General features: G+C 47.5%; 230 protein-coding genes, 6 tRNA genes, 1 pseudogene, 1 riboswitch and 1 other annotated feature (2 of these 239 only partly in view). Of the genes and pseudogenes, 196 read left to right on the forward strand and 41 right to left on the reverse strand.

Annotation, left to right across the window (positions count from 1 at the left end; all coding sequences use genetic code 11):
• Window positions 1-260: the 5' end (the start) of a DUF1989 domain-containing protein gene (locus AC0YN3_RS00765; RefSeq protein ID WP_475773267.1), read on the reverse strand. It extends 331 nt beyond the left edge of the window; the window shows 260 of its 591 coding nt (coding positions 1-260); its start codon is at window positions 258-260; its stop codon lies beyond the left edge, outside the window.
• A gap of 61 nt (window positions 261-321) precedes the next feature.
• Entirely contained in the window at window positions 322-1,338 is a 1,017-nt protein-coding gene (locus tag AC0YN3_RS00770; RefSeq protein WP_475773268.1) for an alpha/beta hydrolase, read from the reverse strand.
• Between the two features lie 304 nt (window positions 1,339-1,642).
• Between AC0YN3_RS00770 and AC0YN3_RS00775 the strand changes: the two genes are divergently transcribed.
• The 4 genes from AC0YN3_RS00775 to AC0YN3_RS00790 all read left to right on the forward strand — a co-directional run bounded on the left by AC0YN3_RS00775 (window position 1,643) and on the right by AC0YN3_RS00790 (window position 5,915).
• The gene (locus tag AC0YN3_RS00775) at window positions 1,643-3,268 is read left to right on the forward strand and encodes a PhoX family protein (protein ID WP_475774251.1); all 1,626 of its coding nucleotides are present in this window, start codon (window positions 1,643-1,645) and stop codon (window positions 3,266-3,268) included.
• 13 nt (window positions 3,269-3,281) lie between these two features.
• Complete coding sequence (locus tag AC0YN3_RS00780; protein WP_475773269.1) at window positions 3,282-3,557, forward strand: twin-arginine translocase TatA/TatE family subunit; 276 nt, start codon at window positions 3,282-3,284, stop codon at window positions 3,555-3,557.
• 1 nt (window position 3,558) lies between these two features.
• Window positions 3,559-4,296 (forward strand): twin-arginine translocase subunit TatC, encoded by a 738-nt coding sequence (gene tatC, locus AC0YN3_RS00785; RefSeq protein WP_475773270.1) that lies wholly within the window; start codon window positions 3,559-3,561, stop codon window positions 4,294-4,296.
• A 167-nt stretch (window positions 4,297-4,463) separates the two neighbouring features.
• On the forward strand, window positions 4,464-5,915 hold the full coding sequence (locus AC0YN3_RS00790; protein WP_475773271.1) for an amidase family protein: 1,452 nt from the start codon (window positions 4,464-4,466) through the stop codon (window positions 5,913-5,915).
• Window positions 5,916-6,016: 101 nt separating this feature from the next.
• On the opposite strand, the gene AC0YN3_RS00795 is transcribed toward AC0YN3_RS00790, so the two are convergent.
• Window positions 6,017-6,226, reverse strand: coding sequence for a YrzA family protein (locus AC0YN3_RS00795; RefSeq protein WP_183563793.1), 210 nt, complete (start codon window positions 6,224-6,226; stop codon window positions 6,017-6,019).
• Window positions 6,227-6,392: 166 nt separating this feature from the next.
• On the opposite strand from AC0YN3_RS00795, the gene AC0YN3_RS00800 reads away from it, so the two are divergent.
• The 3 genes from AC0YN3_RS00800 (at window position 6,393) to AC0YN3_RS00810 (ending at window position 12,861) form a co-directional block, all read left to right on the forward strand.
• A complete protein-coding gene (locus AC0YN3_RS00800; protein ID WP_475773272.1) occupies window positions 6,393-8,120 on the forward strand; it encodes an ABC transporter permease subunit in 1,728 nt (575 codons plus the stop codon).
• Between the two features lie 251 nt (window positions 8,121-8,371).
• On the forward strand, window positions 8,372-11,134 hold the full coding sequence (locus AC0YN3_RS00805; protein WP_475773273.1) for a glycoside hydrolase family 2 protein: 2,763 nt from the start codon (window positions 8,372-8,374) through the stop codon (window positions 11,132-11,134).
• 338 nt (window positions 11,135-11,472) lie between these two features.
• On the forward strand, window positions 11,473-12,861 hold the full coding sequence (locus AC0YN3_RS00810; RefSeq protein WP_475773274.1) for a M48 family metallopeptidase: 1,389 nt from the start codon (window positions 11,473-11,475) through the stop codon (window positions 12,859-12,861).
• 65 nt (window positions 12,862-12,926) lie between these two features.
• Here AC0YN3_RS00810 and AC0YN3_RS00815 read toward each other — a convergent pair.
• Together AC0YN3_RS00815 and AC0YN3_RS00820 are read right to left on the reverse strand one after the other, a co-directional pair.
• Window positions 12,927-13,003: transfer RNA gene (locus tag AC0YN3_RS00815), tRNA-Pro, on the reverse strand.
• 8 nt (window positions 13,004-13,011) lie between these two features.
• Window positions 13,012-13,087 (reverse strand) — tRNA-Thr (locus AC0YN3_RS00820).
• A 94-nt stretch (window positions 13,088-13,181) separates the two neighbouring features.
• Between AC0YN3_RS00820 and AC0YN3_RS00825 the strand changes: the two genes are divergently transcribed.
• Window positions 13,182-14,315: a glycerate kinase gene (locus AC0YN3_RS00825; protein WP_475773275.1), complete on the forward strand. Its 1,134-nt coding sequence runs from the start codon at window positions 13,182-13,184 to the stop codon at window positions 14,313-14,315.
• A 172-nt stretch (window positions 14,316-14,487) separates the two neighbouring features.
• On the opposite strand, the gene AC0YN3_RS00830 is transcribed toward AC0YN3_RS00825, so the two are convergent.
• Window positions 14,488-15,807, reverse strand: a complete 1,320-nt coding sequence (locus AC0YN3_RS00830) for a hemolysin family protein (protein ID WP_475773276.1) — start codon at window positions 15,805-15,807, stop codon at window positions 14,488-14,490.
• Between the two features lie 257 nt (window positions 15,808-16,064).
• Between AC0YN3_RS00830 and AC0YN3_RS00835 the strand changes: the two genes are divergently transcribed.
• The 21 genes from AC0YN3_RS00835 to AC0YN3_RS00935 all read left to right on the forward strand — a co-directional run bounded on the left by AC0YN3_RS00835 (window position 16,065) and on the right by AC0YN3_RS00935 (window position 41,272).
• Window positions 16,065-16,835 carry a DUF1836 domain-containing protein gene (locus AC0YN3_RS00835; RefSeq protein ID WP_475773277.1) on the forward strand — a complete coding sequence of 257 codons (771 nt, stop codon included), beginning with the start codon at window positions 16,065-16,067 and terminating at the stop codon, window positions 16,833-16,835.
• A gap of 74 nt (window positions 16,836-16,909) precedes the next feature.
• Window positions 16,910-16,994: riboswitch (cyclic di-GMP riboswitch) on the forward strand.
• 85 nt (window positions 16,995-17,079) lie between these two features.
• On the forward strand, window positions 17,080-18,837 hold the full coding sequence (locus AC0YN3_RS00840; RefSeq protein ID WP_475773278.1) for a methyl-accepting chemotaxis protein: 1,758 nt from the start codon (window positions 17,080-17,082) through the stop codon (window positions 18,835-18,837).
• Between the two features lie 193 nt (window positions 18,838-19,030).
• Window positions 19,031-20,374: a GH1 family beta-glucosidase gene (locus AC0YN3_RS00845; RefSeq protein ID WP_475773279.1), complete on the forward strand. Its 1,344-nt coding sequence runs from the start codon at window positions 19,031-19,033 to the stop codon at window positions 20,372-20,374.
• Between the two features lie 307 nt (window positions 20,375-20,681).
• Window positions 20,682-21,557, forward strand: coding sequence for a UbiA family prenyltransferase (locus AC0YN3_RS00850; protein WP_475773280.1), 876 nt, complete (start codon window positions 20,682-20,684; stop codon window positions 21,555-21,557).
• 16 nt (window positions 21,558-21,573) lie between these two features.
• The gene (locus tag AC0YN3_RS00855; protein WP_475773281.1) at window positions 21,574-22,308 is read left to right on the forward strand and encodes a DUF6081 family protein; all 735 of its coding nucleotides are present in this window, start codon (window positions 21,574-21,576) and stop codon (window positions 22,306-22,308) included.
• Window positions 22,309-22,323: 15 nt separating this feature from the next.
• Complete coding sequence (locus AC0YN3_RS00860) at window positions 22,324-23,727, forward strand: ATP-binding protein (protein WP_475773282.1); 1,404 nt, start codon at window positions 22,324-22,326, stop codon at window positions 23,725-23,727.
• A complete protein-coding gene (locus tag AC0YN3_RS00865; protein ID WP_475773283.1) occupies window positions 23,720-24,418 on the forward strand; it encodes a response regulator transcription factor in 699 nt (232 codons plus the stop codon). The genes AC0YN3_RS00860 and AC0YN3_RS00865 overlap by 8 nt, the downstream gene beginning before the upstream one ends.
• Window positions 24,419-24,500: 82 nt before the next feature.
• Window positions 24,501-25,250, forward strand: a complete 750-nt coding sequence (locus tag AC0YN3_RS00870) for a YwaF family protein (RefSeq protein WP_475773284.1) — start codon at window positions 24,501-24,503, stop codon at window positions 25,248-25,250.
• On the forward strand, window positions 25,231-26,835 hold the full coding sequence (locus tag AC0YN3_RS00875) for a DUF2339 domain-containing protein (RefSeq protein WP_475773285.1): 1,605 nt from the start codon (window positions 25,231-25,233) through the stop codon (window positions 26,833-26,835). The genes AC0YN3_RS00870 and AC0YN3_RS00875 overlap by 20 nt, the downstream gene beginning before the upstream one ends.
• A 134-nt stretch (window positions 26,836-26,969) precedes the next feature.
• Entirely contained in the window at window positions 26,970-27,572 is a 603-nt protein-coding gene (locus AC0YN3_RS00880; RefSeq protein WP_475773286.1) for a nitroreductase family protein, read from the forward strand.
• A 195-nt stretch (window positions 27,573-27,767) separates the two neighbouring features.
• Window positions 27,768-28,481, forward strand: a complete 714-nt coding sequence (locus tag AC0YN3_RS00885) for an HAD family hydrolase (RefSeq protein WP_475773287.1) — start codon at window positions 27,768-27,770, stop codon at window positions 28,479-28,481.
• A 102-nt stretch (window positions 28,482-28,583) separates the two neighbouring features.
• The gene (locus AC0YN3_RS00890; protein ID WP_475773288.1) at window positions 28,584-29,258 is read left to right on the forward strand and encodes a lytic transglycosylase domain-containing protein; all 675 of its coding nucleotides are present in this window, start codon (window positions 28,584-28,586) and stop codon (window positions 29,256-29,258) included.
• 92 nt (window positions 29,259-29,350) lie between these two features.
• Window positions 29,351-30,499, forward strand: coding sequence for a cysteine desulfurase family protein (locus AC0YN3_RS00895; RefSeq protein WP_475773289.1), 1,149 nt, complete (start codon window positions 29,351-29,353; stop codon window positions 30,497-30,499).
• 2 nt (window positions 30,500-30,501) lie between these two features.
• The gene (thiI, locus tag AC0YN3_RS00900) at window positions 30,502-31,722 is read left to right on the forward strand and encodes a tRNA uracil 4-sulfurtransferase ThiI (RefSeq protein ID WP_475773290.1); all 1,221 of its coding nucleotides are present in this window, start codon (window positions 30,502-30,504) and stop codon (window positions 31,720-31,722) included.
• Window positions 31,723-31,898: 176 nt separating this feature from the next.
• Window positions 31,899-33,719 (forward strand): sensor histidine kinase, encoded by a 1,821-nt coding sequence (locus AC0YN3_RS00905; protein WP_475773291.1) that lies wholly within the window; start codon window positions 31,899-31,901, stop codon window positions 33,717-33,719.
• On the forward strand, window positions 33,694-35,298 hold the full coding sequence (locus AC0YN3_RS00910; RefSeq protein WP_475773292.1) for a response regulator: 1,605 nt from the start codon (window positions 33,694-33,696) through the stop codon (window positions 35,296-35,298). The genes AC0YN3_RS00905 and AC0YN3_RS00910 overlap by 26 nt, the downstream gene beginning before the upstream one ends.
• Window positions 35,299-35,361: 63 nt before the next feature.
• Window positions 35,362-36,276: a carbohydrate ABC transporter permease gene (locus AC0YN3_RS00915; protein ID WP_475773293.1), complete on the forward strand. Its 915-nt coding sequence runs from the start codon at window positions 35,362-35,364 to the stop codon at window positions 36,274-36,276.
• Between the two features lie 5 nt (window positions 36,277-36,281).
• The gene (locus AC0YN3_RS00920; protein ID WP_475773294.1) at window positions 36,282-37,121 is read left to right on the forward strand and encodes a carbohydrate ABC transporter permease; all 840 of its coding nucleotides are present in this window, start codon (window positions 36,282-36,284) and stop codon (window positions 37,119-37,121) included.
• A 135-nt stretch (window positions 37,122-37,256) separates the two neighbouring features.
• Window positions 37,257-38,588, forward strand: coding sequence for an ABC transporter substrate-binding protein (locus tag AC0YN3_RS00925; RefSeq protein ID WP_475773295.1), 1,332 nt, complete (start codon window positions 37,257-37,259; stop codon window positions 38,586-38,588).
• Between the two features lie 122 nt (window positions 38,589-38,710).
• Window positions 38,711-40,360, forward strand: coding sequence for an MGH1-like glycoside hydrolase domain-containing protein (locus AC0YN3_RS00930; RefSeq protein ID WP_475773296.1), 1,650 nt, complete (start codon window positions 38,711-38,713; stop codon window positions 40,358-40,360).
• A 21-nt stretch (window positions 40,361-40,381) separates the two neighbouring features.
• Window positions 40,382-41,272: a glycoside hydrolase family 43 protein gene (locus AC0YN3_RS00935; protein WP_475773297.1), complete on the forward strand. Its 891-nt coding sequence runs from the start codon at window positions 40,382-40,384 to the stop codon at window positions 41,270-41,272.
• Between the two features lie 24 nt (window positions 41,273-41,296).
• Here the strand turns inward: AC0YN3_RS00935 and AC0YN3_RS00940 are convergent, their stop codons facing one another.
• Window positions 41,297-41,992 carry a TerC family protein gene (locus tag AC0YN3_RS00940; protein WP_475773298.1) on the reverse strand — a complete coding sequence of 232 codons (696 nt, stop codon included), beginning with the start codon at window positions 41,990-41,992 and terminating at the stop codon, window positions 41,297-41,299.
• A gap of 140 nt (window positions 41,993-42,132) precedes the next feature.
• Between AC0YN3_RS00940 and AC0YN3_RS00945 the strand changes: the two genes are divergently transcribed.
• The 7 genes from AC0YN3_RS00945 to AC0YN3_RS00975 all read left to right on the forward strand — a co-directional run bounded on the left by AC0YN3_RS00945 (window position 42,133) and on the right by AC0YN3_RS00975 (window position 47,483).
• Entirely contained in the window at window positions 42,133-42,795 is a 663-nt protein-coding gene (locus AC0YN3_RS00945) for a TerC family protein (RefSeq protein WP_475773299.1), read from the forward strand.
• A gap of 168 nt (window positions 42,796-42,963) precedes the next feature.
• Window positions 42,964-43,446 carry a hypothetical protein gene (locus AC0YN3_RS00950; RefSeq protein ID WP_475773300.1) on the forward strand — a complete coding sequence of 161 codons (483 nt, stop codon included), beginning with the start codon at window positions 42,964-42,966 and terminating at the stop codon, window positions 43,444-43,446.
• Between the two features lie 40 nt (window positions 43,447-43,486).
• Complete coding sequence (gene typA / locus AC0YN3_RS00955) at window positions 43,487-45,328, forward strand: translational GTPase TypA (protein WP_183563708.1); 1,842 nt, start codon at window positions 43,487-43,489, stop codon at window positions 45,326-45,328.
• A gap of 184 nt (window positions 45,329-45,512) precedes the next feature.
• The gene (locus tag AC0YN3_RS00960; protein ID WP_183563705.1) at window positions 45,513-45,824 is read left to right on the forward strand and encodes a YlaH-like family protein; all 312 of its coding nucleotides are present in this window, start codon (window positions 45,513-45,515) and stop codon (window positions 45,822-45,824) included.
• The gene (locus AC0YN3_RS00965; RefSeq protein ID WP_475773301.1) at window positions 45,821-46,093 is read left to right on the forward strand and encodes a hypothetical protein; all 273 of its coding nucleotides are present in this window, start codon (window positions 45,821-45,823) and stop codon (window positions 46,091-46,093) included. Before AC0YN3_RS00960 ends, AC0YN3_RS00965 begins: the two co-directional genes overlap by 4 nt.
• Before the next feature lie 17 nt (window positions 46,094-46,110).
• Entirely contained in the window at window positions 46,111-47,160 is a 1,050-nt protein-coding gene (locus AC0YN3_RS00970) for an LCP family protein (RefSeq protein WP_475773302.1), read from the forward strand.
• An 80-nt stretch (window positions 47,161-47,240) separates the two neighbouring features.
• Complete coding sequence (locus AC0YN3_RS00975; RefSeq protein ID WP_475773303.1) at window positions 47,241-47,483, forward strand: hypothetical protein; 243 nt, start codon at window positions 47,241-47,243, stop codon at window positions 47,481-47,483.
• Window positions 47,484-47,523: 40 nt separating this feature from the next.
• Here the strand turns inward: AC0YN3_RS00975 and AC0YN3_RS00980 are convergent, their stop codons facing one another.
• Window positions 47,524-48,063, reverse strand: a complete 540-nt coding sequence (locus AC0YN3_RS00980) for a YhcN/YlaJ family sporulation lipoprotein (protein ID WP_475773304.1) — start codon at window positions 48,061-48,063, stop codon at window positions 47,524-47,526.
• Between the two features lie 115 nt (window positions 48,064-48,178).
• On the opposite strand from AC0YN3_RS00980, the gene AC0YN3_RS00985 reads away from it, so the two are divergent.
• Entirely contained in the window at window positions 48,179-49,510 is a 1,332-nt protein-coding gene (locus AC0YN3_RS00985) for a PhoH family protein (RefSeq protein WP_475773305.1), read from the forward strand.
• A gap of 131 nt (window positions 49,511-49,641) precedes the next feature.
• Window positions 49,642-50,934 (forward strand): extracellular solute-binding protein, encoded by a 1,293-nt coding sequence (locus tag AC0YN3_RS00990; protein WP_475773306.1) that lies wholly within the window; start codon window positions 49,642-49,644, stop codon window positions 50,932-50,934.
• Window positions 50,935-50,998: 64 nt separating this feature from the next.
• On the opposite strand, the gene AC0YN3_RS00995 is transcribed toward AC0YN3_RS00990, so the two are convergent.
• Window positions 50,999-52,105 (reverse strand): coiled-coil domain-containing protein, encoded by a 1,107-nt coding sequence (locus AC0YN3_RS00995; protein ID WP_475773307.1) that lies wholly within the window; start codon window positions 52,103-52,105, stop codon window positions 50,999-51,001.
• A 76-nt stretch (window positions 52,106-52,181) separates the two neighbouring features.
• Here AC0YN3_RS00995 and AC0YN3_RS01000 point away from each other — a divergent pair, with 76 nt between their 5' ends.
• On the forward strand, window positions 52,182-53,330 hold the full coding sequence (locus AC0YN3_RS01000; protein WP_475773308.1) for a class I SAM-dependent methyltransferase: 1,149 nt from the start codon (window positions 52,182-52,184) through the stop codon (window positions 53,328-53,330).
• Between the two features lie 192 nt (window positions 53,331-53,522).
• Here AC0YN3_RS01000 and AC0YN3_RS01005 read toward each other — a convergent pair whose 3' ends face one another.
• Entirely contained in the window at window positions 53,523-53,759 is a 237-nt protein-coding gene (locus tag AC0YN3_RS01005; protein ID WP_053375484.1) for a DUF2626 domain-containing protein, read from the reverse strand.
• Window positions 53,760-54,035: 276 nt separating this feature from the next.
• Between AC0YN3_RS01005 and AC0YN3_RS01010 the strand changes: the two genes are divergently transcribed.
• From AC0YN3_RS01010 to ftsZ, 21 genes are all read left to right on the forward strand, one after another.
• The gene (locus tag AC0YN3_RS01010) at window positions 54,036-54,686 is read left to right on the forward strand and encodes an RsfA family transcriptional regulator (protein ID WP_475773309.1); all 651 of its coding nucleotides are present in this window, start codon (window positions 54,036-54,038) and stop codon (window positions 54,684-54,686) included.
• A gap of 137 nt (window positions 54,687-54,823) precedes the next feature.
• The gene (locus AC0YN3_RS01015; protein WP_475773310.1) at window positions 54,824-55,822 is read left to right on the forward strand and encodes a ketopantoate reductase family protein; all 999 of its coding nucleotides are present in this window, start codon (window positions 54,824-54,826) and stop codon (window positions 55,820-55,822) included.
• A gap of 6 nt (window positions 55,823-55,828) precedes the next feature.
• Window positions 55,829-56,224, forward strand: coding sequence for a DUF3397 domain-containing protein (locus AC0YN3_RS01020; protein WP_475773311.1), 396 nt, complete (start codon window positions 55,829-55,831; stop codon window positions 56,222-56,224).
• A 146-nt stretch (window positions 56,225-56,370) separates the two neighbouring features.
• Entirely contained in the window at window positions 56,371-58,011 is a 1,641-nt protein-coding gene (gene bshC, locus AC0YN3_RS01025; protein ID WP_475773312.1) for a bacillithiol biosynthesis cysteine-adding enzyme BshC, read from the forward strand.
• A gap of 21 nt (window positions 58,012-58,032) precedes the next feature.
• On the forward strand, window positions 58,033-59,298 hold the full coding sequence (locus AC0YN3_RS01030) for an adenosylhomocysteinase (RefSeq protein WP_475774252.1): 1,266 nt from the start codon (window positions 58,033-58,035) through the stop codon (window positions 59,296-59,298).
• 114 nt (window positions 59,299-59,412) lie between these two features.
• Window positions 59,413-60,393 carry a DUF4349 domain-containing protein gene (locus AC0YN3_RS01035; RefSeq protein ID WP_475773313.1) on the forward strand — a complete coding sequence of 327 codons (981 nt, stop codon included), beginning with the start codon at window positions 59,413-59,415 and terminating at the stop codon, window positions 60,391-60,393.
• A 176-nt stretch (window positions 60,394-60,569) separates the two neighbouring features.
• On the forward strand, window positions 60,570-61,007 hold the full coding sequence (gene mraZ, locus AC0YN3_RS01040; RefSeq protein ID WP_183563659.1) for a division/cell wall cluster transcriptional repressor MraZ: 438 nt from the start codon (window positions 60,570-60,572) through the stop codon (window positions 61,005-61,007).
• A gap of 30 nt (window positions 61,008-61,037) precedes the next feature.
• On the forward strand, window positions 61,038-61,988 hold the full coding sequence (gene rsmH, locus AC0YN3_RS01045) for a 16S rRNA (cytosine(1402)-N(4))-methyltransferase RsmH (protein WP_475773314.1): 951 nt from the start codon (window positions 61,038-61,040) through the stop codon (window positions 61,986-61,988).
• Between the two features lie 23 nt (window positions 61,989-62,011).
• Complete coding sequence (ftsL, locus tag AC0YN3_RS01050) at window positions 62,012-62,404, forward strand: cell division protein FtsL (RefSeq protein ID WP_475774253.1); 393 nt, start codon at window positions 62,012-62,014, stop codon at window positions 62,402-62,404.
• A gap of 11 nt (window positions 62,405-62,415) precedes the next feature.
• The gene (locus AC0YN3_RS01055; RefSeq protein WP_475773315.1) at window positions 62,416-64,707 is read left to right on the forward strand and encodes a penicillin-binding transpeptidase domain-containing protein; all 2,292 of its coding nucleotides are present in this window, start codon (window positions 62,416-62,418) and stop codon (window positions 64,705-64,707) included.
• A 152-nt stretch (window positions 64,708-64,859) separates the two neighbouring features.
• On the forward strand, window positions 64,860-66,800 hold the full coding sequence (locus tag AC0YN3_RS01060; protein WP_475773316.1) for a stage V sporulation protein D: 1,941 nt from the start codon (window positions 64,860-64,862) through the stop codon (window positions 66,798-66,800).
• 75 nt (window positions 66,801-66,875) lie between these two features.
• Window positions 66,876-68,363, forward strand: coding sequence for a UDP-N-acetylmuramoyl-L-alanyl-D-glutamate--2,6-diaminopimelate ligase (locus tag AC0YN3_RS01065; RefSeq protein WP_475773317.1), 1,488 nt, complete (start codon window positions 66,876-66,878; stop codon window positions 68,361-68,363).
• Entirely contained in the window at window positions 68,360-69,775 is a 1,416-nt protein-coding gene (locus tag AC0YN3_RS01070) for a UDP-N-acetylmuramoyl-tripeptide--D-alanyl-D-alanine ligase (RefSeq protein WP_475773318.1), read from the forward strand. Before AC0YN3_RS01065 ends, AC0YN3_RS01070 begins: the two co-directional genes overlap by 4 nt.
• Before the next feature lie 4 nt (window positions 69,776-69,779).
• Window positions 69,780-70,736, forward strand: a complete 957-nt coding sequence (mraY, locus tag AC0YN3_RS01075; protein WP_475774254.1) for a phospho-N-acetylmuramoyl-pentapeptide-transferase — start codon at window positions 69,780-69,782, stop codon at window positions 70,734-70,736.
• A 78-nt stretch (window positions 70,737-70,814) separates the two neighbouring features.
• A complete protein-coding gene (gene murD / locus AC0YN3_RS01080) occupies window positions 70,815-72,254 on the forward strand; it encodes a UDP-N-acetylmuramoyl-L-alanine--D-glutamate ligase (protein ID WP_475773319.1) in 1,440 nt (479 codons plus the stop codon).
• A 46-nt stretch (window positions 72,255-72,300) separates the two neighbouring features.
• Window positions 72,301-73,398 carry a stage V sporulation protein E gene (gene spoVE, locus AC0YN3_RS01085; RefSeq protein ID WP_475773320.1) on the forward strand — a complete coding sequence of 366 codons (1,098 nt, stop codon included), beginning with the start codon at window positions 72,301-72,303 and terminating at the stop codon, window positions 73,396-73,398.
• 809 nt (window positions 73,399-74,207) lie between these two features.
• Window positions 74,208-75,113 (forward strand): UDP-N-acetylmuramate dehydrogenase, encoded by a 906-nt coding sequence (murB, locus tag AC0YN3_RS01090; RefSeq protein ID WP_475773321.1) that lies wholly within the window; start codon window positions 74,208-74,210, stop codon window positions 75,111-75,113.
• Between the two features lie 15 nt (window positions 75,114-75,128).
• Window positions 75,129-76,397: a UDP-N-acetylglucosamine 1-carboxyvinyltransferase gene (murA, locus tag AC0YN3_RS01095; protein WP_475773322.1), complete on the forward strand. Its 1,269-nt coding sequence runs from the start codon at window positions 75,129-75,131 to the stop codon at window positions 76,395-76,397.
• 112 nt (window positions 76,398-76,509) lie between these two features.
• Entirely contained in the window at window positions 76,510-77,280 is a 771-nt protein-coding gene (locus AC0YN3_RS01100) for a cell division protein FtsQ/DivIB (RefSeq protein ID WP_475773323.1), read from the forward strand.
• A 219-nt stretch (window positions 77,281-77,499) separates the two neighbouring features.
• A complete protein-coding gene (ftsA, locus tag AC0YN3_RS01105) occupies window positions 77,500-78,741 on the forward strand; it encodes a cell division protein FtsA (protein ID WP_183563621.1) in 1,242 nt (413 codons plus the stop codon).
• Window positions 78,742-78,959: 218 nt separating this feature from the next.
• The gene (ftsZ, locus tag AC0YN3_RS01110) at window positions 78,960-80,075 is read left to right on the forward strand and encodes a cell division protein FtsZ (RefSeq protein ID WP_441946634.1); all 1,116 of its coding nucleotides are present in this window, start codon (window positions 78,960-78,962) and stop codon (window positions 80,073-80,075) included.
• Window positions 80,076-81,916: 1,841 nt separating this feature from the next.
• On the opposite strand, the gene AC0YN3_RS01115 is transcribed toward ftsZ, so the two are convergent.
• Window positions 81,917-82,597, reverse strand: coding sequence for a DNA-binding response regulator (locus AC0YN3_RS01115; RefSeq protein WP_475773324.1), 681 nt, complete (start codon window positions 82,595-82,597; stop codon window positions 81,917-81,919).
• Window positions 82,598-82,958: 361 nt separating this feature from the next.
• On the opposite strand from AC0YN3_RS01115, the gene spoIIGA reads away from it, so the two are divergent.
• From spoIIGA to sigG, 3 genes are all read left to right on the forward strand, one after another.
• Window positions 82,959-83,876 carry a sigma-E processing peptidase SpoIIGA gene (spoIIGA, locus tag AC0YN3_RS01120; RefSeq protein ID WP_475773325.1) on the forward strand — a complete coding sequence of 306 codons (918 nt, stop codon included), beginning with the start codon at window positions 82,959-82,961 and terminating at the stop codon, window positions 83,874-83,876.
• A 38-nt stretch (window positions 83,877-83,914) separates the two neighbouring features.
• On the forward strand, window positions 83,915-84,637 hold the full coding sequence (gene sigE / locus AC0YN3_RS01125) for an RNA polymerase sporulation sigma factor SigE (protein ID WP_054027973.1): 723 nt from the start codon (window positions 83,915-83,917) through the stop codon (window positions 84,635-84,637).
• Window positions 84,638-84,740: 103 nt separating this feature from the next.
• Complete coding sequence (gene sigG, locus AC0YN3_RS01130; RefSeq protein WP_183563614.1) at window positions 84,741-85,523, forward strand: RNA polymerase sporulation sigma factor SigG; 783 nt, start codon at window positions 84,741-84,743, stop codon at window positions 85,521-85,523.
• A gap of 45 nt (window positions 85,524-85,568) precedes the next feature.
• Here the strand turns inward: sigG and AC0YN3_RS01135 are convergent, their stop codons facing one another.
• Together AC0YN3_RS01135 and AC0YN3_RS01140 are read right to left on the reverse strand one after the other, a co-directional pair.
• Window positions 85,569-85,997, reverse strand: a complete 429-nt coding sequence (locus tag AC0YN3_RS01135) for a DUF3995 domain-containing protein (RefSeq protein ID WP_475773326.1) — start codon at window positions 85,995-85,997, stop codon at window positions 85,569-85,571.
• Window positions 85,998-86,013: 16 nt separating this feature from the next.
• Window positions 86,014-86,580 carry a TetR/AcrR family transcriptional regulator gene (locus tag AC0YN3_RS01140; protein ID WP_475773327.1) on the reverse strand — a complete coding sequence of 189 codons (567 nt, stop codon included), beginning with the start codon at window positions 86,578-86,580 and terminating at the stop codon, window positions 86,014-86,016.
• Between the two features lie 210 nt (window positions 86,581-86,790).
• Here AC0YN3_RS01140 and AC0YN3_RS01145 point away from each other — a divergent pair, with 210 nt between their 5' ends.
• From AC0YN3_RS01145 to AC0YN3_RS01185, 9 genes are all read left to right on the forward strand, one after another.
• The gene (locus tag AC0YN3_RS01145) at window positions 86,791-87,072 is read left to right on the forward strand and encodes a YlmC/YmxH family sporulation protein (RefSeq protein WP_475773328.1); all 282 of its coding nucleotides are present in this window, start codon (window positions 86,791-86,793) and stop codon (window positions 87,070-87,072) included.
• 59 nt (window positions 87,073-87,131) lie between these two features.
• Complete coding sequence (pgeF, locus tag AC0YN3_RS01150) at window positions 87,132-87,983, forward strand: peptidoglycan editing factor PgeF (protein ID WP_475773329.1); 852 nt, start codon at window positions 87,132-87,134, stop codon at window positions 87,981-87,983.
• 3 nt (window positions 87,984-87,986) lie between these two features.
• On the forward strand, window positions 87,987-88,706 hold the full coding sequence (locus tag AC0YN3_RS01155) for a YggS family pyridoxal phosphate-dependent enzyme (protein WP_475773330.1): 720 nt from the start codon (window positions 87,987-87,989) through the stop codon (window positions 88,704-88,706).
• Window positions 88,707-88,709: 3 nt separating this feature from the next.
• Complete coding sequence (locus AC0YN3_RS01160; protein ID WP_183563596.1) at window positions 88,710-89,159, forward strand: cell division protein SepF; 450 nt, start codon at window positions 88,710-88,712, stop codon at window positions 89,157-89,159.
• A 7-nt stretch (window positions 89,160-89,166) separates the two neighbouring features.
• The gene (locus AC0YN3_RS01165) at window positions 89,167-89,439 is read left to right on the forward strand and encodes a YggT family protein (RefSeq protein ID WP_475773331.1); all 273 of its coding nucleotides are present in this window, start codon (window positions 89,167-89,169) and stop codon (window positions 89,437-89,439) included.
• Between the two features lie 128 nt (window positions 89,440-89,567).
• Window positions 89,568-90,350, forward strand: a complete 783-nt coding sequence (locus AC0YN3_RS01170; RefSeq protein WP_475773332.1) for a YlmH family RNA-binding protein — start codon at window positions 89,568-89,570, stop codon at window positions 90,348-90,350.
• A gap of 97 nt (window positions 90,351-90,447) precedes the next feature.
• Window positions 90,448-90,945, forward strand: a complete 498-nt coding sequence (locus AC0YN3_RS01175; RefSeq protein WP_183563590.1) for a DivIVA domain-containing protein — start codon at window positions 90,448-90,450, stop codon at window positions 90,943-90,945.
• An 80-nt stretch (window positions 90,946-91,025) separates the two neighbouring features.
• Window positions 91,026-91,328 (forward strand) — a binding site (T-box leader).
• Window positions 91,329-91,374: 46 nt separating this feature from the next.
• Window positions 91,375-94,473 (forward strand): isoleucine--tRNA ligase, encoded by a 3,099-nt coding sequence (gene ileS / locus AC0YN3_RS01180; protein ID WP_475773333.1) that lies wholly within the window; start codon window positions 91,375-91,377, stop codon window positions 94,471-94,473.
• A 143-nt stretch (window positions 94,474-94,616) separates the two neighbouring features.
• Window positions 94,617-94,955, forward strand: coding sequence for a DUF5665 domain-containing protein (locus tag AC0YN3_RS01185; protein ID WP_475773334.1), 339 nt, complete (start codon window positions 94,617-94,619; stop codon window positions 94,953-94,955).
• A gap of 3 nt (window positions 94,956-94,958) precedes the next feature.
• On the opposite strand, the gene AC0YN3_RS01190 is transcribed toward AC0YN3_RS01185, so the two are convergent.
• Window positions 94,959-95,687 carry a TraR/DksA C4-type zinc finger protein gene (locus tag AC0YN3_RS01190; protein WP_475773335.1) on the reverse strand — a complete coding sequence of 243 codons (729 nt, stop codon included), beginning with the start codon at window positions 95,685-95,687 and terminating at the stop codon, window positions 94,959-94,961.
• Between the two features lie 227 nt (window positions 95,688-95,914).
• On the opposite strand from AC0YN3_RS01190, the gene lspA reads away from it, so the two are divergent.
• The 16 genes from lspA to AC0YN3_RS01270 all read left to right on the forward strand — a co-directional run bounded on the left by lspA (window position 95,915) and on the right by AC0YN3_RS01270 (window position 116,984).
• Window positions 95,915-96,436 (forward strand): signal peptidase II, encoded by a 522-nt coding sequence (gene lspA / locus AC0YN3_RS01195; protein WP_475774255.1) that lies wholly within the window; start codon window positions 95,915-95,917, stop codon window positions 96,434-96,436.
• Window positions 96,417-97,355 (forward strand): RluA family pseudouridine synthase, encoded by a 939-nt coding sequence (locus AC0YN3_RS01200; RefSeq protein ID WP_475773336.1) that lies wholly within the window; start codon window positions 96,417-96,419, stop codon window positions 97,353-97,355. Before lspA ends, AC0YN3_RS01200 begins: the two co-directional genes overlap by 20 nt.
• Window positions 97,356-97,474: 119 nt before the next feature.
• A complete protein-coding gene (locus tag AC0YN3_RS01205; protein ID WP_441946621.1) occupies window positions 97,475-98,710 on the forward strand; it encodes an LL-diaminopimelate aminotransferase in 1,236 nt (411 codons plus the stop codon).
• A gap of 335 nt (window positions 98,711-99,045) precedes the next feature.
• Window positions 99,046-99,621: a bifunctional pyr operon transcriptional regulator/uracil phosphoribosyltransferase PyrR gene (gene pyrR, locus AC0YN3_RS01210; protein WP_475774256.1), complete on the forward strand. Its 576-nt coding sequence runs from the start codon at window positions 99,046-99,048 to the stop codon at window positions 99,619-99,621.
• The gene (locus AC0YN3_RS01215; RefSeq protein ID WP_475773337.1) at window positions 99,618-100,517 is read left to right on the forward strand and encodes an aspartate carbamoyltransferase catalytic subunit; all 900 of its coding nucleotides are present in this window, start codon (window positions 99,618-99,620) and stop codon (window positions 100,515-100,517) included. The genes pyrR and AC0YN3_RS01215 overlap by 4 nt, the downstream gene beginning before the upstream one ends.
• Window positions 100,518-100,560: 43 nt before the next feature.
• Complete coding sequence (locus AC0YN3_RS01220) at window positions 100,561-101,847, forward strand: dihydroorotase (RefSeq protein WP_475773338.1); 1,287 nt, start codon at window positions 100,561-100,563, stop codon at window positions 101,845-101,847.
• Window positions 101,848-101,910: 63 nt separating this feature from the next.
• Window positions 101,911-103,056 carry a carbamoyl phosphate synthase small subunit gene (locus tag AC0YN3_RS01225; protein ID WP_475773339.1) on the forward strand — a complete coding sequence of 382 codons (1,146 nt, stop codon included), beginning with the start codon at window positions 101,911-101,913 and terminating at the stop codon, window positions 103,054-103,056.
• Complete coding sequence (carB, locus tag AC0YN3_RS01230) at window positions 103,043-106,267, forward strand: carbamoyl-phosphate synthase large subunit (RefSeq protein WP_475773340.1); 3,225 nt, start codon at window positions 103,043-103,045, stop codon at window positions 106,265-106,267. Before AC0YN3_RS01225 ends, carB begins: the two co-directional genes overlap by 14 nt.
• A 141-nt stretch (window positions 106,268-106,408) precedes the next feature.
• A complete protein-coding gene (gene pyrF, locus AC0YN3_RS01235) occupies window positions 106,409-107,146 on the forward strand; it encodes an orotidine-5'-phosphate decarboxylase (protein WP_475773341.1) in 738 nt (245 codons plus the stop codon).
• Window positions 107,139-107,786, forward strand: a complete 648-nt coding sequence (gene pyrE / locus AC0YN3_RS01240; RefSeq protein ID WP_475773342.1) for an orotate phosphoribosyltransferase — start codon at window positions 107,139-107,141, stop codon at window positions 107,784-107,786. The genes pyrF and pyrE overlap by 8 nt, the downstream gene beginning before the upstream one ends.
• A gap of 169 nt (window positions 107,787-107,955) precedes the next feature.
• Window positions 107,956-109,683, forward strand: a complete 1,728-nt coding sequence (locus AC0YN3_RS01245) for a methyl-accepting chemotaxis protein (protein ID WP_475773343.1) — start codon at window positions 107,956-107,958, stop codon at window positions 109,681-109,683.
• Window positions 109,684-109,860: 177 nt separating this feature from the next.
• Window positions 109,861-110,592 carry an ABC transporter ATP-binding protein gene (locus AC0YN3_RS01250; protein WP_475773344.1) on the forward strand — a complete coding sequence of 244 codons (732 nt, stop codon included), beginning with the start codon at window positions 109,861-109,863 and terminating at the stop codon, window positions 110,590-110,592.
• Complete coding sequence (locus AC0YN3_RS01255) at window positions 110,558-111,631, forward strand: efflux RND transporter periplasmic adaptor subunit (RefSeq protein ID WP_475773345.1); 1,074 nt, start codon at window positions 110,558-110,560, stop codon at window positions 111,629-111,631. Before AC0YN3_RS01250 ends, AC0YN3_RS01255 begins: the two co-directional genes overlap by 35 nt.
• Before the next feature lie 3 nt (window positions 111,632-111,634).
• On the forward strand, window positions 111,635-114,556 hold the full coding sequence (locus tag AC0YN3_RS01260; RefSeq protein WP_475773346.1) for an ABC transporter permease: 2,922 nt from the start codon (window positions 111,635-111,637) through the stop codon (window positions 114,554-114,556).
• A gap of 8 nt (window positions 114,557-114,564) precedes the next feature.
• Window positions 114,565-115,455 (forward strand): ABC transporter ATP-binding protein, encoded by an 891-nt coding sequence (locus tag AC0YN3_RS01265; RefSeq protein WP_475774257.1) that lies wholly within the window; start codon window positions 114,565-114,567, stop codon window positions 115,453-115,455.
• Between the two features lie 5 nt (window positions 115,456-115,460).
• Window positions 115,461-116,984, forward strand: a complete 1,524-nt coding sequence (locus AC0YN3_RS01270; protein ID WP_475773347.1) for an ABC transporter substrate-binding protein — start codon at window positions 115,461-115,463, stop codon at window positions 116,982-116,984.
• A gap of 81 nt (window positions 116,985-117,065) precedes the next feature.
• Here the strand turns inward: AC0YN3_RS01270 and AC0YN3_RS01275 are convergent, their stop codons facing one another.
• Entirely contained in the window at window positions 117,066-117,578 is a 513-nt protein-coding gene (locus tag AC0YN3_RS01275; RefSeq protein ID WP_475773348.1) for a 2'-5' RNA ligase family protein, read from the reverse strand.
• 237 nt (window positions 117,579-117,815) lie between these two features.
• Here AC0YN3_RS01275 and AC0YN3_RS01280 point away from each other — a divergent pair, with 237 nt between their 5' ends.
• From AC0YN3_RS01280 to AC0YN3_RS01320, 9 genes are all read left to right on the forward strand, one after another.
• On the forward strand, window positions 117,816-117,980 hold the full coding sequence (locus tag AC0YN3_RS01280) for a hypothetical protein (RefSeq protein ID WP_475773349.1): 165 nt from the start codon (window positions 117,816-117,818) through the stop codon (window positions 117,978-117,980).
• A gap of 108 nt (window positions 117,981-118,088) precedes the next feature.
• A tRNA-Met gene (locus tag AC0YN3_RS01285) sits at window positions 118,089-118,165 on the forward strand.
• A gap of 37 nt (window positions 118,166-118,202) precedes the next feature.
• A tRNA-Ile gene (locus AC0YN3_RS01290) sits at window positions 118,203-118,279 on the forward strand.
• A gap of 19 nt (window positions 118,280-118,298) precedes the next feature.
• A tRNA-Leu gene (locus AC0YN3_RS01295) sits at window positions 118,299-118,384 on the forward strand.
• Window positions 118,385-119,017: 633 nt separating this feature from the next.
• A complete protein-coding gene (locus AC0YN3_RS01300; RefSeq protein WP_475773350.1) occupies window positions 119,018-119,344 on the forward strand; it encodes a hypothetical protein in 327 nt (108 codons plus the stop codon).
• Between the two features lie 42 nt (window positions 119,345-119,386).
• Window positions 119,387-119,908 (forward strand): hypothetical protein, encoded by a 522-nt coding sequence (locus AC0YN3_RS01305; RefSeq protein WP_475773351.1) that lies wholly within the window; start codon window positions 119,387-119,389, stop codon window positions 119,906-119,908.
• Window positions 119,909-119,937: 29 nt separating this feature from the next.
• Complete coding sequence (locus tag AC0YN3_RS01310; protein WP_475773352.1) at window positions 119,938-120,513, forward strand: hypothetical protein; 576 nt, start codon at window positions 119,938-119,940, stop codon at window positions 120,511-120,513.
• A 77-nt stretch (window positions 120,514-120,590) separates the two neighbouring features.
• Complete coding sequence (locus tag AC0YN3_RS01315) at window positions 120,591-121,016, forward strand: macro domain-containing protein (RefSeq protein WP_475773353.1); 426 nt, start codon at window positions 120,591-120,593, stop codon at window positions 121,014-121,016.
• Between the two features lie 150 nt (window positions 121,017-121,166).
• Window positions 121,167-121,442: a hypothetical protein gene (locus AC0YN3_RS01320; protein WP_475773354.1), complete on the forward strand. Its 276-nt coding sequence runs from the start codon at window positions 121,167-121,169 to the stop codon at window positions 121,440-121,442.
• A 16-nt stretch (window positions 121,443-121,458) separates the two neighbouring features.
• On the opposite strand, the gene AC0YN3_RS01325 is transcribed toward AC0YN3_RS01320, so the two are convergent.
• Entirely contained in the window at window positions 121,459-122,025 is a 567-nt protein-coding gene (locus AC0YN3_RS01325) for a hypothetical protein (protein ID WP_475773355.1), read from the reverse strand.
• A gap of 231 nt (window positions 122,026-122,256) precedes the next feature.
• Between AC0YN3_RS01325 and AC0YN3_RS01330 the strand changes: the two genes are divergently transcribed.
• From AC0YN3_RS01330 to AC0YN3_RS01375, 10 genes are all read left to right on the forward strand, one after another.
• Entirely contained in the window at window positions 122,257-122,652 is a 396-nt protein-coding gene (locus AC0YN3_RS01330; RefSeq protein ID WP_475773356.1) for an RDD family protein, read from the forward strand.
• Window positions 122,653-122,793: 141 nt separating this feature from the next.
• Window positions 122,794-123,285: a hypothetical protein gene (locus tag AC0YN3_RS01335; protein WP_475773357.1), complete on the forward strand. Its 492-nt coding sequence runs from the start codon at window positions 122,794-122,796 to the stop codon at window positions 123,283-123,285.
• A 225-nt stretch (window positions 123,286-123,510) separates the two neighbouring features.
• The gene (locus AC0YN3_RS01340; RefSeq protein ID WP_475773358.1) at window positions 123,511-125,766 is read left to right on the forward strand and encodes a helix-turn-helix domain-containing protein; all 2,256 of its coding nucleotides are present in this window, start codon (window positions 123,511-123,513) and stop codon (window positions 125,764-125,766) included.
• A gap of 215 nt (window positions 125,767-125,981) precedes the next feature.
• Complete coding sequence (locus AC0YN3_RS01345; protein ID WP_475773359.1) at window positions 125,982-127,607, forward strand: extracellular solute-binding protein; 1,626 nt, start codon at window positions 125,982-125,984, stop codon at window positions 127,605-127,607.
• An 83-nt stretch (window positions 127,608-127,690) separates the two neighbouring features.
• A complete protein-coding gene (locus tag AC0YN3_RS01350; RefSeq protein WP_475773360.1) occupies window positions 127,691-128,593 on the forward strand; it encodes an ABC transporter permease in 903 nt (300 codons plus the stop codon).
• Between the two features lie 67 nt (window positions 128,594-128,660).
• Window positions 128,661-129,533, forward strand: a complete 873-nt coding sequence (locus AC0YN3_RS01355; protein ID WP_475773361.1) for a carbohydrate ABC transporter permease — start codon at window positions 128,661-128,663, stop codon at window positions 129,531-129,533.
• A gap of 43 nt (window positions 129,534-129,576) precedes the next feature.
• Complete coding sequence (locus AC0YN3_RS01360) at window positions 129,577-131,349, forward strand: hypothetical protein (RefSeq protein ID WP_475773362.1); 1,773 nt, start codon at window positions 129,577-129,579, stop codon at window positions 131,347-131,349.
• On the forward strand, window positions 131,346-133,610 hold the full coding sequence (locus AC0YN3_RS01365; RefSeq protein WP_475773363.1) for a glycoside hydrolase family 88/105 protein: 2,265 nt from the start codon (window positions 131,346-131,348) through the stop codon (window positions 133,608-133,610). Before AC0YN3_RS01360 ends, AC0YN3_RS01365 begins: the two co-directional genes overlap by 4 nt.
• Window positions 133,611-133,690: 80 nt before the next feature.
• A complete protein-coding gene (locus AC0YN3_RS01370; RefSeq protein WP_475773364.1) occupies window positions 133,691-134,707 on the forward strand; it encodes a LacI family DNA-binding transcriptional regulator in 1,017 nt (338 codons plus the stop codon).
• A 140-nt stretch (window positions 134,708-134,847) separates the two neighbouring features.
• Window positions 134,848-135,543: a uracil-DNA glycosylase gene (locus AC0YN3_RS01375; RefSeq protein WP_475773365.1), complete on the forward strand. Its 696-nt coding sequence runs from the start codon at window positions 134,848-134,850 to the stop codon at window positions 135,541-135,543.
• Window positions 135,544-135,606: 63 nt separating this feature from the next.
• Here AC0YN3_RS01375 and AC0YN3_RS01380 read toward each other — a convergent pair whose 3' ends face one another.
• The 3 genes from AC0YN3_RS01380 to AC0YN3_RS01390 form a co-directional block, all read right to left on the reverse strand.
• A complete protein-coding gene (locus tag AC0YN3_RS01380; protein ID WP_475773366.1) occupies window positions 135,607-136,578 on the reverse strand; it encodes an S-layer homology domain-containing protein in 972 nt (323 codons plus the stop codon).
• An 827-nt stretch (window positions 136,579-137,405) separates the two neighbouring features.
• Entirely contained in the window at window positions 137,406-138,593 is a 1,188-nt protein-coding gene (locus AC0YN3_RS01385) for a site-specific integrase (protein ID WP_475773367.1), read from the reverse strand.
• 2 nt (window positions 138,594-138,595) lie between these two features.
• Window positions 138,596-138,805: a helix-turn-helix domain-containing protein gene (locus tag AC0YN3_RS01390; protein ID WP_475773368.1), complete on the reverse strand. Its 210-nt coding sequence runs from the start codon at window positions 138,803-138,805 to the stop codon at window positions 138,596-138,598.
• A 746-nt stretch (window positions 138,806-139,551) separates the two neighbouring features.
• On the opposite strand from AC0YN3_RS01390, the gene AC0YN3_RS01395 reads away from it, so the two are divergent.
• The 5 genes from AC0YN3_RS01395 to AC0YN3_RS01415 all read left to right on the forward strand — a co-directional run bounded on the left by AC0YN3_RS01395 (window position 139,552) and on the right by AC0YN3_RS01415 (window position 143,178).
• Complete coding sequence (locus AC0YN3_RS01395; RefSeq protein WP_475773369.1) at window positions 139,552-139,890, forward strand: nucleotide pyrophosphohydrolase; 339 nt, start codon at window positions 139,552-139,554, stop codon at window positions 139,888-139,890.
• 3 nt (window positions 139,891-139,893) lie between these two features.
• Window positions 139,894-141,657: a DNA/RNA helicase domain-containing protein gene (locus tag AC0YN3_RS01400; RefSeq protein ID WP_475773370.1), complete on the forward strand. Its 1,764-nt coding sequence runs from the start codon at window positions 139,894-139,896 to the stop codon at window positions 141,655-141,657.
• A gap of 766 nt (window positions 141,658-142,423) precedes the next feature.
• Entirely contained in the window at window positions 142,424-142,762 is a 339-nt protein-coding gene (locus AC0YN3_RS01405; RefSeq protein ID WP_475773371.1) for a YolD-like family protein, read from the forward strand.
• Window positions 142,752-142,940 carry a hypothetical protein gene (locus AC0YN3_RS01410; RefSeq protein ID WP_475773372.1) on the forward strand — a complete coding sequence of 63 codons (189 nt, stop codon included), beginning with the start codon at window positions 142,752-142,754 and terminating at the stop codon, window positions 142,938-142,940. Before AC0YN3_RS01405 ends, AC0YN3_RS01410 begins: the two co-directional genes overlap by 11 nt.
• Window positions 142,941-142,983: 43 nt before the next feature.
• On the forward strand, window positions 142,984-143,178 hold the full coding sequence (locus AC0YN3_RS01415) for a hypothetical protein (protein ID WP_475773373.1): 195 nt from the start codon (window positions 142,984-142,986) through the stop codon (window positions 143,176-143,178).
• 79 nt (window positions 143,179-143,257) lie between these two features.
• Here the strand turns inward: AC0YN3_RS01415 and AC0YN3_RS01420 are convergent, their stop codons facing one another.
• A complete protein-coding gene (locus AC0YN3_RS01420) occupies window positions 143,258-143,422 on the reverse strand; it encodes a hypothetical protein (protein WP_475773374.1) in 165 nt (54 codons plus the stop codon).
• Between the two features lie 94 nt (window positions 143,423-143,516).
• Here AC0YN3_RS01420 and AC0YN3_RS01425 point away from each other — a divergent pair, with 94 nt between their 5' ends.
• From AC0YN3_RS01425 to AC0YN3_RS01590, 34 genes are all read left to right on the forward strand, one after another.
• On the forward strand, window positions 143,517-143,891 hold the full coding sequence (locus tag AC0YN3_RS01425; protein ID WP_475773375.1) for a DUF6173 family protein: 375 nt from the start codon (window positions 143,517-143,519) through the stop codon (window positions 143,889-143,891).
• Between the two features lie 507 nt (window positions 143,892-144,398).
• A complete protein-coding gene (locus AC0YN3_RS01430; protein ID WP_475773376.1) occupies window positions 144,399-144,596 on the forward strand; it encodes a hypothetical protein in 198 nt (65 codons plus the stop codon).
• Between the two features lie 497 nt (window positions 144,597-145,093).
• Window positions 145,094-145,624: a hypothetical protein gene (locus AC0YN3_RS01435; RefSeq protein WP_475773377.1), complete on the forward strand. Its 531-nt coding sequence runs from the start codon at window positions 145,094-145,096 to the stop codon at window positions 145,622-145,624.
• Window positions 145,602-147,449 (forward strand): phage terminase large subunit family protein, encoded by a 1,848-nt coding sequence (locus tag AC0YN3_RS01440; protein ID WP_475773378.1) that lies wholly within the window; start codon window positions 145,602-145,604, stop codon window positions 147,447-147,449. The genes AC0YN3_RS01435 and AC0YN3_RS01440 overlap by 23 nt, the downstream gene beginning before the upstream one ends.
• Before the next feature lie 27 nt (window positions 147,450-147,476).
• Window positions 147,477-147,704 carry a DUF6148 family protein gene (locus AC0YN3_RS01445; protein WP_475773379.1) on the forward strand — a complete coding sequence of 76 codons (228 nt, stop codon included), beginning with the start codon at window positions 147,477-147,479 and terminating at the stop codon, window positions 147,702-147,704.
• Between the two features lie 5 nt (window positions 147,705-147,709).
• Window positions 147,710-149,356 carry a phage portal protein gene (locus AC0YN3_RS01450; RefSeq protein ID WP_475773380.1) on the forward strand — a complete coding sequence of 549 codons (1,647 nt, stop codon included), beginning with the start codon at window positions 147,710-147,712 and terminating at the stop codon, window positions 149,354-149,356.
• Entirely contained in the window at window positions 149,334-150,452 is a 1,119-nt protein-coding gene (locus AC0YN3_RS01455; RefSeq protein ID WP_475773381.1) for a head maturation protease, ClpP-related, read from the forward strand. Before AC0YN3_RS01450 ends, AC0YN3_RS01455 begins: the two co-directional genes overlap by 23 nt.
• Window positions 150,452-150,844, forward strand: a complete 393-nt coding sequence (locus tag AC0YN3_RS01460) for a head decoration protein (RefSeq protein WP_475773382.1) — start codon at window positions 150,452-150,454, stop codon at window positions 150,842-150,844. Before AC0YN3_RS01455 ends, AC0YN3_RS01460 begins: the two co-directional genes overlap by 1 nt.
• A 13-nt stretch (window positions 150,845-150,857) precedes the next feature.
• Complete coding sequence (locus AC0YN3_RS01465; protein ID WP_475773383.1) at window positions 150,858-151,895, forward strand: major capsid protein; 1,038 nt, start codon at window positions 150,858-150,860, stop codon at window positions 151,893-151,895.
• Window positions 151,896-151,910: 15 nt separating this feature from the next.
• Window positions 151,911-152,201 (forward strand): DUF7210 family protein, encoded by a 291-nt coding sequence (locus AC0YN3_RS01470; protein WP_475773384.1) that lies wholly within the window; start codon window positions 151,911-151,913, stop codon window positions 152,199-152,201.
• A gap of 2 nt (window positions 152,202-152,203) precedes the next feature.
• Window positions 152,204-152,530, forward strand: a complete 327-nt coding sequence (locus tag AC0YN3_RS01475; RefSeq protein WP_475773385.1) for a hypothetical protein — start codon at window positions 152,204-152,206, stop codon at window positions 152,528-152,530.
• Window positions 152,527-153,111, forward strand: a complete 585-nt coding sequence (locus AC0YN3_RS01480) for a phage tail protein (RefSeq protein ID WP_475773386.1) — start codon at window positions 152,527-152,529, stop codon at window positions 153,109-153,111. Before AC0YN3_RS01475 ends, AC0YN3_RS01480 begins: the two co-directional genes overlap by 4 nt.
• Window position 153,112: 1 nt before the next feature.
• The gene (locus AC0YN3_RS01485) at window positions 153,113-153,571 is read left to right on the forward strand and encodes a hypothetical protein (RefSeq protein ID WP_475773387.1); all 459 of its coding nucleotides are present in this window, start codon (window positions 153,113-153,115) and stop codon (window positions 153,569-153,571) included.
• On the forward strand, window positions 153,568-153,867 hold the full coding sequence (locus AC0YN3_RS01490; RefSeq protein ID WP_475773388.1) for a hypothetical protein: 300 nt from the start codon (window positions 153,568-153,570) through the stop codon (window positions 153,865-153,867). Before AC0YN3_RS01485 ends, AC0YN3_RS01490 begins: the two co-directional genes overlap by 4 nt.
• Window positions 153,868-153,876: 9 nt before the next feature.
• Entirely contained in the window at window positions 153,877-155,331 is a 1,455-nt protein-coding gene (locus AC0YN3_RS01495; RefSeq protein WP_475773389.1) for a phage tail sheath family protein, read from the forward strand.
• A gap of 10 nt (window positions 155,332-155,341) precedes the next feature.
• On the forward strand, window positions 155,342-155,857 hold the full coding sequence (locus AC0YN3_RS01500) for a phage major tail tube protein (RefSeq protein ID WP_475773390.1): 516 nt from the start codon (window positions 155,342-155,344) through the stop codon (window positions 155,855-155,857).
• A 14-nt stretch (window positions 155,858-155,871) separates the two neighbouring features.
• Window positions 155,872-156,168, forward strand: coding sequence for a phage tail assembly protein (locus tag AC0YN3_RS01505; protein ID WP_475773391.1), 297 nt, complete (start codon window positions 155,872-155,874; stop codon window positions 156,166-156,168).
• A 155-nt stretch (window positions 156,169-156,323) separates the two neighbouring features.
• Window positions 156,324-159,032, forward strand: a complete 2,709-nt coding sequence (locus AC0YN3_RS01510; RefSeq protein ID WP_475773392.1) for a phage tail tape measure protein — start codon at window positions 156,324-156,326, stop codon at window positions 159,030-159,032.
• 5 nt (window positions 159,033-159,037) lie between these two features.
• Window positions 159,038-159,226 (forward strand): tail protein X, encoded by a 189-nt coding sequence (locus tag AC0YN3_RS01515; protein ID WP_475773393.1) that lies wholly within the window; start codon window positions 159,038-159,040, stop codon window positions 159,224-159,226.
• A 4-nt stretch (window positions 159,227-159,230) separates the two neighbouring features.
• Window positions 159,231-160,253: a phage late control D family protein gene (locus AC0YN3_RS01520; protein ID WP_475773394.1), complete on the forward strand. Its 1,023-nt coding sequence runs from the start codon at window positions 159,231-159,233 to the stop codon at window positions 160,251-160,253.
• 1 nt (window position 160,254) lies between these two features.
• Window positions 160,255-160,485, forward strand: coding sequence for a hypothetical protein (locus AC0YN3_RS01525; RefSeq protein ID WP_475773395.1), 231 nt, complete (start codon window positions 160,255-160,257; stop codon window positions 160,483-160,485).
• Entirely contained in the window at window positions 160,482-160,886 is a 405-nt protein-coding gene (locus AC0YN3_RS01530; protein WP_475773396.1) for a phage tail protein, read from the forward strand. Before AC0YN3_RS01525 ends, AC0YN3_RS01530 begins: the two co-directional genes overlap by 4 nt.
• The gene (locus AC0YN3_RS01535) at window positions 160,883-161,206 is read left to right on the forward strand and encodes a GPW/gp25 family protein (protein WP_475773397.1); all 324 of its coding nucleotides are present in this window, start codon (window positions 160,883-160,885) and stop codon (window positions 161,204-161,206) included. The genes AC0YN3_RS01530 and AC0YN3_RS01535 overlap by 4 nt, the downstream gene beginning before the upstream one ends.
• The gene (locus AC0YN3_RS01540; protein ID WP_475773398.1) at window positions 161,203-162,327 is read left to right on the forward strand and encodes a baseplate assembly protein; all 1,125 of its coding nucleotides are present in this window, start codon (window positions 161,203-161,205) and stop codon (window positions 162,325-162,327) included. The genes AC0YN3_RS01535 and AC0YN3_RS01540 overlap by 4 nt, the downstream gene beginning before the upstream one ends.
• Entirely contained in the window at window positions 162,320-162,883 is a 564-nt protein-coding gene (locus tag AC0YN3_RS01545) for a phage tail protein I (protein ID WP_475773399.1), read from the forward strand. The genes AC0YN3_RS01540 and AC0YN3_RS01545 overlap by 8 nt, the downstream gene beginning before the upstream one ends.
• Window positions 162,884-162,906: 23 nt before the next feature.
• Window positions 162,907-164,904: a hypothetical protein gene (locus AC0YN3_RS01550; protein ID WP_475773400.1), complete on the forward strand. Its 1,998-nt coding sequence runs from the start codon at window positions 162,907-162,909 to the stop codon at window positions 164,902-164,904.
• Between the two features lie 10 nt (window positions 164,905-164,914).
• Window positions 164,915-165,292: a hypothetical protein gene (locus AC0YN3_RS01555; protein ID WP_475773401.1), complete on the forward strand. Its 378-nt coding sequence runs from the start codon at window positions 164,915-164,917 to the stop codon at window positions 165,290-165,292.
• Between the two features lie 14 nt (window positions 165,293-165,306).
• A complete protein-coding gene (locus AC0YN3_RS01560) occupies window positions 165,307-165,432 on the forward strand; it encodes a CD1375 family protein (protein WP_475774258.1) in 126 nt (41 codons plus the stop codon).
• A 56-nt stretch (window positions 165,433-165,488) separates the two neighbouring features.
• Window positions 165,489-165,632: a CD1375 family protein gene (locus AC0YN3_RS01565; protein WP_475773402.1), complete on the forward strand. Its 144-nt coding sequence runs from the start codon at window positions 165,489-165,491 to the stop codon at window positions 165,630-165,632.
• Window positions 165,633-165,688: 56 nt separating this feature from the next.
• A complete protein-coding gene (locus AC0YN3_RS01570; protein ID WP_475773403.1) occupies window positions 165,689-165,991 on the forward strand; it encodes a hypothetical protein in 303 nt (100 codons plus the stop codon).
• Between the two features lie 20 nt (window positions 165,992-166,011).
• Window positions 166,012-166,284, forward strand: a complete 273-nt coding sequence (locus tag AC0YN3_RS01575) for a phage holin family protein (RefSeq protein ID WP_475773404.1) — start codon at window positions 166,012-166,014, stop codon at window positions 166,282-166,284.
• Window positions 166,277-166,924, forward strand: coding sequence for a glycoside hydrolase family 73 protein (locus tag AC0YN3_RS01580; RefSeq protein WP_475773405.1), 648 nt, complete (start codon window positions 166,277-166,279; stop codon window positions 166,922-166,924). Before AC0YN3_RS01575 ends, AC0YN3_RS01580 begins: the two co-directional genes overlap by 8 nt.
• 136 nt (window positions 166,925-167,060) lie before the next feature.
• Window positions 167,061-168,323: a hypothetical protein gene (locus AC0YN3_RS01585; RefSeq protein ID WP_475773406.1), complete on the forward strand. Its 1,263-nt coding sequence runs from the start codon at window positions 167,061-167,063 to the stop codon at window positions 168,321-168,323.
• Between the two features lie 5 nt (window positions 168,324-168,328).
• Window positions 168,329-168,523 (forward strand): hypothetical protein, encoded by a 195-nt coding sequence (locus AC0YN3_RS01590; RefSeq protein WP_475773407.1) that lies wholly within the window; start codon window positions 168,329-168,331, stop codon window positions 168,521-168,523.
• A gap of 388 nt (window positions 168,524-168,911) precedes the next feature.
• Here AC0YN3_RS01590 and AC0YN3_RS01595 read toward each other — a convergent pair whose 3' ends face one another.
• The 5 genes and pseudogenes from AC0YN3_RS01595 to AC0YN3_RS01615 all read right to left on the reverse strand — a co-directional run.
• Window positions 168,912-169,520, reverse strand: a complete 609-nt coding sequence (locus AC0YN3_RS01595) for an ATP-dependent DNA ligase (protein ID WP_475773408.1) — start codon at window positions 169,518-169,520, stop codon at window positions 168,912-168,914.
• A 143-nt stretch (window positions 169,521-169,663) separates the two neighbouring features.
• Complete coding sequence (locus tag AC0YN3_RS01600) at window positions 169,664-170,215, reverse strand: DUF4352 domain-containing protein (RefSeq protein WP_475773409.1); 552 nt, start codon at window positions 170,213-170,215, stop codon at window positions 169,664-169,666.
• A 76-nt stretch (window positions 170,216-170,291) separates the two neighbouring features.
• Window positions 170,292-171,437: a hypothetical protein gene (locus tag AC0YN3_RS01605; RefSeq protein WP_475773410.1), complete on the reverse strand. Its 1,146-nt coding sequence runs from the start codon at window positions 171,435-171,437 to the stop codon at window positions 170,292-170,294.
• Window positions 171,373-171,672, reverse strand: coding sequence for an excalibur calcium-binding domain-containing protein (locus tag AC0YN3_RS01610; protein WP_475774259.1), 300 nt, complete (start codon window positions 171,670-171,672; stop codon window positions 171,373-171,375). Before AC0YN3_RS01610 ends, AC0YN3_RS01605 begins: the two co-directional genes overlap by 65 nt.
• Window positions 171,658-172,029, reverse strand: a pseudogene (locus tag AC0YN3_RS01615) (NucA/NucB deoxyribonuclease domain-containing protein); the annotation flags it as partial. The gene AC0YN3_RS01610 and the pseudogene AC0YN3_RS01615, both read right to left, overlap by 15 nt.
• Window positions 172,030-172,493: 464 nt before the next feature.
• Between AC0YN3_RS01615 and AC0YN3_RS01620 the strand changes: the two are divergent.
• Window positions 172,494-174,305: a P-loop NTPase fold protein gene (locus AC0YN3_RS01620; protein ID WP_475773411.1), complete on the forward strand. Its 1,812-nt coding sequence runs from the start codon at window positions 172,494-172,496 to the stop codon at window positions 174,303-174,305.
• Between the two features lie 534 nt (window positions 174,306-174,839).
• The gene (locus AC0YN3_RS01625; protein WP_475773412.1) at window positions 174,840-175,109 is read left to right on the forward strand and encodes a LexA family protein; all 270 of its coding nucleotides are present in this window, start codon (window positions 174,840-174,842) and stop codon (window positions 175,107-175,109) included.
• 50 nt (window positions 175,110-175,159) lie between these two features.
• Here the strand turns inward: AC0YN3_RS01625 and AC0YN3_RS01630 are convergent, their stop codons facing one another.
• Window positions 175,160-175,810, reverse strand: coding sequence for a LexA family protein (locus AC0YN3_RS01630; RefSeq protein WP_475773413.1), 651 nt, complete (start codon window positions 175,808-175,810; stop codon window positions 175,160-175,162).
• A 166-nt stretch (window positions 175,811-175,976) separates the two neighbouring features.
• Here AC0YN3_RS01630 and AC0YN3_RS01635 point away from each other — a divergent pair, with 166 nt between their 5' ends.
• The 3 genes from AC0YN3_RS01635 to AC0YN3_RS01645 are packed head-to-tail and all read left to right on the forward strand — an operon-like array spanning window position 175,977 to window position 177,284.
• Window positions 175,977-176,249, forward strand: coding sequence for a helix-turn-helix transcriptional regulator (locus AC0YN3_RS01635; RefSeq protein ID WP_475773414.1), 273 nt, complete (start codon window positions 175,977-175,979; stop codon window positions 176,247-176,249).
• Complete coding sequence (locus AC0YN3_RS01640; protein ID WP_475773415.1) at window positions 176,242-177,021, forward strand: Rha family transcriptional regulator; 780 nt, start codon at window positions 176,242-176,244, stop codon at window positions 177,019-177,021. Before AC0YN3_RS01635 ends, AC0YN3_RS01640 begins: the two co-directional genes overlap by 8 nt.
• Window positions 177,018-177,284, forward strand: coding sequence for a hypothetical protein (locus AC0YN3_RS01645; RefSeq protein WP_475773416.1), 267 nt, complete (start codon window positions 177,018-177,020; stop codon window positions 177,282-177,284). The genes AC0YN3_RS01640 and AC0YN3_RS01645 overlap by 4 nt, the downstream gene beginning before the upstream one ends.
• On the opposite strand, the gene AC0YN3_RS01650 is transcribed toward AC0YN3_RS01645, so the two are convergent.
• Window positions 177,253-177,513 carry a hypothetical protein gene (locus AC0YN3_RS01650; RefSeq protein ID WP_475773417.1) on the reverse strand — a complete coding sequence of 87 codons (261 nt, stop codon included), beginning with the start codon at window positions 177,511-177,513 and terminating at the stop codon, window positions 177,253-177,255. The genes AC0YN3_RS01645 and AC0YN3_RS01650 overlap by 32 nt on opposite strands.
• A gap of 298 nt (window positions 177,514-177,811) precedes the next feature.
• On the opposite strand from AC0YN3_RS01650, the gene AC0YN3_RS01655 reads away from it, so the two are divergent.
• The 22 genes from AC0YN3_RS01655 to AC0YN3_RS01760 all read left to right on the forward strand — a co-directional run bounded on the left by AC0YN3_RS01655 (window position 177,812) and on the right by AC0YN3_RS01760 (window position 193,777).
• Entirely contained in the window at window positions 177,812-177,967 is a 156-nt protein-coding gene (locus tag AC0YN3_RS01655) for a hypothetical protein (protein WP_475773418.1), read from the forward strand.
• A gap of 222 nt (window positions 177,968-178,189) precedes the next feature.
• A complete protein-coding gene (locus tag AC0YN3_RS01660) occupies window positions 178,190-180,058 on the forward strand; it encodes a Helicase associated domain protein (RefSeq protein ID WP_475773419.1) in 1,869 nt (622 codons plus the stop codon).
• Window positions 180,059-180,063: 5 nt separating this feature from the next.
• Window positions 180,064-180,297: a hypothetical protein gene (locus AC0YN3_RS01665; protein WP_475773420.1), complete on the forward strand. Its 234-nt coding sequence runs from the start codon at window positions 180,064-180,066 to the stop codon at window positions 180,295-180,297.
• A 94-nt stretch (window positions 180,298-180,391) separates the two neighbouring features.
• On the forward strand, window positions 180,392-180,664 hold the full coding sequence (locus AC0YN3_RS01670; RefSeq protein WP_475773421.1) for a hypothetical protein: 273 nt from the start codon (window positions 180,392-180,394) through the stop codon (window positions 180,662-180,664).
• 11 nt (window positions 180,665-180,675) lie between these two features.
• Window positions 180,676-182,259: an ATPase gene (locus AC0YN3_RS01675; protein ID WP_475773422.1), complete on the forward strand. Its 1,584-nt coding sequence runs from the start codon at window positions 180,676-180,678 to the stop codon at window positions 182,257-182,259.
• A complete protein-coding gene (locus AC0YN3_RS01680; RefSeq protein WP_475773423.1) occupies window positions 182,259-183,167 on the forward strand; it encodes a RecT family recombinase in 909 nt (302 codons plus the stop codon). Before AC0YN3_RS01675 ends, AC0YN3_RS01680 begins: the two co-directional genes overlap by 1 nt.
• Window positions 183,167-183,928: an MBL fold metallo-hydrolase gene (locus tag AC0YN3_RS01685; RefSeq protein ID WP_475773424.1), complete on the forward strand. Its 762-nt coding sequence runs from the start codon at window positions 183,167-183,169 to the stop codon at window positions 183,926-183,928. Before AC0YN3_RS01680 ends, AC0YN3_RS01685 begins: the two co-directional genes overlap by 1 nt.
• Window positions 183,929-184,546, forward strand: a complete 618-nt coding sequence (locus AC0YN3_RS01690; RefSeq protein WP_475773425.1) for a 3'-5' exonuclease — start codon at window positions 183,929-183,931, stop codon at window positions 184,544-184,546.
• Between the two features lie 18 nt (window positions 184,547-184,564).
• On the forward strand, window positions 184,565-185,440 hold the full coding sequence (locus AC0YN3_RS01695) for a DUF4373 domain-containing protein (protein WP_475773426.1): 876 nt from the start codon (window positions 184,565-184,567) through the stop codon (window positions 185,438-185,440).
• Complete coding sequence (locus AC0YN3_RS01700) at window positions 185,400-185,744, forward strand: hypothetical protein (RefSeq protein WP_475773427.1); 345 nt, start codon at window positions 185,400-185,402, stop codon at window positions 185,742-185,744. The genes AC0YN3_RS01695 and AC0YN3_RS01700 overlap by 41 nt, the downstream gene beginning before the upstream one ends.
• Window positions 185,741-187,150, forward strand: a complete 1,410-nt coding sequence (dnaB, locus tag AC0YN3_RS01705; protein ID WP_475773428.1) for a replicative DNA helicase — start codon at window positions 185,741-185,743, stop codon at window positions 187,148-187,150. Before AC0YN3_RS01700 ends, dnaB begins: the two co-directional genes overlap by 4 nt.
• Window positions 187,151-187,310: 160 nt before the next feature.
• Entirely contained in the window at window positions 187,311-187,763 is a 453-nt protein-coding gene (locus AC0YN3_RS01710) for a LexA family protein (protein WP_475773429.1), read from the forward strand.
• Window positions 187,732-188,301 carry a hypothetical protein gene (locus tag AC0YN3_RS01715; protein WP_475773430.1) on the forward strand — a complete coding sequence of 190 codons (570 nt, stop codon included), beginning with the start codon at window positions 187,732-187,734 and terminating at the stop codon, window positions 188,299-188,301. The genes AC0YN3_RS01710 and AC0YN3_RS01715 overlap by 32 nt, the downstream gene beginning before the upstream one ends.
• A gap of 239 nt (window positions 188,302-188,540) precedes the next feature.
• A complete protein-coding gene (locus tag AC0YN3_RS01720) occupies window positions 188,541-188,711 on the forward strand; it encodes a hypothetical protein (RefSeq protein WP_475773431.1) in 171 nt (56 codons plus the stop codon).
• Entirely contained in the window at window positions 188,708-188,887 is a 180-nt protein-coding gene (locus AC0YN3_RS01725; RefSeq protein WP_475773432.1) for a hypothetical protein, read from the forward strand. The genes AC0YN3_RS01720 and AC0YN3_RS01725 overlap by 4 nt, the downstream gene beginning before the upstream one ends.
• Window positions 188,888-188,922: 35 nt before the next feature.
• Window positions 188,923-190,674 carry a DNA cytosine methyltransferase gene (locus AC0YN3_RS01730; RefSeq protein WP_475774260.1) on the forward strand — a complete coding sequence of 584 codons (1,752 nt, stop codon included), beginning with the start codon at window positions 188,923-188,925 and terminating at the stop codon, window positions 190,672-190,674.
• Between the two features lie 32 nt (window positions 190,675-190,706).
• A complete protein-coding gene (locus AC0YN3_RS01735) occupies window positions 190,707-190,922 on the forward strand; it encodes a zinc-finger domain-containing protein (RefSeq protein WP_475774261.1) in 216 nt (71 codons plus the stop codon).
• A 267-nt stretch (window positions 190,923-191,189) separates the two neighbouring features.
• Complete coding sequence (locus tag AC0YN3_RS01740) at window positions 191,190-191,525, forward strand: ASCH domain-containing protein (protein ID WP_475773433.1); 336 nt, start codon at window positions 191,190-191,192, stop codon at window positions 191,523-191,525.
• Between the two features lie 89 nt (window positions 191,526-191,614).
• Window positions 191,615-192,025 carry a hypothetical protein gene (locus AC0YN3_RS01745; protein ID WP_475773434.1) on the forward strand — a complete coding sequence of 137 codons (411 nt, stop codon included), beginning with the start codon at window positions 191,615-191,617 and terminating at the stop codon, window positions 192,023-192,025.
• Between the two features lie 33 nt (window positions 192,026-192,058).
• The gene (locus AC0YN3_RS01750; protein WP_475773435.1) at window positions 192,059-192,757 is read left to right on the forward strand and encodes a putative metallopeptidase; all 699 of its coding nucleotides are present in this window, start codon (window positions 192,059-192,061) and stop codon (window positions 192,755-192,757) included.
• Window positions 192,758-192,904: 147 nt separating this feature from the next.
• A complete protein-coding gene (locus AC0YN3_RS01755; RefSeq protein WP_475773436.1) occupies window positions 192,905-193,525 on the forward strand; it encodes a sigma factor-like helix-turn-helix DNA-binding protein in 621 nt (206 codons plus the stop codon).
• 39 nt (window positions 193,526-193,564) lie between these two features.
• A complete protein-coding gene (locus AC0YN3_RS01760) occupies window positions 193,565-193,777 on the forward strand; it encodes a helix-turn-helix domain-containing protein (protein WP_475773437.1) in 213 nt (70 codons plus the stop codon).
• 158 nt (window positions 193,778-193,935) lie between these two features.
• On the opposite strand, the gene AC0YN3_RS01765 is transcribed toward AC0YN3_RS01760, so the two are convergent.
• From AC0YN3_RS01765 to AC0YN3_RS01775, 3 genes are all read right to left on the reverse strand, one after another.
• Window positions 193,936-194,008 (reverse strand) — tRNA-Val (locus AC0YN3_RS01765).
• A 43-nt stretch (window positions 194,009-194,051) separates the two neighbouring features.
• Window positions 194,052-194,219: an aspartyl-phosphate phosphatase Spo0E family protein gene (locus tag AC0YN3_RS01770; protein ID WP_475773438.1), complete on the reverse strand. Its 168-nt coding sequence runs from the start codon at window positions 194,217-194,219 to the stop codon at window positions 194,052-194,054.
• Between the two features lie 235 nt (window positions 194,220-194,454).
• A complete protein-coding gene (locus AC0YN3_RS01775) occupies window positions 194,455-194,628 on the reverse strand; it encodes a YjfB family protein (protein WP_475773439.1) in 174 nt (57 codons plus the stop codon).
• Window positions 194,629-194,785: 157 nt separating this feature from the next.
• Here AC0YN3_RS01775 and AC0YN3_RS01780 point away from each other — a divergent pair, with 157 nt between their 5' ends.
• The gene (locus AC0YN3_RS01780; protein WP_475773440.1) at window positions 194,786-194,953 is read left to right on the forward strand and encodes a hypothetical protein; all 168 of its coding nucleotides are present in this window, start codon (window positions 194,786-194,788) and stop codon (window positions 194,951-194,953) included.
• Window positions 194,954-195,085: 132 nt separating this feature from the next.
• Entirely contained in the window at window positions 195,086-195,337 is a 252-nt protein-coding gene (locus tag AC0YN3_RS01785) for a DUF3892 domain-containing protein (RefSeq protein ID WP_441941614.1), read from the forward strand.
• A gap of 78 nt (window positions 195,338-195,415) precedes the next feature.
• On the opposite strand, the gene AC0YN3_RS01790 is transcribed toward AC0YN3_RS01785, so the two are convergent.
• Complete coding sequence (locus AC0YN3_RS01790; RefSeq protein WP_475773441.1) at window positions 195,416-196,144, reverse strand: MBL fold metallo-hydrolase; 729 nt, start codon at window positions 196,142-196,144, stop codon at window positions 195,416-195,418.
• Window positions 196,145-196,274: 130 nt separating this feature from the next.
• Between AC0YN3_RS01790 and AC0YN3_RS01795 the strand changes: the two genes are divergently transcribed.
• The 3 genes from AC0YN3_RS01795 (at window position 196,275) to AC0YN3_RS01805 (ending at window position 197,634) form a co-directional block, all read left to right on the forward strand.
• On the forward strand, window positions 196,275-196,478 hold the full coding sequence (locus AC0YN3_RS01795; RefSeq protein ID WP_475773442.1) for a hypothetical protein: 204 nt from the start codon (window positions 196,275-196,277) through the stop codon (window positions 196,476-196,478).
• Between the two features lie 169 nt (window positions 196,479-196,647).
• Entirely contained in the window at window positions 196,648-197,211 is a 564-nt protein-coding gene (locus AC0YN3_RS01800; protein WP_475773443.1) for a stalk domain-containing protein, read from the forward strand.
• Window positions 197,212-197,325: 114 nt separating this feature from the next.
• Window positions 197,326-197,634 carry a DUF1292 domain-containing protein gene (locus AC0YN3_RS01805; protein WP_183562037.1) on the forward strand — a complete coding sequence of 103 codons (309 nt, stop codon included), beginning with the start codon at window positions 197,326-197,328 and terminating at the stop codon, window positions 197,632-197,634.
• Window positions 197,635-197,725: 91 nt separating this feature from the next.
• Here AC0YN3_RS01805 and AC0YN3_RS01810 read toward each other — a convergent pair whose 3' ends face one another.
• A complete protein-coding gene (locus AC0YN3_RS01810; RefSeq protein WP_475773444.1) occupies window positions 197,726-198,142 on the reverse strand; it encodes a DUF1885 family protein in 417 nt (138 codons plus the stop codon).
• A 135-nt stretch (window positions 198,143-198,277) separates the two neighbouring features.
• Window positions 198,278-199,747 (reverse strand): aminotransferase class I/II-fold pyridoxal phosphate-dependent enzyme, encoded by a 1,470-nt coding sequence (locus AC0YN3_RS01815; RefSeq protein ID WP_183562033.1) that lies wholly within the window; start codon window positions 199,745-199,747, stop codon window positions 198,278-198,280.
• A 176-nt stretch (window positions 199,748-199,923) separates the two neighbouring features.
• Between AC0YN3_RS01815 and AC0YN3_RS01820 the strand changes: the two genes are divergently transcribed.
• The gene (locus AC0YN3_RS01820; protein ID WP_475773445.1) at window positions 199,924-201,117 is read left to right on the forward strand and encodes an MFS transporter; all 1,194 of its coding nucleotides are present in this window, start codon (window positions 199,924-199,926) and stop codon (window positions 201,115-201,117) included.
• Between the two features lie 154 nt (window positions 201,118-201,271).
• On the opposite strand, the gene AC0YN3_RS01825 is transcribed toward AC0YN3_RS01820, so the two are convergent.
• Genes AC0YN3_RS01825 through AC0YN3_RS01835 form a run of 3 tightly spaced genes read right to left on the reverse strand, consistent with a single transcriptional unit; the run spans window position 201,272 to window position 203,772 of the window.
• Entirely contained in the window at window positions 201,272-201,934 is a 663-nt protein-coding gene (locus AC0YN3_RS01825) for a TetR/AcrR family transcriptional regulator (RefSeq protein ID WP_475773446.1), read from the reverse strand.
• A 57-nt stretch (window positions 201,935-201,991) separates the two neighbouring features.
• On the reverse strand, window positions 201,992-203,017 hold the full coding sequence (locus tag AC0YN3_RS01830) for an ABC transporter permease (protein ID WP_475773447.1): 1,026 nt from the start codon (window positions 203,015-203,017) through the stop codon (window positions 201,992-201,994).
• A complete protein-coding gene (locus AC0YN3_RS01835; protein WP_475773448.1) occupies window positions 203,014-203,772 on the reverse strand; it encodes an ABC transporter ATP-binding protein in 759 nt (252 codons plus the stop codon). The genes AC0YN3_RS01830 and AC0YN3_RS01835 overlap by 4 nt, the downstream gene beginning before the upstream one ends.
• A 248-nt stretch (window positions 203,773-204,020) precedes the next feature.
• Between AC0YN3_RS01835 and AC0YN3_RS01840 the strand changes: the two genes are divergently transcribed.
• A complete protein-coding gene (locus tag AC0YN3_RS01840) occupies window positions 204,021-207,047 on the forward strand; it encodes an efflux RND transporter permease subunit (RefSeq protein ID WP_475773449.1) in 3,027 nt (1,008 codons plus the stop codon).
• A 151-nt stretch (window positions 207,048-207,198) separates the two neighbouring features.
• On the opposite strand, the gene AC0YN3_RS01845 is transcribed toward AC0YN3_RS01840, so the two are convergent.
• The 3 genes from AC0YN3_RS01845 to AC0YN3_RS01855 are packed head-to-tail and all read right to left on the reverse strand — an operon-like array spanning window position 207,199 to window position 209,682.
• Window positions 207,199-207,846: a DUF1054 domain-containing protein gene (locus tag AC0YN3_RS01845; protein ID WP_475773450.1), complete on the reverse strand. Its 648-nt coding sequence runs from the start codon at window positions 207,844-207,846 to the stop codon at window positions 207,199-207,201.
• 28 nt (window positions 207,847-207,874) lie between these two features.
• Entirely contained in the window at window positions 207,875-208,516 is a 642-nt protein-coding gene (locus AC0YN3_RS01850) for a response regulator (protein ID WP_475773451.1), read from the reverse strand.
• A gap of 35 nt (window positions 208,517-208,551) precedes the next feature.
• Complete coding sequence (locus tag AC0YN3_RS01855; protein ID WP_475773452.1) at window positions 208,552-209,682, reverse strand: sensor histidine kinase; 1,131 nt, start codon at window positions 209,680-209,682, stop codon at window positions 208,552-208,554.
• Between the two features lie 220 nt (window positions 209,683-209,902).
• Here AC0YN3_RS01855 and AC0YN3_RS01860 point away from each other — a divergent pair, with 220 nt between their 5' ends.
• The 6 genes from AC0YN3_RS01860 to gndA all read left to right on the forward strand — a co-directional run bounded on the left by AC0YN3_RS01860 (window position 209,903) and on the right by gndA (window position 217,801).
• A complete protein-coding gene (locus tag AC0YN3_RS01860) occupies window positions 209,903-210,847 on the forward strand; it encodes an ABC transporter ATP-binding protein (RefSeq protein WP_475774262.1) in 945 nt (314 codons plus the stop codon).
• 13 nt (window positions 210,848-210,860) lie between these two features.
• A complete protein-coding gene (locus tag AC0YN3_RS01865) occupies window positions 210,861-212,018 on the forward strand; it encodes an ABC transporter permease (protein ID WP_475773453.1) in 1,158 nt (385 codons plus the stop codon).
• Window positions 212,011-213,162, forward strand: a complete 1,152-nt coding sequence (locus tag AC0YN3_RS01870; RefSeq protein WP_475773454.1) for an ABC transporter permease — start codon at window positions 212,011-212,013, stop codon at window positions 213,160-213,162. Before AC0YN3_RS01865 ends, AC0YN3_RS01870 begins: the two co-directional genes overlap by 8 nt.
• Before the next feature lie 367 nt (window positions 213,163-213,529).
• The gene (locus AC0YN3_RS01875; RefSeq protein ID WP_475773455.1) at window positions 213,530-215,251 is read left to right on the forward strand and encodes a proline--tRNA ligase; all 1,722 of its coding nucleotides are present in this window, start codon (window positions 213,530-213,532) and stop codon (window positions 215,249-215,251) included.
• Between the two features lie 254 nt (window positions 215,252-215,505).
• On the forward strand, window positions 215,506-216,102 hold the full coding sequence (locus tag AC0YN3_RS01880; protein ID WP_308994679.1) for a hypothetical protein: 597 nt from the start codon (window positions 215,506-215,508) through the stop codon (window positions 216,100-216,102).
• A 286-nt stretch (window positions 216,103-216,388) separates the two neighbouring features.
• A complete protein-coding gene (gndA, locus tag AC0YN3_RS01885; protein WP_183562008.1) occupies window positions 216,389-217,801 on the forward strand; it encodes an NADP-dependent phosphogluconate dehydrogenase in 1,413 nt (470 codons plus the stop codon).
• Window positions 217,802-217,814: 13 nt separating this feature from the next.
• On the opposite strand, the gene AC0YN3_RS01890 is transcribed toward gndA, so the two are convergent.
• Complete coding sequence (locus AC0YN3_RS01890) at window positions 217,815-218,138, reverse strand: hypothetical protein (RefSeq protein ID WP_475773456.1); 324 nt, start codon at window positions 218,136-218,138, stop codon at window positions 217,815-217,817.
• Between the two features lie 145 nt (window positions 218,139-218,283).
• On the opposite strand from AC0YN3_RS01890, the gene AC0YN3_RS01895 reads away from it, so the two are divergent.
• The 6 genes from AC0YN3_RS01895 to ptsP all read left to right on the forward strand — a co-directional run bounded on the left by AC0YN3_RS01895 (window position 218,284) and on the right by ptsP (window position 225,392).
• On the forward strand, window positions 218,284-218,811 hold the full coding sequence (locus AC0YN3_RS01895; RefSeq protein WP_475773457.1) for a shikimate kinase: 528 nt from the start codon (window positions 218,284-218,286) through the stop codon (window positions 218,809-218,811).
• A 74-nt stretch (window positions 218,812-218,885) separates the two neighbouring features.
• Window positions 218,886-220,181: a 3-phosphoshikimate 1-carboxyvinyltransferase gene (gene aroA, locus AC0YN3_RS01900; protein WP_475773458.1), complete on the forward strand. Its 1,296-nt coding sequence runs from the start codon at window positions 218,886-218,888 to the stop codon at window positions 220,179-220,181.
• A 55-nt stretch (window positions 220,182-220,236) separates the two neighbouring features.
• The gene (locus tag AC0YN3_RS01905) at window positions 220,237-220,671 is read left to right on the forward strand and encodes a CoA-binding protein (RefSeq protein ID WP_475773459.1); all 435 of its coding nucleotides are present in this window, start codon (window positions 220,237-220,239) and stop codon (window positions 220,669-220,671) included.
• A 102-nt stretch (window positions 220,672-220,773) separates the two neighbouring features.
• Window positions 220,774-221,403: a hypothetical protein gene (locus AC0YN3_RS01910; protein WP_475773460.1), complete on the forward strand. Its 630-nt coding sequence runs from the start codon at window positions 220,774-220,776 to the stop codon at window positions 221,401-221,403.
• A gap of 363 nt (window positions 221,404-221,766) precedes the next feature.
• Complete coding sequence (locus AC0YN3_RS01915) at window positions 221,767-223,653, forward strand: glucose PTS transporter subunit IIA (protein WP_475773461.1); 1,887 nt, start codon at window positions 221,767-221,769, stop codon at window positions 223,651-223,653.
• Window positions 223,650-225,392, forward strand: a complete 1,743-nt coding sequence (ptsP, locus tag AC0YN3_RS01920; RefSeq protein ID WP_475773462.1) for a phosphoenolpyruvate--protein phosphotransferase — start codon at window positions 223,650-223,652, stop codon at window positions 225,390-225,392. The genes AC0YN3_RS01915 and ptsP overlap by 4 nt, the downstream gene beginning before the upstream one ends.
• Here ptsP and AC0YN3_RS01925 read toward each other — a convergent pair.
• Entirely contained in the window at window positions 225,389-225,919 is a 531-nt protein-coding gene (locus AC0YN3_RS01925) for a type 1 glutamine amidotransferase domain-containing protein (RefSeq protein ID WP_183561992.1), read from the reverse strand. The genes ptsP and AC0YN3_RS01925 overlap by 4 nt on opposite strands.
• Before the next feature lie 53 nt (window positions 225,920-225,972).
• On the opposite strand from AC0YN3_RS01925, the gene AC0YN3_RS01930 reads away from it, so the two are divergent.
• The 4 genes from AC0YN3_RS01930 to AC0YN3_RS01945 all read left to right on the forward strand — a co-directional run.
• Window positions 225,973-226,410, forward strand: a complete 438-nt coding sequence (locus AC0YN3_RS01930) for a VanZ family protein (protein WP_475773463.1) — start codon at window positions 225,973-225,975, stop codon at window positions 226,408-226,410.
• A gap of 187 nt (window positions 226,411-226,597) precedes the next feature.
• Complete coding sequence (locus AC0YN3_RS01935) at window positions 226,598-226,981, forward strand: hypothetical protein (protein ID WP_475773464.1); 384 nt, start codon at window positions 226,598-226,600, stop codon at window positions 226,979-226,981.
• A gap of 417 nt (window positions 226,982-227,398) precedes the next feature.
• Window positions 227,399-228,403, forward strand: coding sequence for a catabolite control protein A (gene ccpA / locus AC0YN3_RS01940; protein WP_183561986.1), 1,005 nt, complete (start codon window positions 227,399-227,401; stop codon window positions 228,401-228,403).
• A 5-nt stretch (window positions 228,404-228,408) separates the two neighbouring features.
• Window positions 228,409-228,566 carry the start of a 5'-methylthioadenosine/adenosylhomocysteine nucleosidase gene (locus AC0YN3_RS01945; protein WP_475773465.1) on the forward strand. 541 nt of this gene lie beyond the right edge of the window, so 158 of the gene's 699 nt are visible here — the first part of the coding sequence; it begins with the start codon at window positions 228,409-228,411; its stop codon lies beyond the right edge, outside the window.

Below are 228,566 nucleotides of genomic sequence, written 5' to 3' on the forward strand. Positions count from 1 at the left end.
TGTCCTACTTTATCGGAGATTACCGTTAATATCGGTCTGTACTTATTAGAGTAAAGCCTATCGCCGGCCTTTACTTTCATCGCATGCAGGGCGTCCATCGTTACCCCGGGATCAAGCCGTTCATTCGCATCGTCTGAGCTGTAAGCGACTAGGTCGGCAACTTGTTCCCCTTCCACGTCTGTTACTCGCAACGTCTGACCTTTTCCTATACGTAAGGCGACGCCTTCATTAGCCGGTATCCGCCATTTTTGCTCGTTCATTGTCATCCTCCTGCTTCATGTAGCCTGAATATCTACACAGTATGGCTCACGAAGCAGCGTGTCATGCAGGGGATTGGCCAACTCTCATGTGGCGACCTACAAAATCGACAACCGCTTGTTCATATGCTGGCGTGTTCGTAACATAAGCAAGTCCATGCCCAGCGCCTTTAGCTATGTAGCAGGATTTTTCTGCCTTACAGGCCTCATACAGCCGCCACACCATCTCCACAGGAACAAAGGTATCTTCTGAACCGTGGATAAAAAGCGTGGGAAGCTTGTTTTTCTCCAGCTGCTTAAGCGCGGACGCCTCTTTGAAGCGATAGCCTGCAAGCAATCGAGTCAACAAGCTGGTCGCTGAAAGAATGGGAAAAGCCGGCAGCTTATAGATACGTTTCAGCTGGTAGCGAAGCTGGTCATGGACCGATGTATATCCACAATCCTCCACGATGGCCTTTACCTGCTTCGGAAGCTTTTCGCCGCTTACCATCATCACGGTAGCCCCTCCCATCGAAATGCCGTGCAAAGCAATCTGCGCGCGTTCACCAACCACCTCGAGCATCCTACCAATCCATTGCAAATAATCTTTGCGGTCCGGCCACCCAAAGCCGATATAGTTTCCTTCGCTGCTTCCATGGCCGCGATCATCAGGCATCAGCACGTTGAAGCCTAACTTCTCATAATAAAACTTGGCTATGATGCCCATATCCTTGCCTTGCGCGGAATAGCCATGCGCGAGGATGACGGTATGGTTTGTCGGTTTTTTAGCGGCTAGATAATAACCGACTAAGCGTAGTCCGTCATGTGAAGTAATGCGCAAGGTTTCATAGCGCTGCTTCTCGACCCATTCGGCGCCTGTTTCCTCCATCGGCGTAGATTCAGCGGCGTCCGCTAGCGAAGAGGGGCCTTCTGCTTCGTTGCCGACGTTATGAATTTGAACCAAATCCGGATTGCCGCTAAGAAAATCCTTCGCATTTCGTTTAATGGCTATGTTATAGAAGTAGTAGCTGATCGCAGCTAATAGAACGATTAGCAGAAGTGCCAAACCTGCGATTCCTATTCCAACCGTGTACCAAGGCATCTTTATTCAATCCTCCGTCTATTGTTCGGAAATAGATAACTGATTTAAAAATAACAGGGATGCTGCATGATTGCAATTTGGAGGGCTTTAGCGGGTAAGGAGCTTTGACGCTTGCCAAGCTATTGAACGTGGATGGGCATGTTCGGATTGAAACGTTAATGAGCGTGGCATCAAAAGCAGGAATGATAATCATTCCCTTGTTTACAATAATTCCAGTTTAAGGTGACAGTGGCTTAACATTTCCTTATTATGCTTGTCTGTGAGTGGATCACATTAATGAGGAGTGGAAAAGTTGAATAAAACGATGGACCGCAAAACCTTTCTTTCGTATTTGGGCACGGGTGCAGCTGCGCTCGCAACCGCTTCAGCAGGCTTAGGCGTGTTAAACGGAAAAGCGTCAGCGATGTCTTCTACGGCTGATCATCTGTTTGGATTTAACACGAATCGCGTGAGCGGCTATTTCGAGCCGATTGCCCCCTCCAAGGAAGACCAGCTGCTGCTGCCTAAAAACTTCAAATACGACGTGGTAGCCGCATTCGACGACGTGATTAATGAAGCGGGCGAAAAGTTTGGCTCCGGCTGCGACTATAACGCGTTTTTTCCGCTGAAAGGCTCAAATGTTAGAGGTCTGCTCGTTAATAATCATGAATACAGCACGATATTTTCAATAGGTCCCGTGAAGGACGGCAAGATGACGGCTGATCAACTTCATAAAAATCTCTATTACCAAGGGATGTCTGTCATCGAGGTTTACCGCGATGAGAAGGGCACTTGGAAAATGGACAAAACCTCATCGTATGCACGCCGGATCAATGGCTACACCAAGTTCGAGCTTACGGGTCCAGCAAAAGGCAGCACGGCTGTTGGCGGCGCAACAACCGCGGTAGGCACATTTGCGAATTGCTCTGGCGGCGTGACGCTATGGAATACCGTGCTCTCGTGCGAGGAAAACTTCGCAGAGACTGCTGCTGCTTCCAAACTCCCGGAAACGCATTATGGCTGGGTTGTTGAGGTGGATCCCTTTGATAAGTCTTACCTGAAGAAGCACACGGCGCTTGGCCGCTTCAATCATGAGAATACGGCAATGGGACTGGCTCCGGACGGACGGGTAGTCGTGTATATGGGGGATGACAAGAAGGATGCTTGCATCTACAAATTCATAAGCAAGGGTAAATACGATAAGCTGAAGGGTCGGGCTAATTCCGCGCTGCTTGAGGACGGAACTCTCTATGTCGCCAACTTGAAGAGCGGGAAGTGGATGCCGGTTACGCTTGCGGAGGTAACGAAAGCAGCCAAGGACAAGCCGGAGGCGCTAAGCAAGTTCAAGACCCAAGGCGATGTCGTCACTTTCTGCCAAGAGGCTGCGCTGCTAGTTGGCGGAACGCCAACCGATCGGCCGGAGGATATCGAAATCTCTCCTTTTGACAATACGGTCTTTATCTGTCATACAAACAACGATAATCACGGCAATATTCATGGCCATATTACGCGCATTTTCGAATCAAACAGCGATTTGGCCGCCCTAGAATTCGACTTTGAGATTTTTGCCGCAGGCGGCAGGCAATCCGGATTCAGCTCGCCCGATAATTTGGCGTTTGACTCTAACGGGCATCTGTGGGTCGTCACGGATATTTCAAGCAGCAGTCAAAATAAAGGCGTTCATAAATCATTCATGAACAACGGCCTATTCGTGATCCCGACAAGCGGTCCGGATCAGGCAATGGCGCTGCAATTTGCGTCCGCTCCCGTTGAGAGCGAGCTTACGGGACCGTTTTTCACGCCAGATGAACAGACCTTGTTTTTATCGGTTCAGCACCCAGGAGAGAATACGACGGATTTAAGCAAGCCGTCGAGCTTGTGGCCGCACCGTGCAGGGGATAAAAAAGCGAGATGCGCGGTCGTCGCGATTAGCGGATTTAAGTTAGGCTAACGGATAGGTTGTTTTGCGGGAAGCCGCAGGCGCTTTGCCTGCGGCTCCATTAACTCGGAATGGGGCTGAGAATATGCCGTTTGGCAATATTGGAATCGGAGGATTAGTATTAATCCTGATTATAGCGCTTATTATATTTGGACCATCGAAGCTGCCAGAGCTGGGACGTGCTTTCGGGAGAACGCTTAGCGAGTTCAAAGGGGCAACACGCGGCCTCGTGAATGGTGAAGATGAGGATAAGAGACAGGAAGAGAAGACGCCTGACACGGCAGCGTCGAACGCCAAATAGGATGGTCAATCCGAACGATCAAAGCTTAATCGGCCACTTGGATGAAATGCGGTCACGGCTCATACGCACGCTTGCGGCTTTCCTAGTGGCGATGGCTGCGGCATTCATTTACGTCAAGGATATTTATCAATGGTTGGTAAGGGATATGGATCAGAAGCTTGTTCTGCTAGGGCCTTCTGATGTCATTTGGGTATATATGATGATCGCTGGCGTTGTCGCCATAGCGGTTACGCTTCCGATTGCCGCCTATCAGGCTTGGAAGTTCGTTACGCCTGCCGTTCCGAAGGAGGCGCAGCGCGCCGCACTTTTGTTTATACCGGGTATTAGCGTATTATTTATTATCGGTATTTGCTTTGGATATTTTATTTTATTCCCAATGGTGCTGCATTTCATGAATCAAATGGCTGCTCAATCGTTTGTAACGATGTATACGGCCCACAATTATTTTACATTCATGATTCATATGACCGTTCCCTTTGGGCTTCTCTTCGAAATGCCGGCCATTGTCATGTTCTTTACGAAGCTTGGCCTGCTGAATCCGAATAGGCTCGCCAAAGCGCGGAAGCTTGCTTATTTCATATTGGCGCTCGTCGCGATCACGATTACCCCTCCAGATATCCTATCGGATATCATCGTAATCGTACCTTTATTTTTGCTCTATGAGATCAGCATCTCAATCTCTAAGATCGTTTATCGGAAGCAGTTGAAGCTTGCAGGCGAAGGCGGAATGGCGGCATAGCGCAGGAAGAGCAAGTAACAGAAAGCCCGCTGTGGGCTTTCTTTTTTTTATTATAAAACCGATTGCTCCATGAGGGACTATAGAAGTAGAAGATGTTCGCTGCCAAAAAATAGTATATACTAGGCTCATAGCGCACACATTCGGAATATATAAGGGGCAAAAGGGATATGGAAATCGTTGAGGCAACTATCTCATCCGTTCAAGCTGCTTTGCAATCAGGCGAGCTTACTTCGCGCGACCTCGTTTTGCGTTATTTTGACCGAATCGCCTTCCATGACAAAGACGGCCTAACGATTAATTCCGTGCTTGAGCTCAACCCCGATGCCTTGTTTATTGCTACGGCACTCGACAACGAGCGTGCAGCGAAGGGACCGAGAGGGCCTTTGCATGGCATACCCATCATGCTGAAGGACAATATCAATACCGGCGACCATATGCATACGAGTGCAGGCTCACTCGCGCTGGCGGGCTCTTTTGCAGGAGAAGACGCGTTTATCGTGAAAAAGCTTAGGGAAGCCGGTGCCGTTCTGCTTGGCAAGGTGAACATGACGGAGTTCGCCAACTTCATGACGGACGGGATGCCATCAGGCTATAGCTCGCGTGGCGGACAAGTGCTTAACCCATACAATATATCGGCGCCAACGGGCGGCTCGAGTGCCGGCTCAGGCGTAGCGGTGGCGTGCAATTTCTGCATGGCTTCCATTGGAACGGAAACCTCGGGATCGATATTGAACCCTGGCAACTTAAGCTCGACCGTCGGCATCAAACCGACTGTTGGCTTAATAAGCCGTTCGGGCATCTTGCCTTTGTCGAACTCGCAGGACACAGCGGGCCCAATGGCTCGGACGGTTACGGATGCCGTTCATGTATTGAATGCCATAATCGCATATGATGAATCAGACGCAGCGATGGGGACGAGCATCTGGCATAAGCAGAACGATTATAGCCAATTTCTTGATTCAAAGGGGCTTGAGGGTGCACGAATAGGTATTCCGAGAGATTATTTCTTCGAGGAATTGACGGAAGAACAGCTAACGATATTTAATGATGCTGTCGAGGTGATGAGAAAGCAGGGTGCGGTTATTGTGGATCCTGCCGATATTCGCACGGCTAGGGATATCAAATATTCATCGGTCGTATTGAATGAGTTCAAATCCTCGATCAATGCATATTTGTCCAAGCTGCCGCCAGGGGCCCAAATACGTACGCTTAAGGACATTATCGCGTTTAACAACGAGCATCCGGTCGAGACGCTGAAGTACGGGCAATCGACGCTTTTGTCTGCTGAAACGACGACTTCAGGCACGCAGACAGAAACGGCTTATTTGCGTGATCGGGCAGCGGATCTCCGTTTATGCAAGGATGAGGGGCTCGATGCGACCATGAAGGAACATGGATTGGACGCGCTGCTCTTCCCTGCGGATTTCGGCGCGCGAATCACATCGCGAGCAGGTTATCCTTCCATCGTCGTTCCGGCGGGCTATACGGCGAAAGGCGTGCCCTTTGGCGTCACGTTCGCTGCGAGAGCGTACGAGGAGCCGAAGCTGATCAAGCTGGCATACTCATACGAGCAGGCTAGTCTCGTCAGGCGGCCCCCTTCGCTTAAGAGCTTTATATAACGATAGCAATGCGCTCAGCATGGATTGAATGATCATTTGAATAAGCAAGCAAAGAAACCTCCCAGCAGCTTAGTGCCGGGAGGTTTTTGACGAGGCAGGCATTATTTTTTGGCTTTAAAATGAACGACGGCGCTGTAGAGCATTTTTTCGGCTTTAGGATGAAATACGGCATGATGGCTAATATGGTGGATCTCTAGCAGCAAGCCTTTATTATTTTCGATTTGCTGATCAATCTTTTGCTCCAATGTTTTTAAATCATATGCCTCGAAAAATTCAACCTTGTTTTCAATGAGATCCAATCGGAAGTCCATTCGCGTTTCTCCTAACGATCATATAAGTTGATTATCCTATTATACAGCGCGGAGCTTGCACACTACAAATAGGTTCTGAAGCAGCGAGATTAATAGGTATCTATACAGTGTTGCGGATAAACTTTATAATTTAGTAAAAAATTAGGAAAAGAATGAGGGGTCCAGCATGCAACAAACATCAACAAATCTTCAGAAAAATGAAACGAAGCCGCATAGCAACAAAGCAAGCGTTCCGCAGCTGATATGGAAATACAAGCTGCATTATGTAATCGTATTGCCTGCGATGCTGTTAATCTCAATATTCAAGATTATTCCTTTTGTTTATGGGGTCATCCTTTCCATGGTCGATTACAAAGTATTTCAAGGCATGTTTGAAAGTGATTGGGTGGGATTAGACCATTACTTTGATTTATTCGGAAATCCGGATTTCCGCAGTGTCGTTTTGAATACAATCATAATCAAAACCAGCTATATATGGCTCAGTGGTGCTGCTTCGTTCATCCTTGCACTGGCATTGAGCAGTTTGAAATCCAAGCAGCTGAGAGGAATATTCGCTACGATGTTTCTCATCCCGTATTTCATTCCATCCGTAGTGTTTGCCTATATCGTTATCTACATGCTTTCGCCGACTAGCTCGCCGTTTTTCACGCTGGAAGCATTTGTGGCTGCTGACACTGAATGGATTAGGGTGATCATCATAGTGGCAGAGAGCGTCAAAACATGCGGAATCCCGATCGTTATTGCACTCGCAGCGATTGCATCCAAGCATGCCAGCTCAAGCCATTTGCCTCTAGCCCATTCAAATAGCTATGTACAAATGAACGTACTTCCGGCGCTTCGAGCCGTATCTGCGTTTATGCTGCTGCAGCTTTCCACTATTTTCACGTTAGATCATGAGTTTATTACCAATATCGTTAGTCCGTTGACGAGGTCGACCGGGGCAACGTTGGATATTTATAATCAACAAATGGGGATCATGTCGATGGAAGCAAGTCACACGTCGGCGGCATGGTTCATCCAATTCATCATCCAGCTTGTTTTCACGCTTGCCGCGTATCGTGTGGTAAAAGGACGTTTTCTGAATGAGCTGTTTCAAACGACAGTGAATAGAACCGAAATAGCGGCAAATTCTTCGCAAAGAAACGTAGTGGGCATCGTATTAGCAGGTTTCTATAGCGTTCTTGTTGTTCTTGTGATCTATATGCTTATTATTTATCCGTTTACAGGCTCTGGAAATCCCGAACAGTCCTTGAAGGGGATTGCCGCTCTTTGGAATGTTATTGTCTATCTCGCTGTGGATATAGCAGCCGTTATTGTCTTTTTATTGATGACGGTAACGCTCGCCTTTCCGCTCACGGTGAAACGGCTGCCTGGCCGAAGCGTATATAAGCTGTTTTTGTTAATCGTGATGGTAATGTCTAGCGGAATGGTTAACGAATTGTTATACATACGAAATCTGGGAATGCTAGGTACGATATTCCCGCAGCTATTTTTAGGTTTTTTTAACCTTGCGGCAGTATTTGTGCTCAAAAGTATGTTTAATGCACGGCATAGCGAATTGAAAGAATTGGCCGAGGCAAACGGAAAAGGAGAGCTGCATGCGTTTTTCACGCTCTTTATCCCGAAGGTATGGAAGCCGCTTCTGGCGCTAGGTGTACTGCAATTTGTCGCGCTATGGAATGGCTATTATCCATCCTATCTTTATATCACAGAGCCTGAGAAGCAATCGCCAATCGCACAATTTCAACAGCTGGCTTTTTCAGGAGGAGAGATGTCGGCGATGCAGGTCATGCAGCTAGGCGCATGGTTAAGTTTGCCTTCGATTCTTTTGTTTTTCCTATTTCGACGCTGGCTGACTTCAGAAGTGTTAACGAGCCAGATGAGAAAACTATAGCATTTTACGAGAGGGCTGTTTGGTTACAGCTCTTTTTTTATTGTTGCATAAGGTCAGTTGTACTTTAAGTTAACTTAAATATTAACAACTCGATGACTATTGGCAAGAAAACAAACATTTTGTTGACAAATAAGCGATTGAAGACGTATTCTTGTTACGAAATCGTTTATTTTTATATTTATCATTAACTTTAAACTACATTTAATGGATGCTGATCCTGTACTGAAAATTGGAAAGGTTGTGTGATAGGAATGGTTACGAATATGGTTCAAGCATCGCAAGTAGGCATACCGAGAGCAGAATATCCCCGCCCAGATTGGCAGCGCGCGGACTGGTTGAATTTGAACGGTGCCTGGTCTTTTTCATTTGATCATGGCAATCAAGGCATGACGGAAGGTTGGCATCAGGCCAAGGGGCAGCCATTCGATTCAGAAATTATCGTACCTTTCTCTTGGGCAAGCCCGCTTTCGGGCATTGGCAGCAATGAGAAGGGGATCGCTTGGTATGGTAGAGAAGTGAATTGGGTACCGGATGTAAAAGATGCTAGGCTGTTTCTGCGATTCGGCGCGGTTGATTACAAATCGGATGTGTGGGTGAACGGGATTGCAGTAGGCTCCCACTCCGGCGGGTACGGCACGTTTGAATTTGACGTGACGGATGCTTGGATCTTGAAGGGAAGCAATCAGATTACCGTTCGCGCGGAGGATTACGATCATGATTACCAAGCCCGGGGCAAGCAAGGGTATGGTGAAATTCGCGGCATTTGGCAGCCTGTGTGGCTGGAGGCTCGTCCTCAAAACTATGTTAAAGATTCGAAATTCAATACAAGCATAGATGGCACGGTTGAAGTCGTTACAACCGTCATCGCTAGTAAAAGCGGCTTAGCGGAACTGGCTTTCACATTCGCTGAAGGGGCCATCACCCACGTCGTTGAAGCCGAGCTTGCCGTAGGCACGAATGTCATCGAGGCTGTGCTTAAGGTTGAAGCTCCGAAGCTATGGAGTCCGGACTCTCCCTATCTATATGAAGGGCAGGTTGTTCTGAGCAGCAACGGGCAGAGCGATAGCGTCAGCACATATTTTGGGATTCGCGAAATCTCCACAGCGCTTGTAGGCGACCGCAGCTACCGCTGGATTACGTTAAACGGAAAACCGGTATACTTGAATGGAACGCTGGATCAATCTTTCCATCCAACCGGCTTCTTCACCTACCCGTCCGACGAAGAAATGAAAAATGAAATCCACTTAATGAAGCGGCTTGGTTTAAACTTCGTGCGCATTCATATTAAACCGGAAGAGCCGCGCAAGCTCTATTGGGCCGATAAGCTGGGCATTCTTGTAATGGAGGATATGCCCTGCTTCTGGGGGGACCCGGATGAACAGGCTAAGCAGTCGTATGAAAGCGAAGCGCGCGAGATTATTGACCGTGACTACAATCACCCATCAATTTTCTCTTGGGTCATGTTCAATGAAACCTGGGGCTTAAAGACGAACAGCGAATCGACGTCGCTTACGACAGACGTTACGCATCCGAATAATTTCTTGCCGCAGACGCAGGAATGGGTTCGCTCCATGTATACATTTGCGAAGCAGGTTGACCCAACGCGCATTATCGAAGACAATTCGCCTTGCAATTACGATCATGTGGAATCGGATATCAATACCTGGCATTTCTACATTAACGGCTACAATGAGCTTCGGGCACATGTTACGGAAGTCGTAGAAAAAACATACCGTGGCTCTACCTTCAATTATATTGGAGGCAATACGCAATCCGATGCACCGCTCATGAACAGCGAATGCGGAAATGTGTGGGGGATCGATGGCGGAGCGGGAGAGAGCGACCTTGCTTGGCATTATCGCTACATGATGAATGAATTCCGTCGGCATGACAAAATGTGCGGCTTCGTTTTTACCGAATTCCGCGATGTCGTCAATGAATATAACGGGTATTACCGTCTAGACGGGTCAGATAAGCTGTTCGGCTATGAATGGTACGTGCCGGGAATGACGGTTGCCGATCTTCACGCTCCTGATTTTATCGTCATAGACGCACCTCCATGCCAGACGCTGCAAGCAGGTGCCCAGATCGATATCGAACTGCTTGGCTCAAGCTTCGCGGACCGTTATCACGGCCAAGAGCTTTACCTGTCATGGGAGCTATGGCATGACAACCTTGGAACGCGGATTGTTCAAGCATCCGGCAATGAAGCCGTTAACTGGACGGGGTATGGCGTGGAGCGTTTAACCGCTCTTTCCTTGATCATGCCGGATCAGGATGCCGTATCCGTGCTTGCGGTCCGCCTAATGACCGCTGACGGCAACGTTATTACCCGAAATTTTGTGACATTTGATGTCCGCAGCCAAGCAGCAAATGGCAAGTATGCAGCAGAAGGACGCATGATCAGCATTCCGGCTGCAGGCTATGCTGAGAGTACGTTTCCGTATAGTTGGAATGCACTCCAAGGCAACAAGGCGAATGGCGGCGGTACTGGGCACTTTACTTATCACGTGGAGCTGCCGTCCGTGTCCGAGCAAGCGGCCATCTATGATATCGAGCTCGTCTTTGAAGCCAGCTCCAAACGGCTGCTGAAGCGCAACGTGGAAGGCAGCATTGAGAAGCAGCATGATATTTCTTATATGCATGGCGCGCTTGACGAGCCGGAATTCAATCCGAATACGTATTATATGACGGATTCCGAGCGCCACGAGGCGAAGCTGAGCATCCTGATCGATGATGAGCTGGTTGAGTCCTTCATTCTTCGCGACAATCCGGCAGATAGCCGAGGCGCGTTGTCATGGCATTATCAGGCCGTTAACAATAAGCTCGAGGAGGCAGGCTCATACGGGTACTTATGCAAGGTCACACTCCCGAGCGCTGTTACCGCGAAGCTGAATACCTCAAGAAGCTTTAAGCTGGAGCTAGCAGCAGATGAAGGCGGGTTGGCGTTATATGGACGGAACGCCGGGCGATACCCGATCGATATTCTCGTACAAAGCAGTGGCTCGTTTTGATGAATGCCTCGGCATAAAACAATAATTGCGAAATTGTTAACGTTTATGGCAGTCGCGCCAGCCTTTTATCATGTAGAATAGATTCATATGATAAAAGGGGGTACATACGGATGGACGTTCCTGCTGGCGTATGGATATTTGCGGCTATAATCGTAGCGTTGCTGACTTGGCTGACTTTGTGGATTACCAAAAAGGCCTATTCTAAAAAATGGGATGAATCGGATCAATAGATGTTGAAGCATTTGGAGCCAGCGCGCAGCAGCGCTGGCTCCTTTTCTTCTATATTAACAATGGGAAATCGTGTATAATGTGGATATTATTTTTGAAGGAGCTGCCTATTGTTGAATGCAAATGCCAATGAACCGATGTTGATCCACCAGAAAGAGGAGCGTTATTATGTCCTTGCGCTCATTTTCAGTATTATTGTTTATTTAGGCTTGTTTTTTTCTATTATTTTTATGTTTTTAATTCCAATTCTTGTTGTCATACCTTTGGCAGCCCAAGCAATGATGATGGCGAATATAAGAATTAACGGCGTGCGCATCACGCCAAGGCAATTTCCCGAAGTGTTCGCGATTGCGGAAGAGCAATGCGCCAAAATGGGGTTCACGGTTGTTCCTGATTTATACGTTATGGAGTCCAGCGGCATATTAAACGCGTTCGCTTCCCGTTTTTTTGGCCGCAACATGGTTGTTCTTTACGCGGATCTGTTCGAATTGATTCAATCCGGAGGCGAGAGGGAGCTTACTTTCGTGCTGACCCATGAGCTTGCCCATATCAAACGCAACCATATTATGAAGCAAATATTCATTATTCCGGCGATGTGGCTTCCTTTTCTGGGAGAGGCTTATTCAAGGGCATGCGAATATAACTGTGACCGCATGGCGGCATATTACGGCAATAATGCGGAGGCGGCGATGAACGGGTTGACGATATTAGCGATTGGCAAAACGCTGTATCTACGTGTCGACCGGGAAGAGTATTTGCTGCAAAGCAGCTATGAAAAAGGTTTTTTCGTATGGCTTGCCGAGAAGCTCTCCACCCATCCGCCGCTGCCGAAACGAATTCACGCACTTCAGCAATTCGCCGGCTACTCATCGAGTATCGTGTTCCATACTTCACGCTTCGGAATAATCATTGCGGCGGTCGCCGTTTTTGTATTGCTGGGCTCGATTTCGACAGGCATCATTTTCTCGAAATCAATTGATACCTTTATGAGCCAGCTTGATGTTAATGCTGAGACAGATGAAGAAGAGCTGCTTAGCGCAGCATTGGAAGGGGATGCCGACCTTGTCCGGCAATTACTGTCTTCAGGCGCGAATCCCGATGCAGCGGATGATGAGGGCTGGACAGCGCTTATGTGGGCGGCACAGCTGAATGATACGGATAGCGGTTCCGCCATCATCGATGCGGGAGCGGATCTGAATCTAGTCGATCATACCTATGAAGAGACGGCATTGACGATTGCGATTTTTAATGGCAGCGTGGATGTGGTCGAGCTGCTTCTGGAGGCAAACGCGAATCCGGATTTGCAAGACAGTACGGGCTGGACGCCGCTTATGACAGCTGCGTCAGAAGGCGATATGGAATCGACGAAGCTTCTGCTGCAAGCAGGCGCTGACCCGTTAAAGGTGGACGAGACGGGTTACACGGCCGCGGATTATGCGATGGATGGCGGGTTTGAGGATATTGCATGGCTGCTTCAGGAAACGGGTAAGCGGATATAAAAAAAGAAGCTTGAGCAATCAAGCTTCTTCGTTCTATGTATGACAGCTATGTATTTCGTAAGGGATGGTCGGGACGACACGATTTGAACATGCGACCCCCTGGTCCCAAACCAGGTGCTCTACCAAGCTGAGCTACGTCCCGAGAAAAGATGGTGCCGTCGAGAGGACTTGAACCCCCAACCTACTGATTACAAGTCAGTTGCTCTACCAGTTGAGCTACAACGGCACGTGCGATTCGTTAAACACAAGATGTATTATTACATATAAACCAATATAATTGCAAGCCTTTTTTTAAAAAAAATGTGCGAAGGATGAAAGCAATGAAAATCGTATTGGCGCCGGACTCTTTTAAAGGCTCAGGAAATGCTTTTCAAATGGTGCAAGCGATGTCAGCAGGCATACGCTCGGTCTTGCCCAGCGCGGAGCTGATTGCTCTACCGATGGCAGATGGCGGGGAAGGGACCATGCAGATTCTGGTTGGCGCAACGGGAGGGCATTTCATGGGAACGGAAGTCCATGATCCTCTCCATCGGCGCGTAGCAGCCCAATATGGGATACTGGGGGATGGCGTGACGGCGGTCATTGAGCTAGCTGAAGCATCAGGGCTCTTGTTATTGCGTGAAGATGAGCGGAATCCAGCGCTTGCTTCGACTTATGGCACCGGTGAGTTGATACGTCACGCTTTGGATGCGGGCTTTCGTCAGTTTATTATTTGCTTGGGAGGCAGTGCGACTAACGATGGCGGAGCGGGGCTGCTGCAGGCACTTGGCATGAAGCTGCTTGACGGAGAGGGAGTTGAGCTTCCAAGAGGCGGGATTCACTTATCGGGGCTTCAATCCATTGACGAATCGGCTTTTGACGCACGTACACGCGAAAGCCGATTTGCGATCGCTTGCGATGTGCGCAATCGGTTATGCGGGCAGCAGGGCGCATCCCGTATTTACGGACCGCAAAAGGGGGCGAGCGACGAGCAAGTAGAGCTGCTTGACCGAGCGCTGCTGCACTATGCGGCACGGATTGAATCCCATACAGGGCTGGATGTGGCGAACATGCCTGGCAGCGGTGCTGCAGGAGGAACTTCTGCTGCGTTATTTGCCTTTCTAGATGCCGTAATGGAGCCTGGCGCACGGCTTGTCATGGCGAGGATTAACTTCGATGAACGAATTCGCGGAGCGGACTGGATCGTAACAGGCGAAGGAAGGATAGATGGTCAAACCGGGTCTGGGAAAGTTATCGAAACGGTGTGCAACTCGGCATCGAAACAAGGAATACCGGTTATTGCCGTCTGCGGCTCGGTTGCAGCCGATCGGAATACGACCATGAAGCTTGGCTTGCGAGCATGCTTCTCGATCGTGCCTGGACCATGTACGCTAGAGGAAGCGATGTCGCATTCAGAGCAATGGATGCAGGAACGAATGGCACAAATCATTAATCTTATCCATCCGCCGCAATGAAGGGGCTTGCCAGGGAGGGAAAAATAGAATCGGCCAATGGTACATCACGCGAAAAGAACCTTCAACACCGCCATTAAGGTGTTGAAGGTTCTTTTCGTTTCTTATTAGCCTTGTATTACGTATCGAACGGGAACGGTATGATCCAGAAGCGACTTAAGAGCAAGCAATGTGCTTATGCCGTTTCCCCTTCAACGCTTTGTTCTTGCTGCTCGATGAGCATCTCAACCTTGCGAATCCGGTTTTTGCTTGTTTCGCGAATAATGAATTTATAATTTTCATAGAAGTGCTCTTTGCCTGGTTTAGGGTCCGCAACTTGACTGTACAGCCAGCCGCCAACCGTGTCTACGTCTTCTTCCTCAAAGTTCATGCCCGTAAGGTCGCTCAGCTCGCTGAGTGATACCTTGCCATCAAGCAAGTAGCAGTTATCTGCTAGCTGTTCGATTTCCTTGCGCTCGTCTGCATCGAATTCGTCACGGATTTCACCGACGATTTCTTCAAGAATATCTTCGATGGTAATAAGGCCGGAAGTTCCGCCGTATTCATCGACTAGGATGGCAATATGAACGCGTTCAAGCTGCATCCGTTTCAGGAGCATTTTGACAGGCGTTACCTCAGATACGCTTAACACAGGATGAACCAGCTTCTTGAAATCAAGGTCGCGATCCGTTTCGTACTCCAAGAAAAGCTGCTTCGTGTTGATCATTCCGACGATATTGTCCTTGCTCTCAAGCGCAACGGGGAAGCGCGTATACTGCTCCTTGCGAATAATTTGCATATTCTCGGCAAGCGATTTATTTGTGTATAAACAGATCATGTCGGTGCGTGGCACCATAATTTCCTTGGCGAGCAGCTCATCGAATGCGAAGATGCGGCTCACGTAACCGTACTCTGTATTATTAATCTTTCCGCTTTGGTAGCTCTCATTTAGAATAATTTGAATTTCTTCCTCCGAATGCGCTTCTTCATGCTCAGTGGCGGGCTTGAGTCCGAAAAGGCGGACTAGCGTATTAGCCGAGCCATTAAGCAACCAAATGAAAGGATATAAAATTTTGTGGAACAAGATAATCGGTTTTGCGGTAAGAAAGCTGATAAATTCGGCCTTTTGGATCGCCCACGTTTTTGGAGCGAGCTCTCCGACTACAACATGCAGGAATGTGACGGAAATAAATGCAATGAAAAAGGATAGAATATGACTGATGTCATCATTTATGGACAGACGCTCAAACAAGGGTAAAAGCATTTTTTCAACTGTTGGTTCTCCCAGCCAGCCCAGCCCGAGTGCTGTGATGGTAATACCTAATTGGCAGGCTGACAAGTAGGCATCCAGATTACTCGTAACCCGTTGAACGGCAAGCGCGTTCTTCCGGCCCTCAAGCACTAACTGATCGATCCGACTGGAGCGAAGTCTAATGATGGCAAACTCCGTTGCGACGAAAAAAGCAGTTAATAAAATAAGAAGAGCAATCATGAATAAATTGAATCCTATACCCATTTTCGTTTCTCACTACCCTTTTATATTTATATTTTTTGTATTCTTATGATCTACTATAACGAATGATTACAGCATATGACAAACGCCATTTCAAACGGTAAAAGCCTTTTATGCGCTATTAGAGCGATTTTACGAGATGGAAAAGCGCATTCTCATTGATTTTCGAGCCTTTACAACTGTCATTCTCCGGCATATGATGAGTTCATATGAACTTGTAACAAAAGGTACATATGACGAAAGCGCGAGGAGGAAGGAAAATGGAGTCCTTTACGCTTACTCGAAAAGAGATGGCTTGCTTGCTGCTTGCGCTAGACGGGAAGCATAACCAGAAGCCGCTGCAGGTATTGCAAGCCGCATGGACCAAGACGCATCAATACGATTTGGAGAAAGGCACGGGATTGCCCGCGTTTCTGTCAACGCTGCTGCCTCCGATTATTGAGAAGCTGATCAAAGGCAATGAGCTCAAAGGTTTTTCGCTACATGAAATTGCCGCTCTCGGTCAACTGATCGAATATTCGAATCTGTCGATAACGTCCATGCAAAATTGGGTAAAGCGCGATTTTAAGCCTTATTTCGATTGCCCGAAGGCGGGTAAAAAATATTCGCTCAATCAGGCTGCGTTATTGTTCATTATTGATGATTTAAAGTCAAATCTTGATTTTGAATCCATACGCAAGCTATTTGAGATCGTTTTTAAAAAACCAGAGGATGAGAAGGCCGATTTGGTCGGTCCTATTCAATTATATGCATCCTATACCAGTATGTTTGAAGAACTGGATGCTAACAACGATCAACTGCTCGATATTTCCGGACATTTGAAGGAAAATCCGCATCAAGATATTTTGACGGAGGAAGCCATTCGCTCGTCAGCCAATCAATTCGCGAACCAATTGCCTAACTTAACGGACAATCAATGGGAAGCCGTGCGCAATATTTTGCTGATTGCTGTCATATCCATACAAACGTCCTATTTTCATTCTCTCTCAAGGCGTTATTGCAATGCGACTTTGTTTCTAAGTCCCGAATAAAATAGTTCTATAGGGATATACAGAAACTCTTAATTGTCCTATACTGGATTATGTTGTAAATACAAACATAGACAATCTGAAAATGGCAAACTTGCCGAAAGGCTAGGACGCAAAGTTATGGGCCTAAAGCATGTGTGCTAAGGTCGCCAGACCGCCGGAAGGATATAGAGCTAAGAAGCTGTCCGCCTCCTGTGGCTGGATAGCTTTTTTGCTTTTTTCAGAGGGACAGAGGAGAGAAAGTGGAATGGTGTTGAAGGACTGGTTGAGGAAAACGAGCATGCTGTCGAAGAAAATGAACATGAGGAAAATTACGACCAAGTTATTTCTAATTACGGCAATCATCACCCTCTTCAATCTAGGTGCAGGCGCGTTTATTTATGTTCAGAACGTATCGGTTGCAGGCTCAGTCGAGGATTCGGATCACCTGTCACGTGCCGAGAGGAACTACCAAGGTATTTCCAATAAACTGCTGAAGGCCATGCTCCTAATGGTGGATGCAATCGAGAACGGAAATAGCGATGCTTCATCTATTATGAAAGATTTGGAAACCCTCCCTGCCAATATCGACGAGCTTGAGAAGCAGCTTATCGAAATGGACAAAAAATACCCTCCAGCTACGGAAGGCGGCCAGCTTTATGCCAATCAAATTGGCGTTCTTCGCCTCGCACTCGATAATCTCAATCAAACCAATACCGATGTATCAGGTTTAACAGCTGAAGAGAAGTCCTTGCGCATCAGCAATCTAATCAGCGTATATACTGTAATTCTGAGCTATTCGAACGATACCATGCATGAGCGGCTCACACAGGACGCAGAAACTACCCAAAACGATCTGAACCGAGATGTTTCGAGCGCTAATATCATCGTGCTCATCAACGTCATTCTGCTTGCCATATTGCCAGCAATCATGATTTATGGCGTCACGCAATCGATTAAAACGGGGCTGACCGGCATTACAAGACGCATACGCGCATATGGCAGCAATGATTTCACGAGTCAGGAGAAGCTGGCCCGCTCCGATGAATTCGGAGAAATTGATCAGGCGCTAGCCGCAATGGGCGATAATTTGCGCGACACGATAAAAGCTACGCTTAACGTCAGCGAGTCGGTGCTTCACGTTTCACGCAATATGGATACGATGATCGGAAGCAACCGCAAAGCTTCGGAGGATGTGAAAGGTCAGGTTGACCTTGGCCGTGAAGCGCTGCTATCGCAATATGACGATGCTTCATCGATCTCGGCGGTAACGGAGCAAATATCGGCAAGCTCCGAGCAGATTGCTGCTTCAAGCGAGTACATAAACAATGACATGCGCCAAATGAAGCAGTCCTCCCAGAGCGGCTCGCAGCAAATGGCAGGCGTTGTCGTCATGGTTAACGAAACCGTTGAGCAATTCGCCAAGCTGACGGAGGCATTTGAAGCGATGAATGGCCGATACAACAATGTTTCCAAGTTTTTGAACGGCATTCAGGATTTGAACACGCAGACGAATCTGTTGTCGCTTAACGCATCCATTGAATCCGCAAGGGCTGGGGAGCATGGACGCGGCTTTGCGGTTGTGGCGGAAGAAATTAGGAAGCTGTCGAGCCAGACGGATTCCATATCTAAGCAGATTACGAAGGAATTGTCGCTCATTCAGAGCGATGTAGCCTCAAGCAGCAGAACCATCGGAAGCTTTGCGAATGTGATTCAATCGACAAGGCAAGCTTCGGAGACGGCAAGCGGCACGTTCCAAGCTTTGGAATCGCAAAGCAGCGTATTGTCTGACCAAATGAGCGAAATTTCAACGGCAATAAGCGAGATAACGGCAGGAATGACGCATATCGTTTCCGCTGTTGACAAACTGCTGAACACATCCACGGACGTTAACGGGAAAATGGAGCATATGAGCGAGCTTTCCGTTAAGCAAAACGATATTTCCGATGAGCTTCGCAATCTGGCAGAAAAGCTGACCGGCTCTTCGCATGAGCTGAAAGAGAAGGCTTCTGTCTTTAAGCTATAGAAGTAATAATAGCCAAATCAAAGGGCGCTTCTGCGATATGCAGAAGCGTTCTTTTTTTTGCGAGCTTGCCGATAGTTGGCTTAGCGGTTTGTCATGGAAAAGTCACAGGGGCGTTAGGAAAGTCATTGTACGAGCAGTATAATAAACCGTTGTACCGATATGATAGATAGAAAACAGCTGGAGGTAGCGGAGAATGACGACTGTACAATTTCCAAAAGATTTCAAATGGGGAACGGCTACTGCCGCGTACCAAATCGAAGGCGCATTTGATGAGGATGGACGGAGTGCCAGCATATGGGACACGTTCGCCAAAACACCGGGCAAGGTGTTGAACGGAGACAACGGCGACGTGGCATGCGACAGTTATCACCGCGTCGATGATGACATTCGGCTGCTGAAGGAGCTTGGCGTTTCCGTATATAGGTTCTCGATAGCTTGGCCGCGCGTGATCCCGCAAGGCAGAGGGGAAATTAATCCGCTAGGCCTTGATTACTACGAGGAGCTAATCGACAAGCTCATCGCGAATGATATTGAACCTTTTGTAACGCTATACCATTGGGATTTGCCTCAGACGCTTCAGGATGGGGGAGGATGGGAAAACCGTGCGACAATTGATGCTTTTGTCCAATATGCAGAGACGGTATTCCGTAAATTTAACGGTAAGGTTAAAAGATGGATTACGCTTAACGAGCCTTGGTGTATTTCCATATTATCCAACTACCTAGGCGCACATGCGCCAGGCAAGCAGGATATGCAGGCTGCACTTGATGTCGCTCACCACATTCTAGTGGCTCACGGCTTAACCGTTAAGCGATTCCGCGAGCTTGGCATCGAAGGCGAGATCGGTTATGCGCCGAATACGGAATGGAGAACGGCCTACAGCTCTTCTCCTGAGGATGTACGGGCTGCCCAGCTCCGCAACGGTTCATTTAATGAATGGTTCCTATCGCCTGTATTGAAAGGCGAGTATCCGGTGCTGCTGACGAATTGGTACGAGAGCAAGGGCTTCAAGGTGAAGGTTGAGCCGGGGGACATGGCTATTATTTCGCAGCCAATCGATTTCTTAGGCATCAATTATTATACGGGCAGCTTGATTCGCCATGCGGAGGGCAATGATTTGTATGACAGCGAAGAAATTAGCTCAAGCTTTGCCAAAACGGATTTTGATTGGAATATATATGCTGACGGGTTCTACCATGTGCTGACTTGGATCACCGAAACTTACGGTCAAATTCCGATCTATATTACCGAGAATGGCGCTTGTTACGAGGCAGAGCTGCAGGATGGGCAAATAAACGACGAAGCGAGAATCAGCTTCCTTCGCGATCATATTATGGCTTTGCACCGCGCGATCGAGTCTGGCGTGCCCGTTAAAGGCTACATGGTGTGGTCATTGATGGACAACTTCGAATGGGCCTTTGGCTATTCCAAGCCTTTCGGGCTCGTTCATATCAACTTCGAGACGCTGGAGAGAACGCCAAAGGCAAGCTATTATTGGTATAACCAGCTTGTCGCTGCCAACCAATTGGAGATTTAATCGTCAGTCTTATGAAGCAGGCGGAACCCGAGCAAGGGGATTCTGCCTGCTTCTTTGTGCTGTAAAAGAAGGATAAGCATGCCATACGCCGAAATGAGGGAGTGGCAGCGGGCAAATACATAGCCGGAAGCTGAACGCATTCGGCGCCATGCAAAAGCAAGCGCCAAAGCGGAGCCGCTCCTAATCCATTTGTTGACTTACAGCAAATATAAGTGGTTCAATTGAACCATCGACAACAAAGGGAGCAGTGAATACATCCATGTTTAAACAATTTCTTAAGGCATCTAGGGTCAGGGTGTTACCTGTGATGCTCATTCCGGTAGCGTTAGGCGCACTTGGCGCATATGTTTGGAACGGCGTTTTCCATCCATTCTTGTTCGTGATTACGATTATCGGCGCAGGAGCGGCACATTTGTTCTCTAATATGATCAATGATTTATGGGATTATTATAACGGTACGGATACGGCTGCCCAGACAACGGATGGCGTGATTCCAACTAATTCGGGTTATTTGACGAAGGGAACCTGGAGCATTCGCGCATTTGCCGCAGTCACGTGGGTCTTGTTCGGCATTGCGGCGATATGCGGTGTCATCTTAAGCATGTTAAGCGGCTGGCTTGCGCTAGTGTTTGGCGTTCTAGGCGCTTTAATCGCTTATTTCTATGTGGCGCCGCCTATCCAGTTCGGTTATCGAGGCAAAGGCTACAGTGAGCTTGCGATTCTGATCTCATTCGGGGTACTGCCTGTCGTCGGCGCTTATTTCGTGCAAACCTCGCAGCTCGATTACCGCGCATTGCTGCTTTCATTGCCGATTGGACTGCTCACGACTCTCATTTTGTTCAACCATCATTTTTTGCATTGGCAAGCGGACAAGCAAGCCGGCAAACGGACGCTAGTCGTTGTATGGGGGGAGCGCAGGGCGTTGCTGTTCTCGCGCGTTTTGCTGGCACTGGCTTATTTCACTCTCGTTGTATGCGTGGCACTGGACGCGCTGCCGGTATATGCTTTGCTCGCTTTGCCGACAGCCATTCCGTTGTACCGCGTTTATGGCCGGCTATCGGCGCGCAACGATTCAGCGGCATACGTGCCGTTGATGGGCGCCTCTGTGAAAGCGACGATTCGCTGCGGAACGGTACTGATAGCTGCTTTATGGATTCAAGGACTTGTGCAAGCAATCAACTAAAAAGGTGGGTAATAAAGTGGATAAACAATGGACTTTAGGTGATTTTCATACGATATTGAATGAAGGGGAGGTTTGGAAAATCGGAGGTTTCCCGCTTCAGGACGGAAGCTTCTGGCAATACCGCGAGCCGAATGCGGTCGTTATCGTACGCAACGGCATGCTCTATGTGCGCGCGCCGCTTAGCCGCTCGAATGATCAAATTCAAATTTTGGATAACGCGAAGCATATGTATTATTCCGCAGAGCCCGTGCTCGTGCCCGAATCAGGAATCATCAGCTTCGAGCTTCAAATTCGCGCGCGTTCGCAGCATACGGCGTCGAATGATTTATACGACGGCTTTGTTTCATTGAACTTGCTTGACTTCACGACAGGCGGGGCGCTCGATTTTTTTGCCGGGAACGATAAGTACGCAAGCGTGTACGCGGTTCTTCCTTTTCCGGGGGTGAAGGTGCCTGAAACCGATAAAACAAGGTATTTTTGCGTGTTCAAGGAAGATACGGACTTTGAAGCCCAATCGTTCAACGTTTACAAAATCACTTATAATCGCGCAACGGATGAAGTGGTCTTTCTCGTTAACGGAAAAGAAGTCAGAAGAGAGAGAAACGTACCGGTAAAGTTCAATCAATTCACCGTGGCGCTAGGCATCATGACAGAGAAGGATTTGACGCCTGAAGGCAGTGTCTCTGTGCATGGACAAACAGTCATTGGAGAGTGGTCTCCGATCACGATTGAAATAACCGAGCAAGGATAATGAAGGAGCTGCGTTATGTTATTCGTTCTTATCGCACTGTGGGCAATCGCGGCCATCATATGGCTCTCTGACCGGCGGTCGTCCGTTAATCATTGGTTGGGCGCTGTCGCGTTTACGGGAGGCGCGGGCGCGCTTGCCGCCGTTCTGGATTTGCAATGGCTGCCTGCTGCGGCAGAAGCAGGAATGAATGAGGTAGCGCAGCAGCTCCTTTACCGACTGCAGGCAGTCTCCTCGCTCGTGTCCTATTACGGGCTGCCTTATTCATTCGTTCTGTTCGCCAATGCGTATCGGCCGGTTCGCATGGCCAAACGCCTTCAAGTGCTCATGCCATTGTTGCTGCTTATACCGATTGCGTTTTGCGTGATCTTTACACCGTTTTACACGACGATGTATCCTATTTCCTTTCGAATCGTAGTGTGGTGGGCAGTACCTTATATCGTGTACGGAGCCGTTCAAGTGCTGCTGAGGCGCCAGCTTCAAGCCTCTTTTTCACGGACGCATTGGATTATCTGTTCCGTTGTTCTGCCCCCTGTTATGTTTAGCATGGTAATGAATTATGTGCTTCCAAGCTTCGGCATGCTGAGGATGTGGGTCTATAACACGTGGATCGTCGGATTAGGCGTGACCGTATTTGTCATTGCTTTGTTTACATACGGATTCATGGGCGTTCGCGTCAACATTGACCGCAGGCGGTATGACTCTACGTTGAGAGCGGTTACTTCAGGCACCGCTATTCTGAATCATGCCATCAAAAACGATGCAGGCAAAATGAGGCTGTTCTCCGAGAAAATGAAGGCATATGCGATTGCCACGGATCAGCGCGAGCTGCTCGCTGACATCGAGACGGTGCTTGGCGCATCGCGCCATATGCAGGAGATGCTGCATCGCGTTCATCGGCGCACGGAGGATCTGATGCTCCGCGTGGAGGCTGTAGACTTGGCAGAGCTTATTGAGCGGACCTTGAAGGGCTACAGCCCCGTTCTTGGGTCTGTAACGCTGCATACTTCGTTGATTAAAGGCTGGGTTTGCCGAATCGATCCTGCCCAGTTCAGCGAGGCGCTTGGCAATATTGCAGCGAATGCCTTGGAAGCGATGAACGGCGAAGGAGAGCTTCTTGTTCAATTAAGCGAGACGAAACGCGAGCTCATCGTCGAGATTAAAGATACGGGGCCGGGCCTTAGCAAGAGCGAAGCAGCAAAGGTTTTGGAACCCTTTTATACGACAAAAAGCGGTAGCGACATCAATTTTGGATTAGGCTTGCCATATGCTTACCACGTCATGCGCAAGCACAAAGGCATGCTGAATCTTAGAAGCAAGCCTGGTGTTGGGACGTCCGTTTTCCTAATATTTGCGAAACGAGCCGTTCAGGCGGAACGTACGGATGCCGTTTATGCGGAAGGGAGTACAACAAATGACTAATATTCGAGTATGGATTGTAGAGGATGATCTCGACTGGCTTCGAGGCTTAGTGGCTTACATAAATAACGAGCTTGACATGGAGGTCGTCTGGACGTCCAGCAAGCCGGAAGACGTCAGGCTTGCCTTGCAGGACGGGCTGCAGCAGTCAACGCCAGCGGATGTCATGCTAATGGATATTATGCTGGAGGGCCGTCCCGAAGGTGTGCTCCTTGCGGAAGAAGCCGCGCTTGCCACCGGTGTTAAGGTTATCATGCTCACCTCGATGGAGGAGAAAGAGCTCATCTTCCGATCGTTCCAAGCGGGAGCCATCGATTATCAAATCAAATCGGATTTCGAGAAGTTGCCTGAAGCGATTCGTTCCGCATACAGAAGCCAATCACCAATCAATGCGGCGGTAGCAGAGAACATGCGGGAGGAGTTCCGGCGCTTGAAGCAGCTGGAGCGAGAGTTCGAGGTTAAGAAGCTGGGAGATCTGATCACGCCTTCCGAGTTGCAGCTGCTCGATCTCATTGATCAAGGGTATACGCAGCCGCAGATAGCCGACAAGCTCGTCGTGTCGATACGAACCGTCAAAAATCATGTCAATCATATTTTAAAAAAGCTGAATCTGAGCGGTTCCCGCGAAGCAGCGAATAAAGCCAAGGAAATGGGCTTATTCCATAAGAAGAATGACAAGGATAGTACCAGATAAAGTTGGTACTATTTTTTTTATGCCTTTTTCTACAAAATGGAAACATAAACGTATCTTTTGGAAAAGTATGGGGGAGTGGCGAATGCGATTTGAGATGTTCTCTGCTGCGCATACCGCGGGGCTGGTTTTGTTTGGAGCCATCATGCTGTCGGTTGTTATTTTTCGAAACGGACTGCGGGAGCCAAGTCGGAATCGTGCGATAAGGTGGACGCTTGCTGCCTTGCTCCTAATCAGTGAGTTTTCGCTGCAGCTTTCTTACGTGATCGAGAATCGTTGGGGAGTTTATTCGCTTCCCTTCCAATTATGCAGCCTCATGCTGTTCGTAGGCACTGCCGTGCTGCTAACGAAACGCAAGGCGCTGTATGATGCGCTTTTCTTTCTCGGCAGCATGGGCGCACTGCAAGCGCTGTTAACACCGAATTTGGATGAGACCTTCCCGCATTTCCGCTATTTCCAGTTTTTTATCGCGCATATCGGCATCGTTGGCGCTGCTTTGTTCCTCGTGGCCGTTGAACGGTACCGACCGACTTTTCGCTCCGTGCTAAGTGCGATGCTGTGGCTGCATGTTTTGGCTGTTCCGGCAGCTGTTACGAATGAGTGGACAGGTACGACGAACTTCATGTTCCTGGCCCGCAAACCGGAAACGGCTTCGATCCTTGATTGGCTAGCCCCATGGCCGTGGTATTTGCTGCAGCTTGAGATCATCGCGTTTTGCTTATTTATTAGCTTATATGGCTTGGTAAAGGGATTGGAGCTTTTGGCGGGCAAGAGCAGACCGGATAGAAATAAAAAGATGAATGGAGAGCTAAGACATGAAAGAGACGATGAGTAAGCATTGGACATCGCTGCTGGGAGCGCTGTTCGTCATGACCGCATTTATTACGTTGTTCAAATATTCGCTCGATCAGGGGTGGATCACAGAAGCGATGAAGATCGGTTTCGGCTTGTTAAGCGGAGCAGGCATAGGCGTCATCGGTTTGAAGTTGGCGGTGCGCAAGCCTAGCAGCTTGATGGGTGAAATCATGATTGGACTCGGCGCCTGCATCCTTTATGCGACTTTCGCTTTTGCCGGCATCTTTTATCGGCTCTGGGATCCTATGACGGTTATGTTGGGCATGAGTGCCGTGACGGCACTCATTTCCGCCTATGCGTATAAGTATAGCTCGAGATTGCTCATTAATATCGCGATGGCAGGTGCCTTGCTTTCGCCGCTCCTGATGCGGCCTGAGACGGATCAGGTGTTTGCGTTGTTCTTGTATATGCTTGTGATTAACGTGGCTTTCTTTTTCTTAAGCATCGTGCGGGGATGGCATGAGCTTAGGATTGTCAGCTTTATTGGTACGTGGCTGATGTATATCGTATATTTTATACATTACACGCCTTCTACTGAAGGGGTTTGGAGCATGCCGATCCGTTATGCGCTGGCAGCTTTTCTCTTTTATACAGTTGGCCTGATGGTGTCTTCCTGGTTGAACAAACTAAGCTTCGACGGCATCGATCTCTATCTCAACGCCGCAAACGGCATTTTGTTTACCTTCTGGGCACTGCTTATTCTGAATCATGAGGTGTCATACGGATACATTCTTACGTTTATAGGCTTCGTATATCTTCTGGGAAGTTATGTCATTTATGTCGCCACGGAGAAGATAACGCCTGCCGCAGCCAGCTTTTTTCTGGTCGGTTTGCTGTTGGTCCTTATCTCGATGAGCAGCATAGGAGGCGGTTATGATTCCAAGCCTTTGGTCAATGTATTGCTTTGGGGGTTTATCGCCGCAGCGGCTGCGGTGTTAGGCCGAATCAAACGATGGCTGTTGCTAAGCCTAGCTTCGGTTATGACGTGGTTTATCGTTGGCTGCTACTGGTATATAGTCACATGGGACACGCCGCGCGGCGAGTGGTTCGGTATGTATGTGCCTTTTTTGAACTGGGGAGCAATCGCATGGATACTGCTTGCAGCGGTCGGATTCTATTTCTCCAGAACACTTGTTATTCCGAATATACCGGAGCAGGCAAACCGCGTTTTGGGACGGGTGTATGCGCTTCTGGCACACTTAATCGTTGGCGGCTTGCTGACGAGGCAGATCGAAAATATTTTTACCGAATATATGCCGGAGTCCCATGCTGTCTATTTGGCCTTAGCATTATCCGTATCTTGGGGCTGCTACTCGCTGCTGCTCATATTGTGGGGAGCCTATTACAGAGAAGTGCTGTTCAAATGGTTTGGTTCGATCATCCTGGTGCTCGTCGCGATAAAAGCTATTTTCATGGATTTGAGTGGACAAGAAGCGCTTTATAAGGTTGCTGTGCTCTTGACCTTAGGCGCCATATCGTTCTTAATTACGTGGATTAACGGGAAATGGCGGGTTCAGTCAGGCGAAAAACCGCTTGCAGACAATCAAGCAACGAGCGATTCATAATATTAAACCGGGCGGGAATAATGATTGTGTTCGCCTTGACAAGAGGTTTATTATATTTTATAGTAACTTACGTAAAGTTATTGATTGGTTTGCACGAGCATTTTTTATTACACAATTGAGAGGCAGGAGAAACAATGTCATCACAAGCATTTTTGGAAGCAGTACAAGCAAGACGCTCTTATTACGGAATCAGCAAGGAGTCCGCTATCTCCGACGAGAAAATAGTAGAAATCGTGGAGCATGCGGTTTTGCATACACCTTCATCCTTCAATTCACAAAGCGCGCGGGTAGTTGTATTGCTTGGCGACAATCATGACAAGCTATGGGATCTGACTACGGACACACTTCGCGCTATCGTAGCGGCAGATCAATTCGAAGCTACCGAGCAAAAAATGGGCTCTTTCAAAAGCGGCTACGGTACGGTCTTGTTCTTTGAAGACAAAAATGTGGTTGACGGCTTGATGGCCAGCTTCCCTGCGTATGCCCATAACTTCCCGGTCTGGTCCGGACACGCGTCAGGCATGCATCAATTGGTTGTATGGACGGCGCTTGAAAAAGAAGGCTTCGGTGCTTCGCTGCAGCACTACAACCCGCTTATTGATGAAGAGGTTAAGAAAACATGGTCGCTACCTGATTCATGGCAGCTAGTTGCTCAAATGCCTTTCGGCAAGCCGACGGCAGAGCCGGGCGAGAAAACGTTCCAGCCGATCGAAGAGCGCGTAAAAGTATTCAAATAAGCAGCAGGATTGCGTACCCAATGACGGGTTATGCAAACTGCTTAGAAAAACCGGCATGCGGACTGGGAACAGCCGCGCATGCCGGTTTTGTTTATGTACGTAGCCGAATGGCTTTGTTCGCGTAGCGCTAGCGGCAAACGCATGTTAAGCTCATTTTCAAATGATGAGTACGTGGAAAGAGGGGTGGTAGCCTTGGTGATCAAAGCGGTTTACTTCGATCTGGACGATACGCTGTATGATCAGTTGGCGCCTTTTCGCTTGGCGTTACAGGTAGCCGGCTTCGGAGAAGTTGCAGGGGATGCAGCTCAGCTGGAGCAGCTGTTCAAGCTAATGAGAAGACATAGCGACCGGTTATGGGTCAACCATGCACGGGGTCAACTTTCTCTTACGGAGCTTCGAATCGAGCGTACAACAGCGGCATTTGCGGGTATGGGCCTGCACGTACCCCTTGAAACGGCACAGCATCTGCAGGAGAGTTACGAGTATGAACAGACGGCAATCGCTCTTCGCCAAGGCGTGCTTCGGCTATTTGAACAGCTTAATGGAAGAAATATCCGGTTTGGCTTGATTACGAATGGCCCAGTTCAGCATCAATGGAGCAAGATCGATACGCTTGGTTTACGCGAATGGATTGACCCTCATGATATATACATATCGGATGGAATCGGATTCGCCAAGCCTGACCCGGAGGTATTCCGCCATGTACATGCGAAGACGGCGTTCCTGCCTGAGCAGATCGCGTATGTAGGAGACGCATGGCATAACGATGTGGTTCCATCTTATCTCGCCGGTTGGAAGCCGATCTGGCTTAATGGCAGAAGACGTCAGCCGGATCATAGCGAATCTGCTATTGCTTACGGGGAATGCCGGGAAATGAGTGAAGTTTTTTCTCTCATCCAATCCAAGTAATTGATGGATGCTGGCTGTTTGCTCTAAAAACATGTACAATAAAAACCGATATACGTTTAAGCAGACATTATTTTGCCTATTACAATCAGCCAGGAGGTTATCATGAGCATTGACCCTCGCATTATCAAAACATTATTGCAGCTTCAGCTGGCTCCAAGCTTGGATTTAAAAGCAGCATCGAACCCATTGCAGGCAACGACAGGCGATGGCTCAGCTTCCTTGTTCGACACTCTGCTCTCACAATATATGTCAGACACAGCTTCCGAAGACGGATCGTCGGTCCCCGTGCTTCCTGCGGACGCACTTGCACAGCTGGAAGCGCTCAATGGCTTTCCGAATATCTCTTTTTTTGAAGGAAGCGAATCCAAAGCCGAACCTTCGGCATATGACGAGCTTATCCAGCAAGCATCTGCGAGATATGGCGTGGATCCGGCATTGATTCAAGCGGTCATTAAGACGGAATCCGGTTTCCGCCCTGATGCGCAGTCGGGCTCGGGCGCCAAAGGTCTTATGCAGCTTATGGACGGCACGGCACGAGGCCTTGGCGTGACGGATTCTTTCGATCCCGCACAGAATATAAATGGTGGAACCAAATATCTGTCGATGCTGCTCCAGAAGTATAACGGCAATGAGCAGGTTGCTCTGGCCGCGTATAATGCAGGTCCAGGCAGGGTTGATCGTACCGGAATCAGGACGAACGAGCAGTTGATCGAGAAGCTTGAGGCGCTTCCTGAAGAAACGCAGCGCTATGTTGCAAAGGTGCTTCAAGCAAAGTAAATCGGAAGCGATAAGATCACGATTCCGCTTGCAGCCTTAATGGCTGAAGCAATCGTTGGTCTTTTTCTTTTTGGAGAGGAGTTTATACGACTATGTTATATTTCGACCATTGCGCTTCGACTCCGCCGTATGAGGAGGTCGTCCAGACGATGCTGGAGGTAATGAAATCGGTTTATGCGAATCCATCCTCCCTGCACCGGGCGGGTATTCAGGCAGACCAATTAATTGAACGCTCGCGTTCGGTTCTGGCAGAACGGCTGCAGACGGACAGCGGCAGTTGGATATTTACGTCGGGCGGCACGGAATCCAACAACCTGGCAATCAAGGGTATTGCCCGGCAATACGTCAGCAGGGGCAAGCATCTGATCACGACTCAAATCGAGCACGCCTCGGTCTATGAAGCGTTCAAACAGCTGGAAGACGAGGGATACCGCGTCACTTATTTGCCTGTTGGCGTAACCGGCCATGTGAGCGTGGAGCAGCTGGAAGCGGCTCTAACCGATGAGACGATATTAGTGAGCGTTATGCATGTTAATAATGAGATCGGAACGATTCAGCCTGTAGAACGGATTGGCCGGCTGCTGAAACGGTTTCCCAAGATCATGTTTCATGTCGATGCGGTTCAAAGCTTGAGCAAGCAGCCGATCAAGCTGTTGGAATCGGGCATTGATTTGCTGACGGGTTCTGCCCATAAGCTTGGCGGGCCAAGAGGCGTAGGTTTCTTATATGTACGTGAAGGCGTGATTCTTCATCCATTGCTGAACGGGGGCACCCAGGAGAACGGATATCGCGCGGGTACCCAAAACGTGCCTGCCATCGTAGCTTCCGCGAAGGCGCTGCGCATGTCGATGGAGAGAATGGAGCAGCGTGAGAGGCATATGTCAGGGCTGAAGCGGCAATTGATTCAACGCATTAACGGCATGCCGGAGCTTAAGCTTAACGGCGGAGAGCCATCCGCCCCGCATATTATCCATTTCTCCTATCCGGGGATGAAGCCGGAAGTGGTTATTCATATGCTGGAGCAGCATGGTATAATGGCATCGACGAAATCCGCGTGCTCATCGAAGGACGATAAGCCAAGCCGCGTGCTGCTAGCGTTAGGCGCAAGCCGCGAGCATGCTGCGGGCGGCGTTCGGATCAGCCTGGGCGACGAGCATACGGAGCAGGATATTAACGCGTTGGCGGCAGCGCTTGCGGATATCGTGAGGCAGTTGAAGCCGCTTGAGAGGAGATTGACCTAATTTTGCTTTATGATCAAATTGTACTCCGTTATGGAGACCTGATGGTAAAAGGAAGAAACCGCAATAAATTCGAGAAAAAGATGCTTGAGCAGGTAAAGCAGGCATTAACTTCTTATGAGCATATTACGTACTTCAAATCGTTCGGACGCTTGTTTGTGAAGCTGAACGGGCATCCTTACGAGCCCATTGCCGACCGGTTAAAGGATTTATTCGGCATTGTGTCATTAAGTCCCGTTATAAGCACGGAATTGGATTTGGAGAAAATCAGGCTGGCTGCGCTGACATTAATGCAATCCTTGCCGGAGAAGCCCATTACGTTCAAGGTAAGCGCCAAGCGTGCATGGAAGAAGTTTCCCCACAATTCGCAGGAAATGAACCATTTGGTTGGCAGTCATGTACTGCGTGCGATGCCTGATCTGGAAGTAAATGTAAACAAGCCGGACGTTGAGCTCCGTGTCGATATTCAAGAGGAAGCGACCTATGTGTTCTATGACGTTATAGCAGGCGCAGGAGGCTTTCCCTTCTCGTCCAATGGCAAAGCGATGCTCTTGCTCTCAGGAGGAATCGACAGTCCCGTAGCGGGCTGGCTGGCACTCCGCAAAGGGCTTGAAGTGGAAGCTGTGCATTTCCACAGCTATCCGTTCACGAGCGAGCAGGCAAAGGATAAAGTGATTGAGCTTGCGAAACGGCTGTCGTACTTTAGCGGCGAGCCGATTAAGCTGCATTTGGTTCCTTTTACGGAAATACAAACGACGCTTGTTCAGGCTAAGAGCGACAATCTGATCATTACGTTAATGCGCAGGGCCATGCTGCGTATCACAGAGCAGCTTGCGGAGCGCAACAACGCAAACGGCATCGTGACGGGCGAGAGCCTCGGGCAGGTTGCCAGCCAGACGCTGCCAAGCATGAACGTCATTGGCCGCGCGACGGATTTGCCGCAGCTGAAGCCGTTGATTATGATGGACAAGCACGAAATTATTCGGCTAGCAGAGCGTATCGGAACGTTTGAGACCTCGATTCTTCCGTATGAGGATTGCTGTACGCTATTTTTGCCCAAGTCGCCCAGCACAAACCCGAACCTGCGGATCGTAGAGAAGATTGAATCCCTCATTCCCAATTACAAGCAGCTTCTCTCGGATGCGGTCGAAGGCACGGAGCAGCTCCTGCTTTCCCCTCATCATCAAACCGCCGTACAAGCCGCGGGCGAAGACAGTTGGTTCTAGTCTCTTTTTCATTAAGGATTTCATGAGCTGCTCGGAGATGGCTTAACCGTCTATCGGAGCAGCTTTTTATTTCATTCGCTATGCGGAGCAAGAAACAATCGGCCTTGAAAGAAGTAGTAATGGGTTGAATGCCGGGAAGGAACCGCTGATTGGCATGCAGGAGAGGAGAAGCGCTAATGTTTTATTCGCTGAAAAGCCGGTTGATCGCCATTTTTGTGCTGCTTTTTGTTTTATCCTTCGTTACGCTTTCATTTCTGTTGTTCAATCAGTCCCGTTCGATTATCCGTTCTTATATCGAATCCTCGGCTCTCGAGAAAATGGATGAATACGGTTCCTATATCGATATGGTGCAAACACAGATATACGATCTGGCTTCCATTGTGTTCAACAGCGATATTACGAATAACTGGAACGCCATTGCCTCGGATCCGAGCGCTACGGATGGCGAACGCAACTTGGCGCATTTCCATATGAGCCAGTTTTTGACGCAGACGACGAACAGCTACTCCAGCGTCTCAAGCGTTGCCATCTATAGACAGGAAGGGCTGTGGGTCAGCAGCGGCAACTTCGTCGTAACGAATCCTTCATTCTTGCAGGAAGATTGGTACAATAATTTTAAAAACAAGGAAGAGTATTGGATCTCGGCTCATACGGACGCAGCGGAATTAAGAAACAATAATAAGCACCCGGTTGTAAGCATGCTTATGCCCATAGGCTCCTATGAGCCTTCGCTGACGAAAAGCGTCATGAAGATCAATGTAAGCGCTGACTATTTTCTAGAGCCGCTCGGGCGCATTCATCTGGGGGAGAGCGGGACTATTTATTTGCTGGATCAGAACGGAAAACCGATGTTGTCGCAGGCCGATTACGAAACGCGCTCGGACATGCTGGCACAGGTGCAGGAAATTAGGCAGGGCTGGAGGAAGCAAGGCGTTCTGTACATGGATAATGCGCAAGGCGAGAAAGAAATATTGGTATACAAGAAGCTGGCGCAAACGAATTGGATGCTCGTCGGCTTCGTATCCGAGGATGACCTGTACGCGCAGCTATTCCGCCTGAGAAGCTCAATATGGATTGTGGCGAGCATTCTTCTCTTATTGTCATTGGTTCTGGCCTCTTGGCTGTCGCATGGCATTACGAAGCCCCTCTCGAGGCTTGTGCTTGCGATGAGGCATATTCAGCGGGGAGATTTCGCCAACGCGGAGAGCAGGCTGCTGCCGCAGCGGAGCGTGCGCAACGAGGTTGGCTTTGCGACGGAGACGTTCCGCAGCATGGTGCATCAACTGCGGGAGCATATCAAAACCGAGTTCGAGTTGAAGCTGCTTAGGCAGCAAGCCGAATACAAGGCGCTGCTCATGCAGATAAACCCGCATTTTCTGTTTAATACGCTGGAGCTGATGAGCAGTCTTGCGATGCAGAAACGTACGGAGGATACGGTGCAGGTTATCGAGTCTCTCGGTAAAATGATGAGATTCTCGCTTAAGATGGATGACGATCTTATTCGACTGGAGGAGGAGCTCCTTTACGTTGATTATTACGTTTCCATTCTGAAGATTCGCTTTGGAGACCGCTTGAGCATCAACATGGAGAAGGAAGGCAATCTGGAGAGGCTTTCGGTAGTCAAGTTTATTTTTCAGCCTTTGATTGAAAATGCGGTCAAATATAGCGCCGCATACCGGCAGGAAGCAAAGGTCCATATATTGGTAAGGCATACCGAAGGCAAGGTCCATCTTGTCGTCTCGGACAATGGCCCGGGATTTACGCCTGAAAAGAAGCGGCAGGCGCTCGAGAGCTCAACTACGGCACAGCTTGACCAAATATTGACAAGCAGAAGCAGTCAAATCGGGCTTGGCAACGTGCTCTCGCGCTGCCGCCTTTATTATGAATCGCTGTTTGAGGTTCGAATCCACTCCGTGCTTGGAGAAGGAACGTCAATTGAATTGATTTTGCCCGCACAGGAGGTGAATGGGCATGTACCGAGTGTTGATCGTAGATGATGAGCCTGAAATCCGTCAAGGGCTGCAGTTAAAGGTGAGTTTCGAGAGTCTAGGTTTCTATGTTGCAGGGGAAGCGTCGAACGGAAGGGAAGCACTGGAGAAATTGGCGAATGAGCCGATAGATGTCGTGATTACCGATATGAATATGCCTATTATGGACGGCATGACTTTTATGGATGCTTGCCATGAGCTTATTCCTTCATTGCGCTTAATCGTCATAACGGGATACGAGGATTTTCAGTATGCCAAAGCAGCCATTCGCAATCACGCCCGTGATTATTTGCTTAAGCCGGTCACGAGGGACGAGCTGACGAAATCCTTGGAAGGCGTTCGAAACGAGCTGGACAGGGATCGGAATAACCAGGACCAGGCTGAACTGATCCAGTGGCGTTTATCCCAATATTACAAGGAGATGAAGGAGCACTTCATCGTTCATCTCGTAAAAGAGGAGCTTGTGCAAGCACCATTGGTTTTGGAGCGTGCAAGGTTGTTCGAGCTGGAAGCGTGGAACGTTGGACAGGTACGGTTCTTGACGCTGGGCTTGAAGGACCAGACCGAGCCGGCAGGGGAGGATAACCGGACGGAGGATGCATTCCGGCTTCCTTTCGAAATGGTGGTCAGGGAATGTGCGGCCATGCAGCATATATCGATGCAGGTATTCCGTGATATGAGCTACCCGGGTCTGATGCATGCCGTCCTCCAGGAGGATGCCGAGCTGATCCGGACATTTACGGAAACGCTGCAGGACCATGTGAGAAGCCTGATGCGGTTCGACTTGAGAATCGGTGTCGGACAAGCCGTTACTGGCTTCAAGCAATGGAAAGAAGGTTATATGAGCTCGCTGCTTGCTTGGAGCGTGCCGTATGGCGGGAGCAGGGAAGAAGAGCGAAGCAACGCCGCGCAAGGTGAGCAAACCGACCATGCCTTAAAGGTTATCGAGCGGTATTTGGTGCGCGGCGAGCTCGCAGCGTTTCAAGCCGCCGTCAGGCAAGAGCTGGTTGCCGCTCATGGCTCGCAGCCGCGCTTCGTTAAAGCCATATTCCAGCTGTATCTGATGCTTGAGCCGATCGCCAAAGCATCGCATACCGTGCTGGAAGGCGGAGAACAGCTATGGCTGAGACCGGATATAACCTTAAGCCTCGACAGTGTCGAGAAGGCGGAGCGTTTCCTGATGGGCATCGCGGACCGAATAGAGCGCAAACGCCAGATTGAGTCGAACGAGACGGATCCATTCTTATTTATCAAGGCCGCTCAGCAGTTTATCGACGAGAATTATATGTTTGATCTGAACCTGTCGATGATTGCGGAGAAATTCAATTACAATGCAACGTATTTCTCGGAAATTTTCAAAGCCAAAATAGGCAAAACCTTCATTCATTATTTGAATGAGACACGCATGTCGGAAGCGATTCACCTCCTTCAGAACACGACGCTAACCTTATGGGACATTGCAGAGCTGACGGGATTCTCGAACGCGAGCTATTTCAGCTCGAAATTCAAGCGCATGTACGGCGTGACGCCTTCCGAGTTCCGATTGCGCCCATCTGAAAAAAACGATAGTGAACACCCGAAAAATTAGCATTCATCGAAATCTGCCCCTCCCTTATGATGGAACTACATCATTAAGAGAGGGGTATTCGCGATGAAATCAAGCCGCAAGGCATTAGGCAGCCAACATAATTTGACGGCCTATACATTTTTGCTCCCATGGTTAATCGGGTTTTTCTGTCTTACGCTCGGACCCATGCTCGGTTCGCTGTATTTATCGCTAACGAAGTACAATTTGCTTACCCCGCCAGAATGGATTGGATTTGCAAACTATTTGGAAATATTCAAGGAGGACGATACCTTTAGAAATTCCTTGTGGCTGACGATTAAATACGTGTTTATTTCAGTACCGCTTCGGTTGGCGTTTGCGCTGCTTGTAGCGGTGGTACTGAACAAAGGAATACGCGGACTCGGCATCTACAGGACGGTATATTATATTCCATCGCTTCTCGGCGGCAGCGTGGCGATCGCAATCGTATGGCGGCAGATTTTTGACGGAAACGGACTGGTCAATCAGTTTCTGGGCTGGTTCGGCATTCAAGGGCCGTCATGGATCTCCCATCCCGACTATATCGTGCACACGATTATTACGCTCTCGGTATGGCAATTCGGTTCAGCGATGGTCATCTTCCTCGCAGGCCTTAAGCAGGTACCTGCCGATCTTTACGAAGCGGCGCAGGTGGACGGAGCGGGGAAGGCAAGGCAGTTTTTCCGCATAACGCTTCCTATGCTGTCGCCCGTTATCTTTTTTAATCTGGTCATGAGCATCATCAATTCATTCCAAGCGTTCACGCCGGCATTCGTGATCGGGGACGGCAGAGGAGGACCGCTTGACGCAACCATGTTCTACACCTTGTATCTGTACATGAAGGGCTTCTCCTTCTTCGATATGGGATATGCTTCCGCGCTGGCATGGATTATGCTGCTCATTATCGGAATTTTTACCGGTATTATCTTTTTGACATCCAAGTATTGGGTATTTTATGGCGACAGCAAAGAGGGGAGATAAACGTTATGGTTCAAGCATCAGGAATAAGGGGATTTACGAAGCATGCGTTGATTATTCTCTTCGGCATTGCGATGCTGTATCCCGTACTTTGGTTGATCAGCAGCTCATTCAAGCCGAACGAGCTTATTTTTACCGAGCCAGGGCTATGGTCCTCGTCGTTCACGCTCGACAATTACATCAAAGGCTGGCAGGGGTTTCAGGGAATTGCGTTTGGTCGCTTTTTTGCAAACTCGTGGTTGATTTCTATATTGAGCGTGCTCGGAAATATCATTACGTGCTCGTTCGCTGCCTTTGCCTTTGCCCGTCTGAATTTTAAGTTTCAGAAGCTATGGTTCGCGCTTATGCTCGTTACGATCATGCTGCCTTACCATGTGACGCTGGTCCCGCAGTATGTCATTTACAATGAGCTGCAATGGATTAACACGTATTTTCCGCTCATTTTGCCGAAATGGCTGGCTCATGATTCCTTTTTTATCCTGATGATGGTTCAATTTATCCGAGGCATACCGAGAGAGCTTGATGAAAGCGCAACGATCGACGGGTGCAGCCAGCGGCAAATTTATTTCCGCATTATTATGCCGCTTCTGGTTCCCGCGTTAATTTCTGCAGCGATCTTCACGTTCATCTGGTCGTGGGACGATTTCTTTAGCCAAATGATCTACTTGAGCGATATCAAGCTGTTCACAGTACAGCTAGGCATCCGTTCATTGTTCGATCCGACAGGACAATCCGATTGGGGAGCGCTGCTCGCTATGTCTGCTCTCTCACTCGTTCCGATCACGCTTATTTTTCTTGTTTTCCAGCGTTATTTCTTGGATGGAATTGCAACGACCGGATTGAAGTAGTTCGCAACAGAGGTAAAGCGATTCCAAAAAAAATGATAGTCAACAACCGAAGGAATCAAATTCCGATTGGGCACAATCAAGAGTAGCATGGGTTTTGAGAACGGATTCATACTATTTCATTAGGGGGAAGCATGAATGAAAAAAAGAATGACGGCACTGGCTTTGGGGTTGCTGATGGTCTTTACGGCAGCCTGCTCGGGAGGTACGGGCAGCGGAGGGGCTTCTGATGGCCAACCATCCAATGACGGGAATAATGCGGCCGGAGGCGAGCAAGTAGAGCTTCGCATGATGTGGTGGGGAGATCAAAAAAGAGCGGATATTACGAATGAAGCGTTAAAATTATTCGAGAGCAAGTATCCGAACATAAAGGTAGTCGGGGAGTTTGCGCCATCAACGGGTTATTTCGACAAACTTAACACGCAGCTGGCTTCAGGGACGGCTCCAGACGTTTTCTTCTTAGGAGGGAATGTCGTGGATTACGCCAACAAGGAAGTGCTGCTTGATCTGGCTCCATATGTCGGCAACGAGCTCAACTTAGGCGATATGGATAAATCGATGGTTGAGTACGGAACCATCAAGGGCAAGCTGCTTCACATCTCGGCAGGCGCCAACGCTCGCGGCGTCGTAATCAACAAAACGATGTTTGAGAAAGCGGGAATGCCCGTCCCTGAGGATGGTTGGGATTGGCAGGAATTTGCTGCAATCAGCAAAGAAATTTCAAGCAAGCTTGGCAGTGGCATTTATGGAACCTACAATATGTCGATCGACGGCATGGACATCGGCCTAAAGCAGCAAGGCAAGCAGCTCTATGATATGGAAAAAGGGACGCTCGGCTTTGAAGAAGCTGACGCGCTGAAATGGTTCCAATATTGGGAGGATACCTCCAAAGCGGGCGGTGTCGTACCATCTGAGCTTCAAGTATCGAATCCGCCTGGCGATACAAGCAAATCCTTGGTGGTTACGGGCAAAGTCGCGATGAGTTTGATTCCGTCGAACCAGCTGGCTGCGCTGCAAGGGCTGACGCAGGATGAATTGATTATGGTCCAGCTGCCGAGAGGCGAGAAGGGGACGGGCGTTGTATTTGAATCCAGCCAGGGCTTATCCGGATATGCGAAGTCGAAGCACCCGAAGGAAGTTGCCACGCTGCTTAGCTTCTTTATTAATGACCCTGATGTTGCCAAAACCTTGGGCAATGACCGCGGCGTTCCCGTAACTGCAGCCAACCGTACGCTGCTTGAGGCAGAAGCGAACGCAGTGGAGAAAATCGTATACGATTATACAAGCCGGGTATCTTCCGCAACGAAGACGGAGCCGTTTGCAGTCAGCTACAATCCGCCAGGCTTCTCCGAATATTCCAAGCTTGCCGAAACCACGATGTATGAAATCGGCTTCGGACGCAAGCAAGTTGCTGCAGCAGTCAAAGATTTCTATAACGGCACGTTGAAAATATTCAATAACAACCAATAAGCCAATAAGCATTGCACGATATATAGTTCAGAGCGAAGAGAACAGGCTGCCTTGCTGCAGCCTGTTTTCTTAATAAAGGCTATGCGGTATGCATGACTGAAATAGAGGGCGAGGCGAAATGAATGAACGATTGGATGCTGCACAAGCTTCGCGAGGTTTCGGTTGAAGAACGAGTCGGGGAGCTCAGGAAATCGTATGACATAAAAGCAATCGAGGAATGGAACCGCTCGGGAGTAAAGTTCACAGCGCGTTCCGGCAAGCTGGAGCAGGTCTATTATACTGCCGTAAAGAAGCTGCTGGATTGCATCGTGCCGACTGGAGGCGAGGAGCCGATTCTGCAAGAAGGCGGGATTTACCTGGGCTGCTGGCTTGAAAGCACAGGAACGATTAATGCAGAGCTGTTGTCTCGGTTTATCCCGTCGGTGTCGGAGCGTACTTACGAGTCTTTTGCAAAGCACCAGCGGGAGGATGGGTTGATTCCCTATAAAGTAACGGAGCATGGACCGTCATACCGGCAAATTCAGCTCGTGACGCCGCTTGCGCGCAGCGTGTGGAATCATTACCTGCTGAATCAGCCGGACAAGTCATTTCTTCAGACCATGTACGATGCAATGTCCAGCTACGATGAGTGGATTGCCGCCAACCGCAACACGAGAGGCAGCGGCTGCGTGGAAGCTTTCAGTACGTTTGACACCGGACATGATCTATCGCCGCGGTTCTGGCATGTTCCCGATACGCCGCACTTAGGCGATGCTTCCCAATTCAATCCGGATTCGCCGATCCTGCCTTTTCTTGCGCCGGATTTAACGGCTAATATTTATTGCCAGCGCTTGTACTTAGCGAGAATAGCAGAGGAGCTCGGGCTTTCCGGGGACGAGTGGCTCGCAAAAGCAGCGGACAGCCTATCCAGCTTGTTCGATAACTGCTTTGACCAAGAGGATCACTTTTTCTATGACCTCGACCGAAATGGCGAATGGGTTCGCGTACAATCGGATGTGTTATTGCGCGTGATGGCTTGCGAGGTCGGAGAGCGGGAATTCTTTGACGTTATGCTGAAACGTTATTTGTTGAATACGAGCAAATTTTTTGCCAAATTTCCGTTTACGTCCCTGGCTATGGATGATCCGAGATTCGATCCCTTTTCAAGCTACAACAGCTGGGGCGGTCCGTCGAATTTCCTTAGCTTAATCAGAACGCCACATGCCTTTGAGCATCATGGACGCCATGTGGAGCTTACGTGGATCATCTATCCGATTCTTGCGTCCTTTGCCAAGGCTACGCGATTCTCCCAGGCTATTAGCCCATGGACAGGGGATGAGGGCTTTACAGAGACTTATTCGCCTTCGATTCTTTGTTTGCTTGATTACGTGGAGCGATTATGCGGCATTCTGCCTACGCCGGCCGGCGAGCTTTGGTTTACGGGATTGCTTCCTTATGACATGGACCATGGGGAAGAGATGGCAGGCGAGACCGGCTATAGCCGAATCGTCGACGGCGTTGCCTTTGAACTGATCAATACGAGACTCCGTTGCGAGATTTATAAGAATGGGGAACTCAGCATGTCCTTTCCTAGCGGCATCCGAATCCTTACAGCACGTGACGGCAGCTTGAAGGGCATCGTTGGGATGAGCGCTAGGGATGTTTCAGGCGTAATCAGCTATGGCAATAAGCAATTGAATTTCCGGATAAAGGGGAATGAGCAGCAGTATTATGAAAATCATTCATTTGTCAAAGGGACAGATATCGGCATCATAACCCCCGCTTATCGATAAGCAAAGGAAGGAGAGCGTGCAATGCCAACCATTAATCAAATACAGATCAGAGACCCCTTCGTATTACCGGTTATTGAGGAAGGCAAGTATTACTTGTACGGGAGCACAGATAAAAACATATGGGGAAAAGGAACGGGATTCGAAGCCTATGCGAGTACGGATTTGAACATGTGGGAGGGCCCATTTACCGTGTTTCGCCCTTCCGTTGATTTTTTTGCGGATACGAACTTTTGGGCGCCTGAAGTATATGCCTACCGCGGCAGCTATTATATGTTCGCTACTTTCCGAAGATTGGATAACGACTTGCTTGGGACAGCGGTACTGATGGCCGATAGCGCATTAGGGCCCTTCGAGCCAGTAAGCGACGCTCCTGTAACGCCTGCCGACTGGAGCTCATTAGACGGGAGTTTATATATAGATGCGGAGGGGCAGCCCTGGATGGTATTCTGCCATGAATGGCAGCAGGTTGCCGATGGCGAGGTTTGTGCAGTAAGGCTTAGCGACGATCTAAAAGAAGCCGTTTCGGAGCCGGTGCTGCTGTTTACCGCGTCACAAGCGGCTTGGACGACACCTTTTGTATCGCCTAGATTTCAGGGGCGAGACAACTTTGTGACGGATGGTCCTTATCTGTTCACGTCAAAGACCGGAAAACTTATGATGCTTTGGGCAAGCTTTATCGACAATCAATATGCGCTCGGGATCTCAGAATCAGAATCGGGTCTCGTAACAGGCCCATGGGTTCATGCTGAGCAAGCGCTGTACCGGAACGATGGCGGTCATGGAATGGTCTTTCACACCTTTGGTGAGCGTTTGCTGCTCGCCATTCATACGCCTAACCGAACGCCTGATGAGCGGGCGATATTCGTTGAATTGCATGAAGTCGATGGAGAGTGGATGATCGGGCATGCTTGACCATACCAAAAAAGCAGGAATCCCTTATTGGGATTCGCTGCTTCTTTGCTGTTTTTGCTTCTTTTTTCTATTGTTAGTGAACAAGCCGGCTAAGATCGTAGCGATGACAACAAGTATGATAAAGGCCCATAAATAAAAAGGATTCTCAAAAAACGCTTTAAAAGATTTTTCGTGCGTAATCATCTTGGCAGCGGTGTATGCGAGTACCGCGGAGCCGAGATATACGATCCATTCGAAACGGTTGATTAGCTTAATAAAGATCGTGCTGCCCCAAACCACAACCGGCACGCTGATAATGAGCCCCAGCACGACGAGCAAGGTGTCCCCATGCGCGGCACCGGCAACCGCGATGACATTATCGATGCCCATAGCAGCGTCGGCAATTATGATCGTCCGAATCGATTGCCAGAGCGTATTGCCGGATTTAATCCCGTCATGGGGATCCTCTTGCACGAGCAGCTTATAAGCAATCCATACAAGCAGCAGTCCTCCAACCAGATTGAGCCAAGGCACGTTCAGCAGCTGCACGACCAGCAACGTGGCAATGACCCGTATGCCAACCGCTCCCGCAGTCCCCCATATCACGGCTTTCTTTTGCTGCTCCTTCGGCAGGTTGCGTGCCGCCAGTCCGATCACGATGGCATTGTCCCCAGCCAAGATCAGATCGATGAATACGATCGTCAACAGCGCCGAGAAAAACTCGACTGAAAATAGATCCATAAATCATGGCCCACCTTCCATTAACAATTACAACTTGGATTGTACAATGATACGACCAGCATTGGCGTTAGATTCCTTTTTTTTTTCGGACATATTCAATCGAGCTTGTACATACATCTGAATGAGAGGGGGTATGCGGTTTGGACAGCCTTATCATTTTTATTGAAATCGTGCTTATTAATGTATTGCTTAGCGGAGACAATGCCATTGTTATTGCGATGGCCAGCGGCCAGCTGCCGCCGGAGCAGCGGAAAAAAGCCGTCTGGTGGGGAGCAGCCGCAGCCGTTGGCCTTAGGTGCGTGCTTACCTTGGTGGCGATCAAGCTGCTCCAGGTGCCTTTCCTGCAAGCGATTGGCGCTTTGTTGCTGTTCTACATTGCGGTGAAGCTGCTTGCCGAGGCAGGCGGGCAACAGGATAACCATACAGTCAAAAAGGCGAAGACAATCGGCGCTGCAATCTGGACCATCGTAGTGGCGGACTTCGTTATGAGTCTCGACAACGTGTTGGCGATTGCGGCTGTCGCAGAAGGAGATCCGATCCTGATTATGCTCGGCATCGCGCTTAGCATTCCGATGATAATATGGGGGAGCCAGATGCTCGGTAAGCTGTTGCAGAAATTTCCTGCCCTGTCCTACATCGGCGCGGCGCTGCTCGCTTATGCCGCAGGTGAGATGCTCATGCATGACCCTGGTTTGAACAAGCTGTTGTTCCACGGTTCCAAAATGCTTGCCGAAGCGATACCTCTGCTTTGCGTACCACTGGTCATTGCACTTGCCATAGTCAAAAAAAAGCCGGCATTTTGACGTTTTTTGACCGTTCCGCCTACGAAAAATAGGGCGGTTCGGTTTTTTTTTGTCCAGACCCCCGCTACGTACTGGTATTTTCGGATCAATTCCTATAAACTAATATAGATAAAAACTGTCGTCTTTCGTCAACATATGCGATTGGCGTTGTAAGGAGCGGAAGCGCGAATGCCTAATAACAAATATTCCGCTGGAATTATTTTGCTGTTAGCCGGGCTCGTTATTTTGTTGGGCAAGTTAGGAGTATTCAGCTTTTTGGGCGCAATTTTTTGGCCGCTGCTCGTTTTAATCCCCGGAGTGCTTCTGCATGTGTTATACTTCGGCAGATTAGTTCCTGCAGTTGTGCTTGTGCCAGGCGGAATGCTCGTCGTATATGCCCTGCTGTTTGTCGTTTGCAACCTTTTTGGATGGGATAGCTTGAAATATTTGTGGCCGTTGTTTATTTTTGGTGTAGCAGCAGGCCTTTACGAATATTATTTGTTCGGTTCATCCAGACCGCGTGTTGTGCTTTCGGCATCCATTGCGCTTGCTGCCGCGTCGGCTGTGTTTGTCGTTCTTGTGCTCCTGTGGAGCTGGGGGATTTATGCGATTGCCGTTGCGCTGATTGCAGCAGGTGTTTGGATGATGCTAAGCAAACGCAAGCGTTGGTAAAAAGTTTTAAATAAAAAACAATTGGAGTGGATTACTAGTTATGCAAGCAAGAGAGAACCTACGGAATATCGCCATTATTGCCCACGTTGACCACGGTAAAACAACATTGGTTGACAAACTGCTACAACAATCAGGAACGTTTCGCGACCATGAAGCAGTTCAGGAACGCGCGATGGATTCAAACGATCTTGAGCGTGAACGCGGTATTACGATTTTGGCTAAAAACACAGCGATCAACTACAAAGACTATCTGATCAACATCGTGGATACGCCTGGACATGCTGACTTCGGCGGCGAGGTTGAGCGTATCATGAAAATGGTTGACGGCGTTCTTTTGGTTGTTGATGCATTCGAGGGCTGTATGCCGCAAACGAAGTTCGTATTGCGCAAAGCGCTTGAATCGAACCAAACGCCAATCGTTGTCGTAAACAAAATTGACCGTCCTAACGCTAGGCCTCAAGAGGTAGTAGACGAAGTTCTTGACCTCTTCATCGAGCTTGGCGCTAACGACGAGCAACTGGAATTCCCGGTCGTATATGCTTCTGCGCTAATGGGTACATCAAGCATGGATCCAGAGAAGCAAGACGAGAACATGGAAGCATTATACGAGACGATCGTAAGCAACATCCCTTCCCCAACGGAAGATGTTACGCAGCCGTTGCAATTCCTCGTTACCCTTCTTGATTACAACGAGTACCTCGGCCGTATTGCTGTTGGACGCGTAAACCGCGGAATCATTAAACAAGGCCAAACGGTAGCCGTAATGACTCGCGAAGGCGGCAATAAGCAAGCCCGTATCGAGAAGCTTTTCGGTTTCGTTGGATTGAAACGCGTTGAGATCGAAGAAGCTGGCGCAGGCGATATCATCGCAATCGCGGGTATCCGTGAGATCAATATCGGTGAAACAATTGCTGATCCGCAGAAGCCTGAAGCATTGCCAGTTCTCAAAATCGACGAGCCTACTCTTCAAATGACATTCCTAGTCAACAACAGCCCGTTTGCAGGCCGTGAAGGAAAATGGGTTACATCCCGTAAACTTCGCGAGCGTCTCTACAAAGAGCTTGAGACGGACGTTGCACTTCGCGTAGAAGAAACCGATAGCCCGGATGCATTCGTCGTTTCCGGCCGCGGCGAGCTTCACCTTGGTATTCTGATCGAGAACATGCGTCGCGAAGGCTTCGAGCTTCAAGTTTCCAAGCCTGAAGTTATCATCAAAGAAATTGACGGCTCGAAGAAAGAGCCTTACGAGCGTCTACTAATCGACACGCCTGAAGAAAGCATGGGCGCTGTAATGGAAAGCCTTGGAACGCGCAAAGCTGAGATGCTTAATATGATTAACCATGGCAATGGCCAAGTTCGTCTTGAGTTCAAAATCCCAGCACGCGGCTTGATCGGCTACCGTACGCAGTTCCTAACGCTGACACGCGGCTACGGTATCATGAACAATGCTTTCGACAGCTACGGACCTCTTGCAGGTTCAGGGGTTGGCGGACGTCACCAAGGCGTTCTGGTTGCGAGCGAGAACGGTACTTCCACATTCTACGGCATGATGGGTGTTGAGGATCGCGGCATTCAGTTCTTGGAGCCGGGTACTGAAATTTACGAGGGCATGATCGTTGGCGAGCATACGCGCGAGAATGACATCATCGTTAACATCTGTAAGGTAAAACAACTGAACAACATCCGTTCGGCTGGTAAGGACGATACCGTTACGCTGAAGAGCCCTCGTTTATTCTCGCTTGAGCAAGCGCTTGAGTACTTGAATGATGATGAGTATTGTGAAATTACGCCGAAGTCGATTCGTCTTCGCAAAAAAATCTTGAATAAAAGCGAGCGCGAGCGTGCGGACAAAAACCGCAAAAATGCTCAAGCAAGCGTCTAAGAGCAAACCATTAAACAAACGTAAGGTTTTGCACCTATGCAAAGCCTTACGTTTTCTTTAAGAGTATAAGTGGGATTATAAGTGATGAAGCTTATAATCCCACTTAGATTTCACCCAATTCCTTGTTGCGCTGCAACTAAATGGCGGCAAAAGCCGTTAACATTCACTGAAGGGGGTTTGCGGCATGCAGGCATGGCTAAGCGACCATAAGCTAATTTCGTATCTGATCATTCTGGGGTTTACGATATACATATTCAACAAAGTGTTTCGCGCTCAGCAGAAATTGCCGTTGTTCAAAGAAATTTTGGTGTACGCGCTCATTGCATTCGGTTCCTTCGTCCTGATGATTCTACAGGTGGATAAGCTCCCTATTATTCAATGTATGGGCGTAGCGGTCCTTATGATGCTGATGCTTAGAGGTCGGCAGCTCTATGATAAGTGGAAGGACAATAAAGCAGCACGCCGTTCGCCTCAGGAAGCGGAATCAGGCAAATGAGGCTAGAGGACGCTTTGTTCAACTGGCTGCAAATCAAACTCGTCGCAACTGCTAGGCCTGATGATCAAGCTGCGCTGGATACGCTAGCTTTTTTCGAGCAAATCTTAACAGAGGATCATGGCTTGTCGAACTATGGGGTTGTGAAGACCGATGATACGATGATTCATGTCAAATACGAGAAGGATGGACGTTCAAAGCTTCAGTTCTATCCGCTTGAGCGGGGCGAGCAACTGCTTTCGGACATTGAATCCAATCCTAAATATAACTGAACTTGAAGGTGGAGCATATGAGTAAAGGATCTACGGCATTACCTCCAAGAACGGGTTCGCGCCAACCGGCAAAACCAAAAAAACAAAAGCCGCGCAAAAAGCGCTCTGTGCTTAAAGTTTTTTTTGTATTGCTGTTCGCGATTCTCCTTATCGTGGCTGCGGGACTTGCTTATTTGGTGTTTAAAGCGGATGAAGCAGTTGACCAGATATCGTCACCTGTCGATAACGAGGTGGTAATACCTGCCGGAGAAACGGTAGACAAGAAGTCCGTCGCCATGCTGCTGATGGGCATAGACGCAAGGTCACACGGCGGAGGCCTCAACACGGATGTGATGATGGTTGCCGTATTCAACCCGAATTCGAAATCGGCGACGATTGTAACGATTCCGCGGGATTCCAACATTGACGTTGATGGTTACAGGGCACGCAAAGCAAACAGTTTTTATGCGGATTTTTATATGAATGCGCTAAATGAGAAGAAGCTGGAAAAAGAAGCGGCTTACGCGGACGCCAAGCAAGAAGTCCGTACCGTGATGAGCAAGCTGTTCGGCATCGATATCAAATATTCAGCCGTAATCAATTTCCAAGGTTTTGCCGATGTAGTCGATGCGATGGGCGGCGTTGAAGTGGACGTTGACATGCGCATGAAATACAAGGACAGCGCTGATGGCACGAATATCGACTTGGAAAAAGGCGTTCAGGTGCTAACCGGCGAGAAGGCGCTCGATTTCGTTCGGTACCGGAAGTCCAATAACGGTAAAAACATGTCAAGCGATTTTGAGCGCAACGCACGCCAAAGCCAAGTTATCGGAGCGCTTACCGATAAATTGAAATCATTCGGTGGCGTAACCAAAATTCCATCCTTGATTGAAGCAGTCGGCAATAACCTAACGATGGATATGCCTTCCAAGGAAATTAAAAATTTGATGTCAACCTATATAGGCATTAGCCGGGCTGATATTACATTCATTCCGCTTGAAGGTTCTTGGAGAAGCCCCTACGTGTATTTGGATGATGCGAAGCTTGAGGAAGCACGGGCTGCGCTTCAAGCAAAATTGGCTGAATAACCGTAGACGTCCGTTAATATGTTAGATATAATACAACTACAGAGGCCATAATAGAATCTGTCCAGAAGGAGGTCATGCGAATGACCCATACCGTATCTGAAATATCCAAGCCAACGATCGAAGTTTTGTCTGAACAAGCTCTCGTTCCTATGCCTAAGATGGATACGGATTCTGACGATTGGACCTCGAGTATGCCAAGAGCAGAGGACGCGATGATTGACGCCGCGTGCTTGTCCGCTACTCTTGCGTGCGATGAACCGAATAAGAACCTCGCTGTGGACAACTTGGTTGTACAAGTTTCTGCGGCTATGAAAAAAGCCTAGTGGTATGCTCACTAGGCTTTTTGTGTCTTTAAGGTTGTATTTACAATTTCTTATTCATTTTTGGAGCTGCTTGCTTCTCTGGCTCCTCCGGCATGATGTCACGGGGCATCTGTGGAATCAATCTTCCCATAATATCAGCCATCTCTTCAGCGAAGCCGGCAATAGGTCTTCCGCGTTTGATGTCGGCACCGATCTCATTGATTCGCTGGGAAAGATCCATATCTGCCGTAACGAGTGCGTCTATGCCGTAAGGATCTTTGCGAAAGGCTTCAGCAACCGAGTATTTAATGGTTCCGACTCTTGAACGCTCCATCTTGGCATCGACATCGATGCCGACAATCGCTGTATTCCCGAACACGACACAGTGCGCGTTCGTTACTCCGTCAATTCCTTTGGCCAACTGTTCCAGATGTGCCGCAACCTGCTCCGAGTTTTTGATTTCTTTTTTCCTCGGTTCGGTTTGCTGAACTTGGACACGGCCATTATTTCGTGGAGAGGGTGATGTCTCATTACGTGCGACAGTGCTGCAACCTGTCGCTACAATCGCAACAATGATCGCTGAAGTAAGCCATTTGAACATGTTTGCCACCTCTTTTTCTCGTTGAAAACGAAAGTTACTTGTCCGCCATAGTGTACCCGCAGCAGCGATTTGCTATGTATGGCCTCTAATGATATCCAACGCCGGGAGGGTTCTCATGAAAAAAATATTCGTGCTCGATACAAATGTGCTGCTTCATGATCCGCAAGCGATTTTTGCTTTCGATGATAATGAAGTCATAATTCCCGCGGTCGTGTTGGAGGAAATTGACTCTAAGAAGAGGTTGGCTGACGAGCTTGGCCGCAATGCGCGCCAAATTTCTCGTTTGCTGGATAAGATGAGAGAGAAAGGGCATCTGCACGAGGGAATAGAGCTTCCTAGCGGCGGGGTGCTTAAGGTAGAGCTGAACCATAGGAGCTTTATCCGTGTCCAAGAGATGTTTGGTGAAATGTCCAATGATAATCGGATTTTGGCGGTAGCGCTAAATTATCATATAGAGCAGGAAAACGAAGAGGAGAAGCAAAGCATCGTCCTCGTCAGCAAGGATGTTCTGGTTCGCATTAAAGCGGATGTCCTAGGGCTGCAAGCGCAGGATTATTTGTCGGACAGAGTGGTCGTGTCATCCGAGTTTTACGCGGGTTATATGACCTTGTACGTGCATCCCGCGGTCATCGATGAGTTTTATACGTATCGGTTCCTGACCGTAAACAACATGCATTTGAACATTCGTCTCAATCCCAATGAATTCGTCATATTGCGCGATGAAATGGGGACGTCCAAGTCGGCGCTGCTCAAGGTCAGCCAGGATGGCGCAAGGCTTGAGCCTTTATATCTCAGCAATGATCCAGTTTGGGGCATCACGGCCCGCAATGCGCAGCAGCGGATGGCGCTGGAGCTGCTTCTGAATGACGATATCCCGCTCGTAACGCTCACAGGCAAGGCGGGTACGGGTAAAACGCTGCTAGCGCTTGCTGCGGGCCTCTTGAAGACGGAGGATGAGCATAAATACAAAAAACTGCTGATTGCTCGACCGGTCGTTCCGATGGGCAAAGATATCGGGTACCTGCCCGGGGAGAAGGAAGAGAAGCTGCGGCCTTGGATGCAGCCTATCTATGATAATCTGGAGTATTTGTTCGATACGAAGAAGTCGGGCGACATCGATAAAATATTGATGGGCATGGGCAGCATTCAGGTTGAAGCGCTAACCTATATCCGAGGCCGCTCCATTCCGGGTCAATTCATTATTATTGACGAGGCGCAGAATTTAACGAAGCACGAGGTGAAAACGATCGTGTCTCGGGTCGGCGAAGGGAGCAAGATCGTCCTCATGGGTGATCCGGAGCAAATTGACCATCCTTATCTGGACTCCATTAGCAACGGACTTACGCATATCGTGGAACGGTTCAAAGCAGAAGGAACCAGCGGCCACATGACGCTGGAGAAAGGCGAGCGCTCGAAATTGGCACAGCTTGCCGCAGATCTCCTATAATTCGTGAGCCCCCTCCCTAAAAGGGGGCTTTTTGCGTATATCAAGCAGGCAGCAATGAGGTTCATTTGGACAAAGCTTCATTTTATTGTTATCCTGTTTTTAGTAGATTTAAGGAAGAAAGGAAGAAAGCTGTGACTCCCAGAAAATATGTGCCTTTTTTACTCGGCGCTCTACTGTTGGCCGCATTGCTGTTAATCCCCTTCTCGCGAAATGCTAACCCTGCGAGCGTCGGCAAGCCCGACGGCAAATCGAACGTTCAGCCCGTACCTGGTGAATTGGTGGTCGACCAGCTTTCAAACATACATGTAAACGTTTCCTTAACAAATGCCGAGTTCGAGCAGCTGGAAAGACAGAATAGCAATTTCATGATGAAGTATCCGCATATACAGGTTAAGCTGGTTAACGAGACCTCCAAGGAGAACGCCTATCGCATGTGGTCGCTTCAAAGCCAGCAAGGAGAGGCTGCAGATATTATGCTGCTCAGCAACGGCTGGGTTAGGCCGTATGCCGTCCGAGGCTTTCTCAAGCCTGCTGACAGCATCATGACCGGTGACGCGCTATCCGATCAGATGGCAGGCTTGCTCGAGCCGCTTAAATGGAATGGCTATTTATGGGCTGTTCCGAAGGATGTGAATCCTTATTTGATTGTATGGAATAAGGCACTGCTTGAAGAAGCGGGGCTTGAAGCGCCTCCTACCGATTGGCCAGCTTATCAGGCAGCGGCGCTTAAGGTAATCGAGCTCCATGCCGAAGCAAACATCGTCAATTGGAGCCCGGGCGATTTGTATCAACAGTTGGCATGGTTATCTGCTTTTCAGAACGAGCAAAGCAATAGCCTCCAACTGCTGCCTTTAAGTGAGAGTCAGAAGGCAGCGCTAAGCTGGCACCAAGAGCTTCAGTCAAAAATCAGCAGCCATGACGGCGGGGATACGTCTTCGTTGGAGGAAGCATTCGATCAGAATCAACTGCTAGCAGCGGTTCTTACTTGGAATGACTACGAGAAATTGGATGAGACCATCCGGAATAACCTAAGGGTTAGCCGCGAGCAGATCCAAGATCCGTGGTTGAACGGACGCAGCTTTGCCATCTCTTCGAGCAGCCGGCACGAAGACGAAGCTATCCTTTGGATTCAGGAAATGACGGATGTGAATAACCAGCAGCTCAGCTATGACCAGTCCGGTCAATTGCCAGCGAGAGCCTCCCTATATGCGTTCAACAGCTCCCTGCAAAGCGAGCAAGTCCACATCCCGCCGAGCTGGTGGACCTCGGTGCTTGAAGCCAAAAAATCAAATAAGCAGCTGCCCCCGCCAGATCCGTATTGGCCTGACAAATGGCAGCAGCGTGAGCAGCTGTGGATAACATTTTCTAAAGATGGATTGGACTTACTGGCCTATCTTCAAGCTATGCAGCAGCTTGCCCAATAAAAAGAGCCGTTCTCCATTGAAACAGAGAACAGGCTCTTTTTAACGCGGCATTGCGGGATGCAGCTTACAGCTTCAAGCTGAGCTTGATGGTGAGCTCTCCGTCTTTCATATCAACAGAATTGGCTTTGAGGAAGGAAACAATCAGATCCGGGTAAAACCCAAGATCAAATTCCTTCTCCAGTGCGCTCCTTGTCGTATCGGGCAAAGAAAAACCATTGAACAGCAGCTCGTCAACGTGGAACAGGATCGCATTCTTCGGTTCATTCTCGATGGTGTAATGGCCGGTAATTTTGATTGCCATGCTCTCTCGTTTGCCTTGAGCAATTACTTTTCCATCATTAAACTCAAATGAAAAGTTGTCAAAAATGGGATTCTGCTCGCGTAAAAAGGAGTTCAGTTCAGCTTCGGGCACGCGGATGGTGTACTGGAAGCCTTTAATTTCTAACAAATCCTTATTGTCCTGAACCCAGCCAGGCAGCTTCTGCATGGCTTTGGATAGCGCCCGGAAATACTGCTTGACCTCATCAATGCCTGCCGACTCCCAGTATGAGGTAAGCTCATTCATTAGCATTCGGATCTTTTCGGCATCGGAACGTCCGGAGAGTTCCTGATCCAGCTGCTTCTCGAGCGCAAGCACGCGTTCCTTTTGCTCGCGAAGCTGGTTCTCCACGGCGATTAATTCTTCTTTTCTTGTTTCGAGAGCTCGGTAGCCAACCTTAACCTTCTTGTATTGATCCACATATGTATTCAAGGTATCCTTATCATGAGTAAGAATAATTTCGGCATAATCGAGCATTTGGAACAGCTCGGATAAAGAATCGAACGAAAGAAGAGCGCTGAGCAGAAAGTCTCTTTCACCCATATAATAAGCGCGCAGTACGCTGCCTGCTTCATCTTGCTTGTCCGATATTTGCTGCTCCTGCAGCATGAGCTGCTTCTCCGTTTCCGTCATGGTCTGCATGAGCTGCTGTTTCTGTTCCCCAATTCGGGTTATCTCTTTATCGATTTCAACGACGGATAAGCTTTTTTCAAGCAGGGAATGCAAATCCGCCTCATCAACCGACAAAGGCTCTGCCCATGCGGTAAATGGAAGCAGGAGCCAAGTGACAAGCAATATCGCCGTAGCAGCTATGGAAATACGATTACGCTTGGCTGGCAAAGTCAACGGCATCGTCCCTCCTCAGCATTCATTTTATGCGGCAATCCATATTATTATATCTTACATTTGGAAAAGGATGAACCATATCATGCGCGAAAAAGAGCTTTCGGCTGTAATCGGGGCAAGCATTGCGGCATCCACCCAATTCGGAACCTATGTCGATCCGCAGGGTTTTTCGCTCCGAGTACCGTGTATTTCTTTCCTTGATTATATGCGTGCTTGCTTGTACGATCCCGAATTCGGTTATTATCGCTCAGGACAAGCAAGAGTGGGAAAGCAAGGCGACTTCTATACCAGCTCGGGCATTGGGACAATCCTGGCTGAGGTATTGGCGGGTTATGCGCATGTCTATTCAAACACATTGCGCGTACCTATTAATCTGATTGAATGGGGAGCGGGTACAGGCAGATTGTCGGTACAAATGGCTGCAGCATACCGGAAAGACAGACTGGAAACTGGAAACTTGAGGCCGATCCTCATTGAGGATCATCCCATACATAGGGATGAAGCAAGATTGGTATTCGCCGAGAATAACTTGACAGGTTTGGACCTGATTATCGCAGCCTCTGATGACGCATGGGAAGCAAGCTGGCTTAAAGAGCCGGCGTTGGTGGTCGCTAATGAGCTTCTAGATGCTTTCCCTGTTCGCCGTGTGGCAAGGATGGATGGACAGCTGATTGAATTAGGCGTGGCTGGCGATGCGAATTCCGGTTTCTTTGAGGTACGGATGCCCATACAGGACCATAGGATCAGCGAGTGGCTGGCGAGGGACGGCATCGTCCTTAAGGAAGGGCAGCGCACGGAGATCCATGCTGATGCTGCTGCGTATTTAACGAAACTAAGTAAGGTGCTTGCACAAGCCAGGCTCTTGATTATCGATTACGGCCATGAAGCTGCAGAATATGCTGCTGAGCATCGGATGGAGGGAACGTTGCTTTGCTATTGGAGGCATACGGTGGGCGAAAATCCCTTTATTAGAGTGGGAGAACAGGATATTACTTCACATGTTCCTTTTACGTTTATCCGCAAGGAAGCCGAAGCTAATGGCTGGAGAGTGAAGGACTATATGACGCAAAAGCAATTCTTGCTGGAGAATGGGGTGCTGGAGCTGCTGCAAAATCACCATAATCCGGATCCGTTCAGCTCGGAATCCCGGAAGAATCGAGCGATAAGGCAGCTTCTGCTTAGCGATCAGATGAGCGAATCCTTTAAGGTCATGATTCTGGATAAGCCATAGCCGCTGTTTGTCCAAAGAAAAAGGTGCCAGTCCGGAGGACTGGCACCTTTTCTCAATTACTCGGAATGAAACGCGCCGCGTTTCGCCTTGCTCATACAAGTATGTATAGCATTTGCTGCTACTTTACCTATACTCCGTACATCTTGAACGATTGGGAACGACCTGCCTGAAGCCAATGCGCTTGCGCTTTGGTTAGAACGGCAAGTCCATCTTGAAGACCGACCAATACGTGAAACCCACGAATGAAATGATCATATATCCCCAGAACATAACGATGTAAGTTCTTTCGGAGAAGTTCAAGTAGCCTAGAAATACGAAAGCAACGGCTTGCGCGAAAAACAATAGCGCAAATTCCGTCATATGGCCTGCGAAAGCCATTAGTCCGATTACCAGGGTCCAAAAGCCAAGTACCCGATACATGCGTGCCATGATAATATCCCCCTCTCGCTGCGACCCGATTTTCTAATGATCATTATAACGTTTGACGAAAAAAGTGTAAACCAAAATCAGTGACGAAATCGCAAACTTTTTGTTTGCACAAGGGTAACTCCCACTTAGTCACCCTTAGTTTGCTCAAATATAAGGACAAACATGTATGAGTACGATAAAAAATGGTTATACAAATTAGTATCCAATAGATTCTATGAACTCTACCAAGGGCATAGAGATAAAGTAAGCGCCTTTACGTTAGGAGGTTTTCGTTGCATGACAGCAATTAGACAAGATGCGTGGAGTCCGGACGACGATTTAATTCTCGCCGAGGTAACACTACGCCATATTCGCGAAGGAAGTACCCAGCTTGCGGCATTTGAAGAGGTTGGCGAACGAATCGGACGTACTTCGGCTGCCTGCGGGTTCCGTTGGAACAGCTGTGTCCGCAAACGGTATGAGGATGCTATTCAAATCGCCAAGCAGCAGCGCCAGAAACGCAATTATTTGAAAAAACAAACGGTTGTCGCAACGCCGCATGTTTCTTCGATAGCCGTATTCGAAACGGATGAGCGCGGCTTGAGGCAAGAAAGCGGTACGATTGAAGAGGGTTTGTCCGTAGACGCCGTTATTCGTTTTCTCCGTGGATGGAAGACGACCTATCAAGACTTAACGCGTCAGATGAAATGGTATGAGAAAGAGCTTAAGGAAAAAGAGGAAGAGCTATACCGATTGCGCGACCAGAATGAGAGATTGTCCAAAGAGGTCAATAGCGCGCAAACCGATTACCGAGCAGTCAACGATGATTACAAGACATTGATTCAAATTATGGACCGAGCCAGAAGGCTTACCGTTCTGACGAATGACGACGAAGCCAAGCCTAGATTCAAGATGGATGCAAACGGAAACCTGGAACGCATTGAATAAGTTATAATGAAACGAAGAGAGGCTGGCCTTGCAAAAGGGCTAGTCTCTTTTTGCGTCGCATAGTTGCAATATTTTCCACGGTTTTGATACGATAGGGGCTAAAAGCGCTAGACGGTCATGGTTCGGAGGGATAAAACGTGCAAATCGATGTAGTGGGCGGAGGTTCGATTGGTCTGCTCTTTGGAGCGAGGCTGGCTGGAGCAGGCGCGGATGTAGCCATCTGGACGCGGAGCAAGGAGCAGGCGGTTCTGGTGACAGAGCATGGCGTGCGGGTGCGCGAGCTAGGCGGGAGCAGTGAACAAAGCATAGCCGTACGAGGAGCGTGGGTTCAAGACCAAAGCGGCATCAATACGCTGGCAGCTAGAATTAATGAAGGCGGCAAGCGCTGGATTCTGCTGGCGGTTAAGCAAACAAGCGTAAATGATCAGCTATTGGAACTATTGGCTAGTCTCGTTTCCCATTCCAATGAATCCGACGTAGCGATTGTCTGCTTGCAAAACGGTGTCGGCCATTTGGAGCGCATAAAGGCTAAGCTGCCGAGCATTCCGCTTTTTGCCGCGGTCGTCACAGAAGGTGCCAGACGTATTGATGGTCATACGGTGGAGCATACAGGCAAAGGCGAGCTGTGGATGGGTGAATGGACAGCAAATGGACGGAAGCGGGATATTACAGAAGATAACTCGCTAAAAATGTTCGTTTCTATGCTTCAATCGGCAGGATTTGCCTCGTTTCTGTCGAATGAGTTGGAGAATCGGATTTACAATAAGCTATTGATAAATGCGGTCATAAATCCGTTAACGGCTGTATTTGATGTACAGAATGGCCAACTGCCGATGCACGCGTCACGCTTGCAGTTAATGCGGGCGTTGTATATGGAAACGGAGCGTGTCTTGGTACAAGCTGGCATGCAAGCGCCGAGGGACGGCTGGCAAACGATTATGGATGTGTGCAGGAATACGAGCCGTAATGTCTCCTCTATGCTAAGCGATATCCGTGAAGGAAGAGCGACTGAAATTGATACCATCAATGGAGGCGTACTCATGCTTGCCAGGCAATATGGGCAGCAGGCGCCGCTAAACGAAGCAGTGATCGAACTTGTAAAAGCGCTGCATCCGAAGCCGGATATGGAGGAGTGAAGCACGATGGAGATGATCTGGGATAGCGTTAAGCACCTTTATGCTTATTTGGCTGTCATTCCAATCATACCTTTCGCAATCATATTATTTGGTTATGGGGCTTACGTCCAAGATCGCAAAAAAGGGTTCCGCATGGCTATGGATATTACGACGGCCTTATTGATAGGCTGCGTTGCCGTGTTGTTTGACAGACTGTTTGGCAGCCAGTTCGGCTTATACGGCATTTTATTGTTTATGCTTCTAGGCGGCGGCTTGCTCGGCAATGCGCAATTCCGCAAACGGGGGAAAATCGACGGGAAGAAAATTTTCCGAACGATTTGGCGCTTGAGTTTTTTTACGATGAGCTTGCTGTACATAATGTTTATGTGTCTCGGAATCGGCAAATTAGTGTTTACCGCTTAAATGAAATAGGATGTCGCGAGCGCCTCTTCCACGAAGTGGCGTTTTTGTTTTGACGGACGGCTTCTCCTTTGTGTACAATTATAGCGTTGCATGATTCATATATCGTCGATTTGACAACAAGTATGCGGGAGGTTACGGGCTGCGCTATGAGAAAAGAATCGTATTCATTGCCAAGCGCTCAGCCTTTGACAGAGGCTTATATACATCGGGAAGATGAACGCGTTGCAGCCTTATACGGCTACCATGCGGGAGCGGAAGAGGATTGGGAAAGACGTTTGAAACATTTGGAGCAGAGCGGCTCAAATAGAGCGGATGCCCATGAATTGGCACGCGTGCTTCGTGCTTATAACGAAGCTGCACATGCTGCCCCTGAAGTGTTTGCATCTATTTCAGCGATTGAAAACGGGGCTCCGGTCGTTGTTGGCGGGCAGCAAGCCGGCTTGTGGACGGGGCCATTGCTCGTGATACATAAAGCCGTTTCGATTATTGGAGCAGCTAAATCTGCAAGCGAGCAGCTAGGGCAAAAGGTAGTACCCGTGTTCTGGATTGCGGGAGAGGACCACGACTGGGATGAAGCTAACCATGCTTATGTCGTTACCGCAGAGCAGGAGCTGCGCAAGCTTTCGGTTACTCGTCCTGAAGGCGGGCGTACTTCCGTCAGCCGCACGGTTATAGATCAAGAAAAGTGGTCGCAGCTTCTGGATGAGCTGGAGCAAGCGCTGCCTTCTTCGGAGTTCAAACCTGTCATGCTGGAAGAGCTGCGTCAAATGTCGCAAAGGGCAAAATCATTGTCTGATCTTTTTGCGATGATTCTGAGCCATTTGTTTGGAAAACACGGCTTGGTTCTGCTCGATGCGGATGATGCGGATGTGAGGCGGCTGGAAGCTCCGATGTTCAAGGAGATCATTGAACGAAATGATGAGCTAGAGCAGGCATATCTGTCTTCGGCGGGACAGGTGAAGGAGCTTGGCTATGCATTGCAGGCCGATGTTGCGCCTGGCAGCGCGAACCTGTTCATCTTTAACGAGGCAAATGGCCAGGAAAGAACTCTTCTTCACAAAAAAGAAGGCTCCTTTCAAGATCGGAAAGGTCAGCTATCCTTGACGCTGGCCGAACTGCTGACGATTGCAGAAGAGCAACCGGAGCAATTAAGCAATAACGTATTAACAAGGCCGCTTATGCAGGATTATTTATTTCCGGTTCTGGCAACCGTATTAGGTCCCGGCGAGATCGCCTACTGGGCGCTGACAGCAGGTGCATTCCGCACGCTTGGGATGGAAATGCCGATTATTGTTCCACGGATGTCCTATTCATTGATCGAAGGTACGGTCGCCAAGCATATGGATAAATACGAGCTTTCATTCGATGATGTCATGTCCCGCTTTGAGGAACGAAAAGGACAATGGCTTAAGGAGCAGGACGGTTTGTCAATCGAGGAGCAGTTCTCGGACGCAAGGCAGGCATTTGAGGAGCTGTATAAGCCGCTGCTTGCGCTTGCGACGGCAGTCCAGCCTTCACTTTCCAAGCTCGGTGATACGAACCTGCAGAAAATAGTTGAGCAAATCAATTATATGTCTTCCAAGACGGTCGATGCGTTCAATAAGCAGTTCGAGGCTTCAACCAGGCAGCTTGATCGGATTCATCTATCCATTAAGCCTTTAGGTAAACCGCAGGAGCGTGTCCTTAATATGACTGCCTATTGGAACCGTTACAGTCTAGGCTGGCTGGATAAGCTTCTTGATGCGCCATACAGCCGGACAGGCGGACATGAAATCGTATATTTATAGAAGTAACAAGGAGGATTCATGATGACTACAGCTAATAACAGCATCGTTGCAGACCTGTCATTGGCGCCCGAAGGGCGTTTGAAAATCGACTGGGTGGCTGCACATATGCCGGTATTGAATACGATTCGCGCACAATTCGAGAAGGAGCAGCCATTTAAAGGATTAAAGGTGACCATTGCCCTTCATTTGGAAGCAAAAACTGCTTATTTGGCTAAGGTAGTCAAAGCAGGCGGCGCAGACGTTACGATTACGGGCAGCAATCCGCTCTCCACGCAGGACGATGTGTGCGCAGCGCTTGTCGAGGACGGCATTACGGTATACGCGAAATATAATCCGAGCGCAGAGGAATTTAAAGCTTTGAATGTGAAAGCGTTGGAGTGGAAGCCTGATTTGATTATTGACGACGGCGGCGATCTTGCAACGATTCTGAATTCCGAGCATCCGGAGTACGGCGAGAACCTTCGCGGCGGAGCGGAAGAAACGACAACAGGTATTATTAGGCTTAAAGCGATGGAAAAGGACGGCTCGTTGAAATTTCCGATGGTCGCTGTCAACGATGCTTATTGCAAGCATTTGTTTGATAACCGCTACGGTACGGGGCAATCGGTATGGGATGGCATAAACCGTACAACTAACCTGATGGTAGCCGGCAAAACGGTCGTTGTTGTCGGCTATGGCTGGTGCGGAAAAGGCGTTGCGATGCGTGCCAAAGGTCTAGGCGCAAATGTCGTTGTGACGGAAATTGACGCGATTAAAGCTGTGGAAGCCTACATGGATGGCTTCGCAGTCATGCCAATGCTTGAAGCGGCTAAGGTTGGCGAGTTTTTCGTGACGGTAACCGGGAATCGCGACGTTATTCGCGGCGAGCATTACGAGGTTATGAGGGATGGCGCGATTATTTCCAATGCCGGCCATTTCGATGTTGAGGCGAATAAGCCTGAACTGGCTGCTTTATCATCAAGCGTGCGTACCGTTCGCCGCAATATCGAAGAGTATAAGCTAAAGGACGGCAGAAGCATTTACCTGTTGGCCGAAGGGCGCCTCGTGAATTTGGCAGCGGGCGACGGACATCCTGCGGAAATTATGGATATGACATTCGCGCTGCAAGCTGTTGCGCTGAAATATGTGAATGAGCAATATAAGGAAATTGGAAGCCGGGTCGTCAATGTTCCTTACGAGCTGGATGAGCAGGTAGCGAGATTGAAGCTGCAATCGCTTGGTTTCGGCATTGATAAGCTGACGGAAGAACAGCGGTCTTATTTGGACAGCTGGAAGGAAACCGAATAAATGAATGTGAGAAGCCGCGAGCGATCGCGGCTTTTTTGCGTTCATCTTAACTGGAGATGAAACCTTTTATTACCAATATCCGTTAGGAGGTTAACAAAGATAAGGGGGTTCAATATGAGTAGAAGAAATAACAGTCTTTTCACAACCGTGCTTGTGCTTATGCTCGCAATAGGTTTGCTTGGGGCGTGCGCAAGCGCAAACGGGAATACGGCTAAAAGCGATGGCAATGGCATGACGAGCAGTGAAAGCAAAGCGGCCAACGATTCGGCAAACGAAGCAGAGACCCTAACGCTCGATTTAAAGGGAGAATCAGCACCATCGGTTGGAAGTACGGATGAGGCAATAACCGCTGGCGGGGAATTGACTTCCGATACGTCAGCCGAAATGAATGGCTTAAACCAAAAGATCATTTATACAGCTACATTAAATATGCAAGTGGAGGCCTTGGACGCAGCTGCAACCTCGCTCCGCAATGCGATTCATCAAAGCGGCGGTTATATTCTGCAATTCCAAGACACGAAGCATGAAGGGGAAATAGGCTCAAGCTATACCATCAAAGTGCCAGCGTCCGGATTTATGCCGTTTATTGATCGGATCGAGCAAATCAAGCATAGCAGCTTTGAGCGGAATATCGGCGGAAAGGACGTATCGGAGGAATATGTTGACCTCGAATCCAGGCTTAAAGCAAGGCAATTAGTGGAGACTCGGCTTCTTGCCATGATGGATAAGGCGGTTAAAGCGGATGATCTGCTTAAATTCTCAGATCAGCTTTCGGTCGTTCAGCAGGAGATCGAGCGTATAAAGGGCCGGATCCGATATCTCGATACGAATGTTGCCTTCTCGACCATTGAGCTGAGAATGTACCAAACGAATCAACATTTAACCGTGAAACACGAGGAAGCTAAGGGTCTGGGCGGAAAAATGTCAGATGCGCTGGCAAGCAGCACAAAGGTCGTCTGGGATGCCATTAATCTACTGCTGGTCGTGGCGGCAGGCGCCGTTCCTGTACTGATCGTAATCGCGTTGATTGGCATTCCATTATATTGGATACACCGTAAGAGAAAACGCGATTCCGCCAATAAAACGGTTGATTAAGGTTAGGATGGTCGTAAAAGGATCCTTTAAATATTAATAATCATTAATACTATGAAAGATTTCTGAAAAATCCTGCTCATGGAGCAGGATTTTTATTTTAGGTGGCGAACTATTGTATCTTAGTGGGGAAAAGTGGGGCAAAGTGGTGAACTTGGGGGAAGGGGTGGTTCAAAGTCATGTTTATGGGTGAATATCAACATAGCATTGATGAGAAAGGCCGAATCATCATCCCTTCGAAGTTTCGGGAATCGCTTGGCGCCTCGTTTATCGCAACCCGCGGTTTGGATAATTGCTTATTCGTATATCCCATGAGTGAGTGGAGCGTATTAGAACAAAAGCTTAAAACACTGCCCCTAATGAAATCAGATGCGCGCGCGTTCACCCGGTTTTTCTTCTCGGGGGCGACCGAATGCGAGCTGGATAAACAGGGAAGGGTAAATATACCTGGGCATCTGCGTGAATATGCAAAGCTGGACAAAGATTGCATGGTTCTTGGCGTCTCCAGTCGTGTGGAGATTTGGAGCAAGCAGACTTGGGATGGCTATTACGAACAATCAGAGCAAACCTTTAACGAAATTGCCGAGAAGCTCGTCGATTTCGATTTCAACTTCTAGAATGGACAACAAGAATAGGAGGGCTGAGGCGTGTTTCAGCATATTACGGTGCTATTGGAGGAAGCGGTTGACGGTTTGGCTATTAAGCCAGATGGCATTTACGTCGATTGTACGCTTGGAGGTGCGGGACATAGCGAGCTCATCGCATCCCGATTGGGCGAAGGAGGGCGGTTAATCGCATTCGATCAGGATGATTCGGCGCTGGATAATGCTCGCGTTAGATTAGCGGCATATATGGATAAAGTGACGCTTGTCAGAAGCAACTTCCGCGATTTGGAGCAGGAGCTAAGAGGCTGCGACGTTCCGATGGCAGACGGCATACCGCAGGTTGACGGCATTTTATTCGACTTAGGCGTTTCAAGCCCGCAGCTGGATGAAGCGGATCGAGGCTTCAGCTACAATCATGACGCGCCGCTTGACATGCGAATGGACCGCGAGGGTGATCTAACTGCCCATGAAATCGTGAATACGTGGGATGAGCGAGATATTTCTCGCATTCTGGATCGGTACGGCGAAGAGAAATTCGCACGCTCCATTGCCAGAAACATTATAAAGGCTCGTGAAAAATCGCCGATCGAGAATACTGGCGAGCTTGCCGAGCTTATCAAAATATCCATTCCGGCCGCTACAAGGCGGACCGGCGGACATCCAGCCAAACGGTCTTTCCAAGCTCTGCGCATTGCAGTCAATGATGAGCTTGGAGCAGAGGAAGAAGCGCTGGAACAAACGATTCGCTGCTTGAAGCCAGGCGGACGTGCATCCGTCATCACGTTTCATTCATTGGAGGATCGCATTTGCAAGCAGATGTTTGCCAAATTTGTAGAGAAGTGCACTTGCCCGCCTGATTTCCCTCTATGCGTATGTGGAAACAAAGGCTCAGTGAAATTGGTCAATCGTAAGCCCATTCTTCCTTCGGAGAGAGAGCTTGAATTAAATCCGCGAGCAAGATCGGCAAAGCTTAGAGTAGCAGAAAAATTGTAAGAGGGGGATTTAAATTGGCGTACGTGAATGGCAATCTAGCGCTGCAACCTAAGCGAAAGCAGGATCAACAACCTGCGATTAAAGAAACAAAACGACTTGTTAAGACTCGCAAGTCTTTACCCGTTCAAGAGAAGTTACTGTACTTGTTTACCGTTCTCATGTGTGTTGTAGTTGCTGGTGTCATTATCTTTAGATACGCTCAAATCTATGACATGAACCTGGATATCAAAAAGCTGAACAGCGAATACCAGACGATGAACGTAGAAATGGAAGATTTGAAGAAGCAGGTAGAAATGCTAAGCGACCCTGAGCGTATCCGCGAGCTTGCGGAGTCTCAAGGAATGGTCAGCGCTACCGAAGGCGGCATAACGGTAAACACAGGTGACGATGAAATAAAATCGGCATTGGGCGAGTAGGGTGATCGATAATGAAAAAGAGAATTAGAGTACGTACGCTGCTGTTTGGAGGGGTCATGACCCTCCTTTTTCTTATTTTAATAAGCAGAATCTATGTGGTTCAGGTTGTTGAAGGAGCCGAATGGTATAATCTTGCCAAAAAGAGATGGTCAACCGCTGAGGTGCTGACCGCCAAACGCGGGACGATTGCCGACCGTGATGGCAATGTGCTGGCCATGGATACGATTGCTTACAACGTTTCCGTAGATCCAAAAACAATTAATGATGAAGAGCTTGCAGACGATGTCATTAATGGCTTGCACGATATTTTGGGCATATCGAAAGAAGAGCTCGAGAAAAATGTAAAAGCCAAAAAAGAGGACGGAAGCTATGTTGTTAATCGGGAGCTCCGGAACGGCGGCTGGCAAATCGATAAAGCAACTGCTGACAAAATCAGGGAGTTCCGCGAAGAGCTCGCTAAAGAAAAAAAGGTGTATGCCGTAGGGATTGACCTTGAAGAAAACTTGAAGCGTTATTACCCGAGAAAGACGCTGGCCGCACAGGTAGTCGGCTACTTGGATCGGGAAGGCGCTGCAATGACAGGAATTGAAGCAACCTTCAATGAACAATTAAGCGGTGAGGACGGCTATATCAAGTATGAGAAAGACGGCAAACGCGTTCAGCTTTCGGAAGGCGAGGTCGAGCTTAAGCAAGCAGAGGACGGACAAAATATCCAATTGACGATCGATGGCGAGATTCAGCATTACGTCGAGGAAGCGCTGCAGGAAATCGTTAAGAAATACGCTCCGAAAAGCGCGACGGCAATCGCGGCCGATCCGAATACGATGGAAATTCTCGCGATGGCGAATATGCCGCAATATGATCCGAACGTATACTGGAAAAACAATGCGAACTCATATAATCATGCGATTAAATCCTTGTATGAGCCAGGCTCTACTTTCAAGATTGCCACGCTGGCCGCTGCCGTAGAGGAAGGTGTGTTCAACCCGGATGAAATGTATAAATCCGGCCAGATCACGCTGAAGGGCGTACCTACGCCAATTCGGGATATTAAACGCGGTGGCTGGGGAACGATCTCTTTCCTTGATGGCCTGAAGTATTCCAGTAACGTTGCATTTGTTAAGCTTGGCTATGAGAGAGTCGGAGAAGAGAAGCTGCGAGAATACTATAAGAACTTCGGCTTCGGACAAAAAACAGGCATACAGCTTGGCAGTGAGCAAACGGGTACGATCAACTTTCGCTGGCAGAGCGATATTGCGAGAGCGACGTTTGGCCAAGGCGTCGTAACGGTAACCCCTATCCAGCAGGTTGCGGCTGTAGCTGCAGTCGCGAATGGCGGCAAGCTGCTTCAGCCTCAAATCGTGAAAAGCATAACGGATCCTAACACGAAGACGACAACGAAGATAGAGCCGAAGGTCGTGAGGCAGGTTATCTCGGAAGAAACCTCCCGCAAGGTCGGAGAGTATCTGGAGCAGGTCGTGTCGGATCAGGAAAAGGGTACGGGTAAAAATGCATATATCGAAGGCTATCGCGTGGCGGGCAAGACAGGAACGGCCCAAAAGGTTGAGAATGGCATTTATTCAACGAACAAATTCGTTGTTTCCTTTATCGGCTATGCTCCCGTGGATAATCCGAAAATCGTTGTTTATATTGTGGTTGACGAGCCGAATGACCCGCTTGTTGGCGGAGGTAGAGTTGCTGCTCCGGCATTCAAGCAAATCGTACTGAAGAGCTTGCGCAAAATGGGCGTTGCACCAAATTATGCTCCTGATTCCGATAATGCGGTGAAAGAAGTAACGATGACGGTTCCGGCTGTAACGGAGCTATCGGTGGCGCAAGCCAAAGCGGAGCTGAAGGCTAAAGCGATAACGTTCGAGCTTGTCGGAAACGGGAAGACGGTGCTGCAGCAAATTCCGGCTGCCGGATCTTCCGTCCATCCTACGCAGCGCATCTATTTGATTACGGAGCAAAAGGAAAAGCTCGCTGTGCCTGATCTGACCGGCGTATCGCTGCGGGACGCATTGGAGATTACGTCTTTGATTGGCATCCGGCTTATTCCTGAAGGCCAGGGCTTTGTCGTCTCACAGAAGCAAGAGACGCTAAACAATGTAAGGGTGCTGAACGTTAAGCTCGCTCCACCAACGGGCGACGAGACGCAAGCTGAGCAGAACGCGGAGGATTCGTCAGCTGATGAAGATAAAGCAGGCGAGACCGAGAATAGCGGTAACGAAGCACCGGATCAAGGTGACAATACGGGTAGTTCCGATAGTACGGATGCTTCAAATACGAATGCTCCAGAATAAAAAAAAGACATGAAATGCCTTTCGCTTTAAAACGTACAGGTTAAAATACCATTCCGCATAGCTTGTTCTATCCTCCGCTTGTCCCGAATAGTCTGGAATGAGCGCCGATTTCGCGCTCCTTTGCACACAGTCAAGCGGAGGGGGAACGAGTTGTGAAGGTATCCAACGTAACGGTTAGACGACGTTTGTTCATCGTGCTTATATTGGCAGGGGTGTCTTTCCTTGCTTTATGTTTGAGATTGAGCTATGTGCAGCTTTGGCAAGGCGAGGAGCTAGCTGACAAAGCGGAAAATTCTTGGAGGCGCGATATTCCTTACGTAGCTAAACGCGGGGAAATCGTTGATCGAAACGGCATTCAGCTCGCCTATAACGTGAGCTCGCCTACGGTCTATGCGATTCCGGTTCAAATCAAAGACAAGCAGGCAGCGGCTGCTGCGCTGGCACCGCTTCTGGACATGTCCCAGGAATCGCTATATGAAAAGATAAAAACGAAAAAAATGATTGTAAAGCTTGGACCCGGCGGCCGTAAAATTACGATAGACAAGGCTGATCAAATTCGCGAGCTTGCGCTCCCAGGCGTTGTTGTGGCAGAAGATAACAAGCGTTTCTATCCATTCGGCAGTCTTGCTGCACATGTGCTTGGCTTTACCGGCATCGACAATCAAGGCCTGACCGGCATCGAAGCCAAGTATAATACGGAGCTCAGCGGCATTGGAGGCAGCGTTTCCTTTCTGTCCGATGCTGCGGGCAGGCAAATGCCGAATTCGTCGGACACGTATGTGGAGCCGAAGGACGGGCTTACCATGCAGCTCACGATTGACAAGCAAATTCAAACCGTAATGGAGCGCGAGCTTGACCAGGCCATGACAAAGCTTCAGCCGAACGGCATCATCGCGATAGCGATGGATCCAAACAACGGAGAGATATTAGGCATGGCTAGCCGTCCTACCTACGAGCCTGACAAATATCGCGAAGTGCCTACCGAGGTCTACAACCGCAATCTTCCGATATGGATGACTTACGAGCCGGGCTCAACCTTTAAAATCATTACGCTTGCCGCAGCCTTGGAAGAGAAAAAGGTCGATTTGAACAATGAGCGTTTTTTTGATCCAGGCGCAATTGAGGTGGGCGGCGCGAGACTGCGCTGCTGGAAAAAGGGCGGTCATGGCAGCCAAACGTTTCTGGAGGTCGTGGAAAATTCATGCAATCCAGGCTTTGTAACCTTAGGCCAGCGGCTTGGGAAAGAAAAGCTATTCGAATACATTAAAAATTTCGGCTTTGGAACGAAAACGGGTATCGATATTGGCGGCGAAGAAAACGGTATCCTATTCAAGCTAAGTCAGGTCGGGCCGGTAGAGCTTGCGACAACCGCATTCGGGCAAGGGGTATCGGTAACCCCGATCCAGCAAATCACGGCGGTTTCCGCAGCGGTTAACGGCGGAACGCTGTATAAGCCCCATGTGGCTAAAGCTTGGATAAATCCAGAAACGGGCGAAACGGTTGAGACTGTAAAATCGGAGGCCGTACGAAAGGTTATTTCTGAGGAGACCTCCAAGCAGGTCCGCGAAGCGCTTGAGAGCGTCGTTGCAAAAGGGACAGGTCGCAATGCTTTCATCGACGGCTACCGCGTCGGAGGCAAAACCGGGACAGCTCAAAAAGTAATAAACGGACGTTATTCACCTAATGAGCATATCGTATCGTTCGTCGGTTTCGCGCCTGCGGATGACCCGCAAATCGTAATTTATGTCGCAGTGGACAATCCGCAGGGCATACAGTTCGGGGGTGTTGTCGCGGCTCCTATCGTACGCAATATGATGGAGGATGCGCTTGCCATCCTTGAAGTGCCGACGCGCGAGAAGCAAATCGACCGCGTTTACAAATACGGCGAAACGCCAATCGTTACGGTACCGAACTTAATCGGCAAAACCGTCTCGGATTTGTATGAGGATTTGAATATGGATTTCATGCTGACAACGGCTGGTTCGGGCAAAACGGTCATACGCCAAGCTCCCGCGGCTGGTACCCGGGTAGACCGGGGATCGACGATTCGCATCTATTTGGGCGAAGACGATAATATATCCCACTCCCATTGACTATAATGGTAGTTAACGAGGGCGCTGCAGATCGAAGCAGGGGAAACGGCGGCGCTTCGGGGAGGAGTGGGGCAGATGCGTTTAAAGGAAGTTGCGGAGCTGCTAATTACCTCGCGGCTCATTGGTGACGGTGAGACGGAGCTGTCTGGAGTCGAAACGGATTCGCGAAGCATCACCGCCGGACAGCTGTTTATATGCTTGAGGGGACACACCGTTGATGGTCATGCCTTCGCACCTCAAGCGGCGGAAGCGGGAGCGGCCGCGCTAATCGTCGAGCGCGAGCTCAATCTGTCCATTCCGCAGCTTGTTGTAAAGGATTGCCGTTTGGCTATGGCCATTATTGCTAATCATTATTACGGCTATCCGAGCAACGAGCTGAAGCTTATTGGGGTGACGGGAACGAACGGAAAAACCACCACAACCTATTTGATTGAGCAAATCCTGAACGATCAGAAGCGCGCGACAGGCGTAATCGGCACCATTGAACGCCGCTTTGCAGGGCAATCCTATGCGATGACGAGCACGACGCCACAAACGCTCCAGCTGCAGCGATACTTAGCCGAAATGCGCGATGCAGGCACCGGCTATTGCGCAATCGAGGTATCTTCTCATGCGCTCGAGCAAGGTCGGGTAAAGGGCTGCCGCTTCCGTTCAGCCGTATTTACGAATCTATCGCAGGATCATTTGGATTACCATGAAACGATGGATCGGTATGCCGCGGTCAAAGGATTGTTTTTCTCCAGACTCGGCAATATGTATGCTTCTGCAGAAGCGGAACGAACGTATGCGGTGCTGAACGCGGACGACGCTTTGGCTAGCGAGTACGCGGAATTAACGGCTGCCGAGGTCGTGACGTACGGCATCGACAAAGCTGCGGACGTACGTGCGACGAACATCAAAATTACAGCACAGGGAACGACCTTCCATGTTCACACCTTCCGCGGGGAAGCGGACGTCACGCTGCAAATGGCAGGCAAATTTAATGTATACAATTCGCTTGCAGCCATTAGTGCCGTACTGATTGAAGGCATAGAGCTCTCGGCCATTACGTCAAGCTTAAGCGCCATTCCCGGCGTACCTGGACGCGTTGAGGCCGTCAACGCCGGGCAGGCTTTTGCCGTTATCGTAGATTACGCCCATACGCCGGACGGACTCGAGAATGTACTGCGTGCGATCGAACAGTTCGCGGAGAAGCGAATCATTTGCGTATTCGGATGCGGCGGGGACCGCGACAAAACAAAGCGGCCGCTTATGGGGGAAATCGCAGTGAAGTATGCTGATTTTGCGATAATTACGTCAGATAACCCGCGGACGGAGCATCCGGAACTCATTTTAAAGGACATAGAAGCCGGGTTGATTGGCACAGGTGCCGACCCTTCGACGTATGCGTTGATCAAGGATCGGAGGGCTGCGATTCAAAAAGCGGTTGAAATGGCAAGCCAAGGCGATGTAGTATTGATTGCGGGGAAAGGTCATGAGACCTACCAGGATATTAACGGCGTCAAGCATCCGTTTGACGATCGGATAGTAGCGAAAGAAGCGATAAGGGGAATCATACATTGATTAAACGTACGATCAAGCAAATAGCCGAAATGAGCGGCGCAAGATGGAATGGCATTCAGACAGACCTTAAAATAGAAGGCGTAACGACTGACTCGCGGCAAGCTGCCGCGGGCCAGTTGTTCGTTCCGCTTGTCGGCGAGCAGTTCGACGGGCATGCATATTTGAAGCAGGCAGCGGATAACGGGGCGGTTGCCGCACTTTGGCAGAAGGGGCGCGAGGTGCCTGAGGGTCTCGAAGCGTTTCCCCTCCTAATCGTAGGAGATACGCTTATAGCCCTGCAAAGATTGGCCACGGCATACAGGAGCGAGCTTTTCGTTCGGGTAGTAGGCATAACGGGGAGCAACGGGAAAACAACGACGAAGGATATGACGGCTTCCATTCTTGGAACCTCTTATAAGGTCCACAAAACAAAAGGCAATCTAAACAATCACATCGGCCTTCCGCTAACCGTCCTGCAGCTCGAAGAGGATACGGAGGTGGCGGTGCTAGAGATGGGGATGAGCGGCTTTGGAGAAATTGAGCTGCTTACCAAAATCGCCCAGCCTGACGCGGCGATCATCACGAATGTCGGAGATGCGCATTTGCTGCATCTTGGCTCGCGGGCGGGCATCGCGAAAGCCAAGCTGGAAATAGCACTCGGCTTGAGCGAAGACGGATTGCTGTTGTATAACGGCGACGAGCCGCTGCTCGAGGAGGAGCTTGAGCGCGCTGTGCTCCCTGCTGGCATCGTGCGCCGGACGTTCGGATTATCCGAGAAGAACGAATGGTCAGCAGCCGATATCGCAGTCGAATCGGAGGCAGCGACTTTTACGGCGATTTATCAGGGCGCCCCTAGCGGCCTCGGCTCGGTCCGCATCCCGGTACCCGGTCAGCATAATGTCAGCAATGCGCTTGCCGCTATCGCGATCGGCCGCTTTTTTGGCGTTCCGGCAGCTAAGATCGCCGAGGGCTTGCGAGACCTGAAGCTGACGGGCATGCGCATACAGCCCGTGCGAGCCTTCAATGGCGCGATGATCCTAAATGATGCTTATAATGCCAACCCGACAGCCGTGCGTGCCGCAATCGATCTTGTGGAGCAGCTCGATGGCTATAAACGCAAATGGATCGTGCTTGGCGATATGCTTGAGCTTGGCCCGGACGAACAGGCGCTGCACTTCGAAGCGGGTGCCTATATTACGCCTGGCAAGGCAGATGCGGTCTTGACGGTTGGCCCGCTGTCCGTTCATATTGCAGAAGGCGTTAGGTCTCAATTTACTGAAGCTGGCACGCAAGAAGCGATCCGGCATTTTGCCTCGAAAGAAGAGCTTTCCGATTGGCTTCGCGGCCAGCTTCAGCCATCAGACCTTGTGTTGATCAAAGGGTCGCGCGGCATGCGGATGGAACAAATTGTTCAAGCTTTGGAAGTGGGGTGAGGATATGGACATGATGGTCATTTTATTTTCGATTGGCGCCTCCTTTTTGCTAGCGGTATTGCTCGGACCATTGTTCATTCCGCTGCTTCGACGTTTAAAGTTTGGCCAGCAGATCCGCACCGAGGGACCGCAGAGCCATCTCAAAAAAAGCGGTACACCTACGATGGGCGGCATCATAATTATGGTTGCGGTTATGATCGCGTTTCTTAAGTTCTCAGACAAGACACCCGAGTTTTGGGTGCTGCTGACGGCATCGCTTGGTTTCGGGCTAGTCGGCTTCTTGGATGACTACATCAAAATCGTATTCAAAAGGTCGCTCGGCCTAACGGCGCGGCAGAAGCTGTTCGGCCAGCTCCTTTTCTCCATTATCGTGTGCGCAATGCTCTACAATATGGGCCACAGCACGGAAATTACGGTGCCTGGTACAGGCTGGGGCTTTGACCTAGGCTGGTTCTATTATCCGCTTGTCGTCATTATCATGTTCGCATCAAGCAATTCCGTAAATTTCACAGATGGACTAGACGGCCTGCTTGCCGGTACGAGCGCGATTGCATTCGGAGCCTTTACGGTTGTCGCGCTGCAAACGTCGGCGCATGAATCGGCTGTTTTCTCGGCTGCCATGATCGGTGCGGTGCTCGGCTTCCTCGTGTTCAATGCTCACCCGGCGAAGGTGTTCATGGGAGACATGGGTTCGCTTGGTATTGGGGGCGGGATTGCGGCGGTTGCCATCCTGACCAAAACGGAGCTTTTGCTTATTATCATAGGCGGCGTTTTCGTGCTTGAGATGCTGTCCGTTATTTTGCAGGTAGGTTCCTTTAAGCTAAGAGGCAAGCGGATATTCAAAATGAGTCCGATCCATCATCATTTCGAGCTGGTAGGCTGGTCGGAATGGAAGGTAGTCACCGTATTTTGGCTTGTCGGATTAGTGTTTGCTGCAATCGGTCTGTTCTTGGTAATATAATGAATAGAAACGTATCAGAAAGCGGCTTCCAAGTTCATTTGGAGCCGCTTCATGTATCCATAGGAGGGAATGTCACATATGAACCATCCGGCATCGTATGAGGGCCGCCGCGTTGTTGTAATTGGCTTGGCTAGAAGCGGGGTTAGCGTTGCAAAGGTATTCCATGAGCTCGGCGCGTTAGTCATAGTGAATGATATGAAGACTCGTGATCTATGTCCCGAAGCGGATGAATTAACTGCTTTGGGCATTTCTGTGATATGCGGTTACCATCCGGACGATCTCGTTACGGAGGAAACGGCATTGCTTGTCAAAAATCCCGGAATTCCGTATACATCGCCCCCGGTGAAGCGTGCTGAGGAGCTGGGCGTCGAGATTATTACGGAGGTAGAAGCTGCATACTGGCTCTCTCCGGTACCGATTATCGGCATCACGGGTTCGAATGGCAAGACGACGACAACCACTTGGATCGGCGAAATATTGGATTACGCTGGACTGAGGCCGATTGTGGCTGGCAATATCGGGCGCCCGCTATGCGAGGCGGCATTGGAAGCGGAACAAGACCAGTGGATCGTGGCTGAGCTTAGCAGCTTCCAGCTCAAAGGAACAAGCGCATTCCGCCCGCACATCGCGCTGTTGTTGAACATTGCGGAAACGCATCTGGATTACCATGGCGACATGGATGACTATGTAAATTCCAAAGCGAAGCTGTTCGATAATCAAACGGAAGATGATATTGCGATCGTGAACTGGGATGACCCTGAATGCCGGGCGCTTTCCGAATTTTTAGCTGCAGAAGTGATACCGTTCTCCGTCTATGAGAAGCTCGGGTCAGGGATTTATGTTGATCCGCCATTTGAGAAGAACGCTGGCATTACAGAAGAGGAAGGCGAAACGCTGACCAGGCACATCGTATTTAAGCAAGCGGACGGATTGGAGACGATTATACTGCCTGTGGCGGAGCTGGGGATCCCCGGCGTCCACAACGCCGCTAACGCCCTTGCGGCGATAGGGGCAAGCATAGCTGCGGGAGTGGCTCTCGAGCAGCTTAGACCGCCGCTCAGGGGGTTTAATGCAGTTGAGCATCGCCTTGAGTTCGTGAGGGAAGTGAACGGCGTCAAATATTACAATGACTCCAAAGCGACGAATGCTGTCGCTACGACGATAGCGGTGCAATCCTTTGGCGCCCCGATTATATTGCTGGCCGGAGGTCTTGATCGAGGCTCGGATTACATGGAGCTTGAGCCGCTGTTCCGCGAGAAGCTGAAGGCGCTCGTCGCTTTCGGGCAAACCAGAGAGAAGCTATCCCGCGTAGCGGAGCTTGCAGGTTTAGCGAGGGTGGAAATCGTCGAACCTAGTGATGACGCTGAATCCGTCCTCAGACAAGCGGTGATGCAAGCAGCGGCTATAGCAGAGCCAGGCGATATCGTACTTTTGTCGCCGGCATGCGCGAGCTGGGATATGTTTAAGTCATATGAGCAAAGAGGGCGCATTTTTAAAGATTCGGCGCATACCTTGTAAGTAGGGGGCATGTCCCTACTTTCCCATGCTAAGAGGTGTGTTCGCTATGGCCAAGGCACGTTCTGCCCCGGATATTTGGATGCTGACTGCAATCGGGCTTATTCTAGCTATCGGATTAATTATGGTTTACAGCGCAAGCGCGGTGCTTGCCTTTCACGAGTTTGGCGACCGTTTCTATTTCGTGAAACGGCAGCTCTTGTTTGCCGGACTCGGTGTCGGTGCGTTACTATTTACGATGAATACGCATTATACCGTCTGGAAAAAATGGGCGCCTACGGCATTGATTATTTGCTTCGGCTTGCTGCTGCTTGTTTTAATTCCGGGTGTGGGAGTCGTCCGGGGCGGAGCGCGGAGCTGGCTGGGCATTAGCTCATTCGGCATTCAGCCTTCTGAATTCATGAAGCTGGCCATGATTTTATTCTTGTCCAAATGGTTGTCGGAGAAGCAGCAGACGATCACGCTCTTCACCAAGGGGCTTATGCCGCCGCTCGGCTTAGTTGGACTAGCCTTCGGCCTCATCATGCTTCAGCCCGATTTGGGTACCGGAGCTGTAATGGTTGGCGCCTCGCTTATTCTAATATTTACAGCAGGTGCGAGAATGGCGCATTTAGGCGGGCTGGCTCTAATCGGAGTCGCTGGTTTCATCGGCCTGATATTGGCGGCCCCTTACCGGCTGAAGAGGATTACCTATTTTCTCGATCCGTGGGCAGATCCACTCGGCGGCGGGTATCAAATTATCCAATCCTTGTACGCGATTGGCCCCGGAGGGTTAGTCGGTCTAGGGCTTGGCATGAGCCGACAGAAATTTAGTTACTTGCCGGAGCCGCAGACGGATTTCATATTTTCGATATTGGCCGAGGAGCTTGGCTTTATTGGCGGGGCTACGCTCATTTTATTGTTTTTAATCGTAATATGGCGAGGTATTCGAGCGGCGATCGCGGCTCCGGATACGTTCGGAAGCTTGCTTGCCGTCGGGATCACCGGCATTATCGGCGTCCAGGTGCTTATCAATATTGGTGTCGTTATTGGCATGATGCCCGTTACTGGCATCACATTGCCGCTTGTGAGCTATGGCGGTTCTTCCCTTACGCTGCTATTAACCGCGCTCGGTATCTTGTTGAACGTATCCCGTTATTCGAGGTGATGCTCCATGCCGGGAACGGAGAATGGCTGCAGCGGCGCTTACGTCCCAGCATGCTTTCCCGAAAGTAGAACATGGCTTGCAAAGCCCTTCTTGGTTAGGCTGCAAGGAAATCGTCATCGTCCGGCTAAGAATGAGTCGCGGCCCTGCCAAGCGCAGCAGCACATATTCTTGCCGGATTATGCTGTTTTAAGGCATGGACGCACATGGGCAGCTGCAGAGTTTGATGAGCATGTCCTGAAGTTGCGGATGAGTTAACATTTTTTTTATTTATTTGTTGATTTATTTGTTGATTTATTTGTTGATTTATTTGTTGATTTAATTGTTGATTTAATTGTTTATTTGTTTATATTTCATCTGACTCATTTATTAAAAGTGATTATGATTAAAGGCTGCAGGAAAGCCGTGCATGATTCCATTTAGAAATAGGTAAGCGGCTGTGGAAGCTTTATATTGAAGTGAAGCAAAGCGTTGTTATCAAGCAAATGAGCGCCGTATGGGCTGCTGTCACACAAGAGCCTATAAGGGCATAAGATACACTATATTCGTGACCGTCGCCCAATTGGAGCGGTTGTTGCAGCAAAGCGCCTGTTACGTGCCGCAAGGGCATGCTGACAGGGGCAGCGAATCATTTTATTCTCATTTCTTACAGCTGGGCAATTGCTTCACAAAACCTAAGCGGATGCTTACGATGCCGGTTTTGCTTCACAAAACCTAAGCAGATGCTTAAGATGCTGGTTTTGCTTCACAAAACCTAAGCAGATGCTTACGATGTCGGTTTTGCTTCACAAAACCTTTAGGAGGTACAACTAATGGAAGCATTTAAAGCGGAATTGGAACAAGCCAACCTTGGCGACGTTTTGTATAACGAACCGCTCTCGAACTATACAACGTGGAAAATCGGCGGTCCTGCCGATATATTAATCCTCCCTCGAAGCAAAGAAGAATTAGTGGCAGCCGTGCAGCTGGTGCAGAAACACCAAATGCCGTGGACTAATTTGGGCAGAGGCTCCAACATGCTGGTGAGTGATAAAGGGATACGCGGTGTTGTAATAAAACCGCACAGAGGGTTAGATTACGTGCGTTTTGAAGGACCGCTAGTAACGGCTGGCGCTTCATATTCGTTAATAAAGCTATCAGTCATGACGGGTAAAGCAGGGCTCACCGGGCTAGAATTCGCAGGGGGAATTCCAGGCACGGTAGGCGGAGCCGTTTATATGAATGCTGGCGCGCATGGTTCGGATGTGTCACGTATTTTTAAATCAGCTGACATTGTACTGGAAACAGGAGAATTGGTTCGTTTCAATCGCGAGGATATGCACTTCTCTTACCGGCATTCTATTCTTCACGAGCAAAAAGGCGTCGTCGTAGAGGCAGTCTTCGAGCTTGCAGAGGGAGACAAGAAGGAAGTCCTTTCCGTGATGGCCTCATACAAAGAGAGAAGATTGAGAACTCAGCCGCTGCAGCTCGCATGCGCAGGAAGCGTATTCCGCAACCCGCCGGGCGACTTTGCAGCTAGACTCATTCAAGAGGCTGGATTAAAGGGCGAAAGGCTCGGAGGAGCGCAAGTATCGGAGCAGCATGCCAATTTCATTGTAAATACCGGGCAAGCAACAGCAGAAGACGTTCTCGCCCTCATGACTCGTATTCAAAGCATCGTCCAGGAGCGCTATGATATCCTGCTGGTGCCGGAGGTATTGGTGGTGGGTGAGCGGTAATTCGGAGGTGATACATTGGACAAATTGGTGATTGAAGGCGGGAAACCACTCTCAGGAACCATCGTTATCCAAGGAGCGAAAAATGCCGCTTTGCCGATTCTGGCTGCCAGTTTATTGGCCGATGGCACAACAACGCTAGATCATGTGCCAGATTTGCTAGACATCGATGTAATGCTGAATATTTTACGCGAACTAGGATGCCGGGCCGAGCACACGGGAGGAACCGTTGTGCTGGATACTGAAACGGCACATATTTCCCACGTGCCGGAATCGTTAATGAGGCAGATGCGTTCTTCCATTTTTTTAATGGGCCCTTTGCTTGCCAGGTTTGGTGAAACGCAGGTCTACCAGCCAGGCGGTTGTGCGATAGGTGAACGAAAGATTGATCTACATTTAGAAGGATTGCAGGCTCTTGGTGCAGAAATAGAAGAACTGGGTAATCGAATCATATGCCGTGCCGACAAGCTGCGCGGAGCGGACATTCATTTGAGCTTTCCGAGCGTAGGTGCGACGGAGAACATCATGATGGCTGCTGCGTTGGCTGAAGGCCGCACGACGATTAGCAACGCTGCTAGGGAACCAGAGATTCAAGATTTACAGGGCTTCTTAAATGCTATGGGTGCAAAAATTATGGGCGCCGGAACGGACACGATAACGATTGATGGGGTACAGTCGCTAACACCATGTCGTTATAAGGTTATTCCGGATCGCATTGTTGCGGGTACCGTTATGGTGGCTGCTGCGGCAACGCGCGGGCAAGTAACGCTACAGAACACGCAGCCTGCCCATTTATCTTCATTAATCCATGTTCTTCGTCGCGCAGGTGTTCAAATCGTTGTCGACGGTGATATAATTAAAGTTGGCAGTGCAACCAGGCCCAAGGCAGTTGAAAGAATCGTAACCTCACCGTACCCGGCTTTTCCTACCGATTTGCAGTCTCAGGTCATGGTGCTGCTTGCGCTTGCCGATGGTGTGAGCGTGTTGAAAGAAACGATTTTTGAAGGCAGATTGAAGCATGTGGATGAGCTCTCCCGCATGGGTGCAGACATTCGGGTAGATATGAATGCAGCCTTCATACGCGGAGTGCCGAGGCTATATGGCGCGACGGTTGAGGCAACCGATCTTCGGGCGGGAGCTGCTCTTGTCATTGCCGGTTTGGCGGCGCAAGGTAAGACGGTCGTTGAGCAGATTCACCACATCGATCGGGGCTATGAGAAAATCGAAACGATGCTGGCAAGGCTGGGCGCCCGGATATCGCGGTACTCGCCGGTTCCTAATAATTAATACTATGCGCGTGAGCTGCAAGATAGAAACAGCCGGTACCCCTTTTCAAGCTAAGCGTAGGCTGAAGCTAAGAGGATAACCGGATGTTTTTTGGGGAAAGAAGGGACAAGTTATGAGCGCGCAGATGCCTGTGCTGAAGGAGCCTTTAAAAAAGAGGATGGGCAGCAAAAAGCTTCTTTACATTCTTATTCTGTTATTTCTGGCTCTTCTAGCGGTTCTGTTTTTTAATTCTTCAATAAGCAAGATATCAGAGATTCAAATTGAAGGTACAAGATTCGTGTCCAAAGAGGATATAAACAAAACAGCGGCCATACTGGTTGGGGATGCTTTCTTCCGCACCTCGTCTAATACAATAGAACAAAGAGTGCTTACTCTGCCTCAAATTAGCAAAGCAACAGTAACCAAAGTGTTTCCTGGACTTATAAAAATCGAAATCACAGAGTTCCCGGTTGTTGCATTTGAGCTCTCGAAGCAAGGCGAACTGACCGCTCTTTTATCGAATGGCACCACAGTAGAAGCTGACAATGACGAAATGCAGCTTGTGGACAAGCCCGTGCTTTCAGGCTGGACGGAGAAAGACCCCATAAAAGCGGAGCTGACGAAGCAGCTTGGCAAGATTTCATCGAAGCAGCTGTCTGACCTGTCGGAGATTATTCCATATCCTTCCGCGGCTTATCCTGACCGGGTGATCATGTATACGCGAACGAAATTTGAAGTCGTAACTGCCGTTTCAGTGCTACCCGAGAAAATCGAAGCATTGAATGCAGTCATCGAGACGCAGGAGCCGGGCAAAATTACGATGCTGCTCGCAGATACATATGTCCCTTTTAAAGAGGAAAGTCCAGAAAATATAGATGCTGACCAAAAAGAGACTACTCAATAGCTTCAAAGAATGGTAGAATTTTATTTATCGCATTTATACTCGATGGGGCTGGATAACATTAGGAAATATAGGGTTCCGCAAGGGGCGGAGCTCGACACAAAGCGAAAAACAACGAAAAATTTGTTGAAAAAAGAGGGAAAATATTAAAGGCGTTGAATATGTAGAAAGACCTTAACATGTGTGATAATAAATATTTATTTGAAACGGAGGTGCCGCAAGATGAGCAGCAACGACATCATCGTCAGTTTGGACATCGGTACATCCAAAGTTCGTGCTATTATTGGTGAAGTGAATAATGGAGCCATTAATATTATTGGAGTTGGATCAGCCGACTCAGAGGGTATTCGCAAAGGAGCAATAGTAGATATTGACCAAACTGTGCAATCGATCCGCAACGCAGTAGAGCATGCGGAACGCATGGTAGGCATTCAAATATCAGACGTATACGTTGGCATACAGGGCAATCATATTGCGCTTCAAACCAATCGTGGCGTCGTTGCAGTATCCAACGAGGATCGTGAGATTGGCGAGGAAGATATTGAACGTGTTTTGCAGGCAGCAAAAGTAGTTGCGCTTCCACCGGAGCGAGAAATCATTAATTTGGTTCCAAAGCAATATTTGGTTGACGGTTTGGAAGGTATTTCTGATCCGCGCGGTATGATTGGCGTACGGCTGGAGGTTGAAGCGACAATCGTGACGGGAACGAAGACTGCTATACACAACCTAATGCGTTGTGTAGAGAAAGCGGGACTTCGTATTTCTGGCGTGATTTTATTATCGCTAGCTTCTGGCGTCGTATCGCTAACGAAAGACGAGAAATCGATGGGAACCGTGCTTACGGACATCGGAGCTGGCTCCTGTACGATCGCCATATACGATCAAGGTGGGCTCGCTGCAACATCTACGCTTCCTATTGGCGGCGAATATGTTACGAATGATGTAGCGTATGGTTTGCGCACGCAAAGCGATCAAGCTGAGAAAATCAAACTGAAATACGGCTGCGCAAATGTGTTGGACGCAGCTGAAGATGTGAAATTCAAAGTGGTGCGAATGGGCAGCAACGTGGAGAAGGAATTTTCACAAGTTGACCTTGCCAGCATTATTGAGCCACGCATGCAAGAAATCTTTCATCTCATTAGACAAGAGGTTCGAAGACTTGGCTATGGGGATAAGGTTAACGGCTATGTGCTGACCGGCGGCTCCGTATCGATGCCAGGAACGCTTGCTTTGGCCCAGACAGAGCTAGAGTCTTCCGTAAGAATCGCACTCCCGGATTACATTGGAGTAAGAGACCCGGCATTCAGCAGCGGCGTTGGAATGATTCAATATGTGTCGAAATATATGGGAGCTCGTGGAACTGGAGCAGTGAAGAAAACGGCAAGCCGCAAAGCAAGTCCAGCACCTTCTACTAAACCCGGTATGTTCGAGCGGATTAAGAGTATGTTTAATGAATTTATTTGAAAATATAAGATAATATAAGTTTGTCTTTTAAAATATAGGGAAGCATATGGTTTCGCCATCCTTTCTCTATATTTCTAGGATTGAAACGCGCCGCGCCGCCAGAGGATTGCGACAGCCGTTTCGCCTTGTACGATGCTTATATTTTACCGCGAAACGTTGCTGTACCGTATCACTTGGATGCTATCAGCAGTTTACGCTTGACTGGGGGAAAATGAAAGATGTTGGAATTCGACTTTGAGCTTGAGTCGCTGGCTCAAATAAAAGTAATCGGTGTAGGCGGGGGCGGCAGTAATGCTGTTAACCGTATGATAGAAAATGGTGTTAAAGGTGTAGAGTTCATAACGGTGAACACGGATGCTCAAGCACTTCATTTGGCGAAATCGGAGCACAAGCTGCAAATCGGCGATAAGCTGACACGCGGTTTGGGTGCCGGTGCGAATCCAGATGTCGGCAGCAAGGCTGCCGAGGAATCCCGTGAAATCATTATGAACCAGCTGAAAGGCTCGGACATGGTTTTTGTTACCGCAGGTATGGGCGGAGGAACAGGCACTGGCGCTGCGCCGGTAATCGCTGAGATCGCGCGTGAATGCGGTGCTTTGACAGTAGGCGTTGTTACAAGACCGTTCACATTCGAAGGACGTAAGCGTTCGGGACAAGCTGAGCTCGGTATAGAAGCGCTTAAGGAAAAAGTAGATACGCTAATTGTCATTCCTAATGACCGACTGCTTGAGATTGTTGACAAGAAGACTCCAATGCTTGAAGCATTCCGCGAAGCGGATAATGTACTTCGTCAAGCGGTTCAAGGCATTTCAGACCTAATTGCGGTACCTGGCCTTATCAACCTCGACTTTGCAGACGTCAAAACAATCATGACAGAGCGCGGATCTGCACTTATGGGTATCGGTATCGCTACTGGCGAGAACCGTGCTGCGGAAGCGGCAAGAAAAGCGATTATGAGCCCATTGCTGGAAACATCGATTGACGGCGCACGCGGTGTCATTATGAACATAACAGGTGGCAGCAATCTATCCTTGTATGAAGTTAATGAAGCGGCAGAAATCGTAATTTCAGCATCGGATCCTGACGTGAATATGATTTTCGGTGCAATTATTGATGAAGATCTGAAGGACGAAATTAAAGTGACCGTGATTGCAACGGGCTTTGAGCATAAGTCAGCAGCAGCTCGCCGTGTACCTCAGCAACAACCGGAAGCGGTTGATACGAGACAAACGGGAAGCACAAGCGGCGTTAAGCCTTTCGGTGCTAACAACACGTCAAGCGACCAGCTGGAAATTCCAGCGTTCCTGCGTAATCGCCCTCGTAGCGATCGCTAAAGTTATCTTTTTCACCGTCTCGCCTTTAATGGCGAGGCGGTTTTTTGTGTTTAGCTGTGGATGAGTGGTTAGATCAGCTGTGGCGAGCGGAGATATAGAGCCTAGGTGCTTACAGCTGCTAAAGTAACAAGCCTAAACGCCTGTAAGATATAGGTTCTTACAGAGTCGTCGCGTCCGCACTCGAGTCACAGTGCACGCTCGCCACTGAAAAGAAGCTGTAAGCACGCATAGGTGCTTGCAGCTGCCAAAGTAACCAGCCTGAACACTTGTAAGAACCTATAGATATTTTTAGAGTCGCCGCGACTGCACGCGAGTCACTGTGCACGCTCACGACTCAATAGTATCTGTAAGCACGCATAGGTGCTTACAGCAGCGAAAGTAACCAACCTGAACACGCTCGCTCACTCGCCAATGAAAAGCAACAGTAAGCACGTACAGATGCTTACAGCCGCCCAAGTAACCAACCTGAACACCTGTAAGGACTATAGGTTCTTACAGAGTCGCCGTGTTTGCTCGCGAGTCACTGTGCACGCTCACCACTGAAAAGCCGCTGTAAGCACGCATGGGTGCTTACAGCCGCCCAAGTAACCAACCAGAACGCTTGTAAGAACCTCCTGGTTCTTACAAGCCACCCACGCTCGCTCACTCGCTAATGAAAAGCAACTGTAAGCACGCACAGGTGCTTACAGCCGCCAAAGTAACCAACCTGAACGCCTGTAAGAGCCTCCTGGTTTTTACAAGCCACCCACGCTCGCTCACTCGCCAATGAAAAGCAACTGTAAGGACGTACAGTTGCTTACAGCCGCCCAAGTAACCAACCTGAACACCTGTAAGAGCCTCCTAGTTTTTACAAGCCACCCACGCTCGCTCACTCGCCAATGAAAAGCAACTGTAAGGACGTACAGGTGCTTACAGCCGCCCAAGTAACCAACCTGAACACCTGTAAGGACCTCCTGGTTCTTACAAGCCACCCACCCACGCTCACTCGTCAATGAAAAGCAACTGTAAGGACGTACAGGTGCTTACAGCCGCCAAAGTAACCAACCTGAACACCTGTAAGGACCTATAGGTTCTTACAGAGTCGCCGTGTTCTCTCGCAAGTTAAAGCGCACGCTCGCCATTGAAAAGTATCTGTAAGCACGCATGGGTGCTTAAAACCGCTCAAGTAACCAACTTGAAGACTTGTAAGAACCTCCTGGTTCTTACAAGCCCCGCGCCCGCTCACTCGCTAATGAAAAGCATCTGTAAGCACGCATGCGTGCTTACAGACGCCAAAGTAATCAGTCTGAACGCACGTAAGAACCCATAGGTTCTTACAGAGTTGCAACCGATCGCTTGCGAGTCGTTGCACTCGCGCTCCTCTGAGAAGCAGTTGTAAGCGCATAGGTGCTTACAACCTCTAAAGTAACCAGCCTGAACGCCTATAAGAACCTGTAGGTTCTTATAGAGTCGCCGCGCCTACTCGCGAGTCAGTGTGCACGCTCGCCATTGAAAAGCATCTGTAAAGCACACATATGTGCTTACAGCCGCCAAAGTAACCAGCCTGAACGCCTGTAAGAACCTATAGGTTCTTACAGAATGGCCGCGCCTGCTCGCGAGTCAGTGTGCACGCTCGCCACTGAAAAGCAGCTGTATGCAAACATAGGTACTTACATCCCCCAAAAGTAACCAGCATGAACGCCTGAAAGAACCTCCAGTTTCTTACAGAGCCGCTACGCTCCCTCGCGAGTCGCTGCACTCGCGCGACACTGAGAAAGCAGCAGTAAGCGCACAAAGGTGTTATAGAGCTTCAGAGGGCATACGAATGGTAAGCCGGGCACACGAACAGTGGTAAATCGTTATTACAACTGCTGAATTATCGTTTCTTGATGTTCCAAGTTTATTTTGTAACAACGAATTCGTTGCCTACCTTTGCCCGCTGGAAGCAGCATTTGTTTCGAGACCATGTTGTGGAGAAGCTTCTGCGCTTCGCGTTTTTTGATTTTGAAGAGCTGGATCACATCTGATGGCCGAATATGAAGCTGGGATTGGATCGCGTATCTCATGATTTCCAGCTGCAAAAATCGTTCGGCGCTAGTTTCCTGTTTACGGCCAATTAAGCTTTTACCCATAAATTGCTGAAGAAGCTGCTGACACAAGCGCGGCTTCTCTTTGATGTCATCATAGGAAAAGCGCAGCAGTTTCCAGCCATCAAGCATGAGGTGGTTTTGGCGCATTAGTGAGTCGGAGAATTGCCAGCGCGTAGTATCAGCTGCATGAGAACGATATCCATCGATTTCGATAGCCAACCGCAGTCCGTTTTTTACATAAGCAAAGTCTAGAAAACGAATGCCGTCACGAAAGTCTGCGATTTCGTACTCAGGTGCCAAACCGTCCAGCTCAAAAAAAGCCGGGAACCACACTGCCTCAAGAAAAAGCCTCTCGGCATGTCCATGTCCTTGCAATAATCTTCGTTTGCTTTCACCTTGGCGTTCTGTCAGATGCATATCGAGCCAACGCTCATGAATGGCATGAAACGACATTCTTTTGACCCCCTCAGAATAAAAAAACACCGCATGCTGCGGGAGTATTTCATCCCAGAGCAAGCGGTGTTCTTCACGGCTTAATATATGGAGAATCATAATATATCTTTCATCAAGGAGCAAGTGGTAGATGGGAATTCCTTCACCAACATTGTAAACATCAGCTGGAAAGTAGATGCATACCTCGTCCCCGTCATTATCTGACTAGGCGGTTTTTATACTCCTACTCGACAAAAAAAGATATGTCATGCTGTCATGAATAGACAGACTTTGAAATAGGATTTTAATATACTAGTGTCAATCGTTCTCCCGGGTGCCGGCTGCAGGCCCGTTTATCGCCAGTTGCAGGAAGGTGACCGAAGTGGCTGTATATGTGGATGTTATGTTTTTGCGAGAGCTGCTCGTGGATGGTGCAATTCTATTAACTTCCGCATGGGCCCGTCATCTGAAACCATCAACTTGGCGGGTGTTATCAGCTTCTGCTGTCGGAGCTTGTTATGTTGTTTTAATGCTTTTTCCGCAATTGTCTTTTTTGTTTACGCTCGCAGTAAAGGTCGGGATTTCGCTGCTTATGGTGTGGATTGCGTTCGGTTTTGCATCCATTCAGCATTATTTGAGAAATGTCGCGGCTTTTTATGCAGTAAATTTTGTCGCTGCTGGAGCTGTCCTTGGTCTGTATTATTTGTTCATGCAAGGATCCGGCGAAGTATGGAGAACGATTACGTTCGTAAATGGCAGCATGCGTGTCGAGCTCAAGATGGGACTGTTTTATTTGGTTGCTGCGTTCTGTATCGGACTGTATATATACCGTACCGTCTTGACGCAAAAAAGAGAACGGGAGTTGGTGCAGACTCATTTAGCTGAGGTTAAAGTGACTATCGGTGAACGGATACATGTATGTATTGGTCTAATTGATACTGGCAACCAGCTTTATGATCCACTTACGAGGACGCCAGTCATGGTAATGGAAGCATCCCTATGGCAAGATGATTTGCCCGAATCGTGGTTGAATAGCATACGAGATGCACAAGTAGATCGTCTTGTAGCGGGAATGGATGAACAAGCCTTTGTGTGGCAAGATCGGCTCCGCCTAGTCCCATTCAGAGGTGTCAACCGAGGTTCGCAGTTCATGCTAGCGATAAAGCCGGATGCGGTCGAAATCACTAGGGAAGGACAAGTTTTTGAAACGCGGAAGGTGCTGATCGGGCTGGACGGCGGAAAGCTGACGGCTGATGGGGCATACCGAGCCATAATCCATCCGTCTATGGTACAACAGTAAAGAACGTATGCTCATACAAACGAGGAGGGATGGGCCAGATGCTCGTCAAGTACAAATTGATCCTTCAGTTATATTATTATCGTGTGATGTTTTTATTCGGATTAAAAAGCGAAGAGATTTATTATATCGGCGGAAGCGAAGCGCTCCCGCCACCCCTTACACGCGAAGAGGAAGAATATTTGCTGGAAAAGCTGCCTACTGGCGATACGGCTATTCGTGCCATGCTGATCGAACGGAATTTAAGATTAGTCGTTTATATCGCCCGTAAGTTTGAAAATACCGGCATTCATATTGAAGATCTCGTATCAATCGGCGCAATTGGACTTATCAAGGCGGTAAACACGTTTGATCCGGAAAAAAAGATTAAGCTTGCTACCTACGCCTCGCGCTGTATTGAAAATGAAATATTGATGTATTTGCGCCGCAACAGCAAAACACGGACAGAGGTTTCTTTTGATGAACCGCTCAACATTGATTGGGATGGAAATGAGCTGCTGCTGTCCGATGTGCTGGGCACGGAGAATGATACGATTTACCGGAATATCGAAGAGCAGGTTGATCGCAAGCTGCTTCACAAAGCGCTCGATAAGCTGTCTGAACGTGAACGGATTATTATGGAGCTTCGCTTCGGGCTTGCAGATGGAGAAGAAAAAACGCAGAAGGACGTTGCCGATCTTCTCGGCATCTCCCAATCGTACATTTCCCGCTTGGAGAAGCGGATTATAAAAAGACTGCGCAAGGAATTTAACAAAATGGTGTAAAGCCGCACCCTGCTTGCGGATGTCGAATGATGTCGCAATAGGAATAAAAAGACCTTCTGAGGAGATAATGTACAGTAATGTTTCTCCTTGGGAGGTAATCACGTTGACCCGAAATAAAGTCGAGATCTGTGGAGTGGATACTTCGAAACTGCCCGTCCTAAATAATGTCGAAATGAGAGAATTGTTTACGGCGTTGCAAACCCGCAATGAGTGGGCAGCAAGAGAGAAATTAGTAAACGGCAACCTGCGGCTAGTTCTTAGCGTGATCCAGAGGTTTAACAATAGGGGAGAATTTGTAGACGACTTGTTCCAGGTCGGCTGCATTGGACTTATGAAGGCGATAGATAATTTCGATCTTGGCCAAAATGTCAAATTTTCCACCTATGCCGTGCCGATGATCATCGGTGAAATACGCCGTTACTTGCGAGATAACAATCCGATTCGCGTATCGCGGAGCCTGAGAGACATTGCCTACAAGGCGCTTCAGGTTCGGGATAGCTTGACGAACAAGAACTCGCGCGAGCCTACGATTTTTGAAATTTCGGAGGCATTGAATGTCCCGAAGGAAGATGTCGTGTTTGCACTGGATGCGATTCAGGATCCTGTCTCGCTGTTTGAGCCGATTTATCATGATGGGGGAGACCCGATCTATGTAATGGATCAAATTAGCGATGAACGCAATAAGGATGTTTCTTGGATCGAGGAAATTGCCCTTCGCGAAGCGATGCATAAGCTGAACGACCGGGAAAAAATGATTTTATCGATGCGCTTTTTTGAAGGAAAGACGCAAATGGAAGTTGCCGATGAGATCGGCATCTCGCAGGCGCAGGTGTCACGGCTCGAAAAGTCCGCTATTCAACAAATGCAAAAGCATGTCAAAACATAAAAAAACGGTGCCGCGAGGCACCGTTTTTTTGCGTAACAAGGACCATTAGGAAATGACCATCATCCAAAAGGTAATTCCAGATAGAAGCAAACATAGCGGGGCGTAAACAAAGGTGTCCATCCGCGCAAAAGGCGTATTCTTGATGCTTTTAAAAAATCCAAGCTTTTTAAACTCGCCTATGGAACGAATCAAAAAAACAGCGGCAAGCGACCATACGGCAAAAGCGGGCAGCCACGCTGGACCGATCGACGGAATGATCTCTACGTATATGAGCAGCAGGATGGATGCAGCCCAAAACAGGATCATAACCGCAGCTATTTCAATGGGGCCAGGCTTGAAAAAGGGCTGATTGTTTTCGCTTTTCGTAGGTACTGCGATAGACAATCCGCCGCGCCCGCCTAACAGCCAATACAAATGGATGCATCCAACAATAAATAGCACGCCGCTTACAATGCCCGCTAGTAATACTTGCATGCATATTCCTCCGTTTCTATAAAGGAAATGTCTCCAGAAAGGGCATCAAAAGAGAAATTTGTTTTTCTGCTTCTTCTTCGGGAAGAGGCTTGTGCTTATGGCGCTCATGCCAGCCTAAATAGTAGCTGTATAATAGCTCCGACTTGTTTGCAGAGTCTTCATGGCTTTGTCCGAATTCCATTAGCAAGCTAGTCATATAGTCCAGCCTTTGTTTCTCAATTGTCTGAAGAATCTCGGCATATCCGGATTCCGAAGCGCCAAGATTGCGAAGATGGTAAATAAAATCTTGGCCTTCGACGGTGCTGAACATAACCCTCAGCAAATGGTAGAGCTTATCGCGGGGTGATGCTGATTCCTGTGCTTGCAAATGCGTAATAATGGAGGCGGTTGCGAGCTCTTGCCAAAACGCGATGATGCGATTAATAAATACAGCACGGGTTTTAAAGTACCAGTAAAAGCTTGTTTTGCTGCTGCCAAGCTGCTTGGCAAGCTTTTCAACAACTAAAGCTTCAAGACCACCTTCAGCAAAGAGCTTTAAGCCGAGCTTGATCCAATCTAGTTCTGTTGCAATGATTTTGGGCATACATCCTCCTTTCCGGGAAGTTAATTGTACGATATCGTACAATTAGTATAGCATGAAAACACTGGAAATAAAAGTATTGTACGAAAGCGTACATAAAATCTCGCGGACTCCACTGTTTTTTTGAGGAGAAGGACATTTTGGGCGAATTGCTCATATAGTTATAGGAGAGGTAAACGGACGATCATCCTACATGAAAAGCGGTGAACGGAAATGAAAATATCTGATTTTCAGACCAAGGATGTCATTAATATCGTAGATGGGAAAAAACTAGGACAAATTAGTGATTTGGAGCTCGATTTGCGTCAGGGGCGCATTGATTCAATCGTCGTGCCACAGTTTACTAAGTTTTTGGGGATGTTTGGCGGCGGAGGCACGGAGGTCGTAATCCCATGGCGCAACATTGTGAAAATCGGAGCGGATGTCGTGCTCGTTCGGATGGATGATACGAAGCAGCTGCGCGCGGAGGAAGAGGATTTGCACGCTCGCACGTAACACGATAAACTGGCTATAGCTGGTTTGCGAGGCAAGCCTATAATAGAGGTGAGGACGTTATGGAAGCATTTGAACATATCCAACCGGCGAAGGGACCTTCGCTTTTTTTATTGTCCGAATGGCAAAACCGTTATACGGGAATGACTGCTGGGTTTACCGGCCGGGATGGCGGAATAAGCGGCGGACAATGGTCTTCTTTAAATATAGGTTTGCATGTGGGCGATTCGCAGCACGACGTTATTGCGAACCGCAAACGGTTGACGGACGCGATTGGCTGGAGCTTTGAAGCGTGGACCTGCGCCGAGCAAGTACATGGCAATCGCGTGTCGCGGGTTACGCTCGCGGAGCGGGGGCGCGGAAGAGATTCGATGGATGACGCAATTAAGGATTGCGACGCAATCATAACGGACGTGCCTGGCGTACTGCTCGCATCATTCTATGCCGATTGCGTGCCGCTTTATTTCTATGATCCGGAGCATCATGCGGTTGCGCTGGCGCATGCAGGTTGGAAAGGGACCGTTCAGCAAATAGCCGGGGAAACCGTACAAGCGATGTCGGATGCCTTCGGAACGAAACCAGAGCATTTAAAAGCAGCAATTGGACCTTCCATCGGCAGCTGCTGCTATGAGGTCGATGGTCCCGTGATTCAACAAGTACAGCAGCTAATGGAGCAGTTAGGCACCGGAGGAGAACCGAGCCAAATGATGCTGCATCTCTCAGCAGATGGGAAGGCGAACTTGGACTTGAAAGAAATAAACCGACAGATTATGATAAAAGCAGGAATTTTGCCGATCCATATCGAATTAACAGAGTGGTGCACCGGATGCAGGCGGGATTTGTTTTTCTCCCACCGCAAAGAGGGTGGCTTGACCGGTCGAATGGCCAGTTGGATCGGCATTCAGGAGAGGTGAAGCATGTCGTTAACGTTTGAAGATAGAGTGAAGCTGGTTGAAGAACGAATTAGCAAGGCTTGCGAGCGTTCGGGACGCAGCAGGGAAGACGTGCAGGTTATTGCGGTCACCAAATATGTGTCTTTGGACACAACAAAAACCGCGCTTTCGCATGGGTTTCGTCATTTAGGTGAGAACAGATGGCAGGACGCACAGGAGAAATGGGAAGCGATAAGCGGGGAAACAGCCAATGGAATAGACGAACAGCCGATCTGGCATTTTATCGGTTCGCTGCAATCGAATAAGGTGAAGGACGTCATCGGGAAATTTACATACATGCATTCATTGGACAGGCTGTCGCTTGCAGAAGCGATTGATAAACGAGCTTCGCAGCTTGGTATTGTCGTTCCCTGCTTCATTCAAGTTAATGTTTCTGGCGAAGGCACGAAGCAGGGGCTAGCCCCTAACGAGTTAGAAGGATTTGTGGGGCAGCTTGCTTCGTTCAAGTCGATCACGCCTATTGGCCTTATGACAATGGCTCCTTATGAAGCTGAGCCAGAGCAGACGAGGCCTGTATTCAAAGCATTGCGCGAGCTGCGCGATGTCATCCAGAGCAGTTCTGCGCACGGGAAAACGATCACGCACTTATCAATGGGCATGTCGAATGATTTCGACGTTGCGATTGAAGAAGGAGCGACATGGATTCGTCTGGGCACGATACTGGTAGGGAAAGAGGAGGAATAAGATATGAGCGTAATGAACCGTTTTATGAGCTTTCTCGGCTTGCAGGATGAGGAAGAAGTCGTAGAGAGAGAACGCATTGTTCAGCCAGAGGAACAAGAAGCTGAAACTTCTCCCTTCGAGGCACGTAAAAACACAAAGAGCAATAATGTCGTCAGCATCCACTCGCAGAAAAATGTCCGTGTGGTGCTTAGCGAGCCCCGTTCTTATGACGAAGCGCAAGAAATTGCCGATCATCTTCGTTCGCGCCGTGCTGTCATCGTGAATCTGCAAAGAGTCCGCAGCGATCTTGCTGTACGGATTGTTGATTTCCTAAGCGGTACAGTGTACGCTTTAAGCGGAAGCATCTCTAAGCTAGGCCCCAACATTTTTCTTTGCACGCCGGATTCAGTGGAAATTCAAGGTGCTATAACGGAAATGCTGGCGGAGGAGAACGACTACAACAAAATGAGGTGACCTTGAGTTGTTTAATAGTGTGGGAGATGTAATAGGTACTCTTCAAAGTATCTACAGCTTTATGATTATCGGTTATGTGCTGCTTTCATGGCTGCCGAATGCGCGAGAAAGCTTTATTGGTGTTTATCTAGGTAAATTAGTTGAGCCCTATCTGGGAATCTTCAGAAGATTCATCCCTCCAATTGGCGGCATGCTAGATCTATCGCCGATTATTGCGCTCTTCGCATTGCGTTTCGTTGCGATGGGCTTGGTTGCGGTCATTGAATTTTTGATTCCGTAATCGGATTTTGTGAAATATAGGAAAGTATGTCCTTAGGCTATACATGTTCTATATTTATCGGAATGAAACGCGTCGCGCCGGCAAAGAATGCGATAGCCGTTTCACCTTACTTAAAGGAATGATTTGGCATGAAACAAGGAATATACGATCATTTCCATCCCGATGAGAAACCTTTCGTAGATCGGGCGGAGGAATGGATAGAGCGGTCCGCACAGCAGCATGAGCTGAAGCGGACCGATTTTTTAGACCCTAGACAAGCTCAAATTCTTACTATTCTGGCTAATCGCAACCCGGATGTCAGCGTACGGATGGACGGCGGATACGAGCAAGCAGAGCGCAAGCGCGCAATTATTGGACCAGATTATCGCAATCTGGACGATGAGCGCATCGGCATTTCTGTTCTCGAGGTTAATGGGCCTGGCCAGGCACAACTCGATTTGGATCACGGTGATTTTTTGGGTGCCTTACTCGGACTCGGCATTAAACGCGATCGAATCGGCGATATCCATGTGCATGAGCAATTTTGCCATATTGTCGTTATGGATGAAATAGCCGATTATTTAAACATACATTTGAGACAGGTTCATCGCATTAGCGTTCTAACCGACGTGCTACCTTTATCAGATCTGCAGACGGTCGTTCCGAAGCTGGATGAAATGAGCTTATCGGTCGCTTCGATGAGACTGGATGGCATTGCAAGCGATGTCTATCGCATCAGCCGTTCCAAAATCGTCGATCCAATCCGAGCTGGAAGATGCCGCGTGAATTGGAAGTCGGAGGAAGATCCCTCAGAGCAGCTACGGGCTGGAGATGTCGTGTCATTTAAAGGACTCGGTCGATTTAAGGTGTTAGAGGTCGACGGCGTGACAAAAAAGGGCAGAATTCGAGTCAGGATTGGTAAATTTATTTAATCCAATGCAGGATTCTAACTTTGGTTGTCGAATTTGTTCTCATTCAAATTGTATTACTCGGTTGCTAGAGTCATAAATATCTTGAGGAGGTGCGCCAATGCCGTTATCGCCATTGGACATACATAACAAAGAGTTTGGCCGGAGACTGCGGGGCTATGATGAGGATGAAGTTAACGAATTTCTTGATCAGGTCATCAAAGACTACGAATCATTGATTCGTGAAAATAAAGAGATGCAAAACCAAGTGCTGGGTTTGCAAGAGAGATTGAATCACTTCACCAACATTGAAGAAACGCTTAGCAAAACCATCATTGTCGCGCAGGAAGCGGCTGATGAGGTAAGAAGCAACGCGAAGAAGGAAGCGCAGCTGATTATTAAGGAATCAGAGAAGAATGCAGATCGCATTATCAATGATTCCTTGGCGAAATCCCGCAAGGTTTCGCTAGAGGTAGAAGAGCTTAAGAAGCAAGCCTCCGTATACCGCGCGCGTTTCCGCACGCTTGTTGAGGCACAGCTGGAGCTGCTCACCGTAGATGGCTGGGATACGCTTGAGCCGCAATCTAGGCAATCGGAGCATGAGCTTACTCGCGGCTAGTGAAATGTACAATTGGGCGAAATCCCATTTGACATTTGACCGGCTGTTACGCTATAACTAATAGTAATAAATCGATGATCTAAACTTCGTTGATAAGAACAAGTACGTTTTAGCTTTACTCCCCAGAGAGCCGGCAGCAGCTGAAAGCCCGGCGTGTAAGCTATAGCGGAATATCCTCTTTGAGAAGCAGCGCCGAACCTGCGAATGCGGCAGTAAGTGCTGACGGCTGTCCCCCGTTACAGGGAACGCGAACAGAATATGTTCGTGACTAAGGTGCCGCATGAAGGCAGCAGCTCTTTGCTGATTTCTTCATATGCCTGCTTATCGTATGATAATGCTTGCGCGGAACAAGGGTGGTAACGCGACTAAGCCTCGTCCCTTCTCATAGGGATGAGGCTTTATTTTTGTTTATAACAGGAGGCTGGAGAGATGCAACGCGTTGATGTCAAAGAACGTGCCCGTACTCGCGAGATGCGAGTGCTGGAGCAATGGAAAACGAATGAAACCTTTAAAAAATCGATCTCAAACCGGGAAGGCAAGCCTAATTTTGTGTTTTATGAGGGACCGCCTACCGCTAACGGGGCACCGCATATCGGTCATGTGCTTGGCCGGGTAATTAAAGACTTTATTTGCCGGTACAAAACGATGGCCGGTTACCGCGTTATCCGCAAAGCTGGTTGGGACACGCACGGACTGCCAGTCGAGCTTGGCGTTGAGAAGCAGCTTGGCATTTCGGGCAAGCAAGAGATCGAAGAATACGGCGTGGAAAAATTCGTCAAGAAATGCAAAGCTAGCGTATTCGAGTACGAGAAGCAGTGGCGTGAGCTTACAGAGGCAATCGCTTATTGGACGGACTTAGATAATCCGTACATTACGTTGAAAAACGAGTACATCGAAAGCGTATGGCATATTTTATCAACGATTCACGGAAAAGGCCTGTTGTACCGCGGGCATCGGGTTAGCCCTTATTGTCCGGACTGTCAGACGACGCTTAGCTCGCATGAGGTCGCGCAGGGCTACGAGGACGTGAAGGATCTAAGCGCAACGGCAAAGTTCAAGCTAACCGGAACAGGCGAATATATCCTTGCTTGGACGACAACGCCATGGACGCTTCCTGCAAACGTTGCTCTTGCGGTAAACCCCGAGCTTGATTACGTACGTGCTTCCAAAAACGGCGAGGTATATATCGTAGCTCAGAATTTGGCTGAAAGCGTGCTGAAGGACGGATACGAAGTATTATCAGCTGTCAAAGGCGCGGAGCTTGTTGGTCTTAGCTACGAGCCGCCATTTCATTACGTGGCAATCGAAAAGGGCCATATCGTAATCCCAGGCGATTTCGTCAGTGATACGAGCGGTACGGGTATCGTTCATATCGCGCCGGCACACGGCGAGGACGATTACCGCGTATCTCGCGACAATGGCATCAGCATGCTAAGCGTAGTAGACTTGGCGGGCCGTTACGTTGCTGAAGTAACCGACTTTGCCGGACGTTTCGTGAAAGATGCGGAACTGGATATTGATATTGTCAAAAACTTGAGCGAACGCGGTCTCCTCTACTCCAAAGAACGTTACGAGCATAGCTATCCGTTCTGCTGGCGCTGCAAATCTCCGTTGATTTATTACGCGATGGAGAGCTGGTTCATCAAGACGACAGCGGTTAAAGACCAATTGATCGCAAACAACAACAGCGTGGATTGGTACCCGGGTCATATTCGCGAGGGCCGCTTTGGCAAGTTCCTAGAGGATTTGGTCGATTGGAATATCAGCCGTAACCGTTACTGGGGTACGCCTTTGAACGTGTGGGTATGCGAAGCGACGGGCAAGGAGTATTCGCCGAGCAGCATAGCTGATCTTAGGGCGATGGCTATCGGCGATGTGCCTGAGGACATTGAGCTTCATAAACCGTACGTTGACGGAATTAAATTGAAATCGCCATTCGCGGAAGGCGCGGAAATGGTCCGAACGCCTGAAGTGATCGACGTATGGTTCGACAGCGGTTCAATGCCTTTCGCTCAGCACCATCATCCGTTTGAGAATGAAGAGTCATTCGGCGAGCAGTATCCGGCAGACATCATTTGTGAAGGCATTGACCAAACACGGGGCTGGTTCTACAGCTTATTGGCGGTATCTACGCTTTACAATGGCAAGGCGCCATATAAAGCCGTCATTTCTACGGGTCATATTTTGGACGAGAATGGTCAAAAAATGTCCAAGTCGAAAGGCAATGTCATCGATCCTTGGGAGATCATCAACGAATACGGAACGGACGCGTTCCGCTGGGCTTTGCTAGCTGACAGCGCGCCATGGAACAGCAAGCGTTTCTCCAGAGGCATTGTTGGCGAGGCGAAATCAAAGGTTATTGATACGATCGTGAATACGCACGCTTTTTATGCTTTGTATGCGTCGATTGACGGCTTCGACTACACGCAGCATGAGGAGACGAAGTCAGACAATAAGCTTGACCGCTGGATCATCTCACGCTTGAACAGCTTGATCAGCACCGTGAATAAAGGACTCGAAGTGAATGATTTCCTTAATCCGGCCAAATCGATTGAAGTATTCGTAGATGAGCTGAGCAACTGGTATATCAGACGTTCCCGTGACCGTTTCTGGGGAAGCGGATTATCGGCTGACAAATTGGCAGCTTACCAAACGCTTCGCAGCGTGCTGATCACCCTTTCCCGCGTTATCGCTCCTTATGCGCCATTGTTGGCGGAGGAAGTGTACGGAAATCTTGGCGGAGAAGGCAGCGTGCATTTGGCCGACTATCCGAAAGCGGATGAAGCCGCTATTGACGAGACGCTTGAGCGTGACATGGAAAGCGCGAAGCAGGTTGTAGAGCTAGCGCGCAACGTGCGTAACGAAACGGGAATTAAGACGCGCCAACCGCTTTCTGAGCTTATCGTGTCGCTAGACCGCGATTTCAACGTGGCTGACTATGAGGATATTATAAAAGATGAAATTAACGTTAAAGCGATAACGGTTCAGCATTCGGACAGCGGCTTCGTCGATTTCACCTTGAAGCTGAATCTGAAGGTTGCCGGCAAAAAATACGGCAAAAACGTTGGTCCAATTCAAGCACAGCTTAAAAGCTTGCAGGCCGATCAAACGCGCGGTATCGTAAATGGCGGTGCGTTTGAATTTACGACTACTGAAGGAGAGCGGTTCTCGATCTCAGCCGATGAGCTTCTCGTGGAGAAACAAGCCAAATCCGGGTTTGCATCGGCTTCGGCTGGCGGCGTAACCGTTGCTCTGAACACGGATATCACGCCTGAGCTGGAGCAAGAAGGCTGGGTGCGCGAAGTGATTCGTGCCGTGCAGGATACGCGCAAGAAGCTAGATTTGCCGATTGAGAAACGGATTGACCTCGTGCTTGATGTAGACGCCGTGCTTAAAGAGGCGCTGGATGCATTCGGACAGTTGCTTCAAGAAAACGTGCTCGTTCAATCGGTAGCCTTCGAATCGCTGCCTGAAATGGAAAGAGTTGCGCTTGGCGAGAAAGAAATAGGGATTTTCATCCGGGGTTAAGGATATAGTATAGAGGATAATCACACGCAAAAAAACGAGGCCGTCGCCTACCGGCTGCTGCAGCAAGCGACCCTGAAGTCGCTTGCTTGCAATGGCTGGAAGGCCCGACCTCGTTTTATTGTTGGTCAAAGGGGATGCCTCGTATGAAAATAATCAACCCGGAACAACCGAAGCAAGGCAATGAAGAAAATATTTCGTTAACCAGTCTAGACAAACGGCTGCAGAAAATTGCGGCTGACTTAGAGCATACGCAAATAGCCGAATACGTTAATTTGTTGAACAGACCGAGAACCATGATCTGGAAAAACTTGCTCGCCGGTACTGCCAGAGGAGTCGGCATCGCAATCGGCTTTACCTTTTTTGCCGCGACGATTCTTTATGTGCTGCGTATTCTTGGCGCATTAAATCTGCCGATCATAGGCGATTATATCGCGGATATCGTGCGCATCGTCCAAATCCAGCTGGAAGGCAAGACGTACTAATCGTCATCTGTCATCGGCTTCATCCGTTTCGAGGCCATGATCACCTTCACCTGTATCCAAATAGTGCAAGTATTCTCGATTGCGGATGACGGAGACATGGCGGCCCGTTATGTCTGTCGCTAGAAAGCTCTCGAGCGGTTCGACATAGCCATCGTTCTCATAAGCGTCGATGCCTACATGATTATAATCGGCGACATCTCGATTCTCGGACATGGCGGGAGAATCCGCATTGCCCCATTGTTCAACAATTTGCCAAGCATCTTCACCATCGAAGCCGTTGTAAGAATCATCCGCATCCATGCTGGTACGTCCAAAAGGAGGATCAAGCATGATTTCTTCAACCGGCCTGCGAAGGGAAAGATGCTGCCTTGGCGCATGTTCGATGCAATGAAGCGTATCGGGCACAGCATCGAGCCGCTCTAGCGGTATGGGTTCATTGCAGGTTGCGCAAATCCCATAGGTGCCGCTGGCAATGGCTTGCAGGGCTGCGTCAATGCGCTGGAGATGAAGCTCCTCTTGTTCAAGCAAGGCTACATCCTTCTCGCGCTCATACAGCTCGGTAGCTGTATCGCCGGGATGGTTGTCGATGGAAGTAAGCTCGCCGGTATCATCCCGAAGCGATTCGGAAAGACCGTAGTGGTCATTGCCTTCCAGGCGCTGTTCGATTTCACTCTGCTCGTCCAGCAATCTGCTTTGCAGCAGTTTAATGTGTGCATTTGTTGGCATTGTCATATGGAGCACCCTCCTTAGCAGGGAACATAATTGCTGTATTAGCTTTTGCCGAAACAAGCATTTTCAGTATGGGCTTCAATGGAAGATCTAGCTGCGGTACTGGCTCTCGTTTGGTTCGGTATGCTACAATTGGCTGGTAATAAATAATAACGCACGCGATTTGCTTATCCAAACATGAGTCGTCATTCGTTAAAAACGTTGCTTTACAAAAAAATAGGAGTGATATGATGCGTTTTTATTATTACTGGGTAGCGGTATTAGTGTTTATCCTTGATTTTGCAACAAAAAGATTAATTGAAACAAAGCTTGAAATCATGGAGCAAATTAGCGTTATCGGTAATTTTTTTCTCATTACATCCCATCGGAACCGTGGTGCGGCATTCGGTATTTTGCAAGAGCAGCGTATCTTCTTCATTATCATCACAATCGTCATTGTCAGCGGCCTTATTTGGTATATTCAGGCGATGAGGAAGACTGCAAAACCTTGGCTCTTAATCGGACTGGGGCTCGTACTCGGCGGAGCGATTGGTAATTTTCTTGACCGACTGCGGTTTGGTGAAGTTACCGATTTCCTGCAGTTCAATTTCGGCAGCTATTCGTTTCCAATCTTCAACGTGGCGGATTCGGGTATCGTCTGCGGTGTAGCACTAATACTAATTGACACCTTGTTATCTGCAAAAGATGAGAAGGACCGTTCGCAAAATGGAGAGGACAAGGATCAAAACAATCATGAGCAGCAACCTGTATAACGAGGAACCGTTGGAATGGATCGCAGAGGCGGAGCAATCCGGCGAACGCGTAGATAAGTTCGTAACAGAGAGTATAGATGACCAAGCCGTATCACGGACGCAGGTGCAGGAGTGGATCAAAGCAGGCGCCGTTCAAATCGACGGGAAAGTAGCCAAAGCGAATTTTAAAATGATCGAAGGCAATCATGTCGTGCTTCATATACCAGCACCTGAAGAGGCGGCAATTGTACCTGAAAATATTCCTCTTGAGGTTATTTACGAAGACTCCGATTTGATAGTCATTAACAAGAAGCGCGGTATGGTCGTGCATCCAGCGCCAGGGCATTCATCAGGCACGCTTGTTAATGCGCTCATGTACCACTGCAAAGATTTATCCGGCATTAACGGCATGATCCGTCCGGGAATCGTGCATCGTATTGATAAGGACACAACGGGCCTGCTTATGGCAGCCAAAAATGATCTAGCCCATATCTCACTTGCCGAGCAATTGAAGGATCATACCGTTACAAGAAAATATATCGCGCTAGTCCATGGGAACCTGCCGCATGATCAAGGTACGATCGATGCGCCGATCGGACGTGATTTGAATGACCGGAAGCTGTTTACGGTAACGGAGCGGAATAGCCGTAACGCCGTAACCCATTTCCATGTTTTGGAGCGACTTGGCGATTATACGGTTGTCGAGCTTCAGCTTGAGACGGGACGCACGCATCAGATCCGAGTACACATGAAGTATATCGGTCACCCGCTGGCGGGAGACCCGGTATATGGCCGGAATAAAACGGTAGCCTTAAAAGGACAAGCGCTGCATGCGACGCTGCTGGGCTTTACGCATCCGCGAAGCGGGGAACGGTTGGAATTTGAAATGCCGTTGCCTGCCGACTTTGAATTTGTGCTTAGCAACCTGCGTTCGAGATAATTCGAAACGTGCAAAAGTGCAAACTTTTCACCACTTTATTCATTATTTAGAGCGGAGAAGTACGTTATTCTAATGAATATGTACAGATGCAAATGAAAAATAAGGATAGGTGACAAGAAATGACATCCATTAATCAAAATTACTTGGAGCTGCAAGGCAGCTATTTGTTTTCTGAAATTGCTAAAAGACGTACGAAATTTATTCAGGACAACCCGAATGCCGAAATTATCAGCTTAGGTATCGGTGACGTAACGCGCGGCTTGCCTGACGCGGTACTTAATGCCATGCACAGCGCGGTAGACGAGCTTGCCGCTCCGGGCTCTTTCCGTGGATACGGTCCTGAGCAAGGCTACGACTTCCTTATTAACGCAATTATTGAAAATGACTACAAAGCCCGCGGCATCGAGATTGCTACGAATGAAGTATTCGTCAGCGATGGTTCGAAATGCGATGTCGGCAATATTCAAGAGATTTTCAGCGAAAACAGCATTGTAGCCGTTCAAGATCCCGTTTATCCGGTATACGTGGATACGAACGTAATGGCTGGCCGTTCAGGCAAATACAATCAAGAAACGAAACGCTACGAGAACATCGCTTATCTGGAATGCACGGCGGAGAACGATTTCAAGCCAAGTTTGCCAGACCGTAAGGTGGATATCATCTACCTTTGCTACCCGAACAATCCGACAGGCATGACGCTTACGAAGGAAGAGCTTAAAGTATGGGTTGATTACGCGAAAGCGAACAACTGTATCATTCTTTATGATTCCGCTTATGAAGCGTTTATTCAAGAAGAAGATGTTCCTCACAGCATTTATGAAATCGAAGGCGCGCGCGAGGTTGCCATTGAATTCCGCAGCTTCTCCAAAACAGCCGGCTTCACAGGCGTTCGCTGTGCATACACGGTCGTTCCGCGCGAGCTTAAAGGCTTGGATGCTTCAGGCAACGAGGTGCTGATCAACGATTTGTGGAATCGCCGCCACACTACGAAGTTCAATGGCGTTTCCTACGTGACCCAGCGCGGTGCCGCTGCAATCTACTCGCCAGAAGGCAAAGAACAAATCAAGTCCTTGGTTGACTACTATATGACGAATGCAGCCATCATCCGCGACGGCCTTGCTTCATTGGGCTTGGAAGTATTCGGCGGTGTCAATGCGCCTTACATCTGGCTCAAAACGCCAAATGGCATGGATTCCTGGTCATTCTTCGACAAGCTGCTAACAGAAGCGAATATCGTAGGCACGCCAGGCGTAGGTTTTGGCCAAAGCGGCCAAGGCTACTTCCGTCTTACTGCGTTCGGCAGCCGCGAGAATACGGAAAAAGCAGTTGAAAGAATCCGTAAGCTTAGCCTTTAGTATCCAGCGCTATCTCTGCATAGCTCATCGGGATTCGTCCACACTATGTACAAGCGGAAATCTTCGTTTTCACTTGACATTTTTCGACTGACGTGGGATAATTCCTATGATAAACAGCAGTACCTTTAACTCAGTCCCGAGAGGCTGGCAAGGTAGCGTGAATAACAAGTCAATTGAAGAGAAGATTAGGACAGCCTAGGCTGCTGCTTTCTGTGACGGAAGCAGTGAAGGCTCTTGCCCTAACTCTTCATGACTTCTCACAAGCTCCTTGCGATTTCTGCAAGGAGCTTTTTGTCGCAACCTGGCATTTGGACGAATGGAGGGAGTCAGCGGAAATGACGGAAGAAGAGCATTTGGTAATTATGGACGAAACAGCGATTCGACGTGCATTAACGCGAATTGCTCACGAAATTGTGGAGAAGAACAAAGGCATCGACAATTGCGTGATCGTGGGTATTCGTACGCGGGGCATCTACCTGGCACGCCGGATCGCCGATCGTATCGGGGAAATAGAAGGAAAGCCGGTGCTTGTAAGCGAGCTTGATATTACGCAGTATCGCGATGACCGGAAAGCGGTTATCGGCGCGGATGTCGAGATCGCAGCGGCAATCGGCGACACAGACGGCGTTCCCTTCAACGTCCAGGACAAACGAATCATATTGTTCGATGATGTCTTGTACACGGGCAGGACGATTAGGGCCGCAATGGACGCGCTTATGGACTGCGGCCGACCGCAAAGCATCCAACTAGCGGTGCTTGTAGACCGGGGCCACAGAGAGCTGCCGATCCGGCCGGATTTCGTCGGCAAGAATGTCCCGACGTCCAAGCAGGAGCAGATCGAAGTTGCTCTTTCGGAAATCGATCACATTGATCAAGTAACCATTATCAACCAGAGGGGGCAAGCCGGATGACTTTGACGCAGCTTAAACAACGGAGTTTGCTCGGATTAAAAGAGCTTAGCCAAGAAGAAATCGAATCGATTCTTGATCGTGCCGCATATTGGGAACATCATGAAACGAAAGTTCATCATACGCTGCAAGGGAAGTTCGCAGCGAATATGTTTTTTGAGAACAGCACGCGAACGCGCTTTTCTTTCGAGGTTGCGGAGAAGCGGCTCGGCACGGAGGTTCTAAATTTCTCTGCGGCAGTATCCAGCGTTCAGAAGGGCGAATCGATCTATGATACAGTTCGTACGCTTGAATCGATGGGAATCGACGTCGGCATCATTCGCTTGAAGCCAATCGGCGTGCTGGCCGAGCTGGCAACCAAAATCAAAGTCCCGCTGATTAATGCCGGTGACGGCAATAACGAGCACCCGACACAAGCGCTGCTCGATATGTATACGATGCGCAAGCATTTTGGACAACTAAAGGGTTTGACGGTAACGATTGTCGGTGACGTGCTGCACAGCCGGGTCGCGCGGTCGAACTTGTGGGCGCTGCAAAAATTCGGAGTCAAAGTAAATTTTTGCTCACCGCCTAATATGCAAGCATCCGAGCTCGACGTTTCGTACGTGAGCATGGATGAAGCCTTGAAATCGGACGTCGTCATGATGCTTCGTGTTCAGCTCGAGCGCCATGAGAGCGGCATGCTAAGCTCGGCCGAAAGCTATCGCGAGCATTACGGCTTGACGGTGGAGCGAGCAAGCAAGCTTGCCAATCATGCCATTATCATGCATCCTGCTCCCATTAACCGAAACGTCGAGATAGACGACGAGCTGGTTGAGCACCCGCAATCAAGAATTTTTCCTCAAATGGAAAATGGAGTGCCGATTCGCATGGCTGTCGTGGAGCGGGCACTTAGCTAAATACAGAAACACAAACTGACTTATTCCGGAGGGTGAAACTACTATGTCATTATGGATTATTAACGGTAACGTATGGAACGAAACTTCCGGCAACCTAGAGAGCAAGCATATCCGCATTGAAAATGGCGTAATCGAGGCTGTCCTGGACGGTTCGCAAACGGTTGACACGGGCAGTGCAGAAGTTATTGACGCGCAGGGCAAGCTAGTATCACCTGGCTTTATCGATATGCACGTCCATCTGCGTGACCCGGGCTTTGAATATAAAGAAGATATCGCGACAGGAACGCGTTCTGCAGCTAAAGGCGGTTTTACGACGATCGCCTGCATGCCTAACACACGCCCTGTTACGGATACGGCCGAGACCGTTCGCTACATTAAAAGCAAAGCGGAGCAGGTCGGGGTCGTGAAGGTACTGCCTTATGCATCCATTACCAAAAATGAGCTAGGCCGCGAATTAACGGATTTCGCTTCTTTGAAAGAAGCCGGCGCAATTGGCTTTACGGACGATGGGGTGGGCGTGCAAAACGCCCAAATGATGAAGAACGCGATGGCGCTCGCACAGTCGATGGATATGCCGATCATCGCACATTGCGAGGATGATACGCTTGTAGAAGGCGCTTGGGCATCGGAAGGGGAATTTTCCCGCAAGCACGGCTTGAAAGGCATTCCGAATGAGTCGGAAGCGATTCATGTCGGCCGGGATGTCCTGCTCGCTGAAGCAACGGGCGTACACTACCACGTCTGCCATGTTAGCACAGAGCAATCGGTAAGATTGATCCGCCTTGCCAAGCAAATCGGAGTTCGAGTAACCGCTGAGGTATGTCCTCATCACCTGCTGCTGTCCGACGAGGATATTCCTGGGCTGGACGATGCAAATTGGAAAATGAACCCGCCGCTGCGCACGCCGCGCGACGTTCAAGCCGTTATTGAGGCGATTGAAGATGGCACGATCGACATGGTCGTTACTGATCATGCGCCGCACAGCGCCGAAGAGAAAGCACGCGGGGTACAGCTGGCTCCATTCGGGATTGTTGGTTTCGAAACAGCGTTCCCGCTTTTGTACACCAAATTCGTACAAACCGGCAAGTGGACGCTAGGCTTCCTCTTGCAGCGTATGACAGCGGATCCTGCTCGCGTATTCCGGCTTCCGACAGGTCGCCTCGAGCAAGGAGCTCCAGCTGACATTACGATCGTCGACCTTGCGAACGAGCGGGCGGTAGACCCAAGCACTTTTGCTTCCAAAAGCAACAACACGCCTTTCGGCGGCTGGAAGCTAAGCGGCTGGCCGGTAACAACCATCGTTGACGGCGCAGTCGTCTGGTCAGAATAATCACGTTTATTAACCTACTTAATCCAATATATAGGATCAATCAACACCTGAGGAGTGATACGGATGCAAGCAAGATTATTGTTGGAAGACGGAACGTTGTTTACGGGTCTTTCATTCGGCGCAGAAGCGCAAATGAGTGGCGAGGTTGTTTTTAACACTGGAATTACAGGATATCAAGAGGTACTGTCCGATCCGTCCTACTGTGGGCAAATCGTGACGATGACATACCCGCTAATCGGGAACTACGGCATTACGCGCGACGATTTCGAATCCATGCGGCCATTCATTCACGGGTTCGTCGTTCGCCGTCACGAAGAGGTTCCGAGCAACTGGCGCGCGCAATATTCGCTTGGCCAGCTTCTGAAAGAATACGGCATCCCGGGCATTAGCGACATCGATACCAGAATGCTTACGCGCAAGCTGCGCAACTACGGAACGGTGAAAGGCCTTATCACGACAGGCAACGAGCGCATCGAAGAGCTTGCAGAGCGCCTGAACATTTCCAAGCTGATGACGGATCAAGTTGCTCGCACGTCTACGCCTCATGTTTTCTCAAGCCCTGGTCAAGGCGAACGTATCGTGCTTGTCGATTTCGGTGCCAAAAGCGGTATTCTGCGTGAACTTACGAGACGCGGCTGCGATGTCGTCGTCGTTCCGCATAACACAACGGCAGAAGAGATTCGCCGCCTTGCACCTGACGGTATCCAGTTGTCCAATGGCCCTGGGGACCCGCAGGATGTGCCTTACGCGGTCAAAATGATTTCCGAGCTGCTCGGCGAATACCCGATCTTCGGCATTTGCTTAGGCCACCAGCTGTTTGCCCTAGCATGCGGCGCTGAAACAACCAAATTGAAATTTGGCCACCGCGGCGGCAACCACCCGGTGAAAGAACTCGCAACTAACCGTTGCTACATTACATCTCAGAACCATGGTTATACGGTGCTTGAGGATTCGGTCAAGAACACGCCGCTTTCCGTAACGCATATCAATAACAATGACCGTACCATCGAAGGCTTGAAACATAATACATTCCCGGCTTTCTCAGTTCAATATCACCCGGAGGCAGCTCCAGGACCTTACGATTCCAGCTACCTATTTGATGAATTCCTAGAAATGATCCGTACGCACAAGAAAAACAACCCACAAAAACCTCGTCAAGCTGTGTTATCGGAGACGTTGAAAGGAGAGCTTCAGTATGCCCAAAAATAATGAACTCAAAAAAATTCTCGTGATCGGTTCCGGTCCAATCGTCATCGGACAAGCGGCAGAATTCGACTATGCCGGTACTCAGGCTTGCCAAGCGCTGAAGGAAGAAGGTTACGAGGTTGTTCTCATAAACAGTAACCCAGCAACGATTATGACCGATACGAATATGGCTGATAAAGTTTATATCGAGCCGATTACACTAGATTTCGTTTCTCAAATTATTCGCCAAGAGCGTCCTGATGGACTACTTCCAACACTTGGCGGTCAGACTGGCCTAAATATGGCTGTTGAGCTTGCCCGCGCCGGCGTCTTGGAGCGCGAGAACGTGAAGCTGCTCGGAACTCAGCTTACCGCTATTGAGAAAGCAGAGGATCGCGACTTGTTCCGTGACCTTATGCGTGAGCTTGAACAGCCGGTACCGGATAGCGATATCGTTACAACGGTAGAGGATGCCGTTAATTTCGCCAATACGATTGGATATCCAATCATCGTTCGTCCCGCTTACACGCTTGGCGGAACAGGCGGCGGCATTTGCGCGAACGAAGAAGAGCTTCGCGAAACGGTAGCTTCCGGTATTCGCTACAGCCCGATCAGCCAATGCTTGATTGAGAAATCAATCGCTGGCATGAAGGAAGTTGAGTACGAGGTTATGCGTGATGCGAACGACAACTGTATCGTTGTCTGCAACATGGAGAACTTTGACCCGGTTGGCGTACATACTGGCGACAGCATCGTTGTAGCGCCTAGCCAAACGTTGTCTGACCGCGAGTATCAAATGCTTCGTTCGGCATCTTTGAAAATCATTCGCGCTTTGAATATCGAAGGCGGCTGCAACGTACAGTTCGCACTTGATCCGCAAAGCTATCAATATTACGTAATAGAAGTAAATCCGCGGGTTAGCCGCTCGTCAGCGCTTGCTTCCAAAGCAACGGGCTATCCGATTGCCAAGATGGCAGCGAAAATCGCTATCGGCTACACGCTTGATGAGCTAGTCAATCCGGTTACAGGCCAAACGTACGCATGCTTCGAGCCTACGCTTGACTACATCGTTTCGAAAATTCCGCGCTGGCCTTTCGACAAATTCGTCAATGCAAACCGCAAGCTGGGTACGCAGATGAAAGCGACAGGCGAGGTTATGGCAATCGGCCGTACGTTCGAGGAATCTATTCATAAAGCAGTCCGTTCCCTGGAGATCGGCGCGCACCGCATTCATTTGAAGGAAACATCGTCGCTAGAGGATGCCGTACTTCGCTCGCGCTTGGAAAAACCCGATGACGAGCGCATGTTCCTCGTGGCGGAAGCATTCCGCCGCGGCTACAAGCTGCAAGATATCCAAAACATTACAAATATCGATTGGTGGTTCCTTGATAAAATCGAGCAAATCGTCGCATTCGAGGATCGTATGCGCGGCGAAGCGACTTTGACAGAGCAAACGCTATACGAAGCGAAGCGCAAAGGCTTCTCTGACCGCTCCATCGCCGAGATTCGCAAAGAAGGCTTTCCGAACGGCAGCCACACGCATGAAGACGATATCCGTGCTTTGCGCGTGCAGCTCAACCTTAAGCCAGTATACAAAATGGTTGACACTTGCGCGGCTGAGTTTGAAGCTTCGACGCCTTACTACTACTCCACATATGAAGTAGAAAACGAAGTTACGGTTACGGATAAGCAGAAAGTGCTTGTACTTGGTTCAGGCCCGATTCGGATCGGCCAAGGCATCGAGTTCGACTATTCGACCGTACATGCGGTTTGGGCGATTCAGAATGCAGGTTATGAAGCAGTTATCATTAACAATAACCCGGAAACGGTATCGACAGACTTCAGCACCTCGGACAGACTTTATTTCGAGCCATTGTTCTTCGAGGATGTCATGAATGTTATCGAGCAAGAAAATCCGATCGGCGTAATCGTGCAATTCGGCGGGCAAACAGCGATTAATCTTGCGGCGCCACTATCCAAAGCTGGCGTGCGCATTCTAGGCTCAAGCCTGGAGAGCATCGATGCAGCTGAGGACCGTAAGAAATTCGAAGCTTTGCTTCGCAGCCTGAACATTGCACAGCCAGACGGCAAAACGGTCATTTCGGTGGATGAGGCAGTCGCTACGGCGCAATCGCTCGGATACCCTGTACTCGTTCGTCCATCGTACGTACTTGGCGGCCGCGCAATGGAGATTGTATACTCCGACGAAGAACTTCTTAGCTACATGGAAGTTGCGGTTAAAATCAATCCGGAGCATCCGGTGCTGATTGACCGCTACATGCTCGGCAAAGAAGCAGAGGTAGATGCAATCTGCGACGGCGAAACGGTTATTATTCCAGGCATCATGGAGCATGTTGAACGCGCAGGGGTTCACTCTGGCGACTCCATTGCGGTATACCCTCCGCAATCGCTATCGGAAGATATCAAGCAGCAGATCGTCGATATTACGATCAGTATCACGAAAGCACTGAATGTAATCGGGCTTGTTAATATCCAATTCGTCATCCATCAAGACAAAGTATATGTAATCGAAGTAAATCCGCGTTCATCGCGTACGGTTCCATTCTTAAGCAAAGTGACGAACATTCCAATGGCTAACTTGGCTACCAAGGCTATCCTGGGAACGAAGCTTGCGGATCTCGGTTACGTAGAAGGCTTGTGGCCAGAGGACGAGTATGTATCTGTTAAAGTACCGGTCTTCTCCTTCGCCAAGCTTCGCCGCGTAGATCCTACGCTCACGCCTGAAATGAAGTCGACCGGCGAGGTAATGGGGCGCGATGTACAATATGCGAAAGCCCTTTACAAAGGTCTTATCGGTGCGGGCATGAAGATTCCGACTTCCGGCGCCATCATTGCTACGGTTGCGGATAAAGACAAAGAAGAAGCGACAGAATTGCTGCGCGGATTCTTCAATCTTGGCTACAAAATCATCGCTACGGGCGGTACCGCCAAAACGTTGGAAGACGCGGGACTGATCGTAACGACTGTCAATAAATTGAGTGAAGGCTCACCGAACATCCTGGATCTCGTACGCGAAGGCCAAGCGCAGTTTGTCGTCAACACATTGACAAAAGGCAAAGCTCCTGAACGTGACGGCTTCCGAATTCGCCGTGAGGCAGTTGAGAATGGCGTAGTGTGTATGACATCGCTCGATACGGTTCGTGCCTTGCTTATCATGCTCGAGACGTTGAATTTCTCATCGCGCTCCATGCCGGTGCTGCTTCAAAAAAAATAAGCTCTCACCAGCTTAAAAGTACGGCCAGCGTTTATTGCTTGGCTTAGCATCTAAGGGGCGGCAAGCCCTTTAGGCGCTTAGCTGGAAGCAAACGTATGGCCGTTTATTATGCAAATAAGCATAGAAATGGGGAGATCATGAATGAAGTTAACGAAAGAACAGGCAGCAGGTCGGATTATGGTAGCGCTGGATTATCCAGATGCCGAAGCTGCTGAACGGCTGATATCAGAGCTTCAAGGTATTCCTTGTTACTTGAAAGTAGGCATGCAGTTGTTTTATGCGGCAGGTCCTTCGTTTGTAAGCAGCTTGAAGGAACGTGGCTACTACGTGTTTCTCGATGTGAAAATGCATGATATTCCGAATACGGTAAAAGGCGGCGCAAACAGCATTACAAAGCTAGGCGTAGATATGTTCAATGTCCATGCTGCAGGCGGCAGCGCTATGATGGAAGCTGCGCTCGAAGGCGTGGACATGGCACTGTCAAACAGCGGCTTGAATAGGCCTGCCGTAATCGCTGTCACACAGCTGACCAGCACAAACCAAGCCACGCTCAATGAACAGATCGGCATTAGCGGATCAGTCGAGGCAGCAGTCATTCGGTATGCGGAGCTTACCAAAAAAGCGGGACTAGCTGGCGTAGTTGCATCACCGTCGGAGGTTGAGGCCATTAAAGCGGCATGCGGGTCAACTTTCAAAACCGTAACGCCCGGTATACGCCCGGCAGGCTCAGCGGTTAATGATCAATCCCGAATTATGACGCCTAGCGAAGCGTTGCGGCAAGGAACAGATTATATGGTAATCGGACGTCCGATAACCGCTGCAGCGAATCCTAGAATAGCATTAGAATCAATCATTGAGGAGCTGATTTCCTATGAGTAAATTAACGTTAACGGAATTGCCCGACCAAATTGCCAAAAGCCTGCTTGAAATCGAGGCAGTGGCGCTGCAGCCAAATGATCCATTCACGTGGACCTCGGGCATTAAATCTCCAATCTATTGCGATAATCGGCTTACGATGACTTATCCTGCCATTCGCGATCTCATTGCGGAAGGGTTCGCGACGATTATCCGCGAGCAATATCCCGATGTCGACGTGATTGCAGGCACATCGACAGCAGGCATACCGCATGCTGCTTGGGTTGCGCAAAAGCTAAATCTGCCAATGGCCTACATCCGTGATAAAGCAAAGGGCCATGGCAAGCAGAATCAGATCGAAGGCAAGGTACTGCCAGGTCAAAAGGTGGTCGTGATCGAGGATTTGATTTCTACCGGAGGCAGTTCTATTAAAGCAGCTCTGGCTGTTAGGGAAGCCGGGGCAGAAGTGCTAGCAGTGCTCGCAATTTTCACTTACGAATTCGAAAGCGCAAAACAAGCTTTCGAAGCGGAGCAAGTGCCGCTCGCTACGCTGTCTAATTACAGTGCGCTAATTGATTCCGCTGTCCAACTTGGAAAGGTTGCTGCCAGTGATGTAGCAACGCTTCAAGCTTGGAGACAAGACCCGCAATCCTTCGGTAAATAGCAGCTTTGCTGCAACTATCAAAAGGCATGTTCTCTTGTTTAGGAGAACATGCCTTTTTTTGCTGCTCTTTCGACAAAAAAATGAAAACATTTTAATAAATGACTATAAGCGAGGGCGCTTACCTCCGATAAATACTATAGAGATGATGAACGAAGGAGCGGGAAGAGTAATGAAATTGTCTTTACGATTTAGATTGGCAATGCTTTCAATCGTACCACTAGCGTTTTATGCGTATACGGGTCTATTTATGCTTGGCGAGCAGCGTTCCTTATTGGAACAAATGACTGAGGAAATATATGAGACCTCAAGCAAAGTCGATACTTTGATTCTGAATGCGGATCGGGATATGTACCAAGCCTACCAAGCTTATTTGAAAATAGAATCGGGCACGCTTGATCAGGCAAGCGCCGATGCGGCACGCGAGGAGCTCGCACTGAACATCAAGCAGGTGGATGATCGCGTAACTGAAGCGCAAGCCATATTATTCGATAAAGGCCTGCAAGCGTTGGCAGAAGGGGAGTCGAAGCGCAGCATCGATCAGATACTGATTGAATTCCGTGCGAATTATAATTACTGGACGGAGGCAGCAATAAAGGCTGCGGCAGACGGGGTCAACAAATTCCAAAACAGCCAGATCGATAACAGCTTTCAAAAAAGCCGTTCCGGCATTGATGAAATCGGTCAAAGCATAGCTGCACATACCGATCTGACTCTTTCCGACATTACAAAGGATCTGGACAAATCGCAGCTAACGCTGTTTATTTCGATTTTATTAGTGACAGTCATTATTGGAATCACTGGATTTATTACAATCCGCCATATTATGAAAACGATCAAAAGCGTTGTTTTCAAAACCCAGCGGGTAGCTGAAGGCGATTTAACTGCCATTCCTGACGCAAAGTACAGCAAGGATGAGCTTGGCAGTATTTCACGTTCAGTCGATCATATGATTGAGGCGATGAGCCAGCTGATCAAAGGGATCGCCGATAATGCAGCTGAAGTGACCAGATCGACAAACGAGCTGACGACTACCTCGAAAGAATCGGCTGCCGCTGCCGAGCATGTTGCCCACAATATTAATGAAGTCGCAAACGGCTCAGAGGTACAGGCAAGAGGGGCAGAGGAAACTTCCCGTGCCATAGAGGAAATGACAATCGGCATCCAGCGCATTGCCGAGAATACCGCTTCGATTGCCGACAAATCAACCTCAACCTCAGAGCAAGCAAGCCAAGGACATGATGCGCTGTTACGGTTAATTACGCAGATGGACGAAGTGTCAACGGTCATCAACAAGCTTTCCGCAACCATTGGTACGCTGGAGCATCGCTCCAAAGAAATAGGTGCGATAGCCGACAACATTACGACCTTTGCTAATCAAACGAATATATTGTCGCTCAATGCTTCTATCGAAGCAGCACGCGCAGGCGAGCATGGTCGGGGCTTTGCAGTAGTTGCAGGTGAAATTCGGAAGCTGGCGGCAGGCTCGCTTGCTTCTGCGGAAGGTATCCATCAGCTGGTGGATGAGACGAGGACAGAAATTACAGGCGCTTCCGCTTTTATGGCCCAAACGGTTGAGGAAGTAGAGCGGGGAAGCGAACGCGTGCGCGACGTTCGCCAGAATCTTGATATCATCGTTGCTTCTATTACGCAGATGAGCGAGCAGATCCATGAGAACTCCGCCATTACGCAGCAGATGTCAGCGAGCTCGGAGCAAGTAAGCGCGTCGATGGAGCAAACGGCTTCAACTGCCGCAGCGAACCTGGAGAAGACGGAGAGCGTTGCAGCCGCAACGGAAGAACAGCTCGCTTTGATGGATAATATATCGTCATCTGCCAGCCATTTGAACGAAATTGTGCTGGAACTGGATCAGGCGATCTCCCATTTTAAAGTGAAGTAGATAGGTCATGGAAAGCTGTCGACGGTAGTTGCGAAAGCATCTGCTGGAGGCAGCTTTTTTCAAATAAAAAAAGTTTTGAAAGTTGTTGGGATTTGACGTAACTTTTTGAGCATGTCCTTCGTCTATCATGTAAGATTAGAATTATGAAAGCTGGTTAAGGAGGGATCGGAAGAGCTAATGGCCATTCCGCAGGAAGAAGATCAGAGCACGGAAGCGCAGCTGGAGCCCACTGAGGAAAAGCGCAATTTACTGACGGTGAATGACGTAGAGCGCACATTTCAAGTTGGCGGTTCTGCGCTGCATGTACTAAAGGGCATCCGAATGGAGCTCAAGGAGAGCCAATTGATTATGCTAAGGGGCAGATCCGGATCAGGCAAGACGACGCTGCTCAATTGCTTAGGAGGACTCGATACGCCAAGCAAGGGCGAAATCTTGTTTAACGGTTCGCCTTTCCATAGTATGAGTGATAATCAGCGTACATTAGTCAGGCGTAAGCACATGGGCTTTATATTCCAAGCTTTTGCGCTTATGCCGCTTTTGTCCGCTCGGGAGAACGTAGAGCTTTCCCTTCGCATGGCTGGCATTCCTCGAGCGGAATGGAAAGACAGGGTCGTCCAGTGCTTGGAGCTAGTTGGCCTTGAACGACGGATGAACCATAGACCGTTCGAGCTCTCCGGCGGGGAGCAGCAGCGCGTTGCCATTGCCAAAGCCATTGCCCATAAGCCGATGCTGCTTTTGGCAGATGAGCCAACCGCAGAGCTGGATTCAGGCATGTCGGCTCAGATTATGGCGGTATTCCAAGATATTATTCGCACCGAACAAGTTTCTATTTGCATGACTACACATGATCCTACGATTTTGGAGGTTGCCGACCATGTCTATGAAATGGTGGACGGGAAATTTATTTAAGCGTTCGTTTGTTGTTGCAATGAGCGTTTCCCTAATTTTTGCAAGCGGGTGCTCGCTGCTCCCGGCAGAAGGTGAAGAAGAGGTATTGCCAGAAATTGCACCGCCTCAAATCTCGAAAAAGCCAGAATACGAAGTGACAACCGCTACTTTGGAGACGAAGGTGCAGGTTATCGGCAAGCTGATTTCACTGGAAGAAGAGACGTTGTTCTTCACGTTGGACGGCAAGCATTTGAAAGAGCTGAACGTGAAAGCCAATCAACAGATTAAAGCGGGCCAAACCATTGGGCAGCTTGACGTTGATGATTTGGTGAAGACGCTTCGCATGGAAAAGCTCGCATTCAAGAAAGAAGAAATCGCGATGAAGGAAACGCTTCGCATGCGTGACGAAATGGATCCGATCGAGTTTGAAGAGAAGTCCATTGCTTTTGAAGAACGCAAGCAGAAGCTCGTAGACATGGAAGAAGAGATCGGCAAGGCGACGTTAGTTGCGCCTTTTAGCGGGACGATTGTGACGTTGAACGTACAGAAAGGCGATTTGATCAAAGCCTATGCGCCGATCGCTATCGTAGCGGACACAAGCAAAATTACGGCAGCTGCTAAGCTTACCAAAACCGAGCTTGAGAAAATAGCTGTTGGGCTCGAGGTTGTTGCCAATATTAGTAATGTCGGTACGTTTAAAGGGAAAGTCAAGCAGCTTCCGATTAAAGCAGACGATCCGAACGCTGGCGGGGGCACAGGCGGAACGCCTGGCGAAACGAAGCCGGAGAGACCAGAGGACTTCATGATCGTTGAACTCAAGGACTTGCCGAAAAACTTAAACCGCGGAACGCCATTGTCGATCAACATCATTACGAAGCGCACTGAAAATGCCATTGTCATTCCTCCTTCTACGCTTCGTTCGATTGGATCCCGTACTTACGTGCAGGTTATTGATGCCGAAGGCAAACGCGAGGTAGACGTCGAGGTTGGTCAGCAAACCTCTACGCAGATTGAGATTCTGCAGGGATTGAAGCCAGGTCAGAAAGTTGTAGGTCGATAGCCAATGGGAATTCCGCTGTTTCGTTTTTTGTTCCGCAAAATGTGGAACACGCGCTGGCTAACCTTGAGCACGCTAGCAGGACTGACACTGGCGGTTGCTTTTGCAACGAGCATACCCATGTACGCAGATGGCGCTCTCAAAAGAGTTGTAGCGGAGTCGCTGCAGCAGAAAAGCACCGGATTGCCGGCGGGCTCCTTGCTGATGAGGTATCAATCTCCTGCCGGAGGCAAAACGGACATCGCGTCGTTATCGGAGCTTCAACGGTATATTACGGACGGAGTGCCTAAGGAAATTGGTTTTCCTTACAATACGTATGTCAATAGTTTTTCGATTCGCGGCTCGGAGGTTGTACCTGAGGATCCGACTAAAGTGGATGCGGGGCGCAACCGTCAGCTTACGATGATGACGATGTCAGGACTGGATAAAAACACGGAGCTTACTCAAGGCAGATGGTTCGTAAATGCCGAGGGTGACGGCGAGCTAATCGAAGCCGTTATGTTCGAGGAAGCGATGTATCGCAATGATATACATATCGGCGATGTGTTTGAATACCCGATATATGGCGGGCTTGATCTTACTTTACGGGTCAAAATCGTCGGAGCAGTCAAACCGCTTTCGGATACGAGTTCTTACTGGTATCAAGGCATGGAAAGCTTGTTAAGCTCGCTTCAAATTAGCGGGGCTGCATTCGATAAAATGCTGCTCGCTAAAAAAGGCATACCGCTTCATAATGCAAGCTGGTATTATGCCTTTGATTTATCGGAGATTCAGACGAGTCAACTTACGCCGCTTGGGAAGACGCTTGAGCGATTGAATATCGAATTGTATCAACGCCTAAAGGATACAAGGGTCGAAATATCTTTTGCGTCCACCCTTTCCGAGTTCAAACAGCAAAGCTTGCAGCTGCAGACGCTTCTCTTTACGCTTGCTGCACCTATGCTGGCAATGGTCTTTTTCTTTATTGCAATGAATGCGCGCCAGTCGCTTGATAAGCAGCGCAGCGACATCGCCGTGCTTCGTAGCCGAGGCGCAGGCACTCGGCAAATCATATGGATTTATTTGCTCGAAGGACTGCTGCTTGGAGGCATAGCGCTGGCGAGCGGCCCCTTTATCGGCTGGTTTATGGCGAAGAGCATCGGATCGGCCAATGGCTTCTTATCCTTCGTTAACCGGAAGTCGATTCCCGTTGGATTCTCTACGGAAGCGATCATTGCGGGCGGGGCAGCCGTGCTGCTGGCGCTGCTGGCGACGATTATTCCTGCCGTTATCTACGCAAGGTCGTCCATCGTCAGCTATAAGCAGGATCTGGCTCGATCAGACCGCAAGCCAAGCTGGCAGCGCTGGTATTTGGACGTATTGCTAATCGGCGCGGCTGGCTACGGCTGGTATATGTTTAACGAGCGTCAAATGCTTACGTTCAAGACGGGCATGACTACGGATCAATTAAATGTGCAGCCGTTTCTATTTTTCGTACCGGCGCTGTCTATTTTTGCGCTTGGCTTATTTTTCCTGCGTCTTTTCCCGTGGCTGCTCAAATGCTTCACTTGGCTCGGGCGCAAATTTTTGCCGGTACCGCTCTATTTGACGCTTATGCAGCTGTCAAGGTCATCCAAAGGCTATTATCCTTTGATGATTCTGCTTGTTCTAACGCTTGGACTTGGTGTGTACAATGCATCGGCGGCACGAACGATCGATCTGAACTCGACGGAGCGCACGCTGTATAAGTACGGCGCGGACGTAACGATTCAAACCGTTTGGGAAGGGTCTGCTGAACTTACCACTACACCCGGGAATGGCGGTTCCGGCGGAGGCGGGGGCGGCTCGGGCAGTGGCGGCGGCTCTGGCGGCGGAAGCGGCGGCGGTTCCGGAGGAGGCTCCGGTGGCGGCTCTGGCGGTGGCGGCGGAGGTCAAAGCGTACCGACCAAGATTATGTATACGGAGCCGCCATTTGAGCTGTTCCGTTCTCTGGAAGGCGTCGAAGCAGCAGCCCGTGTCCTACAGGCGAAAGGGAGCGTCGTTATATCCGGCAAGTCAATCGGTCAAGGCACGGTCATGGGAATCGACAACGTCGATTTTTCCAAGGTAGGCTGGTTCCGCAATGATTTGTACCCGGTACATCCCTTTAACTATTTGAATAACTTAGGCTTGTATGAGCAAGCAGCATTAATTCCTTCCAAAGTAGCCGAGAAATATCAGCTGAAGCTTGGCGATCCCGTTTCGGTCGGTTTTGCAGAAGGAAAAGTGGATTTCGTCGTAGTGGGCATTTTACCGTACTGGCCTAGCCAGTACCCGGATAAATCGCCGTTTATTATTACGAATTTGGATTATGTGTATGACCAGCTTCCGCTTATACCATACGAAGTGTGGCTTAAAATGAAGCCGGATGCCAAAGTAGCGCCAATCGTTACCGAGCTCCAGAAAGCGGGAATCGAGCTTGCTTCGGTTAAAGATGTTAGAAGCGAGCTGATTGCGCAATCGAAGCTTCCTACGCGCGGAGGCGTGTTTGGGATATTGAGCTTAGGTTTTCTAGTATCCGTGGTGATCACGCTGGCTGGATACGTACTGTTTTGGTTCTTTAATCTATCGGGCCGCGTCGTCCAATTCGGTGTTTTGCGCGCGATGGGTTTATCAAGGAAGCAGCTTACCGGCATGCTTCTTCTGGAGCAGCTGTTTACTGCGGGGCTTGCTATCGGACTCGGCGTTCTGATCGGGAAGACGGTCAGCCTGCTCTTCCTGCCGTTTCTTCAGACAGCTGAGAACGTTGCAGAGACCGTGCCTCCGTTCCGAGTAATTTTCGATTCGAATGACACGAACCAATTGTTTATCGTAGTCGGTGTGATGATGTTTATCGGTGCGATGCTGCTCTTCCTTCATATTAGAAGGCTTAAAGTGCATCAAGCGGTCAAGATGGGAGAGGAACGATGACAACGGCGATGATCGATTGCGAAGGCTTAGTGAAGATCTACAAAACCGACGACCTGGAAGTCGTCGCGCTTCAAGGCCTCAACTTGAAAGTAAACGAAGGCGAGCTAATGGCAATCATCGGGAACAGCGGCAGCGGAAAATCAACGCTTCTGAATACGCTGGGCGGTCTTGACCGCCCCTCTGCCGGCCAGGTGCACGTAGGTCCATGGGATCTCCTTAAGATTACGGAAGAAGATCTGGTCAAGTACAAGCGAGAGACAGTAGGCTTTATATGGCAAAATAACGCCCGCAACCTGCTGCCCTATCTCTCCGCGCTTGAGAATGTAGAAATGCCGATGATGCTGTCGGGCAAGGTTGACCGTGTCTACGCGAAGCAGCTGCTCGAATGGGTGGGGCTCAAGGAGCGTATGCATAACAAGCTTCATCAGCTTTCCGGAGGGGAGCAGCAACGGGTTGCCATTGCGATCTCGCTCTCGAACCGTCCCAAGCTGTTGTTAGCCGATGAGCCTACGGGATCCGTAGATACGGCTACATCCGATTTGATCATGGATATCTTCCGCAGGCTTAATCGCGAGATAGGCATTACTATCGTCATTGTTACGCATGATCTGACGCTTGCGGGAAAAGTCGACCGCGTGGTAGCGATCCGTGACGGCTTAACGAGCACGGAGTTTATTAAACGGAATCCGAACATCAATCCTGATGGGGGTGAGGCAGATCTACCTGCCGTTGCAACTGGGCTGCAGGCTGTCCATGAAGCGTATGTCGTGGTAGACCGCGTCGGGCGGTTACAGGTTCCGAAGGAATATTTAACAGCTTTGAATATTAAGGACAAAGCGACAATGGAGTTTGACGGCGAGCGGATTGTTATTACTCCGCCGAAATCACTAGGGGGTTAATTCGAATGAACAAGAAACGTTTTACAGGAATGGGTATTCGCAAAATAACATTGGTTAGCTTAACGCTTGCTTTGCTAATCGGATTGCTTGCAGCATGCAGCAGCGGCTCAGAGGAATCAACAGAGAAGCGCGTGCTTCGGATTGGCGTCTTGTACGGCGGTTCGGACAACGAGCCTTATTTCCGCCAGCAGTACACCGATATGTATGAAATGTCTCATCCTAACATCGAATTCGAGATCGTAGGCGCGATTAATTACGATGATCAGCGTTTTGAGCAGTCAGACCCTGCAAAGCCGACGACACAGCCTGATCCGTACGAGAAAATGAAGGAAATGCTTAACGGCTCGAACCCGGTCGATGTTGTTGTACTAGATTACAACATGCTTCGCCGCATGACGCAGGACAATTTGCTTCAACCGCTCGATCCGTTAGTCGCTCAGGATAAGTTCGACCTTACCGACTATGTTCCAACCGTTATCGAAGGCATCAAATCCGCGGGCGACGGAAATCTGTACGCGTTGACCCCTACATTCAGCTCTTCTGCTCTGTACTACAACAAAAAGCTGTTTGCAGATGCCGGCGTAACGCCTCCGACTGACAAAATGCAGTGGGCAGACGTGCTTAACCTTGCGCGCCAAGTGGCTAAAGGCGAAGGCGAAGACCGCAACTTCGGTTTCTCATTCAACCGCTGGCCGTCTGACGGCTTTAACGACACCCAAGTTTACAGCCAAGCGCTGCAATTAAAAATGTGGGATGACAAGGGCGAGAAAATGCTCGTGAACAGCGAGCAATGGGAAAGCGTGTGGAATACGGTGTCTTCCCTTTATCAAGAAGAAATTATTCCTACTCAAGAATTCATTAATAAATTAAATGAAAAAGCAGTCGCTGACGGTGGAAACGGAAACGATCCGTTCTATGGCGATTTGTTTATCAAAGGTAGAGTAGCCATGACGATCGGTGAATACGGCTATATCAATGAACTGAAGAAAGCATCAGACAATGCTGCCAAAATCAAGGATTTCGAGCCAGTTGATTGGGATGTCGTTACCGTGCCGGTTCACCCGAACGATCCAGAGGTAGGCGGCAGCATCATGTTGAGCCAATTGATGGGGATTAACAACAAAGCGCAAAATGATAAAGATGCCTGGGAGTTCATTAAATTCTCCAACAGCAAGGAATGGGCGAAGCTGAAGTCGAGAAGCCTTTATGAAATGGTTGCACGCAAAGAATTTTTGACGCCAATCGGCGGCATGCAATACAATATGGACGCTTTTACGTCACTTAAGCCGCTTCCTCCGACAAGCACGGATTCCGAGAAAATTTTCCGTGAAAAACCAGGTATTTGGGAAGCTCAATCTCCTGGCTACGAGCTGTTCCAAGAAGTGATTAAAAAGACGAAAACAGCCAAAGAAGCACTTGCCGAGTGGGAAACTCGCGGAAATGCTGTACTTGAGAAGCTGAAAACGAATCCTAACGGAGGAATGGAAGGCGGAGGCGGTGGAGTCGGAATTATGCCAGTGCCTAGATAATGAAGGATTGCAGATAAAGGACCATTTGAAAAGCCCGAGAGCGGTTTCTAACCGCTTTCGGGCTTTTTTTACGTCTAAGGGTTATCCTCGCAGCAGAAATGATTGATACGCGGTCCAGGAGCCGTTGTCGGTCTGATAGAGTAGGTGGACGCGGTCGATCGCAGTGGTTAGGTCAATCTCCTGCATGCGGAGGTTTCCGTACAAATCATGGAGCTCATCGGCGGATAGCTCTTGTCCAATCGTGAGATGCGGCGTGAATACGTACGTAGGAGCCTCGACAGCGAGCGGGCCGGTGCATAGCTGCTCGTGAAGCCGCTGCATGGAGACCGTGTCTTGCAGCGCCAGATATAGCACATGATTGACTGGGTAGAAGGTTGATACCCGGTTCAGGTGAACCGAAAATGACGGCAGCGTGGACGTGATTTGCTCCAAATGGCCAACAGCCAGCTGCAGCTGTTCATTTGTCCATTCTTCCGCTTCTCTCACCGTTAAATGCGCAGGGATTGCCGAATAATGCGGGTCATGCCTTCTTCGCAAGCTGTTTGCGTAATCCTGTACATGCTTTTCCGGAAACACAACGATACCGTATAACATGGATCTCAGCTCCTTTGCAATGATCTTATTTGAGTATACCCGATTTGCATAAGAATTAAGAAACAGACTAGGCGTTTTCGCCGTTCAATGAAGCGGTCTGACCTGCCGATGATTGTGATGAGGAATAACGCTTTGATTTATTGTATTATTCCAATTTTGGGGTATTCTAATGGCTACAACCTTTATTGAAGCGGCTAGCATACCGCTAGACATCTTAATCGCAGTGGAGGGATTCGCATGAGGTGGGTGTATTGGGTTCGCCTATACGAGACAAAATTTCAAGCGGGGTGCTTGGTCAGAAGAATGGAAAACGACTGGTGGGTTTACGGGTATGAAAGCCCGCGTGAAGTCGAGGTATTTCGCTCCCGGAAAGGCCGATTTGGCGTTAGATTTATACCGTAAAAAAAGCTCGAAAATAAATTAGAATATTTTGCTTGACTTAAAACATACAACTATAGTATATTATTTTATGTCGCCATTTCAAGAAGCTTTGCTCAAATGGATATACGTCGCGGGGTGGAGCAGCCCGGTAGCTCGTCGGGCTCATAACCCGAAGGCCGCAGGTTCAAATCCTGCCCCCGCAACCAACCTTTCGATGAATACGTTGAAATATACGTTTTTCGAGGGCCCTTAGCTCAGTTGGTTAGAGCGGTCGGCTCATAACCGATTGGTCGGGGGTTCGAGTCCCTCAGGGCCCACCATAGCAAACCTTCACAACATGCCGGGGTGGCGGAACTGGCAGACGCACAGGACTTAAAATCCTGCGGTGGGTGACCACCGTACGGGTTCGATTCCCGTCCTCGGCATACCAGAAAACCTTGATGAGTCAATGGTTTTCACGAAGTACATAATGTACGAAATGCCTAAGGTTCTGAGTACTTATAGGAGTCATTGTATAAGTACTCAGAACCCAAAGCGAAGATAAAACTCTTTTTCAACACTTGCCATAAACAAGTGATGAGAGGGAGTTTTTTTCATGGAAAGAATTAACAAAATCAAAAGCATAATGACTGTAAAGTGGACGGATGCATTAGAGATATTTTTTTGAAGAAAGCACATCGGATAAGTGAGAAAACCTATTAGGACTACAGTCAGCAGGGTAGACTCTTTTTCAAACGGTGTCCTGATTTATTTGAAAGTAGTGATAACTTGAAGCATAATGTATTTCAGTGTTATTCAGAGTTTTGAGTGGTAATAGTTCAGCGAATATGATTGTGAGATATTCAATGACGAGTAAAGATGATAGGCAGAATGCAGTTTATGTAATATTTAAAGATTAGCCACCTACGAAGGTGGTTTTTTGGATTGTACGCATACACGTGAAAATTCGGAAGTGGATTCAAAACGATATGTTAACATGAAGATTCTTATATTATAGTACAATAGAGCAATATGGATACGCTAATGTAAATGACCTTATTTAATTGAGGGGTAGTTGGATGAAAGTAAAGCAGTATTCCATTTGGATAGAAGCAGAAGAATGGGCAGTTGGTGAATGGGATATACACGACGATAATACTGATGTGATAGTTACGTTTGAAGAAGGACAGAGATGGGTTGCATCATTTTATACATATCAAAACATATTAAGACTTGCAGAAAAGAACAAAAGAACAGGTGAGAATCTTCATGGGAAGTATTTGTGGGGAAGTGACATGCTACTCGTGGATGAATGTAGTCGTAATCGTATAGAAGAAGTAATTGACCATTTAATACTCCAAGATGATTTTGATGTGATCTTTAAAAAGTGTGATGAGACCAATTAGTACGAAAAAAAATACAATCTTATCCGGATAGAGTGGATTTTAATGAAGATATTTAAAAACCAAGTATGGGTGTTTAAAACAGGTTACAGTTCTTTTTTATATTGCCGTTTCATTTTAATTGATTTGATAAATCGATTTCCATTTAATCAGGATGCAGCAATCAAACATATAAATTCTTTCTGGGGACATCTAGAGGAAATATATGAAGGGGACATGTTATACCACGAATTACCAGAATATTGGTCATCGAGTATTTACTGGGGAGAAACGCTTTGGTGGAAAAAAGGTGATGAAAGAACAAAATATAATCTGTCCGAACTAAAACCACATAGATTTGATAATGTGACTATATATGAATTATGGGAACCCCTAATTAAGTATTCAACCGATTATATTGATGATTTTGTATTTGCTGATAATAATCAAATACTTGGATTAATAGAAAATGGTTTGATGGTTGGCAAATATCATAGAAAGTGGGAAGTAACTGCTTCCAATTATAGAGAAGCATTGCAAGCATTTCATAGTTATAAAGGGTGGGAAGAATACAGAGAGATGAAATGATAAAAGATAAGATTTAAGGAGGAGTCTAAATGTCAACATATTATTATTTTCATTGTTTGAAATGTAAAGTCAAAGGTGGTTTTTATTCTAGGCAGGCATGGGGATGGGGAAACTTTGATATTATAGAGTCGTTCAAGTTCCTAGCCTATCATACTGATAAATGTGGGGAGGAACAGCTAAGAGTTATATCTGAACATGATGATGAATATATTGATTTACTCGATTTAGAATATAATAATTATATAGAAGATACAAAGGAAAACTTCCCCTCTTCTAATGATTGGAAGTTTATGATGGATAATAAGGAAAAGTCCATTGAAGAACTACAAGAAATTTGGGTCAAGTCTAACCTTTTAAAAAATCCTGACATTGAACAACTGAAAATTATAGGAATCATAGAGGAAGTAGCGATTATCGGGGGGAAAAGAGGAGGCTATGTATACAAAGCTGTTTTATTATCTACCCAAAATATTAGATATATAATTGTTGAAATTAGTAAAAGTTTACCTTCAAAAGGTAACAATTATGTAGTGATTGGGAAACAAAAAACTCATCCTATTGAGGGAGAGATAGTGTTTGTTGATAATATAAAAGAATTAAAATAAAATTGGGTTTTGTTAGGTGTGGGACGTAACTTGAATTTTCAATATAGTAGAATTTAATATGAAGATGGGGTTTTAAAATGATTTATAACGAGATTGTGAAAGATTTATTTGAGGTTGATCCATCGAATTATCTTGCTCACTGCATTTCCTCAGATGCGAAGATGGGAGCAGGAATCGCAGTTGACTTTAAAAAGAAGTTTAAACTTGGGCATATGACCGAAGAGGCTAAGAATAATCCCTATCCAGTCGGATCTTGTGTGCAAGTTGGAAGAGTTCTGAATCTCATAACTAAAAAGCTTTTTTACGGAAAGCCTACATATGATTCTTTGGAATTGGCTTTATATGCCATGAAGGAACTCGCTCTTCAAAAGGGGATTATGAAAATTGCAATGCCACAGATTGGTGCTGGATTAGACCGGTTAAGCTGGGCAAAAAACAGGGAGATCATAAAGCATGTTTTTGAAGAGACAGATATTGAAATTTTAGTCTGTAGAAAGCTATAGGTTGATGACTTAGAGCCACTGTTATTGGTTTAGATGTGAATGCAATTCCGAGTTCACCATTCCCTCACAATTTCAGCATAAAACCCAACCATTTGGAGCACGATAAACTTTGGTCGTTTTGACAAAATGAGTGTGATGGAGGCTTACGTGATGGTAAACAGAAACTTACAGCAAATCGCTGCCGATCTGCAAGAAAACCAAAAGCTGGAGCAAGCGCAGCAGGACGTGCTGGCGGCCCATCGTCAGCTGCAGGAACAAAATGAGGAGCTGCTGGAGGCTGAGCTGATGCTGCAAGCAGAGACGCAGCAAGTGCTGCAAGCGCAGCAGCTTGTGAAGCAGGAGCATCAGGATGTTCAGAAAGCGCAAGAAAAGCTGCAACAGGCACAAGCTGCAGCGATGTCTTTGCAAAACAATCCGATTCAATAAGCAATTCGTTCACATCTCATTCGAAAGAGCCTGCGAAATCCATCGTTGGCTCTTTCTTCGTGTCTGAGTTTGCTAGAGCAGCCAGGCGTGCCGCATTATGGGCTAACCTATGCAGCGCATTGTTCTCTTTATGTTTGCCCATGTATGTTATTTTCACAGCTACACTTGGAAAGGAGGCTTGCAACTGCTCGATAGCAGACCGTATTTGATCCCGAGCCTGTCTGAAAAACGGATTGGGGAAATAGCTGCTTGCAAGCAGCTGCCGGATACGGCTGCAGTCGGTGTAAATAACGGCAAGCTTCGGTTTATGCTTGGCCAAAGCTATCGCAAGCATATCAAGGCTGTGTACGATTGCCAGCAGCTCACCATAAATGGAGCCTTCATCCCGTTCGATAGGAAGCTGCTTAGATGTGATCTCAAAACGCCGGTTGTGGATGATACAGCAGGCTGCTCCGTGGTTATTGCCAGCTGTGAATCCGGAGTAATCGCAATAAAGGTAGATGATGCCCTTGCTTAATAATCGCTGTCTCGTACTGGGATAATCATAGGCTTTCTCTATTAACTTTTTCCATGCAGCGTTCATATGCATTGATCCTCCTGCGAGAAACCATTCGTTTAATTGTTTTCTCATAGATTTTAAACCATTATGAGGCATTCTATTCAAGCCTGGCGATAAGGCGTTGCGGCAGTGAGCCATTCATGCCTTATTTGATTCTTAACGGCCACGCGGGTGGTCATGATCCGGCATTCTTGATCATATATCTAGATCCATGGGCGCTTCTTATTTATTGAGACTGCAGGAAGGGGGGCAAGCATGAACGCTGGCTTCTGGATTCGGTTAGGTGCTTCCTTGTTAGACGGTTTGATTGTCGGTGTGCCGCTGTTTATAATTTCATTGCTTATTACAGGAGGCCTTGAGGGTAGAGAGTACTTTACGGATATTTTATCATTCTTGTACACGCTGCTGCTTCCGGTCTTTTGGAACGGCTACACTATTGGCAAACGGATATGCGGCATCCGCATTAGCAGGCTGGACGGTTCAAGCCCCGGAATCGGTACGATGCTATTAAGGAATGTCGTTAGCGGGCTTGTTTATTCATTAACGTTAGGAATAGCTGTTATTATCAGTGCATTTATGGTAGGGCTGCGCGAGGATAAGCGGGCGATTCACGATTTTATTGCAGGGACGGAAGTCGTTTCGGCAGATTAAGGCAATGAGAGAGCTTGCTGCGAGCAGTTGCGGCGAGCTTTTTTTATTTGGGCAACAGGTCGATTTTTGCTTTCTTGAATTTAAATGAAGTAAACTAGAGTAGACGGAACGTCGCCAAAGCAATGGAAGGCGGGGAATGATATGATCGATCGCAAAAACGGAGAAGCTTCGCTTAAACAAGACTCGCGTCGTTTATATGCGGAGATTTTCTCCATCAAGGATACGCTTTACAATGACCTTATTGAGCGCTTTCCAGAGGATGCTTCGCTTAAGGAGAATGCTGAGCAGTGGAAGGTCTGCGTCATGGCTGCAGCTGTCTCGACCGCTCTATTCAGCACTGCCTTGGCGGGAAGCAAGGAATTTCCTTACGTGTATTCGTATCTTCATTTAAAGCTTCAAGCGCTCTATCCTGCAAGCGAAGCCGTATTTGAGGACTGTATGGCTGCAATCGCTAAGCTGCTGGATGGAACGGATTATCACTCAGGCGCTTTTGCAGAGGGACTTGCCTTGTGGCTGTATTTTACGATCCAAGGGAAAGAGTCATTCCAGGAAGAAGAAACGCTGCCGTTCCTGCTGGCAGGTCAATATGTAAATCAATTTTTCTATAATTGGTTTGACAAGCAGCAGAGCTGAGACAGGACGTTTATGAACCGGATAGCCAGAGCAAGTCATCGATAACAGATGGCTGGCTCTGGCTATTCATATGTTTAATTAGTAAGCCGCAATGATTGCTTTGCTAGAATGAATCTTTTAGAATGAATAGAGAAAGCGCTTACCCTTACAAGATGAAGATAATGAAATCATTATGTTATAGAACATAGCCAGATTGCCGGTAAGTCAATAAGAGGAGCGATTGTTATGAAAAAAAGCTGGTACCGCCGAATGCTGCTTTCGTATTTCCCTATTTTTTTATTCACGATAACGATGCTGACCTTTTTATCTTTTTTAATGGTTAATGAAATTTCGAATAATGAAACGGTCAAAGCGGATCGCATTTCTACCGGCTATATCATGGATACATTATCGAGGTCCTTGAGGGGAATTGAGACGGACGTATTGGAGGAGATCGAAAAAAATGATTATTACCGTGAATTCATAAATGTTGATCGGGCATCGGATAATCATGAGGTCACCTTTGGCGTTGTAGACAGTATGAGAGACTTAATTGCCAATGACAGCTTAATCGATTCCATGTATGTGTACCGGATTGAGGATAAACAGGTATTGACACGCATTGGGCTTGTGTCATGGGATGATTTTGCTGACAAGGAATTTCTGGAGCAAGCGCTTGAACAATCTTCGTACCAAGGCTGGTCTGCCATACGTCCTTACCATGAGCTGAGCTTGGAAAGCGACAAAAAAGTCATCTCCATGTACAAACGGGAGCCGCTGCCCTTCGGAACGGAAGGGCTTGTTGTCATTAATGTTAATTTCTATGCCGTTGAGCGTCTGATTCAATCGATGAAAAACGATTCTGTTACGTTTTTACATATTCGTGACAATGAAGGGAAATTGCTGTTCACAACGATGTCTCCAGGCGAAGAAGGCGGCAAAGTTCTTAACCATGTGGATATGGATGTCCTAGGATGGACCTTCGAAAGCGGCATAAAGGCGGGGCAGCTCTTTTTGTGGGTATCGGTCATTTCTTACGTATGGGTCGTCATTGGCGTGCTGACGGTCTTGTTTGCTATTTTTTATATTTTATACATTACGCGAAAAAACTATAAGCCTATCCGTTTAATGATGAACCGGATTGAATCGATCCAGCTGCGCAGCGAAGGATCAGGCGGAGTGAAGATGGACGAGCTTACGCTGATCGACCGCACACTCGAGAATCTGATTCAGCAAGCATCCGATTTCGAAAAACAGCAGCAGGATCATGTATTGGCAGGCAGAAGGCAGCTCTTTTTTGATCTTATTCAAGGGGAAGGAGCTGCGAGCGCTGAAGAGAGAATTCTGAAGCTCAAGCTGCTGCCGGCAGGAACGAAGCTAGATCAATTTGCGTTTATCGTCGTGGAAATCGGCCAGTATGGAAACTTCAGCAGCGGTTTTTCGGTTAGGGATCAGCATACGCTTAAATTCGCGCTGTCGAACGTGCTGCAGGAGCTGGCTCGCGATGAGGGAATGTTCGCTTGGGCAGAATGGATCGGCGAGAGCCGGATGGGCATTATAGTCGGAGCAGATCTTGAAAAGCTGAAATTGAAAGAACGTATCCGCCGATTTGCTGAAAAAGGCAGCGTATGGGTATCGGATAATTTAAGAATGGCATTAACCTTTGGGATCGGTCCGATTGTCGAGGATTGGGCACCGATCCATATGTCTTACCAATCCGCAGTGGACGCGATGCTTCACAAGCTGTCTCTCAACAAGGATGCCGTCGTAATGAGTGACGATCTGCCTGGACAAGCTGGCAACAAGTCGTATAAATACTTACAGATGGCAGCCGATTTGGTACGGGAGTTTAGATTGTCGACGGGCAATTGGCGCGAGCACTTGGAGAAGCTGTTCAAGTCATTGGAAGCGGATTGTTTGAAGGACGAAGACGTGCGAATGCTTCTTCAGACCTTAATGGATATGCTGAGTACGGAGCTGAGCAGCGTTTCCGATGTTTTGCATGAGCATTTTACGGGGGGAAATGCGGAAAGATGGAAACAGGCGGTTGAGCATACATCGTCACTTACCGAGCTGAATGGCTTGGTTCTGGACCATCTAACGGAGCTGTACCATCATTATGTCGCGTTCTGCGAAACGAAAAACCATCATGCGATGATTACCGAAATGAAAACGTATATTGAACAAAATTTTGCGAATCCGGATCTTTCCTTGAAGCATCTGAGCGATCGTTTTCATATTTCGGGCAAATACGCGAGCTATCTTTTTAAAGAAGAGTTCAATATGAAATTTGTTGATTTCATCGTGCAGCTTCGCATGGAGCACTCGGAGGTGCTGCTGGCGGAAACCGAGGATTCGGTACAAAGCATTGCTCTGCAGGTTGGTTATGCCAATTCAATTACGTTCGGACGCGTATTTAAAAAAGTATGCGGCGTTACGCCCGGAGACTATAGAAGGTTGAAGCTAAAGCCCGGAAAACCCAGCAACAACGCGGGTTTATGAAAAATGTTTAGCATGCGAGTAAAGTTGAATAATCCATAAAATGGTAATTTATGTTGAGGTTTATGATTAAGAAACTAGTTTATTGCAGACTATTCGAATGGCATGGCATACTTTGGTCATTCCGATACGGACTGCAATTACGGGAATGAAAGCGCTACCTAATAAACCGTGCAGCCGGCTCGAATACTACTCGATACGAAGAAGGGGTTGGAACGATGACTGGGAACACGACAAAGAAACGGTTCATTGCTTCGAAAACATCAATGCTTGCTTTATTAGTAGTTAGTACAATGGCATTCACGGCTTGCTCGTCAAAATCAGAGCCGGCAGCAAACGGCAGTAACAATGGCAAAGCGGCAGAAGGTAAAAAGGTTACGCTTAAAGTAGAAATTTTCGATCGGGGCAACGCTCCGGCTGGTTCTACGATTACGGACAACTACTTATCGAAATTGGTGCAAGAGAAATTCGGAGATACCAACAACGTGAAAGTCGAATATGTACCCGTACCTCGTTCAGAGGAAGTAGCGAAGCTGAATGTATTGATGGCTAGCGGAAGCGACGTTCCGGATATCGTGTTTACTTATGATCCTAATACGTTTAACCGTTATGCCAAGCAAGGTGGACTTACTGACTTAGGTCCGCTGCTTGAAGAGCACGGGCAAACATTGAAAACGTTTTTAGGCGATGAGGTACTCGAGTACGGCAAATTCGAAGGTACGCAATATGCGATTCCGGCTAAACGCTCCAATACAGGCAAATATGCATCCTTTATTCGTCAGGATTGGCTGACTAAGCTTAACATGCCAGTTCCGCAAACGACTGACGAGCTATATGAAACATTGAAAGCGTTCAAAGAAAAGGACCCCGGGCAAACGGGCGGTCAAGTTATTCCGCTTGGCATGACGATCGCTTCTGCGCAGTATGAGCCTTTGCTCTGGTCTTTCATTCAAACGATGACAGAAGAGCAGCAATATACGCTTAACCAGCAGCTTGGATCGAATGATTATCCTATCCTGCTCCCAGGCTTCAAGGACGGGCTTCAATTCATGAATAAGCTGTACAACGAAGGGTTGATCAGCAAAGATTTTGGACTGGATAAAGACAAAAAGAAAATGAGCGAAGATATTCAAACAGGTAAGGTCGGATTCTTCAGCGAAGATGACATAAACATCTACTATAAAGACGGTACGTATGATTTGCTGCAAAAAACGGTAGAAGGCGCAGTGTTATCTGCTGTCGATGTTTACACAAATGACCAAGGCAAGCATGCTAAACCGCAATACGCGCCAAACGGCCTTTACATCATGGTTCCGAAATCCAGCAAAAATGCGGTAGAAGCGGTTAAATACCTGAACTGGATGGCTTCAGATGACAATTTGTTCAATCTCCAAAATGGCGTATTGGATGAAAACTATTCGTTAGTGGACGGTATTCCGGTGGCAAATGAGAATCCGACGGAAGAAGCCAAAAACCGTTTGTTCAATTCCGGAGATTTGGCAATTATTTCTAACGGCAAACAGCTCGGCAGCCTAGAGAAGAACCTTCAAGCAAGAGCGCTCTCCATGCCTAAGCAATTCCAAGAACAGCTTGCGATTGCGCAGGAGATTGCATACGCGGATAATATCCCTCTCGTTATGCTGGACAGACCGATTGAAGCACAAACGAAATATGCAACGACTTTGCTCGATAAGTTCAATGAGATTATTGTGAAAACGACAATGGCGAAACCAGATCAGTTCGAAAGCACCTTCACAGCGATGCTTAAAGATTACATGGCAAGCGGCGGCCAAGCGATATTGGACGAAAGAATCGCAGCTTACAATGAAATGAAATCAAAATAAAGCGAACAAGTTGGAACATGTGCAGGAATCGGCTCAAGCTGAATTCCTGCACAGGCTCCTATTCAAAAGAGGAGGCGACCGCTGTGAGCATGGGTGTTTATTTTCGCAGATATTGGCAGCTGTATGCGCTGCTTGTATTGCCGCTGTCATATTTCATTATTTTCAAATACGGACCGATATACGGCATACAAATCGCATTTAAGGATTTCAATTTGTTTCAAGGCATCAATGGCAGTGAATGGATTGGGTTCGAGGCGTTTAAAGAAGTATTCGGCATGCGCGATTTCTATTTAACGCTGCGCAATACGCTCATGTTGAATTTCCTTGATTTGATCGTATCCTTTCCGGCTCCGCTTATATTGGCAATCATGCTGTATGAATTGAAAACGGCTTGGTTCAAAAAACTGTCCCAAACGATTCTTTATATTCCGCATTTTATTTCTTGGGTCATTATTGGCGGGATCGTCTATCAAGTATTCGGTACGCAATCCGGCATGATTAACAATTTGTTGGCATCGTTCGGTTTAGAGGCGATTCCTTTTCTGACCGATAAAAATGATTGGCTTATCACCTATTTGCTTGTTGGCGTGTGGCAAAGCGCCGGCTGGGGAACGATTATTTATTTGGCCGCGCTCACTGGCATTAATAAGGAGCTATTCGAAGCGGCCGGAATTGACGGAGCGGGAAGGCTGAAACGGATTTGGCATATTACGCTTCCGGGACTCAAGCCTACGATTATTGTCCTGCTTATTATTAACCTCGGGCATATGATCTCGATTGGCTTTGAACGCCCATATGTCATCGGGAACTTGGCGGTGCGCGAATATTCGGATGTGTTAAGTACGTTTGTCTATCGGATTGGCATTCAGTCCGGGCAGTATACGCTCGCAACGGTAATTGGGTTATTCCAAGCCGTCGTAGGTCTCGTTTTCGTACTCGGTTCCAATTACGTTTCCAAGAAACTGACGGATGAGAGCATCCTGTAATTTCCTGTGATTTTTTCGCAATATGCCATCTATTCCAGCATGCGACTATTTGAAAGGAGCGGACGTTATGAGAGAACAAACCGCTAACCGTGTATTTGATACGATTAATTTTATAGTGTTATTATTGTGCACGCTGCTTTGTCTGGCTCCATTTCTTCATATATTGGCAATCTCGCTAAGCTCGGTTAAACCCATTCAAGCTGGCTTGGTAAGCTTAATTCCAATTGACTTGAATTTTGAAGCTTATACGAAAGTTTTCACGGATCCTGCGATGATTCGCTCCCTTTTCTTTACGATCCTGTTAACCGTGATTTTCACCGTCATGTGTATGGTGCTGACAATCGCTATGGGATATCCTTTGGCGAAAAAGAAGCTGCGGGGCCGGAAGCTGTTTATGTTTGTCGTTGTCATTACGATGTTTTTCAGCGGCGGCATCATTCCGGAATACATTTTGATCAAAAATTTGGGATTGCTTGATTCCATATGGGCGCTCGTGCTGCCGGGACTCGTTAATCCTTTTTATCTGATTATTCTGATTTCTTTCTTCCATAACATTCCTGAAAGTTTGGAGGAATCGGCCGAAATCGACGGCAGCAGCCACTTCCGGACTTTGCTGAGCATTATGATACCTTTATCTCTGCCTGTCATAACGACGCTCAGTTTATTCTATGCCGTTGGCCGTTGGAACGGATTCACGGATACGCTCATGTATATCAACAGCCCGTCACTTTATCCGCTACAGCTCAAGCTGTATCAGCTTATACAGAACAATATGGTCAGCGAGCTTATTCAGATGGAAGGCTCTCAGATGGCCACGGTCGTACCTGAAAGCTTGAAAGCAGCGAGCGTTATATTTGCGACGGTACCGATTCTTATCGTCTACCCTTGGCTGCAGCGGTATTTTGTAAGCGGCGTAATGCTAGGCGCGGTTAAGGGATAGGCAGCTTTAAGCGGAATGATACGAGACGGAGGGAATGAAGCGGATGTATAGCAAGCTGGTAAGGATCAATGACGAATGGGCGCAAGAAGGAACTGAACGCCAATTTATGGATGCATCCAGCCGTTATTATGGCGGCGTAGCAGATTCGGAGAATGGGATTGCTTGGCCAAGCCATGGCGGTACTCCAATGATTATGGCATTGTGGATTGCGGCTCTCGTGAATAAGGATTCGAAATATTACCATAACGATGAGATGGCTTTAAGACTGGAGCTAGGAACTGAATTTATGCTTCGCTCCCAGCATGCTGACGGTACGATTTCTCCCGGCTGGACGAATATGCATTCTCCGCCTGATACGGCTTTTGTTGTTGTGGGGCTGGCACAAGCTTATGAGCTTCTGAAGAAGGATGAGTGGGAGCCGCTGCAAAAAGCAGCCTCGAATACGCTGCTTTTTCTAGAGCGGACGATCCCGGCGCTATTAACTGGGGGCTGCCATACGCCGAATCATCGCTGGGTACTTAGCGCTGCACTTGGATTCCTGTATAAGCTGTCTGGCAATGAGGCGCTGAAGGCGAGAGCGAACGAATGGCTTGCAGAAGGAATGGATTGCACGGAGGATGGCGAATGGACCGAGCGCAGCAACGGGATTTACAATTCAGTCAGCGATTTTATGTTATTTCATGCGGCGGAGCTTCTGGGTAAGAAAGAGCTGCTCGAGCCGGTTCGCCGGAATTTGAAAATGATGGCTTATATGATCCATCCGAATGGCGAAGTCGTTACAGATTATTCCGGACGCCAAGACTTCGGCAACAGCTACACGATGGACAGCTATTTTCTCGTCAGCAGGTTAATGGCCGTCCACGATCAGGATCCTCACTTTGAAGCGATTGCGGAGCTTGCCGGGCAGACCTTGAAGCATCCTGGCTGGCTGCCCAACAACGCGATGATAAGCTATTTGCTGCGTCCCGAGCTGCGTGAGCTATCGCTTCCGCCTGCAGAGCTTCTAACTCATTACCGAGTCGTGGTAAATCGTGAATTCGAACGCGAGCGTTATTTGAGCGAGATGGATGGTGCCGGGCATCACGGCATTATCTATCATAGCCGGTTGCATCCGGATTTCGGGGCTCCGGTCGCCCGTGAACGAGATGGACAAACGAGCTTAACCGTCATGGCAGAGGCAAGCTCGGTGCTTGCGCTCCGGCATGGGCAAGCGAGGCTGCTAGCCGTGCAAATCGGAACCTCCTTCGAGCCTGGTTTTGTCAAAATGAACGATCTGGAAGTGTTGGAGGATGGCTACCGATTGACAGCTGTTGAAACCAAGGGATACTACGGGCCGATAAAGGCAAAAGATTTGCCGAAATCGGCAAGCTCGCCAGTAAGCCCATGGTATTTGCTTCCGCATCATTTGAGAGAAACGACCCATTTGCAGCAGCATCATGTCGAGGCAAAGCTTATGAAAAGCGAGCTCGGCTGGCAGCTTACGATAAGCTGCGAGGAGCCGGAGAGTTTGATGACTCAGGTTGTATTTGTATTGGGCGAAGAAGGCGAGCTTACGGGAGATGGTATCGTTCCTGCTGCCGATGTCTACTTCTGGAAGCAGGGAACAGCCCATTATGCTGTAGGAGACGATTGGATTGAAGTGGACAGCGGGGCGCATGAGCATCTTGTCAAAACGTTGAGAAACACAAGCGTACCGTCAGGCTGTAAGGCGCTAATTGTCAATTTGATGACGCCCTACCACAAAACCTTTGACATTAGGCTATCACCTAAGAAAGAGAAGGAAGACGAAGCGGCTGATAGGGAGCTGATAATATGAACGCATATATTGAAGCACGCGAGAGCAGCCGATATTGGTATGGCGAGGATGATAAACGGATACTGGAGGTGCTGGCAGGACGATATGTCGGGGCGAATCCCGCAGTTCCGTTTGCCATGCGTACTTTCTCCCATGCGGGCATCCTGCAGACGGAAACAGGTTTATACGAAATGAACATGGCTGAGAAGCTGCCTGATGCTGGGATTGGGCAATATGCCTATGTCTATGGGCTAGTCTGGAGCGACGATGAGCGTTCCATTGACAGCATCGTTGAGCCATTCGGGCCAGTGAAGCTGTTTCTAAATGAAGAGATGATCTACCGATCATCCGTTGTGGAGGAGCTGAAGCCAAAGGCGCAGGTGGTCATTCCATTATTGTTTCGCAAAGGATGGAACCGTTTGTTGATTGAAGCACGCAGCACCGTAGCCGGATTTGGCTGCTCCTTCGGCGCCGATGAAGCAAAGGTTCGTATTATGCAGGTTTTGGCGCCATTTGCTGAACGGGAGGGAAGCGCAGGTTGGGTATACTCCGATCCGGTATTGGAATCGCTGGTTAAGGAGGATGGCGGCATATTGCCCTTCAGTGGGACGGAAGCATCAGACGAGCTAAACTGGTTGCCACGCATGAGATGGGAAGCAGAGCAGTTGGATATTTCTAATTGCGAGCGTATATTCGGTACTCCTTCCTGTCGTTCAGCCGCGTACGGTTGGTCGGCGTTATGCCTGCCTGCTGGGGATGCCGAGGTTCTTCTCGAAGGAAGCGCCTGTGGGCCTACTCAAATTTGGCTGGGCGGACATCATGTGGCATCGCTTGCGGAAGCGGGAGCATTCTCGATCAAAGCAGCGGCCTCCGCCGGTAGAAATGAATTGCTAGTGCATACAATCAGCAGCACTGCCGGCTGGGGCTTTGCGTTAAACGCGCAGCTGGAAGAAGGGAGCCCGCTTCATTTCCAAGCGCCGGTTCATATTCACGGTTATGACGGTGCGTGGCTGTACGCAGGCCCGCTTGAGCCCGATCAGATCCTGTTGCCGTCTGACGTTTGCTCGACTTCCCTATTATTTAAGGTGATTAATCAAGATGGAGAGCTTGCTGGACGCACTTACTGGTCGGTTGACTCCCCACATACACGCCTTCGTCCTTATTATGAGAATGCGATGCTAAGCAACAAATGGACGACGGGCAGCGCGACAAATTATGGCCGCTGGGATTATCCGCTCGGAGTTACGATGTATGGGCTGCTAAGAACTGCGCGGGAGCTGGAGAGAAAAGATTTAATGGATTACACGCTTAGCCATATTCGCATCTGCACGGATCTGTATGATTATTCCATGTGGGACAAGGAAGCTTATGGATTCCCATCCCTGAATCACCAGCTAGTGCTAATGCGTATGCTTGATAATTGCGGCTCTTTCGGTTCGGCGATGCTGGAAGCGTATGGGCAGACTAAAGACGCAACGTTTCTAAGAATCGCAGACCGAATTGCCGATTTTATGCTGCAAAAGTTGGAGCGCAAGGATGACGGAGCATTTTACAGGCTATGTGACGGCGACTATTCGGCTAATACGATGTGGGCGGATGACTTGTATATGAGTGCGCCTTTTTTGATTCGATATGCTGCTGCAACAGGCGATAGCGCCCCTTTGAATGAAGCTGCAAGGCAGTTTCTTTTGTACAAAAGCTATTTGTTCATGCCGGAAGAAGCATTAATGTCTCATGTATTCGATTTCAAGTACGGGAAAGCAACGCTTGTTCCATGGGGTCGAGGCAATGGCTGGTGTTTATTTTCTTTATCGGAGCTGCTTGAAAAGCTGCCGGTCGATCATGTTGATCGACCAGCGCTAGAGACATTTTTCGAGGAGATGTGTGCTGGCGTTGCAGCCGTGCAGAGTGAATCGGGTCTTTGGCGGCAGGTATTGAACCGACCGGATGCCTATGAGGAAGCATCTTGTACCGCAATGTTTGCCTATGCAATGGCTCGCGGAGTAAGACTCGGGTGGTTAAAGCAACGGGATTACTATAGGGATATAGCCATGCGGGCGTGGCAGGGACTAACGAACTGCGCGATTGATAAGCAGGGCAACGTATATGGCGTATGCAGCGGCTCACGATATTCCTATTCCCCAGATTACTATATGTACGATCTAAGAACTGTCCTTAATGATAATCACGGCATAGGCATCATGATGCTTGCAGGTGTCGAGATTGGCCGTCTGAAGGAGCACTTGAATAACAAGAGACATGCTCAAATAGCGCAAAAGTAACGGATAAAGAAATGATTGCCAATTTCCAGAAGCTCTGAGCATAATAGAGGTATAGCGACTTTTGCGAGCGAGGAATGTGAATGAAAGCAACCATTTATGATATTGCTAGAGAAGCAGGCGTATCTATTGCAACCGTTTCCAAGGTGATGAATGACAAAGGGAAAATTAGCACTGCTCGGCGCAATCAAATTCTCTCCATCATGCAGAGGCTTCACTACCAGCCAAGCGCGATCGCTTCAGCTCTTACGGGGAAGCATACCTTTACGTTAGGCCTGCTTATCCCTGACATTGCGAATCCTTTTTTTGCGGAAGTTGCCCGTGCCGTTGAGGATCGAGGTCATCAATTTGGCTATAGCGTAATCATTTGCAGTACGGACAACAAGGACGAGCGTATCGAGAGATACATGACCGTCCTGAAGCAAAAACAAGTGGATGGCATTATTATCGGAACGGGTCTTGAAAATCATGCAATGCTTGAGGAGCTGCGCTCTATCATACCGATTGTCGTCATTGGGCGTGAGGTCACTCCACTGGATGTTCCTACTGTCGTTGCTGATGATTATAGGGGAGGACGGCTCGCTGCTGAGCATTTGCTTGCCCTCGGGCATGTGCGAATGGCTGTCTTGGCCGAAAGCCTGCTTATTAGCAGCAGCAGGGGCAGGCTCCGAGGCTTTCAGGATGCCGTTGAAGATGCTGGTTATGCGCTTCCAGATGACAGCATCATCGCTTGCGGCCATGGGCTTGAAGATAGCAAGGCGCGAGTCGTGAAGCTGCTTAGAGGGGGAAATCGGCCTTCTGGCCTGTTTTGCTTCAATGACCTGCTCGCGGTTGGCGCGCTGCAGGCAGCGAAGGAGTCCAATCTTCACGTGCCGTCGGAATTATCCGTTGTCAGCTTTGACAATACCATCCTGGCTTCCGTAACGAATCCGCCGTTGACCTCGATCGCCCAGCCTATGAACCAATTGGGAGAAGCTGCCGTTGATTTGCTTCTGAGGCAGTTTGAACAGGACGATTCGGTCCATCAACGCGTTTCGCTTCGGACAGAGCTTATCGTACGGCAATCCACTGATGCTGCGTATCCGCTTGAGCGGTTGTAGAATGCTGCCCCACTATGCTAGAATATTGCTAATCCAATAGAAATAATCGGCTTGAAAAAGGCTCCTTCGTTTGAATCTGAGTGATCAGGTTTGTACGAAGGAGATTTTTGTTTGAGGTATATGGGAAGGGATGCGTAGAAATGTCGATACGATTAAGCAACGGCTGGCCGCAGCGGTTAAATGGGGAGCTTGGGGAGCCATACATGCGCGAGTTGTTTGACAAGCTGGATGCTTTATATGAGAGCACAACGGTATATCCAGAAAAGTCAGCAATATTTAATGCCCTACATTATACATCCTATGAACAAACGAAAGTCGTGATCTTGGGACAAGACCCTTACCATGGACCGCAGCAAGCGCACGGTCTAAGCTTCTCTGTACAGCCAGGCATGAAGGTGCCGCCGTCACTCAAGAACATTTATAAAGAACTGGAATCAGATCTAGGCGTACAGGCGCCTGATCATGGTAATCTTGAAGCCTGGACGCGGGAAGGCGTGCTTCTTCTGAATACGGTGCTCACAGTGGAAGCAGGGAAGCCGAATACGCATCAGGGAATGGGTTGGGAGAAATTTACCGATGCCATCATTGACGCCTTGAACGAGAGGGAGAAGCCGGTCGTGTTCATGCTCTGGGGAAAGAATGCGGAGGCCAAAGCGAGTGCCATAAATACGGAAAAGCACTTGATTATTTCTTCCCCGCATCCAAGCCCCTTTGCGGCGCGCAAAGGATTTTTCGGAAGCAGGCCGTTCTCGAGAGCAAACGCGTTTCTAGAGAGCGTCGGGAGCGGGCCGATCGATTGGTCGATTCCGATGTTGTCTGAGCGAATCCCTACCTAATAAAAGGCTTCTCCGCTTCTTCGAACCAAGGTTCGGAAGAGCAGAGAAGCCTTTTTAAGTTGATTATTGCGCGATGACGCCCGTACTAGCTGAACCCGTAGAACCTGGAGACGATTGACTGCCGCCTGCCAATACCGGTTTTAGCTTGCTGTCGATGTAAGTGGATATCGATACATCCGTTATGACTTGCGGATACATGTTGTCTGGATTCGGAAGCACCGTTTCGAGATGAATAACCGCTTGGTCACCTTCGAATGCGATTGAAGAGATCCGAAGACCATATCCGGGATGCGGCATTTGAGCGGTAATGGTTACTTTGTTGATGTCAGCATTTACGGCCGTAACGTTGAGCTTCGGATCGATTGCTGGCTGTTCGGGCTGCTCAGGCTGTTCTGGGATAGGCGTATTCTCCTTTGTGAATTGGATGGCACCATAGAGCCAGCCTGCAGCTTCGCTGCGCGTAATGGCTTTCTTGGGATAGAACTTATTGGATTTGTCCAACGTAACCACTTTGCTGATGATTAGCTTCTGAATGCTGTCCATGTAATCCTTGTTTACGTCTGCTTCGTCTTCAAGCAGCATGAAGATTTCAATGAAAGCATAGTCGCCTTTCGTAAGCATCGCCTTGAACAAATGGTGAGCGAACTGTTCACGGGTCATCACATCATTGGCTTTTACCGTTTTTGGTATTTCAAGGCCGTTTAGACTCGCGATGATAAATGCGTCAGAGTACCATGCATCATTTTTGAGATTCGTGAAGTAATCCTTTACTTCTGGCGCCTTGATGAAGCGGATATGGTCGATATTCAAATCCAGACCTTTGACGATCAATGACACGCCTTGGGCGTAAGTAAGCTTATCTTTTGGATTGAACTTATCCTGCTTATCGCCGCTTAGTATGCCCAGCTTCTTAAGTTCCGCGATCTTTTGCGCATTCGGATCATTTTGCACATCCTTGAATGCCCATACGGTTTGTCCGAGAGTGAAGAGCATCATCGCAACTAGGGTTACGATCAATAGGGATCTTTTTTTCATGTGGTCACCTCTTTTTTTTATTTGCTATAGCTAATTATTTGACGTTATAAAGCGATGAATGGTTGCAATGATTGTTAAAAAGATGAAAACGAGCCTCGGTTTTGTTGGATCTCGCTCGTTTTTATTCTACAAATAACCATGGTGAAATCATGCTTTATATCTGTATGATCTCGGTATTTCAAATCATTTATCCGATATATGACTTCTTTTTCTGATTACGGATTAGTTTGCTTGTGATTGCTTATTAGGCAATTAATTAATGTCAGATATCTTCCATAGCAAGTGCAGCAGGCAGCGGGAGTATGTCTAGTGCATCTGCTCGAGGTGCCTATGATGCAGTCGTTTGCGAACATGTAGAAGAGCTTGGTATTGGACCATTAAAGTTCATGATCTAAAAAGCTTCACTATATTGTTTAAAATTCGTAATGTTAGGTGTACCATCCTTAAATATCTAAACATATTAATTTCATCCTTTGAAGTAGTTTATCGAAAAATTACCAATCAAGAAGTCTAAGGTCGCTGTGCTGCTCCCTTAAAGGGAGGAGAGGGATTTACAGTTGAATAAATCGCACCAAATTCGCACCATTTTTGTTAGAAAGTCATAATTGCTTAAATGCAATAAAAACGAAAAAAGCCGCAATTCCCTATGCTACAAGGAATTGCGGGCTTTCTATTCGATGATCTGAACAGGGTTCGAACCTGTGACCCCTACCCTGTCAAGATTGAGGCGGTGATTTCCCGAGATTACCTTAAGTGCCCGCAAGCCGCATAAAATAAGGGTTTTTCTAACATGATTATAAATAATGATGACCTCCGATTTCCTTGCATTATTTAGCTTTCGGCACCAGTTTCGGCACCAATTTTCCTGCTGTGTCCTGTTGGCTCGAATAAAACAATTCGCCAAATGCATCCGCTGTATCCTGCTGCATGTGGGGAGTGATATGAGCGTATCTATCAAGCATTTTTACGCTGGACCAGCCCATTCTCTCGGCAATCCTTTTGTTGTTTTCGCGCATCTCCAGCAGCATGACCACATGGGTATGACGTAGATCGTGAAACCTGATTTTTTTCAATGGTTCTTCATCGGGACCTAAGTTTTTATTTGCCAACTCGACTAAACGGCTGAAAGAACGGTTGAGATTCCTTGGAGAAACCGGCGTTCCTAACTGGGTGCAGATCAGAAGGTTATTGTTTTCGTACATTGGACCACTTTTTAATTTCTCCATTTTCGTGCGGCTAATAAGCTTTTCTAATTTAGAGCATGTAACTCTATCTACGCCAATAGAGCGGTGTCCTGCTTTTGTTTTTGTTCCGGGTTCAATTTCTTTTCCTTTGTGATCAAGCGTTTGATGAACTGACATTGATCTAGAATTAAAATTCATGTCGGTTTCTTCTACACCTAATATTTCTCCTTGCCGCATACCTAGCGTAATTGCGAGAAGGAAAGCATGGTAGTATCGATCCGTTTCAGCAACCTTCAAGAAGCGATGCGCTTCCTCGTTAGTCCAAAACAACATTACGTTTACATCGGCCTCAGGAGTCTCCACAAAGTCAGCCGGGTTCTTTGTTATCGCTCCCCAGCTGACAGCTTTCTTAAGCGCGGCTTTGATAAGTGTATGGCATTTCCTTTGGTTATCTCCGCATAGACGTTCTGTTTCTTTCCAATCCAAGTAAGTTGATTCTATTTTTTTTGGAGTTATTTCAGAAAGCATTAGATTACCGAGGCTTGGAACGATGTGATCGTCTATAAGCCACATGTATGTAGATTTGGTTGCGGGTTTTATTTTTTGTTTACCGCGTAACCAGTCGTTTAGAAGGTCCTTGAATAGCTGTTTCGAGGCATTCACATCAAGACCCTTGTCCATTTCTGCTAGTAATACTCGTTGCGCCGCTTCTGCTTCCTTCTTCGTCCTAAAACCGCGACGTTTAATTCTTTCACGCTCGCCATTATTGGGAACTTCAATTGTAAAGTACCATGGATTCTTTTTTCTTGATTCATCTTTAGTAACGGCCACGGTTATTCACCAGCCTTGTATTCGATTAGTTCGCTAACGTCTTTGACCTTTAGAGCAACAGCGATCTTCTCCAAGTTCTCAGGCGACCATGCTTTTGATTTATTATCAGCCATATCTAAGATTGTAGGGTATCTAACACCAGTAAGCTTTGAAAGCTGATTAGCATTTAAATGACGATCATGCATCAATTCATTAATTCTTAATCTAAACATTTCATCATCTCCTTGATATCATTCTATACGATTTTCAAAAGTAAATCAACGAATATCGTAATATATATTACGAATATCGTTGACAATATAACGAAAATCGTATATAATAAGAATATAAGGAAGGAGGTGAGAACAAGATGGCCAAAAAGAAAAAGAAACAGCAAGTTGATAATCGAGCAGTAATCATCACGCTAGTGAGTGCAATCATTAGCTTGATAAACTCGACAATCGCCCTCATCATCACGCTCCACCACTAAGTTGAGTCCCGAAAGCCTTGGCTCCGAAAGGAGCCTTGGTCTAGGGGATGGTGAAATATAAGGGTGCTGTTTCTTTCTCTAAAAAAATTATAGCACAAAGGGGATGGAAATATGAAATCGTCCAAAATATTGACAGCTGCCGTTATTATCAGCATCGCATCTTTGGTCATTAGTCTCGTAGCCCTTACAATTACGTTGTTTAAATAATCGCCTGATGAGCGCTGCTGCGCCTTGGGCCTGTCGCGGAACAGGTCGAAACCATATCGTTGTTTTTAACGGTATGGTCGCGAAACTCCGACAAGGAATAATTATAGAAGTTGAAGAATTAAAAAGAAACAGTTCGACATTAAGTTAACGGGCATAATAGTTGATGAAGAAAGGTTCGCGATATAAAATAAATATGAAAGTATTGCAGGATAATAAACCTATACCTGGTTCAATAATTAAGAGACAAGGAAACATTTCTGGAAGGAATGATTGTAAATTAATATGAGTAAATCAATGCAGCGGATTAACCAATTTAGAGACGAGCGCAACTGGCGGCAATTTCATAATGAAAAAGATCTAGCTATTTCCATCTCTTTAGAAGCAAGTGAATTATTAGAGCTTTTTCAATGGAAAACATCCGAAGAATCCAAGGGAAATCCTGAGCGACTCAAAGAAGAACTCGCAGATGTGTTAATCTACTCTTATATGATGGCTGATAATCTAGGATTTGATATTGATGAAATCATCGCTGAAAAACTAATTAAAAATGCCCGAAAATATCCAATTACCGAAAGCTTTGGTCAAAAAAATAAATATACCGAATTGGATAAGGTGGATTAATTAATGACTAAGTACAACAGTATAACACTGAAAATCAACAATAAAGTATTGGAAGGTTTTGAAAAACTTCGTCTACCTGAACAAAAAGTTCTTACAGACGGCAATGTCGTTTATATCTACAAAAGTTCAAAGACGAAAAAGATTTATATTGGACAAACGAAACAATTTCTTGTGAGGAATAAGCAACACTATAATGGTAAAGTTCAAACGTTTAATATAGCAGATTTTGACCAAGTAATTATTCTTATTTCATCTTATTTTAACGGCTCAGCCTTAGATGATGTCGAAAGCCAGTTGATAACCTATTTTATGGCTGACAATCCAAAAGCAAAAAAACAGCTGGTTCAATATGATATTGAAGAGATTATTAATCGAACCAATGGCAACAGCGTCAGTGACTACCGAGAACGAGAAAAGGTTGCTTCAGAAGTCATTTTGCCTTTTTGGGAAAATGAACTATACCCTAATGGATGGGTAAGCACACCAACATTAGATGAGTTGCGTAACGGAGAACTGGTCAAATATAGCCCAATTAAAGAATTAACAATTCAGCAAATGGACTTTCTTAAAGAGGTTCACTCTAATCCAGATAAGAGCTTTGTGATTAATGGCGATGCAGGGACTGGCAAAACCGTATTGCTGACTCATTTGGTCGCTATGCTATTGAAAGAAAAACCTAATCAGCGTATAGCAGTCGTTTTGCAACCAAATTGGATTAAAACGGCAAAGGATATCTTTAGAGTATATGGAATGAATAATAGTAACCTGGCACTTGCTAGCTCGACACAGTTGATTAATTCCGATGAAAATTATGATGTTGTAATTGTTGATGAATCTCACAAACTTTCTAGAAAATTTCCTAAACAAATGGATACTTTCAATAAAGTGTATAAGGGCAGATTTGCCCAAGATGATAATCACTTAGAGGCTTTGAAAAAAATAGGTACTCAAATCGTATTAATGTATGACGTATTGCAAGCTATTCGCCCTGCCAATATGACACGTGGGCAATTCAATGAAGCAACCAAAAACTTTGAAAAGCGATACCTAACAACGCAATTTAGAATCCAAGCTCCAGTAGGAAAGAATTATTCGTCAGAAGACTACGTAAATGGTATAAAATATCTTTTGTATAAGGATACAGGTCTATTAAAACAGACGAATTTTAACTCAGAATTTGACAGAGCTGTGTTCCAAGATAGTGATATTGATGCTTATTTTGGATATTTTGAAACAGAACCTTTACATAATTTGATTGATTGGGTAGAAGAAGATAGAAATTTCAATCCTGAACATATAAATCGCGTGATAGGTGGTTTAGTCGAACCTTGGAAGCAAGCTGATGGCAAAGACCCGTTGATTACTCATTGGCACGAAGGCAATATCAAACGAAGATGGAATTCCACTCAAGTAAATTGGGTTAATTCAGAAGATGCCGATGCTGAGGATCAGATTGGCTCTGTCTTTGCAGTTCAGGGAATCGATTTGAATAGAGTAGGCGTTTTAGTCGGAAATGATCTTCAAGTCGACGCACAGGGCAGGTTATTCGGCAATCCAGACAATTTCCATAATGTAAACGGGAAGTTCTCCAAAGACGATGAAAACCTAGAAAATGCACAAGAGTTTACCTTATTTGTATTGAATATTTACTATATTCTGATGACTAGAGGAGTTGACGGAATTCGGCTAGGATTCTGGAAGAATGATGCATTCAAAAAGTATTTGAAAGAGATATTGGAGATCAATAAAGAGACGATCGCTGTTTAAGCTAGCTTGAATGTTAGTTGATGATCGAAAATAAAATTAAAGTTCTAACTAATGAATGTGTATCATCGGCATAGATACTTTATTAATCGGTTTAAAATTTCAATCATTTGTTAATCTTGGTTCATAAATGGTAATTTAAAGTAAAAGGCTCCAAATCTTGTCATGTGAATGCCACCAATATATGAAAGCACTAAACGATAACAGTGTAGTTGATGCAAAGTTATCTGGAGGTGATCCATATCTAACGGCAGGCGCTCAATTTTACGACGAGAACGAATGTTTGGTCTATCAGCTTGTAAGTGGACACCAAAAACCGATATGTCTCAGAATCGATTCTAGAGCGTCTGACAGGTTGTTTCGAAAGAGCCTTTTTTAATTTTCATGAGAGTCTATTCTTTTATGCCGAATCTTCCAGCGTGGATTCAGCGACGACTCAGCCGGCTTCGCAGGTTCGGTTGGCTACCGAATACAATGATGAGGGGGAAGACCTTCATCCTCGTAACACAGCCTGCGGGCATAACTAGCCTTATTCCAAGGGAGCCTAACGGCTCTCTTTTTCGTTACGCCGATCCTGCAATTCGGTATGGTTCTGACATTTCCAGCCGCATTGTTTGCTTTTACTCACTCCTTGCCACTGACTACAGGTGTAAGGTTCGGCTCGTAGTGGCTGTGACATGCCGAAGTAAATGTCATTTCTTTACCCTTGAATATCGAACAAATGTTCGCATATAATAAGAACATCAATCAATGAGGGACGGTGTTCTATATGACGACAGGATCAAGAAAAAAACTTGAAGGCAATGGGATGTGGGAAAGCAGCAGGATGATGCTACCTGAACATAAGGTACGGATAAATCAACTTGCTGAAGAAGAGAAGAAGCGCCAGCGCATCGAACTTGATGAGCAAGAGTGGGCAATCATCTCGCAGCTCGTTGAAGCATCGCTAAAGCATCGGCAACTTATCAAGCTTCTTATGTTTCATGAAACTGAGGAATTAGAAGTCTCTGGTGTGGTTGATCGCGTGGACCAGCTCCAAAATCGCTTTATGGTTGATGGTGAATGGTTCATGATTCGCGACATTGAGGGCGCCAGCCTTGAGCATTGATCGTCAAAAACTGGTCGAGCATCTTGAAGGCAAGGCAGAGGAGCTGCGGCTCAAGATCGAAAGCTTTGACGAAGCAAAAGGAATTGATAGCGGCATGGTCTTAATGTGGCTTGCGAAGAAGATCGTTCTGACTCATTTGTTGAACGATTTGTATAACGGTGAATTTGATAAAGGATAATTATCAACTATGTCGAATTGCTCTTTGAAAAGGGAGGCGGTTCGTGTTGAATATTGATGATTATTTGGAACTGGTCGTTGTATTGGAGCTCGATACAATGGCGAAGCATGAAGGCTTTCTGGAAGGCGTGGGAGCCGATCATGTAAAGATTTCGAACGGTACAGAGGTTTGGGTTATTCCGAAGAATGAAATCGTTAAGGTCACACCAATTCAACCCAAACGTTTTATTGGCAAATAATTCGTAAGAGCCGCTTAGCGAACCTTAATTCGCCAGCGGCTCTCATGTGTCAAGCTGAATCCATGTTTGTTTAAACATGCTAGCCTATTTTGAAATTCTTTGAGTTTTCGATCAGTTGATCGAACATAGCGGGGAAAGCATGATTCCACATCATGTACATAATCGCTGCTGTTAATGCTAAGACAGCTGCTGCGGTAAATAAACGCCTCATAAAACGATTCTGTATAAAATTCACTGTATCCATTTTATCCCTCCTTTGTACCTAGTACTTTCGACACCAAAAGAGGGATTTCCTTCCTAATCGAGAATTATGAATTATAAAGGGGGTGGAAAAAAGTATGAGTTTTAATTTTCCGGATATCAGAAAGAATGTTGATGCAATAGGTGCTATGAATATGCAAATAAAGTTTAAAGATGATGCTGATACAATTGCGGAACATCTGATTCAAGCAGCTAATGATTACAATAGGAACCTTGATGACCAACATGAAGTAGGTGTTATGCTCGCTTCATTTGGTCAAACAATTACTGTTAACATTACAGGAATTGGATACCAAGGCGAAAAACTTATTAAATTTAAAGGTCACTTGGCGGATAGTGGTTCACCAGTTGAACTTTTGCAGCATGTAAGCCAAATCAACTTTTTACTTGTATCTTTGCCTAAACAAGAACCCGAACAGCCGAAAAAAACAATTGGATTTATTCAAGAATGATTTTTAAAAAAACTAATCGTAGTACTTTATTTTAAAGTCGCTCAAAGAGCGGCTTTTATTTTGGTCAAAATTGAATTAAACAAGAGAGTAGAATTGGGAACGTATGTTAGGAGCAATTTGTGGTTTATTTTCTTAAAAGAAAGTTTGACTACAAAATATGGCAACGATATAATGACCTTGTTCTTACTCCAAAGTGACAAAGTACGTATGCTTTAAATATAAATGCGCGTCCTACGCGCTTCCATGCCTTTAGTGAGGAGCGCAGCGACCTCATGCTTTTATACCTGCTCTATCTTATATCATTAACAAGAGCCGCCCTTATATGGTGCGGCTTTTTTTGTTGCCTAGAAAGTAGGTTTATGCTGATGAAGATGCAACGTTTATCCATGTTCTCTATATTCCTCACAATGTTCTTATACATCGATGTGGTGCCGATCAGAGACGTCCCAAGCAATTACGTGCTGGCTGATAGGACTGAGCCAAAGCGCAAGGAAGATGTAGCTGCACATGGCTAAGTGGGCCTCGCCAATGCAGGATAAGAAGCCAACGTCTAGTAGGCCAGAGATCCAGACGATCAGCGTCACGTTTAAGTGCGGACATGAGGGCGAGCGAAGAGAAATCGTTTATCCTCATGTGGGCATTTCGCATACGCTTAGCTGGATCAATAATAACGTGAAGTGTGGAGACTGCTATAGGAAAATGTAACAGTTTGGGGACAAGCAACAAAATTAAATCAGAGGTTAAAAGCGTTTTGGAGGTTTGTTAAAAAGGAGGGTTTTTAACGTTTAATTATTTTATTTAGCATTTATGATGAAGATGAGGTAGCAACAATATGCCATCCTCATCCCTCTGATTAATGGCTACATTAGCCTACGAACCAGACGATGATGATTGTTACGAAACCAATCTTTACAGTTACACTGTACATGCCTTTTTTCGCCTCCTTCATGCTGAGACGTGGTTAATGTATATGAAAATTGATTCAATTTGATTCAAAAAATAAAAAAATGGGTCCCTCTGGACTTTGAAACAACTGCGGGTACGCGTGAGCCCGATTTTCAACTAGTTTTAAATCCTGAAAGCTCCTTCCGCTTCCGAATCAAGCGGCCTGATATTGATAGGCTTCGATAATCGGCTTCATTAAAGTTGATAGATTTCATTGATGGGCAGGATTGGACATTAACGGAAGTGAGGTGCCGACGATGGCAAAGAAAAAGACGGAAGCCGTAACGACTATCAACGATAGCATAATTCAAACAGGCGAGCTGGCCGCCATCGTCGGAAAGTCGGATCGCTGGGTTAGGCAGCTTGTCACTGAAGGCGTGCTTAAACCGGTTAGTCGAGGAAAATTCGTACTCGGTCAAGCCATTCGGGATTACATGGAGAACTTGCTGGGCGGCAAAGAAGATAGCAAGAAGCCGAAGCTGATCGATTACAAGACTGAGCATGAAAAGACCAAAGCGGAGAAGTCCGCGCTTGAGCTGGAACAGATGAAAGGGAATCTGCATGCAGCTGCCGATGTCGAGAGGTTACTATCCGATTTAATTCTAACGACTAAGTCCCGGCTGCTAGGTGTGCCGAGCAGAATTGCAACGGAGTGTGACAACGAGCCAGCCGATGTTGTGGAAGCCGTTGTCCGCCGTGAGATTGAAACGGCTTTGTCATCGCTGGCAAAGTACACCCCGGATAAGATTGGGGGCGAGTTAGTCCATGGTAGTCCGGAAGACAGTTGATTTATTTACTAAAGCTAACCGGCAGTGGGAACCGAAGCGCCGTCTTAGCGTGTCAGAATGGGCAGACCAAAACCGCGTGCTGACAACAGAGAGCAGCGCGGAGGCAGGGCCGTGGCGTACGTCTCGAGCAGAGTACCAGCGTGAGATTATGAATTCAATTGAGCACTGGGAAGAAGTCGTTATTATGGCTTCAGCTCAGGTCGGCAAGACGGAATTCTTGTTGAACGTCACTGGCTCATATATCGATCAGGACCCTTGTCCGATCATGCACGTTCTACCGAACGAGGATTTGATTCAGGCTTATTCGAAGAAGCGGCTTACTCCAATGATCAATAATAGCGAAGTGCTTCGAAATAAGATCGGTGTCGCCAAATCTCGCGACAGCGGGAACACGATTGAAGAAAAGTCCTTTCCTGGCGGATACGTGACGATTGTCGGGGCAAATGCTCCTTCGGGATTGTCATCTAGGCCTGTTCAAATTGTGCTATGTGATGAAGTGGATCGGTTTCCAGTTTCAGCAGGCAAAGAGGGTGACCCTATTTCCCTAGCGACTGCCCGGACGAAGACGTTTCGTCACAAGCGACGTCATTTGTTTGTCTCAACGCCAGTAGATAAGGAAACATCACGAATCAACCAGCTCTACGAAGATAGCACAATGGAACAATGGTGCCTTCCTTGCCCGCATTGCAAGGAGCTGCAGGCGCTGCGCTTTAAGGATGGTATCGTTTATGAGCATTATGTTTCAGAAAGCGGCGAAATAGTCGTAACAAAGGCTGAGCATCGCTGTGTTTACTGTGGCGTGCTTGGCACAGAGAAGGAATGGAAGCGCGGTGAGGGTGCTTGGATCGCTCGAAAAGAGCACACTAGCCGGCGCGGCTTCCACATAAATCAGCTTTCCAGCCCGTGGTCAGATTGGCGCGAGGTTGCGAAAGCTTTTTTAGTTGCAAAAAGGGAAGGCGTAGACAAGCTAAAAGTTTTTGTAAATACTGTCCTCGGCGAGCCTTGGGAGACAAATCAAAAAGGCGTTAATGAGAAGACGCTGGCAGCTCGCCGTGAACCATATTACGAAGTTCCTGCTGATGTAAAAGTTATAACGGCAGCCATTGATACGCAGGATGACCGCTTTGAAATCGAGGTCAAAGGCTGGGGCGCTGGTAAAGAATCGTGGGGAATTGAATACCACCGGATTTACGGCAACCTAGACAAACCGGATATATGGCGCGAGCTTGATGAATTCTTGTGCCGCTCATGGATCGGAGAGAATGGTCGTGAATATCGAATCATTGGCGCGTGCATGGACTCCGGTGGACACTACACGAAAGAGGTTTACGAGTTCACGCGGCCAAGGAACTACCGCCATATCTATGCGATAAAAGGGCAAGGTATCAGTGCGAAAACAGCCAAAGAGGTCCCATTTATTCATAAAAAAAGCAAGACACAGCTTGAGGGTGCCGCGCTCTGGATCCTTGGCGTTGATGACGGTAAGGTCAAGGTGTTTGACAGCTTAAACGTGCAAGAACCTGGTCCTTTGTATTGTCATTTCCCCGGAGAAGACAGAGGTTATTCTGAAGAATATTTCCTTGGATTGACTGCTGAAGTACCGGTTTATCAAATGATTAGCGGGCAAAAGTACAAGACATGGAAAAAGGTAAGGGACCGTAATGAACCGTTTGACTTAGCAGTTTACAATCGGGCGGTTATTGAAATCCTTCGACCTAATCTTTCGCTGCCCGTTGAGCGACAGCCGAACGGTCCGAAAGTCGTACCAGGCGGAACGGTGGTCGGAAAGAAACGACGCAAGCAAGGCGTATCAAGCAGCATCTAATTTGCATGAAGGGGGGTGAAAGGGAAAATGCCAAGAATGACACTTGCAGAAGCTCAAGCTATGTATAAATTATGGACCGATGCGGAGATCGCGCTTGCGACTGGTCAATCATACAGCATTGCCGGCCGATCATTAACGCGAGTAGATATGAGCACGGTTCTCGAACGTAAAAAATATTACGGTCGTATGTGTAATGAATTGGAATCTGGCAGACGGCGCTCTAAAGTGCGCAGCATTACCCCGTTTGATCTATGAATGCAATGGATCGCATGATTGGGCTAGTCGCTCCCAGCTGGGCGGAGAAGCGTGCAGCAGCGCGTTCAGAAACGGCCCGTCACGAAGCCGTAAAGAATGTACTTTCCGGTTATGGAAAAGGCTACGGCCGTCATGGCGCGAGCCAGACAAAGAAGTCAATGGTGATGTGGCAAACGTCTGCAGGTGACGCTGATGCAGATATTCATCATAATTTGGAGCAGCTTCGGACTAGGGCGCGAGATTTGCATATGGGATCGGATATTGTAGCAGCAGCGCACAAAGGGTTGCGAACAAATATTGTCGGTACCGGACTAAAGCTAAAGCCTGCATTCGATTCCAAATACCTGAAGCTCAGCAAGAGCCAAGAGAAAAAGCTTCGCGATAGCATTTATCGGGAGTGGTCCATGTGGGCAGAAACAACCAAATGTGACGCTGCGGGACTTAATGATTTTTATGAGCTCCAGTCGTTAGCCTTTATATCTTCGCTCATGAGTGGAGATGTGTTCGGCTTACTGCCGATGCTGCCACGTAAGCATTCCGTTTATGACCTGAGAATTAACATTGTTGAAGCTGATCGATGTGACACGCCGCAAGCGGCCGCGCTTTTGAAACCAGAACTCATCCAATCGGGGGTTGAGGTGGATGATGACGGCATGGTCGTCGCATATCACTTTTCCAATCAACATCCGGGAAGCGACACGACCGCAGTTTCACCGAAGGACTGGGTTAGGGTTGAGAAGTACGGCGAAATTACGGGACGGCTCAATGTCATTCATTTGTTTGAAGCGGAGAGACCGGGGCAGCGCAGGGGGATCCCTGTTATTTCACCGATTATTGAATCGCTGAAGCAACTCGACCAGTACACAGAGGCGGAGCTGATGGCTGCAGTTATTGCGGCCATGTACACCGTATTCGTAAAGACTCCGTCCGAGGATGATGACTATATGCACGGCATGGAGTCTCCTGAGACAGACAACCAATATCAGGAACCGATACCCGGTACCGGTGGCGATAATGTCAAGATGGGGCGCGGGGCGATCGTCTATCTGGATCCCGGCGAGGAAGTACAGTTTGCTAATCCTACTCGACCGAATCCGGATTACGTGGGCTTCGTCAATGCACTGCTGCGGCAGATATCGGCGGCGTTAGAATTGCCGTTCGAAATATTAACCAAGCAATTCACATCATCGTATTCCGCGAGCCGTGGGGCGCTGCTTGAGGCTTGGAAGATGTATCGCATGCGTCGATCATGGTTGTCGAAATCTTTTTGCCAGCCTATCTATGAAGAATGGTTTGTTGAGGCGGTCACTAAAGGCCGTATTGACGCGCCGGGCATCTTTGATGATCCGGCTATTTTCCATGCCTACACACGGGCGGAATGGCACGGCCCAAGCCAAGGGCTGCTTGATCCAACGAAGGAAGTCGACGCTGCAGTTACACGCATCGAAAATAACTTCTCGACGGCTGAGCGCGAAACGGCTGAGCTTACAGGCGGTTCATGGGAACAAAATATTGAGCAGCGTGCATATGAAAAAACGCGTTTGGCTGATCTCGGTCTATCTAGTGTCGGTGCCGAGACGCAACAACAAGCAGCGGAAAAAGACGGCTCGGAGGGGGGTGAAGAAGATAATGCCGAAAAAGATCAAGCTTAACGGCACGGTTGTTGGAGATAGCGAAGCATGGATTTACGACTGGTTTGGTATCCCCACGATTAGTCCGGGAGCTGTGTCCAGATCGCTAGAGGACGCGGGGGATGAAGAGCTAGAAGTCCATATTAATTCCGGTGGAGGCTCCGTATTTGCTGGCTCTGAGATTTACACCATGTTAAAGGAACATACAGCGAACATCGTCGTAAAAATCACCGGACTTGCAGCAAGCGCAGCGTCATTTATTGCAATGGCAGGCGACAAGGTTATGATTTCACCTTCCGCTCAAATCATGATTCATAACGCGTCTACCAGCGCTTGGGGAGACAAGGGAGTCATGGAGCAAGGACGCGGGATGCTCAGTAGTACGGATGAAGCAATCGCGAATGTGTACGCCATTAAAACGGGAATGAAGCATGACGAGCTTTTAACGATGATGAATAAGGAAACCTGGCTTAATGCGCAGGAGGCGCAAAGACTTGGGTTTGCAGATGAAGTCATGTTTAGCGAGAGCGAGCCTGCAGTGAAAAATAGCATCTCTTTAGGGGCAGTGCTGCCGCCGGAAGTGATTGATAAGATCCGGAATGAGATTTTGAAGAATCAAGGAATCGAGGGTTTGAATTTATCGAAAGCGACGGCCGGTACGATTTCGAACCATGTTATTACGCCAGCTGTTCAACCAAACCATCCAAACGAAAACGAGGAGGGCGAAACGCCGATGAATTTTGCTGAATTGAAAGAGAAACACCCGAACCTAGTCAATGAAATTATGACGCAGGCGATTAATACGGAGCGCAGCCGAATTGCCGCACTAAATGATATGGCTGGAGCTCCAGGAGCTGCGGCATTTATCAAAGATGCGATTGCAAACGGAGAAACTGCCGGAGATGTAGCCATGAAGATTGTGAAAGCTTCTGCGGAACGTATCTCCCAAGAAGGCGATGATCGTCATAAGGATGCTCAGAACAGCGGGGCCGCAGCGGTCGTAACGCAACAGCCAGCCGATCAAGCTGCGAAAGATGCGGAAGAAGAAGATGAATCTGTACAGAATATGATCAATTACGCACAGGATCTGATCAATAAAAAAGGAGGTCGAGGCTAATGCCAGCTTATGAAAGCCAGAAGTATGACGATTTGTTTGCAGGGAATGTAAAGCCGCCAACTGCCATTGCCATTATTGTGAAGTCCGGCTCCGGATTACTTACACGCGGTACGGTACTAGGTAAGGTTTCACAATTAGCACAATCTGATCTATATGCAGGAACGCCGATCACAGCTCCTGTTAACTCCACAAAGACGGACGGGTCAGAAGCTCCGTATGTTGTTCTAGCTGACGTTGAGATTGACGCAACATCCAAAGATGTTCGCGCAGTCGGCTACACAGACGGCGAGTATAATCGCGATGCCCTTAAATTCGGTGGAACGGACACAGTCGCTACGCATGAAACAGCTCTTCGCAAGATCGGCATCATCACAAAACGAGTAGTTAAATAAGGAGGCTAATTCAATGCCAAGAGACATTTATTCATTCCCACATCTATTTCGCGTGGTAGAGGCACTTCCTAATGCCAGCACGTACATTCTGGATCAATTCTTTTCGGAGGGGGAGACATTTGAAACCGATGAAATTGAAATCCAAACGAAAAAAGGGCACAAGCCTATTGCACCTTATGTAAACGAGCTGCTTCCTGGTAAGGTCGTGCTGCGAACTGGTTTTACGGCGCAACAGTACAAGCCTGCTCTGGTTAAACCAATGCGTGTCATTACAAGTATTGATCTTAAAGTTCGTCAAGCTGGTGAGAGCCTGTACAATCCTGATAATCCAGCAGTGCGCGCTCAAAAGCTACTTGCTAAGGATGTTGTTGAATTGGTGGATACCATTACGCAACGCCGAGGTGAGATGGCTTCAAGCTTGATGTTTACGGGTAAGGTCGTTCAAACCGGCGAAGGCGTAAGCCAAGAATTGGATTATGACTTTGATAATATCTATACATTGTCGGGTTCGGATCTATTCTCGAGTCCTGACGCAGATGTTCAAGGCATTCTTGCCGGCATTAAGCAGGATGTTATGACAAAAAGTGGCCGTACTCCTCGTAAAATTTTCACGACATTCACTGTCGGTGAAACAATTATGCGACACCCAAAAGTAATAGAGATTGCGAAGATTAATAACAATGCGGTTATTAATGTCGGGAATCTCAATCAAGAGCTGCTTCCGGATGGTGTAACGTATCACGGTTACCTACAGCAAATCGACCTTCATGTATATAGCCTTACTGCTAGCTATACCAATGAAAATGGCGTTGAGACGAGCTTTGTTCCAGCTGGCACGCTTGCCATGCTGCCTGATGGCAAACCGTTTGAATTTGCCTATGGTGCAAACTTGATTATGGGTGACAATGGCGCATTCCAATATGTAAAAGCACAGATTACGCCGCAATCATGGACGACCAAAGAGCCAGCTGCGCGTTACTTGCAGATGCTATCCCGTCCGTTCCCAATTCCTGCAGATGTGAACGGTTGGGCAGTAGCGAAAGTACTATAGAGAGGAGTGATGAACATGGTTAAAGCATTAGGCAAAGTATTGCATAACGGCGTTTCTTACCGTGCAGGTGATGTCATCAAAGACATATCTGACGATGAAGCAAAACGCCTTGTTAATCTGGATGTAGCTGAACAAATCGAAGGTAATGATTTCGATGAAGAAAAAGCGTTAACGCCGGAAGAGTTTGGAGCATTGAAGGCCGATGAGCAGAAGGATGAGCTTCGGGCCTTGGAAATCGATCCGGAAGCAAACGCCGCCGATCGTCTCAAGCAGTACGTAGCTTGGTATGATTCCTTAGAGGGATAGTCATGAACTTTCGCGATCAACTAAAACTTGATGTTCAGCGAACGTTTATAAACCCGAATGAATTTGCCACCATTCATACGATAAACGGCGTACAGATTAAGGCAGTATTATCTGAAGCGACTGACAACACGCACCCTCTTGCATACGCGGAGGGTGTTTCGTTTGTCCGAAAACAAGCTCATTTTGATGCTTCTGAATTTGATATAGCGTTTGATGGTATCCCGCGTGAAGGTGTACGCCTTACATTGGACGGTGTCGCGTATACCGTTGTCAAATCATCGGATGACTGCGGAATCTATGCAGTAACGCTGGAGGCGAATGTCGATTGAAGGCAGAGGGCATGCGGGAAGCTGTGAAGGTTGTGAAGGCATTAAAGGAACGCATGGACGAGGTTTCTTCAAAGGCCCTTAACCGCGTTGGCGAGGGCGTCATGACGGAGGCTAATCGCAAGGTTCGGGAGACATACCAAATCAAAGCGTCAGAGGTAAAGGGCGCTTTGAAACTGGTTTATTCCTCGGCATCATCAGGGGAAGTCATCATTAAGGCGAGCGGACCAAACCTGCCCTTGACTCGGTTTAAGTATAGCCCGAAAAGCTGGAACCCTCGGAAACCTAAGCCTGCCAAGGTTGAGGTTAGAAAAGGGGAATCCAAAACAATCAGGTCTGCTTACATCCGTAACACCGGATCGAAAGTCATGGTCATGAAACGGAAATTTCCGTCCGGCCAGAGTGGAGTGAAACGGATAAAGAACCCGCAAGGTCACTATCCGGAATTGCCTGTCGAAGAGCTGCGCAGCCCAGCGATTGCCGTCATGATGAACGCGCCTGAAGTAGTAAAGCATGTGGAGGAACAAGCCGAGGAGCGGATGCATAAGCGTCTGGACCATGAAATAGGGCGGATTTTGAAATGAGGTGACCACGATCTCTACGCCAATTTTATTAAGCGGAGCTATAAAGCGATTTATCGAGCGTGTCATGTCTGATAACGCATCGCAGCAGCCAGCTGTTCATGAATTTTATCTGCCGGAGAAGGGGCTGACGAATCAGAACGTCCCTGAATTCCCTTATATCATCGTTCGGCTGCATAAAGGTGAAACACAGTCAGACGCGCATAAAGTAATCGTTAATCTGTTTTTTGGGACGAAGTCCGAAGATCCAGAAGCGCCAAAAGATGTATTCAACGTAATGGAGCGCGTCAGGCTGGCGCTGCTTAAAAATAGGACACTCGAGAATCAATTTCATCTTGAGATTGATTCGCCTAACGCATACAAATGGGAGTTTTTCGAAGGGCAGCCGAGTCCGGAATTCATCGGCCAGGCTATCACGACTTGGATGCTACCCACAATTACCGAGGAGGTGAATGGATTATGAATGAACAACAATCAGTGGAACTGGAAAAACCGAAAAAAGAAAGAATGCCCAAGACGGATAAGCCGGTACAACAATTGATTTATATCGGTCCGAACCTGCCAGGCGGACGCCTATCACAAAACACAGTGTTTCGCGGCGGGCTGCCGGTATATCTTAGCGACTTGCTAGAGCAGCATCCTAGCATCAAGGATTTAATTGTCCCCGTTGCCGAAACAGCAGCGACACAAGCAAAAGCACAATTGTCCGGTACGGCGGAATACATTGCATATCAAAATCTCATGACATTGAGAGGATAGGGGGCCAACATGGCACACGGCGTTACAGTAAATGAGCAAGCAACATCGGTTGTATCCCCGGCACAGGTCGCGTCTGCGATTCCTGTTGTCGTTGGTACAGCTCCAATTAATATGAGCAAGCTAGTAAGCCTTCCGGTAAACGTTCCGATTTTGGCATATTCGTTCGCGGAAGCGGTTGAAGCACTTGGTTACTCGGATGATTTCGCATCTTATAGCCTGTGTGAGTTTATGGATTCACATTTCAGGCTATTCGGATTGTCTCCTGTAATCTTTATTAACGTGCTAAACCCTGCGGACCACAAAACAACTGTTGCTCCTGCTAGCACACCAGTAACTGCAGGTGTGGTCAAAATTGCAACTAAAGGCGTAATGCTTCCGAGCGTAGTTGTCAAATCCGCAGACGGCGTTACGCCATACGCAAAGGATACGGATTACACCATCGATTTTGACAAGGACGGCAATGTCGTAATCAGCCGCAAGTCAACAGGAACTATTCCGTCGAATGCAACTGCGCTGCAGGTTGGCTATGATCGTCTTAATCCGACCGCTGTTGATTCAGCTGATATTATTGGCGGCGTTGATGGTGTTACCGGCAACCTTACGGGCTTGGAGCTAATCAACCAAGTATTTCCGCGTTTCGGTCTTGTACCAAGCCTTATCGTAGCGCCAGGGCATTCCACTGACCCGACAGTCGCAGCGATCATGGTCGCTAAAGCCGGGAACATTAATGGTCATTTCAAGGCTTTGGCGTTGACGGACGTTCCGGCAACATCGGCGGGAGCGGATCAATACAGTGAGGTCCCGGACTGGAAAAACACCAATAACTATACGTCTACTCGGCAAGTAGCAACGTGGCCTAAAGTGGCACTTGGAGGCAAGCAGTATCATTTATCTACCCAGCTTGCAGGCGTAATTGGTGCGACTGATGCAGCCTATGACGGCGTACCTTATGCATCCCCGTCCAACAAAGCGCTGCAAGCCAATGCCGCTGTACTGGCTGATGGCAAAGAGGTTTATTTGGGTCCCGATCAAGCAGCCTATCTGAACGCTCAGGGCATTGTCACGGCTCTCAACTTTGTCGGCGGGTGGAAAGCTTGGGGCAACATTACCGGCGCTTATCCAGCGAACACGGACGCGAAGGACGCTTTTATTTCGACTCGTCGCATGTTTGACTGGATTTCCAACTCCATCACGCTCACCTATTGGGCGAAAGTGGATGATCCAATTAATAAGCGCTTGATCGAGACCGTGACGGATTCTATTAATATTTGGCTGAATGGGCTGACGTCTACCGGTGCGCTGCTGGGTGGCCGCGTTGAATTTAATGCTTCTGAAAACCCTACGACTGATTTGCTTGGTGGCATAATTCGTTTTCATGTTTACCTGACGCCGCCGGGACCAGCACAAGAAATGAATTTTATTCTGGAGTACGACCCGAGTTATCTCGGTTCGCTATTCGGTTAGGAGCTGACAAATGAAGATAGCTGAAAAAGTAACAGGGTACTCCGTGTACCGTAACGGTTCAGAATTTTTAGGGACTGCAGACGTCGAGCTTCCGTCTTTTGAATCATTGTCAGAGTCAATCAAAGGCGCCGGAATCGCAGGCGAGATTGACAGCCCGACTATTGGCCACTTTGGAGCAGCATCCGTAACCATTAACTGGCGGACAATCGATCCGGCTGCTATATCGCTGCTGGAGCCCAAGCAACATGCATTAGATTTCCGTATTGCGAGTCAGACACTGGATTCTTCTAGTGGACTATACACCAGTGCGCCGACAAAAATTTCGATTCGGGGCATTCCGAAAAACCTCTCGCTCGGCAGCTTGGAAGTCGGAGCTACCACCGGAACAAGTAATGAACTTGAGGTCACATACGTAAAAATTATTGCAGGTGGAAAGACGGTACTAGAGTTAGACAAATTTAACTCTATTTTCATTGTAAATGGCGTTGACTATCTAGCCGCAGAGCGCACAGCTCTCGGAAAATAAGGAGAAATGAACAAATGAGCGAAAATAAGTTTGTGTTAAGCAAGCCAGTTGAATTCGATGGGGAAACGATTTCGGAGCTAGAACTTGATTTTGACAGCCTTACTGGCGACGATATTTTATCGGCAGAGCGGCAATACAATACTTCTGCAGCAAAGACAAAAGACTTTGCTCCAGTAAAAGAAATCTCTAAATCGTACCTTGTTTTTATTGTTGCTCGAGCATCAAAGCAGCCTGCAGAACTTTTAAATAAGTTGTCCGCAAAAGATTTTTCGAAGCTGACTGTAGAGGCACAAAATTTTTTGCTCGGCTAGGATTGGCCGAAGACGGGGGGCTGCTATTGCTGCGAAAGCACGTAGCAGCCCTTTCCTCTTCAATGAGTACTCCAATGCCCTACTTTCTTAGTCTCCCATTATCAGAGCTGCAGGAATGGGCAAAGGCAGTACAGCAGCCGAAAAAGAGGTGACATATGGCTGGTAAAGTATATAAAATTGCGTTTGAGCTCGCGGCCAAGCTAGAAGGGAGTTATACCTCTAACATGACGCGGGCTCTTGCTGATCTTACGGAGCTCGAAGCTAAAGCTCGAGCACTCAATGCGATCCGCCTCTCAGGTGACATGGTGCGGCCGCTGCGGAATGGGCTGCAGGATCTTGAGCGGCATTTCCGAGACATTCGTACAACCTCTATGCCTACCGGAGTGTTTTCAAACATGCTCACCGAGCTTCGGGAGGCGGTTACTAGTTCGCGAGCCCTTGTGCAGAATCTCAGGCAGATCAGCACGATCCGGATGCCAGGTAACATGTTCGGTAACGACATGCGTACCTATCTGCGAGACGTCGAACAGCTTGAACGTCGAATGCGCGATCTACAAAACGCAGGAGGTCCCTCTGGCGGCGGTGGGGGCGGCGGGGAAAGTGATGGAGGTGCTAGAGATGGTGCAGCCGGGCGAGGTGGAGCATTAGCCGGTGGTGCTGCTGTGGCAGCTGGGATCGGGGTAGCAGCGGTTGCCGGTGTAGGTCTTGCTGGCGCTGCTGTTTATTCTTTTGCCGACGAATATAGTACGGCCATGGCACAAATCCAAGCGTCAACGGGTGCAACCGAGGGCGAAATGGGTGATTTCGGCAACATTGCCAAGAACATATATAACCAAGCAATTGGCGAGAATTTCTATGACATTGCCGAATCAATGAGTCTAGTGGAACAGGTCACCCAGCAATCAGGGGCTGCGTTGGAGTCGACAACAAAGAACGCTATCGCTTTTCGGGATACATTTGGTGAGGATGTTACTGAATCTGTCAAAGCCGCTGACACGATGATGAAAAATTTTGGTGTGACAAGCGACGAAGCGTATAACCTTCTCGCCCAAGGTGCTCAAAATGGTTTGAACAAATCAAATGAACTGCTAGATTCAGCGAATGAGTACGCTCCGCACTTTGCAACACTGGGCTTCTCGGCTGCAGATATGTTTGATACGTTCGGTGCTGGCCTTGAGGCGGGAGCTTTTAACTTGGACAAGGTCGGGGATGCGGTAAAGGAATTTAACATCCGATCGAAAGACATGTCCAAAACTTCTGTTGATGCTTATCAAGCGCTTGGGATGAATGCAGAGGAAATGTCTGCTACATTTGCTGCAGGTGGTCCAGCGGCACAAAAAGCATTTCAGACAGTTGCGGCAGCTATTAGCGCAGTTGAAGACCCTGTCAAAAAGAATGCGATCGGTGTCGGATTGTTTGGTACGCAATTCGAGGACTTGGAAGCTGGAGTAATCGAGGCTATGGGAACAGCTCGAAGCCAATTTGACATAACCAAAGACAGCATGGGCGAAATCACGAAGGTTAAGTATGATACGATCGGCAAGGCTTTTCAGGGTATTGGCAGGCAACTTCAGACGGGCATCTTGCTTCCAATCTCAAATGCCGCGCTTCCTTTGCTCGAAAAGCTAAGTGGGTGGTTACAAAATATAATGCCAGTCGTTCAGAAAACTTTCGGGAAAGTCGGTCACGTCATCACGGAAGCCTTTGAAAATGTACGATGGCTTTTCGAAAATGGTTTTGATGGAGAAATGAAAGGCGTAGTCATGAATTATATGGACGCTCTTGGCATTGATGCAAAGACTCAAGATCAGATCATTGAAGGCATTTTGCGAGTTTTCGATCAATTGAAAAGTAATTTTTTAGCAGGTTGGAGCGTTATTCTCCCACACATTAAAACGATTTTTGGTTCTGTAGGGAAAGTGGTCATGCAGTTGGTACCCATATTGGCGAAAATTGTGATGACTTTTTATGCGGTAGCTGCGAAAATCATTCAAGCTTTATTACCGGTTGTCACTTATATCATGGGCAAACTGTTTCCTGTCCTTGCGAAAATATTTAGCTTCCTGGCTAATGAGGTGATGCCTCAAATTTCCGCGGTTATTGGTGCTATCTTACCCAAAATCACAATGGTAGGAGATAAGATTGCAGAACTTTTTACTGCGATATGGGGTATTATCAAACCGATTGTAGATGGTATTTTCGATGCGTTCAATTATGTATTCCCGATCATACAGTCCATCGTATCGAATGCAATAACAGCAATCGGCGGTGTGCTTAATGGTCTATTTGATGTTTTAGGCGGCATCATCGACTTTATTACCGGGGTATTTACGGGCAATTGGAGCAAGGCATGGGAAGGTGTTCGGAGTGTATTTGAGGGCATTTTTAATGCACTCGGATCTGTTCTAACATTTCCGATCAACCTCGCAATCGATGCGATTAATGCTGCCATTCGAGGGATCAACAAAGTAAGTATTGATGTGCCGGATTGGGTGCCGGGTATTGGGGGCGAATCCTTCGGCGTTAGTATTCCTGAGATTCCGAAAATCGGCGGGTATGCAGATGGTGGATACGTTACGCAGCCGGAGCTCGCATGGGTTGGAGAAGGCAAATCGAACGAGTGGATAATTCCCGAGAACAACAGCCAGCGAAGCAAGGATTTATGGCAGTCAGCGGGTTCCTCTATGGGGCTGACCTCACAGGGCGGCGGAGACACCTATCAAGTGTCTTATAGCCCGCAAATCATCATTCAAGGAAACGCGGACGAACAAACCATGCAACGTGCAATATCAACCGGTCATGATGATTTCGAACGGCGGATGAATGCATTTACAACACAGCAAAGGCGGGTGAGTATGGGGTGACATATATGACTACACAAGGCGACACATGGGATATGATCGCATTCAAGATATACGGAAACGCGACAATGGTACCCCTGCTCATCAACGCCAACGGGCAGTATGCTGATACGGTCATATTCTCGGCAGGGTTGCAGTTACAAGTCCCGCCTGCGCCCGAGGAATTACCTAGTGACCTGCCGCCGTGGAGGAGATAGATAAATGCAGATCGCTCGCAGAGCTGCGGTATTAATCAAGTACAATGGCAAGGATATCAGCGCTGACATTGCTGGATCTCTGATTGATCTTTCCTATACGGATAACGCGCCAGGGCAATTGGATGATTTGCAGATTACACTGGAGGACGTCCTGCGGCGCTGGCAAGGGGCGTGGAATCCGGCAGAGGGCGACACGATTACTGCATCCATACAGGTGCAGGATTGGCTGAAAGCAGACGATAAACGCACGCTGCCACTCGGTACATTCGAGGTTGATTCTGCCACACTTGCGGGGCCGCCTGACACCGTACAGATTAAAGCTTTGTCTTTGCCTGCGGGTGTTGGCGTACGCCGCGAGAAGCGATCCAAGGCGTGGGAGAAGTTTTCGCTGCGAGCCATCGCTCAAGACGTTGCTGCGCGCGCCAAGCTGACGCTGTTGTATGAGGTGCCGGATAATCCGGTCTATGACCGACTCGATCAAACAGAGCAATCGGATATGGCTTTTCTGCTGGATCTTTGCAGCAAAGAAGGGGTGGCGCTCAAGGTATCGGCGGGCAAGCTCGTTTTGTTTGACGAGCGTACCTATGAGCAACGTCAGACGGTCGCCACGCTGACCAGAGGCGACCATGTTGTACTAAGCTACAACTTCGGATGGAGCGCAACAGATACGACATACAGAGCTTGTCAGGTCAGTTATACGCCACCTAAAGCTAAAGCGGCCCTTATTGTCACTTACACGCCACCGGGAGCACCAAAAACGGGGCCGTTGCTGAAAGTAAATGAAAATGTAAAGTCTCAAGGGGAAGCGCTGCGACTTGCCCGCATGAAGCTGCGGGAACAGAACAAGAACTTTGGCCGCGCCAGCTTATCACTTGCCGGAGATATCCGCATGTCAGCCGGGCTGACGATCAACTTATCCGGCTTTGGTCGCTATGACGGCAAGTACATCATAGAAGTAGCGACACATGCAGTGGGTAGCAGCGGCTACACAACATCTGTTGAAATCCGTAAAGTAATGGGGTGGTAGCATGTCCGATTTAAAAAACACTATACGCATTGGCATTGTCTCAACAGCAGACGATATTCGTCGCGTGGTTCGTGTGGCTTTTCCCGACAAGGATGATCTTGTGAGCGACGAGCTACCCATGCTTAAACATGTACCAACGCCTGAGATCGGCAGCCAAGTGTTATGCGCTTTTTTGCCTAACGGCATCAGCGCTGGCTTTTGTCTCGGTGAGATCGACGAGGGCGCGTCATGATTGGGTCCTTTGGAAAGGTTGTTTTTGTCGCAACGCCTAAAACTATTCGGACCTTTACGGATTTCAGCCGGTCGACTAGCGGGCGCTGGGCCTCTCATGAAATTATAGGCCGGAAAGCCATCAAACAATGGATTGGTCCGGGGCTGGATACGATTAGCTTCAGCATGCGTTTTGATAGCAAGTACGGTATTAATCCAAGGAAAGAGCTCGACGCATTGGTTGCACTTGAGCGTACGGGGAAAGCTGTTGCTCTTATTATAGGTGGCAAGGGTGTCGGAACCGGATTATGGATTATTACGTCCTTATCCCAAACCTGGGACGAGGTAGACAAGAACGGTAATGTCGTTGTCGGAAATGCCAGCTTGACCATTGAGGAATATGTGGCGGTGATTAAAAAATGATTGAAATCAGTAAAACGCCGTCTCCGATCACATTTAATCCGAATTTGGCCGAAGAAATATCCCAGAATGTCCGGACGATCATAAACACCGTTCAAGGAACCGTTCCGCTTGATAGAGCCTTTGGTCTCGACAATAGCGCAATAGATGATCCAACGTTGATTGCTCAAGCCAGGTTAGTAGGATTAATTACAACGGCAATTCAAACATATGAGCCGCGCGTGAAAGTCGTCCAGGTGCTTTTCGAATCAGATGATGAAAATGGAATCCTACTGCCAATTGTGCAAATCCAAATAGTCGAGGAGGGGGCGGAAGGAGCATGAGTCTTGTTGATTTACCGGAAATTGATTTTGTAGATACAGAAGTGACCGACACTTTAAATAACATGATTACTACGTATGAAGTTGCCAGCGGCCGGACGTTATATCCGGGCGATCCTGTGCGGCTTTTTTTATTATCCATAGCGGCGATCATTGTGCAGCAGCGATCGCTTATTAATTTGACCGCCAAGCAGAATCTGCTGAAGTATGCAGCGGGGTCGATGCTTGATCATATGGGCGTGTTTACGGAGACCCCTCGACTTCCCGCAGCGCCGGCAGCTACAACATTGCGGTTCACCCTTTCCGCCCCTCAGTTATCGGCGGTTTCAATCCCTGCGGGAACGCGAGTAAGTACAGAGTCAGATCCAAAGCGATATTATGCCACAACTACATTTGTACAAGTTGCTCCAGGACAATTATCGGTGGACGCCTTATCGCTTTGCACGGAGGCTGGGGCGCTCGGTAATGGCTATGGTGTGGGTCAGATCAATCAGATCGTTGATCCTATTCCATTTGTGGACAAAGGCATTAATGTGACAATCAGCAGCGGCGGCGCAGATATTGAGGATGATGAGGCATACCGTGAGCGTATCCATACAGCGCCGGAGTCCTTTTCGGTTGCTGGCCCAAGCGGGGCCTATCGCCATTGGGCTAAGTCGGCCAGTGTTTCGATATCTGATGTCGGTGTCTTTTCCCCGGCTGCGTGCGAAGTGGTCGTTGTTCCTCTTCTTGAAGGCGGGGAGATACCGGGGCAGTCGGTGCTTGACCTTGTGAATGCGGCTGTAAACGATCGGAGCAGACGTCCTTTGACGGACCAAGTCACTGTTCAAGCGCCGTCTGCTATTTCCTTTAATATCGTTTTTCATTATTGGATTTCGGAGGATCGCACCTCCGAGGTGGCAATGATACAGGCTGCAGTAACGCAAGCGATCGCTGGATTTGTGCTCTGGCAAAAATCGAAATTAGGACGCAATATTAACCCCTCGGAGCTCATCAGGAGAGTCATGGACGCAGGAGCACACAGAGTCAATGTGACATCTCCCGTCTATACAGAAATTGAACCGGATGAGGTGGCGATCGCTAACACGATTACAGCCACATACGGAGGGCTAACCGATGATTAAAATGGACGCAATCAAGCTTGCCGATCTAATGCCTCACAATATCGCGGCAGACTTCGTAATTGCGGCTGCGGCTCAGTCGATTGATGACGAGCTTCTGACGCTGACCATTAAAATCAATCAACTGTCTTATTTTAACCGTTTAGAATCGCTAAAAGAATCCGAAACGGACGAGCTCGCATGGCAGTACAATATTGATTTTTACGATCCGACTTTGCCGCTTGAGCAGCGCAGGGAGCTAGTAAAGCGCAGTTATGGTTGGCATCGTCGTAAAGGTACGCCGAGCGCAGTTGAGGAATTGATTGCAACGATCTTCGGCAGCGGTGAGGTACAAGAATGGTTCCAATACGGCGGAGAGCCGGGTTACTTCAAAGTTTTGACGAGTGACCCGGCTGCTAGTGCGAGTAAGGCAGCCGAGTTTATTGCAGCTGTTAACTCGGTTAAAAACGTGCGGAGCTGGCTGGAATCTATCGAGATTACAAGCGGCGATAGCATGGAGATTTACTTCGGCAACGCCTTGCATACAGGCGATTTTATTACGGCAAAGCAGGTGACATAATGGCATCATTTGGCGGTTTGATAATGACCAATAAAGGCCGTGCGCTCCAAGCAAAGGCGCAGGCTGGGACGCCTTTAATCTATACGAGGATTGGCATGGGTGACGGCAATCTGGGTGGGCAACAGATACCAGGGCTCTTGTCTCTGATTAGCGCTAAAAAATACCTGCCAATTAATAAGATAACAGCGGTAGCGGATGGAAAAACGACAGTGAGCTCTTATCTGTCCAATGCCGAGATTATCACTGGCTTTTATTTCCGCGAGCTCGGTTTGTTTGCCACGGATCCGGACGAAGGAGAAATACTCTTTTGCTATGGTAATGCAGGAGCTGGCGCGGAATATATACCAGCAGGCGGCGGACCGGATCTCGTGGAGAAATATATTAATGTTGTGGCGATTGTGGGCAACGCTCCAAATGTCTCGGCGGTGATCGATAATTCACTTGTTTTTGTAGAGCAAGTGGATTTTGACACGCATAAAAACGCTGCAACATTGGATCATCCAGATAACTCCGTAACTGATTTGAAAATAGGGAATCGAACAGCTGACCCAAATACGTCAGTGGCATATGGGTTAACGGGTAGGGTCACGCAATGGTTAAGTTGGTTCACAAAATATCTGAAAGCTATAACAGGAAAAAACAATCCATTCGATTCGCCTGATATCACACTAGCAGCAACAAAGGTTCATGTTGATGACTCAACAAAGCATCTAACAGCTTCGGAGCGAACCACGTGGAATGCTAAACAGACGGCTCTTGGTTTTACACCGGAGAATGCAGCCAATAAAGGAGTGGCAGGAGGTTATGCGGGACTTGATAGCACTGCGAAATTACCTGTCGCAACAATGCCCTCAAATCTCAATGCGAGTATGGTCGCAGGATTAGAGCCGTCGTCCTCACCCTTTTCAAATAGTATTGTCGCGAGGAATGGCAACGGGGATACAACAGTTAGGGCGCTGTACTTGGATATGGAAGAAGGCGGCCCGCCGTTGATTGTCCAATCTCCGACGAAAGTCGAGAGACTTAACGCCGATATGGTCGACGGCATGCACGCAGATTACAATCCCACTTTAATGACGTTAGCAGCGAGAGGCCCTTCGGGGGAACTAGTAGCGACAAGGATGTCATTAACCGCAGCTTCCGGACAGTCGCCGTTAATTGTGACATCGACGACACAGGTCGCGAATCTAAACGCGAGCTTTATTGCCGGACGTACGATAAACGACGGGGCAGTAGCGAGTACTATCGCCACTCGGGATTCGAGCGGAGATACAACCTCTCGCCGATTCATTTCCACGGTCGCGGCGGGAACGGCTCCTTTTGCTGTAACGTCAAATACCGTTGTGCCGAATCTAAACGCGAGCTTGCTCGGCGGAAGCGACGCGTCCGCGTTTGCTAAGTTAGTGTCGCCTCCATTGACGGGTGCTCCAACAGCACCGACGGCGGCAACGTCAACGAGTAACACGCAAATTGCGACTACCGGATTCGTTAAAAACAATATCAATACTCAGGTTATGGCGGATGGGACGAGCGTGAATACGCTCAATGTAAACGGAAAGTATTACGTTTTTAACGGAGCGTCAGCCCCCGTCGCAAACTCGGGCTTTTATTACGACGTACATCGTTATGATTCCGCTCATATTTTTCAAATCGCCTATAAAGTCGACTCAGAGGCGGTATTCACTCGTAGAATGGTTGCGTCGGCATGGAGCGCGTGGGCTCCGATTTCTTCTAGTCCGGTTGGCGGATCGTATGTCGGAACCGCTGGAGGTATGCGTTTTATGAGCCTTGGATTCACGCCGAGCTGTGTACACGTAATTGGAGGACAAAGGGCCACGACGGGGAGTGTCGATCCAGCGTTAGCGCTATTATACGCAGGCAGGTCGTGGCTTATCTCAGGCAGCGCACTCCCGACGACAAACTGTTATGTAACTACTGGCGGGTTTGTCGTCGGACTAGGCAGCGGCGACAATTATATGAATGCAAATGGTGTTGCATATAGCTATATTGCTTATCCATAAGGAGGATTAAATGATGATTGTGCATAAAAACGGCATGTATGAGTCTGGAGCGCACACCGCATTTAATGAGTATCCGGACTCTTATTTTGTCGACGAGAACACGTCAGAAGGGGCCGAGCTTGCCGCTCAGATATTTGAAATGTATCCATTCTATACGTTGGACGTCGTCGAAGGTCAACTCATGGGCATTACGCCGAGAGAAAAGACGCCCGAAGAAATCGAGCGGGAGAATGCGCCTCCTTCAAAGACTCCGGAGCAAGAGCGAATCGAGCAGCTAGAAGTGAAGCTTACAGCTAGTGAACAAACGAATCTTGATACGATGGATGCGCTATTTGACGTGTATCTCATGGTTCTTGATCTACAAGCTGCTGGAGGTGAACAGCCTTGATGCTAGATAAACGAATGATAGTTTTATCCGTCCAATTGATTCAATCAGGACGGCGCACGATCAACGATGTTCCAGAACATTTACGCGAAGCAGTACAATCCAGTTTAAACGCAGATCAGCAGCCCGAGGCGGATGCATGATACTGCGTTTTTTGTTGTGGCTGATGCTCGTTGCACTCAGGAAAGGAGGTGATATCATGCCACTAGTTACCGTTACAGTAACATTAATCATTGCTGGCCGTCGCACATTTGCACAGGTCCCGGCATCGATCCGCAATGCAGTTGAAGCAGATCTACTCGCTATAGGATTTGGCACTGACGGGTTGCCACTAGAGGTTTAATATCTGAGCCCTGCTTCGGCGGGGCTATATTTTTGCACTAATAATAGGGGGTTCACATGGAGCAAACATCAATCATGATGCTGCTTTCTGCAGCAGGTATCATTAGCGGAATAGCGATAGGTTGGTTCGGCAGAAACAGATCAGTAAGACAAGATACACAGGCAGAGGCAGGCAAGGATGCAATTCTGCGTACGGACGTCGAATACATTAAGCGCGGCGTCGATGAGGTAAGGCTGGAGCAGCGAGCGCAAGGGCAGCGCTTTGATGTCTTATCAGAGCGTGTTACAAGAGTTGAGGAATCGGCGAAGCAGGCGCATCATCGTCTTGATCGTCTGGATATAGCCGGAAAACAAAATTAGATTTGAGAGGATGAAACGATATGGAATGGAAAGCTATTTTTCAATTGATTGATCCAAAGCTATTGATTGTTGTTGCTGCTTGCTGGGTACTTGGCTTTGTGCTTAAGCAAACACCAAACGTTCCGAACTGGAGCATCGTTTATATCGTCACTACCGCGGCATTAGCTCTTACGGTGTGGTTAATTGGTTGGGGACCGGAAGCGGTCATTCAGGGAGTCCTAGCAGGGGCGTTCGCTGTGTTTGGCCATCAAATCGTCAAGCAGGCACAGGAGAGGGCTGAAAGTGATGACTAAGTTAACCAGGACTGCTTTTATCGCTAAGCTTGCGCCGATCGTGCAGCAGGTAAGGGGGGAGGGTTCGCCGTTACTTCCATCGGTTAGATTAGCACAAAACATACTAGAAACAGGCTGTATCATTCATCCATGGTACAATCTCGGCGGAATCAAGGTTGGCGGCGGAAAGCCGAACAGATTTTGGAAAGGCCGTAGCATTAATAAAGGATCCTGGGAAGAATACGGCGGAAACGTAGTGAATACAACAGCTCATTTCCGCGTCTATGATTCACTTTATGATTTTTACAAGGACCAAGACTTGCTTTTCCTGCTCCCGCGATATGATCGAGTGCGGGCAGCCAGCACGCCGGAAGCGCAAGCGGAAATGATTTATAAATGCGGTTATGCAACGGACTCGCGTTATGCTGATAAGCTGATCGCACTGATCCGCGCAAACGACTTGACCAAATATGATGTTGTGGAGGAGGAAGACAATTTGGAACTTACCAATTATCAATGGAGCGCACTCGAGGATTGTGTAGAGAAGCTGCTGAAAGAAAAAGTTATTTCAGATAAGACATGGATTGATAAGGTGAAAACGAAAAAACTCACCATCTCAGAACTGACTTGGATGAACACAATGGCAATTTTACGCAAATAAAAGTGTTAAACTGATTCTTTCCTACTATGTGATAACACTATTTTTTGGTTTTAACTTGGAAAAAGAAGGTTAATGAGGACTTTTGTCGTATAATTTCATGTAAGTTAACATTCAACGCTGAAGGGATTGAATTTTTTTGACTGCAGAAATTGGTGTCCTTAATACGATCGGTGTGGCACTCGCCGCAGATAGCGCTGTGACATTTGATTCGAAAAAAATATTCAACAGTGCTGATAAGCTTTTTTCCTTGTCAAAGCATCATCCTATTGGAATTATGATTTATGGAAATGCGAACTTCATGGGAGTTCCGTGGGAAACAATCATAAAAGTTTATAGAAAGCAGTTACAGGAAAAACATTTTGATACATTTGAAGAATATTGCACCGATTTTTTTTCATTCCTTCTTAATGATCCACGGTTCTTTAATCCTGAAATTGAAAAGATGATTGTCCGTGAAAAATACACCAGATTTCTAAATGCTTTTTTGGCCTTGATAAATGATGATCTAACTGAGATCTTCAGAAGTGCTATGCCTACTGTTACTGATGTTCAAGATACAATATTTGGTGAAGCAGATTTCTTCGCTAGACAATACGAATCGGTTGCTTTTTCGAATGGATTCGATAACACTTTTCAACCTGTTTTTTTTCAAAAGCATCATGATACAATATTAAAGGTAACTGATGAATTGGTTAATGTCAGTATAGATCAGGAAACATTCATAAGGCTTATGTTGATCGCGAGTAATTTAACCTATAAGGATCTTCTTACAGATGGTGATACTGGAATAGTTTTTGCGGGATTTGGAGACATTGAAATATTCCCTTCACTAAAAAGTTTTATGGTTGAAGGAATTTTCGATGGGGTATTGAAATATAAAGAACATGAAGATGTTAAGATAAGTGCAGTTAATACCGCAGCCATCGTACCTTTCGCTCAACAGGAGATGGTTCACTCTTTTTTGACAGGTATCGAGCCGGACCTGAAAAAAGAAATTCAGCATATGTTTGATAAAATGGTGAATTCTTATCCGGAAATAACCGATACTATATTGGGAGGAGCCGTTAACCAAACTCAAAAACAGGAAATTCATGATTCTGGTCGTGACATGGTTGATGAGTTTAACGTAGCTCTACAAAGTATGATCGCAGAAAAATACAGTAATCCGATAATTGGAACAGTTTCAGCTTTACCAAAGGAAGAGTTGGCTGCAATGGCAGAAGCGCTTGTGAATTTGACTTCAATAAAGAGGAAAATGTCAAATCAAATGGAAACGGTTGGAGGACCAATCGATGTTGCAGTTATTTCAAAAGGCGATGGATTTATTTGGATTAAGCGAAAACATTACTTCTCGTCTAATCTAAATCATTCATATTTTGAAAACTATATGGAGAGGTGATAAGTATGATGCTGGCTGAGACAACTTATCTCGCTGAAAATAGCCACAAAGGTTTCTTTAATTTCCCACAAAACAATAACGAAAAGAAAATACTAAGTGAACAAAAAAACCAAGCTGGTCTGGCTGACAAAATCGTTGACAAGATGTTGAGTGAGCTGAAAAAAAAGAAGCAATTTGAATTGGGAAATAAAAAGGATTAGTAATTCAATAATAAATTAAGCTCGCTGATTTTGGTCTGCGAGCTTTTTTACTTTGTTGCACTGATTTTGAATATCCAAGAATGCTGATAGTTCTTTCGTAGTTGCATTTCATCAGTTATCGTGTCCAAAACCAATCAGTTTAGGCTGCCGTAATATGCCCGTGTCGCTAAATTCCAATGCTGTAACTCGGCAAGGGAACGGAAAGGCTAACCATCTAACGTCAGATTTCTTCATTCCGGCGGAGAGAACAGGGAAAGGACACTCTCCAGGATGCTGTTCCATAAATTGCTTTAGTACCTTTTTGGATGCGGCATCTATCCCTGAAACGTGACCAACATATCGATTTTCATATCTAAGTACAAGGCTCGATACATAGCCGTTCTTTAATTTAATGCCCACAACGTCTGCCACGATTCGGACTTCTTTTCTTAAACATATACCGATGTTTTTTAGCTTCGACATATGGGCTATCCAGCTTACGAGAGATAATGCCTTCCCACTCTCGAATATTAACCCATTCCCATAGAGCTGGACCATCGTAAACCAAATCAGTCACAAATACCCGTGGTTGCTTATTCGGAAATTTAGCTGCAAGCCGTGCATAACGTTCTTTGAAGGGGAGGGAGCGGATATCCTTACCTTTATCGTAAAGCATATCGAATGCGACAAATATAAGGTTGTCATCATATTTTTTACGGTTAACCCCGACGAGCACGCACTGGAAGTTTGGCCGGCTGCCGTCAAAGTATGCGATCTCGCCATCCAATACACAGGCACCGATCCGCAGCGGACTCAACAATTCAACGATTTCGGGAAACCGATCGTTCCTCGGCTCTACACGCTTCGAAAATATCTCCACGCCGCCTTTGCCGTCCAGCCTTGCCAGCGTTCGCACACCATCCCATTTAATTTGATAACCCCATTCAGGACCGGTTGGAATGTCCGGTGATGTGACCGGCGCCATTGGTACGACAGGTAACTCCATTACCTTATTCATTAAATCCCACCTAATTGAATCATTTACGAGTATGGTGTGCAGAAAATGGTATAATATACTGCAATAAAAAAGCCCTTGACCTATGTGGTCGAGGGCTTTCTGACGTTCAGTTTAATAAATCCGCACGTATTTGATTATAGTTTTTATGGAACCTTTACAAACCCATAATCAGCTCCTCCAAAATCAAACATATCGGACCTGAATGCAACGACTGTTTTACCAAGCTCGCCTTTAGAGACTTCAAATTCTACAATGCCTGATTTTTCTATCCCTGGGTTTAATGAACCTGGATCTTTTGATGAATAAGATCCTTCATACTCTCGATCCAAGCTATCAATTAATTTAATATTATTAAAGCTAATTGAAACTTCTTCTTTACCGTTGTTCTTTGCTGAATAATAAATAATTATGCGATTGTTCTCAGTCTCTTCTTTTTTTTCAGTTTTGCTCACATTAAATGTAATTCCTTCAACGGTAAAAGATTGTCCTACTGAATAAAGCGGTGAGAATTGCTCCTGTTTGGTTGCAGATTCTTCACCAGATTTTCCAAATGCATCAAATGAATATAAAAATACAACAACAATAAGGATTGGAATTCCTATTTTAAATAATGCCTTTAAATCATCTTTATCCAGTCCACGTTTTGGTTTTGGAGAATTACCATTAACTTCTTTTTTTATTGAGTTATTTAGCATGTCTTTAATTTTGTTTCACTCCTCTATGAGTTATAGATAAAAATGATTTGAATAACGGCAATACGAAAGAACAATATTAATCTTTTGTTGGAGTCTCTAAATTGCCACATACTGGAGTTTTGGTGAGTGTAGTAACATGAACTTCGTTTGAGGAAAGATAATGCATAGCATTACAAGAATCTTTGATCACTAAATAGTTTTCTTTCTGAAATATTCGTATACCTTCAATCTGACCAATCTCTTTGTTAAATGTGTACTCAACAGATACATAGTCCAAATTGAATTGCGATAAACTTTTTCCGAAATTTCCCCATTGATAAAATAGAAAAGTGCTTGCGACAAACAATAATACTAAAAATACAGCAAAGCCTGATAAGAAAGGCAAAACAAACTTTACAGATCCCTCTGCAGTATTTTTGTACCATTTAAAGATTGGACGAATTAATAGAACAAAAATAATTGTAATAATGTGAGCAAAGCTAAGTGAGTACATGACTTCAGAATTGAAATATTCGTAATTTAGAATGACCGTGTCTGAGTATGGTATACCACTGAACAAGGATTTTAACATGGTTTCTAACATAACAGGATCTTTAGATTGGTAAAGCATAATATAAGGTAAATAAGGTGCCGTCTGCATTATAAAAAGGAAAGAAAGCAGCCAAAAAATTAAAGAGGAAATGTAATATGCTACAGTTATTAATCTTCTTTTTATTTTACTTACTCTTTTTTCTATTAATCTTATATTATATATCTTCTTGAGTGTTACTATTAAATATAAAAAGAAAAAAGGCATTAATGAAGAAATAAATAAATACGAAAAAATAAATGAGTAAAAAAGAACTAACGAAAACGGAAACTCAATAGGATTTTGGAATGCGGTTATTAGAGAGAGAACTTCATTTTTCCCTTTACTTTGCACAATAATAAAGCCTATAAAATAGGCTATATTTATCCCTATAAAACCACTTAAAAAACCTATCAAGCATTTTACAGGCAGAGGAAGTTTTAGGTATCGAATTATTAAATTTGAAAATGGAATGAACTCTTGTTTTTCTTCAACAAAATTGATCAATTTGTTATTAAATGATTTTAGAAGATGAAATAAGTTTGATAAGATGCTAATAAAGCTGAATTGATCACTTTTATCTGAATTACTATTCACAGGCAACACCATCACCATCACGATCAAGCTTAGTACTGTAGCCAGGATCACCCTCATAAATCGGGTCAGCACCTGCAGCTCTTACCGCAGAACAGTTAGCATAATAAACAGTTTCCTCAACCACAACTGGAGCTTCAGTTGGTTTTGGAGTAGGAGCTTTTGTAGCTGCTGGCTTTGCTGTTGTAGCAGGTTTTTTAGTTGCAACTGGCTTTTCAGTAGCGACAACAGCATGGGTTGCATCTGGTACCGCAGCTTCGACTATTGCGTCTGATTTTCCTACGACAAACAACACTTTTGTTCCATCCTTTAAATCCTCGAGTTGATTACCTACCCACGAACCGGCGCCGCGATTATCAGATGGAGTGACGTACGCTATGTCAGCTCCTTTGCCGCCTTCAGCACACATGGCCATCGGCCATTCATCTCTATCAAACCCCTTTTTTGTATCAATGCCTTTTAAGGATTGCTCGCGATTATCTTCCGCTCCGTTTCGATCAATAGTACATACTGCTGATTTTCCACTTTTAATGGCATTCAGTATGTGAGCTGCGGTTTCAGGGAAACGATCTGATGGGAACTCTAAAGTTACATCAGCTGCCTCGGTAGTTTTACTAGGAACTGCTGTTGCTTCAGGCGAGGACTCAACTATCGCGTCCGCTGGTGAAGCATTAGGTGAAGAAACTACTACTTCAGGAGATGCTTCCTCTGAAGATTTAGGCGTTGATGTAACAAAAATAGTAGTATCACTTGTCAGAGCTTTGTCTTCTGGAACAGTTGCAGCACAACCGCCGAATGAAATAACTATGACCCCGACACATGATAAGCAGATTAACTTGAATTTCTTTACATTCTGTTTAGTGAACTTTTTGATAATCCAGCCAGCCCCACCAACAACAAATCCAATAATAGATAAGAGACCTAATACGACAAATAATCCAAACAAACTCTTTCCCCCTCCAACAAAATATAGTATGATTCTACTACATTTTCTATTGGTTGGGTATTATTTCCTAGTATAAATATCAGATAGAAATTCTAGATATGCTCATTATAATGTTGTGAATTGAATCAACATTTCATGAAAAATAATGTAATCATGTGAGGAGAATTAATTTGGATATTTTAGAAAAAGCCATAAGTAATTATATTGATAACGATTTGGATAAATTTGCTTATATGATTAATGGTGATTGGGGAACAGGAAAAACATATTTTTTCAAGAATAGACTTACAAAACTCATAAAGAGCAAAAATAAGAAACCTTTATATGTCTCCTTATTTGGTATAGCCACAGTTGAGGAGTTGAGTAAACAAATTTTTTTCGCTTCGAATCCAATTATTAAGGAAAATGAGAAGACTATAAAAATGGGGGGTGAAGTCTCTAAAATTGCTTTCAATGCTGCTGCATTTTTTGGTAGAAGAGTAGGTAATTTAAAAGTATCCATTGAGCCCTTTGTGAAATTGAAAAAAAATATTGTACTTTGTTTTGATGATTTAGAAAGATGCAAGATGGATTTAACGGAGATACTGGGATATTTAAATGGATTGGTAGAACATGATCAAATTAAAACTATTATTATTGCATCAGAAAAGGATATGGGTAATAAAGAAGATTTCAGACGTTTTAAAGAAAAACTAATTGGAAAGACATTAGAGTTTTCACCAGATAGTAATATAGTAATAGAACAGATATTAGAGCATTATAGATTTATTGATGAAAAATATTATTCTTTTTTGAATAAAAATAAAAGATTAATTCTTAAAACTTTCGAAAAATCAGGTAAAAATTTACGTTCATTAATTCAAGGGTTATCGGATTATAATTTGATTTATAACAAGTTAAATGCATTAAGTAACAAACATTTTGAGCAAAATGGTGTGAATACACTACAATTCACATTAGCGTTTTTGTTTGAGATTAGATTAGGTAAAATCTCAAAAGAAGATGCATTTTTGCTTGACGATTCTAGCTATACCTTAGCTAAATATACAGAAAGGAATCAAAAGAATACAACAACAAACGCAGAAAAGTCTTTTATAATTGAATTTGCGAATAAATATGAATATAACATATCTAACTTTGAACTATATCCATCGATCATACGCTTTTTATTTTCTGGGTACCTAGATGATAGAATGTTTAATGAAGAGATTAAGTTATTTGTAATTTCAGATAGAAATCCATTTCAAAAACTTCAACGATATTGGGAACTTGATCAAACGGAATTTGAGTACAATTGCAAGATCGTTCTCTCCGAGATACATGAAGGGAAATTTCTACTAACTCAATATCCATTTGTTTATACTTTCTTTGAGTTTTTCTCAAAGGAGAAGTTAATTGCAGAATCTTTACAGGATGTTCAGAAGATATTCTCTGAGGGGTATTTAATGGCAAAATATGATCGGAAATTATCGGAAGATGATTCAATTATTGATTTTGATGAACTAATACCAAGCGTAAATGTTAGTAGTTCAGATTTTTATAATACAATGAAAGATGAAATAATTTCTATATTGAAGCAAAGCTATTCAGAGGATACGACAAAGCAGATTAGCTTGACATTATCCGCAGCAAAATATGATCTTGAAAAACTTCTTAAGATGTTGTCAAATAATGACACTCGTAGATATTTAGTTTACTATCCAATATTCGCATTAATAAATGTTGATGAGTTTATGATGATTTTAAATGAACTAGATAATCAACAATTGATGGAAGTTAGGAATGCATTGAAAACTCGATATAATTTTCAAAATATAAAAGAGTATTATATGGACGAATTAGATAATTTGAAAAAAATAAAGATAAAACTTGAAGAACATCATATCGGCGAAATAATCACATTAAAAGAACATAGTTTAAAAGAGATTTTAAAAATAATCACTTCAAGCATCGACAGACTATCATTAACAGATGGAGAGTAGTAATATATTATTGGGAAAAAGTGCTTGCTATCATAGCTGAAATATATTAAAATGCAAAATATAGCATATGTTTCTTTAATGTTCCTTACCCCTAGTCATGCGACAGAAGGGGAATTCTAATTACGAATTACTGCTAGTTGCAGTCATTATTTAAGAATCCGTATTATTACGTTGTAGCATTAATTTTCACCGTTGTTACTACCATTCCATACGGTGAACGAGGCAATTTAAAGTTTTGATTAGAGCAGCCGCTTTAATCCAATGAGTAATTACTAGGTTATAAAAAAAAATGTGATGATACAGTTAGCTGTATAACTGTATTGGAATTTTTTTGTACCTAGTTTTTAATTTCGTTGGTTTAAAGCGGCTTTTTTGTGTTGATTTTAGGAGGTGAGGTTTAGTTATTGATCTTCTGTAGAATTCAATTATTCCGTGTTTCATAACATATTACTAAATTTAGTTTAAGGTATATGTCTTTTAATATGTGCTTTCATGTTCAATTTTAAATTAAAACATCGTAAGGGTGGTTACAATATGGGGGATTTTTATTACAAAGTCCGAGATAATAATATGTCTGGAGATCAGATATTTGTTGATGATATTGTTATTATTAAACAGACCCAAGTTATTTCTCCAGACGAAATATTTGCTATAGCTAGTGAAGATGATATATCTGTTTTGACATTGAGGAGGGTTGAAAAGGAAGGATTGATTTTTAAACTGCATTCTTCAAATCCAAATATTGAAACGGAGATTAGAGAAATGTTGCTCATAGTAGGTAAAGTTATTAAAAATTTTGTATGAAAGATAGCATAAACCCACCCTTATTTTTAGGGTGGGTTACAACCGTTGAATTAGAAACTTATAACAATTTTTTTGAGTTTGCCGATAACTTGAATATTAGAATCAAGTCCCTTTCCACAAATGATAGGAGGGTATTTTTCATTAGCAGATTGTAAAACTAGTGTATTTCCTTGTTTATATACTTTCTTAAGGACAGCATCTTCTCCAACCATAACTGCAGCTATTTCTCCGTCTTCAACTTCTTCTTGCTTACGAATCAGTAACAAGTCTCCGTCATGAATTCGAGCTCCGATCATACTATCGCCTCTTGCTCTTAAATAAAAATATTCTCCTCCATTGATCCAGCTACGAGGAGTCGATTCGTATCCTTCAATGTATTCATATGCTAATTCCCCATTACCGCAAGAAATCTTACCGACGATAGGAATATTTATATTTTCGTTTTCAGTTGGCCCAGAACCTAAATATGTATAGGCGCCTTCAGTCAATTGAGTAACTGTAACTTCAAGAGCACCAGCCAAGTCTTTCAATCTATTCATATCGATTTTTATTTCTCCATTCTCATAACGTTGAATGGTTTTTTTAGTTAATCCAACTTTTTCAGCCAATACCTGGAGACTATAATTCCTTAAATCACGGTACATTTTTATGTTTTTTCCTGTTGCTATATAAAAATTTTTCGAGTCGTTTAAATTGGTCATTTAAAATTCCCCTTCAATAATGGCATGAAATTATTATAACCCTAAAATGACACGTTATACAACTTTTTAATTATTTCGTGTCATTTTAGGGGTTGACGGTGTATATATGGGGTGCTATTCTTATTGTGTCCTAAAAAGACACGAAACATACGAAGGCGGTGAAATAATGCAAGGACCAATAAAATTAAGTGTGAAAGCAGCAAGAGTAAATTGCGGAATGCTTAGTAAAGACGTGGCAGAAAAGCTGGGGTTGTCAACAAATGCATACTCAAGAAAAGAGAATAACCGTGGCAGATTCTACGCTGATGAAATTGCAAAATTGAGTAATTTGTTTCAAATGCCTTACGAAAATTTTTTTGAAGCGGAGTGTCTTAATAAGACACAAGAAGAGCACTCCGCTAATCAAAATGAAAATAAAGAGGAGGATGACAATGAATAAACTTGTACGTATTGAGAACGGCCAGCCGGTAACAGATAGTTTGACAGTGGCGGAAGTATTCGGAAAAGAACATAAAAATGTTTTGGCTGATATCGAGAGCCAATTGTACAAACTTCAAGAGGCCGGGGAATCTGAATGGGGGGTGCTGAACATACAGCAGACCCAATATCAACACCAGCAAAATAAACAATGGTATCCCAAGTATGATTTAACTGAAGACGCATTCGCAATCATTGCAATGTCTTATGTGACGCCAGTAGCAATGAAAATGAAGGTTCGCTTCTTAGAAGAGTTCAAGCGAATGCGCCAGCAGCTAACCGCTCCACAAATACCGCAATCATTATCTGAAGCGTTGTTCCTCGCTGCTACACTGGCGGAGGAAAAGGAAGCTCTACACCTTCAAGCTGCTGCGGACAGGCCAAAGGTGATTTTTGCCGAAGCCTTAGAAGTTTCTGACGATTCGATTCTTGTCGGTGAGCTAGCCAAGTTACTCAAGCAAAACGGCATCAACATAGGCGAGGTCAGGCTGTTTAAGTGGCTCCGCGAGAATGGTTACCTAGTCAAGACAGGCAGCGAGTACAACATGCCGACACAGCGCTCTATGGAGCTCAAGATCATGGAGATCAAGGTTGGGCAGCGTCTTAGTACAAGCGACGGTTTCAAAACAACTCGAACACCGAAGATCACTGGTAAGGGGCAGATTTACTTTATCAATAAATTCAAAGCGTCGGGCGAGTTTAAGAGTCAAGTCGCAGGAGGCGTTCTACTATGACAACAACTGAAACAGCAGCCAAGATGATTGCTGCAGCAAAGCGTGACACCAAGACATTTGGAGAGGCGTTGATCAATCTCGGCCCCGCATCTATGGAGATTGCTCCGGTTCCCAATTGGGTTGCCTACGATATGGCGATGCAGACGCTTCTAGCCGAGATGAAAGCCCAGCCCCACGGATACAAAGAAACCGCCGCTGTAGGGGCGACGGTTGGGTTGTCCAAAAAAGACATTATAAGTTCAGAAGCTTATAGTCTTCAATAAATTTAACGCCTGCTTCTGTTAAGCCAAACTTATGATTTCTCTCAAGAAGCAATCCGCCGTTCGCATTTCTATCAGCAAATAGGCCTTGTATCAAATTTAATGCTATTGATTTTTCTATTGCTGAATCAAATTCTGCTTCACCAATTCGTGAAAATACAGTTTTTTGAGTAGATTCATCAGCGATGTTTACTAATAGTTCATAAATAATATTGGTTCTATCATTCGACATTTTTTTTACCTCCTTTCTATCTGAACTGGAAATTGTCTACAATTTCTATTCTATCAGATTAGGATGATTGACATACGAAAATTTGGAAGGAGTACTATATGATCCGAATCGTCATTAAAATCTATTGGCATTTTCGTGGCGGAAAGGCTTTTGTAGGAACTGAGGAGTATCTGGTCCCGAAAGACACAACGCGCCTATCGCAGCACCGCTCAGCTACACGGTACGTTAACCGCCAACTCCCGCTCGGTCACCGCACACGCGGCGATGTGGGGCTTATCTAATCGAGAGGAGCTTACACATGAGTAAACTGCAACTGGTCAACGTTTGTGCATATTTTTCACAGCTTGAAGAACGAGCGACAGCGGATTGCATGCCTAAGCTTGCTGCACATGCCTATAAGCAATATTGCCGTTACAAGACGCGCTTAAATGCAAAGCTGGTGATTGTACCATGATTCAAATATCGGACGAGCTGCTTAACTTTCTCGCTGATCGATTCGTTAACCAAAAGATTTGGCATCTCTATCAAATAACGCTCGAGCAATTTATCGAGGGCTGGCAGTAGGGGCACTGGAGGGATTGGGATTGATTTCGCAAACGCGAAAATCATGTACCATTATTATTTTTTGCAAATTTTAGGTATTCGAGCTGATTTTACGAAGAAGGGAGACCTATTAATGCCAAAACAAATCGATCTATACCCTCATAACCAACGAGCGTATGCAAGCATCAATAAGCTTTGGGAGCATGGGAATAAGGCGGCGGCTATTCAAGCAACTGGCACAGGTAAGTCTTATCTCATCCTGCAATGCCTGCTTGATCTGCACGGAGCGTCTGCAGTCGTTCTCGCACCTTCTAACTACATCTTGGATCAATTACTAATGAAGGCAGGCGAACTGCCTAACGTTCATCTGATGACCTACACGAAGCTTTCTATGCTTACTGCCAGCGAGATTCAACAGCTTAATCCTTCTCTCATCGTCCTAGATGAGTTTCATAGATGCGGTGCTACAACGTGGGGAGCAGGGGTGAATGAATTGATTACGGTATTCCCTGACGCAAAGCTGCTCGGCACATCTGCTACACCTGTACGTTATCTCGATGGCGAACGCGATATGTCAGATGAACTGTTTGACGGCTCAGTAGCAGTCAACCTGTCCTTAACAGACGCGATCGTTCAAAGCATCCTACCGATGCCAAAATACATCGCCGCGCTCTACACGTTCGATGAAGAGGTCGAGAGCTTGCAGGAAAAGATTAACAAGAGTAGCAATGATGATGAATCTAAAGCTGCTCTGCATAAAGAGGTTGAGAAGCTAAAGCGCAAGCTTGAGAAAAGCAAGGGAATCCCTCAGATATTGAAGAAGCATGCGGCTGGCGCAGGCAAGTACATTGTTTTCTGTAAGGATAAAGCCCACTTAGCCGAGATGGAACTAATAGTCATTGATTGGTTTAAGAAGGCTGATATTGGAAATGAGGTCGAAAGCTATTTCGTGGCACATGGCGCGAATGGTAATGACGCAGCATTAAATGCGTTCAGACACAATGATAACACCGATAACGTTAGACTACTGTTCTCTATCGAAATGCTGAACGAAGGCATCCACATTGACGATGTGACAGGCGTGATCCTGCTCAGACCTACCATTTCGCCTATCATCTACTATCAGCAGATCGGGCGAGCGTTACAGGCAGGGAACAGAAATCAGCCACTCATATTCGATTTTGTGAATAATCGGCAGAGTGTACGTGCGGGGAATTTAAGCAAGGATTTGAAAGATAGTGCTGATCGAGAGAACAAACTTCGATCATCAATAGACAGTACTGAAATTGTCATTCCTGACTTTATGATTATCGACGAAACGGTTGAAATTTTGGGAATGTTTCTTGAAATCGAGGCATCTTTGAGGGATGGCTGGGATGCGAGATTCGAAGAGTTGAAAAATCATTTATTAGATCATGGTGAGTATCCGAAGAAAGGGACGGCATTGTGTATTTGGGTTAACACGCAACGCGCAGCTATGAAAGGCAAGAAAAACTTAGCCATCACCGAATCGCACATTGAAAAGCTACAAGATATAAATTTTGTATGGGATGTACACGGAGAAGCGTGGCATTTTATGTTGGATCAACTTATCGATTTCAAAAAAATGCATGGACATTTGAAACTCACCTACAAAAAGAATGGTGAGGGCAGACGGTTACGTACCTGGGTTGAATTCCAAAGGAAGTTATTCAGAAATGGAAAACTGCCAATTAATAGATTAGTCCAGCTTGAAGAAATCGGTTTTTTGTTCGATCCATATAAAAATTCGTTTGAACTTAATTTGTCGCTTTTAAAGAAGTACAAAACCATGAAAGGGAATTTAATGGTTCCACATAGATATGAAATTGATGGCATTAAATTGGGTACTTGGGTTACTGATTGTAGGCACAGATACAAAAAAGGCAATCTTCCAGATGATATCGTCCATTCCTTAAATGACATTGGATTTACGTGGAGTATAGGGAGTGGCAATCGAAAAAAAATGATTGAGAGGGGGTGAAATCAATGTCAATCGTAAACAAAATCGAGGCTGTTCTGGATACGCTGGCTAAGCTAAGCGGTGGTATTTCGGACAAGTACAACCTAACTCATAACATCCTAGATAATCTTTCGAGCTTCGCAAAATCCGGTTTGGACGAGCTGGTTAATGAGCTCGAAGAGATCCGCGACGAGGTAGAGTTGCTTGAAACGGAAGAGGCTGCTCATGAGATAGTAATCGACGAACCACTCCCGTTTTAAAGAAAAAGCCCTAACAGCGATGGCCGTCGCGTTAGAGCCGCAAGTAAACAATTCACAGCCAGTTTATCACGGCGATGGAAGAAAGGAAAGTGTTATGGACCGGAAAACATTGGAGTACATGGAGGTACGAGCGAAGAAAGCTCGCGCAATCGTTGATAGAATTCACTCTTTAATAAATCAAATAGAAAGTTTGGACAGTGCGGCTTCTATTGAAATAAAAAATGGACGTCGGAACAACGTTGTTGATATGGACAAACGGTCTACACATCCAGGTAATGAACGTCTTTTCGCTCTAATCGTATCAACCACTCAGCGTTTACTTGCTGATGAAATTACCGTGCTCGAGCTAGAACTCGCGGAATTATAGGAGGAACCAGCATGCCTAAAGCAGTCCAATTCAAACAATTAGAGCTAGTAAATTACACTGGGCTCCGCAGCCAGTCGGTCCATTACGGCAAGGTAACTAATCTATCCGGCCGCAACGGGGAAGGGAAATCGTCAATCGGTGGTGCTCCGATATGGATTTTCTGGGGAAAGGATCTGCTCGGCGCTGATTACACATCAGCCAAATACAGCCCACGGCCAAGCAATTATAAATACGATAGGGTTTTCGCTTCTATATTGATTTCAGTCGACGGCACGGAATACAAATTCGCTCGGGAGATAGCCGGTAAGACAAACAGCTTCTATGTAGATGACATACCGCGGCCCGCGAAGGAATACGAAGCCGCAGTCGCGTCCCTGTTCTCGCAAGAGGAGTTTATGTCCTTATACTTCCCGGCATTCTTCTTCAATCTACACTGGACCAAGCAGCGTGCATTGCTTATGCAAGGTGTTACACCGCCACTCAATAAGATAGTTTTTACCGAGATGTCGCGGACGGCTCAAGATCAAAAGGAAAAAGTTATTGAGCTTAATCCGCAGGCTGCGAAGCTGGCTGAGCTCACCAAGAAACATAGTGTTAATGACTTAGAAGCTAAGCACAAAGAGCTCAAGCCAAAGCTGGACAAGGCTCACACGGAAGCTGTGGGTGGCGCTAAGAAGCTCAATGAATTGCTTGCACGCTTGCCTGCTGAACAAGCCGATATTGCTGCTATTGAAGATGAGGCTGCTGAATTAAAGGCAGAAGTTGAGCGCGAGGAAAAGATTGTCTATGAAGCTTCATCTATTAATACACATTACAACGCACTTGAAACACGATGGCAGCAGCTTGACACGCAGATAAAGGATTCTAAAAAAGCCTGGCCGGAACTTAAGGATGAGGTTATTCAAGACACGTGTCCAAAATGCGAACAGCGAATTAAGGATGAATCGCTAGCGGCTGTAACAGCAGATAAAGAGCGCCGAATTGAGCAATATCTAGCCAAGCATTCTGATTTACAAGCAAAGCGCAAAGAAGCGCACGAAGCGCTCAAACAGGCAGAGCAAGTCGACATCGAGGAGCAGCAAACTAAGGTTAGAGCACTCAAGGAAAAACATGACTCGCTGCTCGACAAGATAAGAGACCATAACGAGCGTGCTCGCTTGGCAGCAGAAGTTACGGCAGCCGAAGCGACAGAAGCAACCGCGCTAACAAATTCAAGAGAAACGACATTCATCTTGGATGCGATCAAGGCATTCCGCGCAAAAGAGGCGGAGCTGCAGGCTGCTGAGATTCAATCCAAGTTCACTACGCTCTCAATCCGTCTTTACAAATACGTAGCATCTCGTGATGAATATGATCCGGACTTCTCAGTTCAGAAGGATAACAAGGATTACGCATCCCTCTCGGTAGGCGAGAAGATCGGCGCGGGGCTGGAGCTGACAGAGGTACTGTTCAAGCAGTCAGGCCTCATTACTCCTGTGTTCATCGACGGTATTGGTGAGTACACGGGACCCGTTGCGGCATATGACCAGGTTATCACTGGCCGGACTGTTCCGGAAATAGATTTAAAAATTGAAGTGGATGGAGTGATTCAATAATGAGCCAACTCGCTATTTATCAAGCAACTGTTTTTGGTGACCTGCTTCCGGAAGATGTTAAGACGATTCATGAAACGATCGCCAAGGATTGCAATGAATCGCAGTTCCGTCTTTATATGAGCATTGCGAAAGTGATGGACGCACACCCGCTGCGGGGCGAAATCCATCCTAGCGTTTATAATGGCAAGCTCTCGGTACAATACGGGATTGACTATTACATTCGTAAAGCCAAAGAAACAGAGACATATCGCGGCTATGATGTTCAACTGGTTCACGAGAACGACACATACAAAGTTGCCCGCAAGCGTGGAGAAGATGGCCGATACTATGATGAAATTGAGCATGATTGGGAAAAAGAGCGTGGGAAAGTTGTGCGGGGATATGCAATTGCATATAAAGACGGTTTCCAACCATTCATGGTCGAAATGGATGTCGAAGAAGTCGAGCACTGGAAATCCTCTGCGATCGGTATGCAAAAAACAATGTGGACCAAGCAGTTTAACGACATGTTTAAGAAGCACATGGTTAAACGTGCATTGAAGGCTGCTTTCAATGAACTTAACGAGGATACGGATATGGGTGGATCTAATGACGATACACCAGAACCATATTCTCGCAAGGATATCACTGAAGAGGCGAATGCAGCAGGAAAGGGACCTACGATCCAAGATCCGAACCCAGCCGATACGCAGCCGGAGCCTTCAAACGCTATTGCAGAACTATGGAAAATCATAGGTGTGAAGCTGGGAGAGCTAGGCCATAAAACCAAAACAGCCGCTGCAAAGTACTTGAATGACAATCTTAAAGTGCAAGTTGAGCATGCATCTGAAGCGGATCTCGAGAAGCTCGTCAAGTTAATTGACATGGAAATTGCCGAGAAAGCTGCCGGCGACGACGATCTTGAATAATGGGAACCAACGTTAAAGTCTTATCAACCGGTTCGGAAAAGGGCAGCTGCATATACATTGCCACGGAAGGAGCCAGCATCTTAGTCGATGCTGGGCCTTCTAAAACCAAAATCGAGAAGCTGCTGCTCGCTCAAAACTATGATCCTACTAAGATCGACGCTATATTTGTCAGCCACGAACACGGAGATCATACTGACGGTCTTGGCTTCGCTGACAAATTCAAGATTTCGGTCTACGCCAGCGAAGGGACGTTAAAGAAAGTCGGCAGGCTGGACAGCGGGCGAATTGTTAAAACGAATGGATTTACCGGCTTTGCTTCATTTCAAAGCGGCTATATGAATGTCAAACCTTTCAACATCTCGCATGATGCAATGGAGCCATTTGGATACACCATTCAAACATACGAGAAAAAAGTAAGTGTTCTGATGGATACAGGCTGCGTCAATGAGGAGATGCTCACCGCAATGGAGCATAGCGACATATACGTATTCGAGTGCAATCACGACATCGAAATGCTCAACGCTAACACCAAGTATCATGACGGGTTGAAATACCGGATACTCTCGGACATCGGCCACATGTCTAATGATGCGGCTGCTGAAGCGCTCGCCAAGCTCATTCACGGTCGCGGTGAGCAAATCTATCTGACACACATGTCGCAGAACAACAATACAGCAGATAAAGCCGAAAAGGCCGTTAAGCTGGCACTATTCGAAAAAGGCTTAGTGAAAAACAAGCACTATAAATTGGAGGTCATTTAATTGACTATTAATATTTCGGACGACTTGTGCGTCTTCGATTTTGAAACATCAGGTCTGGATCCGGCCAAAGAACGAGTGGTCGAGATGGCAGCGATCCGCGTCATAAAAGGTATTCAGGTTTCTGAGTTTCGGACATTCGTTAAATATGACGGCAAGTTGGCGCCAAAGATTACCGAGCTGACTGGAATCACTGATGACCATCTAGTTAACGGTATGGAAGAGAAGCAAGCCTTCTTAAACCTTCGCCGAGTCATGGGGCCACAAACACTGCTGGTAGCTCACAATGCTGCTTTCGATCTTGCATTCCTGCACTATGCTATGTTTCGGATTCAAGAGATTACCTTCGCCAATCCGTTCATCGACACGTTGACAATAGCGCGGGACCGGACGACATACCCGCATACGCTTAAGGACATGTGTGAGAAATACGGAATTAAGTTGGAAGGGGCGCACAGGGCGCTCGCGGACGTCGAAGGGACGCTGGCATTGCTGCAGGCTATGCATGCGGAGCGGCCAGTTGATGAATGGGTGAACAAATTAAGCTATGTAGAAAAATACGGAAAGCCCGCATGGGTGCCGGCGCATGCCGATCTGTCCCCAGTGGTTTGGAAAAAATAAATGAACGGGTGAGGCGGAATGGCTAGGCCGCAAAAAGAAGGGTTGGGATACTTTCCGATGGACGTTGATATCGATCAGGATGATAAGCTAATCGTTCCGATAGCCAAACATGGCATGGCCGGCTTCGGAGTAATCGTAAAACTGATGATGGAGATTTACAGAAACGGCTATTTCTATCCATGGACTGATAAAGAAAAATACGTATTTCCTTTCAAAATTGCCATGGAAAAAGAGAAGGTTTCTGAGATTGTTGATGATTGCATAGAGGCTGGATTCTTTGATAAAGAACAGTTTGAAAAGAATCAGATTCTAACCTCTTTCGGCTTTCAAAAAAGATTTTTAATGGCCTCAACAAGGCGTAAAGATTCGCTCATAAATGACCGTTTTAAGGTCGAAAATGGGTTATTGCATACAGAAACCGAGTTATTGCATGCAGAAACCCCTGAAATGCCTGCAATAAGTACACAAAGTAAAGTAAAGGAAAGTAAATTAAATAAAAGTAAATTAATAGATTGTATCTTCGCTCATTGGAAATCTAAGAATTTGATTAAACATAGGAGCATAAACCCTCATATCAAAAACCAAATCACTTGGAAATTAGGAGATTATACAGCTGATGAAATATGCGATTGCATTACTGCCTATGACATCATTCTAAATAATCCCGAGTACAAGCTAGATACGAGATGGAGCTTAGATGGATTTCTTGAGAAGCATTTCGAAAAATTTCTACCAGATCGAGATCCATATACCTTTTACCCCAAGGTCTCAAATGATCTAGTACCACCTAAACAAACTAAATTCGAAAAAGATAAAGAAGAATTACGGCGGATGCACGAGGAGGCGGCGGCCCGTGAAAGAGACCGAAATAGTGGCACTCTTCGCATTGATTAGAATTGATTTCCCGTTTTTCGAGCAAACCCGAGAACGTGCGCAGCATTGGTATGATTTAATGTCTGACCTACCGTTTGATGAGGCATTAAAAAACTACAGGGAACATGTGAAGACGAGTGATCGAGAGCCAAAGCCGGCTAATATCATCCGCTCCGATCAGCTGCTCACACACAATCAGGACATGCTCCGTCTGGAAGCATCAGAACACATGAGCAATATTGATCGCTGGGCAGCCTCAGACACCGAGCCGCCTGATGGGTTTTGGGAGAATACACGCAATCAGATAAGAGGTGAGCAAGCATGAGCCAACCAAATGAAGCTCCTGCTGAATATGAGGGCAGTTTCCTAGGTATGCCAGACGTAGAGCCATACAACTTAGAAGCGGAGCAGGCGATTATTGGTTCTATCCTACTTAGCTCTGAAGCTTTTGAAAAAGTGAAGGACCGGCTGAATAAGGGGAAGTTTTACGAGAAGGCCCATCGGACGATTTACAAAGCAATGTGTGATGTCTATGAATCAAAGGCACCGATCGACATTGTGACGGTAAGCGCCGCTCTACAGGATGATGCGAAACTCGAAGCAGTAGGAAATGTCTCTTACCTTGCGCGACTAACCAATTCCGTTCCGACAGCATCGAACATTACCTACTATGCTGACATCGTCATAGACAGGGCCCTTCGCAGGGAGTCTCTGGTCATAGCTCGGGAGCTAGTAAAGCACGCTACATCGGAACAGGACGTTGCTGGGTTTGTCGCGTTAGCTGAGAAACGCATATCAAAGCTGACAGCCGAGAATAAGCCGCCTAAAGCATTCGTGACAATGAGAGATGCACTGTTTCAAGTATTTGATCAGACAGAGGAGAAGTTCAACAATCGCCATGTCAACCAAGGTGTTACTGGTATGCCGAGTGGTTTGAATGATCTGGATAAGATGACCGCAGGCTTCCAGCGAAGCGATTTGATTATCGTTGCTGCCCGCCCATCCGTTGGTAAAACGGCATTTGCGCTCAATATAGCGCAGAACGTTGCTATTAGAGCAAAGGAAACAGTCGCTATTTTCAGCCTCGAAATGTCAGCTTCGCAGCTAGTCCAAAGGATGATTTCGGCAGAAGGAAACATTGATGGTGAAAAGCTTAAGACAGGCTATTTTGAACCGGATGATTGGGGTAAGATGACCAGCGCAATTGGAATCTTGTCTGATGCTAATATTTTCATCGATGATACACCAGGCATTACAGTCGGTGAAATTCGAATGAAATGTAGGGAGCTGAAAAAGGAAAAAGGTTTGGGTATGATCTTGATTGACTATCTGCAGCTCATACGAGGGAACGGCCGGAGTGGTGAGAATAGGCAGCAAGAAGTCTCGGAAATTTCACGAACGCTCAAGGAGATCGCCCGCGAGCTGGAAGTGCCGGTTATAGCGCTATCTCAGCTCAGTCGAGGGGTAGAGCAGCGGCAGGATAAGCGCCCGATGATGTCTGACCTTCGAGAATCGGGATCGATTGAACAAGATGCAGATATCGTAGGATTCCTTTATCGCGATGACTATTATGACAAGCAAACAGAGAAGAGAAATATCATCGAAGTCATCATTGCTAAGCAGCGTAACGGTAAGACCGGCACGGTAGAGCTCGCCTTTAGGAAAAATTATGGCAAGATGGTTAACCTTGATCGCCAAACAACGGTTGATGACCATGAGGAAATGGTGTGAAAAGGCAACCATGCAAGCAAGTTGAAGTCGATCCCTTTTACCAAGAGGCACCATGGGAAGTCGTGTATGACGAGCGCGGTTGTGTGATAGGCGAAGTGTTCCTGCTGCCGCCTAGGATTACATTTGAGGGTAAGTCGGCAAAGAGGAGGAAGAGCAAGAAATGATAAAAGTGATAGCTAAATCCGAATTTGCCAAGCAGCTCGACGCTCTCATAATGACGGATGAGCAAGTTATCGCCCAGGTGCAGGAGTGCTTGGCAGCAGGAAAGCCGATTAACATCAGTACGATGGAGCGCGGCCTTGAAATCTTAATGAGGGAGCGTCCGGCGCGGCCGCAGATAAAATCAGGATTGGAGCCATTGAACAAGCGTCAAGCTGCAACGTTTAATTTCATAGTCAATTTCCTGAATAAAAATGGGTATCCGCCATCTGTTCGTGAAATTGCCGAAGGAGTAGGGTTGCTGTCTAGTTCCACTGTCCAAGGTCATTTAGAGCGTCTGGAGAAGAAAGGCTATATCAAGAGAGCTGAAGACAGCAGGCCGCGCAGCTTGCAAATAACAGGAATGAGGGAGGTCGGGACTGATGCGGTTTGTGGGAGTCGATCCGGCGACTAAGACGGGATTCGTCGCGCTAGACATCAACGGAACTCCTTTAGTCGAGGTTGAATTGAAAGCCTCTGGCAAGGCGGAGAAGGGCGGATTAACGATTCCACAGTTGGTTGAATTAGAAAATCAATTGTTTAAGCTGCTCATGCCAAAAGATGAAGTTATGATCGAGCAAGCAGCGGCTGGCACTCAAAAAGGTATTACCACAGGAATGATACACGGTGGTTTGAGGAGCATGATTTGTCGCAAGGATCTAAGTTACAACGAAATCAATCCACAGTGGACAAAGAAATATGTCGGTGTTACTGGTTGGATGCAAGATGGTGGGAAGAATCGCCGCTTAACTTCAACCGAGAGTAAGAAAGAGGTTGCTGCGGCTGTATTCAAACTGTACGGGTATACCCACAAAAGTAACAACGTCATTGATGCATACATCATTGCTAGATCGGCGCTTAACCTGTATCTGCTACGTGAATACAAGCCTTTGATTGATCCTCTTCCACTCCAAGTGGAAGTCATACAGGCGATTCTTGCCAAAACAGAATAACCGCGCAATTGCTCGGTGAAGGGATTACTGCTGCCATAAAACCGAACATATGTTTCTGAATGAGGTGAAAATGTGCACCAACATGAGTTTGACCAGCTACAAACAGGCTTAACAGATATGGCTAAAATGGTTGCCGAGTATCACAGGAAGCTGCTAGCTGAGGGCTTTGAACCTTATCAAGCACTAATACTAACTGCTAGTTTTCAAGCGTCCGCAATGATGAAGGGAGGTGGCTAATCTTGGATATGAGTAATGCAACGGAAGCCGAACTTATCACGATCATATGGCACGATCTATTTGCAAGATTGAGCGATATTCTCCAGGCGAAAGAACGTTATGAGATTATGAAACCTTATTCACCCATTTATCCGAGAGTGCTGCAGCTCATTAAGCCTGCATACACGCGATGAGCCGCCGCTTACAACCACTGCCGCAGCGCAAGCTGGACATTGACCGCAAGGCAAACAGTGAAGTCGAGGTACGGCAGATGTCGGCAGAAGAGCTCGAGCGGAAGTCTGCGGCGAAACCGAGGGAGCGAGATTTTATGAGCTGGTCCGGTCGGAAAAGGAAAGAGGTGGGGGATTGAAACGAGCAGATGAGCGCTTTGCAGGCAACAAGGCAATGCGGAAACATTATCGTAAGGTTGCGGGCTTCACATATCACCGCCGGACCTTCTCGGCAAACGAGATATTCGTCGATAACTTTGCCGGCGGCGGGGGTGCCAGCACAGGAATAGAGGTAGCGATCGGCCGCAGCGTTGATGAAGCTATTAACCACGATCCGGCAGCTATCGCAATGCATAAGGCAAATCATCCAGAGACACGTCACTGGTGCGAATCGGTTTGGGATGTGGATCCCCGCGCCATTGCCGCAGGTCGGCGGGTTGCGCTGGTATGGCTCTCACCTGACTGTAAGCATTTCTCAAAAGCCAAGGGAAGCAAACCCGTTGAAAAGAGCATTCGGGGGCTGGCGTGGGTTGGCATAAGATGGGCTGCTACGGTCCGGCCACGCGTGATCATGCTGGAAAATGTGGAGGAGTTTAAGACCTGGGGCCCGCTTATTCGAGCTTCTGAGGGAAATTGGTATCCAGATCCGAAGCAAAAGGGGCGGACATTCAATTCATTCGTAAATGCGCTGCGGCGCCTTGGGTACGTTGTTGAGTGGCGCGAGCTGCGTGCTTGTGATTATGGTGCACCGACAATTCGTAAACGGTTATTCTTGATTGCTCGCTGCGATGGTAAGCCCATTGTATGGCCGGAGCCAACACACGGAGCACCGGACAGCCCGGAAGTGCAAGAAGGCAAAAGAGAGCCGTGGAAAACGGCAGCCGACATCATAGATTGGTCAATTCCTTGCCTTAGTATCTTTGACAGAAAAAAACCGCTCGCAGAGAACACGCAGCGCCGGATCGCCCGTGGCATTGAGAAATTCGTAATTAATAACCCGAAGCCATTTATCATCAAGGTCAATCACCAAGGCGAGCAGTTTAGAGGCCAAGACATTGATGAGCCGCTCCAGACTATCACCGCAAAAAATGGTTGGGGCGTTGTGACCCCATTCGTTGCCCGCATCGGTCAGACCGGATTCGGCGGGGATCGGATGCAATACTCAGCGGAGCAGCCGCGTACTACTGTGACCACTAAGGCGGAGCATCTGCTGGTGAGCCCTACACTCATACAAATGGGTTACGGGGAAAGGCCGGGACAGGAGCCGAGAATATTGGACCTTGAGAAGCCGGTCGGCACGGTTACCGCAGGTGGTAACAAATTTGCACTGGCTGCTGCCTTTCTCGCAAAGCATTATGGTGGGAATTACAACGGACTAGGCAATGACCTTGAAGAACCACTTTCCACTGTTACAACGGTTGATCATAACGCTTTGGTCACAAGTCACCTCGTTAAGCTTCGTGGGACATGCAAGGACGGGCAAGAGGTGACGGAGCCGATGCCGACAATCACTGCAGGCGGCCTGCATATTGGAGAGGTTAGATCATTCCTAATTGCTTACTACGGCAGCAGTGTTGGGCAAGACCTTAACGACCCATTACAGACCGTTGTGACGAAAGACAGGTTCGGGCTTGTGAAGATTGAGGGAATTGATTATCAAATCGTAGATATCGGCATGAGGATGCTAAAGCCGCATGAGTTGTTCGCCGCTCAAGGATTCCCGAGCAATTATATTATCGACAAGTACGAGGATGGATCGCCAGTATCGCAGGCCGAGCAGGTTAACCGCTGCGGCAATTCGGTTTCTCCGAAAATGTCTGAAGTGCTTACAAAGGCGAATGTGCCGGAGCATTGCGCCGGATCCGGAAACGCTCTGAAATTTGAGCGGTATGCAGAAGCTGCGGGCCAGCTGCAGTTATCTATGTGAGGTGATTATACGTGATCTTACGTGATCAAGTGATGCGACAAATAGGTAAACTGCTTGACGGCAAGTGCGATGGGTGCCCGCAACTAAAGGAATTGAATAGGATTCATGGACATTCAACATCTCATATTGACGGGTACTGCCAGCGAACGTGTGAAGTCGGCATGCAGCTGAAAAGTTTGGGCAAGCAACTTAACTCTTCGCTTAATCCTCGGGTGGAGTTAGCGTTTGATGATGATGTATCTGCATGAATAACGAGGATCATGAGGAGGATAGCCTAAAACTTTTTAAGGTGCAAATGATCCGTAACGAGTGATATACGCTAATACAAATAATCCGGCGAAAAAAAGAACAAAAAATGCCCCTAATAAGATTGCTATTATGTTCATTATTTTCTGCATGTTGACTCACTCCTTTTCTTTCTAACGATACAACAGTCTTTTAAAGGAAGTGAGTACCATCTTTATATAGTACCGTGAATATAAAGCTTGAATATTGAGATGTATGGGAGGTGTAGCATGAAAGGATTGATTATCAAATCGCCATGGATCGAGAAGATACTAGCAGGCGAGAAAGTCTGGGAGATAAGAGGTTCAAACACGAATATCCGTGGAACCATCGCTCTTATAAAAAGCGGAAGTGGAATGATATATGGAACAGTTGTATTAACGAATTGTTTCCAAGTTACTCAAGAAGCAATGTATCAGGGATTTAAAAATCATCGTATAAGTGCAGATTATGATATTCCATACAAAAAATGCTATGCGTGGGAGCTGAGTTCACCAGTAATCTACCCTGAGCAAATACCTTATAAGCATCCACAGGGGGCAGTTATTTGGGTGAACATATCATGAATAAGCAAATACAAGAGCAACATATATTTTTTTGTTAAAAAACCGAACATATGTGCTGGATTTATCAAGTGAGGAGGCAAACATCCGGAATGTACTACATCAGTGAATTACAAGAAAAAATCGTTTTGGCGCTCCGAGAGCACCCTGGCTCCAGCTACGCCAAAATGGTTAAAATAACTGGTTTGCCACATGGCGGAGTAGATGAAAAGGTAAAAAAGTTATTGGCGAAAGGAATTGTTAGCAGAGAAGGAAGGCTGCGGCATTATAGGTTATTCGCTTCAGATGATCCATACGAGGTTACCGAAGGCGGGAAAAGGCCCAAAGTACCAAAAGGTATTATAGCTGATCCCGCTCTACAAGAAGCTGCAGCATTTCAACTAAGTGACGATCAACTCTTTTATATCAAAAATCATAAGGACCTCCCGCGAAGCGAGTTAGCTCGCAGGCTTGGGATCAGTAAGCTAGAGCTTAATTTTGCATTGGATCAAAAACGAAAGTAATTATTCCAAATTCTAAATCGAGGAGCGATATAGATGGCAAAGAAAGCAAAGACGGAAAAGTTTCATTCGGAGGCAGAACCGGCAGTATACACACTTCTGAACAGCGTGATGGAGAAGCATCACAAGCATTTCAGGGATTCTGAATTCCTGATTCTTTTCAAACACGGAGGCTGGATGTCTCGTGGCAGAACGGCATTCGCTAGATTCAAGGTTCTTGCTGACGACATGCGCCGGACGCTCGATAAGGATGCGGTACTATACATTAACTGCGATGTATGGCGCAAGATGACGGAGCCGCAGCAACGCTATTTCTTGGATGAGGCCTTTCTTGGGTTGGATTTTAAAACAAATGCCAAAGGCGATACACTCGAACATCCTGGAGATGGCCGCGTGCTTCTCAAACTAGTACCGCCTGACCTTGAGGCCTTTGTCGAGGCAATTAAGCGTCATGGCCCCATTGCCGAGGATGTAAAGCGGCTGCTCAAAGGTTTGAAGGATCTCGGGCAAATGACGATCGAAGATGTGAAAGAGGAACCGCCGGCGCCGCCGCATGAGGGGATAAAAGTAGTAATCGGCAGTGACGGAGTAGTGGAAGGCGTCGAAGATGAAAACCAGCTAACGCTCGAAGAAGCTGCTGCAGCTGCCGAAGCTGCACAAAATGATCCTATGCATAGAGTTAAAGGCGATTCCGCTCCCGATCCAGACGAACAGGAGGACGATGATCTCGAATGAGAAGGAAACGAGATAATCTGAAGCACGGTCTAAACGGACTGTTTTATGGAATGATCTGGGTCGGCGTCTATCTATTAATCGAAGCACTTATTAAATAAGCATAAGCCCCGGTTTGTCCGGGGCAATCCCACAAAGGGGCGTGGCAAGGTGGGGAAAAAGGATTTTATACCGGATTTGGACGAACGGGGCTTTATGCTCCACTTAGAAGATCTGAAGAAATCGTATAGAGCAACGCTTAATTTTTGGTCTGCTAAAAGAAAAGACCTTGAAGATGAGCTACAATCAAAAACAAACACTTTAATCGAATTGCTCCCTAAAAAGGAACATAAAGCCGAACGCTTGCGCTTACGCAACGAATTCCCTGATTTACATGAGCGCATCAAGGATATAAAAGAAGTCACTTCTGATTTGAATTATGCAATCAATTGGCTCCATAGTGGCCGAGAGCCCGGCACGAAACGCGGTGTAGATCGAAGGAGCGTTTATCAAAACACTGTGCTGCTTGATCCAATGATTATGGCCGCGTATGCAAACCCGAGTAATAGCCGGAGTGGTAGCTCATTGACTGAAGACGAAAAGACATCTCTTAGGGAGGTACTGGAGATTCTTAGCCCGCAAGAAAAAGAATGCTACGTGATGGCACATGGACATTGTATACCCCAGCAGCAGATCGCACGCTTGATGAATCTCTCTGAGGGCACTGTCGCAACGTATATCAAACGCGCACATGATAAAGTTTCGGCTGGGTGGCAAGGGACTTTGTTCTAATTTTGTATTTGTTAATATAATTAAAGGGAGATGGCGATAATGGAAAGCATTAAGCAAAAAGAATCGCTTGAAGTTATAGATATACAAAACATTTTAAATTGTGGTCGTCGTCAAGCGTATGAATTAGTGAATTCGGGACAATTCCATGTAGTGCGAGTTGGAACCAAAATAAAAGTTTCCAAGCGTCTTTTTTTCGAGTGGTATGAGGGTAAGGACTTCACGGAATGGTTAGACAGGAAGGGACGGGCTTAAAAGCCTGGCTCTTTTTTTGGCACCACATACACTTTAGTTGAGTGCAGGGCACCAATCCGGCACCAATTTTAAATATCAGCCAAAATAATTAATGACGTATAAAAAGAAAAAAAGCCATGAGCCCAGTGTTTACAAGGCTTCATGGCTTTTTTATTAAATGATCTGAACAGGGTTCGAACCTGTGACCCCTACCCTGTCAAGATAGTGCTCTCCCAGCTGAGCTACCAGATCATATTAGCGACAATTAATAATATATCAGGGTGAAGCAGAGAAGTCAACACTTATTATTTGCCAATGCCCAGGAATATTCATTGAGGAGACGATCCAGCTCTTGGCTGATCTTAACGACAGCTTGATCGGTGAAATTATTGCAAGCTTCAAATAATCGTATCATTTCTGCTCGAAGTTCTTCAATTTTTTGCTGGTAAAAACCGTGTTCCATGACAATCCCTCCAACTTTTCATTTGTTAAGACAAGAATAAACGAAGGTTGTTAGAATTTTTCCAAAATGCAATTAGATTAATGTTAGTTTTTCGAACATTGCGCTAGCTTGCAGCCTTCGTATGAGATTAACTACACGGTTTAGACTATTCTGAAACAACTTCAGAATGACTAATCTGTAACTTTAAGGAAATATGAGCGAAATTCAATCGGGTTTTGCTTCGTACATTTGAAGTTTAAACACGAATATCAATCGTTTGTCCAAGGTTTGGCTGTGCGCTTTTCAGCATGTTCACAATATCTTGTCCTTGCTGCGTAGCCTGTTCTTTCGCTAGAGATAACACTTGGATGCTGGCTGAAAGTGCTAAACTGTTATGATTCATGATGATAGATGTTGCTGCGATATCCATTTCACACCTCCTACTTAAGTTATCGGCATGAAGGAGGAACTTTTTTACATGTAAGGTATAATTAAAGTCGTTTTATCGGATTGCGAGCTTGTTTTCGTATACTAAAGTCGAAATGATCGGCATACCTTTAAAGAAAGAGCGCGGGAGGCGGTTTCTGTTGGCTGCAGAGTATGCCTATTTAGCCCTCTGGCTATTAGGGATGTTTGGCATTATCGGATTAGTTATCGGTGCCGTGGCGAAGTTTGCCATGGAGGATTCATTATCGCATGACGAGCAATTCGTATGGAGAAGGCGGCTGCCGGCAGATGCAATAAAAAGGAAATAAAACCAAGGAACCGGCTTAAGCCTCCAAATAGGCAAGCCGGTTTTTTTTATTCGTCTCGTGCATAATAATCCTCTACGAATGGGAACGATATAGATTGGCTTCAACAACTTGAATAGAAGAGAGGTATTCACGATGAACGATTTGAATGGCGGTCAGAATGCGAGAGAGCATATTGTAGCTGTGCAAAAGGATGGAGACGGAGATCTTACAGCCTTCAAAACAAGCAGCGGAAGAGTTCTTGATTATGGAACGGCACTTCAAGAAGTACAAGCCGGCAATATTGCAGGGGTGAATACGTTTAAAGGCAGGGACGGAGAGTTTTATATCCGAGGCGACGCAGATGGAGATCCGACTAACAATCTGGACCAGCTTCCTCTTTTTTAAGCGAAGTAGTTAATGCTATTAAATATAGGGACGCAACACCACAAAAAAGGCGCTTGCATGCAAGCGCCTTTTTTTCGTTTAAGCGAGCTCGTAAGTGACATGCTGTTCGACGACTCGCATGAGACCGGTACGACCCGCGTGCTGATCGATCGCGTCTCCATAATGCATCAGCCAGGTTTTTTGCTGGATTGCATCAGGAAGACTGAGCAGTTCATCCAAAGTGGCATGAACGACACCAGGCGCTTCTAGCTGACAATCGTGGTAAATCGTTGACACGCCTCCATCAACCAATTGCTGCAGGAGCTCTGGATCAAATCGCATATCTGCCGTATAAAAGAAGTTTCCGTTAAATAGGAAGGAGTAGCTCGGTTTGTTAGGTATATGCTTGGTTTGGATCAGCTTAACCTTAAGTCCAGGAAATAGCTCGTTTTCTATATCCGGCTTTAGCGGGCGGACCTCGAAGAAATCTTCGAGGCGTTCAAGAGGCCCCTGCGTTAATCCGCCGCGCAAGGTCTGCTCCCAGAGGGGCTCGACAAGCGTTTCCGCAATATAGAGAACGGGTTTGCGATTATATTTGAACATCATCTGGAACGCATATTCCTCCAACCCGCCGACATGGTCTCCATGAATGTGGCTGATTAACACCGCGTCAAGCTCGTGAAAAGATATGCCTTGCTGATGAATTGCCTTCGGCAGCGTAATGCCGCAATCTACAAGCAGCCGAAAGCCGTTTACTTCAATAAGGCCATTGTTATTATCGTATTTTTTGGCAAAAGCACTGCCTGTTCCAATCATTGTTATGTTCATGCCAGTACCCCCTCATCATTCCACATGTTTAATGTACCAAATTTTTCATGCTCCTGACAATTGCTGATGCACATTCGCCCTTCATTACATACAATGCTAAAGCGATACGCATAGTGGAGGCGAATGAAGGATGAGCAAAGGTAAAGGTAAAGTTGCTAAGAAAAAACAGCCTGCAAGCGACCGGAAACAATACAATTACAAGCTTGTACTCTCGGATACGTGCGCGGTTTGCAAAACACCCTGTGCAAGAGGCATGAATTATTTGGCCAGAATGAGAACGGCTGGCTCGGTCGGGAAGGGCGTTCCTTGCGTACTGACGAGAACCTTCGGGTAATGACGAGAAATAATCATTTGTATTTCCCAGGCAAGCGCAGGTTTCAACATCATTTGACAGCGTTGGTCCTCTAGCACTAGCGGCAAAATAGTTTGTTCTCCCGCGCAACTTTGCCTGGATTTCTGAGTATAACCTTTCATCCAGGCTATCGGATGGAGGGCTTACAACTATGAAACTCAGAAAAGTTGGCATTCTGCTTCTGCTGTTGTCAGTGTGGGGCGGTACCATGATGTTTGCGGATTCCGCATCTCAGAAGGTACGCGTCATTATTAACGGTTCAGAGCAGGATGACGGCGGATTAATTGCAGAGAACAAAACCTACTTGCCGCTTCGTCAACTAGCTACTTCGATGCAAGCTATCGTCGAATGGGATAATCAAAGCAAACGGGCCACGGTATATAAGCCAAATGTCCATATGTTCTTATTCCAGAATAATGCGGTATTCGGCAATGTAGCCAAAGGCTATCAAGGAAAGTTTAAAGTTTTTGCGCAAATTGATAATTTGAAAACAGATGTTACAGCCGTTAAGGTATCGATATTCGATCCGAACGGGAAAGAAAAAGTGATTCAAACGGAGAGCGTGAATACCTCAAAAGACAATTTCTGGTATGCGACAGATGAGATCGATTATAAATTCGAAGCCAGCGGCAAGTATCCCATTCGCTTCTTTCTAAAGCTGAAAGGTTCGGATGAATGGACTGCCGTTTCCGAGAAATTAATTTCTTCCCTTTAATGCAGCTGGCATCCGGACGCTCCGTTTCCATTAGGAGCGTTTTCGTTTGACCATTGATAGAATGTCATGTTACTATACGATAGTCTGTATACATTATTGAAATGGGGTAATAACATGAGCGAGCATCAGCATAGCGATGATTGCGGATGTGGTGAAGATCACGAGCATGAAGAGCATGTCTTTATCGTGACTGACGACGAGGGCCAGGAACGTGAAATGGTCATGGTTTATACGTTTGAATCGGAAAACAATGTATATGCGGTACTATTGGATCGCAATGATCCAGAAGCGGACGGCGTTATTTTCCGTATTGAAGAAGAGAACGACGAGTCGTTCCTAGTCGGTATCGAAGACGATGCAGAGTGGGATCGCGTTACTGCGATTTATGAGGAAATTGCTCGTACGGAGAGCGAAGAGAAGTAATCCTGCTTCGAATCCAAGCAAGCACCAAATGACAAAAGATCGGCAAGCGACGCTTGCCGATCTTTTTGCGTTCCATGTCTCAGCTATGATGTTATTTCCTAGGATTAAAATAAATCGTTCGTCCATTGAACATGGTGAGCTCCGCTTTCAGTCGGCCGGCTATATATTTGCAAAGCTCGTTGGCCTTCGCTTTGTCACCATGCGTAGCTTCGTCGGGCAGAACGACCTGAAGGCAGGGGACGATGCTGCCGGAGACGCTTGCCGCCACGCTGGGACCGAATATGATGTGTTTATAAAGCGGATTGATGCCCTTTAAGTAAAACCAACGGTCATCCTGCTTTTCTTCTATCGTGTACGGAAAGGCAGCCTCGGCATAATTCCAATCAAGCTGAGAGCCCGTGAGGGCGGCTTGCTCACGGTAATGCAAGAGCTGGTCCTTGATTTCCGCCACATCAAGATTATCCACGACGGAACCTTGCACGAATTTTATGTAAGCGCTTTGACTCATCGCAACTCACCTCTCACAACATCATAGCACGTCAAATTTAGGATGACAATAAGTGGAATATTGGCAGTAAGCGTACAGAAAAGAGCTGCCCTAAGTCATCCAGATGACCTTCGGAGCAGCTCCTTATTGCCGCAATTATGAAATCGCAGTTTCTTCAACGATTACTTTGACAAATTCAATGCTGCGATCTTCAGGACCTTTAACCGGAAGACCGACTTGCACATGATCGACGATATAATCGATATTTTTTTGCGTTATAACCTCGCCTGGCAGCAGAATCGGAATGCCTGGCGGATACACATAAATAAATTCGGCAATGATCCTTCCGGCAGACTCTTTGAATGGAAGCACTTCTGTCTCTCCATAGAAAGCGTCGCGCGGCGTCAACGACAGCTGAGGGATATCAGGGATCTTGACGACGAGCTCACGTGCTTCTGCGCCTTCATGGAACCTCTCTGACAGCCCGCGAAGCGATACCAGCAATTTTGAAATGGAATCAGAGGTATCTCCAGGCGTAACTAGGCAAAGAATGTTATACATATCGCTCATTTCAATCTCGACATTATAATTGTCGCGAAGCCAGTTTTCCGTTTCGTATCCGGTTATGCCAAGGTGGCGAACGTGAATGGAAACCTTGGTCGGATCATAATCATAGGTCGCTTCATCGCCAAGAATCTCCTCGCCGAAGCAATAGAGACCAGGAATCTCATTAATTTGCTTGCGTGCGTATTGTGCATGTTCAATCGCGCGCTCAGCGATAGCATGTCCATTCAGAGCAAGATTGCGCCTTGACGTATCGAGCGAACCTAGCAAAATGTAGGAAGTAGACGTAGTCGTCAGCATACTAATGACCGTTTGAATCCTATGAGGATTAACCCTGCCTTTGCGAACGTTGAGAACGGAGCTCTGCGTCATGGAGCCGCCCAGCTTATGGACGCTTGTCGCAGCCATATCCGCGCCCGCCTGCATCGCTGACATTGGCAGCTTCTCATGGAAATGGATAAGCACGCCATGCGCCTCGTCGACGAGTACGGGAATATCGAAGCTATGTACGAGATCGACGATTTCCTTCAGGTTTGCGCAAATGCCGAAATAGGTTGGATTAATGACAAGAACAGCTTTGGCATCCGGGTGGCGCTCCAGCGCTTTGCGAACGGAACGCGTCGTAATGCCGTGATCGATTCCAAGATTGTTGTCCCGTGCTGGAGAAATGAATACGGGTCTGGCGCCCGCGAAAATAATGGCAGCCATAATCGATTTATGAACATTGCGCGGAACTATGATTTTGTCTCCAGGCGCGCATACGGTTAGAATCATGGTCATGATGGCTCCGCTTGTCCCTTGCACGGAGAAATAAGTGTAATCGGATCCGAAGGCATCGGCAGCTAGCTTCTGCGCTTCTTCAATAACGCCAGTTGGCTGATGCAGGTCATCGAGCGGTGCTATATTGATTAAATCGATCGACAACGCGTTATCTCCGATAAACTCGCGAAATTCCGAGTCGCTGCCCAATCCTTTTTTGTGTCCAGGAATATGGAATTGTACGGGATCCTGCTCCGCATGACGGCGAAGCGCGGTGAATAGCGGGGTTTTATTATGATCCATCGCTCTCATCCCTGCCTTTCATTAGAGGTTGCAAACAAAGTTGAGTATAGCAAATACAGGGGGGAATGCAAGCTTCAATTTTATGAAGGGCATGATGCAAGCCGATTTGTTCTTCAATTGTTCATACATCGTTTATAAATGGATATGGTAACATAGGTTGGTGGAGGGGTTGCAGCATGAAGGATAAACGAATGCTTATTGTAATGGCAATATTAATGACGACATTTATAGGATTTGGGATTATCATCCCGGTTATGCCGGAAATAATTCAAGCGGCAGATCCGAATAAAGCGGAACTGCATACGGGACGAATGTTGGCTATTTATTCAGCCGTTTCCTTTTTCTTATCTCCATTCTGGGGCGGCTTGTCCGACCGCATCGGCAGGAGACCGATCATTCTAATCGGCGTATTGGGGTTTGCGGCAAGCTTTCTGCTGTTCGGCTTGTCATCAGGCGACTTAACGCTAATGTATCTTTCCAGAGTGCTTGGCGGGTTGTTCTCCGGGGCAGTCGCATCTGTCATTGTGGCCTATGTCGCAGACATTACGCCGCCGGAAGAGAGAACCAAGGGCATGGGGCTTGTTGGGATGTCGATTGGACTCGGGTTTACGATTGGGCCAGGCGTTGGCGGATTGCTAAGCGTGTTTTCGCTGGAAACTCCGTTTTATACGGCGTCTGCTTTAGCTCTAACCACCTTCGTGCTTGCCGTTTGGAAGCTCAAAGAATCACTCCCGCAGGAGCAGCGGAGAATGGGCACGGAGAAAAAGGTTTCAAGATGGGCGGCATTTACCGGACCGCTTAAGTATTTGTACATACTCGCCTTTTTCGTAACCTTCACGCTGGCAGGCATGGAGGCTACGCTTCAGTTTTTCGGCATGAGGCGCTTCGATGTAACACCGCTGCAAGTCGGCATATTGTTTTTTGTCTGCGGTTTTGTGGGGGCACTCGTGCAGGGCGGTATTGTGCGCCGCCGAATTAAGAAAGGCGAGGAGCCGAAGTATATCGCAATCGGGTTGGTCATCTCGGCGCTTGGCTTTTTCTTGCTTCTTGGCGCGCATTCGCTCTGGTGGGCTACGATGTCCTTGGCTGTTTTCGGTATCGGCAATTCCTTGATTAGGCCATGCGTCACTTCTCTTATTACGCAAAAGACGACAGTAGGCCAAGGCGTTGCATCCGGACTCAGCTCTTCAATGGACAGCTTAGGCCGTATTGCTGGACCGCTGCTCGGTTCCTTGTTTTTTACGATTCAAATGGGTTTGCCTTATTTGCTAGGCGGGATTCTGTGCCTAGCCGCATTGCTGCTGCTGCTTCGCTTCCGCCAGTTGGACAAGCCTAGCCTCGTTGAACGGGAAGCACAGGCTGCCAAATAAGTAAAAGCCGATTGTCCGTATTCTACGGATGATCGGCTTTTTTTCATTTATAAGACCATATATAATTCACGCGATAAAGTATTCTTCTATTTCTGCGAGAAACGGATAACCTCGCCATGCAGAGGATGGCGTTGCCGTTTCTTCTTGATGAATATTACGGAGTCAGTCCTTTAAGTATAAAGGTGATTGTCGCTTCTCTTTCCGTATCGTCCTGCCACGTCGTATCCGAAGCATGGATTGTGAAAGACCGGCAAAGCACATAACCAATCAACGCAGATGCCGTTAATCGAATCACGGTAGCGGGAGACCAGTCAATAATGCTGCCCTGTTGTTGAAACTTCCGAACGTTGATGCTGAGTTTATCGAGCACCTTGGAGAGGATAAGCTTCTGGAACTGCTCTTGAAGGTCCGGATGGAACGGGATCTCTTGAATGAAAATTTTGAACACCTGCATATGCTTCTCAAGGAATGCGATACGGTTCTCGATAATGGCACGCAGCAGCGCATCATAGCTGTCAAAGCTGCCGTCGAGCACCTTATAAAAATCACGCAGCACAAATGGGGCTACAAGCTTCGCCATCACAGGCGCAACGATCGAAAGCAGCAGCTCTTTTTTTGTTTTGTAATGGCGAAATATCGTTCCCTCCGCAACACCTGCCCGCTGAGCGATCTCACTCGTCGACGAAGCAGCAAAACCTTTCTCCGCGAATATTTCGGAAGCCGCCTGGACGATTTTTATTTGCTTTTCGGTCATTTTGGTTTCGTCGTTGTCTAGCTTCAATAACTCTTCGAGCCATTGATCAACCGGTTCCTGCATGTAAGCCACTCCTTCGTACAGCACCATTCTGTCTATTATAGCAAATGCTCGGCTTACCTACATGCGTCGATGCTTTTTGAGCGCTGCGACATTCATGAGCGCAAACAGTACGGAGAAGCCAATCAGAACATAAACATCGAGCTGAAGGTCAGACCAGCCTTCTCCTCGCAGCATAATGCCCTGCATGGCATCTGCGCCGTAGGTGAGGGGCATGATCAAGCTTAGCTTTTGAAGCCAAGGATTCATCGCATCAAGGTTGAATAAGCCGGAGAAAAAGGCCTGCGGCACGATCACGATAGGGATGAACTGAATGATCTGAAATTCACTGCTCGCAAAGGAAGACAGCAGCGTACCGAGCGTTAACGCCGTTAAAGACAACAAAACATTGATGAGCAGCATGGCTCCGATGCTTCCAGCCATATACAACCCCAGTACATGGACCGAATACCAAGCGATTAATGTGGCTTGCAGCAAAGTGAAAATGCCGAACCCTGCCAAATAGCCGGCAACAATCTCGCTTCTTTTAATCGGCGTAGCAAGCAAGCGCTCCAAGGTCCCGCTTGTTCGTTCCCGCAGGAAGGAAACGCCTGCGAGCAGGAAAACGAAAAAGAAGGAAAAGAAGCCTATGAGGACGGGGCCAAATGAATCGAACGGAGCCAGATCAGGCCCGCCATGCAAATAGCTGACGTTAGGCGCAGTTTGGTCGCCTTCTAATCGGGTAGCGTTCTGTACCAGCAATAGAATTGCCCGATTAACCGAGGGATCGCTTCCTTCAAGCATGAGCTCGGGCATTCCGCTGCCAGCTTGAAGAACGGCGTCAAGCTCGCCTGCTTGCAGAGCCGCCTTAGCGTTCTCGTAACTGTCATAAGGTACAATCTCAGCATCAGCATTTAATTGCTCGAATTGTTCCGTTAGGACAGCAGGAGCATCAATGATACCGATGACAGGGGATATGGCCTGGCCGCCAAAGACAAGCTTCATTAAACTAAGAATCAGCAGTGGAGCAAGAAATAATAAAGCGAGTGTCCGTTTATCTCTTAGAAACTGATTGATAATTCGGACGGCAATTGCGCGTACTCTCATCCCCGTTCACCTGCCCGTTCACCAAGAACGATAAATGCATCCTCAAGCGTGCTGCTTCCCGTCTGCAGCTTAATGGCCTCCGGGGTATCCAGGGCAATCAGCTTGCCGTTCTGGATCAGTCCGAGCCGATCGCATTTCTCAGCTTCGTCCATGACATGCGTGGTTAATATAATCGTGATTCCTTGTTTGGTTAAATGAACGAGTTCCTTCCAAATCGATTTTCGCAGCACAGGGTCAATACCTACCGTCGGCTCGTCGAGCACGAGCAGCTTCGGCTCATGAAGCAAAGCAATGGCTAGCGAAAGCCGACGCTTCATACCCCCGGAATAAGCAGAGGTTTGCACATTCAGATGCTCGTTCAAAGAGACGAGCTCCGTCGCGTATTGAATCCTAGATTCAAGCGCTCTGCCCTTCAGACCGAACATCGCACCAAAGAATGTTAAATTTTGTTTGCCTGTCAATTCATTATATAACGCATCAGATTGTGCCATATAGCCAAATGCCTGCAGCATTTTGAGTTGAGGCATGGTTTCGCCGAGCATTTGGACCGTCCCGGAATCTGCTCGATCCATTCCTGTCATTATCTTGATGAGCGTTGTTTTTCCTGAACCTGATGGCCCAAGCAAGCCGAAAAGCTCGCCTTTAGGTATGGAGAGGGTAATGCCGGAAAGCACCTTACGCCTGCCATAGGCACGTGAAATGCCTTGGATCTCGATGGCTGGAGAGCTTTGCGATAACTCAGGTGACGTAGACATCAAATCTGCACACTCCTTTTCATAATGAGTAAGTACTCACTTTATTATAAACCGAAATGTATGCATGTTAAAGGGAGGTTATGCTCTTTTACCGCAAAACCATCTCGGTCTTCAGGCGTAGGCGTCTTACGACCATGGGCGAGAGCGAAAGCCATTCTCTGGACGTTTTTGCATGCCTTTTCTTCCCATTATGATTAGAAAAGACAAAACAAATAGAAAACCGTAGAGGGAAAAGGAGTCGGAATCAAATGAGTAAATTAACAGAATGGTCTTTCCGAAACAAGGCGGCCATTATCCTAATCGTCATCATGGCTTTAGTTATGGGGGTAATCAGCTATTTAAGGCTTCCAATGGAGTTCCTGCCTGCAGCTGACAATCCGCAAGTCATGATTACGGCAATCGGGCCAGGAAATGACGCAAAGTCGATGGAGCAGAAAGTGACCAATCCGTTAGAGACGGCTGTTACGCTCGTGAAAGGAAAGACGAGCATGCTCTCGACCTCGGGAGACGGATACGCGCAAATCAATCTGAACTTCGACTCTAAAACAAACATGAAAGAAACGAAGGCCGAAATCGAGCGCATAGTCGGGCAAGTTCAGCTGCCATCGAATGTTATGAAGCCGTTTGTCGTTCAATTCAACACATCGATGATTCCGATCGCATGGGTAACACTCACTTTTGATGAAGGAATGAGTGAGCAAGAGAAGGAAGCGAAGCTGGAGGAAGTCACGGCCGAGCTGCAGAAATCGGAAGGTGCCGGCGCTGTCAGTGTAAGCGGCAAATCAACGCCTGCCGTACATGTCATTCCGGATACGGCTAAGCTAGCTGAAAAGGGCATCACCATACAAGCTTTGATGGGTGTACTGCAGGGCAGAGGAGCTTCCGTTTCCATCGGAGAGCGAACGATCGATGGGGCTGCGGGCAATATTAATGTATTTGACCAGGTTACGGGATTGGAGACGCTTCGCAAGCTTCCGGTAGCTGCTGGCGTTGCGCTGGCAGATGTCGCTGCTGTCGAGCTTTCAAAAGACCAAGAGAGCATCAGCAGAATGAACGGAAAAGATGCCATTATGTACACGATTTCGAAATCGGCGGATGCGAACGCCGTCACGGTTGGCAATGGCATCGAAAAAACGGTTGAACGCTTGAATGCGGATATGAAAGGCATCGATGCTTCTATCATTTTGAGTACTTCGGATTCCGTGGTCTCTTCGGTCAACAGCATGCTTCGCGAAGTTTTGCTAGGTGCCTTGTTCGCAACGATCGTCATCCTATTGTTCATGCGCAATTTCAGGGCAACGATCGTAACGATCGTATCCATTCCACTATCACTTGGCATTACGTTATATCTTCTGCAGCTGTCAGGCGTGTCTCTGAATATCATTACGCTTGGAGGCGTGGCAGTCGCGGTGGGCCGCCTTGTCGATGACAGTATCGTCGTCATTGAGAACATCTACAGAAGACTTCAGAAAGAGTCGTTCTCCGTCAAGCTGATTACGGATGCGACAAAAGAAGTCGCTTCTGCGATTACTTCGTCAACGCTCGTTACGGTTGCGGTATTTTTACCGATGGGTCTCCTGCGCGGCTCCCTGCAAGCATTCCTGCTTCCGTTCGCTCTTACGGTCGCGTATTCGCTGCTTGCATCCTTGTTAGTCGCACTGACTGTCGTCCCGCTCCTGAGTGCCGTATTACTGAAAGGGACAAAGGAGAAGGAGCATGCGGGTTCACCCAAATTCGCCGCGTTTATTCGCTGGAATCTCGCACATAAATGGGTGCCGCTTCTAATCGCCGTCGTTTTATTCGCAGGCTCGATCAGCGCTTACGTGTTCATGCCAAAAGGAGCGCTTGACTCTTCTAGCGCGGAGAACATTAATGTAACGCTGCAATATCCGAGTGAGACACCAGCGGAGCTTGTACAGGAGGAAGGGAAGAAATTCGAAAGCATTTTGACTGCCGACCAAGATATCGAATGGGTCATGATGATGCTCGGCAACAGCTCCGATGCCGCCCAATATGGTTCTGTATCCTCACCTACGCTGATCACCTATATGATCGATCTGAAGGATGGCGTAGATGCTGAAGTGTTTATGGACAAAGTCAAATCACATAAAGAAAACTTTAAAGACGCCGAGCTGACAGCAGATGCGTCCGATCTCATTATGGGGGGCGGCTCCTCGCAAATTTTCATTGACGTGACAGGCGATAACGAGGAACAGCTCACGCAAACGGCCGAGAAGCTGATTACGGCAATTAAGGCGATTGACGGCGTTCAAAAAGTCGAAAGCAATCAAGAAGAAAAGAAATCGGTTTATTCCTTTAAAGTTGAGCCTACTTTGGCAAAAGGCCAAGAGGTTGCCATGCAGCTGCAAAGCATGTTGAACCCTTTGCCCATCGGCACCATACAGATAGAATCGAGCGATACGCAGGTTCTGCTGCAGCCGGTTGTCAATCCAAATTCCAAAGCGGAGCTAGAGAAGCTGACTGTTATGACAGAATCGGGCCCGACCCCAATCTCTGAGGTGGCAGAGCTGATCCGAACGGAGGAACCAGCGCTATTCTATCATAAAGATGGAAAAACCTATCTTCGCGTGACAGCGAGCGCTGATCCGAAAGAGCTTTCTGTCGTTGGCTCAGAGATTAATAAAGCAGCTGCAGCGGTTCAATTGCCGGAAGGTGTCGCAATCGCAGTCGGAGGCGCATCGGCTGAACAATCCAGTGATTTTGCGGATTTGGGATTAACGGCATTAATTTCAATCGGTCTCGTGTACCTGATTATGGTGTTGACGTTCAAGACGCTTCGTGCGCCGCTTGCAATCATGATCTCTTTGCCGCTAGCTGCAATCGGAGCCGTGACCGGCCTGCTCCTATCAGGCGTCACCCCTGATTTCACGGCTATGTTCGGCGCGTTGATGCTAATCGGGATTGTCGTGACCAACGCGATCGTGCTTATTGATCGCGTGAAGCAGAATGAGCAATCCATGTCGATACGCGAGTCGCTAATTGAAGCTGCCACTACGCGTATGCGTCCGATCATCATGACGGCTGTAGCTACCGTGTCGGCAATGCTTCCTTTGGTATTCGGCTCTCATGAATCAGGCAGCATCGTGTCGCAAAGCTTGGCTATCGTCGTCATTGGCGGCTTGGTCGCGGCTACGCTTTTGACCTTGATTATCGTCCCGTGTGTCTATGAATTGTTGTTTTTCAAAATCTCGCGGAAACAAAGAAGGGCAAATGCAGCAAACGCCCATGTTGAAGCTGCTGCCCAGCAAGCATAATGAACGGAACGACTCATAGCCAAGCGATGCATGACATCGTAGAGCTTGAATAATAGAGAAATGGCTGAACAGGGCGCTTTGCCTGTTCAGCCATTTTTTTTCGCGATACAAACCGTTGCAGAAAACATGCTTGTACGCTTGCATTTCAATTTTAGAGATTAGCCATGCGGTAAAGCGGCATGAGCGTCTCATAGGTGGAAGAAGCAAGGGCAAGCAGCGCATCGCCGTCGCGAAGGATAGGGTCGCCGGCCATGACATGCTTTCCGATGAGCAGCTCGGCTTTCTGTACGTCACGGAAACGGATAAGCGCGTCCTTCCAGTCTTGCTTGGTCATCGTGGCGATAGGAGTCGATTCCTTCTTCATATGGTCAAGCGAGAGGACATAGTCCTGCGGCACGGCAGCGATAACGTCATCGATTCGCTTCAGGAAAGCGGCAGCGATATTCGATTTGTTCGGAACCTCGTAAATAAGCGCCATCCATAGAAATAAATGATCGTCAAACAAGCCGAGCTGGAAATGAGGATGTGCTTTATAGCCGCGTTTGTTGCTGCAGATCGCAAGCCAAGTATCTTTTGGCGGGTTGACCTTGCGGCGAGCATGCCTAGCAACGTGCAGATACATTTCATTGCCTGCATGCACGGCTGCATCTACTGCGAGCTGTCCGCCGATTGCGTGGAACTTCGGTTGAATCTGATTCTGTATAGCCGCCATTCGCTCTTCAAGTCCGACAAGGCTGAACACATCGAAATCGGCTTGCGTGAACCCGTCTAGCTTGGAAGTTGTAGTCTGTGATGTCATCGTCGTGGTCTCCTTCATGAATAAACCGTTATTGGTGGATTAATTTCAAATAAAAAATGGCGATTTGCGTTCGATCTCGAAGCTCGAGCTTGTTTAAAATTTCGGTAATATAATTTTTGACCGTGCCTTCACTCAAAAATAAGGAAGCTGCGATTTCCTTGTTTGATTGGCCATCTGCAATTAATTGGACGATCTGAACCTCGGCCGGCGTTAGGCCGCTGATCGTTAATGCTCTGGAAGGTTCGGCGCGCGGCGTTCCCAGCATGCCTGCCAGCTTGCGGGCAATGTCCGGATGAATGAGGACATTGCCCTCATACACGGATTTGATGCCGCTGATGATGCGGCTTGGCGGCACGTTTTTAAGCAAATAGCCGTTCGCGCCGTTCCTGATCGCCTGAGCGATATACTCATCGTCGTCAAAAGTCGTTAGAATGAGCACGGCAGGCGGGAATTCAAGCGCTCGCAGCAGCTTTGTTCCTTCCACGCCGTCACAGACAGGCATTCGAATATCCATCAGCACGACATCAACAGCCGTTTGCCGGGCAAATGTTACAGCGTCATGACCGTTCCCGCATATCCCTGCCACTTGTAAACCGTTATCGAGATCTAAGATGACCTTCATGCTCTCGCGAATAAAAGGATCATCGTCTACCACAAGCACTTTAATCATAGGACAACTCTCTTTCTACACACTCTTCATATTCGCTAGCCGCCTAGTAAGGGGAGGGTTGTCGTAATGGAGAAACGACTTCCACGCTCCCACTCAATTTGTCCCCCAACGAGTGCTATTCGCTCTCGCATGCCTTTCATGCCAAGACCGGATTCAATCGGATCATTCGGAATAATCCCGTCATTTGCAATCGTAAGCGCGACATGCGCAGCATCAAAAGCCAGATCAACCGTAACGGATGACGCTCTCCCGTGCCGAACGGCATTCGTAATCGCTTCCTGCGCATTTTTGAAAAGAATGAGCTCCATGCTCGGATATATCGGGCGTGCATGGCCGGTTACGCGGAAGCTTACCGATATTCCCATCGCGGCGGCCGACTCTTCCACCAGGCGATCCAGCGCATACCGCCTCACATCTTTTTCTTGGTCGGAAGCAATTCTTCTGACAGTTCGACGCATGAGCTCCATGCTGTCTTGCAGTTGATCGCGTATTTGCTCGACGGTCAACCTTGCTCGGTCTGCGTCGGCATCAAACAGATGCAGTGCTGCTTCCGACATCATCTTGACGCGTATAAGCCGGTGGCCCAAATCGTCGTGAATGTCTTTGGCAATGCGGTTCCGTTCCTCGATCTGAGCCTGCTGCTCGACTTGCAGCGCATAATCGTGCATGCGGCGCCTAGCGGCATCAAGCTCAGCGTGGCTTGCAGATAGAGCCTCATACAAGTCTTCCATTTGAAGCTGCTTATTCTCATATTCATTTGCGGCATAAAGAATGGCAGACGTCGTGATCCAAAGCAGCGAGGCAGAAAGCATTAATGCTTGTTGGCTGTCCTGCAATGCGGAGAGCAAGGCAACAAATCCAGCTAGCGACCAGATGATGCTGGCCGCGCGCTCTGGCCTGTTTCGGCAGGAAGCGATAAGGGTGGAGAAAAGCAATAGAAACAATACTCCGCCGTACGAATGAGCAAGCCATGAAAAACAGATAAGCTCTGCCAGCAGCGATAGATTACGGTATTTAGGAAAAATCGAGCCTGATCTTATGAGCAGCAACGCTAACAGCACACAGGCTGTATAGATGGCATAATGGCTCGGCGCAACGTTTGCGATGCTCAGGACCGAGGGGACCGCAACGAGCAGTGTCCGAATTCGGTTTAGCAGTATATTCATTCGATAGAAGCTCCCGCTGCTGAATTTGCTTCATTATAGCATAATCAGATAGGCCCAAACGAGCAGATTGGTTTATTTCATGCAACCTTCATGCCGCTCTATGACCGTTCGGAGGAGGTGACTTTTGTCACCTCGAGGTAGTGACTTTATAGACCTGTTTCGAGCGGGCGAAAAGCATACAATGGGATTATCAGAAACGAAGCAGGGAGTTGAAGCAGCGATGAGTCTAGTTGCATTTCGTGAGGTCGTAAAAAAATACGATACGGCAATAACAGTTAATCATCTTAACTTTTCAATCGGTGAAGGAGAGATTTTCGGCTTGCTTGGACCTAACGGTGCAGGAAAGAGTACGAGTATCCATATGCTGTCCGGTCTGCTTGCCCCAAGCGGAGGAGATATTCTGGTGGACGGCTACTCCATTCGCAAGCAGCCAATCGAGGTGAAAAAGAGAATTGGGCTCGTACCGCAGGAGCTTGCGATTTACGAGATGCTGACTGCCCGCGAGAACGTTACTTTTTTTGCGAAGCTATATGGGTTACGTGGCTCGCTGCTTCGCGACCGTGTTGACGAGGCTTTGCAATTCGTTGGCTTGCTTGAAAAGGCGAAGGAAAAGCCCTCCACTTTCTCGGGCGGTATGAAGCGAAGACTCAATATTGCTTGCGCAATCATGCATCGGCCTAAGCTGATCATTATGGATGAGCCAACCGTCGGCATTGATCCGCAGTCCAGAAATCACATTTTGGAATCGGTAAGGTCATTGAACAAGCTCGGGTCTACGGTCATATACACGAGCCATTATATGGAGGAGGTTGAGGCGATATGTACGAGAATTGGCATCCTCGACCAAGGCAAATTGATTGCTTGCGGCACGAAGGACGAATTGAAGCGCCAAGTTGGCCAAGGTGAAAAGCTGATCTTCGAAATCGACCGCAATTCGGCTGAAACGCAGCGAGAAATGTCAGAGCATCCTGGCGTGCAGCATTTGGATGAGAGTGAATCGGGGCTCATGCTTACGGCCACGGTGAAAGAGTCGCCATCGATCCTTCAGGATTTATTGTTCATCATTCAGAAGCACGGCATCAATCTCCGCAAGCTGACCAGGGTCGAGCCGAACCTGGAGTCGCTTTTTCTACAAATGACCGGACGCACTTTGCGAGACGAATAGGAGGAGCGAAGCGATGAGAGCTTGGTGGACGACCGTTTATTATGAATGCGTGAAATACAGCCGAATGCGTTCGTTGCTTGTTATCCTTATTGGGTTACCGTTGTTATTGATCCTGCTGCTAGGCAGTGCGTTTGATACCGATATCAAGCCCGCGAAGGTAGCCGTATTCTACGCTGACCACGGTAATATGAGAGATGGCATTGCATTATTTTGGGAAGAGGCAGCCACAGGTCCATACATTAAAGTATTGGAAGCGAAATCCGCGAGCGAGGTGCAGGATTGGGTGCGCGAGGGCTCGGCTGACTACGGGGTAACTATTCCCAGCAATTTCTCGTTGCGGGTAGAGGCGGGAAAAGCTTCAGAATGGCAGACCTACGCCGGCAGGTACGAGGAGAAAAATATTGCGGCGGACGCTGTGGTCAATCGGTATCTGTCCACTGTGAACTTGCAGCTTGCAGCAATCCAGACGCTAGGCGTGATGGATGCCGGGGACATCCTAAAAGAGCCTTCGGCCGAAGATTCCGTCGTTATACGTAATTTAGGCATGGGAGACAGCGAAATTTTCGGAGAGACGTCCGCTATCCAGTACTATTCGGCAGCGTACTTGATCATGTTTTTACTGTACGGCGGAATGGCGGCAGCGATTGCGTTAATCAACCAAAGAGAGAGCGGCACGCTGCAGCGCATGTATACGAATCCTTCTTCCTTTCGCATGACGACGTTAGGCATTATCTGCGGATCGGGTATGCTTGCTGCCTTGCAAGCGATAGTCATCGTTGCTTTTACGAGCTTTGCGTATGACGTGGATTGGGGCGGCCATTACGGAATTATTGCGTTAGTTTGTTTATTAACAGCCGCAGCCGGAGTCGGGTTGGGGATTACGATCGCCTCATTTGCCCAGAACAAAAAGACGACTCAAACGTTTTTTTCAATCATTGTCTTCAGCATGACTTTTTTGAGCGGCGGCATGATGACCGGCATTGAGAAAATGGTAGGCGGAGCGAATAAATTAACGATCAACCATTGGGCAAGCACAAGTCTCAGAGCCATCATGACGGGGACTGGACAAACGGCAGTCTGGCAGGAGATCGGCGTGCTGGCGTTGTTCGCACTCTGTCTTCTTATTATTGCAATCATTAGATTGCCGAAGGTGGTGAAACCGCATGCCTAGCTTACACATAGCAGCCCATCTCATTCGCCGGACGATGGGTTCGCGGCGCGGACTGATTATGAATGTCCTGCTTCCAGCCATTATTTTATCCATTATGGCTGGCTTGCTTTCCGGTTTGCTCGGCAGTAGGCCGGTTATCGTCGTAAATAATGCGGATACAGGCAGCCTGGGAGCATATATGGCTTCCGCATTGGAGAAGGAACCGCTTTACGCGATTCAGAAACACTCAAAACTGACGGAGGAAGAACTAAAGAATCTTGTTATTGCTGGGGAAGCGGATGCTGCTGTGTACGTTCCGGCTGATTTCACTTTACAGATGCTGAGCGGGACGCACGCCAAGGCTACCGTTTTCCAAATGAACGAACAATTATGGAATGCCTCGCTCGCGGCTGCGCTGGCTGTTGAATCGGATAGGCTCTATGCTACTACGGAGCTTCTGAGGGGAAATGAGGCTTATGCAACCGATCCATCGCTGCTCACTGCACTGCTCGATATCCAAGCAGCTCCGGCCATTACGGCCATTCAATCTGAAATGAAGCTAGGGCAGGTGGTATCCAATCCGATGATGATTGGTCTTATCCTCATGTTTCTTCTGCTTCTTGTCAGCCAATCAATCGGTTTTGTTATGGAGGACAGAGAGACGCGGACGATGGCTAGAATGTTCACAGCACCGTTAAGAGCTTTTGATATTGCCTTCGGCAATTTTATGGGAAGCATGCTGGTAGGCACGATTCAGCTCTTCATTGTACTGAGCTTGCTTTACTACGCATTTAACTATTCGCTGGGCATTCCGTTCGGTTCGCTGCTTCTCGTTCTGGAATGCTTTCTGCTAGCGGCAGTCGGACTTACCTCTGCCATAGCGGGGCTTGTCCGGAACAGCACGCAGCTATCGCAAATCAACAATCTCCTTATCATTCCGTCCTGCCTCGTCAGCGGCTGTTTCTTCCCGCTATCGATCATGCCCGACTTCTTGCAGAAGCTGGCTAATTTCACGCCACAAAAGTGGGCGATTCAAGCGATTGATCGGTTAGGCGGAGGAGAAAGCTTTTCTGATATTGGCTTGCAGCTGTTGATTCTGCTTCTGTTCGCGGCAGTGCTGATCACTTTCGGATCCGTAGTGCTGCGGCCTAACCGTACCAGCTAGCATGGATAGGACAACGAAGGGAAAATGCTCTTGACTTCATCACATTTGTATTGTAAATTTGTCAAAAGTTAATGACAGTACAACAGCTTTGACCAAGACTATGTTGATCAGCCCACGTTTATGACAGAGAGGAAGCCCGCGGCTGCAAGGCTTCCATAAACGTTGATCAATTCCTATCTTGCGAGCTGCGGAAGCAAGCCGAGAAGCCTGCTGCTGCCGGAACATTCATTCCGTTATCGAATAAGAGCCGCTCTTGCTTGCCCGCGGCTATATGAGGGTGGTACCACGAACGCATTCGTCCCTTTCGAATGCGTTCTTTTTGTATCTGGAAAAGGGGAAACTCGAATGAATGGGAGTGTTGTTTACTATGAGACAAAGCCAGCTATTAATGCCAACCCTGCGCGAGTCGCCTTCGGAGGCAGAAGCAGCAAGCCATCAATGGATGCTGCGAGCCGGATTGATCAGACAGCTCGCGGCAGGCATATATACGTATTTGCCGTTAGGCAGGCGGGTGCTAAGAAAATTGGAGCAAATTGTACGGGAGGAAATGGATCTGGCAGGAGCTCAGGAAGTATTGATGCCGGCGATGCAGCCTGCAGAGCTATGGAAGGAATCAGGGCGTTATGAGGTATATGGCCCTGAGCTCATGCGCCTGCGCGACCGCCATGATCGGGAATTCACTCTCGGGCCCACACATGAGGAAGTCATTACGAGTCTCGTACGCGGCGAGGTGAGCTCGTACAGGCAGCTTCCACTTACGCTTTACCAGATCCAGACGAAATTTCGCGACGAGAAGCGGCCGCGCTACGGCTTGCTGCGCGGTCGAGAGTTCCTAATGAAGGATGCCTACTCCTTCGATGCGGACTGGGAAGGGCTTCATCGCAGCTATACCAGCATGTATGAGGCTTATCACCGGATATTTACGCGCTGCGGGCTTTATTTTCGCTCGGTTGAGGCGGATGCGGGTTCGATTGGCGGAGAAGGAGGAACGCATGAGTTCATGGCTCTTGCCGATATAGGCGAGGACACGATAGCGGTTTGCGATTCATGCAGCTATGCGGCGAATTTGGAAAAAGCGGAATACGGAACGAAGGATGAGGCTGCAAGCGGAGAATCGTCTGCAAGGGATGGGCATGAGGCGGAGCTTGTCCGGCATCATACGCCGAATATTAAAACGATCGAGCAGCTTGCGCAAGCGTTCGAGCTCGGAGCAGCGGCTTTTATCAAAACATTGATTTATGCGGTTGACGGCAAGCCCGTAGCCGTTGTCGTGCGGGGAGATCACGAGGTCAATGAAATTAAAGTGAAAAACAAGCTGTCTGCTTCGCATGTTGAGCTTGCAGATCAAGCCGCAGCAGAACGCGTTACTGGCGCACCGACGGGCTTCGCCGGTCCAATAGGGCTTCGGATTCCGATTCTTGTAGACTATGCGGTACTCGCCATGGAAAGCGGAATTGCGGGAGCGAATGAGCCGGACTATCATCTGGGTAACGTTAAGCCGTCTATTCATCTCTCGCAGGCGGAAGCCGGTGATTTCCGCAACGCAGAAGCGGGAGATTGCTGCCCTCGCTGCGAGGGAGGCCGATTAGCCTTTCACCGCGGCATTGAGGTCGGCCATGTATTCAAGCTGGGTACGAAATATAGCGAAGCTTTGCATGCGACTTATTTGAATGCGTCAGGCAGGGAGCAGCCTTTCATTATGGGGTGTTATGGAATCGGCGTATCCAGGCTGCTGTCAGCCGTGCTTGAACAGCATTCGGATAACAATGGCATCATATGGCCGCGTGCGATTGCTCCGTATCAGGTTCATGTCGTCCCTGTATCCGTTAAGGATCCGGTGCAAATGGATTTGGCCGCACATATTACGGCAAGGCTTAGCGAGGCAGGCGTAGAGGTGCTCTTGGATGATCGCGACGAGCGGCCAGGCGTTAAATTCAAGGACTCAGATCTGATCGGCATTCCGCTTCGTATCGTTATCGGCAAGCAAGCAGCAGACGGGATCGTGGAGCTGAAAACAAGGAAGTCCGGAGAGCTTCGGCAACTGGGCCTTGAGGACGCGATAGCGTTTGCGGCCGGAGAAGCATACTGATTGCATGTCGGCACCTGCATGAAAGCTATTCCGTTTCAAAAATTTCCGCTTGCGCCTAAAAAACATAAGCACATAAAGGGTACGAGCTGTCTTCATATGGAGGCAGCCGCGCCCTTTTTTAAGTAAAGTAGCCTTTCAGCGTAAAATTAGTCAATAATCCAAGTTGCCAGAACATAAGATGGAGTATAAGATAAAAGTAAGAACAAATTATCAGAACATTTCGTCAACTATACTGAGGTAAGGGAGGGATTGCCGTGAACAAAAGCCATGAAGTCGAATATTGCAATTTGGAACTGCGATTTGACCGCCGGCAAATCCAAAATCTCATCCGCGATCTTATTCAGGAGGGTTATTCCTTGTATTGGAGTGAGACGGAGGGACAATTTCTAGTTTCGATCCGGACCGGCCGCAAGCTGGTGAAGCTCCAATTCCAACGAATGAAGAACCGCTACAAAATCGTCGGAGACTACATTATTAAAGACGAGAAGCTGTCAGAGTTGATTGAAAAGCTAATTAATGACACACGTGGACATGCGGTTGTGAAGCGTATCAAAGATCGTCAAATCGTCATTGAGAGTATTATGTTCGGTGAGATTATACGACTTGTGGAGGTGTCCGGTATGGAACATCGGATTATTTATCAGAAGAAGCCTTTCGTTACAATAGAAGAAATGATTAGAGCTTTTCAATCGAAGCGGGCAGAAGAAAGAGCCATCGTGCTCCGCTATGAGCTGGACTACGAGTTGTCGATGCTGTTTGACGCGCTGCAGGGCACGGATGAGGAAGCGGTTTCGGAGTCAAAAGAGCGATTGATGGCACTTCGCTCGGAAATGCTGCAACTGGAGCTCTGATGATAGATGCTGATTCCCCCATGAAAACCTAAAAACGATCAATCGCTGCGGATTCCTTCAGCAATTGATCGTTTTTGGGTTGTGCAAGCATATAGAAAAGACGGTTGTTCCATAAGGTGAAATGGAGCGAATTAGACATATATAAGGTAAACTTTTTAAATCGGTCAATAATTCTAATGCCGCTTATTCGACATTTTTCCGCTTAGATAGTTTTCTTCTTTGCATAAAAAGAGTAAAATAAAACTATTGTGACCCAAAATAGATGATGAAGGATGGAAGAAACCAGATGTCAAAACAGCAAATTGGCGTAATCGGATTGGCCGTAATGGGCAAAAACCTTGCTCTTAACATTGAAAGCAGAGGCTTCACGGTATCGGTGTTCAACCGTTCCCGCGAGAAGACAGACGACCTCGTACAAGAAGCAGCAGGCAAAAACCTTGTTCCAACATACAGCATCGAAGAGTTCGTACAATCTCTTGAAGTTCCGCGCAAAATTCTAATCATGGTACAAGCAGGCGCTGGCACGGACGCAACAATCGATTCACTCGTTCCTCATTTGGCTGAAGGCGATATCATCATTGACGGCGGTAACGCTTATTTCCCTGATACCGTACGCCGCAGCAAAGATTTGGAAGCGAAAGGCTTCCGTTTCATCGGTACCGGCGTTTCCGGCGGCGAAGAAGGCGCATTGAAAGGCCCTTCGATTATGCCAGGCGGCCAAAAATCCGCTTATGAGCTAGTTGAACCTATCCTTAAAGCGATTTCCGCTAAAGTTGGCGATGATGCTTGCTGTACATATATCGGACCAGACGGTGCCGGCCACTACGTGAAAATGGTGCATAACGGTATTGAGTACGGTGACATGCAGCTTATTTGCGAAGCATATGACCTGCTCAAAAACGTGCTTGACGTAAGCGCGGAAGAGCTTCACGAAATTTTCTCAGAGTGGAACAAAGGCGAGCTGGACAGCTACCTTATTGAAATCACGAGAGATATTTTCTCCAAATACGACCCAGAGACCGGCAAGCCGATGGTAGACGTGATCTTGGATTCCGCTGGCCAAAAAGGAACAGGCAAATGGACAAGCCAAAGCTCGCTTGATCTTGGCGTACCGCTTTCTATCATTACGGAGTCGGTATTCACTCGCTTCTTGTCCGCTATGAAGGAAGAACGCGTTGCGGCAAGCAAAGTGCTTAACGGTCCTGCAAAAGTGCCTTTCACAGGCGACAGAGCAGCATTCATCGAGTCCGTCCGCAAAGCGCTGTTCGCAAGTAAAATTTGTTCGTACGCGCAAGGCTTTGCCCAAATGCGTGCTGCTTCCGAAGAATTCAACTGGGATCTGAGCTACGGCGAGATCGCTATGATTTTCCGCGGCGGCTGCATCATCCGTGCACGCTTCCTGCAGAACATCAAAGACGCTTACGACCGTGATCCTAACCTGCGCAACCTGTTGCTCGATTCCTACTTCCAAAACATCGTTGAGTCTTATCAAGGCGCATGGCGTGAAGTGATCGCGGCAGCTGTTACTAACGGCGTACCGGTTCCGGCTTTCTCAAGCGCGATTGCTTATTATGACAGCTACCGCACAGAGCGGTTGCCTGCTAACCTTCTTCAAGCGCAACGCGACTACTTCGGTGCGCATACGTTCAAACGTTTGGACAAAGAAGGCAGCTTCCACTTCAACTGGATGCAGTCGTAATTCCAATTCGCTATTACGGTCTCGGCTCGCGGGAATTGACATTGTGCAAGCCGAAAGCTGCTTGACGGAGCCACTCGCGCAGCCGGTCCGCTTCTTGATCGGTGCAATGCCTCCGATGAATAAGGGACATGGCCGCTTCAGCAAAAAAACGAAAGTTCTGTAATAAACGTGGCTGCGAAAGATCCAGTAAAGCTGGATCCTCGTCAGCCACCTTTTTTTTAATAAATTCAAGTATCCAGACGACATCCTCCCGGCAGAGGGGATGATCAGGATCAAGAATACGATGAATACGCTTTTGCGTCGGATGGAGATCTTGCAATGGCTGATCACTGGTCATCGCTAGCGTCACTCCTGTTCTTGAAATAACATCATTATCATCCATACGACATATGCAACTTTTTTATACCCTAGAATAATAAAAAAATGATATGATGTTGTAGAAAAAATGGTTTAGGATGAATGAAAAGGGTGAATCGTTCACGATGGAAGAGCAACGTGGTAGTAAATTAGTGCTGATCGGGTTTATGGGAACCGGCAAATCTACCGTCAGCAGGCTGCTTGCAGAGAAGCTAGGCTGGAAGCGGGTCGATGGCGACGAGGAAATCGAGAAGCATGAAAATAGGCAAATTTCCGAAATATTTGCATCAGATGGGGAAGCAGGCTTTCGGGATATTGAAACGAAGGTGCTTCATCACATTTTGGCGGATGAGGATTGCTGCGTTGTTGCAACCGGAGGAGGCGCCGTTCTTCGCGAAACGAATCGCCAGCTCATGCTCGGGAATGGATTTGTCGTTGCGCTCAAAGCAAGTCCCGACCAGATCTTAGCCCGCGTGAAGACGGATACAGCCCGTCCGTTGCTGCACGGCGATGCAGAAGAACGCGTGAACCTGCTGCTTGAGCAGCGCAAGGAAGCATATGATTTCGCACATCTGACGATTGACACGACGAGCTTGTCTGCGGAAGAGGTTGTTGCTGCAATATTGGAGCAATCGCGCTTGAAGCAATCATAGATAGACCATCATTTTATTTGGCTCCGACGCCATCTGAAGTGTATAGATGAATAAAAAGGGAGATCATACGAACTATGGACGTTTTAGTGACACCAACGCCAAAGCTTGAAGGCGAACTTCAAGCCCTTTCTTCAAAAAATTACACGACTCGTTATTTGCTGGTTGCCGCGCTTGCAGAAGGGACAAGCACGATTTATTTCCCTGCCCATAGCGAGGATAGCGATGCGATGCGCCGTTGTATCCGTGATCTTGGCGCGACCGTTGAAGAGGACGAGGAGAAAATCGTTATTACGGGCTTTGGCAAAAACCCGAAGCCGGTCGAGCAGCTTGATGTTGGAAATGCAGGAGCAGTGTTGCGTTTCTTGATGGCGATTGCAGCGTTGTGCCCAGATGTGACCTTCATTAACCGGTATCCGGACTCACTTGGCAAAAGACCGCATAGCGACCTCATTGAATCTCTAAGCGCTATGGGTGTTGCCATTACGCATAATGATGGTAAACTACCTATCCGCATTCAGGGCGGGGCTCCAAAAGGCGGTAAAATTCAAGTTTCAGGAAATATTAGCTCGCAATTCCTAAGCGCGCTTCTGTTTCTTACGCCTTTATTGCCAGAAGACAGCGAGATTGAAGTGCTTCATGATCTGAAATCGAAGGTTGTCGTCGGCCAGACGCTAGAAGTACTGGAACAAGCCGGAATAGTCATTCATGCCGATGAGGATTATATGCGTTTCCGTGTTCCTGGTGGCCAAAGCTATGCAGCGAAAACGTATTCGGTCCAAGGAGATTACCCGGGCTCCGCGGCGATTCTTGCAGCTGCTGCAGTAACGCAGTCGGATGTCATTGTCCATCGGTTGGAAGAGCGCAGCAAGCAAGGAGAACGTGCTGTAGTCGATGTGCTCCAGATGATGGAAGTTCCGCTTACCCATGAGAACGGCATCGTTCATGTTAAAGGCAACGGAAAGCTAAAAGCAGTCGAGTTCGACGGCGACCATGCAACGGATGCGGTGCTTGCGATGGTAGCTGCTGCTGTTTTTGCGGAAGGAACCTCACGTTTCTATAACGTGGAAAACTTAAGGTACAAGGAATGCGACCGTATAACGGATTACCTGAACGAGCTGCGCAAAGCTGGCGCAAACGTGGAAGAGCGGCAGGCGGAAATTATCGTCCACGGACGCCCAGAAGGCGTTGAGGGCGGCGTTGAGATTAATGCGCATTACGACCATCGTGTCATTATGGCGTTGACGGTTGTCGGCTTGCGCGCGAAGCAGCCTATACGTATTCGCGACGCACATCACGTTGCCAAATCTTATCCGATTTACTTCGACCATTTGAAAGCATTGGGAGCAAATGTGGAGTGGATTGAAGCATAATAAGAGCTTGAAGCCATAGCGGCTTTTTTTCAAAATAAGAATAGAGGTGATTAGGATGGCTTTCGAAAATCCTTCGCGTGAGCAGATAAAGGTTATTCTTGAGAAAAGCATGACGGTTGCGGTAGTCGGACTGTCCGACAAGCCTGATCGTGTATCGTACATGGTATCCGAAGCTATGCAAGCTAAGGGCTATACGATTATTCCCGTTAATCCAAACGCCGATTCGATATTGGGTCAAAAAAGCTACGCTTCGCTTAAGGACATTCCGGTGCCCGTGGATATAGTCAACGTGTTTCGCAGAAGCGAACATACTCCCCCAGTCGCTCAAGAAGCAGTTGCAATCGGAGCTAAAACCTTATGGCTGCAGCTTGGCATATCCAACGACGAAGCAGCCGAAATAGCGACTGCCGGCGGCCTTGAGGTTATCATGGACCGGTGTATCAAGGTGGAGGATTCCATCTTGCTTCCTGGAGGGAAATCCAAAATATAACGGTTATAAAATAGTGGTCACTCCTACACAATAAGAAGGCTTCATAAGCGAGTGCTTTACTTGCTTGAAGACTTTATGCTTGTAATCCAAGGAGGACACGACGTGAATCAATATTCGCAACAACCGGGTAATTACCAAGGGCAACAAAGCTACCTTAACCAAGGCACGCACTTTGAGCCAACAGGCCATGTGCAATCACACTATCAAGGTCAGCTAAGCCAACCGACTTTTGGCAGACAAACGAACTCCATTGTTTCGAATGTGCCAGGAGGTTATCAAGCGTCTAATTCTTATAGCCAAGGCAACCAGCATTTCTCGCCGAACAGCTATTCGAACTCGACTCATCCGGTAGGAACGAATCATTCATTCATCTCGCATCAGCCGGTTCAAAGCCACGCACAATCGCCGGCAACGGCATTTGGCAACGTGGGCCCGGTTATCGCACATGTCGGCTATCAAGCTCAAGCTGGATATGACAACCAGCAATCTTACTATCAGCCGACTTCCAACATCGGATCGAACTACGTACAGCACTCCGCATCCAATTTCGGAGGTTATGCGCAGTCCAACCAACAGAATGGATACGGAATGACACCGACTCATTCGAACACTTCGATCCATCCTGTCTATGAAGCGACGAATGCTTATCAACAATCAGGTCCGGTTATTTCACATGTCGGCTGGCAATCCCAAAGCGCTGCTAACTCCCCTTACTCGGGCGGTATGCGATAACATCGTTTTAAAATCATAGGAAAAGAATCATCAACATCGGCGGGCCCTTACAGGCTCGCCGTTTTACTTTGACAAAAACGCAGCAAACGCTTAACATCGATATAGAAATGTTGGGAGTTTACGTGCGAAGTCAGTTTTGCAACAAGCCAAACAAAGCCAATGCTTACGAAGTCAGTTTTGCTACGCAAAACTAAGCTAATGCTTACGAAGTCAGTTTTGCTACGCAAAACAAAGCTAATGCTTACGAAGTCAGTTTTGCTACGCAAAACTAAGCTAATGCTTACGAAGTCAGTTTTGCTACGCAAAACTAAGCTAATGCTTACGAAGTCAGTTTTGCTACGCAAAACTTTAAGGAGGTGCAAAATGGTTTTCATTGGGAGCCTGCAGCAACTCGGTAGAGCATTCATGCTGCCGATGATTGTATTGCCAGGCGCGGCCATATTTTTAAGCTTAAGCAAGCTGCCATGGGCATATATAGGCTTGCCGGGAATGGAAGGTTATTTAGTCGCTGCCAGCGAGACGATATTTACGTTTCTACCTTATATTTTCGCGTTAGGCATATCGCTCGGATTGACGGGGAATGCGCTCGCTGCGGGAATGGCTGCTCTTGTAGGAATGATTATATATAGCGGCATAACCGGCACGGCTGAGGTTCAGATTGAGCCTACTGTCCTTATCGGTACCTTAATCGGCATTATTGCAGGTGTAAGCCATGAACGGTTCAAAAGCTTGCGCTTGCCGGAATACATACAGTTTTTTGGCGGGCCGCGGTTCGTTCCGCTGTTTGTCAGTTTTGTGTGCTTGCTCTTTTCCATCGGCATGATAAACATAGCGCCGTATTTGCAGAAAATGCTTGTCGAGCTTGGCGAGATTGTTGCTTCAGGCGGAGGCTTCGGCGTTTTCTTGTATGGCTTTGTACATCGCATCCTAGTCGTATTCGGCTTGCACCATCTTGTGAGCCACGTGTTCTGGTTCCAAATTGGCGGCTATGAGACGGAAGCCGGTCAAATGGTCTATGGCGACCTGCCGCGTTTCTTTGCAGGAGATCCGACTGCAGGAGTGTTCATGGCTGGCTTGTATCCGACGATGATGTTCGCTCTGCCAGCTATAGCCTTGGCCATTATTCACGAAGCTCGAGAAGACTTAAAACCCAAAATCAGAAAAACGTTTCTATACGCTGCGTTAGCCTCTTTTTTGACTGGCGTTACCGAGCCTGTTGAGTTTGCTTTCTTATTCGTAGCTCCTTACCTATACGTCGTTCATGCCATCCTATCGGGCATTATCATGTGGGTGACCTATGAGCTCGGCATCAAGCATGGGTTTTCCTTTTCTGCAGGTGCCATTGATTTTGTAATCAATGAGCATTTGGCAACGAGAGGCTGGCTTATTATTCCGATTGGAATCGTTGTCGGATTCGTTTATTATTTCTTGTTCCGCTGGGCAATCCGCAGATTCCGTATTCCGACGCCTGGCCGGGAGGAAGGCTCGCAGCTCGATGAGTGGGCTGGAGATATTCCTTACCGAGCACCGCTTATTCTACAAGCAATTGGCGGCAAGCAGAATATTGTCAAAATGGAGTCCTGCATTACCAGACTGCGGCTTAAAGTATCGAATGACAAGCTGCTGGACGTGAATGCGCTGCGCAATCTAGGTGCTGCCGGCGTCATCAAGCTTGGCGGAGGACAGGTACAGGTCGTATTCGGCACCTACTCGGAGCTTATCCGCGAAGAGATGATTAAGACCATTCATCGGGATCAAGCACAGGTGCTTTTCCACTCGCCGATGCAAGGAAGAATGATTCCGCTTGATGAGGTACCCGATCCGATATTCGCAGGAAAGCTGGTCGGACAAGGCGTTGCTTTCATACCGGACAGAGGAGAGCTGGTTTCTCCGGTCAAAGGAAAGGTTATTCATATTTATCCGACAATGCACGCGATAGGCTTGCTTACTCCGGAGGGACTGGAGGTTCTGCTGCATATCGGCATCGACACCTCTGGATTAGCAGGAAAAGGCTATTTTAACGCGCTTGTTAAAGAAGGGGATGAAGTGACGCCTGGCATGATGCTGATCAAGTTTGATTTGCAGCGGGTACGCAAGGAAAGCAAATCGCTTGCTACGCCTATGGTAATCACCAACTCTGATCTCGTCCATTCCTGGCGGTTTGCACCGTTCAAAGCGGTGAAAAAGGGGCAGTCCTCAGTTTTGTCTGTTGTTCTTAAAGAGAGAAATGGTGGAGGGGAAACACAATGATTCAAGGAATTGGGGCGTCAGCCGGCATAGCGATTGGGAGATCGTTCGTGCTTCCGAATTGGGAATGGGAATTGCCTGAGCAGAAGATCGATGTGGCTGACTTTGCACGGGAGTTCGAACGCGTATACGAAGGCATCCGCACCTCCAAGTCGGAAATCGAGCAGATCAAAGATGAGCTGCGCGATGTTGTTGGTTCTGAAGAGACGCATATATTCGATGCTCATATCGCGATTCTGGATGATCCTGTTTTTATGAACGAAATCCAAGGCATCATCCAGCGCCAGTACAAAGCAGCTGAGGTTGCCGTAAAGGAAGCCATTGATCATTTCGTCACCATGTTCGATCTGCTGGACGATGAGTACATGAAGGAGCGGGCTCTGGATATTAAGGACGTAGGAAACAGGCTGCTGAAGCATTTGCTTGGAGCACCGGAGATTACGCTGCCATCCGACACACAGCCCTTTATCCTGATTGCAAAGGAGCTGTCCCCCTCACAGCTGGCGCATATTAACCCGCAGCATGTTCTTGGTATCGTGACCCTTGCTGGCAGTACAACCTCGCATTCAGCCATCATGGCTAGAGCGCTTGGCGTACCGCTGGTGGTCGGTGTGGAAACCAAGCTGGCAGAACCGATTCAAACGGGCCAGACGCTTGTCATCGACGGTACGGACGGCAGCGTGTTTATAGAACCTGAACAAGCGGTCATTCAAACCTATACAGATCTTCATAACCGTCAAACAGAAGCAAAACAGCGGCTGCACGGCATCGCTAATCATCGGCCCGTTACGCCTGATGGCAAGAGGCTTGAGCTTGCTGCGAATATCAGCTCCTTTAAAGAACTGGAAATCGCATTGTCGAGCGGTGCGCATGGCGTAGGTTTGTTTCGAACCGAGTTTTTGTATATGGACCGAAATCGCTTTCCCAAGGAAGAGGAGCAGTTCGAGGTTTATCGTAGCGTTGCCGAAAGGCTTGGCGGCGAGCCGCTCGTAATTCGAACGCTTGATGTCGGTGGAGATAAGCAGCTGGATTACTTTGAGCTGCCAGAGGAAGACAACCCATTTCTTGGCTACAGAGCGATCCGCATTTCTCTTGATCGCAAAGACTTGTTCAAGACGCAGCTCCGTGCCATACTACGCGCAAGCCATTATGGGATAGTCAAGCTGATGTACCCGCTCATATCTTCCGTGGATGAGGTCAGAGCTGCCAATTCGGTGCTTAACGAAGCGAAGCTAGAGCTTGAAGAAGCCGGTATTCCGTATGACAAAGGCATGAAAATAGGTATCATGATCGAGGTGCCTGCAGCCGTTATGATTGCTGATCTTTTAGCTGAGGAGGTAGATTTCTTCAGTATTGGCACGAATGATCTTGTCCAATTCACGCTTGCGGTCGATCGGATGAATGAAGAGATTTCCCATTTATACGAGCCATATCATCCGGCGTTGATTCGCATGCTGAAAATGACTGTGGAAGCGGCGAAAAAAGCGGGTATTACGGTAGGCGTATGCGGTGAGCTTGCGGGTGATTTAAGAGCTTTGCCGATATGGCTGAGCCTTGATGTCGATGAGCTGAGCATGTCTTCCCATTCGATCTTGCAGGTGAAGCAGCGTCTTCTAAGCACGTCTCAGGAAGAGAGCGGAGAGGTGTTTGAGAAGCTGCACAGCTGCCGCACGAGTACGGAGGTACTTGCGCTGCTTAACGCCTTCATGGAACGTGTAGACAAAAAAACAGCGAATGGTTAGCCCATTCGCTGTACGAGTGCGTCTACAAATGCTTTGGCATAAGGCGGAAGATCAGGCGGACGACGTGCCGAGATGAGGTTTCCGTCTACGACTACCGCTTCATCAAACCACGTTGCTCCTGCATTCTCCATATCATCGCGAATGCCTGGCGTCGAAGTGACCTTGCGGCCCTCGAGTATTTTGGCAGAAATCAATACCCATCCGGCATGGCAAATTTGGCCGATCGGTTTATCCTGCGCATTAAGCTCTTGAACGAGCTGAAGCACTTTCGGATATCTGCGCAGCTTGTCAGGCGCCCAGCCGCCCGGAACGAGCAGCCCAATGATATCTTCACTGTTTACTTCGTCGAAAGACAAGTCGGCAACTGCAGGAACGCCATACTTGCCAATATGCTTTTTGCCCTTTTCAGGGCCGGCGTATAGAACCGTTGCACCTGCTTCCCGGGCGCGGTAGACCGGATACCATAATTCTAAATCCTCGAATTCGTCGTCTAACAAGCAGATGACGGTTTTGTTTTGTAAGGACATCTTTTTCCCTCCAACTATTGAATGATCTCTATTATTGTATCGAAGGAGCATCAATGAAGCAAATGAATCAAGTATCAAAAGGTTTCTCATTTACGAGATTCTTACGTTTCCTGCCAGCAGTTATTTGGATGACAGTGATTTTTGTTTTGTCATCGAGAACGAGTGACGAGATCAATACCTTTCTTCCTTTCTTTCAAACTTTCTTTCCGTTCATGGAGGGCTTTGATTGGGGACATTTTGTCTCTTACTTCATACTAGCACTCACTATCGATTACGGCATAGGCAAAAAAGCTGACCGTCTCTGGATGAAGGCCATTATCGTTCTCCTTTGTGGGCTGTACGGCGTGACCGATGAATACCATCAATCCTTTGTCGGAGGCAGGATGCCGGACGCAATGGACGTGCGTAATGACTTAATTGGAGCAGCGATTTGGACAGCTTTAGCAGCGGTTCCATGGATTCGGAAAAAATGGAGAAAAGCAGCCCCATAACGGCTTGCATATGTAATGCAAAGCACCTTTTTAGTAGTAAAAATTACAAGACCGTGGAAGCAGGAATTTTCGCGAAATTGGTCGAATCAATTATATATTGTAACTCTGAAAGCTATGCCTATCGAGAATAGCTGCTACTAAGAAGGAGTGGACCGCTTTGCATAAGAGGTGTCATTGTGGTGACATCATGAAGATGAAACTGCGCACAGTCATTTATTCAGGGAAAGTAGAGATTGATAACGTTCCTATTTTCTCATGCACAACCTGCAATCGCAGTGAAGTATTTCCCGATGTGAAGCCGGATTTGACTGGATTAATCGCTCAATTGGGTGCTCAGCCAGATAAACAAACCTTTTTATTCAACGAATGCAACGAATGGGCTAATTTGCTCGTTGAAGCAAAAGCGGAGAAGCTGCAAACGGACCAAATCGCATTTGAGAGAATGATAGAGCACAGGATCAACCAATTGCTTGATTTGTATCTGCTTGCCCAGACGCTGAATGACGAGGCGTGGATTAGCGATTTAAAGAAAAGGCTTGAGCAAATTAGCCGCCGTACGCTGCTTACATAGCTGCTTGGATTTGTCATGCTTGCGCATTGTCTAATGTCTTATAGTGGATAGGCAAGAGAAGAGAGCGGGTTATCTGAAATAGCGTTTATTTTCATGGGGGCTGAGATTTATCTCAGCTCTTTTTTTGTTTTACGCAGATTGTTTTTGATTCTATGCGTATCATAATGGAAGCATGGAGTTACTAGGAAAGGAAGAAAATAGATTGATTTTAGCGGCAATTAGCAAGGCTTCAGCCGCGTGCGAGCAAGCGATACCGAATAGAACTTTTAGCGACTTTTTATTTTGAAAACGCAATGAAAGCACGAAACAGCAAGGTTTTTGCCGTCTTTTGTTTTGCGTTGCTCATTTCTTTGTGCTATGATTACGTTAATATTTGTCGTACGAAAATTAAAATTTGAGCTAATGGAGAGGACCACTGTGACGGTAACCATTTATGATGTAGCAAGAGAAGCAGGAGTGTCGATGGCTACGGTTTCCCGGGTTGTGAATAACAATCCTAACGTGAAGCCAGCAACGCGGAAGAAAGTATTTGAAGCAATTGAACGCCTTGGGTATCGTCCAAACGCTGTGGCAAGAGGCCTTGCGAGCAAGAAAACAACGACTGTCGGCGTCGTAATTCCCGATATTTCCAACGCTATTTTCGCGGAAGTAGCTCGTGGTATCGAAGATATTGCTAATATGTATCATTATAATATTATTTTGTGCAATGCGGATAAGAAGAAAGATAAAGAAATCCGCGTTATCAATACGTTGTTGGAGAAGCAAGTTGACGGTTTGCTATTTATGGGCGGAGCTGTAACCGAAGAGCATCTTCAAGCTTTCAAAACAGCAAATGTTCCCATTGTATTATGCGCAACTTCAGATGAGAGCGGACAAATTCCATCTGTCGATATTAATCATGAAGACGCTGCTTATGATGCCGTGCAGAAGCTGCTAGAGCAAGGGCATAAGCGCATTGCGATGATCAGCGGGACGCTGCAGGACCCATCGATCGGCTATGCAAGGTTCCAAGGGTACAAGCGTGCGCTTGAGACTGCGGGCATCGCGTACGATGATACATTGGTGCGAATCGGCAATTACCGCTATGAGTCCGGTGCAGAAGCGATGAAGTATTTCATTGAATTGGACGAGCGTCCAACAGCGGTTTTCTCCGCAACGGATGAAATGGCGATCGGCGCCATTCATAGCATTCAGGATTCTGGATTGCGGGTGCCAGACGATATTTCCATCATCAGCGTAGACAACAGCCGCATGGCATCTATGGTTCGTCCGCAGCTTACTGCAGTCGCACAGCCCATGTATGATATCGGTGCCGTATCCATGCGCTTGTTAACGAAGCTTATGAAGAAAGAAAACGTAGATCAATCCAAAGTAGTACTGCCGCATGAAATTGTCGTGCGTCAATCGGTTGGAGGAATATAATCAATATGTCTTTTAACAAAATAGGAATTATCGGCGCAATGGCAGAAGAAATTGAATTGCTGCACGAGCACGTAAGCATTGCGTCACAGATCACGAAGGCCGGAATTACGTATTTCGAAGGAACGCTTCACGGCAAGACGGTTATTTATTGCAAATCAGGGGT

Source organism: Paenibacillus sp. J22R232, from assembly GCF_056269165.1.

Excerpts from the sequence above, each read along its gene's own strand:
- AC0YN3_RS01830 (WP_475773447.1), bottom strand. The coding sequence starts at position 203,017 with ATGAGAGTACGCGCAATTGCCGTCCGAATTATCAATCAGTTTCTAAGA.
- AC0YN3_RS01445 (WP_475773379.1), top strand. The coding sequence starts at position 147,477 with ATGCCAAGAATGACACTTGCAGAAGCTCAAGCTATGTATAAATTATGG.
- ileS (WP_475773333.1), top strand. The coding sequence starts at position 91,375 with ATGCAACGCGTTGATGTCAAAGAACGTGCCCGTACTCGCGAGATGCGA.
- AC0YN3_RS00960 (WP_183563705.1), top strand. The coding sequence starts at position 45,513 with ATGCAGGCATGGCTAAGCGACCATAAGCTAATTTCGTATCTGATCATT.
- AC0YN3_RS01795 (WP_475773442.1), top strand. The coding sequence starts at position 196,275 with ATGAGCAAAGGTAAAGGTAAAGTTGCTAAGAAAAAACAGCCTGCAAGC.
- AC0YN3_RS00770 (WP_475773268.1), bottom strand. The coding sequence starts at position 1,338 with ATGCCTTGGTACACGGTTGGAATAGGAATCGCAGGTTTGGCACTTCTG.
- AC0YN3_RS01470 (WP_475773384.1), top strand. The coding sequence starts at position 151,911 with ATGGTTAAAGCATTAGGCAAAGTATTGCATAACGGCGTTTCTTACCGT.
- AC0YN3_RS01135 (WP_475773326.1), bottom strand. The coding sequence starts at position 85,997 with ATGCAAGTATTACTAGCGGGCATTGTAAGCGGCGTGCTATTTATTGTT.
- AC0YN3_RS01435 (WP_475773377.1), top strand. The coding sequence starts at position 145,094 with ATGGCAAAGAAAAAGACGGAAGCCGTAACGACTATCAACGATAGCATA.
- AC0YN3_RS01725 (WP_475773432.1), top strand. The coding sequence starts at position 188,708 with ATGAGCCGCCGCTTACAACCACTGCCGCAGCGCAAGCTGGACATTGAC.
- AC0YN3_RS01010 (WP_475773309.1), top strand. The coding sequence starts at position 54,036 with ATGACAGCAATTAGACAAGATGCGTGGAGTCCGGACGACGATTTAATT.
- AC0YN3_RS01675 (WP_475773422.1), top strand. The coding sequence starts at position 180,676 with ATGCCTAAAGCAGTCCAATTCAAACAATTAGAGCTAGTAAATTACACT.
- AC0YN3_RS01535 (WP_475773397.1), top strand. The coding sequence starts at position 160,883 with ATGATTGAAATCAGTAAAACGCCGTCTCCGATCACATTTAATCCGAAT.
- AC0YN3_RS00920 (WP_475773294.1), top strand. The coding sequence starts at position 36,282 with ATGGTTCAAGCATCAGGAATAAGGGGATTTACGAAGCATGCGTTGATT.
- pyrF (WP_475773341.1), top strand. The coding sequence starts at position 106,409 with ATGAAGTTAACGAAAGAACAGGCAGCAGGTCGGATTATGGTAGCGCTG.
- AC0YN3_RS01665 (WP_475773420.1), top strand. The coding sequence starts at position 180,064 with ATGTCAATCGTAAACAAAATCGAGGCTGTTCTGGATACGCTGGCTAAG.
- AC0YN3_RS00805 (WP_475773273.1), top strand. The coding sequence starts at position 8,372 with ATGGTTACGAATATGGTTCAAGCATCGCAAGTAGGCATACCGAGAGCA.
- AC0YN3_RS01345 (WP_475773359.1), top strand. The coding sequence starts at position 125,982 with ATGACTGGGAACACGACAAAGAAACGGTTCATTGCTTCGAAAACATCA.
- AC0YN3_RS00910 (WP_475773292.1), top strand. The coding sequence starts at position 33,694 with ATGTACCGAGTGTTGATCGTAGATGATGAGCCTGAAATCCGTCAAGGG.
- AC0YN3_RS01325 (WP_475773355.1), bottom strand. The coding sequence starts at position 122,025 with ATGAACGCTGCATGGAAAAAGTTAATAGAGAAAGCCTATGATTATCCC.
- murB (WP_475773321.1), top strand. The coding sequence starts at position 74,208 with ATGGAAGCATTTAAAGCGGAATTGGAACAAGCCAACCTTGGCGACGTT.
- AC0YN3_RS01625 (WP_475773412.1), top strand. The coding sequence starts at position 174,840 with ATGGGGGATTTTTATTACAAAGTCCGAGATAATAATATGTCTGGAGAT.
- AC0YN3_RS01890 (WP_475773456.1), bottom strand. The coding sequence starts at position 218,138 with ATGACCAGTGATCAGCCATTGCAAGATCTCCATCCGACGCAAAAGCGT.
- AC0YN3_RS01160 (WP_183563596.1), top strand. The coding sequence starts at position 88,710 with ATGAGCGTAATGAACCGTTTTATGAGCTTTCTCGGCTTGCAGGATGAG.
- AC0YN3_RS01065 (WP_475773317.1), top strand. The coding sequence starts at position 66,876 with ATGCGTTTAAAGGAAGTTGCGGAGCTGCTAATTACCTCGCGGCTCATT.
- AC0YN3_RS01320 (WP_475773354.1), top strand. The coding sequence starts at position 121,167 with ATGGTAAACAGAAACTTACAGCAAATCGCTGCCGATCTGCAAGAAAAC.
- AC0YN3_RS01855 (WP_475773452.1), bottom strand. The coding sequence starts at position 209,682 with ATGAATATACTGCTAAACCGAATTCGGACACTGCTCGTTGCGGTCCCC.
- pyrE (WP_475773342.1), top strand. The coding sequence starts at position 107,139 with ATGAGTAAATTAACGTTAACGGAATTGCCCGACCAAATTGCCAAAAGC.
- AC0YN3_RS00895 (WP_475773289.1), top strand. The coding sequence starts at position 29,351 with ATGTTATATTTCGACCATTGCGCTTCGACTCCGCCGTATGAGGAGGTC.
- AC0YN3_RS01740 (WP_475773433.1), top strand. The coding sequence starts at position 191,190 with ATGAAAGGATTGATTATCAAATCGCCATGGATCGAGAAGATACTAGCA.
- AC0YN3_RS01465 (WP_475773383.1), top strand. The coding sequence starts at position 150,858 with ATGCCAAGAGACATTTATTCATTCCCACATCTATTTCGCGTGGTAGAG.
- AC0YN3_RS01305 (WP_475773351.1), top strand. The coding sequence starts at position 119,387 with ATGAAGATATTTAAAAACCAAGTATGGGTGTTTAAAACAGGTTACAGT.
- AC0YN3_RS01265 (WP_475774257.1), top strand. The coding sequence starts at position 114,565 with ATGATCGATTGCGAAGGCTTAGTGAAGATCTACAAAACCGACGACCTG.
- AC0YN3_RS01395 (WP_475773369.1), top strand. The coding sequence starts at position 139,552 with ATGAGTAAATCAATGCAGCGGATTAACCAATTTAGAGACGAGCGCAAC.
- AC0YN3_RS01005 (WP_053375484.1), bottom strand. The coding sequence starts at position 53,759 with ATGGCACGCATGTATCGGGTACTTGGCTTTTGGACCCTGGTAATCGGA.
- AC0YN3_RS01405 (WP_475773371.1), top strand. The coding sequence starts at position 142,424 with ATGACGACAGGATCAAGAAAAAAACTTGAAGGCAATGGGATGTGGGAA.
- AC0YN3_RS01275 (WP_475773348.1), bottom strand. The coding sequence starts at position 117,578 with ATGTTATACGGTATCGTTGTGTTTCCGGAAAAGCATGTACAGGATTAC.
- AC0YN3_RS00930 (WP_475773296.1), top strand. The coding sequence starts at position 38,711 with ATGAACGATTGGATGCTGCACAAGCTTCGCGAGGTTTCGGTTGAAGAA.
- AC0YN3_RS00985 (WP_475773305.1), top strand. The coding sequence starts at position 48,179 with ATGAAAAAAATATTCGTGCTCGATACAAATGTGCTGCTTCATGATCCG.
- AC0YN3_RS01330 (WP_475773356.1), top strand. The coding sequence starts at position 122,257 with ATGAACGCTGGCTTCTGGATTCGGTTAGGTGCTTCCTTGTTAGACGGT.
- AC0YN3_RS01225 (WP_475773339.1), top strand. The coding sequence starts at position 101,911 with ATGCAAGCAAGATTATTGTTGGAAGACGGAACGTTGTTTACGGGTCTT.
- AC0YN3_RS01255 (WP_475773345.1), top strand. The coding sequence starts at position 110,558 with ATGTCTATGAAATGGTGGACGGGAAATTTATTTAAGCGTTCGTTTGTT.
- AC0YN3_RS01530 (WP_475773396.1), top strand. The coding sequence starts at position 160,482 with ATGATTGGGTCCTTTGGAAAGGTTGTTTTTGTCGCAACGCCTAAAACT.
- AC0YN3_RS01930 (WP_475773463.1), top strand. The coding sequence starts at position 225,973 with ATGAAGCAAATGAATCAAGTATCAAAAGGTTTCTCATTTACGAGATTC.
- AC0YN3_RS00905 (WP_475773291.1), top strand. The coding sequence starts at position 31,899 with ATGTTTTATTCGCTGAAAAGCCGGTTGATCGCCATTTTTGTGCTGCTT.
- mraY (WP_475774254.1), top strand. The coding sequence starts at position 69,780 with ATGGACATGATGGTCATTTTATTTTCGATTGGCGCCTCCTTTTTGCTA.
- AC0YN3_RS01370 (WP_475773364.1), top strand. The coding sequence starts at position 133,691 with ATGAAAGCAACCATTTATGATATTGCTAGAGAAGCAGGCGTATCTATT.
- AC0YN3_RS00830 (WP_475773276.1), bottom strand. The coding sequence starts at position 15,807 with ATGGGTATAGGATTCAATTTATTCATGATTGCTCTTCTTATTTTATTA.
- AC0YN3_RS01695 (WP_475773426.1), top strand. The coding sequence starts at position 184,565 with ATGGCTAGGCCGCAAAAAGAAGGGTTGGGATACTTTCCGATGGACGTT.
- AC0YN3_RS01020 (WP_475773311.1), top strand. The coding sequence starts at position 55,829 with ATGGAGATGATCTGGGATAGCGTTAAGCACCTTTATGCTTATTTGGCT.
- AC0YN3_RS01205 (WP_441946621.1), top strand. The coding sequence starts at position 97,475 with ATGACATCCATTAATCAAAATTACTTGGAGCTGCAAGGCAGCTATTTG.
- AC0YN3_RS01400 (WP_475773370.1), top strand. The coding sequence starts at position 139,894 with ATGACTAAGTACAACAGTATAACACTGAAAATCAACAATAAAGTATTG.
- AC0YN3_RS01730 (WP_475774260.1), top strand. The coding sequence starts at position 188,923 with ATGCGGAAACATTATCGTAAGGTTGCGGGCTTCACATATCACCGCCGG.
- AC0YN3_RS01860 (WP_475774262.1), top strand. The coding sequence starts at position 209,903 with ATGAGTCTAGTTGCATTTCGTGAGGTCGTAAAAAAATACGATACGGCA.
- AC0YN3_RS01825 (WP_475773446.1), bottom strand. The coding sequence starts at position 201,934 with ATGCAGGAACCGGTTGATCAATGGCTCGAAGAGTTATTGAAGCTAGAC.
- AC0YN3_RS01035 (WP_475773313.1), top strand. The coding sequence starts at position 59,413 with ATGAGTAGAAGAAATAACAGTCTTTTCACAACCGTGCTTGTGCTTATG.
- AC0YN3_RS01170 (WP_475773332.1), top strand. The coding sequence starts at position 89,568 with ATGAAACAAGGAATATACGATCATTTCCATCCCGATGAGAAACCTTTC.
- gndA (WP_183562008.1), top strand. The coding sequence starts at position 216,389 with ATGTCAAAACAGCAAATTGGCGTAATCGGATTGGCCGTAATGGGCAAA.
- lspA (WP_475774255.1), top strand. The coding sequence starts at position 95,915 with ATGCGTTTTTATTATTACTGGGTAGCGGTATTAGTGTTTATCCTTGAT.
- AC0YN3_RS01875 (WP_475773455.1), top strand. The coding sequence starts at position 213,530 with ATGAGACAAAGCCAGCTATTAATGCCAACCCTGCGCGAGTCGCCTTCG.
- AC0YN3_RS01650 (WP_475773417.1), bottom strand. The coding sequence starts at position 177,513 with ATGTCGAATGATAGAACCAATATTATTTATGAACTATTAGTAAACATC.
- AC0YN3_RS01505 (WP_475773391.1), top strand. The coding sequence starts at position 155,872 with ATGAGCGAAAATAAGTTTGTGTTAAGCAAGCCAGTTGAATTCGATGGG.
- AC0YN3_RS01925 (WP_183561992.1), bottom strand. The coding sequence starts at position 225,919 with ATGTCCTTACAAAACAAAACCGTCATCTGCTTGTTAGACGACGAATTC.
- AC0YN3_RS00850 (WP_475773280.1), top strand. The coding sequence starts at position 20,682 with ATGCTCATTCCGGTAGCGTTAGGCGCACTTGGCGCATATGTTTGGAAC.
- AC0YN3_RS01660 (WP_475773419.1), top strand. The coding sequence starts at position 178,190 with ATGCCAAAACAAATCGATCTATACCCTCATAACCAACGAGCGTATGCA.
- AC0YN3_RS01115 (WP_475773324.1), bottom strand. The coding sequence starts at position 82,597 with ATGTCGTTTCATGCCATTCATGAGCGTTGGCTCGATATGCATCTGACA.
- AC0YN3_RS01800 (WP_475773443.1), top strand. The coding sequence starts at position 196,648 with ATGAAACTCAGAAAAGTTGGCATTCTGCTTCTGCTGTTGTCAGTGTGG.
- AC0YN3_RS01430 (WP_475773376.1), top strand. The coding sequence starts at position 144,399 with ATGGCTAAGTGGGCCTCGCCAATGCAGGATAAGAAGCCAACGTCTAGT.
- AC0YN3_RS01190 (WP_475773335.1), bottom strand. The coding sequence starts at position 95,687 with ATGACAATGCCAACAAATGCACACATTAAACTGCTGCAAAGCAGATTG.
- AC0YN3_RS00965 (WP_475773301.1), top strand. The coding sequence starts at position 45,821 with ATGAGGCTAGAGGACGCTTTGTTCAACTGGCTGCAAATCAAACTCGTC.
- AC0YN3_RS00835 (WP_475773277.1), top strand. The coding sequence starts at position 16,065 with ATGGAGTCCTTTACGCTTACTCGAAAAGAGATGGCTTGCTTGCTGCTT.
- pgeF (WP_475773329.1), top strand. The coding sequence starts at position 87,132 with ATGGAAGCATTTGAACATATCCAACCGGCGAAGGGACCTTCGCTTTTT.
- dnaB (WP_475773428.1), top strand. The coding sequence starts at position 185,741 with ATGAGCCAACCAAATGAAGCTCCTGCTGAATATGAGGGCAGTTTCCTA.
- AC0YN3_RS01710 (WP_475773429.1), top strand. The coding sequence starts at position 187,311 with ATGATAAAAGTGATAGCTAAATCCGAATTTGCCAAGCAGCTCGACGCT.
- AC0YN3_RS01935 (WP_475773464.1), top strand. The coding sequence starts at position 226,598 with ATGAAGATGAAACTGCGCACAGTCATTTATTCAGGGAAAGTAGAGATT.
- AC0YN3_RS01055 (WP_475773315.1), top strand. The coding sequence starts at position 62,416 with ATGAAAAAGAGAATTAGAGTACGTACGCTGCTGTTTGGAGGGGTCATG.
- AC0YN3_RS01570 (WP_475773403.1), top strand. The coding sequence starts at position 165,689 with ATGGAGCAAACATCAATCATGATGCTGCTTTCTGCAGCAGGTATCATT.
- AC0YN3_RS01525 (WP_475773395.1), top strand. The coding sequence starts at position 160,255 with ATGTCCGATTTAAAAAACACTATACGCATTGGCATTGTCTCAACAGCA.
- AC0YN3_RS01510 (WP_475773392.1), top strand. The coding sequence starts at position 156,324 with ATGGCTGGTAAAGTATATAAAATTGCGTTTGAGCTCGCGGCCAAGCTA.
- AC0YN3_RS00890 (WP_475773288.1), top strand. The coding sequence starts at position 28,584 with ATGAGCATTGACCCTCGCATTATCAAAACATTATTGCAGCTTCAGCTG.
- AC0YN3_RS01895 (WP_475773457.1), top strand. The coding sequence starts at position 218,284 with ATGGAAGAGCAACGTGGTAGTAAATTAGTGCTGATCGGGTTTATGGGA.
- AC0YN3_RS00980 (WP_475773304.1), bottom strand. The coding sequence starts at position 48,063 with ATGTTCAAATGGCTTACTTCAGCGATCATTGTTGCGATTGTAGCGACA.
- AC0YN3_RS01335 (WP_475773357.1), top strand. The coding sequence starts at position 122,794 with ATGATCGATCGCAAAAACGGAGAAGCTTCGCTTAAACAAGACTCGCGT.
- AC0YN3_RS00845 (WP_475773279.1), top strand. The coding sequence starts at position 19,031 with ATGACGACTGTACAATTTCCAAAAGATTTCAAATGGGGAACGGCTACT.
- AC0YN3_RS01645 (WP_475773416.1), top strand. The coding sequence starts at position 177,018 with ATGACAACAACTGAAACAGCAGCCAAGATGATTGCTGCAGCAAAGCGT.
- typA (WP_183563708.1), top strand. The coding sequence starts at position 43,487 with ATGCAAGCAAGAGAGAACCTACGGAATATCGCCATTATTGCCCACGTT.
- AC0YN3_RS01600 (WP_475773409.1), bottom strand. The coding sequence starts at position 170,215 with ATGCTAAATAACTCAATAAAAAAAGAAGTTAATGGTAATTCTCCAAAA.
- AC0YN3_RS01355 (WP_475773361.1), top strand. The coding sequence starts at position 128,661 with ATGAGAGAACAAACCGCTAACCGTGTATTTGATACGATTAATTTTATA.
- AC0YN3_RS01420 (WP_475773374.1), bottom strand. The coding sequence starts at position 143,422 with ATGGATACAGTGAATTTTATACAGAATCGTTTTATGAGGCGTTTATTT.
- aroA (WP_475773458.1), top strand. The coding sequence starts at position 218,886 with ATGGACGTTTTAGTGACACCAACGCCAAAGCTTGAAGGCGAACTTCAA.
- AC0YN3_RS01360 (WP_475773362.1), top strand. The coding sequence starts at position 129,577 with ATGTATAGCAAGCTGGTAAGGATCAATGACGAATGGGCGCAAGAAGGA.
- ptsP (WP_475773462.1), top strand. The coding sequence starts at position 223,650 with ATGATTCAAGGAATTGGGGCGTCAGCCGGCATAGCGATTGGGAGATCG.
- AC0YN3_RS00860 (WP_475773282.1), top strand. The coding sequence starts at position 22,324 with ATGTTATTCGTTCTTATCGCACTGTGGGCAATCGCGGCCATCATATGG.
- AC0YN3_RS01630 (WP_475773413.1), bottom strand. The coding sequence starts at position 175,810 with ATGACCAATTTAAACGACTCGAAAAATTTTTATATAGCAACAGGAAAA.
- tatC (WP_475773270.1), top strand. The coding sequence starts at position 3,559 with ATGGTCAATCCGAACGATCAAAGCTTAATCGGCCACTTGGATGAAATG.
- AC0YN3_RS00865 (WP_475773283.1), top strand. The coding sequence starts at position 23,720 with ATGACTAATATTCGAGTATGGATTGTAGAGGATGATCTCGACTGGCTT.
- AC0YN3_RS01640 (WP_475773415.1), top strand. The coding sequence starts at position 176,242 with ATGAATAAACTTGTACGTATTGAGAACGGCCAGCCGGTAACAGATAGT.
- AC0YN3_RS01515 (WP_475773393.1), top strand. The coding sequence starts at position 159,038 with ATGACTACACAAGGCGACACATGGGATATGATCGCATTCAAGATATAC.
- AC0YN3_RS01760 (WP_475773437.1), top strand. The coding sequence starts at position 193,565 with ATGGAAAGCATTAAGCAAAAAGAATCGCTTGAAGTTATAGATATACAA.
- AC0YN3_RS01280 (WP_475773349.1), top strand. The coding sequence starts at position 117,816 with ATGAGGTGGGTGTATTGGGTTCGCCTATACGAGACAAAATTTCAAGCG.
- AC0YN3_RS00925 (WP_475773295.1), top strand. The coding sequence starts at position 37,257 with ATGAAAAAAAGAATGACGGCACTGGCTTTGGGGTTGCTGATGGTCTTT.
- ftsA (WP_183563621.1), top strand. The coding sequence starts at position 77,500 with ATGAGCAGCAACGACATCATCGTCAGTTTGGACATCGGTACATCCAAA.
- AC0YN3_RS01220 (WP_475773338.1), top strand. The coding sequence starts at position 100,561 with ATGTCATTATGGATTATTAACGGTAACGTATGGAACGAAACTTCCGGC.
- bshC (WP_475773312.1), top strand. The coding sequence starts at position 56,371 with ATGAGAAAAGAATCGTATTCATTGCCAAGCGCTCAGCCTTTGACAGAG.
- AC0YN3_RS01685 (WP_475773424.1), top strand. The coding sequence starts at position 183,167 with ATGGGAACCAACGTTAAAGTCTTATCAACCGGTTCGGAAAAGGGCAGC.
- AC0YN3_RS01835 (WP_475773448.1), bottom strand. The coding sequence starts at position 203,772 with ATGTCTACGTCACCTGAGTTATCGCAAAGCTCTCCAGCCATCGAGATC.
- AC0YN3_RS00870 (WP_475773284.1), top strand. The coding sequence starts at position 24,501 with ATGCGATTTGAGATGTTCTCTGCTGCGCATACCGCGGGGCTGGTTTTG.
- AC0YN3_RS01270 (WP_475773347.1), top strand. The coding sequence starts at position 115,461 with ATGAACAAGAAACGTTTTACAGGAATGGGTATTCGCAAAATAACATTG.
- AC0YN3_RS01500 (WP_475773390.1), top strand. The coding sequence starts at position 155,342 with ATGAAGATAGCTGAAAAAGTAACAGGGTACTCCGTGTACCGTAACGGT.
- AC0YN3_RS00800 (WP_475773272.1), top strand. The coding sequence starts at position 6,393 with ATGCAACAAACATCAACAAATCTTCAGAAAAATGAAACGAAGCCGCAT.
- AC0YN3_RS01770 (WP_475773438.1), bottom strand. The coding sequence starts at position 194,219 with ATGGAACACGGTTTTTACCAGCAAAAAATTGAAGAACTTCGAGCAGAA.
- AC0YN3_RS01340 (WP_475773358.1), top strand. The coding sequence starts at position 123,511 with ATGAAAAAAAGCTGGTACCGCCGAATGCTGCTTTCGTATTTCCCTATT.
- sigE (WP_054027973.1), top strand. The coding sequence starts at position 83,915 with ATGCTCGTCAAGTACAAATTGATCCTTCAGTTATATTATTATCGTGTG.
- AC0YN3_RS01520 (WP_475773394.1), top strand. The coding sequence starts at position 159,231 with ATGCAGATCGCTCGCAGAGCTGCGGTATTAATCAAGTACAATGGCAAG.
- AC0YN3_RS01440 (WP_475773378.1), top strand. The coding sequence starts at position 145,602 with ATGGTAGTCCGGAAGACAGTTGATTTATTTACTAAAGCTAACCGGCAG.
- AC0YN3_RS00880 (WP_475773286.1), top strand. The coding sequence starts at position 26,970 with ATGTCATCACAAGCATTTTTGGAAGCAGTACAAGCAAGACGCTCTTAT.
- carB (WP_475773340.1), top strand. The coding sequence starts at position 103,043 with ATGCCCAAAAATAATGAACTCAAAAAAATTCTCGTGATCGGTTCCGGT.
- spoVE (WP_475773320.1), top strand. The coding sequence starts at position 72,301 with ATGGCCAAGGCACGTTCTGCCCCGGATATTTGGATGCTGACTGCAATC.
- AC0YN3_RS01845 (WP_475773450.1), bottom strand. The coding sequence starts at position 207,846 with ATGACATCACAGACTACAACTTCCAAGCTAGACGGGTTCACGCAAGCC.
- ftsZ (WP_441946634.1), top strand. The coding sequence starts at position 78,960 with ATGTTGGAATTCGACTTTGAGCTTGAGTCGCTGGCTCAAATAAAAGTA.
- AC0YN3_RS01575 (WP_475773404.1), top strand. The coding sequence starts at position 166,012 with ATGGAATGGAAAGCTATTTTTCAATTGATTGATCCAAAGCTATTGATT.
- AC0YN3_RS01605 (WP_475773410.1), bottom strand. The coding sequence starts at position 171,437 with ATGAGGGTGATCCTGGCTACAGTACTAAGCTTGATCGTGATGGTGATG.
- AC0YN3_RS00975 (WP_475773303.1), top strand. The coding sequence starts at position 47,241 with ATGACCCATACCGTATCTGAAATATCCAAGCCAACGATCGAAGTTTTG.
- AC0YN3_RS01185 (WP_475773334.1), top strand. The coding sequence starts at position 94,617 with ATGAAAATAATCAACCCGGAACAACCGAAGCAAGGCAATGAAGAAAAT.
- AC0YN3_RS01375 (WP_475773365.1), top strand. The coding sequence starts at position 134,848 with ATGTCGATACGATTAAGCAACGGCTGGCCGCAGCGGTTAAATGGGGAG.
- AC0YN3_RS01865 (WP_475773453.1), top strand. The coding sequence starts at position 210,861 with ATGAGAGCTTGGTGGACGACCGTTTATTATGAATGCGTGAAATACAGC.
- AC0YN3_RS01455 (WP_475773381.1), top strand. The coding sequence starts at position 149,334 with ATGCCGAAAAAGATCAAGCTTAACGGCACGGTTGTTGGAGATAGCGAA.
- AC0YN3_RS01495 (WP_475773389.1), top strand. The coding sequence starts at position 153,877 with ATGGCACACGGCGTTACAGTAAATGAGCAAGCAACATCGGTTGTATCC.
- AC0YN3_RS01655 (WP_475773418.1), top strand. The coding sequence starts at position 177,812 with ATGAGTAAACTGCAACTGGTCAACGTTTGTGCATATTTTTCACAGCTT.
- AC0YN3_RS00825 (WP_475773275.1), top strand. The coding sequence starts at position 13,182 with ATGAAAATCGTATTGGCGCCGGACTCTTTTAAAGGCTCAGGAAATGCT.
- AC0YN3_RS01745 (WP_475773434.1), top strand. The coding sequence starts at position 191,615 with ATGTACTACATCAGTGAATTACAAGAAAAAATCGTTTTGGCGCTCCGA.
- AC0YN3_RS01245 (WP_475773343.1), top strand. The coding sequence starts at position 107,956 with ATGAAATTGTCTTTACGATTTAGATTGGCAATGCTTTCAATCGTACCA.
- AC0YN3_RS01635 (WP_475773414.1), top strand. The coding sequence starts at position 175,977 with ATGCAAGGACCAATAAAATTAAGTGTGAAAGCAGCAAGAGTAAATTGC.
- AC0YN3_RS00970 (WP_475773302.1), top strand. The coding sequence starts at position 46,111 with ATGAGTAAAGGATCTACGGCATTACCTCCAAGAACGGGTTCGCGCCAA.
- AC0YN3_RS01870 (WP_475773454.1), top strand. The coding sequence starts at position 212,011 with ATGCCTAGCTTACACATAGCAGCCCATCTCATTCGCCGGACGATGGGT.
- AC0YN3_RS01490 (WP_475773388.1), top strand. The coding sequence starts at position 153,568 with ATGAATGAACAACAATCAGTGGAACTGGAAAAACCGAAAAAAGAAAGA.
- AC0YN3_RS01175 (WP_183563590.1), top strand. The coding sequence starts at position 90,448 with ATGCCGTTATCGCCATTGGACATACATAACAAAGAGTTTGGCCGGAGA.
- AC0YN3_RS00875 (WP_475773285.1), top strand. The coding sequence starts at position 25,231 with ATGAAAGAGACGATGAGTAAGCATTGGACATCGCTGCTGGGAGCGCTG.
- AC0YN3_RS01145 (WP_475773328.1), top strand. The coding sequence starts at position 86,791 with ATGAAAATATCTGATTTTCAGACCAAGGATGTCATTAATATCGTAGAT.
- AC0YN3_RS01785 (WP_441941614.1), top strand. The coding sequence starts at position 195,086 with ATGAACGATTTGAATGGCGGTCAGAATGCGAGAGAGCATATTGTAGCT.
- AC0YN3_RS00915 (WP_475773293.1), top strand. The coding sequence starts at position 35,362 with ATGAAATCAAGCCGCAAGGCATTAGGCAGCCAACATAATTTGACGGCC.
- AC0YN3_RS01590 (WP_475773407.1), top strand. The coding sequence starts at position 168,329 with ATGATGCTGGCTGAGACAACTTATCTCGCTGAAAATAGCCACAAAGGT.
- AC0YN3_RS01215 (WP_475773337.1), top strand. The coding sequence starts at position 99,618 with ATGACTTTGACGCAGCTTAAACAACGGAGTTTGCTCGGATTAAAAGAG.
- AC0YN3_RS01815 (WP_183562033.1), bottom strand. The coding sequence starts at position 199,747 with ATGGATCATAATAAAACCCCGCTATTCACCGCGCTTCGCCGTCATGCG.
- AC0YN3_RS00840 (WP_475773278.1), top strand. The coding sequence starts at position 17,080 with ATGGTGTTGAAGGACTGGTTGAGGAAAACGAGCATGCTGTCGAAGAAA.
- AC0YN3_RS01365 (WP_475773363.1), top strand. The coding sequence starts at position 131,346 with ATGAACGCATATATTGAAGCACGCGAGAGCAGCCGATATTGGTATGGC.
- AC0YN3_RS01155 (WP_475773330.1), top strand. The coding sequence starts at position 87,987 with ATGTCGTTAACGTTTGAAGATAGAGTGAAGCTGGTTGAAGAACGAATT.
- AC0YN3_RS00790 (WP_475773271.1), top strand. The coding sequence starts at position 4,464 with ATGGAAATCGTTGAGGCAACTATCTCATCCGTTCAAGCTGCTTTGCAA.
- AC0YN3_RS00995 (WP_475773307.1), bottom strand. The coding sequence starts at position 52,105 with ATGCCGTTGACTTTGCCAGCCAAGCGTAATCGTATTTCCATAGCTGCT.
- AC0YN3_RS01820 (WP_475773445.1), top strand. The coding sequence starts at position 199,924 with ATGAAGGATAAACGAATGCTTATTGTAATGGCAATATTAATGACGACA.
- AC0YN3_RS01550 (WP_475773400.1), top strand. The coding sequence starts at position 162,907 with ATGACCAATAAAGGCCGTGCGCTCCAAGCAAAGGCGCAGGCTGGGACG.
- AC0YN3_RS01310 (WP_475773352.1), top strand. The coding sequence starts at position 119,938 with ATGTCAACATATTATTATTTTCATTGTTTGAAATGTAAAGTCAAAGGT.
- AC0YN3_RS01790 (WP_475773441.1), bottom strand. The coding sequence starts at position 196,144 with ATGAACATAACAATGATTGGAACAGGCAGTGCTTTTGCCAAAAAATAC.
- AC0YN3_RS01000 (WP_475773308.1), top strand. The coding sequence starts at position 52,182 with ATGCGCGAAAAAGAGCTTTCGGCTGTAATCGGGGCAAGCATTGCGGCA.
- AC0YN3_RS01380 (WP_475773366.1), bottom strand. The coding sequence starts at position 136,578 with ATGAAAAAAAGATCCCTATTGATCGTAACCCTAGTTGCGATGATGCTC.
- AC0YN3_RS01390 (WP_475773368.1), bottom strand. The coding sequence starts at position 138,805 with ATGTTTAGATTAAGAATTAATGAATTGATGCATGATCGTCATTTAAAT.
- AC0YN3_RS01840 (WP_475773449.1), top strand. The coding sequence starts at position 204,021 with ATGAGTAAATTAACAGAATGGTCTTTCCGAAACAAGGCGGCCATTATC.
- AC0YN3_RS01905 (WP_475773459.1), top strand. The coding sequence starts at position 220,237 with ATGGCTTTCGAAAATCCTTCGCGTGAGCAGATAAAGGTTATTCTTGAG.
- AC0YN3_RS01555 (WP_475773401.1), top strand. The coding sequence starts at position 164,915 with ATGATGATTGTGCATAAAAACGGCATGTATGAGTCTGGAGCGCACACC.
- AC0YN3_RS01750 (WP_475773435.1), top strand. The coding sequence starts at position 192,059 with ATGGCAAAGAAAGCAAAGACGGAAAAGTTTCATTCGGAGGCAGAACCG.
- AC0YN3_RS01300 (WP_475773350.1), top strand. The coding sequence starts at position 119,018 with ATGAAAGTAAAGCAGTATTCCATTTGGATAGAAGCAGAAGAATGGGCA.
- AC0YN3_RS01680 (WP_475773423.1), top strand. The coding sequence starts at position 182,259 with ATGAGCCAACTCGCTATTTATCAAGCAACTGTTTTTGGTGACCTGCTT.
- AC0YN3_RS01540 (WP_475773398.1), top strand. The coding sequence starts at position 161,203 with ATGAGTCTTGTTGATTTACCGGAAATTGATTTTGTAGATACAGAAGTG.
- AC0YN3_RS01030 (WP_475774252.1), top strand. The coding sequence starts at position 58,033 with ATGACTACAGCTAATAACAGCATCGTTGCAGACCTGTCATTGGCGCCC.
- AC0YN3_RS01915 (WP_475773461.1), top strand. The coding sequence starts at position 221,767 with ATGGTTTTCATTGGGAGCCTGCAGCAACTCGGTAGAGCATTCATGCTG.
- AC0YN3_RS01100 (WP_475773323.1), top strand. The coding sequence starts at position 76,510 with ATGAGCGCGCAGATGCCTGTGCTGAAGGAGCCTTTAAAAAAGAGGATG.
- pyrR (WP_475774256.1), top strand. The coding sequence starts at position 99,046 with ATGACGGAAGAAGAGCATTTGGTAATTATGGACGAAACAGCGATTCGA.
- AC0YN3_RS00940 (WP_475773298.1), bottom strand. The coding sequence starts at position 41,992 with ATGGATCTATTTTCAGTCGAGTTTTTCTCGGCGCTGTTGACGATCGTA.
- AC0YN3_RS01775 (WP_475773439.1), bottom strand. The coding sequence starts at position 194,628 with ATGGATATCGCAGCAACATCTATCATCATGAATCATAACAGTTTAGCA.
- AC0YN3_RS01565 (WP_475773402.1), top strand. The coding sequence starts at position 165,489 with ATGCCACTAGTTACCGTTACAGTAACATTAATCATTGCTGGCCGTCGC.
- AC0YN3_RS01260 (WP_475773346.1), top strand. The coding sequence starts at position 111,635 with ATGGGAATTCCGCTGTTTCGTTTTTTGTTCCGCAAAATGTGGAACACG.
- AC0YN3_RS00775 (WP_475774251.1), top strand. The coding sequence starts at position 1,643 with ATGGACCGCAAAACCTTTCTTTCGTATTTGGGCACGGGTGCAGCTGCG.
- AC0YN3_RS01715 (WP_475773430.1), top strand. The coding sequence starts at position 187,732 with ATGCGGTTTGTGGGAGTCGATCCGGCGACTAAGACGGGATTCGTCGCG.
- AC0YN3_RS01595 (WP_475773408.1), bottom strand. The coding sequence starts at position 169,520 with ATGAATAAGGTAATGGAGTTACCTGTCGTACCAATGGCGCCGGTCACA.
- AC0YN3_RS01250 (WP_475773344.1), top strand. The coding sequence starts at position 109,861 with ATGGCCATTCCGCAGGAAGAAGATCAGAGCACGGAAGCGCAGCTGGAG.
- AC0YN3_RS01200 (WP_475773336.1), top strand. The coding sequence starts at position 96,417 with ATGAGCAGCAACCTGTATAACGAGGAACCGTTGGAATGGATCGCAGAG.
- AC0YN3_RS01140 (WP_475773327.1), bottom strand. The coding sequence starts at position 86,580 with ATGCCCAAAATCATTGCAACAGAACTAGATTGGATCAAGCTCGGCTTA.
- AC0YN3_RS01450 (WP_475773380.1), top strand. The coding sequence starts at position 147,710 with ATGGATCGCATGATTGGGCTAGTCGCTCCCAGCTGGGCGGAGAAGCGT.
- AC0YN3_RS01850 (WP_475773451.1), bottom strand. The coding sequence starts at position 208,516 with ATGATTAAAGTGCTTGTGGTAGACGATGATCCTTTTATTCGCGAGAGC.
- murD (WP_475773319.1), top strand. The coding sequence starts at position 70,815 with ATGAACCATCCGGCATCGTATGAGGGCCGCCGCGTTGTTGTAATTGGC.
- AC0YN3_RS01545 (WP_475773399.1), top strand. The coding sequence starts at position 162,320 with ATGATTAAAATGGACGCAATCAAGCTTGCCGATCTAATGCCTCACAAT.
- AC0YN3_RS01425 (WP_475773375.1), top strand. The coding sequence starts at position 143,517 with ATGAGTTTTAATTTTCCGGATATCAGAAAGAATGTTGATGCAATAGGT.
- AC0YN3_RS01580 (WP_475773405.1), top strand. The coding sequence starts at position 166,277 with ATGACTAAGTTAACCAGGACTGCTTTTATCGCTAAGCTTGCGCCGATC.
- AC0YN3_RS01805 (WP_183562037.1), top strand. The coding sequence starts at position 197,326 with ATGAGCGAGCATCAGCATAGCGATGATTGCGGATGTGGTGAAGATCAC.
- AC0YN3_RS01735 (WP_475774261.1), top strand. The coding sequence starts at position 190,707 with ATGCGACAAATAGGTAAACTGCTTGACGGCAAGTGCGATGGGTGCCCG.
- AC0YN3_RS00935 (WP_475773297.1), top strand. The coding sequence starts at position 40,382 with ATGCCAACCATTAATCAAATACAGATCAGAGACCCCTTCGTATTACCG.
- mraZ (WP_183563659.1), top strand. The coding sequence starts at position 60,570 with ATGTTTATGGGTGAATATCAACATAGCATTGATGAGAAAGGCCGAATC.
- AC0YN3_RS01810 (WP_475773444.1), bottom strand. The coding sequence starts at position 198,142 with ATGAGTCAAAGCGCTTACATAAAATTCGTGCAAGGTTCCGTCGTGGAT.
- AC0YN3_RS00950 (WP_475773300.1), top strand. The coding sequence starts at position 42,964 with ATGCCTAATAACAAATATTCCGCTGGAATTATTTTGCTGTTAGCCGGG.
- AC0YN3_RS01670 (WP_475773421.1), top strand. The coding sequence starts at position 180,392 with ATGGACCGGAAAACATTGGAGTACATGGAGGTACGAGCGAAGAAAGCT.
- AC0YN3_RS01460 (WP_475773382.1), top strand. The coding sequence starts at position 150,452 with ATGCCAGCTTATGAAAGCCAGAAGTATGACGATTTGTTTGCAGGGAAT.
- AC0YN3_RS01560 (WP_475774258.1), top strand. The coding sequence starts at position 165,307 with ATGATAGTTTTATCCGTCCAATTGATTCAATCAGGACGGCGCACGATC.
- AC0YN3_RS01315 (WP_475773353.1), top strand. The coding sequence starts at position 120,591 with ATGATTTATAACGAGATTGTGAAAGATTTATTTGAGGTTGATCCATCG.
- AC0YN3_RS01475 (WP_475773385.1), top strand. The coding sequence starts at position 152,204 with ATGAACTTTCGCGATCAACTAAAACTTGATGTTCAGCGAACGTTTATA.
- AC0YN3_RS00795 (WP_183563793.1), bottom strand. The coding sequence starts at position 6,226 with ATGGACTTCCGATTGGATCTCATTGAAAACAAGGTTGAATTTTTCGAG.